Raw genomic sequence first — 167959 nt, 5'->3', positions numbered from 1 at the left:
TGAACATTTTAGCCGGCTTGCCCGCGCATGGCAAGCCGCGACGATGTTCCGCAACGCGGATCGGGGGCAGCATGGGGTACAGGGTAGGCGTCGATATCGGCGGCTCTTTCACGGATTTCGCTGTCTTCGACGAAGACAGCGGCGAAATCAAAAGTCTCAAGGTCTTCTCCCGCCCCGACCAGCCGGGCGAGGAAGTCATCGCCGGCGTCCGCATGCTGGGCGAGCGCTATGGCATCCAGCCGGAGCAGATCAGCTACTTCACGCACGGCACCACGGTCGGCATCAACACCGTCATCCAGCGCAAGGGCCTGAAACTGGCGCTGTTCGCGACCGAAAATTTCTGCGACGTACTGGAACTGGCGCGCCTGAAAACGCCGGACATGTACCACCTGCTGTCGCGGCGGCCGGAACCGCTGGTCAAGCGCAGCATGGTGTTCGGCATCGCCGAACGCATGGCGCCGGACGGCTCGGTGCGCAAGCCCCTGGACGAGGACAGCGTGCGGCGTGCCGTGCAGGCGGCACAGGACGCGGGTGCCGAAGGCATCGTGATATCGCTGTTGCACGCCTACCGCAATCCCGCGCATGAACTGCGCGTGAAGGAGATCGTTGCCTCCATCGCGCCGGAGCTGCCGGTATCGTGCTCCAGCGAAACCTGGCCCATCATCCGCGAATACGAGCGCACCATCACCGCCGTGATCGGCGGCTACGTGCAGCCGCGCGTCGCGCACTACCTGGGTTCGCTGCAGGCCGCGTTGAAGAACGCCGGCGTACGGCCCGAGCCGCGCCTGACCAAATCCAACGGCGGCGTCATGACCGCCGAGCAAGGCAAGCGCGATTGCGTGCAGATGATCCTGTCCGGTACCGCCGCGGGCGTGATCGGCGCCAGCCACGTCGCCGCCACCGCCGGCATCCCGCGCTGCCTGAGCTTGGATATCGGCGGCACCAGCGCGGATATCGCGGTCATCATGGACGGCAAGCCGCAGTACGGCGTGGGCGAACTGATCGGCGATTTCCAGATCCACATCCCTTCCGTATCGGTCTCGTCGGTCGGCGAAGGGGGCGGCTCCATCGCGTGGGTCGACCCGCTGGGCGTGCTGAAGGTGGGGCCGGAAAGCGCGGGGTCCCGCCCCGGTCCGGCCTGCTATCGCCGCGGCGGCACGCGGGCCACCATCACCGACGCCTTCGTCTGCTGCGGACTGGTGGGGCACTCCGATCTGGGCTACCGGGCGGTGGAAGTGGATGCCGAGGCCTCGCGCAAGGCCGTCGGCGAACTCGCCGCGCAGCTGGGACGCGGCATCGAGGAAACCGCGGAGGCCATTATCCAGATCGCGGTGTCCGGGATGTACACGGAAGTCAGCGGCCTGGTATCGCGCTACGGCATCGATCCACGTGAGTACGCGGTGCTTGCCTTCGGCGGCGCCGGTCCCATGCTGGGCTGCTTCCTGGCGCGCGAAATCAAGGTGAAGGAGATCGTCGTCCCGCCCTCGCCCGGCACGCTCAGCGCGCTGGGCGGCCTGATCGCCGACCTGAAGAGCGACTTCCTGAAGACCGTCTACACCGACCTGACGCCCGCCAACCTGGACGCCGTGCGTGAGGAATTCGCGGCGCTGCGCGAACGCGCCGAGCAATGGCTGCGGCAGGAACAAGGGCATATCGACGATGCCGAATACGTGTACTCCGCGGAAATGCGCTACCGCGGCCAATCGTACGAAATCGACACCGTGCTGGACCCCGCCAGCGTGCAGGCAGGCGATGTCCATGCCGTGGGCCAGGCATTCCACGACATGCACCGCCGCCTGTACGGCCATGCCGACGAACGCGCGCCGGTACAGATCGTCAGCCTGCGCGTGGTGATCTCCGGCAACAACGACAAGCCCGGGTTCCCGCGCCATGAGCCCCGTCCCGGCACGCCCGCGCCGGAACGCCAGGTGCGCGTGTGGCTGGACGGCGGGTTCCGCGACGTCGACCTGTACAGCCGCGCCGCGCTGAGCGCGGGCCAGCGCTTCAGCGGCCCGGCCATCGTCACCCAGGACGACTGCACCACCATCATCCCCGGCGACCATGCCTGCCAGGTGGATGAGTACGCCAATCTGCGCATCACTTCCGAAGGAGCCGCGTCGTGACCGTGGACAATTTCCGCCTGCAGGTGCTTGCCAACCACTGCACCGCCGCCGCCGAGGCCATGGGCTATACCCTGATGCGCACGGCCTACTCCACCTTCGTCAAGGAAACCGAGGACTTCTCCGCCCAGTTGATGACACCGGCGGGCAAGACTTTCGCCTCGCCCAAGACCTTCGGCGCGACCTGGTACACCGGCCTGGACTACGGCCGCGTCATCCAGATGTTCGACGACTACCGCGAAGGCGACATCTACCTGACCAACGATCCCTACAGCGGCTATGTCTCTACCCACACGCCCGATATGCACGTATGGAAGCCGGTGTTCCGCGACGGCACGCTGGTGTGCTTCGTGGGCAGCCATATCCACAACACCGATATGGGCGGCGCGGTCCCGGCCTCGCTGTCGCGCACGCTGACCGAGGTGCACCAGGAAGGGCTGCGCATACCGCCCATGCTGCTGATGCGCGACGGCGTGATCGACGAAAAGCTGCTGCGCATCATGCAGGTGAATGTGCGCATGCCCGACCAGAACCACGGCGACCTGAACGCGCAGATCGCCGCGCTGAACGTCGGCGAACGCAAGGTGCACGAAATCATCGACCGCTTCGGCGTCCAGGAATTCATGCAGGGCGCCGAGGCCATCCTGGACTACGCGGAACAGCAGACGCGCGCGCTGATCCGCGACATCCCCGACGGCGACTATGAATTCTCGGAGTACGCCGACGAAGACACCGTGGGCGGCTATCCCTGCCGCATCCACATCACGCTGCGCGTGCGCGGCGATGAACTGGAAATGGACTTCACCGGAAGCGATCCGCAAGTGGCTTCATCGCTGAACGTGCCCACCGGCGGCGACGGCCACCATTCCGTGATCACGGTCGGCCTGATCTACGTGATGCATACGCTGGCTCCGCGCAATGTGCTGAACGCCGGCTCGGTGCGGCCCATGCGGGCCGTGCTGCCCGAAGGGTCCATCGTCAATCCGCAGGCGCCCGCCGCGGTGGGCATGCGCAGCCTGACGGCGGCCGTGATCCAGGCCTGCACCTTCGGCGTGTTCAATCGCGCCCTGCCCGACCGTCTGCCGGCCTGCCCCGCCGGCGGATCGACGCTGCTGAACGTGAAGACGGCGACGCGCGGCGGCCGCCAGGTGCTGTCGTCCATCGGCCCCTGCGGCGGCGGCGGCGGCGGCGGCCCGGAATACGACGGCGTCGAAGGCTGCGGCGCGAACAACGCCTTCCTGAAGAACACCCCCGTGGAGATCAACGAAGCAGAAGTCCCCATCGAGATCATCCGCTACGGCCTGGTGCCCGACACCGGCGGCGCGGGCCGGCTGCGCGGCGGCAATGCCGCCACGATGGAATTCAAGCTGCTGGCGCCCAACGGCGTCGTCACCGCGCGCAACCGCAACCGATCGGAACTGGCGGCCTGGGGCGTGGTGGGCGGCAAGGCAGGCGCGAACTCGCGCTTCACCAGGAACCCGGACGGCGCCGCCCCGGAAGAATTGCGCAACAGCGACCTGGTGAATTGCGCGCCGGGCGACGTGATCCGCCTGCAGGGCCCGGCCGGCGGCGGCTACGGCGACCCCTACGAACGCCCGGTCGAAAAAGTGCTGGACGATGTCCGGTGCGGCTTCGTCTCGCGGCAGCGCGCCCGCGACGCCTATGGCGTCGTGGTGCGCGAGGACCTGACGGTGGACGAAGCCGCGACGCGGGAATTGCGCGCGGGCGATGCCGGGGATGCACCCGCAGCGGGCGGCGCCCACTTCGACTACGGTCCGGGACGATCCCGCTTCGAGAGCATCTGGACGGCCGCGCGCTACGACGCCATGACCCGCATCATGGCCGCGCTACCGGTCAGCTGGCGCCATTTCGTCAAGCACCAGATGTTCGCCGCCCTGGCCGGCACCGAGCCGCCTCCGGACGGCGGCGCGCGGGACATCGAGCAGGTCTACCGGCAGCTCAGCGAACGCTACGCCGACCTGCCCTCGTTGGACACCATCGCCGCGCAGGCGGCGGCCTGACGCGGCACCCCCGCTTTTGCAGAACCAGGAACATCGCATGGCCACTTCCGCGGACATTTTCGCGCCGGATTTTCAGAAGCGTCCCTTTTGGTGGGAGGCCTACGAACCGCCCGAACCGGGCGACGAGACCTTGCCGCCGCGGGCCGACGTGATCATCGTGGGGGGCGGCTATACGGGCGTTTGCTGCGCCCTGACCTTGCGCGAAGCCGGCATCGACGCCATCGTGCTGGAAGCAGGCCGGCCCGGCCAGGGGGCCAGCACGCGATCCGGCGGCCAGATGTCCGGCGGCGTGAACGTGCAGAAAAAAGCCTTGGCCGCCGTGGGTGAAAGCCCCGAGCAGCGCGAGGCACGCCTGGCGGCGCGGCTGCGCGATGCCGCCGCGTCCATGCGCTACGTCGAATCGCTGATCGAACGCCACCGCATCCAGTGCGGCTGGCAAAAGACCGGACGGCTCACCACCATGTGGCTGCCGCAGCACTACGAAAGCTGGAAGCCGCGCATGGACCAGCTCAACGCCTGCACCGGGTCGAATGCCCGCATGGTTCCGCCGGAGGAAATGGGCCGCGAGATCGGATCCAGGATCTACCACGGCGCGGCCCTGATCGAAGAGGCCGGCCACCTGCATCCCGCGCAGCTCTACGGCGGGATGCTGGCGGCGGCGCGCGCGGCCGGCGCCCGGGTGCATGGCAACACACCGGTGCGCGCCATCGAACGTGTCAGCGGCGGCTACGACGTCCGTACGCCTCGCGGCGCGATACGCGCGCAGCAGGTCGTCATAGCGACCAACGGCTACACCGGTCCGGACATGGGAGACCTGCGGCGCAAGGTCGTTCCCATCGCCACCCATATGATCGCCACCGAGGAATTGCCGGCGGACCTGGCGGCCAGCATCCTGCCCACCAACCGTGCGGTGTCCGAATCGCGGCGGGTGGTCAATCATTACCGCCTGTCCCCCGATGGACGCCGCCTGCTGTTCGGCGGCCGCGCGCGCTTCACACCCACTGGCGAGGAGACCACCGCGCGGCTGTTGTATCGCGCCATGCTGAAGCGGTTTCCCCAACTGGCCGGCACGCGCATCACGCACAGTTGGGGCGGCAACGTGGCGATGACGCTGGATTCCATGCCGCACATCGGCGGTTCGGACGGCCTGCATTACGCGCTGGGCTGCAACGGCAGCGGCGTGGCCATGATGAGCTACCTGGGGCACAGCCTCGGCGACAAAATCGCCCGGCAGTCCCGCGCTCCGATCAACGCGTTCGATATGGGAGAAATTCCTGGCCATCCTTTCTACTTCGGCAATACCTGGTTCCTGTTCGCCATCGGTAGTTGGTACCAGGCGCGGGACGCCTACGATCATTGGAGGGCTCGCTGAACGGCGCGCAAGAGGCAGACTTTCCATCGACAAGCTGTTGTTGTTTTGAGTCCGGGCCGTTCACGCGTTCGCGCGCGCCGGCCGACTCTTGCCTTGCACCGTCCGATGCGGACCTGGCGTGGCGCCAGGCCGTGAATAAGGGATCGGACGTGAACAAAACCATTGGAGCGATCCATGAATATCATGCAGCGACGCAATGCCTTGAAAGTCCTGGGCGGCCTGTGCGGGGCGGCCGCCCTGCCGCGCTTCGCGCTGGCGCAACCCGGCGGCTACCCCGCCGGCCCGGTCACGGTCATCGTGCCCTATGGATCCGGCGGCAGTACCGACGTGATCGCCCGCCTGCTGGTCAATGACGTCAGCGAACGCCTGGGCGGCAAGTTCGTCGTCGAGGACAAGCCCGGTGCAGCCGGCAATATCGGCACGCGGCAGGTGGCGGTTTCGCGTCCGGACGGCAGCACCCTGCTGTACTCGACCGCGACGCCGTTCTGCATCAATCCCTATGTCTACCGGACCTTGCCCTTCGATCCCGATAACGACTTCTCCGCGGTCTCGCGCACGGCCAAGCTGCCGTTGGTCCTGGTGGCCAATGCCGGCCTGGGCATCAAGAACGCCCACGACTTCGTCCAATACCTGCGCACGCACCAGAAGGAAAGCAGCTTCAGTTCCTACGGCATCGGCACCTCCAGCCATATCGCCGGCACCATCTTCACCAAGAAGATCGGCGCGCCCGGCGTGCTGCACGTCCCCTACAAGGACATGACGGCGATGTCCGACCTGGCGGCCGGACGCAACACTTTCCACATCGACGCATGGTCGGTGGTGGACCCGCTGGTCAAGGCCGGCAAGCTGGTGGCGCTGGCCGTTTCCAGTTCCGAACCCCTGCCGTGGGCGCCGCAATTGCCCACCATCGCGAGCGTGATCAAAAGCGACTACGACGTCGTCACGTGGCACGCCGTTTTCGCGCCGCGCAAAACGCCGACCGACGTCGTGGACCTGCTGAACCGGGAATTCCAGAAGACGATCGACACGCCGGCCGTGCAGAAAACGTATCGCGAACAGGGCTTCCTGACCTACCCGCCGGCCACGCCCAAGGAGATCGACGCGTTCGTCAAAGCGGACAAGGCGCGCTGGAAAAGCTATGTCGAGATGGCGGGGATTACGCCGTCGTAGCCCGCTTCCGGCAAGGCGCGGGCCGCTTCCACCCGCGCCGCCTGCCGCTTGTACTCCCGGGGCGTCATCCCGAACCGGCCGCGGAATTCCCGCGAGAAATGCGCGCCGTCGGCAAACCCGCAATCCAGGGCGATCCGCGTCACCGGCAGCCGGCTCGACCGCAGCAGCCAGCAGCCGTACTGCAGCCGCAGATTGCGTTGAAACACCATGGGGCTGACCCCCAGCGCCACCTGGAAAGCCCGCTCCAGCTGGCGGCGTCCCACCCCGACATAGCGCGCGATCGCGTCCAGCGACGGCGGGGCGTCGATGCGCTGCTCGATGAAATGGGCTGCCTGGCGTACGCGCAAGTCGCCGATTTCCGACACGTCGGAATAGAAGTGCGCTTGCGGGACACGCGCCGGCCGCATGCCCTGCAGCATCATATGGCGGATCGCCTGCTGGGCCTTGTCACGGCCGCAGTGGCGTTCGACCAGATACAAGGCCAGATCGATGGCCGCGGTGGATCCCGCGCAGGTGATCAGATCGCCTTCGTCGATGAACAGCCTGTCGACCGCCGCCCGCACGTCGGGAAAGCGCGCCCGGAACGCGTCCAGCACGTTCCAATGCACGCAGACCGTCCGGGCGCCCAACACACCGGCCTGCGCCAGCGCGAACGTGCCCGTGCAGATGCCCAGCATGCGGACGCCACTGCCCGCCGCGCGCTGTATCCACTGCAGCAAGGCAGGCGGCAGGTTGGCGTTGGGATAGTCGTTGCCGCCGCACAAAGCGACATAGTCGAAAACCGCGGGATCCCCCGCCAGGCCGCCATCCACTGCCAACGACAGACCCGCGCTTGACGCGCGCGGCAGCCCGTCGCAGCTCATGACACGCCAGGTCGTATGGATACGACGGCTTTTGCCGCCATGGTCGCCGGCCAGCCGCAGCGCATCGACGAAGCCGGAGAACGCGGCCAGCGTGAACTGGTCGAGCAGCACCAGTCCCACGGACAGCTCGGGTTTACCCGAGGCCGGCGAGACCTCCACGGCGGGATCGGAAACGGGTGTGCCCATGATGACGCAATTATTCAAGTTTCTGACGAGACATTTCAATCCCGGTTTGCCCGCACACGGGCACTATTCCGACAACGGCACACACAGCGGCCACGACACGTTCAAGGGGAAATCGCCATGGCACGACTTATCCATAACGCTTTGCTGGCAGGCGCCGTCGGCGCCGCCTGCGCCTGCGCGGCCTGGCCCGCCAATGCCGCCGAACGCATCACGGTGGCCTGGTATGGAGGCAACTGGGGCGAGGCCTTCAAGGCCTGCGTCGCCGACCCCTACACCAAGGCAACCGGCGTGACGGTGACGCCGGAGATCGGCACATCCACGACCACGCTGGCCAAGCTCCAGCAGCAGAAGAACGCGCCGACGATAGACGTGGCATGGATGGATGGCGGCATCAGCGAGCTGGCCCAGGCCGCCGGGGTGCTGGACCGCCTGGATTCCGCGGCCATCCCGAACATGGCCCATCTGCTGCCGCAGGCAATCTATGCGCGCGACGGCTCCACCTATGCGGTCGGTACCGGGTATTACTCGCTGGGGCTGACCTACAACACCAAGGAAATCGCTACCCCGCCCCAGACCTGGAAAGACCTGTGGAAACCGGAATATGCCGGCGCGGTGGCCATACCGTCGCCATCCAATTCGGCCGGCGTGCCTTTCGTCCTGTTCATGGCCAAGGTGTGGGGCGTCGACCCGTCCAATCTCGATCCCGTCTACAAGCGCCTGGCGGCGCTCGATACGGCACTGCTGTTCGACAGCTCCGGCGCCGCGACCAATGCATTCCAGTCCGGCGAGGCGGTGATCGGGGCGCACTTCAACGTCGGCGCCTGGGACATGATCGACAAAAAACTGCCGATCGGATTCGCGGTGCCGCGGGAAGGCGTATGGGCGACCGACGCCCGGCTGCACCTGGTCAAGGGCGCGCCGAACAAGGCCGCGGCCCAGAAGTTCATCGATACCGCGCTGACGGCGCAGGCATCGTCATGCCTGGCGACCCGTCTTTACCTCGGCCCTTCCGTGCAAGGCGTGCAGGTATCGCCGGAGACCGCCCGCAAGCTTCCCTGGGGTGAAAAGGGATCGGTGAAAGACCTGAGCCTGCTGGACTGGAACGAGGTCAACGCGCGACGTGCGGAGATCACCGATGCCTGGAACCGGCAGGTGGCGCACAAGCGCTGACGACATGGCCGTGCCGATCGAGAACGAGGAACACACAATGCCTGTCCTGCTGGACATCCGTGGCCTGCGCAAGCAGTTCGGCGGCCATACCGCGCTGGAAGCGATCGATCTGCAGGTACGGCAAGGCGAGTTCATCGCCCTGCTCGGGCCGAGCGGCTGCGGCAAGACGACGCTGCTGCGCACCATCGCAGGATTCCTATCGCCGGATGCGGGAAGTATCGCGATCGAGGGCCAGGACGTCAGCCGCCTGCCCGCCCACCGGCGCCCGCTGAACACGGTATTCCAGAACTACGCGCTGTTTCCGCACATGACCGTACTGGAAAACGTTGCCTACGGCCCCCGGCGCCGCGGCGTGCGGGGCGCGCAGGCAGTTCGCCAGGCCCGCGAGGCCCTGGAAATGGTCGGCCTGGCCAGCCTGGACGCGCGCTATCCCCGTGAGATGTCGGGGGGACAGCAGCAGCGGGTGGCGCTGGCCCGCGCGATCGTGAACGCGCCCAGGCTTCTGCTGCTCGACGAACCGCTCTCCGCGCTGGATCTGAAGTTGCGCAGGCGCATGCAGCTGGAGCTTAAGCACCTGCAGGAACAATTGGGCATTTCCTTCGTGTTCGTCACGCATGACCAGGAAGAAGCCATGACCATGGCGGACCGGATCGTGGTCATGAATGCGGGCCGCATCGAACAGATCGGAACCGGTCCCGACATCTATCGCGCGCCGGTCACGCGTTTCGTCGCCGAATTCATCGGCGAGGCCAACCTGCTGCCGTTTACCCGCGATGCCGGCGGCGCGGCCATCGCGCTGGACTCGCTGGCAGCGCGCATGGCGTCCATCGCGCCCGCGCGCGGCATTCCGCAACGCGGCACGGCTATCCTGCGTCCGGAGGATCTGGCGATACTGGAAAGCGGCGCGGTGGCGAATGGGCACGTCGTGTTCCAGGCCCGCATCACGGACGTCATCCGCGCCGGCAGCCACACCGTCGTCCTGGGCGATGCCGGCGGCCAGCCGCTGCAAGCCCGACTGGCCGGCGATTGCCCGGGATTGCAGGCCGGTGCGACCAACGCCTGGGCGTTCGACCCTTCCCGCGTCCACCTGATCGCGGAGCCGTCATGACCCGGTCCCTGCGCGTACCCGCCGCCCTGCTGGGCTTGCCGCTGTTGCTGTTCGCGGCCTTCTTCGTCGCCCCGCTGTGCGTCGTGGCCCTGGCCAGCGTGTTCGATCCCGCGCAGGGCGGATTCACGCCGGCCTACTACATCAATGTGCTGGCCGACGGCTATCACTGGGACGTCATTGCCACCACCTTCCGCATCGGCGCGGGGAGTACGCTGGCCTGCCTGCTGCTGGGCTACCCCCTGGCCTGGTACCTGGTGCGGCTGGTGCGCTGGAGGCATTGGCGCCGGGTCTGCGTCGTCATCCTGGTGCTGCCCCTGTTCACCAGCAATATCGTGCGTTCCTTCGGCTGGATGGTGATGCTGGGCAGGAACGGGATCGTCAATGATTCCCTGCAAGGTCTGGGCCTGATCGAACGTCCGGTACGGTTCCTGGGCACGGAGCTGGGCATCCTGGTCGGGATGGTCTACATCCTGATGCCCTTCGTGGTGCTGGCCGTGGGCAATACGCTGGCCAGGATCGATCCCGCGCTGGAACAGGCATCTTCCGACCTGGGGGCCTCGCCCTGGCAGACGTTTCTCCACGTCACCCTGCCGCTGACACTGCCCGGGGTGGCCGCGGGCGCCGTCATGGCATTCACCCTGGCCGTCAGCGCATACGTCACGCCGGCCCTGCTGTCGGGCGGACGCGTCACGGTGCTCTCGGTATTGATCTTCCAGCAATACAGCTCGGTATTCAACGTACACCAGGGCGGCGCGCTGAGCATCGTCCTGCTGGTCTTCACCCTCGTGCTGGTCGGGCTGGCAAGCCGCCTGGGCCAGCCCGCCAGGAGATCGCCATGATCGCCCGAATCGGAATACGCCTGCTGTCGTGGGCCCTGCTCGCCTACCTGGTATTGCCGCTGCTGGTCATCCTGGGCGCGTCCTTGACCACCACGTCCTATCTCGCGTTTCCGCCGCAGGGAATGACGCTGCAGTGGTACCGGCAACTGATGGGCGATCCCAGCTATTTATCGGCGTTCGCCACCAGCGGCCTGCTTGCCTGCGCCGCCACGGCCGTTGCCGTGGTGCTTGCGCTGCCGTGCTCGCTGGCGCTGGCCCGCTACCGGTTTCCCGGCAAGGCGGCGATCTCGGCGCTGCTGATGTCGCCGCTGGTCCTGCCGCATGTCGTGCTGGGCGCCGCCCTGCTTCAGTTCGGCTCGTATTTCGGGCTGACGCGCAGCTTTACCGCGCTGCTGGTCGGGCACACCGTCATCGTGCTGCCGTTCGTGCTGCGCAGCGTCCTGGCGATGATGACACCGGAACAGCGCGCGCTGGAGGAGGCGTCCGCCGACCTGGGCGCCGGCCCCCTGCAGACGTTCTTTCTGGTACTGCTGCCGCAGATTCGGCCCGGACTGGTGACGGGCGCGCTCTTTGCCTTCATCTCGTCCTTCATCAACGTCGAGCTGTCGATCTTCAATACCACGGCGGATCTGAACACGATCCCCGTCAAGCTCTTCAATTACGTGCAATACACCATCGATCCGACCATCGCCGCCCTATCGGGCGCCACGATCGTCGCGGCCTTCCTGGCCATCGTGATCCTGGACCTGACCGTGGGGTTGGACATGCTGTCCGAACCTCGCTGAACCCGGCGGGCCCATGGCCCGCGCCCCCAAACTTCCTGCCGACCCATCCCTTACCTGAATCCGGGAGTATCAGTCATGCGCAAGCAAGACGTGTTCGATGTCATCTATACCCATACCGAAGGCGAGCCGCTTTGCATCATCCACAGCGGTATTCCCTATCCTGCCGGTACCAACATCCTGGAAAAGCGCGCATTCCTGGAAGCCAACTACGATTGGCTGCGCAAGGCGCTCATGCGGGAACCGCGCGGGCACCGCGATATGTTCGGTGTCTTCCTGACGCCGCCGTCCACACCGGAATACGACGCCGGATTGATCTATATCGATGGCAGCGAATACTCGCACATGTGCGGCCACGGCACCATCGCGGTCAGCATGGCGATGGTGGCGCTTGGCCTGGTGCCCCGCGGGGCGGACGGGCTGACGCGCATCCGCTTCGAAACCACGGCGGGACTGGTCGTGTCCGAAGTCAAATCGGAAGGCGACGAAGTCCTGTGGACCCGATTCGAAAACGTGCCCGCCTACGTCGCGGCCCAGGACCTGCCCGTCACCGTGCCGGGCTACGGCGAGCTGCAGGCCGACATCGTCTGGGGCGGCAACTATTTCGGGATTGTCGACCTTACCCAAAGCAAGCTGCGCATCTCTCCGGAAAACGGCAGCGAACTCTCCCGGCTGGGGCTTGCCGTACGCGATCAGCTGAATGCCAGCCACCCCATCCAGCACCCGACCCAGCCGCACATCAACAACCTGAACTACATCACCTTCTGGCATCCGGCCACGATCGAAGGCGCCTTCTACAAGAACGTCCATGTCTTCAGCCACGGTCAGCTCGACCGTTCGCCCGGCGGCACGGGAACCAGCGCAATGATGGCGATGTTCGAGGCGCGCGGAAAAATGGGCCTGAACCAGCCCATACTTTCGGAAGGGCTGCTGGGCAGCGGCACTTTCGAGGGCTGCCTGCTCGGTACGGTCGACCTCAATGGCACGCGCGCCGTGCGGCCTACGGTGAAGGGAACGGCCAGCATCCTGGGCACCGCGCGCTGGACGCTCGACCGCAACGATCCCGTCGGCGCCGGTTTCCTCGTCAGATAGGATAGGCGGGCACGCCTCCTCCCTAAGTGGTAATACCTAGACGCGGTGCCTCCCAGAGGGAAGGCGCCCGCTCTGGCTCCTACTAATGCGGGCATCTGGACCTAGTGCCGCGGTGTGCCTCTGGGCACACTGGCCCGGCAACCATCCGTCCCGAGCGGCGCCCGTGCGCGCCGACGCCCGCAAGGAGAAATCCATGAGATTGTTTCCACGTATTGCGTGCCGCGCCCTGCTGCTCGCGCTGGCCACCCTGCTGACCGGCGGCACCGCCCTGGCGCAGACCAAGGTAGTCGTCGGCTACCAGCTGATCGTCGGCCCATTCCTGACGGCCATCGCCGACGGCAGCTTCGATGCCGCGGCCAAGCGGGCCGGCTATACGATCGATTGGCGGCAGTTCAAGTCCGGCGGCGATATTTCCACCGCGCTGGCTTCCGGCAACGTCCCCATCGGCGTGCTTGGCTCCACGGGCATTACCGCCGCGGCCACCCGCGGCGTCGGGCTGGAGCTGTTCTGGATTCTGGACAACATCGGCAAATCCGAAGCCCTGGTGGCGCGCAACGGCAGCGGCATCAATAGCACCGCGGATCTCAAGGGCAAGCGCATCGCGGTCCCGTTTGTCTCCACCTCGCACTTCCACCTGCTGGTCGGGCTGGAGAACGTGTGGAAAATATCGCCGCGCGACGTGCGCATCCTGAACATGACGCCGCCGCAGATCGTGGCGGCCTGGCAGCGCGGCGACATCGACGCCGCCTACGTCTGGCCGCCGGCGCTGACCGAGATCCAGAAGTCCGGCAAGACGATCGCGGACTCCGACGAGATCGGCAAGGCCAGCGTGCCGACCTTCGACGGCATCATCGCGGACAAGGCATGGGCGCAGAAGAACCCGGCCTTCATGGCCGCCTTCACCGGGGTATTGGCCAAGGCGTACGCCGACTACCGCGCCAACGGCAAGAGCTGGACGGTCGATTCGCCGCAGATCACGGGCATGGTCCGCCTGATCGGAGGCAAGCCGCAGGACATGGTCGACGCATTGAAACTGCTGGACTACCCCGTGGCGGACGCACAGGCATCGGCCACCTGGCTGGGCGGCGGCAAGCAAGGCGGCGCGGTGCGCGCCCTGCAGGCCAGCGCGACCTTCCTGCAATCGCAAAAGCAGATCGACAAGGCCCTGGGCGACTACAGCGATTTCGTCACCGATCGCTACGCCAAAGCGGCCGCGGCGCAGTAGAGGCGGAGCGGCGGACGATGGAACAGACCGATTGCCTGCGGCTGAGCGATGTCAGCGTGACCTATCCGGGGCTGCGCGACAGCGGACCGGTCACGGCGCTGCAGGGCGTGAACCTGACCATGGCGCAAGGCGATTTCGTGGTCGCCCTGGGTGCCTCCGGGTGCGGCAAGACCACGCTGCTGAGCCTGCTGGCCGGCTTCCTGTCGCCCAGCACCGGCGAGATCACCCTGGGTGGGCGGCACATCAACGGCCCGGGCGCGGATCGCGGCGTGGTGTTCCAGAAGCACGCCCTGCTGCCCTGGCTGAATGTCGTGCAGAATGTCGAGTTCGGCCTGCGTTTGCAAGGCGTGCCCCGCCAGGCGCGCCGCGAACGCGCCGCGCGCAACCTGGCGCTGGTCGGCCTGCAGGATTTCCACCAGCACATGATCTACCAGCTGTCCGGCGGCATGCAGCAACGCGTGGGCATTGCGCGCGCGCTGACTTGCGACCCCGCCATGCTGCTGATGGACGAGCCGATGGCCGCCCTGGATGCCCTGACCCGCGAAACCATCCAGGAGCTGCTGCTGGACGTCTGGAAGCACACCGGCAAGCTGTTCTTCTTCATCACGCACAGCGTCGAGGAAGCCTTGTTCCTGGGGTCGCGGCTGATCGTCATGTCGCCGCGGCCGGGGCGCATCACCCATACGTACGCCCTGGATTTCAACCGCCGGTTCCTGGAGTCGCGCGATGCACGTGCCATCAAGTCAAGTCAGGATTTCATCGAAATGCGCGAGCGCATCCTCGGCATCATCTATGGCGACGAGCGCGCCGCCGGCGAGCCGGCCATCCTCCATGCCTGACCGCAGCCGCGGCAGCCGCCCCGCCCCGCCCGGCAAGGTCTACGGCGCCCCGGGCGCCGGCTACAGCGGCCATATCAGCCTGCTGACCGCCATCGCGCTGCTGGGCCTGTGGTTCCTGGTCACCAACACCGGCATGGTCAAGCCGCTGTTCCTTCCCTCGCCCCAGGCCGTCTACCAGAAGTTCATCCAGGCCTCGGTGGACGGCGTGGCCAATTCCACGCTGTGGGAACATACGCAGGCCAGCCTTTCGCGGGTCTTCGGGGCGTTCGCGCTGGCCTGCCTGACCGCCATTCCGGCAGGCATTTTGATGGGGGTCAGCCGCGTGGCGCGCGGTGTCCTGGATCCACCCATCGAGTTCTACCGGCCGTTGCCGCCGCTGGCTTATCTGCCCCTGGTCATCATCTGGTTCGGCATCGGCGAGTTCCCCAAGATTTTCCTGATCTACCTGGCGATATTCGCGCCCATGGCGATCGCCGCCCGCGCCGGCGTGCGGTCGGTATCCATCGAACAGATCCATGCGGCCTACGCCATGGGCGGGAGCCGGCTGCAGATCATCGTCCATGTCATCCTGAAAGCGGCCATGCCCGAAATCTTCACCGGCATGCGTATCGGCATCGGCGTGGGCTGGACCACGCTGGTGGCCGCCGAGATGGTGGCGGCGGACCGGGGACTGGGCTTCATGGTGCTGAACGCCGCGCAGTTCCTCGCCAGCGATACGGTGATCATGGGCATCATCGTGATCGGCGCCTTCGCCTTCGGCTTCGACCTGCTGGTGCGCCAGCTGGAGAAGATCCTCGTCCCCTGGAAAGGCCGCATCTGAACCGCATGCCGCGGTGCCTGCCGGCCCGCGCACGGCCACGGTAAGGGTAGGCACCGGTTTTACCGCCGTGCCCCGCGGTGTATCTTGCGCAAGGGAACGACTCACGATAGCGGCGGCACGCCGCGCGACGCGCAAATGGGGAACACCATGTCCTGCCAGGCGGCCAGGGCCCACACCGTCATGTGGGGCCAGTTGTTCGAACGTGAAAACGGCAGCGCGCTGAGCCTGCAGGAGCGCGTCCGGCAAATGCTGGTATCGGCCATTCTGTCCGGCCACCTGCCGCCCGGCGCCCCCGTGCCATCCAGCCGGCACCTGGCCGACCAGTTGGCCATCGCCCGCAATACCGTCGTATTCGCCTACCAGCAGCTGGTCTGCGAAGGCTATCTGGTCTCGCGCGAGCGCAGCGGCCATTTCGTCAGCGACGATGTGCTGGACGGCAGGCTGGCGCTGCCCTCGGCGCCGCCGTCGCCCGCGCCGGCGGCCATGCCCGGCGCCGGGGACCGCTGGCAGCGGCGCCTGCGCTTCCGTCCCTCGGCGCAGCGCAACATCGTCAAGCCCGCCCACTGGCAGAAGATGCCCTACCCCTTCGTCTACGGCCAGTTCGACGCCGGCCTGTTTCCCACGGCCGAATGGCGCGAATGCTGCACCCGCGCGCTCTCCGTCCTGGATATCCGCAGCTGGGCGCCGGACCTGATCACGCATGACGACCCGGCGCTGGTCGAGCAGATCCGTACCCAGGTATTGCCGCGGCGCGGTGTCTGGGCCGACGCGGACGAGATCGTCATTACCGTGGGTGCGCAGCACGCGCTTTATCTGATCGCGGACCTGCTGGTCAATCGCGACACCGCGGTGGGCATCGAAGACCCCGGCTATCCCGACGCGCGCAATATCTTCGCCAGCCGCACGGCCTGCCTGTCCGGCCTGCCCGTGGACGAACACGGCCTGCGCGTCACGCCCCAGTTGGCGGCATGCGACTACGTCTTCGTAACGCCCAGCCATCAATGCCCGACGACCGTCACCATGCCCATGGATCGCCGCCAGGCGCTGCTGGACCTGGCCCGCGACGCCGATTGCATGATCATCGAGGACGACTTCGAAAGCGAGAACCGCCATGGCGATGCGCCCATTCCCGCGCTCAAGAGCCTGGACCGCGGCGGCAATGTCATCTACGTCGGCAGCCTGTCCAAGGCATTCGCGCCCGGCTTGCGCATCGGCTATATCGTCGCGCCCCGCGAGCTGATCGTCGAACTGCGCGCGCTGCGCCGACTGATGCTGCGGCACCCCTCGGCCTATATCCAGCGCGCCTTCTCGCTGTTCATCGCCCTGGGTCACCACCATGCCCTGCTGCGGCGCCAGTCCCAGGCCTACCAGGAACGCGCCGAGGCGTTGAGCCACGCGCTGCGGCGGCATCTGCCGGACTTCGAGGCGGTGCGCATGACGGGCGGTTCCTCGTGCTGGGTGCGCGGCCCGGCCTGGCTGGATACCAACCGCCTGGCCGAGGCGGCGCTGGCGCGGGGCGTCGTCATCGAGCCCGGCGACGTTTTCTTCAAGGACGCAGCGCGGATACCGCTGAACACCATGCGCCTGGGATACAACTCCATCGCTCCGCAGCGCATCGACGCGGGCATCGAGGTGCTTGCCCAGGTCGTGCGCGAACTGGAGCGCCAGGCCGTGGCCGTCCCGGCCTAGGGGACGCCGACGGGCCCGGCGGCGCCGGGCGCGGCATCAGGCGGGCGGCGCGGCCGTGTAGGCGGCAGGCTGCTGGTTGCGCACGATCTGGCTCTGGATCGCCTTGGCGCACCACGCCGACACCAGTCCGGAAAACAGCACGTAGCCGCAGACATACCAGGGCGAGCCGTCGCCCGCGCGCACCAGGACCGTGGCGATCATGGGCGTGATGCCCGAGGCGAAGATGCCGGAGAACTGGTAGACGAAGGAAATGCCGGTATAGCGCACGCGGGTATCGAACAGCTCGCAGAACAGCGCGGCCTCGGGCCCGTAGACGGCGGCGTAGAAGATCCCGAAGGGGATGACGATGGACAGCCACAGCACCAGCGGGTTGCCGCCGCTGGTCATCATCAGCCAGAACGCCGGAAAGGCGGATACGCCGCTGACGATGGCCCCCCAGAAGTACACGCGGGCGCGTCCCAGCCGGTCGGACATGCGTCCGAAATAGGGAATGAAAAAGCACATGATGATGGCTGCGGCCATCACACCGCCCAGGGCCTGTCCGCGGCTGACATTGACGTTCTGCGTCAGCCACGAGATCACGAATACGCCGAAGACATTGAAAAAAACGCCGTCGACGTAGCGCGCGCCCATCCCCTTCAGGATGTTGCCCGGATAGCGCCGCATCATATCGGCGAACGGCAGCTCGGTCTGCCGGTTGCGGCGTTTCACTTCGGCGAACTCCGGGCTTTCCTGCACGTTCAAACGGATGTACAGGCCGACGAACACCATCAGGCCGGACAGCAGGAAGCCGACGCGCCAGCCCCATGCCATGAACTGCGCATCCGTCAGCAAGGCCGACAGCAAGGCGACCACGCCCGAGGCCAGGCACAGGCCGATGGAAAGCCCCATCTGCGGGATAGAGGCATAGAAGCCGCGCTCCTTCTGCGGCGCGAATTCATAGGCCATGAGCACCGCCCCGCCCCACTCGCCGCCCAGCCCGATGCCCTGCGCCACCCGCAGCAACAGCAGCGCGACCGGCGCCCACAGGCCGATGCTGCCATAGCTCGGCACCAGCCCGATCAGCACCGTCGATATGCCCATGATCATCAGTGTGAGGATAAGCATGCTCTTGCGGCCGATGCGGTCGCCGAAGTGCCCGAAGATCACGCCACCCAGCGGCCGCGCGATGAATCCCACCGCGAAGGTGGCGTACGCGAGCAAGGTGGATATCAAAGGATCCTCGGCGGGGAAATACAGCTTGTTGAATACGATGCCCGCGACGACCCCATACAGGAAAAAGTCATACCATTCGATGGTCGCGCCGATCACCGAAGCGGTGACGACACGGCGGACCTGCGAACGTTCTGCGTGATGTTCCATGGTTGTCTCCTATCGTTCTCACGGTACCCACCTCGCGGGACACCGATCCTGGGTGTATTCCGGGCACGCCCGGCCGGGCGCCCCATGCGCTCTGGCGGCGCTTTTGCTACGCGTGGGCTCGGGCATCCTCCAGGATCATGTCCGACGCCCGCTCCGCGATCATCACCACCGGCACGTTTGTATTGCCCGACACCAGCGTGGGCATCACGGAACAATCCACCACCCGCAATCGGTCGACGCCGCGCACGCGCAAGCGGCTGTCGACCACGGCCATGGGATCGTTGTCCGGTCCCATCTTCGCGGTACCGGACGGATGGAAGATGGTGGCGCCCTGGGCGCGGCAGAAATCCAGGACGTCGTCGTCGCTGCGCACGTCGCGCCCGGGACGGAACTCGGCGGACATCAGCCGGCGCATCGGGTCCGTATCGGCGATGCGCCGGGCATAGCGCACGCCGGCGATGGCGGTGCGCCGGTCCAGCTCGGTCGACAGATAGCGCGGCTGGATGGATGGCGCCTGCATAGGATCGGGACTGCGCAGCCGCACGTAGCCGCGCGATTGCGGCCGCAGCTGGCAGACCGAATACGTGCATCCGGAGAACGGATGCACCTCGCCGCCGGCCATGTCGGCCGACAGCGTACCAAAATGGAATTGGATGTCCGGACGATCCGACTCGTCCAGCGCACGTGCGAACAAGGCGCCCTGATTGATGCCCACGGCCAGCGCGCCGCCGCGGTACAACAGCCATTGCAGCGCGAGACGCGTCTTGCCGCGCAAGGTACGCAGATCGTCGTTGGTGGTGATGGGCTCGCTGACCTGGTAGATCAGCCGGACCTGCAGATGATCCTGCAGGTTTTCGCCCACGCCCGGCACATCGGCACGCACCGGGATGCCCAGTGTACCGAGCAGCGCGGCCGGGCCGATGCCGGACAGCTGCAATAGTTGGGGGGAATTCAAGGCGCCGGCGGCCAGCAGCACCTCGCGGCGCGCGCCCAGTTCCTGCACCGTCCCGTCGGGTGTGCGCATCCGGATGCCGGCGGCACGGCGGCCGCGCAGCACGATCGCGGTAACGTGCCGCTGCGTCAGGACGGTCAGGTTGGGCCGGCGGCGCGCCGGCCGCAGATAGGCCACGGCCGTGGAGCGGCGCAGGCCGCGATGCGTCGTCAGCTGGTAATAGCCGACGCCCTCCTGCTCGCCGGAATTGAAATCCTGCCGCGGCGGCAGGCCATGGGCGCGCCCCGCTTCGATAAATGCATCGACCAGCGGATGGCGGGTCTTGATCGAGGTGGCATGCAGCGGGCCGTCCGTGCCGCGCGTGGGCGCGGGACCCAGGTCGTTGGTTTCCAGCTTGCGAAAATACGGCAGGCAGTCGTCCCAGCCCCATCCGGTATTGCCCTGCCGCGCCCAATCGTCGTAGTCGGCCTGCTGGCCGCGTATGTAGATCAGCCCATTGATGGAGCTGCAGCCGCCCAGTGTGCGGCCGCGCGGCCAGTAAATGCGCCGTCCGTTCATACCGGGGTCGGGGTCGGTATAGAAGCCCCAGTTCAAGGTCTTGTGGAACATGGTCTTGCCGTAGCCGATCGGCAGATGAATCCACGGATTGCTATCCGGCGGCCCCGCCTCGATCAGGCAAACGGTGTAGCGGCCGCACGCCGACAAGCGGTTGGCCAGCACGCAGCCCGCAGAACCGCCGCCCACGACGATGTAGTCGAACTCCTGCTTCATGCTTTTGTCTCCGTCGCGCGCGGGTGGCCGTGCGGGCATGGCCTGCGTCCATGCAGCCACACCGCACTGGAGCTTGTTTTTGTACGGCCCCTACGCTACGTTGTGGCCTATTCTGTCGCCGCGCCACACGAGGCGCTGACTGACGCGGCGCAACAAACGCGAAACTGAAACGGAAACCGCGCATATCGCGTCACTACCGGCACGCCCGGATCGCGCCGCCACGATTACACAGCCGCAAGAAGACCCGTCAACATGACCGACACTGCCGATGCCGCGCGCGCCTTGCGCGTCCTGCGCGTGATGGAAACCGTGGCGCGCTCGACCGCGCCGCCGACGCTCGCGCAATTGGCCGCGCGCATGCATGTTCCGAAGAGCACGATGATGCGGCTGGTGCGCGACATGCAGCAGGACGGCTGGCTGGTGCGCGTGCCGCACTCCGGCGGCATCCTGCCCGGGCCGCGCGCGCGCACCCTGGGGCTGGATATGGTGAAAGGCGGCCCCGTCCCGCGCGAATGCGTGGCGGTGCTGCGCCAGCTGGTGCACGACATCGGCGAAACCTGCAACCTGACCGCGCTCGACGGCGACCAGGTGCTGTATATCGCGCGGGTCGAAGCGCCCCATCCGCTGGGCCTGCACTTCGGCGACGGCGTGCGGGTTCCCATGCACTGCACCGCCAGCGGCAAACTGTTCCTCGCGCACATGCCCGGGCCCGCGCGCCGCCGCATGCTGGAGCTGTTGCGGCTGGACGCGCACACCCCGAACACCACCACGCGCGCGGACGTGCTGGAACGCGAACTATCCGAACCGCGCGCGCGGCGTTTCGGCGTGGACGACGAGGAATTCATTCTGGGTATGGTGGCCGTGGCCGTGCCCATACTGGATGCGCAGGACCAGATGATCGCCGCCGTCGCCTGCCACGGCCCGTCGGCGCGCAAGACCGTCGATGAACTGCTGGCCAGCCTGCCGCTGCTGCAGCAGGCCGGCGCGCGCCTGCGCGCCATCCTGCTGGGTGGCGGGCCGGAGGAAACGCTGGCCGGCACCGCCGCGCCGCTGCGCCATCACGTCGGCTAGGACGCGCCGGCGCGGTCCCGAAATCCGCCTATTTCGATCCGCCGCCTGCCCTGGACAGCCTTGCCGGAATAATTCCGGTATGATTTGTTCCGGAAATCGATATAGCACTCCGGAGCCGGCTGCCGTGACGTCCACCGATCATCCCCACCGATTTGTCTCCGCCCGCGTCCTTTTCGGCATCGACACCCCGTTGATGGTGCCGGTGTTCGACGAGCGGGACGAGCACGTGCCGGAGATCGACGCCGCCTATCGCTTCAACCGCGACGTAACGCTGGCCATCCTTGCCGGCTTCATGCACAACCGGCGCGTCCTGGTGCAGGGCCTGCACGGCACCGGCAAATCCACCCACATCGAACAGGTCGCCGCCCGGCTGAACTGGCCCTGCATGCGCGTCAACCTGGACGGCCATATCGGCCGCCTGGATCTCATCGGCAAGGATGTGATCAAGGTGCGCGAAGGCCACAACGTCACCGAATTCGAGGAAGGCATCCTGCCCTGGGCGCTGCGGCGCCCCATGGCGCTGATCTTCGACGAATACGATGCGGGCCGCCCCGACGTGATGTTCGTCATCCAGCGCGTCCTCGAAAAGGACGGCAGGTTGACATTGCTGGAGCGCAATCTGGTGCTGACGCCCCACTCCGGTTTCCGCCTGTTCGCCACGGCCAACACCGTGGGCCTGGGCAATCTGAACGGCATGTACCACGGCACGCACGCGCTGAACCACGGCCAGATAGACCGCTGGAACATCGTCGCCACCCTGGACTACCTGCCGCACGAGGAAGAAGCGGCCATTGTGCTGGCGCGCGTTCCCGATATGGAGTCCGGACCGGACCGCGCGCGGCTGGATGCCATGCTGCGCCTGGCGGCGCTGACCCGCCGCGGCTACGCGGCCGGCGACGTCTCTACCCTGATGTCCCCGCGCACCGTCATCGCATGGGCCGAGAACACGCGGATCTTCGGCGATATGGCCCTGGCCTTCCGCCTGAGCTTCCTGAATAAGTGCGACGAAGCCGAGCGGCCCATCGTGGGCGAATACTTCCAGCGCTGCTTCGACATCGAGCTGGACGGCGGCCCGGCGGAGCCGGCATCATCGGGCCGCGGATGACGGCCGATGCCGCCCGCCTGACGCGCCAGCGTCGGTTGCTGGGGCTGTGCTCGGCCACCCTGCGCGCCCTGACGGGCGACGGCACGCTGCATTACCGCGACGGCATGTTGTGGCGCGGCGATGCCGCCATGCCCTTTGCCGCACCGCACCTGCGCCGCGATTCCGGGCAGGACGATATCGAAGCCCTGCGCGGCGTGGCCGACGCCGCCGCCATGCGCCTGATTCATTCGGACGCGCAGCTGCACCGGCGCGTGTTGCCCCCCGACGGCGCGCAGGCATTGGTCGTCGAGCTGCTGGAGCAGTTGCGGGCGGAAAGCCTGGCGCCGGCCCACATGCCCGGACTGCGCCGCAACCTGCGCCAGCAGTTCCAGGGCTGGTCGCTGGACTTCGCGCAGGCGCGGCTGGCCGATAGCGAAAGCGGGCTGCTGCTGTTTGCCGTCACGCAGCTGGCCTGGATGCGACTGACGGGATGGCCGCTGCCGGAGCCGCTGGAAGGCCTCATGGAAATGCCGCGCGCCGTGCTCTCGCCCATTCTGGGCAAGGCCATGGCCGAACTGCCGGCGCGCCGCCATGACCAGGAGGCCTACGGCGAGACCGCGCGCGATATTGCCCGCCGGGTGGCGCACCTGCTGGCGTCGCAGCCGGCCGCGCCGGCGCGGCCGGTATCGCAGCCGCGCGATGCCCGCGCCGCGCGGCTGGACTTCGCGCCGCTACCGGCGCCGCCGGATGCGGATGGCGACCGCGCCGCCACGGCGGGGGATGCCGGTGACGTCCCCGTGGCCACGCCTTATCGAGATTACGGCGTCTACACGCGCCGGTACGATGCCGAAGCGGACGCGGGCCGCCTGGTCCGCCCGGCGCAGCTGCGTGCGCTGCGCGAGACGCTGGACCGGCGCATCGCCGCCGAAAGCGTGAACCGGACGCGCCTGGCGCGTCGCCTGGCCGCCGCGATGTGCGCGCCCACCGAGGACGGCTGGTCCTTCGGCCGGGAAACCGGCCGCCTGGACGGACGGCGCCTGGCGCGGCTGGTCAGCTCGCCGACGCAGCGCGATGTATTCCGGCAGCCGCAGTTGCGGCGCCGCGCCAATGCCGCCGTCAACTTCCTGATCGATTGCTCGGGTTCGATGAAGAACCGTATCGAAGCCGTCGCGGCCATAGTGGATACGCTGGCGCGGGTGCTGGACGAACTGGCGGTGCCGACCGAGGTGCTGGGCTTCACGACGGGCGGCTGGCATGGCGGCCGGGCCCGCCTGGACTGGATGGGGCGGGGCCGTCCGCCGCATCCCGGCCGGCTGAACGAGGTCTGCCATCTGGTCTTCAAGCCCGCCGGCCGCTCCTGGCGCCGCGCCCGGGCCGATATCGCGGCGCTGCTCAAGCCCGATCTGTTTCGCGAAGGGATCGACGGCGAAGCCGTGCAGTGGGCGGCCGCGCGCCTGGCGAAGCAGGACGCGCCGCGCAGGCTGCTGGTGGTGTTCTCCGACGGCGGTCCCATGGATGCCGCGACGGTGCAGGCCAACGGGGCCGATTACCTCGATAACCACTTGCGGCACGTCGTCGCGCGCCTGCAGGCCGCGCGCCAGACCGCCGTGCTGGCGGTCGGCGTGGGCCAGGACCTGTCGCCCTACTACACCCGCGGCATCGCGCTGGACCCCTCGCGCCCGGTCGATACGCGCCTCATCATGGAAGTCGCCGATGCCATGGCCTGCGCCTGTGCCACGGTCACGGCGATCACGCGGTAGATATCGTCCGCCTCGCAGCCGCGCGACAGATCGTTGGCCGGCTTGCGCAGGCCCTGCAGCAACGGCCCGATGGCCTTCGCCCCCGCCAGCCGTTCGGCCAGCTTGTAGCCGATATTGCCGGCTTCCAGGCTGGGAAACACCAGCACGTTGGCGTGCCCATGCACGCGCGAATCGGGGATCTTGCGATGGGCGATTTCCTCCACCAGCGCGGCATCCAGCTGCACGTCGCCGTCGACCGCCAGCTCGGGGCGCCGCGCGCGCACCTGCCGCACGGCCTCGGCCACCTTGTCGACGGCCGGATGCCTGGCGCTGCCGTTGGTGGAAAACGACAGCATCGCCACGCGCGGCTCTTCGTGCAGCAGCGTGCGCGCGCTGTCGGCGGCCGCCACCGCGATATCGGCGAGTTGGCCGGCATCCGGATCGACGACCAGGCCGCAATCGGAAAAGATCATTCCGCCCTGGCAACGATGATAGGGTTCGCAGAACATCATCATGAAAAAGCTGGAGACCAGCCGGAAGGCCGGGTCCACGCCGACGATCTGGATGGCGCTGCGCACGACGTCGGCGGTGGTATGCACCGCGCCGGACACCGCGCCGTCCGCCTGGCCTTCCCGCACCATCAGGTTGGCGAAACACAAGGGGTCGCGCACGGCCAGCCGGGCGGCTTCGCGGCTCATCCCCTTGGCCTCGCGCAAGCGGAACAACGCGTCCTCGTAGGCGTCGCGCAAGGGGGACGCCGCGGGGTCGTGCAGTTCGATGCCGTCGAGCACGACGTCCGCTCCGCGGGCGGCCCCGGCAATGCGGGCGGTGTCGCCTACCAGCGCGATGCGGGCAATGCCTTCGCGCTGGGCACGCGACGCCGCGCGCAGCACGCGGGCGTCCTCGGCCTCGCACAGGACGATGCGGCGCGGATCGTCGCGCGCCGCTTCCAGGATGTGATCGAAGGCAAGCATGGCGTACCTCGCGGGGAACCCAGGGCCGGAATGCGGCCGGCGCGATGGCGCCGGCCATGGCGACAGCGATGGGTTCCGGTCAGGTGTAGTCCCTGTACTTTTCCAGATAGCGCACCGGCCGCGACAAGGCATCGCGCCGGAACGGATCGCCCAGCTCGCGCGTGCACATGATTTCCAGGATGGTCGTCTTGCCATGGTTCATCTGCAGGTCCACGGCCTTGCGCAGCGCCTCGCCCACTTGCTCGATGCGGTCGACCACGATGCCTTCGGCGCCCATCGCCTTGCCGATCGCGGCGAAGCTTTGGTTGTCCAGTTCGCCCGCGACGAAGCGGCGGTTGTAGAAATCGACCTGGTTCTTCTTCTCCGCGCCCCACTGCCGGTTGTGGAAGACGACCGCCGTGACCGGGATGTTGTGGCGCACGCAGGTCATGGTTTCCATCATGCTCATGCCCCAGGCGCCGTCGCCGGCATACGAAATGGCGGGCCGGTGCGGCGCCGCGACCTTGGCGCCGATGATGGTGGGAAAGGCATAGCCGCAGTTGCCCCAGCTCATGGCGGCGAACATGCTGCGCGGCCTATCGAAACGCAGATAGCTATTGGCGACCGAGTTGATGTTGCCGATGTCGGTCGACACCATGACGTCCGGCGGCATGGCCTTTTCCAGTTCGCGCAGCACCTGGCGCGGGTGCAGGTATTGGCCGCCGCTGAAGGTTTTCTCGCGCTTCTGCTCTTCGATCATGTCCAGGCTGTAGGGATCGCGCTCATGCGTCCATTCGTCCAGCTCTTTCTCCCAGGCAGCCTTCTCGCCGGCGATCTCGTCGGCGCGCTGCGCCTTGGTGGCATCGCAGGCCAGCGTCTTGCCCTGCAGCCGGCCCGTCAGGGCCTTGGCCGCGGCCTTGGCGTCGCCGCAGATCCCGACGGTGATCTTCTTTACCAGGCCCAGCATCTTGTGGTCGGCATCGATCTGGATAATCTTCGCGTCCTTGGGCCAATAGTCCATGCCATGCTGGGGCAAGGTGCCGAAGGGCCCCAGGCGCGATCCCAGCGCGAGCACGACGTCGGCGCGCGAGATCAGCTTCATCGCCGCCTTCGAGCCCTGGTAGCCGAGCGGCCCGCACCATAGAGGATGACGGGCCGGGAACGAATCGTTGTGCAGGTAGCTGTTGACCACCGGCGCGCCCAGGCGCTCGGCCAGTACGCGGCATTCCTCCACCGCGTCTCCCATCACCACGCCGCCGCCGGCGATGATGACCGGAAAGCGGGCCTGGGCCAGCAGCTGCGCCGCCTGCTCCAGGCTGTCGTCGCCGCCCGGGCCACGGTCCAGCCGGCGCGGCTGCGGGATTTCCGCCTTGATATCGCCGTAGAAGTAGTCGCGCGGGATGTTCAGCTGGGCCGGCCCCATCTCCGCCATGGCGCGATCGAAGCAGCGGGCGGTGAATTCGGCCATGCGCGCGGGATGGGTCACATGGCCCTGGTACTTCGTGAATTCCTGGAACATCGGCAACTGGTTGGTTTCCTGGAAACCGCCCAGCCCGATCCCCATCGTGCCTGCTTCCGGCGTGACGATCACCACGGGCGTATGCGCCCAATAGGCGGCGGCGATGGCCGTCACGCAGTTGCTGATACCCGGCCCGTTCTGGCCGATGACCACGCCGTGGCGCCCGGATACGCGCGCATAGCCGTCGGCCATGTGCGCGGCGCCCTGTTCGTGCACGACGGGAATCAGGCGGATGCCGGCGGGCGCGAAGATGTCCATCGCGTCCATGAAAGCCGAGCCCATGATGCCGAAGATGTCGGTCACGCCGTTGGCCGCCAGCGTCTCCACGAACGCCTCGGAGGGCGTCATGCGCTGCGGACCGGAACTCGAGGGATTTGCGGTGCTGGATGTCATGGGAGGGTCTCCTCGCCGTTGTCTGGCGGAATCGTGGGGGTTGTCGTTCATTCCGAAAAACGGAACGTTTTATACCACTTATTTTTGGCAACTCTAGGCGCCGGACGGCCCGCTGTCAACCGGAACCTGCATCCGCCTGGACCCATCGAACGCGGCGCTCTGGTACTTAGCCGCGCGCGCCGCGCTACGTACGCTGTGCCGCACGTTCACCATGAAACCGCGAGGAGACTGCCCATGCCCGCCACCGTCAGCGCCGAGATGCTGGCCGCTTTCGCCGACGCCTGGAACCGCCACGACATCGATGGCCTGATGTCGTTCATGCACGAGGACTGCGTATTCGAAACCGTCGCCGGCCCGGAGGCCTACGGCAGCCGCCACGTCGGCCCGCAGGCCGTGCGCCGGGCCTTCGCGGCCGCGTGGGAGAACGTGCCCGACGCGCAATGGCGCAACGGCACGCACTGGGTCGCGGGGGACCGGGGCGTATCCGAATCGACTTTCACCGGCACCCAGGCCGATGGCACGCGCATCGAAGCCAACATGGTCGACCTGTTCGTATTCCGCGACGGCAAGATCCTGGTGAAGAACGCCTTTCGCAAGAACCGGCCGCCGCTGCCCGCGCGCCAGGCCGCTTCCGCCTGACGCCGGTCATTTCCTTCCGCTTCCCTTACCTGGGGATTCATCGTGGCCGCATACGTTCCCACGCCCTCCCCGGCCGCGACCGCCGGCGTCCCGCCAGGCACCGGCCCGGCCCCCTACGATCCCTTGTTCGATCCGCTCGTGTCGCCGACCGGGCAGGGGCAGGACTACGCGCCCACGTACTGGGTCGCGTCCGCCGGCCCCCCGCCGCCGGACGACGGCCCCGTGCGGGCCGATATGGACGTCGACGTGGCGATCATCGGCTCGGGCTTCACGGGCCTGGCCACGGCGCTCGCGCTGGCGCGCGATCACGGCGTACAGGCCGTCGTGCTCGAAGCCAACCGCGCGGCATGGGGGTGCACCAGCCGCAACGGCGGCCAGGGCCAGAATGCCTCCGGCCGCCTGTATCGATCGCAATGGATCGCGCGCTGGGGCCTGGAAACCGCGCGCCGGCTCGATGCGGAGATACGCGAAGGTTTCGAGTACTGGAAGAGCCTCGTCGACACCATCGAGTGCGACGCCCAGCCGGGCGGCCATCTGTACACCGCCCATCGCGCCAAGAAGATGGTTTTCCTGGAGAACGAGGCGCGCGTCATGCGCGAACAATTCGGCTACGACACGCGCATATTGAGCCGCGAGGAGCTGCATGCGCGCTATACGGCGGACCGCGAGGCGGCGGGCGCCCTGCTGGAACCGGACGGCATCGGCGTGCATCCGCTGAAGCTGGCCTACGGCTATCTGCGGCAGGCGCGCGCGCTCGGCGCGCGCGTGCATACCGCCAGCCCGGTCCAGGGCTGGAATACCGTGGGCGGCGTGCACCGCCTGCGCACGCCCGGAGGCGAGGTGCGCGCCCGCCGCGTGGCGGTGGCCACCGGCGGCTATACGCCCCAAGGGCTGCATCCGGCCCTGTCGGGCCGCATCATGCCCATCCTGTCCAACTCGATGGTCACGCGGGTGCTGACGCCCGCCGAACGCGAAGCCGCCGGCCTGCGCAGCACGGTATTCATCACCGATACGCGCACGCTGCGCTTCTACTATCGCCTGCTGCCGGACGGCCGCATGCAGATCGGCAGCCGCAGCGCCGTGTCGGGCGCGGACGCGCGGCATCCGCGCCATCTGAACCTGCTGCGGGAAGGCCTGGCGCGCAAATTCCCGGCACTGCGCGATGTGGACATCGATTATTCCTGGTGGGGCTGGGTGGACGTCAGCCACGATATGATGCCGCGCATCGCGCAGCCGGATCCGTCCCAGCAGATCTACTACGCCTGCGGCTACGGCGGCAACGGCGTGTCGTTTTCCGCCGCCGCCGGCCGCCGCATGGCGCAACGCCTGATGGGCCAGGCGGGCGCGCAATGGGACCTGCCCATCTACAACTCGCCCTTGCCGGGACACGTGTTCGCGCCCTTCCGGCGGATCGGCCAGGCGCTGCTGTACAAGTGGTACTACCTGCGGGACGAGGTGATCTAGCCGCTCGGCCCGGCCTGCCCCCCGCTGCCTGCTTGCGCTACGGCTAGAAGGTCTTGGCCAACTCGCGCGCGGCCTGCTGCAATTGCGGCACGAACTCCAGCGCGCGCGACAGCGGCGTGCGGGGGACCGGCGCATGCACCGCGATCGCCGCCAGGCATACGTCGTTCTCGTCCATCACCGGCGCGGCCACGCAGACGATGCCGGTCAGGAACTCTTCGTTGTCGATGGCGATGCGCTTGCGGCCGATGCGGTCCAGTTCGGCCTCCAGCAGCTCGACGTCGGTAATGGTATTGGGCGTGTGGCCCTGCAGTTTCAATGCATGGACCAGCGCGGTCCGCCGCGGGCGCGGGAGCATGGCCAGCAGCAGCTTGCCACTGGCGGTGCAATGCGCCGGCACATGCGAGCCGGGCTTCAAGTCCAGGCGCAGCGGCCAGGGCGCTTCCATGCGGTCCAGGTAGAGCACTTCGCTTTCGTGCAGCATGGTCAGGTTGCAGGTCTCGCCCAGTTCGGCCACCAGCCGCGACAGGATGGCATGCCGCTGGCGCCGCTCGCCGGCCAGCATCACGATGCCCAGCCCCAGCTGCGCCAGCCGTGGCCCGATGGCGTAGGCATTCTTCTGTCCTGGTTCGCGGATGACCAGTCCGCCCGCCTCCAGCGAGGCCAGCATGCGATGCAGCGAGGCCTTGGGCGCGGGGAATTCCTGCACGATTTCGGCCAGGGACACGGGCCGCTCGGCCCGCACGAGGTGCTCCAGCAATGCGAACGAACGCAGCGTCGGGGTATCCGCCTTGGTCATGCCAGCCGTTCCGGAAAATGAGACGAGCTATTGTAGCCCTGCCCGGACGGCAGCCGCCCTTTCTACAGGCGAAAGGTTTCCGCGGTCTTGGCCGCGGCCGCGCGCAGGTCCGGCACGAAGGTCTCCAGGTCTTCCAGCGTGACCCGGCCTACCGGCGCCTGTACCGCGATGGCGGCGCAGGCGCGCGTGCGGTCCAGCATCACCGGCACCGCGATCGCGATCAGGCCCTGCAGGTGTTCCTGGTCGTTCACCGCCAGCCGCCGTTTGCGCGTCAGGGCAAGTTCCTCGCGCAGGCGGTCCCGGTCGACGATGGTGCGCTCGGAATAGGCTCTCAGGGGCAGCGTGGCCAGGACGCGCTCGCGCCGCTCGTGCGGCAGGAAGCTCAGCAGCAGTTTGCCGCTGGCCGAACAGTGCAGCGGTACGTGCGAGCCGGGCTGCAAATGCAGGCGCAGCGGCCAGCGTGTCTCCACGCGGTCGACGTAGACGACGTCGTTGCAGGACAGCATGGTCAGGTTGCAGGTTTCGCCGATGCGTTCGACGAGTTGTTCGAGCAAGGCGTGACGCGCCGCCGCCGGGCCGGCGTGCATCAACACGTTCACCGCCAGTTGGCGCACCCGCGACGAACATTCATAGAGCCTGTCGCCCGCGCCGCGCGTCACCAGCCATGCATCGGTGAGCTGGCCGAGAATCCGGTGCACCGTCTGCTTGGGAAGACCCAGCGTATCCACCAGCTCGGTCATCGAAAGCGGACGGCCGGCGCTGGCCAGGGTTTCCAGCACCCGGAAAGCGCGCACGGCCGCCGCATTGGATTGATTCCAATTCGTCATGCCTCCTCCAGCGGTTCCCTCTTCTTATGCTCTGTGTATTTTTGCGATGACTTTATTGTTTTTCGGGACAACACCGGTCCCGAAAAGCGTTTATTTCGATTCTAGCGAGGAAAGCTGGTGCGCGAGTTGAAAAAAACGGGACTTTGCTGCGGTGCGAGTGGACCTAGAGTGAGGGCCGGTTCTCTTGCAAGGAAGCAAACGCATGAACGCCTCCGCAACGCTGGCGGTTGCCGCCCCGGTTCCCGCGCAGACCGGCACCGGTTCCGCCTCCATCGCCACCATGATCGAACAGGCCCGCGCGGCGCAGCGAACGCTGCTGGCCGGCGGCCAGCAAAGCCTGGACACCGCGGCCCAGGCAGTCGCCTGGGCCATCATGGAGCCAAACCGCAACCGCGCGCTGGCCGAGCTCGCGGTCGCCGACACGGGACTGGGCAATGTCCCGGACAAGATACGCAAGAACCATCGCAAAACGCTGGGCCTGATGCGCGACCTGCATGGCGTGCCGACGACGGGCGTCATCTCGCGCGACCCGGCGCGCGGCCTGGTGGAAGTCGCCAGGCCGGTGGGCGTGGTGGCAGCCATCACGCCGTCGACGAATCCGGCCGCGACGCCCGCCAACAAAATCATCAACGCGCTGAAGTGCGGCAATGCCGTGATCGTCGCGCCTTCGCCCAAGGGCCATTCGACCTGCGCGCGGCTGCTGGAATACGCGCACGCCCAACTGGATCGCTGCGGACTGCCCGCGGCGCTCGTCCAGATGCTGCCCGCGCCGGTCGATAAACAGGCCACCGGGGAATTGATGCGGCAAGCGGACCTGGTGGTCGCCACCGGATCGCAGTCGAACGTCCGCATGGCTTACCAGAGCGGCACGCCGGCCTTCGGCGTGGGCGCCGGCAACGTCGCCGCCATCGTCGACGCCAGCGCGGACCTGCGGCTCGCGGCGCAACGCATCGCCCGCTCCAAGATGTTCGACAACGCGACCAGCTGCTCGTCCGAGAACAGCGTGGTGATCGAGGACGCCGTTTACGCGCGCATGCTGGACGAGCTTGCCGCGGCCGGCGGCGCCCTGCTGGATGCCGCCGGCAAGACGGCGCTGCAACGCGCGATGTGGCAGGAAGGCAAGCTGTCGCACGCCATGACGGCGCGGGACGCCGCCACCCTGGCCATCCGCGCCGGCCTGCATGCCATTGCCGCGCGGCAGCCCGGCTTTTTGATGGCCGAGGAAGACGGCTACGGCCCGGATCATCCATTTTCCGGAGAGAAGCTATCGCCCGTGCTGGCCGTCTACCGTGCGCGCGATTTCGCGCATGCCGCGGAGATCGTCGACCGCATCTACGCCTATATGGGCGCGGGACATTCGGTCGGCCTGCACACCGCGACGCCGGAGCGCGCCGAATCCCTGGCGCGCGGTCTTCCGGTGGCCCGCGTCATCGTCAATCAATCGCACTGCTTCGCCACCGGCGGCAACTTCGACAACGGCCTGCCGTTCTCGCTGTCCATGGGCTGCGGCACGTGGGGGCGCAACAACTTCTCCGACAACCTGAACTACCGGCACTACCTGAACATCACGCGCATCGCCCATCCCATCGAGGAACGGGTCCCGGAGCTGGACGATGTATTGGGCGACTTTTTCGAGAGGTACGGACAATGAGCGGCGCCAGCACCATCCGCGACCTGATCGACGCGCGCGCGGCGACGCATCCGGACACGCCTTTCCTGATCGCCCTGGACGACGACAACGCGCCGGGCCGGCCGGCGACGATCCTGACCTACGGCCAGCTACAGGCCGATTGCCGCGCGCTGCGGGCACGCCTGCGCCAGCAGGGTTTGCAGCGTGGCGATGTCGTGTCCGTTTATATGGGCAATTGCATCCACGCCGCGCGCCTGCTGCTGGGCGCCATGTACAGCGGCCTGGTCGCCAATCCCATCAACCTGCTGTGCCAGCCGGTCCAGACCCGCCACATCCTGCGCCATTCGGACTCCCGGCTGGTCTTCACGACCGCCGCGACGCAAGGTCCGATCGACGCGGCGCTGACCGAACTGCGCGCGGACGGGCTCGCCGGGTTGCCGCATCCGGTATGCATCGACGGCCCGATGGCATGGCGGCCGTCTCGGGCAGGCCATGCCGTGCTCGCCGAGGGCGAGGGCGAGGCTGCGCCGGCCGGGCCGCGATGCCGTGATGCCGACGCTTCCGGCCCGGCGGACGCGCCGGCGCCCGGCCACGATGCCCTGCTGATGTATACCTCCGGCACCACGGGCACGCCCAAGGGCGTGCTGCTTACGCACGCCAACCTGGTCGCCAACGCGCAAATCATCAGCGCGGAGCATCGCCTGGGCCCGGAAGACCGGGTCATGGCATCGCTGCCGCTGTATCACATCAACGGCCTGGTGGTGACGCTGCTGGCGCCGCTGGCGCATGGCGGGTCGGTCGTCATGCCGCCGCGCTTTTCGGCGCGCACTTTCTGGCGCGATGTCATCGACCATCGGTGCACCTGGATCAATGTGGTGCCCACCATCGTCGCCTATCTGCTGAATGGGGAAGAGGCCGCCGATGCCGACGCCCTGCGCCGCATCCGCTTTTGCCGCTCGGCATCCGCCGCCCTGCCGCCGGAGCATCATCGCGCTTTCGAAACACGCTTTGGTATCGGCGTCATCGAAACCATGGGCATGACGGAAACCGCCGCGCCCCTATTCAGCAACCCCCTTGCCGCGGACCGGCGGCGCGTAGGCAGCATCGGCCTGCCCTGCGGCGCGCAGGCCAAAATTCTGTTGCCCGACGGCCGCACGGCCGAGCCGGGCGAATGCGGCGAGATCGTGGTGCGCGGCCCGCAGGTCATGCGCGGCTACTACAAGCAGCCCGAGGAAACGCACAAGGCCTACACCGACGATGGCTGGCTGCGGACCGGCGACCTGGGCTACCGCGATGCCGAAGGCTACTTCTATATCAATGGCCGCGCCAAGGAGCTGATCATCAAGGGTGGGGAAAACATCGCGCCGCGCGAGATCGACGAAGCCTTGCTCAAGCACCCCGGCGTGCTGGAGGCGGCCAGCGTCGGCGCGCCCGACCCTTCCTACGGCCAGGAAATCATCGCCTTCGTCGTCCCCCGCGGCGACCGCATCGACGTCGACGATCTGCGCGCGCATTGCCTGCGCGAGCTGGGCCGATACAAGACACCCAAGGAGTTCCGCACCGTGGCCGAGCTGCCGCGCGGCCCCTCGGGCAAGGTGCAGCGCCTGAAGCTATTGCCCTAGGGCCTGTTAAGAAAGAAGGCGAACGGCACGAATCGACCGGATAACCGGCGCAGACAGGAGGAGACGACATGGGAAAGCGACTACCGCACGTGAAGACCCGCCACATCATCCTGGGGGTCATGTGCCTGATGTACTTCATTTCATATATCGACCGCGTGAACATTTCGGTGGCCGCGCCCATGATCCGCCAGGAGATGGGGCTGACCAGCACCGAACTGGGCCTGGTGTTCTCGGCTTTCGCCTATCCCTACGCGGCCATGCAGATCATCGGCGGCTGGCTGGCCGACAAGTACGGACCGAAGCGGGTGCTGATCGTGCTGTCCCTGATCTGGGGGGTCGCGACGCTGGCCACGGGTTTTGCCGGCAGCGTCGGCATGCTGGTGATGCTGCGCTTCCTGCTGGGCGTGGGTGAAGGCGGCGCGTTCCCCACCGCCACGCGTGCCTTTACCTATTGGATGCCGGCCACGGAACGCGGCTTCGCCCAGGGCATCACCCACAGCTTCGCGCGTCTGGGCGGCGCCGTCACCCCGCCGCTGGTCCTGGTGGTCATCGCCTTCGGTGGATGGCGCGATGCCTTCCTGCTGCTGGGCGCGCTCAGCCTGGTCTGGACCGCGCTGTATGCCTTCGTGTTCACCAATTCGCCGGAACAGCATCGACGGGTCGACGCGAGCGAGATGGCCGAGATCGGCTACCGCAAGGGCGATTGCGAGCGCGCCCGCGACGCCAAAACGCCATGGCGCATCCTGGTGCGCCGCATGTGGCTCGTGACCTTCGTGGACTTCTGCTACGGCTGGCTGCTGTGGGTATACCTGACCTGGCTGCCGTCCTATCTGAAGGAAGCGCGCGGCTTCGACCTGAAGCAACTCGCGTTGTTCACGGCCCTGCCGCTATTGGCCGGCGTGATCGGCGACACGTTGGGCGGCGTCGTCTCGGATCACCTGTACAAGAAAACGGGGCGCTTGCGCATGGCGCGCTGCACCGTGCTCGTCACCGGGATGCTGGGCTCTCTGGTTTTCCTGGGACCGGTAGTTTTCGTGCGCGATCCGATCGTCGCGGTCCTGCTTCTGAGCGCGTCGTTCTTCTTCCTGGAGATCACCAATCCCGTGCTGTGGACCCTGCCGCTGGACATTGCGGGCAAGTACGCGGGCACCGCCGGCGGAATGATGAACACCGGCTTCGGCATCGCCGGCATGATCTCGCCCGTGGTGTTTGGCGTGCTGATCCAGACAACGGGAAGCTACACCGTGCCGTTCGTGATTTCCGCCTGCCTGCTGGCCGTCGGCACTATCGCCGCGCTGTTCATCGATACCGGCAAGACGGTGGAGGCCGAAGAGGCGCGGCTGGCCGCGGCGGCGGCCGGCGCGGCCTCCCACCGCGCGGGCGGCGATTTCGCCGGCGTGGCGGTGTGGCGTGCCGGCAAATAGCGGCTATCCCGGATATGCCAGGGCGCCGGGCCGCGCCCCGGCATACCCCGCGACGCGTGGCAGCGCCCGGCTTACTCGGCCTTCGCCCCCGACTTCTTCACCACCTCGGCCCAGCGCGGGATCTCCCGGGCCATCAGGTCGCGCAACTGTTCGGGCGAGCCCCCCACCAGTTGCATCCCCATGGTCTTGCCGAGCTTTTCCTGCACATCAGGTTCCTTGAGGATCTCGGCGATTTCCTTGGACAGGCGGTCGACGATGGCCTTGGGCGTGCCCTTGGGGGCATACACGGCCTGCCATGACGACACGTCGAAGCCCGGCACGCCCGCTTCCTGCAGCGTGGGGACGTCCGGCGCCAGCGGGATCCGCTTGGCCGTCGTCACCGCCAGCAACTGCAGCTTGCCTTGCTGCAGCAACGGCAAGGCGGCCGTCATCTGGTCGAACATAAAGGTCACATTGCCGGACGAGACGTCGACCATCGCGGGCGGCGTGCCCTTGTAGGGGATGTGGGTCAGCGGCACGCCGATGGTCTGGGCGAACAGCTCGCCCGTCAGATGGGTGGACGTACCCGCGCCGGACGAGGCGAAAGTGCGCTTGGAGGGATCCTTCTTCAGCAAGGCGATCAGATCGGCCACCGACTTCAGCTTCAGGTGCGGATCGACCAGCAGCACGTTGGGCAGGGTCGCCACCAGCGACACCGGTTCGAAGTCCTTGACCGGGTCGTAGCTGAGGTTCTTGTACAGGCTGGGATTGATGGCGTGGGTGCTGATGGTGCCGCCGAACAGCGTGTAGCCGTCCGGGGTCGCCTTCGCCACATAGGCGGCGCCGATGGCACCGGCCGCGCCCGGTTTGTTTTCCACCACGACCGACTGGTGCAGGCGCTCCGACAGCTTCTGCGCGATGACGCGGCCCACCACGTCGGTGGATCCGCCGGGCGTGAACGGCACGACATAGGAAATCGGTTTCTGTTGCGGCCAGTCGGCGGCGTGCGCCGGGATGCCCACGGTCGCCAGCAAGCCGGCGCCGGCCAGGGCGGCAAGCGCCCTGCGTCGTTGCGATGTCATGGTTGTCTCCTGTCTATCGCTTTTGCTATGGACATGCACGGCCCCGTGCCGGCATGCGGGATATGGCTTCCGCGGGACGAACGCCCCCCGGCGCCGCCCGGGCAGGCGCGGCGCCGAAGGCCCGGCAAAGATGTCCGGCGCGGGTTTCCGGGCGGTTCTAGCGGCCGCGCGCCTTGCGCCATTCGGCGAAGGCATCACGCGAGGCCGGGTCGGTCGGCGGATACAGCCCCAGCGTCGATGCGCCTTCGCGCACGCGCTCGGTGACGAAATCCTCGAATGCGGTCATCTCGGTAGCCTCGGCGGCGATCTCGTCGGCCATATGGGCGGGGATCACGACCACGCCTTCCCCATCGCCGACGACCACGTCGCCCGGGAACACGGCGACATCGCCGCAGCCGATGGGCACATTGATGTCCAGCGCCTGATGCAGGGTCAGGTTGGTGGGCGCCGAGGGGCGCTGGTGATAGGCGGGAAAGCCCATTTTGGCGATCTCCGGCGAGTCGCGGAAACCGCCGTCGGTGACGACGCCGGCCGCGCCGCGCTTCATCAACCGCGTCACCAGGATGGAACCCGCGGATGCCGCGCGCGCGTCATTGCGGCTGTCGATGACCATGACCGCGCCTTCGGGGCAGGTCTCGATCGCCACGCGCTGCGGATGGCTGCGGTCCTCGAAGACCTTGATGTGATTCAGGTCCTCGCGCGCCGGGATGTACCGCAAGGTGAAGGCCTCTCCCACCATATTGGGCAGGTCGCCGTTCAGCGGATGCACGTTCTGGATGAACTGGTTGCGCAGGCCGCGCTTGAACAGGGCCGTGCAGAGCGTGGCCGTGCTGACCTGCGCCAGCCGGGCCTTGGTTTCGGGTTTGAGTTGCGACACGGGGAACTCCGGGATATCGGTGGAAGGCGCGCGAAGGCGCGCGCCGGATACGGGCGGACGCGGATCAGAAAATCTCGGGTTCGGAGACCGGCGCGCCAAACCCGGTTTCCAGGAAATCGAAATCGCAGCCTTCGTTGGCCTGCAGGATGTGCTTGGAATACATCCAGCCGTAGCCGCGCTCGTAGCGGCGCGGCGGCGGCTGCCACGCGGCCCGGCGCGCGGCCATTTCCTCGTCGCTGATATTCAAGTGGATGCGGCGCGCGGGCACGTCCACGGTGATCAGGTCGCCCGTGCGCACCAGCGCCAGGGGGCCGCCGATATAGGCTTCCGGCGCCGCGTGCAGGATGCAGGCGCCGTAGCTGGTGCCGCTCATGCGCGCATCCGACAGCCGCAGCATATCGCGCACGCCCTGCTTGACCAGCTTGGTGGGGATGGGCAGCATGCCCCATTCGGGCATGCCGGGGCCGCCTTGCGGGCCGGCGTTGCGCAGGATCAGGATGTGGTCGGCGGTGACATCCAGGTTCTCGTCCTCCACCGCGGCCTTCATGCTGGGATAGTCGTCGAACACCAGCGCCGGGCCGGTGTGCTGCAGGTATTGCGGCGCGCAGGCGCTGGGCTTGATGACGCAGCCGTCCGGCGCGATGTTCCCGCGCAGCACGGCCAGCGCGCCTTCGTCGTAGATGGCGTTGTCCAGCGGACGGATAACGTCGTCGTTGTAGACCTCCGCGCCCTGGATGTTGTCGCCCAGCGTCTTGCCGTTCACCGTCAAGGCCGACAGGTCCAGATGCGCCGCCAGGCGGTTCATCAGCGCGGGCAGGCCGCCGGCGTAATAGAAGTCTTCCATCAGGTAGGTATCGCCGCTGGGCCGGATGTTGGCGATGACCGGCACCTTGCGGCTGGCCGCATCGAAATCTTCCAGCCCGACCGCGCAGCCGGCGCGCCGCGACATGGCGACCAGGTGCACGATGGCATTGGTCGAACAGCCCATGGCCATGGCCACGTTGATGGCGTTCTTGAACGACGCCACCGTCAGGATCTTCTGCGGGGTCAGGTCGTCCCACACCATCTCGACTGCGCGGCGGCCGCACTCGGCGGCCATGCGCATGTGACTGACATCGGCGGCCGGAATGGAGGACGCACCGGGCAGCGTCATGCCGATGGCCTCGGCGATGGCGGTCATGGTGCTGGCCGTACCCATGGTCATGCACGTGCCGTAGCTGCGCGCGATGCCGCCCTCGACTTCCGTCCATTCCACTTTGCTGATATTGCCGGCGCGCCGTTCGTCCCACAGCTTCCATGCGTCGGAGCCCGAACCCAGCACCTTGCCCTTCCAGTTGCCGCGCAGCATCGGGCCCGCCGGCAAGTAGACGCAAGGCAGGCCGGCGCTGATGGCGCCCATGATGAGGCCCGGGGTGGTCTTGTCGCAGCCGCCCATCAGCACCGCGCCATCCACCGGATGGCTGCGCAGCAACTCTTCCGCCTCCATCGCCAGCATGTTGCGATAGAGCATGGTGGTCGGTTTGACGAAGGACTCCGATACCGACAGCGCCGGCAGCTCCACGGGAAAGCCGCCCGCCTGCAGCACGCCGCGCTTGACGTCCGCCACGCGCTCCTTGAAATGCATGTGACAGGGCTGCAGATCCGACCAGGTGTTGAGGATGGCGATGATGGGCCGGCCTTCCCAGTCTTCGGGCGCATACCCCATCTGCATCATGCGGGAACGGTGGCCGAAGGAACGCAGGTCGTCCTTGGCCATCCAGCGCGCGCTGCGCAGGCTTTCGTAAGTGCGTGTCATGGATTCCACTCGTATCGGATTTATAGGCGCCGGACCCGGCCGCGGCGTGTCTCGGCTCGCATTGAAACACTAATGTATTAGTATGTCAACGCGGTCCGACCGCTACAATTCCGGGTCCGATTCCTATCCTAACTCCGGCGGCGCGGCCGGCCAGGCAAGCCGCGCCACGCCTACGCGCAGATCCATGTCCTTGACTGAAATCCTCTCCACCCTGCGCCTGGCCCGCTCCCGCCACGCCGCGCCGCAGGTCTTCGACAAGCTGCGCGAACTGATCGTGTCGATGGAGCTGGCCCCCGGCACCGTCCTGCCCCGGCCCGAACTGGCCGAAGCCTTCGGCTTGAGCCAGACGCCCATCCGGGATGCGCTATTGCGACTGAGCGAGGAAGGTCTGGTCGACATCTTTCCGCAGCACACCACCGAGGTCAGCCGCATCGATATCGCGGCCGCGCGCCAGGCGCATTTCCTGCGCCGTTCGCTGGAACTGGAAATCGTCCATGTGCTGGCCAGCCGCGCGGACGCCCTGCTCGCCGCCCGCCTGCAAGGCCATATCGACCTGCAGCGCGCCAGCCTGGCCGCCAACCAGTACACCCAGTTCATCGCCGCCGACCAGGCGTTCCACCGCGAGATGCACGACGCGGCGGGGGTGCTCGGTCTTTGGGAGCTGGAACAACGCTACAGCGGCCACGTCGATCGCCTGCGCCGGCTGCATTTGCCCGAAGCCGGCAAGGCCGAGCGCATCCTGCAGGACCATCAGCGCATCCTGGATGCGATCGTCGCGCGCGATGCGCCACGCGCGCAGCAGGCATTGCGCGAGCACCTGTCCGGTACCCTGAGCCAGGTGGAAGACATCTGCAAGCGGTATCCCGACTACGTCCGCGCGGCCTGATCGCGCGCCCCTTGCGGCTGCGGCGGCGCATCGCCTTGCGGGTCCGGCGTCGCGTGGCGCGGCGGCATCGCGGCGCCTGGCACGCCCGGCGTTGCGTGCGGCAGCGGCACGCCGTCCACCCAGGTACGCAGCATCACGTGGGTGACCGCAAGAATCACCGGCCCGATGAATAGCCCGACCGGCCCGAAAGCCAGCAGGCCGCCGACCACCCCGCACAGGATAAGCAGCAGCGGCAGGCGCACTCCCCGGCTGATCAGCACCGGGCGCAGCACGTTGTCCATGGTGCCGATAAAGATTCCCCACAGCAGCAGCAGTGTCGCGGCCAGGTTGGCGTCCAACCGGTAAAGCCAGATCACGCCGAACGCCATGGGAAGCAAAGGGCCGATCTGGGCCACGCATAGCAGCAGCATGATGGCCGTCAGGATGCCCGCCGCCGGCACGCCGGCCAACCACAGGCCGAGTCCGCCCAGCGTGGCCTGGACAATGGCCGTCAGCACGATGCCCAGCGCGACGGCACGTACCGCCTGGCCCGCCAGCAGGATGGCGCCCTCGCCCGCCTGGCCGGCCAGCCGGACGGCCAGGCGCGACACGAAACCCGCCGCGGCCTCGCCATGCGCGTAGAGGATGCCGGAGAACACCAGCGTCACCAGCATATGCACGGCGAAGGCGCCCAATACTGCCGCGCGGCCGAGCACCCAGCGCGCGCCCAGCGTCAGGTAGGGCTCTATCCGCGCCAGCAGGCCGCCCGGCCCCGCATCGGACAGCCGCTGCCATTCCGTGGCCGTCCGATGCCCGATCAAGGGAATGTCGCGCACCCAGCCGGGCGGCGGCAGCAAGGCATAGGTGGGCAGCTTGCGGATGGCCACCATGATCTCGTTGGCCCGCTCCGCCAAGGTGGCGATGGTGTGATACAGCGGCAGCACCATCACGACGACCAGGCCCGCCATCATGACGGTAACGGCCAGCCACCGCCGCTTGCCCAACCGCCGCTCCACGGCCAGCAGCAGCGGCCACGATGCCACCACGATGGTGGTCGCCCAGATCAATCCCGGAATGAATGGGCGCAGGACGTACACGCTGCCCACCAGCAAGGCCGAGAGCACGACGATCAGGAAAAAGACGCGAGCGATATCGCCACGATCAGGCTGGCTCATATCGCCCCCTCGCGGCCCGGCGCCGCCTGGTTCTGAGGCATGCACGCATCGCGTTCCTCCATGCCGCCGCGGCGGAATCGGGGGAAGAAACACACCAGCCAGGAATCGCGTGGCGCGGCAGGCTTGCCCGCGGTGAAGACACCGGCACGCCGCGCTACTGAGGAAAATGTACGCCCGGCGAGCGTGCCGGCGGATGGCCGCTAACAACTGCTTGCGCGGCTGAAGAGCAGTCCATCCCGCCCGGACGGATCATGCAAGGCCGCGATTATCCATAGGAAAACCGGCCTTGCGCCCGCATCCCGCATGAAAGATTTGAATCGTCCGCACACATACGGAGATAGAGGCGCGTCAGGTGGCGGCCGGCACCCGACGCGTCATCAGGGCGTCGAACGCATCGAATATCTTCTGCACGTAGGCATTCTTGAAGCGCAGTCCATCGTCCTCGACCTCCGGGTGCACCAGCATGGTGGCGTTGGTTTCGAACACCAGGACCCGGCCGTCGGGCAGCAGGGAAAAATCGATGCCGCAGTAGTCCATGTCCATGCGCATTCCGATGGCGCGCAACGCGGCCCAGGCAGGTGCGCCCAGCACGGCTTCGGGGTCCCGCAGGAACCGCTCTTCCTCGTCCAGCTTCCAGGCCTGTGAAAGCATGTCCGCGGAGAAATAGTGCAGCAGCCACAGGCTGCCGATCGCGAGGTGGTAGGGATACGGTTCGCGGTCGATAAAGATGACCCGGTACTTGCGGTAGCAGCCGTCGGCGGACCGGTACTCGTGGTAGTCGGTCAGGTATATATCCCCCGCGTCGGGCAGCGCGCAAGCGTCTCCGGGCGCGGCCAGCAGCACCACGCCCTGGCCTCCGTGCTCCCCCGCCGGCCGCACGATGGCGGGATAGCGCATGCCCGTACGGGCGATCGCATCGTGCACGGTCTCTCCGGCGCCGCCGCCGCGGTCCCAGCGCACCGTGGCGGGCACCAGGATGTCCGCGATGCCGTCGAGCAGCACGCCGATACGCTCGCGCGTCGTCCGCTCGATGCGATCCGGCTGGTTCAGCACCGGCGTCGGCGCCACGGCGGCGAAACGCGCCAGGTCTTCCCGGCACAGCACGCCCAGGTCGGCATCCCCGACGACATTGAAAGCGATGTCGTAGCGCGGCAGGCGACGGGTGCGGCCGCGGACCATGCCGACCACGCCCAGGTCCACCACCCAACGGATGACCCGGTTCACCGCCGGCGGCAGCAGATGGCGAAACGGCACATTGGCAAAGCCGCTGGAGCACAGGATAAGGACGGTGCGGCGCCGTCCGCCCGCCCTGGCCTGGACGAAGGCGGCCTGGCGGCGATAGACGCGATGGACCTGCCGGCCGTTTTCGCTTGCGCGCCCCAGTTGCCGCAGCACCCAGGCCATGCAGATGTGCGCCGTGAACAGCCCTGGATCGATCATCAAGGCCCGCTCCAGCCAGTGGCCGGCAGCATCCCATTGGCCATGCCTGGCGTACACGCGGCCGATCTCGAACAGGTCGACCGCACGGCGCCGTTCGATGGCATCGATGCCGATCCGGGCGGATGCGGCATCGGCGACCTGCCCGCTGGCGTCGAAGGCTTCGACCAGCGCGCGATAGACATCCAGATCCAGCGGCAGGTCGGCGGCGGCCCGCTGCAGCGCTTTTACCGCTTCCGCATGCCGGCCGGCCCCGTTAAGAGCCCGGCCCAGGGCGAGCCATTGTTCACCCGCTACGCACGGTACAGAGTCGGAGATCGCTGAAGTCATGCCGCGAGCGTAGCCGACCGTAACCCGCTGTTACCTGAATAGCGGCGGTCGCGGCGCGTGCGCCGTGCGGCCTTATCGATCCGTGCCCTCTCCCGATCCGGCGGGCCTCCCGATCCGGCGAACGCCGGGCTCAGGCCAGCCGCAGGGCCGGCAGGTCCAGGATGCGCACTTCCTTGCCATGCAGGGCGATCAATCCGCGCTGCTGCAGACGGGAAAACATCCGGCTGACGGTTTCGAGCTTCATGCCCAGGTGCGAGCCGATCTCTTCGCGGCTCATGCGAAGCGTGAACGCAACCGGGGAATAGCCGCGCTCGGCGTAGCGGTCGGCCAGGTCCACCAGGAAGGCGGCAACCCGCTCTTCGGCGCTTAGATTGCCCATCAACATCAGCAGTCCGGCTTCGCGCACGATTTCTCGGCTCAGCATGCGCTGCATGCCGCGGCGCACATCGGCGTGTTCATCCGACAGTGCCTCGATTTCACGGTACGGCAGCACGCAGACGACCATGTCCTCCAGCGCCACCGCGTCGGTCTCGTGCCGGCCTGTCGCGATCGCATCCAGGCCGAGGAATTCACCGTTCAAATGGAACCCGGTGATCTGCTGCCGCCCGTCGCGGTACAGCCGGATGCTTTTGCAGGTGCCGGCGCGGGACGTGTACAGGTTGCGCAGCGGATCGCCGGCACGGTAGACCGCCTCGCCCGCGCTGACCTTGCGCGAGCACACGGGCAGCGCCACCGGCCTTTCCTGTCCGCCGCGGCACAGCTGGGCCGCCTGGCAAAGCCTGCGGGCCCCGCAGCCGTCGCACGGCACGCGTCCGGCGGTCCTGGGCGGCGCGACGCTGTCCAGCCACGGCGCCGACCCGGATAGATATTCTGAGAATGCGAACGTGTCGGTGTGAAGGTCTTCCATGGCGGCTCCGTGGCGCGAATGTCGTTGCCTGACCGTACCGGCCGCGCCCAGATGCCGCGCCCCGTATGCAGGTGAATAGCATTGTGCCCAACAGGCCGGATGGCCAATATCGGCGTTTCCGGGACACTTTTTGTAGGGCATCGCCTACACGCCCGGCGCGCCGGCAGGGGACCGTCGTTGCGCGCGATTCCACAACGCGGCCGCTAGTGCAAAAAAGACACAGTTATGAAAAATCTGGCGGAAAAATCCAGGAAGAATATCCCATCGAGTCGAAACCATGGTAGGCCGATTGAGATACACTTCCGCGTCGCCTTGAACGGGAGCCTCGCTCCATGCGCAAACCATTGGAATTTCTGGCCTGCGTACCCGTGCCATGGCTGCTGTTTCGCATTGCCGAGCCCCACGGCAATTACCTGGACGCCCTCATCGCCGCCGGGGCGATCCCGCTGATCCGCGCTGTCGCGTACCGCGCCCAGCGCGAACGCATCGATACGCTCCTGAAGACGGTACTGATAGGCGTGGCGCTGTGCGGCGTGGCGGGCGCCGTGGTGATAGCGCTGGGGCTGTGGACGATCTGGGCCGCGGCCTGGTCCACGGCCATGGGGGCAGTCTTCCTGGCCTCGCTGCTCGTTGGCCGGCCGGTGCTGCTGGGACTCTTGCCGGAATCGGGCTCGCCCTCGTCGGGCAAGCCCGCCGTCGTGCTGACGGCGACCTGGGGCGTGGCCTTCCTTTTCGAGGGCTGGTGGCAGGTGTGGTCGCGCGCCGGCTGGCCGTTCCAGCATTTCCTCGCGGCGGTCCCGGCGGTGAGCTATCTGACCATGCTGGGCCTGGTCGCCTGGTCGTTCTGGTATACGCACCGGGTCGAACGCCTGCCCGCTTCCTGACGCGCGGCGGCATGCCGTGTCCTCACCCTGGCCAGGCGTCGATTTCCGCGATGCCGTTCCCATTCCTGCTCGTCCATCGCCGTCCGCGCCCTTTGCCGGCGCGGCAACCCCGCCTGTCGTCCGCCTGGAACGCTACTTGATAGGGATCCCTGCCGCCCCGCGCGTGGCGTTTGATCGCCATCAAGCATGGCACTCGCAGAGCGGCGGACAATGATTTCCATAAAGAGGAGCGAGGCCATGTCCCACTTATCCGCCGCGGAGCTCACCGCCCTGGCGCAACGGCTGCGTGACATCCGCGCTCGCGCGCTGCTGGAAATGCAAGGCGGGGCCGATACGGGAGCCGGGCGGACGGACGCCGGCCACGAAGCCGGCGATGCCGCGGATGCCGCGGAACCGCGCCGGCAGGACGAAGTGCGCTGGGCCGAAATGGAAATCGACCGTCACACCCTGGCCAACGTCGACCGCGCGCTGGCGCGCCTGGCGCAGGACGAATACGGCATCTGCATCGACTGCCAGGGGGCCATACCGCAAGCGCGCCTGTTCGCCCTGCCCACCGCCATCCGTTGCGCGGCCTGCCAGGCCGTGGCGGAAGCCCACGGACGCGCCTGAAGTGGCTGTACCATAGCCGGCATGTCGCGCTCTCCCATTCCCCGCCTGGACCAGCTGTCACGGCGCCATGCCGATACAGCCGGCTCGCGCGCGCTGCAGGCGGACGACTTCGTCGCCTTGGCGCGGCTGCGTTTCGCCTTGCGCCAGTTCACCGCCTTCAGCGAATCCGCGGCGGCCGAGCGCGGGCTGACACCGCAGCAGCACCAGGCCCTGCTGGCGATCAAGGCCGCGCCGGACGAGACGATGACCGTGGGCGAAATCGCCGATTGGCTGTTGCTGCGGCCGCACAGCGCCGGCGAGCTGATCAATCGGCTGGAACGCATGGGCCTGGTCGAACGCCGGGCCGATGCGATGGACCGGCGCAAGGTGCACGTGGCCCTGACGCGCGCGGCGCAGGACAAGCTGGATGCCTTGTCCGTCGCCCATTTCGAGGAACTGCGCGCCATCGGCCCGATGTTGCGCGAGCTGCTGGCGCACTTCGATTCGGATACCGCCGGCGAGTAGCCGGTGGATGGCTATCGCGCCGTCGATCCGCCTTGCAAGGCAAGCAGCTTTTGCAGGGATTCGTCCAGTTCGGCGTCCAGCGCCGCGACCAGCTCAGCCGCCGGCAATGCCCGCGACAATCTCACCGCCTGGCCGGCCCATTGCGCCGCGAAGTCGCTGTTGCCGCGCGCCTTGGCCGCCGCGTTCAGCGCCTTGCCCGCATCGTAGGCAATGGGATAGTCCGGCACGGCTGGGCTGTCCGCCGCTTCGCCCAGCTGCATCAAGCGGTTGTAGAGCCCGCGGGCGCGGCGCCCGGAGATGGCCGCGGTCATGGAGGTGACCGCCCAGGCATCCGCCAGGGCCGCGCGGAACGCCGCGTCGGCGGATGACTCCGGACACGCGACGAAGGCCGTGCCCAGTTGCGCGCCCTGCGCGCCCAAGGCCAGCACAGCGGCGATACCCGCGCCATCCATGATGCCGCCGGCCGCCACCACGGGCAGATCGATGCGGCGCACCAGCAGGCGCGTCAAGGCCAGGGTGCCGAGGCGCTCGTCCTTCGCGCCGGGGTCGAATACGCCGCGATGGCCGCCGGCTTCGTAGCCCTGCGCCACGATCGCGTCGATACCGGCGTCCCGGATGCGCAGCGCTTCCTCCACGCTGGTGGCGCTGGCCATCAGGTAGATGCCGGCCTCGCGCAGCGCGCGGATGCGGGCGGCATCCGGCAAGCCGAAATGAAAGCTGACCACCGCCGGCCGCTCCGCCAGGAAGACCTCGAGCATGGCATCGTCCTGCACGAAGCTGGTGTAGATCTCGCCCAAAGCCTTGGGTGGCTCGGCGCCGAATTCGCGAAACACCGGCGCCAGGTAGGACAGCCAGGCGGCCTCGGTGGCCGCATCGGCCACGGCCGGACGATGGCAGAAGACGTTCACGCCGAACGGCCGCTGCGTCAGCGCGCGCGTGTCGACGATCGCCTTGCGCGCCGCCGCCGCTGTCATCGCCCCGGCGCCCAAAAATCCCAGTGCCCCCGCGTTGGCCGATGCGGCGGCCAGCGCGGGGGTGGTCACGCCGGCCATGGGCGCCTGGACGATGGGCGTGGACAATCCCAGGCGTTCTGTGAACGGGGTTCGGATACGGGCTGACATGATGGGCTCCTTGGCTGGGCTGTCGGATGTGCTGTCGGATGCGCTGTCGGATGTGCTCTCGGATGCGCTGCGGGATGTTTTCGGGCCGGCCGGCGCCGCGCGCGGCGGACGGGGTCAGGCTGCGCCGCGCCGCATCTCCTCGTAAAAGGCCGTGCAGGCGGACGTTGCGTACCCTGCGCGGCGGATCAGGAAGCTGTTGACGGTGCGCAGATAGGCGGTGCGCGCGGTGGCCGCCGCCGGATGCATTTCGAATACGGATTGCGGGATCGCCGCCACTGCCGTGCCGGCCATCACGCAGGCCAGGATGGAGGCATACGAGCCCTGCTCCAGGATGCCCCAGCCGTCCAGGCTATCGCCGTCGCGCGCCAGCCAGTCGTCGATGCAACTGCGATACGTGCAACCCTGCCCGAAGGCCGCGATGTTGCGCACGCGCACATCGCGCGCGCGCCGGATGCGCGGATGCGACGGCGGCGCCACCAGCAGCAATCTTTCCGAAAACAGATAGCGGCCTTCCAGATCCGCGCCCAGACGCGCCATGTCCGCGTGCTCCGGCCGACCTTCGCCGGGATGCGCCACGATGGCACAGTCCAGGCGGTGCGCGCCCACCGCATCGGCCAGGGCCTGCGTCGTACCGATCTTGATCTCGATGCGCACCGCGGGCCACTTGCGGTTGAAGCCGGCCAGCACGGCCGGCAGCCGGCTGGCCGCGGCGGCTTCCATGGAACCCAGCCGCAAGAAACCTTGCGGCGCTTCGTCGCGCACGGCCTGCCGCGCTTCGGCCGTCAATGCCAGGATGCGCTGCGCATAGTCCAGCAGGCGTTGGCCTTCCGGCGTCAGCGTCATCTGCCGCCGCCCGCGCTGGAACAGCACCGCGCCCAGGTCCTCTTCCAGGTTCTTGACCCGCGTGGTCACGTTCGATTGCACGCGCCGCAGCCGCCTGGCGGCCCGCGTCACGCTTTGTTCTTCCGCCACCGCGCGGAAGATTTCCAGTTCGGCGATTTCCATGGGTTGCCCCAGATTCTCTTCAAAGAATGCTATCGCGATTCACATTCTTTTTTTGAGATATTTTCCGCACGCGCACATACCGGCCATGCTCCGGCTGCCCGATTCAGGGAGGTCCCCGGCCTTTCCGGATCCGCGGATCAGAGCGCCTGGCGGTACAAAGCCGCGGCATCGTCACGGGACAGCTCGCGGGGGTTGTTCACCAGCAGGCGCGTCTGCCGCATGGCATCGTCGGCAAGCAGGTCGAGATCCTTGGCGGCGATCCCCACGTCCGCCAGCCGCGCCGGCAGGCCGAGGGCGGCTGGCAGCGCCTCCAGTGAGTCGATGAACGCCGCCGCGCGTGCCTCCGGCGACCCGCCGGCATGCGGCACCACCTGCTGGGCGAGTTCCGCGTACAGCGGCAGGGCTACCGGCAGGTTGAAACGCAGCACCGGCCCCAGCACCAGGGAATTCGACAAACCGTGCGGTACGTGGAACCGCGCGCCCACCGGGTAGGCGAGCGCATGGACCGCCGCCACGGGCGCATTCGCGAACGCCATGCCGGCCATGCAGGCGCCCACCAGCATGGCTTGCCGCGCCTCGCGGTCCGACGGCATTTCGCAGGCGCGGCGGATATTCGCCGCCAGGAGCCGCAGCGCTTCGCGGGCCAGGCTGTCCGATAACGGGTTCTTCAGGCGCTTGCTGGTATAGGCCTCGATGGCATGCACCATCGCGTCGATGCCGGTGGCGGCGGTGACGGGCGCCGGCAGGCCCAGCGTCAGGTCGGCGTCCAGCAAGGCCACGTCGGGCAGCAGCACGGGCGAAACCACGCCCTGCTTCATGTTTTCACCCGTCGTGACGATGGCGATAGGGGTCACCTCGGATCCCGTCCCGGCAGTCGTGGGGATCAGTACCAGCGGCAAGCGTGCGCCGCGCACTTTGTCCACGCCATAGATATCTTCCAGGCGGGTGTCGCCCGCCGCCAGCAAAGCGGCCAGCTTGGCCGCGTCCAGCGAACTGCCGCCGCCGAGTCCGACCACGCATCCGGCACCGCTGGCGCGCGCCTGTTCGGCCGCACGCAACACGACGTCGACCGGAGGCTCGGGTTCGACGTCCGCGAAGCACGATACCGCCAGGCCGGCGCCACGCAATGCCGCCAATACGGGCTCGACCAGCCCCGCCCGCGCCACCCCCGGGTCGGTGACGACCAGCACGTGGCGTGCGCCCAGCCGCGTGACGTGATCGGCCAGCTGGCCGACCGCGCCCGGCGCCACGATGACGGATTTCGCGGCGTGAAAAGCAAAGGTTTGCATAAAGGTCTCTCCTGGAGCGTGCTGCATCACGTTACGCGCGGCCTCGCCGGCGGGCAAGCGCGGAAGAGAGGGATGGGAAACCGGGGTCCGCACTACAATTCCGGTTTTCGCCGCCGCAAGGACGCCCCTCCGTGATCGCGCTTTCCGACTACGACCAGGCCCTGCTCCGGGGTGAACGCGGCGAGGCCGCCGCCCTGGCCATGCGGGTGCTGGTGCGTTCCGCCGCCGTCATGGGCGCGGACAGCCTGATCGATATCGAAAGCGCCCATATCGACGGTTGCCTGTACCACGGCCAGGCCAGCCTGGATTTCGTCGAAAGGCTGGTGCGCGGCGGCGGCAAAGTCCTGGTCCCGACCACGCTGAACGTCGGCTCGATGGACCTCATCCATCCGGAGCTGTTCCGCGGCGGCGACGCGCTGCGCAGCGCCGGCACGCGCCTGATGGAGGCCCACATCGAGCTGGGCTGCGAATCCAGCTTTACCTGCGCGCCTTATCAGCTCAAGCGGCGGCCCCGCCTGGGCCAGCAGATCGCCTGGGCCGAATCCAACGCCATCGTCTTCGCCAATTCCGTGCTGGGCGCGCGCACCAACCGCTACGGCGACTTCATGGACCTGTGCGCGGCGCTGACCGGCCGCGCACCGCGCTGCGGCCTGCATCTGACGGAAAACCGCCATGCCGGCATCGTCTTCGCGCTGGACGACGCCTTTCCCCGCGACCCGGCCGGGCGCGACATCTGGTATGCGGCGCTGGGCCTGCTCGTCGGGGAGCGCGCCGGCGGCGCGATACCGGCCATCACCGGCATGCCCCGCGATACGACGGAAGACGAACTCAAGGCCCTGGGCGCCGCCGCGGCATCCAGCGGCGCCATCGCCCTGTTCCATGCGGTGGGTGTCACGCCGGAAGCGCCCACCCTGGAAGCCGCGCTGGCCGGCCATCCGGCGCCGCGTACCATCCCCGTCGGCATGGCCGACTTGCGTGCCGTGCGGGCGACGTTGAACCAGGCAGCGCCTGGCGCGGCGCTGGCCGCCGTCAGCGTCGGTACCCCGCATTTCTCGCTGGCCGAATGCGCCGCGCTGGAAAGCCTGCTGGGCGGAGGGCAGCATCGCTTCGCCGTGGACTTCTACGTCAATACCAGCCGCTATATCCTTTGGGAACTGGAAGCGACGGGACAGGCCGAACGGCTACGCACGGCCGGCGTGCAGTTCGTGACCGACACCTGCACCTACATCACGCCCATCATGCGGCAAACGCAAGGCCTGGTGATGACCAATTCCGGCAAATGGGCGCACTATGCGCCCGCCAATATCGGCGTGCAGGTCGCCTACGGCAGCCTGCGCGAATGCGTGCGGTCGGCCATGCAAGGGAAGGTGTGCTTTGACGAAGCCTGATGCATTTCCCGCCCCGTCCCGCGCGGCCGCCTCCGTTGCCGGCACGCCGGCGGGCAGCGCCCGGTATCGCGGCGAAACCGTCGTGCCGGGCAGCGGCTCGGGCGGCCTGCTCGTGCTGGCGGAACCGCTCAGCTTCTGGGGAGGCTACGACGCCCAGGGCGGCACGATCGTCGAGCAACGGCACCCGCAGTTCGGCACGGCGCTGAAGGGCAGATTCCTGCTGATGGCGCGCGCCAAGGGATCCAGCTCCAGCAGCAGTGTGCTGGCGGAAGCCATACGCAACGGCACCGGCCCCGCCGCCATCGTCATGCAGGATCGCGACCTGATCGTGGCCTTGGGCTGCATCGTGGCGTCCGAACTGTACGGCATCGACGTACCGATCGCGGTGGTCGACACCCACACCTGGCAGGCGCTGTCCGCGCTGCCGTCCGGCGCGCCGCTGCGGCTGGATGCCGGCGACGCGCGGTGCGAGATTACTGGAACGCCGTTTCCATGAAGCTGCGCAGCTTGCGCGAATGCAGGCGCTCGGGCGGCATTTCACGCAGCCGTTCCAGCGCGCGGATGCCGATTTCCAGATGCTGCCCTACCTGGCGGCGGTAAAAGGCCGTGGCCATGCCGGGCAGTTTCAATTCGCCATGCAGCGGCTTGTCCGAAACGCATAGCAAGGTGCCGTACGGCACGCGAAAACGAAAGCCGTTGGCCGCGATGGTGGCCGATTCCATGTCCAGGGCGATGGCGCGCGACTGCGCGAATCGCTGAACCGGCTCGGATTGGTCGCGCAGTTCCCAGTTGCGGTTATCGATGGTGGCCACCGTGCCGGTGCGCATGATGCGTTTGAGCTCCCACCCCGACAGGCCGGCGACTTCCTCTACGGCCTGTTCCAGCGCCACCTGCACTTCGGCCAGCGGCGGCACCGGGACCCAGGTCGGCAGGTCCGCATCCAGCACGTGGTCGTCGCGCACATAGCCATGCGCCAGCACATAGTCGCCCAGGCGCTGCGAGGTACGCAGGCCCGCGCAATGCCCCAGCATCAGCCACGCATGCGGGCGCAGCACCGCGATGTGGTCGGTGATCGTCTTGGCATTGGACGGCCCCACCCCGATATTGACCAGGGTGATGCCGGAATGGCCGGCGCGCATCAGATGGTAGGCCGGCATCTGGGGCAGCCGGCCCGGTGTGGGCTCCGCCGCGACAGGCTCGCCCCGCCGCGTGATCCGGTTGCCGGGCTCGATCAGGGCATCGTAGTCGCCTTCGCCCGCGGCCAGCATCGCCCGGGCGCGCGCGCAGAATTCGTCGACGTAGAACTGGTAGTTGGTGAACAGCACGAAATTCTGGAAGTGCGCCGGCGCGGTGGCGGTGTAGTGCTGGAGCCGGTGCAGCGAGTAATCCACGCGCGGTGCCGTAAAGGGCCCCAGCGGGCGCGGCTCGTTGTCACGGCCATGCCAGGTACCGTTGACGATGGCGTCGTCGGTGATTGCCAGGTCCGGCACGTCGAAGGTATCGCGCAGTGGCCGGGCCAGCGCTTCCAGGTGTTCGCCCTCGACATAGGCGCCCTCGGGAAAAGCGAAGTGCAGCGGAATGGGTACGTTGGATTCGCCGACTTCGACCGGTACCTTGTGATTCTGCAGCAGGTGGCCGATCTGTTCCGTCAGGTAGTCCTTGAACAGGCGAGGCTGCGTGATGGTCGTCTGGTAAACGCCGGGTTCGGCCACATGGCCGTACGACAAACGGGTATCGACCGGATCGTAGGTATGGACGGCGATGCGCACGCTGGGATAGCAGGCGCGCACCCGGACGGCCTGCAGGTCGCCGCCGCGCGTCAGGCGCTGCAGGGCCTCGCGCAGGTAGGCGGTATTGCGTTCATAGATGTCGATCAGGCGCTGGACCGCGGCTTCGGCACTATGGAATGCCTCGTACGGCATGAAATCGGGCCGGACGGTTGGGGATACTGCATCGACACTGCTCATGGGTGAATCTCCTGTGGGCCGCCCCCCGGGAAGGGCGGCCGGCCGACAGAGCCGGCGCGGCAGCCGGGGCCGTCCGGGCGCCCCTCGCCGCGCAGGTACTTTGGGGTGCCCCAGGGCGGCTTGAAGTGCCCCGGGGTACCTTGGCCCGTCTTAGGGTGCCGGCGTATGCGAACCGTCCTTGTGCCACTCGTAGACCTTGAAGGCGAAACTGTTCAGGTCGCCCTGCGAATTCCAGGATACCGTGCCGATGGGCGATTCAATGCTGCTTTTGTGCAGCCAGGCCGCCACCTTCGCCGGATCCGTCGAACCCGCGCCCTTGATACCGTCGACGATGGCCATCGTCGCCGTATAGGCCGTCAGCTGGAAGGCACCGGACGGATTGCGCTGCTTGTCCTTGAAGGCCTGCACCAGCTTCGCGTTGCGCGGGTCCTGGGAGAAGTCCGCCGGCAGGGTCAGCAACATGCCTTCCACGGCCGGGCCGGCGATGGCGTTGATATCCGGATTGCCCGTGCCTTCCGGCCCCATGAAGCGCACCTTCAGGCCCTGTTCCGACGCCTGGCGCATCAGCAGGCCCATTTCGGGGTGATAGCCACCGTAGTAGACGAAGTCGACGTTCTGGCTCTTGAGCTTGGTGATGACGGCGGAATAGTCGCTATCCCCGGCATTGATGCCTTCGAATACCGGGACGGCGATTCCGGCCTTTTCCAGCTGGCCCTTGACCGAGGTGGCGATGCCCTGGCCATACGACTGCTTGTCGTGCAGTATCGCGACCTTCTTGGGCTTGACCTTCTCGATGATGTAGGCCGCCGCCGCCGGACCTTGCTGGTCGTCGCGGCCGATGGTGCGGAAAATGAAGTTGTACTTCTTGCCGTCGGTCAGGGTCGGCGCGGTCGCCGACGGCGTGATCATCACCACGCCCTCCTGTTCGTAGATCGGCGCGGCGGCGATCGTCGCGCCGGAGCAGACCCCGCCCACGACGAAGCCGATCTTCTCGTTCACCACCCGGTTGGCCGCCGTCGGGCCCTGCTTGGGCTCGCAGCCATCGTCGATGATCACGGTCTCGAGCTTGTGGCCGTTGACGCCACCCTGGGCATTGACCTGTTCGATGGCGGTAGCGACGCCTTCGCGGACCATGTCGCCGTACTGCGTGACGGGGCCGGTGGTCGGGCCGACCACGGCGATCTTGATCGCCTGGGCCTGAGCCGGCGCGGCCAGCATGCCGGCCGAGAGGGCAAGCGCGGCCATGGCCGCCAAACGATGGTGCTTTGTCATTTTCATCTCCTGTTGCGCTCCGTGCCAAATGGCGGACTCGTGGTCCTCCAGGGCATTTCCGCCGGCCACAGGCCGCCGGAAGGGACCAAAGGATACCGTAAAGCGGGACCCCTTCACGCCGCCTCCGGGACATCCCGCAAATATCGGCCAGGTCCTTTTAAAAGATGCAATGGTCCGTTTCAACGCCCTATTTATATAACGGAAGGCATATAAACAAACGCAAATTCAGTTGTTTGCGCAATGAAGCGCCGGCGGCATTATCGCGGCATGCGATTTCAACCGATCATCGTCCCGGGTTGGATGGATTCCGGCCCCGATCACTGGCAAACGCTCTGGCAGCGCAGCCTGCCCCATGCCGTGCGGGTGTGCCAGCGGGATTGGCACAACCCGGATCCGCGCGAATGGGTCGCCGCAGTGGCCGCGCGCGTGGAGACGGCGCCCTGGCCGGCCTTGTTGATCGCCCACAGCCTGGGCTGCATCGCCACGGCCGCCCTGCCCGCCGCGCTGCACGGCCGGATCGGCGCGGCGCTGCTGGTGGCGCCGGCGGACGTCGAGCGGCCGGACGCGCCGCCCTGCCTGGCGTCGTTCGCGCCCATCGCGACGCAGGCGCTGGCCTTCCAGAGCGTGGTGGTCGCCAGCGACGACGATCCCTATTGCGCCCTGCCCCGGGCGCGCGAATTCGCTCAGCATTGGGGCAGCCGTCTCGTGGTGCTCTCCGGCGCCGGGCACATCAATGCGGCGGCCGGCTTCGGCAACTGGCCGGACGGCCTGAAAATACTGCGTGCCCTGCGTCGCCGCGCGGCCTGGCGCGTCACCGCGCCGGCGCGCCGCATTCCCCCGCTGGCGCGGGCGCGCGCCTGATTCCGGCGGGCTTCCATCGCCGGACCTCGGAATTATCCCGCCGGGGAAATTCCCTTCGCCGCCACGCCGCACGGCCGGCGTGCGGCAACTATGCGCCCATCCCTACAAGATGCCGCGGCGAGATCGGTTCATCCGGCGCGCCTCCGCCTATGGAACCGGCATGAAGCCGCGCCTAGACTGGCGGCGCTATCCGCCTGCATCGATATCAAGCCATATGCCTCCCATTACCGGAGCCAATCCGGCTCCCATCACACTGGTCGCGTCTTCCGACTCCATCCAGCCCTCCCATCGGGCAATCAGAACCGGCTTCAAGGCCATTCAGGGACTGACCAAGCGAATACGCCCATGGCAATCGGCCCCGCGCTCCTCGGCCCATGCCCCCTTTACCTTGGTGCGCGGCGAATTCGCCACGCGCGCGGACCGGGCGGCGCGCTGCCGCGAACGCATCGCCGCCGTGGGCGCCCTGCTCCACGGCGGGTCGCCGCGTCTCCTGGACACGGACGAGCTCGCGACACTCCAGCGATCGGCAGAGAAGCTGCGAGGCCAGACACGCATCCACTGCTCGATGCGCGACCTGATGGTCGAGCGCGCCATACGCGCACACCTGCCGCAGGCCGATGCCCGGCAGGCCAGGCGGCGCTACAAAGGCTTGATCAAGCTGCGGCACGCCGTGCCCAAAGCCCCACAGGGTGCGGGCCCGGCGCATGACGCGGTCCGCGCCACGCTGCAGGCCGCGACAGCCCTGGAAGCCACGGCCGCGCAGGTCCGGGCCATAGGCAACGCATACCGGTCCGACCCGGGCCGGATCGTTCCGTCCGCACGATTCGTACAGGACCTGATCGGCCTGCTGGACGGCATGAAGATGCTGCGCGGCCACGACCAGGATCCCGCCGATTTTCTCTATCCGGCAGTGAAGCTGATGCATGAGGCAAACCGCGCCGCGCATCCGGATGCGGGCCGGGTATTGGGCAAACTGTTGCGCGATCTCGGCGAAGCCGGACGGAACGATCCGGAAGGGCTGCGCGCGCAGTTGAAGCGGAATCGCGGCGCGCTGGACTTGTGGCTGGCGAACAATTCGCCGGATTCCCTGGCCCGCAATCCGGCCGCGGCCCGGCAGGGCCTGGCCGATCAGCTGGATGTGCTGCTGGATGGGCTGGCGGGCGCGGCCCGCAAGGTGTTGCATGAAGAGCTTCGTGGCCAGGTGCCCGGCTGGGCGCGCGAAGCGCAGCGTGGCCTGTTCCGCGAAGCCGGCATCCTGCATGCCAGCGCACAGCGTTGGCGCGACCGTGGACTGGGACAGGGTGCCGCCGACCCGGTCCTGCAGGCCAGCCCGCCCGACGCCGTGAAGATGCTGCTGGAACAGGCCGCCAACCGGGCATTGGGCACCGCCGCCGTGCCGGCCGGGAACCTTCACCCCCTGCTCGGCAGGCTCAAGGGCGAATTGAAGCAGGTCGCCCAACGTATCCAGCAGGCGATGGACGACCGGCAGTTTTCCACGCACGCAACGGCCGCGGAAATCATCGCCCTGCGCCAGACGCTGATGCAGGCGGTCCTGGAAGAAACCGGCATTCTCGGGGAGATCCACCGATTGAAGGAGTCCGCCGGCGATGTCGGCATGCTGCGGACGCGCAAGCCCGCCGCGCGCGAGACCCGGCCGCCGCACACGCCCTTCACCTTGTCCGGGCCCGTCGACCGGCCGCTGCACACGAAAGTCGCCAAACGCATGAAAAAACTCGAGGCGGAGGCGCGGCGCCAAGTTATCAAGCTTCTGTCGTCCTGCCGCCAACCTGGCGGCCAGGCGCTGCCGGCCGCCAGGCTGGAAGCCTTGAACGACATCCACGCGGCACTGTTCGCCGTGCACGGCGAATCCGCGCAAACGGTCTGGCAACACCTGCTGGCGGCGGAAACCAGGCGCTTGAAGGATCACGAACTGCTGGCGCTGAATACGGGCGCACTGCGCGCGCATGTCGGCGGCATCGCGCCGCTGGCCGACAAGGTCGCCGATCCGGGACGCCGCGCCGCCAACGATAAGCTGTTGCGCGACGTCTGGACCGCCGTCCGCGCGGCCTCCGCCAGCCGCGAGGCAGGTCCGGTCCTGAAAGCCTGGTGCGCATCGCTGTCGACGCCGCGGGCCACAGCCGACGGCACGACGCTTTCCCGGCAAATCGAGTCCCTGCGCGACCGAATAGGCATGCTTGACGACGGCACGGTTCCACTGCGGACATTGCTGGACGCCGCGCTGGAAAGCCTGGACAACGCCGAACTGAAGACCTTGATTCACGCGATGGCGCAGGCCCCTTCGCCGGCTGCCCTGCCCGCCGGTCCCGGCCTGGCCCCGCCAGGCGCCGGCGGCCACGCCGCGACACTACCCGCCCAGCCTGCCACCCTCGCCGCCTCCACAACGCTAACGCTGCGCCAGCGGCTGACGCGCTACCTGCGTGGCGACCATAAAAAGCCCAATGCGGACATAACCTTGCCGAGCGGCCGGCAGCTCGATACGCGGGCTTTCCTCGACCAACTATCCGGCGCGGCGCGCGGCCACGCGGCACAGCGCATGGATGCCTTGCGCGACGCGTTGATAACGGATTTTCGCTCGGCGGTCTTCGAACAGGCTGCCCTCCTGTACGCCTTGCTCGACACGCCGGAAGCAGCCGCGGCCAATGGCCCGCTGCTCGAAACGCTGGAGCGCCTGGTCATCGATGCCGCCAGGCATGGCCGTCTGCTCCACGAACACGGCGAACAGGCAGCGACGGCGATGATGGAAACCGGATTCCTGCGCACCGTGCATGGCTACGATGTTGTCCAGGACGTGACTCGCTCGCTATCGCGCGACATCGCCTCGCTGCACAATCGCTTGCGGGACGGCATGGAAGATCTGGGCATGGCGTGCTTGCGCTCCTCCGAGGTCCTCGGGGCGTGGCGCGCCGGTGCGGTCGATTACATCCTCCAGGAGACCGGCATATGGAAGCATGTGGATCGCCTGGCCCATCGCCTGCCCCGTGAAACGTCCGCGCCGCAACAAGAGGTCGTGGCGCGCGCCGTCGACCCGTCCGACACGCTCAGGCGGGGCGGCGCGCGCGCCAGCTCGAAGTCGACGCGTTCGGTCGACCGGGACGGCTACACAGTGTCGAGGTCGGTGCTGGAAAACTCGCGGCGCACGACCGCGGTCCCTATCGATGAAGAGGGCTACAGCGTGATCGATGCGCAGGCGTGGCCGGACGCGGTCTACGCCACCATCCCGGCCGACGAGGCCACGCCCATGACACTCGCCGACCATGGTAGCCATCGTGCCAGCGTGGCGGTCTCCGAGGACAGCGGCATCGGTGGGTGCGGCAATGCTTCCATCGACGGCCACTGGCACGAGCCATCCGGCGCGCCCGCCACCCCCACCACGCAGATGCCGCCATCGCCGCCATCGCCGGCCGCGCGCCTGCCCGAGGCCCTCGATCCCGGCCTGGTCGCCGCATTGCGCGCGGCGCTGGCGCAACGCCATCGCGGCGAGTGGAATCGCGCCTAGGGCCGGTTGATACTGGAAAGCGCTTCGCTCTGGTCCTGATGCGCGGCGGCCTCGCCTTCCAGCATGCGCACTCCCGGCATGGGCGAGGCATAGACGGCCTGCGCCAGCGCTTCGATGGCGGCCAGCCGCGGAAAGCTGCGCCGCCAGGCCAGGACCACGCGGCGATCCGGCACCGGCGCTTCCAGAGGCACGTAGCGCAACAGGCTGTCGCTGGGCGGGTTTTCCGGCACCGCCGAAACGGGAAGCACGGTAATGCCGATGCCGGCCGCGACCATGTGGCGGATCGTTTCCAGCGATGAGCCTTCGAAGGTGCGCTGGATACCGTCGCTGGCGGCGGAAAACCGCGACAGCTCGGGACAGACTTCCAGCACCTGGTCGCGGAAGCAATGTCCGCTGCCCAGCAGCAGCATGGTCTGCTGCTTCAGGTCCTGCGCGGGAATGGCCTTGCGGTCGGCCCACGGATGGTCGCGGGGCACAGCCACCAGGAAGGGCTCGTCGTACAGCGGCTGGATCACCAGGCCGGCTTCCGGCAGGGGCAGCGCCATGATGGCGCAGTCGATCTCGCCCTGGCGCAACAGCTCCACCAGCCGCATGGTGAAATTTTCCTGCAGCAGCAAGGGCATTTGCGGCGTGCGTTCGATCTGCACCGGCACCAGCCTGGGCAGCAGATAAGGTCCGATCGTATGGATGACCCCCACGCGCAGCGGCCCGGCCAGCGGGTCGTGGCCCTGCCGGGCGATCTCCTTGATGCTCGCGCTTTCCTCCAGCACCTTCTGCGCCTGCGCAACGATGCGCTGGCCGATGGGCGTGACGCCGACCTCCGACCCGCCCCGCTCGAAAATCGTCACGCCCAGTTCGTCCTCAAGCTTGCGTATCGCCACCGACAGCGTGGGCTGGCTGACGAAACAGGCTTCGGCCGCGCGGCCGAAATGACGTTCGCGCGCCACGGCGACGATGTACTTGAGTTCAGTGAGAGTCATGGTGGGGCTTCCCTATCATGCCGCTCGCGCGGCGCATTGAGTCACGTTCTTCACGTACGCAGGAAATCCTCGCGGCCGCGCATCCAGCGCGCGAGGTGCGCCTGTACGGCCTCGGCATGTTCTGCGCGCAGCCAGGCGGCGGCCTCGCGGGCTTGTTCGGCGATGTCCGCGTCCAGTTCGATATCGGCGAAACGCAGCAGCGCCAGGCCGGATTGCCGGGTTCCCAGGAACTCCCCCGGTCCGCGTTGCACCAGATCGCGCCGCGCGATTTCGAATCCATCGGCGGTCTCGAACATCGCGCGCAGGCGCTCACGCGCGATGCGCGACAGCGGCGCCTGGTACAGCAGCACGCAGACCGACTCGGCGGTACCCCGCCCGACACGGCCGCGCAGCTGGTGCAATTGCGCCAGGCCGAAGCGCTCCGCATGTTCGATCACCATGAGCGAGGCATTGGGCACGTCCACACCGACCTCGATCACCGTGGTGGCGACCAGCACGTCGACCCGCCCTTCGCGAAAGGCCTGCATCACTTCGGCCTTCTCGTTCTGCGGCAGGCGGCCGTGGACCAGCCCGATGCGCAGGTCGGGAAGATCGGCGCGCATGGCCTCGTAGGTATCGACGGCCGTCTGCAATTCCAGCGCTTCACTTTCCTCGACCAGCGGACACACCCAGTACGCCTGCCGTCCGGCGCGAGCGGCCTGGGCGATATGGGCGATGACTTCCTCGCGCCGGCCGTCGTTCACCAGCTTGGTCACGACCGGGGTGCGGCCGGGCGGCAATTCGTCGATTACCGACACATCCAGGTCGGCGAAGAAAGTCATGGCCAGCGTGCGCGGAATCGGCGTCGCGCTCATGTTCAGCTGGTGCGGCACGATGCGCCCGCGCGCGGACTCGCCCTTGCGGTTCAGGGCCAGGCGCTGGCCCACGCCGAAGCGATGCTGTTCGTCCACGATGGACAGGCCCAGGCGCTGGAATGCCACATGGTCCTGGATCAGTGCCTGGGTGCCGACCACCAGCTGGGCGCTGCCGTCCGCGACGGCGGCCGCCGCCTCGCGCCGTGCCTTCGCCCCCAGGCTGCCGCTCAGCCAGGCTACCCGCACGCCCAGCGGCTGCAGCCAATCGACAAGCTTGCGGAAATGCTGCTCGGCCAGGATTTCCGTCGGCGCCATCAGCGCCACCTGCGCGCCCGCTTCCATGGCCTGTGCCGCGGCGATGGCGGCGACGACCGTCTTGCCGCTGCCGACATCGCCTTGCAACAGGCGATGCATGGGAAAGGGACGGGCGAGATCCCCGGCGATTTCCGCCACGACACGCTGCTGGGCGCTCGTCAGCGCGAAGGGCAAGGCGCCGTACAGGCGCGCGACCAGCCCGCCCGCATCGCCGGATGGCGCCAGCGGCAAGGCCTTATGCGTGCGGCGGGCCGCCCGCGCGGCGGCCAGGGACAATTGCTGGGCCAGGAGTTCGTCGAACTTGATGCGCCGCCATGCCGGATGCGCCCGTTCCACCAGTTCGTGCTCCGACACGCCGGGCGGCGGCGCGTGCAGCACCCGTATCGACTCGTCGAACGGCGCCAGGCCATAGCGCTCCCGCAACCCGGCCGGCAGGGTGTCGGCAAGATCGGCCTGCGCCAAGGCCAGGCCGATCGCCTTGCGCAGCACCGTCTGGTGCAGGCCCTCGGTGGTCGGGTAGACGGGGGTCAGCGCGGTCGCCAGGGGCGCGTCCGCGCTGGTCATGCGCGGATGCACCATTTCCCTGCCGAAGAGTCCGCCGCGCACCTCGCCGCGCGCGCGCAGGCGGCGCCCGACCGTCAGTTGGCGCTGCTGGCTGGGATAGAAATTGAGCCAGCGCAATTGCAGTTCGCCGCTGTCGTCGGCGATCGCCGCCGTCAATTGACGGCGCGGCCGGTACTGCACCTCGCAGCGCGTGATTTCCCCTTCCACCTGGGCGCTGAAGCCGGGCCGCAAGGCGGAAATCGGGGAGATCCGGGTTTCATCCTCGTAGCGCAGGGGCAGGTGCAGGATCAGGTCGGCCGGCTCGACCAGGCCCAGGGCGTGCAGGCGGCGCGTGATGGCGTCGCCGCGCGCCGGCGACGCGGCATCGGCCGTCGATGCGCGAGCCTTGCCCGGGGCCGCGGCGGCAGGCATGGCGATGATTACCGTACTGGAAGCGGAAAACGGATCGCGTCCTCAGACAACGACAACGGCTTCCACTTCGAACTGCGCGCCCTTGGGCAGGCTGGCCACGCCCACGGTCGAACGCGCCGGGTAAGGCTGCGGGAAGATATCTTCCATGATCGTGTTGACCGTGCCGAATTTGCCCAGGTCCGTCAGGAACAACGTCAGCTTGACGACGTTTTCCTTGCCGCCGCCGGCGGCCTGCACCACCGCCAGCATATTGGCGAAAGCCTGCTTGACCTGGCCCTCGAAGCTTTCGGACACCAGCTCGCCGTTATGCGGCTCCAGGCCGATCTGCCCCGACAGATAAACCGTCTTGGACCCGGTCACGGCCACGGCCTGCGAGTAAGGGCCGACAGCCTTGGGCGCGTCGTGGGTGTGAATGATTTGCTTGTTCATGGTGGCTCCGCGCGCGAAAGACATAGGAAAACTTCTATCGAAGTTTAATCACCCATAGGCTACCGCGAAAACCCCGCATGATGCGCCAGCGACGCGATATGTTCACGCTCCCGTAACAATATTTCGTAAAGCGTCTGGGCCGCGAGCGGCAGCGTGCGTCCGCTGCGCTTGACCAGATAGAGCTCCCGCGTGGGCACCTTGCCCGCCAGCGGGCGGATGGCCAGGCCGGGACGCTGGAAGTGGAATAGCGTCATCGCCGGCACGAGACTGACCCCCAGGCCGGAAGCCACCAGGCCCATGACCGTGGCCAGGTGTTCGACCTCCACCAGGGGGCGCAGCTTGCGCCGGCCCAGGGCGGCATCCAGGTGCTGCCGGACGCTGCTGTTGCGGGCCAGTTGGATCAGCGGCCATTTGGCGATCTGCGCCAGAGTCGCGTCCGGCTGGGCGGCCAGGGGGTGGTCGGCGCGGCAGACGAGATGGAAGCGGTCCGCATGCAGGAACTCGCTGTCCAGGTCCGTCATATCGGCGCGCCGCGAGGCCACCGCGAAATCCACCTCGCCGTCGCGCACCATGTCCAGGCAGGGATCCAGCAAAGCGTCGCGCAGCGTCAGCGCGATGCCGGGATAGCGTCCATGGAAATCCGCCAGGATGCCGGGCAGCCATCCGGCCGCCAGCGACGGCAACGCCGCCATTGCCACACGCCCGCGGCGCCGCGCCGCGTGGTCGCGCAGGTCCTCCATGACCATGTCGAAATCCGCCAGCAGGCGGCGCGCGGAGGTCTCCAGCACGCGGCCCTCCGCGGTGAGTTCGACATGCCGCGTGGTGCGGTCGAACAGCCGCATGCCGGCGTCGTCCTCGATCGCGCGGATAAGGGCGCTGAAGGCGGGCTGCGTCAAATGGCAGCGCTGCGCCGCCCGGGTGAAGTGCTTCTCTTCCGCGAGGGCGACGAAGGCGCGCAGGTGCCGGGCCGATAGATTCATGGGGTTTCTGTATCAATCGATCTTTTATTTCTATTTTACGTATGAACGGCGGCTCCCTATAGTGGCCGGGGAGACACCCTATAAAAAGCCATGCCGGATACCCACACGCCCGCCCGTACCCCCACCGCCGGCACGCCGCCGCCCCTGCTGATCGGCTGCGCCTCGGGCTTTTCCGGCGATCGCACCGACGGCGCGGGGCCGGTGGTCGACACGCTGGCCGCGCGGGGCGGCGGTACATTGATTTTCGAAACCCTGGCCGAACGCACGCTGGCGCTGGCCCAACTGGCCCGCCAGCAGGATCCGCGGGCCGGCTACGAGCCCCTGCTGGACGAACTGGTCGGCCCGATACTCGCGCGCTGCCACGCGCACGGCATACGCATCGTCAGCAATTTCGGCGCGGCCAATCCGCCGGGCGCGGCGCGGCGCATTGCCGAACTGGCGCGCGCCCAAGGCCTGCCCGCGCCCCGCATCGCGATCATCCACGGTGACGACCTTGCCTCGCCGCAGCAGCGCGCGCTGCTGCGTGAACAGCTGGGCCCGCGCATGGACGACATGGACATCGTCAGCGCCAATGCCTACCTGGGCGGCGCCGACATCGCCGCGGCCCTGCGCGCGGGCGCCGACATCGTCGTGGCGGGCCGCGTGGCCGATCCGTCATTGACGGTGGGGCCGGCGCTGGCGCACTTCGGCTGGCGCGAGGACGATTGGGAAAAGCTGGGCCGGGCCACCATGGCCGGCCATATGCTGGAATGCGGCACGCAGGTCACGGGCGGCTATTTCGCCGTACCGGGCCTGAAGGATGTCGACGGCCTGCACGAGACGGGCTTTCCGATCGCCGAAATTTCCGCCGACGGCGACTTCGTCGTGGGCAAGGCCATGGGCACGGGCGGCCGCGTGGACGCGCGCACGGTCAAGGAACAACTGCTGTATGAGGTCCATGATCCCGCGCGCTATCTGACGCCGGACGTCGTGGCGGACCTCAGCCGGGCGCAGGTGGTGGAGCTGGGAGCCGACCGCGTCCAGCTGCACGGCATTACCGGCCACACGCGTCCGGAAACGTTGAAGGTCAACATATGCCATCGCGGCGGCTGGCTGGGGGAAGCCGAGATTTCCTACGCCGGCGTGCAGGCCGAGGCCCGCGCGCGGCTGGCCGCCGACATCGTGCGCCGCCGCCTGGGCGGCGCCCTGCCCCTGCGCATCGATCTGATCGGGGCGATCAGCATTCTGGACAGCGACGACGGCGCCTTGCGCGGCGCCCTGCCCGACCGCTACGCGCGCGACGTCAGGCTGCGCGTGGCCGGCACGCATGCCGATCGCGCGGTTGCCGAACGCGTGCTGCGCGAAGTCACGGCGCTGTATTGCTGCGGCCCGGCCGGCGGCGGCGGCGTGCGCACCGCCCTGCGGCCGCGCCTGAACATGGTGTCTTGCGCCATCGACCGGAACGCCGTGCCCGGCGGCTGGCGCATGTTCGACGCCGACAAGGACGCGCGATGAATCAGCCATTCGTACCTCTTTACCGCCTGGCGCACAGCCGTTCCGGGGACAAGGGCGATATCTCGAACCTGAGCCTGATCGCCTGGGATGCGGAATGCTACGACGTGATCGCGGCCTATGTGACCGCCGAGCGCGTGCGCGATTGGTTCGCCTACCGCCGGCCGCATGCCGTCACGCGCTACCTGCTCCCCACGCTGCAAGCGATGAATTTCGTGCTGGAAGGCGTGCTGGACGGCGGCGTGAACGATGCGCTGAATCTGGACGCCCACGGCAAGTCGCTGTCCTTCCAGTTGCTGGACCTGCCTGTCCCGGTGCCCTCCGCGATGGCGGCGCGCCTGCCCGACGTACCCGGGGACGCCTGGCCTTTCCAGGACGCTGCGCATCACCCATGAATCCGCGGATCGCGCGCGGTCAACTCTCTATCACGCGATACACCCACTAAGAACCAAGGAGACACACAATGAAAATCCGTGCCCTGCCGGCTTTGGCTGCCCTGATCGCGGCCGGCTGCGCGCCGCTGGCGGCGTCCGCCCAGGACTTCCCCAATCGCCCCATTACCCTCGTCGTTCCCTTCGCCGCGGGTAGCGCCACCGACCAGATCGCCCGTGCCCTGGCCCAAGGCGTCACGGAGCAGACCGGCCAGGCCGTGGTCATCGAGGATAAGCCCGGCGCCAGCGCGATGATAGGCGCGCAGGATGTCGCCCGCGCCAAGCCGGACGGCTACCGGGTGCTGATCACCACCAACACCACGCACGCGGCCAACGAGCACCTGTACAAGCGTCTGCAATACGATCCGGTCAAGGACTTCGCGCCGCTGACCTTGCTGGGCAAGGGCAGCCAGATCATGGTGGTCAACCCGTCCTTCCCGGCGAAAACGGTGGGGGAATTCCTGGCCCTGGCGCGCAAGGAGCCCGGCAAGCTGAGTTTCGGCAGCGGCAGCTCCAGCAGCCGCATCGCCGGCGAACTGCTGCAGCAAATGGCCAACGTGAAGCTGCTGCACGTGCCTTACAAGAGCAATCCCCTGGCCCTGACCGATCTGCTGGGCAGCCAGATCAGCACCATGATTACCGACATGGCGACCGGCCTGCCGCAGGTCCAGTCCGGCAAGCTGCGCGCATTGGGCGTGACCACGCTGAAGCGTTCGCCGCTGGCGCCTGACGTCCCCACCATCGCGGAATCGGGCGTGCCCGGCTATGAAATGGGATATTGGTTCGCGGCCTACGCGCCGGCCGGGACCCCCGACGACGTGGTCAAGCGCTTGAACGCGCTGCTGACCAAGGCCACCGAAGGCGCCGCCGCCAGGCAGTTCTACGGCAGCACCGGCACCGAACCCACCACCTCGACCCCCGCGGAACTGGCCGCCTTCCAGAAAGCGGAATCGAAAAAGTGGCAGACCATCATCAAGCAGGCCGGCATCGAACCGGAATAATGGCCGCACCGCGTCGGGATATCCCGGCGCGGGAACAATGAACGCACACCCGCCCGATGAACGCACACCCGCCCGAGCCGGCGGGATCGCGCAGAAACGCAAAGGCCGGCGATAGGGTCCGCGCCCGCGGGCTGGACCAAGTCCAGGCCTGAGGCGCCGGTCATATCGCCGGCCTTTGCACGGTGCCGCAGATGATGCGGCTTATTTTTCCACGAAGGCGCGTTCGACCACGTAGTCGCCCGGCTGGCCCACGCCGGGAGAAACGGTGAATCCCCGCTTGTCCAGCATGGCGCTGATGTCGGCCAGCATATGCGGGCTGCCGCAGATCATGGCGCGGTCGGTTTCCGGGTTCAACGGAGGCAGGCCGATGTCCTGGAACAGCTTGCCGCTGTCGACCAGTTCGGTAATCCGGCCCTGGTTGCGGAAGGGTTCCCGCGTGACCGTCGGGTAGTACACCAGCTTGCCGTTGACCATATCGCCGAAGAACTCGTTGGCCGGCAGTTCGTTCTGGATATAGTCGGCGTAGGCCAGTTCGCTCTTCCAGCGCACGCCATGGACCAGGATGACTTTTTCGAAGCGTTCGTAGACGTCCGGGTCCTTGATGATGCTCATGAACGGCGCCAGGCCGGTGCCCGTGCCGAACAGGTACAGGTTCTTGCCCGGCTTCAGGTCATGGACGACCAGCGTGCCCACCGGTTTGCGGCTGACCAGGATGGTGTCGCCTTCCTTCAAATGCTGCAGGCGCGACGTCAACGGGCCGTCGGGCACCTTGATGCTGAGGAATTCCAGGTTTTCCTCGTAGTTCGCGCTGGCGATGCTGTAGGCGCGCAGCAAGGGCTTGCCCTCGACTTCCAGACCGATCATGACGAAATGACCGTTATGGAAACGCAGCGCCGCATCGCGGGTGGTCTTGAAGGAAAACAGGGTGTCGTTCCAGTGGTGCACGCTCAGGACGCGCTCGGTATTGAAGGCTGCCATAGTGATCAAGAATGACGCGCGGCAGCGTCGTTCGCAGGCGCGGCCGCCGGACGGGAAGTAAAAGGATCCGTCCAACAGGTGAGGGATAACCCGATTTTATACGTTTTTGTTGATAAAGGTTCTCAACTGAGGCGGTTTTGCCTCGTTTATCGAGACAGATTCGTTGTAAGCAAATAACCCCGGCGCGGATTTTTGTGGACGGCATATGCCTTACAGGCATGTGGCCGCCTCCAGGCATTCTCCAGGCAACCGCTCCCTTGGCCAGGCCTGCCGCCCTGGCCAGCCCGGCCGCTCCCCCGGCCAGGCACGGCGGCTCCCCCTACTCCGGCTTGATGTTGCCTCGCTGTATGACGCCCTGCCACTTGGCGATATCGGCGGCGATGCGGGCGGCGAACTCGGCCGGCGTGCTGCCGACCGGCTGGAATCCCAATGATGCAAGCTTGTCGTGCAGCGCGCCCTCGCGGGCGGCGGACGATATCGTGCCGCCCAGCTTGGCGATCACCGGTGCGGGAACGCCAGCCGGCGCCACCAGGCCGAACAGCGGCGCGGTATCGACGTTGGGATAGCCGGCCTCGGCCATCGTCGGGACGTCCGGGAGCGAGGGCACGCGCGCGGGGCTGGTGACGGCAATGGCGCGCAGGCGCCCCGCCTTGATGTGCTCCAGCAGCGTGGGCACCGTCGCGAAAGCGAACTGTATCTGGCCGCCGAGCAGATCCGTGAAAACCGTACCGCCGCCGCGGTAAGGCACATGGACGATGCTGATCCCCGCCTGCTGGCGCAACTGTTCCCCCGCCAGATGCGGCGCGCTTCCCACGCCGGCCGAGCCGAACGCCAGCGCGCCCGGCTCCGCCTTGGCCAGGGCCACGAACGATTTCATGTCCGTCGCCTTCACCGAAGGATGGACCACCATGACGAAGGGCGCCGTCGCCAGCAGCGAGATAGGGGCGAAATCCTTCAACGTATCGTATTGAAGGCGGCTGCCGAGCAGGCCGGGATTGATGACGAACGCGGTATCCACCATGCCGATGGTATAGCCGTCCGCGGGCGCGGTCGCCACCGCACGCGTTCCGATCACGGTGCCGCCGCCGCTACGGTTTTCGACGATGAAGGACTGGCCGTATGCCTTGGCGTAGACCTCCGCCGCGAAACGGCCCAGCGTATCCGTCGCCGCTCCCGGCGGGTAAGGCACGAACATGCGCACGGGTTTGTCGGGATACGCGATGCCCTGGGCGCGGCCGGCCCAGGGCGCCAGCGTACCGGCCAGCATCAGTGCGCCACCGGTGGCGACAAAACGCCTGCGTGAACCATTCATTTTCCTGTCTCCTGTTGTCTATCGTTATCTGCCCATGGCAGCGGCGTCCCATGGCAATAATGCCCGCGCCGAATCTCGCAATGCGCGTGGCATGCCAGCGGCGCTCCTCATCCAAAACGTCCCGCGGCCAGTTCCGCCTCCGGGTCCGCGCCCAGTCCCGGTCCATCCGGCACATTCACCCAGCCGCGCGAGATCGGCACCGTCGCGCCATACGGGACATGGGCCAGCTCCACGTAGAGGCGTTCCAGCGAGGCCTCGGTGGCCTGTGCGGCCAGCAGGTGCAGGCTGGCCAGGTATCCCGGCCCGAAGAAGGCCACCTGCGGCGCGCAGGCCACCGGGCCATCCTCGCATTGCCGCGACAGCGCCCATGCCGCACTCAGGCCCAGCTTGATGACGCTGGGCTGCACGTAGCGGGACGACGCGCGCCTGATCAAGGCCGACAGTTCGACGGCACTGCTGGCGTTTTCGCCCACCGCCAGCGGCACGGGACTGGACGCGCTCAAGCGCGCGAGCGCATCGTGGTCCTCCGGCGGCCAAAGGGGCTCTTCGATCCAGAAGGGCTCATGCTCGGCCATCGCGGCAATCGCGGCGGGCGCCTCGGCGGGCAGCCACGCGCAGTTGGTATCGACCATCACCGGCACGCCCCGGCCGGCGGCCCGGCGCGCGGCCCTGACCGCATCGGGCGTGCGCTCGTGCAGCTTGATTTCGGTATAGCCCTCTTGCAGCGCGCGCGTCACCACGCTGTCGAGCAGGCCCGCATCGCCGTAGTACTGCAGCAGCGACGCGTAAGCGCGGACCCGCGAACGCCGCGCGCCGCCCAGTAGCTGGTGCACCGGCACGCGCTCGCGCTTGCCGCGCAGATCCCACAACGCGATATCCAGCCCCGCGATCGCATGCACCACCGGGCCGGAGCGGCCCAGGTTGTGCAGGATGCGTTGCATCGACGGTATCAGCGCCTGGTCGGCCGCGTCCTTGCCCCGGGCCAGCGGTTCGACCAGGGTCTCGAAAACCGCCACGATGGCGCGCGGCTCCACGCAATAGGATTCGCCCCAGCCGACCGTCCCGTCGGCGGTCTGCACGCGCACCAGCGCGCTGTCCAGCCGGTCGCGCGGGCGGCCCGCGAACAACGGCGGCGCGGTCCAGTGGTGAAACGGCAGCCGCATGGGAACGCACTGCACGGAGACGATGTCGTTGGCTGCCATATTCGGTCGGGTTGCGTGAAGGCCGCCAGTCTCCCAGCCATGCAGCGCATGGTCAAATAGATAGATTGTCTGTTTTCATACAAAATCCTTATGGTGCCTTCCCTATGATCCCTATCGTGTCCTTCCCATGGTGAACCGCCGCGAACTGGCTTTGCTGCGCGCGATGTACCAGCACGGGACCGTGACGGCCGCCGCCGCGTCGGTCAACATGACGCAACCGGCCGCCAGCGCCCTGCTGCGTGGATTGGAAATCCGTCTGGGCTTCGCCCTGTTCAGCCGCGAAAACCGCCGGCTGCACCTGACGAGCCAGGGACGCGCCCTGCTGCCGGAAGTGCTCAATGCGCTGGCCGGCATCGAATCCGTGGACCGTCTGGCACGCGACATCCGCCATGGATCCGCCTCGCGCCTGGCAATCGGCGCGGTGGCGATTGCGGCCTCCAGCCTGTTTCCGGCGGCGCTGGCCCGGCTGCGCCGCACGCATCCCGACGTCGCGATCACGGTGCGGTCCGGCACCGCGCTGGAAATCATCGACATGGCGGTGGACCACCGCATCGACCTGGGAATCATCGTCGGTTCTTCCCAGGATGCGCGCGTAGAGATGTGCACGCTCAGCAGCTTGAGCTTGTTCTGCATCATGCGGCCAGAACATCCCTATGCGTCGCGGCGGCGCCTGGCCTTGAGCGAAGTGGCGCGGGAACAGCCGATCGTCCTGGGCGCGGCGCTTCCCGCCGGCCGCGCCACCGCCCGCGCGCTCGAGGCCTTGGGCATGGCCCACCTGCCCAGCGTCGAAGTCATGCAATCTTCCGCCGCCTGCGCGCTGGTCGCGTCCGGCGTCGGCATCGGGATCGTGGAAAGCCTGGGCGCGGTCTACGCGCGGCGCCAGGGGCTGGTCGCGCGTAGCGTGATGCCGGTGGACGACCTGATCCTGGCCCTGGTTTGGCCACGCCAGCGCGGCATGAGCCAACCGGCCAGCGACATGAAGGCCTGCCTGAAAGAGGAGGCGGACCTGCTGCGCCTGGACAAATAGCCGCGATATAGCGATCCCTTCGCCAGATTTCGAGCCTCGTCCCTGGGCCCGTATCCGTGCTTTTCGCCCTTTGGCGCTTTCGCCCGATACCTCCCGGCCCCGCCGCTTTGGCAAACACCGCCTCTTCCGCAGGAATCCTTACATTAAGTTGAATAAACTCGGGAATCTTGGTATCTTCCCCGTCCTCTGACTGAGAATAATTTTCGTTAACGGTCTTCCGGACGCGGCGCGGGCGATCCGGCGGGCGACGTCCGGAGCTGACCATGAAATTCCAACGCCACACCCTGTCTTCCCTGTTCGGCGCGCTGTGCCTCGCCGCCGCCACGTACGGCGGCCCGGCAGCCGCCGCCGATGAAGTCACGCTGTACACCACCCGCGAGCCCAAGCTGATCCAGCCGCTGCTGGACGCCTATACCAAGGAAAGCGGCGTCAAGGTCAATACCGTCTTCGTCAAGGACGGCCTGCTGGAGCGGGTCAAGGCAGAAGGCGACAAATCGCCCGCGGACGTCCTGATGACGGTGGACATCGGCAACCTGCTCGACCTGGTGGACGGGGGCGTGACACAGGCGGCGCCGTCGAAGACGTTGGAATCCGTGGTGCCGGCCAACCTGCGCGGCGCGGGCGGCAGCTGGTATGCGCTGTCCCTGCGCGACCGCGTCCTGTACGTGGAAAAGGACCTGCCCCTCACCAGCTTCCACTACGAAGACCTGGCCGACCCCAAGTGGAAAGGCAAGGTGTGCATCCGTTCCGGCCAGCACCCCTACAACACCGGCCTGATCGCCGCGATGATCGCCCATGACGGCGCCGAGGCCACGGAAAACTGGCTGCGCGGGGTCAAGGCCAACCTGGCGCGCAAGGCCGCCGGAGGCGACCGCGACGTGGCCCGCGACATCCTGGGTGGCATCTGCGATATCGGACTGGCCAACGCCTACTACGTCGGCCACATGAAGAACGCCCAAGCCGGTACGGACGCGCGCAAGTGGGGCGACGCCATCAAGGTTGTGCGCCCCACCTTCGCCAAGGCCAAGGACGGCGGCACCCATGTCAACATCAGCGGCGCCGCCGTGGCCCGGCACGCGCCGCACAAGGCACAAGCGGTCAAGCTGCTGGAGTACCTGGTATCGGGGCCGGCCCAGGCGCTTTATGCGCAGGCCAATTACGAGTACCCCGTGCGAGAAGGCGTCAAGCTGGATCCCGTCGTGGCCAGCTTCGGTCCGCTGAAGGTCGATGCCCTATCGGTGGCGGACATCGCCAAGTATCGCAAGCAGGCCAGCGAGCTGGTCGACAAGGTGGGCTTCGATAACTGATGGCCTGGTCCTGGGGCGCGTTGCTGATCGCGCTGGTCGTTTGCGCCCCGCTGGCGGCGCTGGGGTGGCAGGCGCTGGGCGCCGACATCGGCCATTGGTCGCACCTGGCGCAATATGTCCTGCCGCAGGCCGCGGCGAATACGGGAATGCTGCTGCTGGGCGTGGGCGCGCTGACGGCCGTGCTGGGTACCGGCAGCGCCTGGCTGGTCAGCGCCTATGAATTCCGCGGGCGCCGCGTGCTGAGCTGGGCGCTGCTGCTCCCGCTGGCGGTGCCCACCTACATCGTCGCCTTCGCCTACCTGGATCTGCTGCACCCGCTCGGCCCGGTGCAGGGCGCCATCCGCGCGCTGCTGGGCTACGACAGCCCGCGGCAGTTCCGCCTGCCCGATCTGCGCTCCCTGCCGGGCGCCATTTTCGTCCTGGGCTGCGCGCTCTATCCCTATGTCTACCTGACGACGCGGGCCATGTTCATGACGCAGGCCGCCAATGTGCTGGAGGCGGCCCGCACGCTGGGCGCGGGCCGCCTGGCGGCCTTCTGGCGTGTCGCCCTGCCCCTGGCGCGGCCCGCCATCGTGGTCGGCCTGAGCCTGGCCTTGCTCGAAACCCTGAACGACATCGGCGCGTCCGAATTCCTGGGTGTGCAGACCTTGACGGTGTCGGTCTATACCACCTGGGTGACACGGTCGGACCTGGCCTCGGCGGCGCAGATCGCCTTGTCCATGCTCGCCCTCGTGGTGGTCCTGATCGTGCTGGAACGGCACGGACGCCGTCGCCAGCGCTACGCGGCCGCCCAGCGCATGCGGCCGATGCAGCGGCTGCGTCTGCATGGCTGGCGCGCAGCCCTCGCGGCCGCGCTGGGTGCCGTGCCGGTCACGCTGGGCTTTTTGGCGCCCGCCCTTTACCTGCTGTGGGAAACGCAGAAACGCCTGCACCTGGTCGGCGGTGTGTCGCGGCAACTGGCGGCGGCGGCCGGCAACACGGTGGCGATCGCCGCCGCGGCAACCGCGATCACGCTGGCGTGCGGCATGGTGATAGCCTGGGCGGCCCGCGCCACGCGCGACAGCGGCGGACAGCGGTTGACGCGGCTTTTCGCGCGCATGGCCGGATTGGGCTACGCGGTGCCCGGCACCGTGCTGGCGATCGGCCTGCTGACACCCCTGGCGCTGTTCGATCGCGCCTTATCGGCGACGCTGGGCACCGCCGGCCTGGTATTGATGGGATCGGCCGCTGCCCTGGTATGCGCCTATGCGATCCGCTTCCTGGCCATCGCTTCCGGCGCCCTGGAAGCGGGATTGGCACGCATCCCGCCCTCGCTGGAACAGGCGGCGCGCCTGCTCGGCGAAAGCCCGGGCGGAACGCTGCGGCGCGTGCACCTGCCGCTGCTGCGTCCCGCCATGGCGGCAGCCGCCCTGCTGGTATTCGTCGATGCCATGAAAGAACTGCCGGCCACGCTACTGCTGCGCCCCATGAACTTCGACACCCTGGCCACCTGGCTGTACGGCGAGGCCGCGCGCGGCACCTACGAGGAAGGCGCGGTGGCAGCGTTGGCAATCGTCGCAGCCGGCCTGCTTCCCGTGATTCTATTGGCGCGCGGCCAGGAACATACGTCCGTCCCACGCAGGAGCCGATCGCACGATCGCGCAATGCCGCAAGGCACCCCATCATGACCGCAACACTGGAACTGGATCACCTTGCCCTGGCCTACGATACGCCCCGTGGCCCCATACGCGCGGTCGACGATTTGTCGCTGACGCTGCCCGGCGGCCACATCGGCTGCCTGCTCGGCCCGTCGGGCTGCGGCAAGACCACCGTGCTGCGGGCCATCGCGGGGTTCGAACCGCCGGCCGGGGGCCGCATCCTGCTGGATGGCGCCGTGGTGTCCAGCACCACCCGGCACGTCGCGCCGGAGCGCCGGCGCGTGGGCATGATGTTTCAGGACTATGCGCTATTTCCCCACCTGACGGTGGGGCGCAATGTCGGCTTCGGCCTGCGCCGCCAGCCGCGCGCCGAACGCGAGCGCCGTATCGCCGAGATGCTGGAACTCGTGGGACTGGCCCAAGCCGTCGACCGTTATCCGCACGAGCTTTCCGGCGGCCAGCAGCAGCGCGTCGCGCTGGCCCGCGCGCTGGCGCCGTCGCCGGATCTGCTGCTGCTGGACGAGCCTTTTTCCAACCTCGACGCGGATGCGCGCGAACGCCTGGCATTCGAAGTACGCGACATCCTGAAGCACACCGGGCATACGGCGGTGCTGGTCACGCACGACCAGGCGGAAGCCTTCGCCATCGCCGACCGCATCGGGGTGATGACCGAAGGCCGCGTGGCGCAGTGGGACACGCCTTACAACCTGCGCCACCATCCCGCCACGCCTTTCGTCGCCGACTTCATCCGCCGGGAAGCGCTGGCGGAGCAGCGTGCGGCGGCCTATGCGCGGGGCGCGCGGCGCGCCTGATCGCCATGGCACACGTTCGCCTGCGTGCCGCGCTATCGCGGCGGCAGCGGCGCCAGCGGTGCCCAGGCCGGCGCGGGGATGAATTCCGTGGTGTCCTCCGGCACGGTCTGGCCGAAGCGATTGCGTACCCAGTCCTCGCGCGCCTGCTCGATGCGATCGCGGCGGCTGGAGACGAAGTTCCACCACAGGTAGCGCGGACCGTCCAGCGGTTCGCCACCCAGCAAGGCCACCCGCGCCGCGGAAAGTCCCTTCAGCGTCACCGGCTTGCCCGGCGCGAATATCACCAGCCGCCCGGACTCGAAGCGCTGGCCGTCGATTTCCACCTCGCCGCGCGCCACGTAGGCCGCGCGCTCTTCATATTCGGCGTCCAGCTGCAGGCGCGCGCCCGCCTCCAGCGTGACATCGCCCAGGAACAGCGGCGACAGCGTGCGTATCGACGAAGTCTGTCCGAACAGGGAGCCCGCGACGATCTGCGCGCGCACGCCCTCGCCTTCCATCACCGCCTGCGCGTCGCGGCCGTAGTGCACGAAACCGGGATCGGTCTCCTCGTGGCTGGCCGGCAGCGCAACCCAGGACTGCAACCCCGCCAGAGGCTGCGCTCGCGCGCGGCTCTGTGCCGAGGAGCGTTCGGAATGCACGATGCCGCGCCCGGCGGTCATCCAGTTCACCTCGCCGGGCAGGATGGTACGCACGGTGCCCACGCCGTCACGATGCACGATCGCCCCTTCATACAGATAGGTCACCGTGGACAGACCGATATGCGGATGCGGCCGCACGTCGATGCCCGCGCCCGCCGGCAACATGGCAGGCCCCATTTCGTCCAGGAAAACAAAGGGCCCTACCGTGCGGCGTTCGCGCGAAGGCAAGGCGCGCCGCACCTCGAAATTGCCGATGTCGCTGGTACGCGGTATCACCACGGATTCGATGGACGGGGGAAATTCGGGCATGAGCTGGGACATGGCAGACTCCGGTAAGCAGTGCGGTAGCTAGGGCGAACAACGATGGGACGCTGCGCCGGCCCCGAATCGGCGATGCGGGGCCGGCGCGACCAAGCGATCACGGCAGGTCGAATACCAGGACTTCGGCGCCCTCGCCCTGTTCCAGGACGATCTCGCTTTCACCCTCTACGGCCACCGCGTCGCCGGCGACCAGGGATTTGCCGTTGGCGGTCACTTTGCCGCGGGCCACGTGGATCCAGGCGCGCCGGCCGTCCGCCAGCGTCAGGGTCGCACGTTCGTCCCCATCGAACAATCCCGCATACAAACGCGCGTCCTGATGGATCAGGACCGAACCCTCCCGCGCATCCGGCGACGCCACCAGGCGCAGGCGGCCGCGCTTGTCGGCTTCCTCGAAGCGCTTTTCCTCGTAGCTGGGGTCGATCCCGGCCACGTTCGGTTCGATCCAGATCTGCAGCAGGTGCGTGCCGTGATCGGGCTGCGGGTTGAACTCCGAATGCAACACGCCGCGCCCGGCACTCATGCGCTGCACATCGCCCGGCCGGATGGTGGAACCGTTGCCCATGCTGTCCTTGTGCGCCACGGCGCCGTCCAGCACATAGGTAATGATCTCCATATCGCGATGGCCGTGGGTACCGAAGCCGCGCCCGGCGGCGATCTGGTCGTCATTGATCACCCGCAGGGGACCGAACCCCATATGACGCGGATCGTAGTAGCCGGCGAATGAGAACGTATGGTGGCTCTTGAGCCAACCGTGGTCGGCAAAACCGCGTTCTTCGCTGCGTCGCAGGGTAAGCATGGCTGGAACTCCTCGTGAACGTTGTCGATGAACGTCATTGTGGGCGTCCGGGCAGCACTTGCGGCTGAGCCGTTTTGAAGACATCATTCAATAAATTTGAACGATTTCTGCCGGTCCGTACCGCGCCATTCCCCTGCCAGCCAGGGCCTCGCCGCCGTCTCTGCGCGGCCTTTCTTCCAACGCTTTCCACCATGCCGCCTGACCTGCCCCCGCCCGGCCCCGACGCCCTGATCACCCCGGAACTGCTGCTGCTGGTGGACGCGATCGCCCGCCATGGCAGCTTCGCCAAGGCGGCGCGGGAAATGGGCCGCGTGCCGTCCGCCGTGACCTATGCCATTCGCGGCCTGGAAGACCGCCTCGACGTGCTGCTGTTCGACCGCAGCGGGCACCGCGCCGTCCTGACCCCGGCCGGCCAGGCCCTCCTGGACGATGGCCGCCTGTTGCTGAAGTCGCTGGAAGACCTGACGCGACGCGTGCGCCGCATCGCCACCGGCTGGGAACCCGAGCTGCGTATCGCCGTGAACGGCGTGCTGCCCTGGCCGCCCATCTACGACCTGATCGAGGAATTCCAGGCCCTGGGCAGCGCCACGAAGCTGCGCTTCACCAGCGAAGTGCTGGGCGGTACCTGGGACGCCCTGACCGGCGGACGCGCGGACTTGCTGATCGGCGGCGACGCCGCGCTCGCGCCGCCGGGCCGCTTCGCCACTCAGCCCCTGGGCGACCTGCATCTGCTGTTCTGCGTCGCGCCGCATCACCCGCTGGCCCAGGCCGGGCAGCCGCTGACGCCGGAGGACATCGGCGCGCACTGCGCGGTGGTTGTGGCCGACACATCGCGCGCCCTGCCGCCACTGACGCGCGGCCTGCTGGACACGCAGCAACGCGTCGTCATGCCGACCATGCAGGCAAAAATCCATGCGCAGATACGCGGCGTCGGTTGCGGCTACCTGCCGCACCTGCTCGCCGCCCCCTATCTGGACCAGGGACTGCTGGTGGAAAAGCCCACACGCGACGGCGGCATGCTGGAGCGCCTATCCTGTGCGTGGCGCGCGCCCGCCCGCGGCGAAGCCTTGAAGTGGTGGTTGAAGAAACTGGAGTCGCCGCGGCTGCGCGGCAGCCTGGTGGACGTGCCGGCGGCCTGACTATTCGTCTTCCATCCCCAGGTCGCGCAGCTTGCGTGTGATGGTGTTGCGGCCGATTCCCAGCCGCGAAGCCGCCTCGACCCGGCGCCCGCGACTGGCCTGCAGTGCCGTTTGCAGCAGGATCTTTTCGAACTGCCGTGTCAGCGTGGCCATGATCGCCGGCTCGCCGCGATCCAGGCGATGCTGCGCATCCCGCAAGAGGAATTCCTGCCAGTTCTGCTGGGAAGCATCGGCCACGGCCGCGGCGGCCGGCGCCGCCGTCGCGCCGCGCGCGGCAGTCTGCGGCAACGACGACTGCTGCTCCATCGCGCGGATTTCCGGCGGCAGGTCGGCGCGTTCGATGGTCTGGCCCGGGGCCATGACGGTCAGCCAGTGGCAGAAGTTCTCCAGCTGCCGCACGTTGCCGGGAAAATCGAAGCGTGTCAGCACGGCCAGGGCTTCCGGCGTCAGGCGCTTGGCCGACACCCCCAGCTGCCGCGCGCTCTGCGTCAGAAAATGCTGCGCCAGCGCGGGGATATCCTCCACCCGCTCGCGCAAAGGCGGCAGGCGCAGGCGAATAACGTTCAGGCGATGAAACAAGTCCTCGCGGAACAACCCCTGCTCCACGCGCTGCTCCAGCGGCTGGTGCGTCGCTGCGACGATGCGCACGTCCACCCGCACGGGCTGGGCACCGCCCACGCGATAGAACGTGCCCTCGGCCAGCACGCGCAACAGGCGCGTCTGCAGTTCGATCGGCATATCGCCGATCTCGTCCAGGAATAACGTGCCCCCATGGGCTTCCTCGAAGCGGCCGCGCCGCAGCGTATTGGCGCCCGTGAAGGCGCCGCGCTCATGGCCGAACAGTTCCGCTTCCAGCAGGTCGCGCGGGATCGCGGCGGCATTCAGCGCCACGAAGGGGCCCTTGGCCCGCGCGCCATGGCCGTGCAGCGCACGCGCCACCAATTCCTTGCCGGTGCCGGATTCCCCGGTGATCAGCACCGTTACCTTGGACTGCGCCAGGCGGCCGATGGCCCGGAAGATTTCCTGCATGGCCGGCGAGGCCGACTGCGTCATCATCCAGCGCTCGCCCTGCTCGTCCTGGCCCGCCATGGGACCGCCGTCCTGGCCGTCGGCCGACTCCTGCGCGGCGCGCTGGATCAGCGACACCGCCTCGTTGACGTCGAAAGGCTTGGCCAGGTAATCGAAGGCCCCGCCCTGGAACGCCGATACGGTACTGTCCAGGTCGGCGAACGCCGTCATCACGATGACCGGCAGCGCGGGGTGGCCTTCCTTGATCTGCCGCAGCAGGTCCAGCCCGCTGCCGCCGGGCATGCGGATATCCGATACGAGCGCCGCAGGCTCGTCCCCTTCCAGCGCGCTGAGCACGTCGTTGGCCTGCGAAAAGCTGCGGGTGTTTATACCCGCGCGCGCCAGGGCCTTTTCCAGTACCCAGCGTATCGCCTGGTCATCGTCTACGATCCAAACAGGTTTCATGCGTGTTCCATCGGCAGGACCAGGCGGAATTCCGTATGCCTGGGTCGGGATTCGAATTCGATGATGCCGCCGTGTTGCTGCACGAAGTCCTGGGCCAGGCTCAGTCCCAGGCCCGTGCCGCCGGGGCGCGCGGTGACGAGCGGATGGAAAATACGGTCGCGGATATGTTCCGGTACCCCGGGACCGTTGTCGATAATCGAAAGGACCGCGGCCAGCCGATGCTGCCGATGCGCCAGCATAACGCGCCGTGCCACGCGCGTGCGCAGCGTGATCTGGGGCGCCGGCGCATCGTCGCCCGCGGATTGGATGGACAGCTCCTGCGCGGCGTTGCGCGCTACGTTCAGCACGGCCTGCATCAGCCGCGCCGCGTCGCCCTGCAAATCGGGCATGGACGCGTCATAGTCGCGCACGATGGCCAGTCCGTCGCGGAACTCGGCCTGGATCAACGCGCTGACGCGTTCGCAGATTTCGTGGATATTCACGGGACGGGCGTGCAACGGCACGCGTTGCGGCCCGATAAGGCGGTCGACCAGCGCCTGCAGGCGGTCGGCCTCCGAAATAATCACCTGGGTATATTCCGCCAGCGACGGGTCGGGCAATTCGCCCTCCAGCAACTGGGCGGCGCCGCGCAGGCCGCCGAGGGGATTCTTGACTTCGTGCGCCAGGTTGCGCAGCAACTGCCGGTGGGTCTCGATCTCGTCGACCAGGCGGTGATTGCGATCGGCGGCCACGCGCAGCTCGATCTCGCGCGCCTCGATCAGCACGGGCCAGGCCTGCCCCATCAGGGCCACCGTGGTCACCACCACGCTGACGGAATCGCCACCGCGCCGCAGCGAGGTGACCTGGCGAACGTCGGCAACGTTGCCGGCCTTCGCCTGGTCGATCGAAGACTGCATGGCCTCGCGGTCGTCGAACAGGCCGGCGGCCTGCTGTCCGCCCAACTGGCGGCGCGAGCGGCCGAACATATCCTCGGCGGCCGCATTGGCATATTCGACGCACCCCTGCTCGTTCACCAGCAGTACCGATGTCGCAAGCAGTTCGAAGGCTTCTACATTCATCTTCATCACCCGGGGCGGCATACAGGCGGACCGGCGCCCCGGTCCGCCCCTGCGTGCACCGGGAAATCAGCCGGCAATCACAGGCTGTAGTACATGTCGAACTCGACAGGATGCGTCGTCATGCGCAGACGCTGCACTTCCTGCTCTTTCAGCGCCAGATAGCCGTCCAGCATATCGTCGGTGAAGACACCGCCGCGCGTCAGGAACTCGCGATCCTTGTCCAGCGCTTCCAGGGCCTGATCTAGCGACGAGCAGACGGTCGGGATCTTGGCATCCTCTTCCGGCGGCAGGTCGTACAGGTTCTTGTCGGCCGGATCGCCCGGGTGGATCTTGTTCTGCACGCCGTCCAGGCCGGCCATCATCAGGGCCGAGAAAGCCAGGTACGGGTTGGCCAGGGGATCCGGGAAGCGCGTTTCGATACGGCGGCCCTTGGGATTGCCGACGTAGGGAATGCGGATCGAGGCCGAACGGTTGCGGGCCGAGTAGGCCAGCTTGACCGGCGCTTCGAAGTGCGGAACCAGGCGCTTGTAGGAGTTCGTGCCGGGGTTGGTGATCGCGTTCAGCGCGCGGGCATGCTTGATGATGCCGCCGATGTAGTACAGCGCGAACTCCGACAGGCCGGCATAGCCGTTGCCGGCGAACAGGTTCTGGCCGTCCTTCCAGATCGACTGGTGCACGTGCATGCCGGAACCGTTGTCGCCGACGACGGGCTTGGGCATGAAGGTGGCAGTCTTGCCATAGGCATGGGCCACGTTATGCACGACGTACTTCAGGACCTGGTTCCAGTCGGCGCGCTGCACCAGCGTGCTGAACTTGGTACCGATTTCCAGCTGGCCGGGAGCCGCGACTTCATGGTGGTGCACTTCGACCGGCACGCCCTGCTGCTCCAGCAGCAGGCACATTTCCGAACGCATGTCCTGGAAGGAATCGACCGGGGGCACGGGGAAGTAGCCGCCCTTGACCAGCGGACGATGACCCAGGTTGCCGCCTTCGAATTCGGTGCCGGTGGACCACGGGGCCTCTTCCGACTTGATCTTGACGAAGGTGCCGGACATGTCGGTGTTCCACGTCACGCCGTCGAAAACGAAGAATTCGGGCTCGGGACCGAAGTAGGCGGTGTCGCCGATGCCGGAAGACTTCAGGTAGGCTTCGGCGCGCTTGGCCAGCGAGCGCGGATCGCGCGAATAGCCCTTCATGTCGGAGGGTTCGACGACGTCGCAGGTCAGGATCAGCGTCGTTTCTTCCATGAACGGATCGATGCGCGCGGTGGTGGCGTCCGGGATCAGCAGCATGTCGGACGCCTCGATACCCTTCCAGCCCGGGATCGAAGAACCGTCGAAAGCATGGCCGCTTTCGAACTTGTCCTCGTCAATCACGTGCGACGGCACCGAGACGTGATGCTCGCGGCCGGCGGTATCGGTAAAACGGAAGTCGACGAACTTGACTTCCGCGTCGGCAATCTGTTTCAGGACTTCTTTAGGGCTTGCCATGTCATCTCCGTTTGATAAAGGGTCGAGCGCTGCAACTCGACTGGCACTCAGCTAAAAAGCAACAACCATGCCATCTTTTACCCTGGGAATCCCGAGGGTGATCCGGCGTACCGCCGGGGCGATGGGTCAATATTGCACCAATATGGTGCCCATCATGGGGCATATAGGCGCCGATTTGGTGCATCAGTTCAAAAACAGTGCTTGAAGGTCGTTAAGGAACGCCCAACCATGAGGCGTTGCCTTCAGCCGCGTCGGGTCCGCATCCAGCAGGCCCTTGCGGACGGCCGCCTCCAGTTGGTGCGCGATCGCTGCCAGCGACAGGCCGGTGCGTTCGCCGAAATGGCTGGTGGGCACGCCCTCCTTCAGGCGCAGCACATTGAGCATGAACTCGAAGGGAAGCTCGTCCCTGCCGACCTCGCGCGTCTCGGCGATGTGCGAACCGTCGCGTGCCATCGCCGCCGCCATCCAGCGTTCCGGGTGGCGCGTGCGCGCCTCACGCAGGATACGGTCGTGGAACGACAGCTTGCCGTGCGCGCCCGGGCCGATGCCCAGGTAGTCGCCGAATTCCCAGTAGTTCAGGTTGTGGCGGCAGCGGGCGCCGGGGCGCGCATAGGCAGAGACCTCATAGCGCTCCAGGCCCGCCCCGGCCGCCAGGGCTTCCACGGCGTCCTGCATGGCGGCCGCCGTATCGTCGTCGGGCAGGTTGCCCGGCGGATACTTGGCGAAGACCGTATTCGGCTCCAGCGTCAGGTGGTACAGCGACAGATGTTCCGTGCCGTACGACAGCGCTTCCCGCACATCCGCTTCGCAATCCCGCGGCGATTGTCCCGGCAGCGCGAACATCAGGTCCAGGTTGATCCGGGACACGGCGGACTGCGCCATGTCGATGGCGCGCCGCGCCTGGTCGGCGTTGTGGATGCGCCCCAGCGCCCGCAGTTGCGCGTCATCGAAGCTCTGGACGCCCAGCGACAGCCGGTTCACGCCGCTGGCCGCATAGTCGCGGAAACGGCCGGACTCCGCGGTACCGGGGTTGGCCTCCATGGTGATTTCAGCGTCCGGCCACAGGTTCAGATAGGCCCGCAGCATGGCCAGCAATTCGTCCAGGCCGGCGGCCGACAACAGGCTGGGGGTGCCGCCGCCGATGAAGACGGAAATCACCTGGCGGCCCCAGATCCCCGGCAAGGCCTGTTCGAGATCGGCGCGCAAGGCGTCCAGATAGGCGCGTTCCGGGATTTCGCCCTCGGCCGCATGCGAATTGAAATCGCAATAGGGACATTTGCGCACGCACCAGGGCACGTGGACGTAGACGGACAAGGGCGGCAGGCTGGTCAGCCCGGACGCGCCGCGCGCGGCGGGCGCCGCGGCGGCCGGGCGGATGGGAATGGTAATGGGCATGCGGTGTTGCGCGTTCAGCGGGTGGCGCGGTGCAGCTTGGCCAGCAGTTCGCGCAGGGCCTGCGCGCGGTGGCTGATGGCATTTTTGTCGGCGGGAGCCAGTTCTGCGGCCGTCTTGCCCAGATCGGGCAGATAGAAATAAGGATCGTAGCCGAAACCGTGATCGCCGCGCGGCGTATCGGCGATTTCGCCAAGCCAGACGCCCTCGCCCAACAGCGGCCGGGGATCGTCCGCCGCCCGCACCAGCGCCAGGACGGCGATATAACAGGCGCGCCGGTCCGGCTGGCCTGCCAGTTCCCGCACGACCCGCGCGTTGTTGGCGGCGTCGGATTTCTCGCCGCCCTCCAGGCTGGCATAGCGCGCCGAATACACGCCGGGCGCGCCGCCCAGGACATCCACGCACAGGCCGGAATCGTCGGCCAGCGCGGGCAGACCGGTCAGCCGGCTGGCGTGGCGGGCTTTTTCCAGCGCATTCTCGATAAAGGTGCAGTGCGGCTCGGGCGATTCGGGCACGCCCAGTTGGCCTTGCGGGATCAGTTCGATGCCCAGCGGGGCGAACAGGGCGGAGAACTCACGCAGCTTGCCCGCGTTGCCGGAGGCGAGCACCACGCGGTCGAGGCCGGGAACGAAGTCGGAGGACATGGTATTTGTAACCAACGGTGCGATTCGAGAGCCAAACTGGTAGTGTATCGCCCGCGCGGCAAGACACAGATTGAAACGCCCGCGCAATATGGGCCGCTCACCATAAGCGCTCTTCACCCGGTGGCAAAGCATGCACGCGTCTGTACACCCCGCTATCCCGGCCGCCGGCTCCAGTGCGGTCCTGCCTCCTCCGGGCCTGCTGGACGAGATTCTGCGCTCCGGGCGACTGGTACCCTTGTTCCAGCCGGTGATCGACCTGGCGAACGGCCGTGTCTACGGCTACGAAAGCCTGATCCGCGGCCCCAGCGACACCGACCTGCACATGCCCGAGGCCCTGTTCGGGGAAGCCCGCCGCCACGGCGTACATCCGCTGGTCGAACACGCCAGCGCCACCAGCGGCCTGCGCGGCTTCCAGGACGCGGCGCCGGCCGGCAGCAGTCTTTTCCTGAACATGTCCGCTTCCGCCCTGCTGCATTTCTGGACACAGTGGGGCGATGCCATGCCGGCCCGCCTGCTGGCTGCCTGCACGATCGAGCCGGGCCGTGTCGTCATCGAACTGAGCGAGCATGACGCCCTCCATCCGGACGTGCGCACCCTGACCGCAATGCTGCGTACGCTGCGCGCGCACGGGGTACGGCTGGCGCTGGACGACTACGGGGTCGGCCATGCCAGCCTGCAGCTATGGTCGGAAGCCCAGCCGGACCTGGTCAAGATAGACCGCTATTTTTTCCACGGCATCGCGCAGGACGAGCGCCGCCAGAAACTGGTGCGCGCGGTCCTGTCGGTGGCGCAGTGCCTGGGCACGCCGACGGTGGCCGAGGGCGTGGAAACGGCCGAAGACCTGGCGATGGTGCGCGACCTGGGCATCCGCTACGCGCAGGGCTGGTTCCTGGGGTATCCCGCAACGCGCCTGAGCGGCGACGTTTCGCCCCAGGTGAGCCAGGTGTTGAGCGCGCGGTCGCCGTCGCGCGTCGCCACCCGGGCGCCGGGCGCGACGGCCGCCACGCTGCGCGTCCAGGCGCCGTCGGTATCCCCCAGCCGCCATACCAACGACGACGTGCATCGCCTTTTCGACGGGCACAAGGGCATGCATGCCGTTGCGGTGGTGGACGACGATAATCGCCCCTTGGGGATCATCAACCGGCGCGACTTCACGGAACACTACGCGCAGCGCTACACGCGCGAGCTGTTCGGACGCGATGCCTGCACGACGTTCATGAACGACCGGCCGGTCCTGGTCGACGTACATGCCTCCATCGACCAGCTTAGCCACGTGCTGGTATCCGACGACCAGCGCTACCTGGTCGACGGTTTCATCATCACGCGCGACGGCAACTACGACGGACTGGGCACCGGCGAGGCCCTGGTGCGCTCGGTCACCGAAATGCGCATCGAGGCCGCGCGCTACGCCAACCCGCTGACCTCTCTGCCGGGCAATATTCCGATCAGCCAGCATATCGGCAGCCTGCTGGACGGCGGCGTCGAGTTCGTCACCTGCTATTGCGACCTGAATCACTTCAAGCCCTTCAATGACGTCTACGGCTACTGGCGCGGCGACGACATGATCCAGCTGTGCGCCACGGTCATCCGCAACCATTGCGACCCGCAGCGGGATTTCGTCGGCCATGTGGGCGGCGACGATTTTGTCATCCTGTTCCGCAGTCCCGATTGGCGCGACCGTGCCGATCGCATCATCCGGGATTTCAACGAGGACGCGGTGGACCTGTACGACGACGACGGCCGCGCGCGCGGCGGCATCGCCGCCGAGGACCGCTACGGCGTCATGCGCTCGTTCCCGTTCGTCACGCTCAGTATCGGCGCGCTGCGCGTGGCGCCGCAGTCAGGCGTGCGCATCCGCCCCGAGGACATTGCGTCCGCCGCCGCCCGCGTCAAGCATCAGGTCAAGCACGGAAACGTTCCGCTCGTTGTCGAGCCCTACGTGGCGGACGGCGGCGGCTGAGTCGGCAGCCCGCCGCGCGGCCGGTGGCGCGCCGTCTTCGGCGCGGCCCAGGCGGAATACCGCCACCGTGCGGTTCAGACGTTCGGCACGGCCCTCCAGCGCCGCCACCGCGGCGGCCGTCTCTTCCGCCAGCGCGGCATTCTCCTGCGTGTTGCGATCCAGGCCCGACATGGCCTCGTGCATCGCGCCGATGCCTGCCGCCTGTTCGGCCGCGGCCTGGGATATCTCATTCACCAGCGCGGTGACACGGGCGACGGCCTCGCGCATGGCGCCGATGGTCTCGCCCGCCGAACCCACCTCGCGCACACCCGCGTCGACGTGATCCGCCGAGTCGGCGATCAGGGACTTGATCTCGCGCGCGGCGCTGGCGCTGCGCTGGGCCAGCGTGCGCACCTCGCCGGCGACCACCGCAAACCCGCGGCCCGCTTCGCCGGCACGCGCCGCCTCGACCGCTGCATTCAAGGCCAGCAGATTGGTCTGGAACGCGATGCCGTCGACCACGCCCACGATGTCGCCGATGCGGCGCGCGCTTTCGGCGATATCGCGCATGCGCCCGACCACGCGATCCACGGCCTGCGCGCCCTGCTCGGCCAGCGCCTCGACGCGATGCGCCTGGGCATGGGCCTGCTCGGCGTTTTCCGAGGTAGCGTTTACGGTCTGCGCCAGGGTGGACATGCCGGCCGCGGTTTCCTGCAGCATGCCGGCCTGCTCGGCTGTCCGTTCGGACAGCCGGACGCCGCCGGCGGCCAGGGCGCGCATATCGGCATGGATGTCGTCCACGGCGGCGCGCACCGTGCCGACGGCGTTGGACAAACCGGCCTGCATGCGGCTCATGGCCGAGAACAGGACACCGATCTCGTTGTCTCCGCGGCTATCGATGGGCCGCGTCAGATCGCCGTCGGCGATGCGGTCGAAGTGGCCGCCGGCATCGCGCAGCGGTTCCAGCAGCGAGCGCCGCAACACCAGGCGTATACCGATGGCCAGCAACAGCACGAAAACCGCCAGGCCTGCCGCGCTATACACGGCGGCATCCTGCATCCGCGCCACCTCGACGATGGCGGCTGCGCCCTGGGCACGCGTATAGCGCTGGAACGCGCCTTCCGCCTTGACGTAGGCCTCGGCGGCACCAGGCAGCACCTGGTCGTTCAAGCGATTCACTTCCACGCCGTTGAACCCCTGGATTGCCTTGCGCATCGGCGCCAGGCAATCGTCCACCAGCCTGGCATAGGCCTGCATCGCGGCGTCATAGAGAGGCTTGCCCTCGGAATTGGTATATGCCTGAGATTGCAGCCGTTCGACGCTTTTGCGCGCATCGCCCAGGAAACGATCGGCGATGGCCAGCATCCGGTCACGCTCGGGGATGCGGCCGCCTTCCATATAGGTTTTCGCGTCCACCAGCGCGGCACGTGCCTGGAACACCCCGCTGCTGACGTTGCCCAGTTCGCTGGCGCGCTCGATATTGTCGCGTCCCAGCTCTTCGACCCACGCGCGGTTCTCGCGCAACAGCGCGATGGCCGCCGCCCCTGCCACGACGAACAGCGTCACGAAGAGCGCCAGCACGATCGTCAACGCCCGATTCACAGTCAATTTGTTCCGCATCGCATCCCACCTACGTGCCCCTGGGGGCAAAACACATTTGGTAAGGATTATGTTGCGGTCAAATGGCAGTTTCTTGACATTGGGCGGGACCGGGGACGGCGCCCGCCGCGATCGTCATCCGGGTGTCATGCGATCCGCCTGCGCCTTGCCTGCGAGGCCGTGACGCCGGCAGCCGGCGGGCGGTGGCCCGCGTGGCGCGTCAAGCCATCGCCTGCTTCTGCGCCTGCACCAGCCCGCCGATGCCGCGCTCGGCCAAGCCCAGCATCGCGTCCAGTTCCGCGCGGCTGAACGCCACGCCCTCGGCGGTGCCCTGCACCTCCACGAAGCCGCCCGCGCCCGTCATGACCACATTCACGTCGGCATCGCAGCCGGAGTCTTCCTCGTAGTCCAGGTCCAGCACCGGACGTCCGCCGACCATGCCCACCGATACCGCGGCGACGTGATCGCGCAGCGGACTCGATTCCAGGTCGCCCCGCTTCATCAGCAAGGCAACGGCATCGGCCATCGCCACCCAGGCGCCGGTGATGCTGGCGCAGCGCGTGCCGCCATCGGCCTGCAGGACATCGCAATCGATATGCAGCGTGCGCTCGCCCAGCGCGGTCATGTCCATGACCGCCCGCAGGCTGCGGCCGATCAGGCGCTGGATTTCCTGCGTTCGTCCGGACTGCTTGCCGCGCGCCGCTTCGCGGTCGCCGCGCGTGTGCGTCGCGCGCGGCAGCATGCCGTATTCGGCCGTGACCCAGCCCTGCCCCTGGCCCTTCAGGAAAGGCGGTACCTTGTCCAGCACGCTGGCGGTACAGAGCACATGCGTATTGCCGGCCTTGATCAATACGGATCCTTCCGCGTAGCGCGTAAAGCCGCGCGTCAGCGAGAGCGGCCGCAGCTCGTCGGGCGCGCGGCCCGAATGGCGGACCGGGGTGGATGCGGATGAGGTCACGGATATCTCCAGTCGATGAGGTCGGCAGCGATTGTACGGGGCGGCCCGCCCGCCCTTCGGGTTATTCTGCGGGCATCGTTCGCCTCGCGACCGCCCCTTCAGGATGTATTGAACATGATACGAAGCATGACCGCCTTCGGCAGCGCCCGCGCCGACCTGGACCAAGGCTCGCTGTCGCTGGAATTTCGCAGCGTCAACAGCCGTTTCCTCGACCTGTATTTCCGCTTGCCAGACGATCTGCGGCACCTGGAATCGCCGCTGCGCGAGCTGCTCACGGCCAGCCTGGGCCGCGGCAAGGTCGAAGTCCGCGTCAACTACACCCGCAACGCGGCCGCGGACCTGGACCGCCTCGATACGCAATGGCTGCAACGCCTGGCCGAACAACTGCAGGCAGCCCGCCAGATCCTGCCGGAAACCGAATCGCCGCGGCTGGTGGAGCTGTTCAACTGGCCCGGCCAGCGCAATAACGATGCCCTCGATCCGCAGGCCTGGGGCGCCGCCGGCATGCAGGCCGCGCGCGACGCGCTGGTCCAGTTGCAGGACGCCCGTGCCCGCGAAGGCGAACGCCTGGCCGCGATGATGCGCGACTGTGCCGCCGGCATCGAGAAAATCGTCCAGGACGTCGAGCGCCACCTGCCGCAGTTGCTGGCCGATCATCGCGAAAAGCTGGCGGCCAAGCTGCGCGAAACGGTAGAGGCGGCCTTTCCAGGCGGCTTTGCCCACATCACCGGGCAGGAGCTGACGGAACGCCTGTCGCAGGAAGCCAATCTATTCGCCCTGCGCATCGACGTAGCCGAAGAACTATCGCGCCTGCGCTCGCATCTGGCCGAGCTCGTCCACATCCTGGCCGATGACAACGCCGACGCCGCCGGCAAATCCGCCAAACGCGCCGGTGGCGGCGGCAGCGCCGGCAAGCGTCTGGATTTCCTGTTCCAGGAAATGAACCGCGAGGCAAACACGCTGGGCTCCAAGGCCGGCAGCGTCGACGTTACGCGCGCGGCCATGGACTTGAAGCTGCTGATCGAGCAGATGCGGGAACAGGCGCAGAACATCGAATAGCGCGGTGCTCGGCCGGGGCGCGTACCCGGCATCATGGGCCCGCCGGAAAGAAGAGCCGAATGCGCGCTTCTCCGTTTTCCGTTACAGCACGCGCCCGAACCACCATAGCGAAATCAACCCCGCGCAAGCCGCCAGCAGCGCGCCGAGCGCCGCGAACAGCGCCGTGATTTCGACCAGGTCCTGCCTATCGAAGGCCAGCCGTGCCCTGAGCGTGCCGTAGACTTTCTTCAGCGCATCCGCGTCCTCGGCGCGAAAGTATTCGCCACCGGTGATATCGGCCACCTTCTTCAATACCGCTTCGTCCAGGCGCACGCGCGAAGACCAGCCGTCCACGGTAATGACAACGCCATCCGGCGTGCCGATGCCCACGGTGTAGATGCGCACGCCATATTCGGCGGCGACCTGAGCCGCCTGGATCGCCTCCGGGCCGGTATTGTTTTCGCCGTCCGACAGAAGCACGATGGCGCCGACATTGTCCGGCGCCGGCTTGGCACCATCGCCTTCGCGGGGCAGGGGCCGGAGGGCGGCGCCATTATCGGGTCCGCCACGGGCACCATTGCGGGAGGCTTCCGGCCGCTGCGCCGGCCTGGCGTTCTCTTCCCTGGCGCTGTCGTTCATGAAACCATCGACGTCGATGCCCGCTTTGGGCAGCAGCGTTACCAGCGCGATGATCAGGCCGTTGCCCAGCGCCGTGCCGCGCTGCGGTTGCAGCCGGTCCAGCGCGGCGACGACATCTTCCTTCCTGCGGCTCGGCGCCTGCGCCAGGGCAGCCGTACCCGCCACGGACACGACGCCCACGCTGACATCCGCCGGCTGTGCGTCGATCAGTATCCTGGCGGCCTGGCGCGCAGCCTGCATGCGGTTGGGCTTGATATCCTCCGCCCGCATGCTGCCCGAGGCATCCATGGCGAGAATAAGGGTTTGCAGGCGCGACGGCAGCATCAACGAGGCCTGCGGGCGCGCCACGGCAATCAACAGCGACGTGACGGCCAGCAGCGTCAGCGCCGCGGGAAAGTGGCGGCGCCAGGCCGCAGCTTTCCCCGTGGCAAAGCCGGTTGCCCTCAAGGCGGGATACGGGACGGCGGCGCGCGCCCGGCGCCTGCCATGCCATACGTACAGCAGCACCAGGATCGGCACCAACACCAGTAGCCACAACATCCGGGGCCAGAGGAAACTGATGGAGGGCAAATCGTTCATGGCGGCGCTCACGGCGAAATCAGGACAGGCCCCGCACGGCATTCGGGCGGCTTGCCCGTACCTCCGCGGCTACGCCCCTGCCCTCCATCCGTCCCGCTCGCGCGCGGTCCCACGCGGCGCCCGCCACATCCGCGGTTCCCGCGGTCGCGGGCCGGGCCACGCCTTTGGCCGCCCCGCCCGGCCGCCGGCGCTCTTGCGCAAAACGCAGCAGCACAAGGTCCAGACGGGCGTCGGTGACCAGGGACAGACAGCTCACACCGGCGTGCCCGAAGGCATCGCGCAGTCCGGCATCGCGCGCGGCGGCCGCCTCGGCGAAACGCTTCCTGAATGCGGCGTCGTGAGTATCGACCAGCATCTGCTCGCCGGTCTCCGCATCCTGCAGCACAAGCAGGCCGAGGTCAGGCAAGGCGGATTCCAGCGGATCGATGAGGCGCACCGCGACCACGTCATGGTGCCGCGCCAGATGGCCCAGCGACGTCTCCCAGCCCGGCGCGCTGATGAAATCCGACACGACGAAGACTGCGGACCGCCGGCTTATGCTCCCGCGCGCATGGTCCAGCAGGTCGCCAAGGCGCGTCTCGCCACGCGCGGCGGACGGCATCGCCTGCATGCGGTCGATCAGATGCAGCACGTGCCGCCGCCCCGACCGCGCCGGTACGACCACCGGACGCGCATCGGACTGACCGCTGTACAGCATGGCGCCGACCCGATTGCCATGCCGGGTCAGCAGGCGCGCCATGACCGCGGTGAAATCGGCCAGCAGCGCGCGCTTGCGCACATCGCCCGACCCGAAATCCACCGATCCGCTCAGGTCCAGCAGGAACCAAGCGGCGACTTCGCGGTCCTCCTGAAATTCACGCACATAGGGCGTCTGCACCCGCGCAGTCACGTTCCAATCGATGTAGCGCACGTCATCACCCGGCTTGTACTCGCGCAGATCGGCGAAGTCGATGCCGAAACCGCGAAAAAGCGTTCGATAGTCGCCCTGCAGCAAACCGTCCAAATGGCGAACGACCGTCCACTCCAGATGACGCATCAGCGCGTCCGCCCGGCGTTGCGCGCCGCCGGCGGACATGCCTGGCGGCGCATCGGCCGATGCGCCCTGGGCGGCCGTTCGCCCGCTAGGCCTGCGCCACCCGAACATGGGATTCCAGCGGGCGCTCGGGCGCCGGCAAGGCCTGCAGGATGCGGTCGATAAGCTGGTCGGCGCTTACGCCATCGGACAGCGCTTCGTAGGAAAGCACCAGGCGATGGCGCAGGATGTCCGGCACCAGGTCGATGACGTCTTCCGGCAGCGCATAATCGCGGCCACGCAGGAAAGCCAGGGCGCGCGCACCGTCGATCAGCCCTATGCTGGCGCGCGGACTCGCGCCGAAGGACACGTAGCGCGCCATATCGGCCAGGCCGCATCGGGCCGGCGACCGCGTCGCCGCCACCACGCGAACCGCGTACTGGATCAGGCCGGGATCCGTATAGACCTTGCGGCACTCATCCTGCAGCCGCGCCAACTGTGCCGGCATCGCCACGGGATTCACCATAATCGGCGGACCGGTGAACCGATTGACGATAACGACCTCTTCCTCTTCGGTCGGATAACCCACCAGCACCTTCATCATGAAGCGGTCGATCTGCGCTTCCGGCAAGGGATAGGTGCCTTCGGTCTCGATCGGATTCTGCGTGGCCATGACCAGGAACGGCGTCGGCACCGGATGGCTCTCGCCGGCAATCGTCACCTGCCTTTCCTGCATGACTTCGAGCAAGGCGCTTTGCACCTTGGCCGGTGCGCGATTGATCTCGTCGGCCAGCAGCAGGTTGGCGAACACCGGGCCCAGCACGGTGGAAAATTCGCCCGTCCGCTGGTTGTACATGCGCGTACCCACCAGGTCCGCCGGCAGCAGGTCGGGCGTGAACTGGATGCGCTTGAACGAGCCGCGCATGGTGCGCGCCAGCGTATTCACCGTCAGGGTCTTGGCCAGGCCAGGCACGCCTTCCACCAGCAAATGCCCGCGCGCGAGTATGGCCACCAGAACCCGCTCCAGGAAGTGGTCCTGCCCGACCACCACCCGCTTCACCTCGTACAGCAGGCGTTCCATCAGATTGGCGCTGTCCGCAGCGCTCATGGGTTGGTCGTTCATACGCCTCCACGTCTAGAAGGGGGAAATACCCACGGCGCTGCCGGCGCTTTCGATGGTCGTGGCAAAGCCGATGCCCAGAAAGGTTTTGCTGTTGGTGGGGTTGAGGATCGCGGTCACGATACCCACCACCTCGCCGTCCATATTCACCAGCGGTCCGCCGGAATTGCCGGGATTCGCGGCCGCGTCGAACTGGATCAGATGATCGAGATCCTGCTTGCTTTCAGGCGACACGAAGTCGCGGTTCAGGCCGGACACCACGCCGGCGGACACCGATGGCCCGATGCCGAAGGGAAAGCCCACGGCGACGACTTCGTCACCCGGCGCCAGGTTGCGGCTGGAACCCAGCGTAGCCGCCGGCAGGTCATCGGGCAGCGACGTGGCGCGGATGACGGCCAGGTCTTTTTCCGGTTGCACGCCGAGCACGGAGGCATCGGACTCGTGGCCATCGTAGAAGCGCACCTTCAAGCGGCGCGCACCCGCGATGACGTGATAGTTGGTCAGAATGACGCCCTTGTCGGTGACGACCACGCCCGAACCGATGTTGACGGCCTCGCCCTTCTCTGCCGGCGTTTCCTTGTCGCCGTCCGGCGGGTCGGCGGGCGTCTGCTTGCCCGCATCGGGTGGCACGGTCTTGCCGCCGTCCGGCACCGCGGCCTTGGGCTGGGCGGGCGCGGCCTGCCTTTGCGGATCCGGCTTGGGATCGCCCTGGCCGTCCGCCGCCGCGGGCTTTTCGTCCGCCCCGGGGTACCCGACGATTTCCACCACCGAGGCTCGCACCGCTTCGGCGGCTCGTGCGGTGCGCGACGGCAGTGACTTTGTTTGCAGCGTGTGCAGGACCGCGGCGTCGATATCCTTTTGCGTCAACACCCGCAACTTCGGCTGCATCAGCCAGGCGGTGCCCAAGCCCGCAACGAAAACCAGCGCGACCGCCGCCGCTACCCATCCGTAGATCGCAACCCTTTTCATCGTTGCCACCGGAATTCCGCCTCGTCGTGGAAGTACAGTACCATCGTCGCATCCACGCGCCAAGGAGAACTGTATGCGGTTTCTCTGGCCGGAATTGCTCTGGCTGCTGTTGGTGATGCCTTTGCTGGCGGCGGCTTATTTCTATGTGCTCGCGCGGCGCAAGAAAGCCGCGGTGATCTATCCCAGCCTGGTGCTCGCACGCACCGCAATAGGGCCCAGGCAGCGGCTGCGGCGACATGTCCCTCCTTTCCTTTTCTGGCTGGCGCTGGGCGCGGCCCTGCTGGCTTGCGCACGCCCCAGCGCCACCGTTACCTTGCCCGCCGATACGCTAACGGTAGTGCTGACCATGGATGTGTCGCGCAGCATGGAAGCCACCGATGTGCAGCCCACGCGCCTGGGCGCCGCGCAACAGGCGGCGCGCGATTTCATCAAGGATCTGCCGGCCAGCGTACGGTTGGGAATCGTCGCGTTCGCGGCTGCGGCCACGGTGGTGCAGCCGCCGACGGACAACCGCCAGGACATGCTCGACGCCATCGATCGCTTCGAACTGCAGCGCGCCACCGCGACCGGCAGCGGCCTGATTGTGGCGCTGGCCACCCTGTTTCCCGACGACCGGGCGGAGCTCGAATCCCTGCTGCTCAACGACCCGGCATCCCGCTTCGGCCCCTTCGCCCCTCCCGTGGACAGCACGGGCGCGGTCAATGACGCGCTCAAGCGCGAGCAGGATCGCCCTCCCCGCGAGCCCGGCTCATACCGCAACGGCGCGATCATCCTGCTAAGCGATGGGCGCCGCACCACCGGCCCGGACCCCATCGATATCGCGCGCATGGCGGCCAAGCGCGGCGTGCGCATCTACACCGTGGGCTTCGGCACCCAGCAGGGGGGGACGGTAGGCGGCGACGGCTGGTCGTATTTCATGCAATTGGATGAGACCACCCTGCGGGCCGTGGCCAAGATGACCGGAGGCGAATATTTCCAGGCAGGGTCGGCCGCGGACCTCAGCCAAGTATACAGGAACCTCAGCACGCGGTTTTCGCTGGAACGGCGCGAAACCGAAATCAGCGCATTGCTGGCCGCGGCCGCCGGGCTGCTGCTGGCCATCGCATGCGTGTTGTCCGTGCGCTGGTTCAGGCGGTGATCCACGCGCGCCGGTTCACGCGACGATCCGCCGCCAGGCTTAATCCAACCGGTAGCGCGCGTCCGGAACCGGCACGGGAGGCCAGGCATCGTCGCCCAGCGCCTCGCGCATCGCGCGTTCCACATGGACGGTCAAGGCATCGAGCGGCAGATCGTTGGCATCCTGTCCGAAAGGATCCTCCAGTTCCCCGCCGATGGTGTGCAGCCCCAGGAAGGCATACGCGATGAACACGGCGACGATGGGCGTGGCCCATCCTATGCTTTCCACCAGGCCGAAAGGCAACAGGACGCAGTAGAAGTACGTCGTCCGGTGCAGCAGAACTTCGTAGGGATACGGCACCGGCGTGCCCCGTATGCGTTCGCACGCGCCGGCGGCCTGCGTCAACTTGTCCAGATGCGCGAGCCCGGTGGCCAGCAGGACGTCGCTGAGGCCGCCATCCCGATGCCAGCGCACCATTTGGCGCTGCACGCGCAGCAGCAAATGATGCGGACGATAGGAAAGCCGCAGGATCTCGCCGGCCTGGGCGTCGCCCATCAGGGCGCGCAACGCCTCGGCCGGATCGGTACCGCGCAACTGATGCTTGAGGACATGTACGAAAGCCGTCAGCAGCGTAACCGCATGGCGCGCCTGCGGGTGCGCGTCGGACGGCGGCGAGGACGCCCCGGCGTGGCGCGGTACCGTCACGGCGAAGCGGACGAGATCGCGCGTGGTCGCGGTCAGCGCGCCCCACTGCTTGCGGCCTTCCCAGTACCGCTCGTAGCAGGCGTTGTTGCGGAAGCTGGCGAAGATGGCCAGCGCCACCCCGATCAAGGAAAACGGCACCGGGCTCAGGCAAAGGAAGAACGCGTCGCTGCGTCGATAACCCCAAACGGCTGCCAGCGACAACGCCACGATGATGGCAAGGGGCGCCAGGATGGTGTTCTGCACCGAGTTTTCCCAGGCGAACAGCATCCGGAACCAATGGGCTTTAGGTCGGACGATCATGGCCGGGGACCATACAGGCCGGCGGGCGGCTTTCCGCCGCGGCGTTCACATTTCTGCCGAATCTGATATGAAATAATATATCATTACATAAATAGACAAGCCGGCTGCTCAGCCATTCCAAAGCCGGCCATTCACACACGGGGAAAGAACCTTGCCGCAGGCAAACCGCGCCTTGGCCTCATTCGGACGGCGTCCGGCGATACGCGCCGCCACGCTGCTCTGGCTGTGGCTGGCCGTGCTGCTTGCCCCGGCGGGTGCGACATGGCACGCCATGTCGCACCTGGAATCCGCCGGCGCCGCGGAGCCGAAGGGCGACGGCCCCGACCGACATGGCGCGGCGGCGCATTGCCATGCCTGCGATGAATGGCAGTTCCTGGATCATGTCCTGCCCAATCCGGTGCAGGCAGACGCCGCGCCCTCGCCGGCAATCCCCGTTGCCACGCGACTTCCCGTCTCGCACCTTGCCGCCGGGCGGCCATGGATCCTGCCGCGCGCCCCGCCGCGCCGGCTGAACGCCAACACTTAGCGCCGAACGCACCATCGCGGCCATCCGGCCGCGCATCGTGTCGCGTATCGACCCGTACCGCGCCTCATCGAGGCCCGACACTTCCGCCGCTTTCCGCGGCGGCGGGATTCCTTTTGCCTTCGAAAAACCATGACGACCCTACCCATTCAGGAGCCGCGCGGCGCCGCACTGCGCCGTTTTCTCCCCACCCCGCTGGCCCTATCGTTGAGCGCCGCCCTGGCAATGGCCGCCGCACCGTCCGCGCGGTCGCAAGGCGCGTTCGAACCCGCCCCGACACCCGCGGTCACCTTGCCCACCGTCATCATCACCGGTAACCCGCTGGGTAGCAGCGAAGTGGCCGCGCCGACGACCGTGCTGGAAGGCACCGGCCTGGATCTGCGCCGTACCGATACGCTGGGCCAGACGCTGAACGGCCTGCCCGGAATCTCCACGACCACCTATGGCCCCATGGTGGGACGCCCCATTATTCGCGGCATGGACGGCGACCGCATCCGCATCATGAACAACGGCCTGGGCTCGATCGATGCCTCGTCGCTCTCGTTCGACCATGCCGTGCCGCTGGACCCCATGACGGCCGACCGTATCGAGATCGTGCGCGGTCCGGCGGCCCTGCTCTACGGCGGCAATGCCGTGGGCGGCGTGGTCAACGTCATCGACGGCCGCATCCCGACCCAGCCTGTCCAGGGCATACACGGTCAGGTCCAGGGCGACTGGGGCGGCGCGAACGACAGCCGGTCGGGTGCCGTCCAGATCGAAGGCGGCGACGGCAACTTCGCCATTCGGGCTGACGCCTTCGGCCGCAAAACCGATGAGCTGCGTATCCCCGGCTTTGCCCGCTCCGCGGCGCTGCGTGCCCAGGACGATCCGGACACCGACGAACCGCGCGGTCGCCTGCCCAATAGCGATGGCTCCGTGCATGGCGGCGGGCTGGGCCTGGCGTGGACGGGGGACAGCGGCTACGCCGGGCTTTCCTATAGCGGCTACGACTCCGACTATGGTTCGGTAGCGGAGGATACGGTGCGTTTGAAGATGCGCCAGGAACGCTTCGGCGCCACCGGCAGAATCGAAGACCTGGACGGCCCCTTCAAAAGCGTGCGCTTCGATTTCGCGTACACCGATTACCGACATCGCGAAGTGGACGACGGCGTCACCGGTACCACCTTCAAAAACCATGGCTACGAGGCGCGCGTCGAAGCCCAACATCGCGACCTGGGTCCGCTGCACGGCGCGCTGGGGATACAGGTCAGCCAGAGCCGGTTTTCCGCTTTGGGCGACGAAAGCCTCGTGCCGACTACGAATACCGATTCCTTCGCGCTATTCGACCTGGAGCAGTGGGACGTTACCGACCGCCTGAACCTTAGCGTCGGAGGACGGATGGAATACACAAGGCTTACACCTTCCGCGGGCGGTATCGAAAAATTCGATGCGGCCTCCCAGCGCGATTTCACCGCGGGCAGCCTGGCCCTGGGCGCCATTTACAAGCTCGACAGCGTATGGTCGCTGGCGGCGAACGGGTCATATACCGAACGCGCCCCGACCTTCTACGAGCTCTACGCCAACGGACCGCATGACGCGACCGGCCAATACCTGATCGGCGATCCCGCCCTGAACAAGGAACGCTCCTTCTCGGCCGACCTGGGTCTGCGCTTCAAGGAAGGACCGCATCATGGCAGCGTCGGCGTGTTCTACAGCCACTTCCGCAATTACATCACCGAGGTCAATACGGGGCTGTCCGTCGACGACGAGGGCAACGTGGTGCCGCAAGGCTCCGACGACGCGCTATCGCAGGCGATATACCGGGGCGTCCCCGCGGACTTCTTCGGATTCGAGGCGGAAAGCTCGTTCCGGGTGCTCGATCGGGGGGCGCACAAGCTGGACCTGCTGCTCTCGGGCGACTACACCAACGCCCGCAACAGCGACACCGGCGAGCCGCTGCCGCGCATTCCGCCGCTGCGCCTGGGCTTCGGTCTGGACTACGCCTACGGCGCCTGGGGCGCGGGCGTCTCGTTTACCAAGGCCTTCGCCCAGCATCGCCACCCCGACAATGACGACAGTACGGACGGGTACTACAAGTTGGATGCCGACCTTACCTATTCCTTCCGCGTCGACAAGACGCGATGGCAGGCCTATCTGCGAGGCACCAACCTGACCAACCAGGAGATCCGATATGCGACCTCGGTCCTGCGCGATATCGCGCCAGAGGGCGGCCGCGCGGTGATGGTGGGCTTGCGGGGAAGTTTCTGACCGGAAGCTCTGCTCCCCGGGGCGCGGCGCTTCGGCACCGCGCTTCGCGCATGGCGGATTTCCTGCTTTCCCGCTTTCCTGCTGTCTTCTTCGGCGAATTTTCACCCAAGTGACGGCAATAGCAGAAACGCGCTCATCGGCGCCATGAAAAGCCGCTGAAGGGCCTGGCCGACACCGGGCTGCCATCCAAATCCGGGACAAACCAGGGTTTACCCTTGGGTCGCCGAGATGTGCTTTGGGGCGACCTTCAAGCACCCAAACGGGATGTGACGAATTGCCCAGGATGGACGAGATAGCAGGATTTTCCCGACAAATGTAAGAAATATTTCCGTTATATAATCCGTCTCGCGAACTATTTCCGCATCCGCCGGCTTGAACGCAGTTGAAGCCACGCCATTCCACTCCGCATTCTGAAGTGAAGTTATGACGCCGCCGACGAGACGCTTTGCTTTTTCTCGATTCCTGCTACCGACCACCTTACTGACCATCGCCCTAGCCACCCTGCCCGGCACTGCCGGCGCGATGATTTCGTCAGACGCTTTCGGCTCGCTCAAGGGCCTTTCCCCAACCGACCTGCCTACCGTTCCCTCGCTGCGCGACCGCGTGGTTGCCGCTGGGCTGGACGCGCTGGGCACCCGCTATCGCTGGGGCGGCGACGATCCCGAGACCGGCTTCGATTGCAGCGGCCTGGTCAGCTTCATCTACCGGGAAGTGGCCGGGATGGAGCTGCCGCGCCGGGCCCGCGATCAGCGAGCCGAGGGCCGCGCCGTGAAAGCGGCCCAGCTGCAACCCGGCGACTTGGTTTTCTTCGGTACCCACCGGCGTAACCAGACCTCGCATGTAGGCATCTATATCGGCAACAACGAATTCGTCCACGCGCCCACGCGCGGGGAAACGGTACGTATCGATACCCTGGACAGCGCCTATTGGGCCAAGCGCTTCACAGGCGCGCGCCGCTATATCGGGCCCAAGGGCGGCGCGGCCGTCGTCGCCTCGAACACGCGCTGACGCCCACGCGTAGCGGCCCCGCCGGCGCGCCGGCCTACCACGGGCCCGATCCGAACCCCCGCGGGGCCGTCCGCGGCAAGTCAGGACCGCCGGCGGCGCTCAGCCCCGTCCCAGGAAAGGCATCTTGGTGGCCATGATGGTCATGAATTGCACGTTGGCATCCAGCGGCAAGGCCACCATCGAAGCCACGGCCTGCGCCACGTGCGCGACGTCCATGCGGGGTTCGGGACGAACGGTATGGTCCGGCTGGAGGACGCCCGCGACCATGCGGTCGGTCATCGGGGTAGCCGCATTGCCGATGTCGATCTGCCCGCAGGCGATGTCGTACTGGCGGCAATCCAGCGAGATCGACTTGGTCATGCCGGTCACGGCGTGCTTGGTCGAGGTGTACGCGATCGAGTAAGGCCGCGGCGCATGCGCGGAAATCGAGCCATTGTTGACGATGCGCCCGCCACGCGGCTGCTGGTCTTTCATGATCCGGATCGCCGCCTGCGCGCACAGGAACATACCGGTCAGGTTGGTATCGACGACGCTGCGCCAGGTTTCCACCGGCAATTCCTCGATCGGCACGGCCGGCGCGCCGCGTCCCGCATTATTGAACAGCACATCCAGCCGCCCGAAAACACGCTTTGTCTCGTCGAACAGATGGCGAACCGACTCCTCGCTGCAGACGTCCGTGGGCACCGCCAGGGCAGCCTGAGCATCGGCGCCGGCTGCGGCGCGGGTTTCCTCCAGCGCCTCGGACCTGCGTCCGGCCAGGGCCACGCGATAGCCTTCCGCCAGCAGTTGCAGGGCGACCGCGCGGCCGATTCCGCTTCCCGCCCCCGTCACCACCGCCACCTTGCCCTCGCCCCGCCTGCCGTTCTGATTCATGCTCGTCTCCTGTCGGAAGCCATATGAAAATACCGGGCATCCTACCCCATGGCCCCCGCCTGCGACGATTTGTTATCCTTCACGTCTCGCCCGTACTCCCGGTTGCCGTTGCGCTGCGCGCGCCGGCGGACGGCGGGTAGCCCGCACGTTTCCTTGACAGTCGATCGCCATGCCCGCATCCGCCGGAATCCCCGCCACGCCCGGAAATGTCTTTATGGTCGTTGCGCCCAGCGGCGCCGGCAAATCCAGCCTGGTCCGGGCGCTGCTACAGCGCGACGCCGTGATCCGCCTGTCCGTGTCCTGCACGACTCGCCCGCCGCGACCGGGTGAGCTGGACGGGCGCGAATACCGCTTCGTCAGCGTCGCGGATTTCGAACGCATGCGCGACGATAACGCCTTGCTGGAATGGGCCGAAGTGCACGGAAATTACTACGGCACCCCGGTTGACGGCATTGTTCAGGCAACCCGGGGCGGGCACGACGTACTGCTGGAAATCGATTGGCAGGGCGCGCGGCAGGTCCGGCAACGCTTTCCCGGCGCGATCGGCATTTTCATTCTGCCGCCGTCCATCGACGAATTGGAAAGCCGCCTGAAGGCGCGCGGGCAGGATTCCGACTCCGTCATCGCGCGTCGGCTGCTGGCTGCCGGCGGCGAAATCGCCCACGCGCCCGAATGCGAATATGTTATTATTAATCAAGAATTTAGCACCGCGTTGACGGAACTTACCCAGATCGTCAATGCGGCAAGGTTGCGTTTCTCTTCTCAAGCAGTCCGCCACGCCCAGTTGTTTTCGCAACTGGGTATCTCGGCGCCCCACTGAGCTCCAGGGCGCAGCTTCGCTTCCCTTTCATCAGTTTGTCGTATCTCAGGTGACCCACTATGGCCCGCATTACCGTTGAAGATTGTCTGACCCACATTCCGAATCGTTTCACGCTGACCCTGGCCGCCACCTATCGCGCCCGCGAACTGGCGCAGGGCCATGCCCCGCGGCTGGACAGCAAGGACAAACCCACGGTGACCGCGCTGCGCGAAATCGCCTCTGGGCTGACCGGCTCCGAAATGCTGCGTAAAGTACCGACCTGATCGCGGTCGGAAGGTGGCGCGCATGGCCTTCCCCGCACTGAAATACGCCTCTACCGGTTTGCTGGCCGCGCTGCGCGCGGGTTCGCGCCTGGGCCGCCGGCCTGGCCGCAAGTCCGGTAAAACCGCGCCTTCGCCCATTGCCGCGGCGGTCCAGCAGGCGGCCGAAACCCCCGCCACCGCGCCCATCGCGTCCCTCGCGCCGCTGACGGAAATCATCGGCAAATACCTGGACCCGAAAGACGTCGAGCGCGTGCGCGAAGCGTATCGCTTCGCCGACCAGGCGCACCTGGGGCAGTTCCGCGCCAGCGGGGCGCCCTATATTTCCCATCCGATCGCCGTCACGGAAATCTGCGCGGGCTGGAAGCTGGACGCCAACGCCTTGTCCGCCGCGCTCCTGCATGACGTCATGGAAGACCAGGGCGTCACCAAGCACGAGCTGGCGGAACGCTTCAGCCCCGAAGTGGCCGAACTCGTCGACGGCCTGTCCAAGCTGGATCGGCTGGATTTCGCGACCAAGGCCGAACAGCAGGCGGAAAGCTTTCGCAAAATGCTGCTGGCGATGGCTCGCGATGTGCGGGTCATCCTGATCAAGCTGGCGGACCGCGTGCACAATATGCGCACGCTGGACGCCGTGGCGCCGGAAAAGCGCCGGCGCATCGCCCGCGAAACCCTGGAAATCTACGCGCCGATCGCGCATCGCCTGGGGCTGAACCTGCTGTTCCGCGAGCTGCAGGACTTGTGCTTCGCGGCCATGTATCCCAATCGCTATCAGGTCCTGTACAAGGCAGTCCTGGCCGCGCGCGGCAACCGCCGGGAAGTCATCGGCAAGATCGAGGACGCCGTGCGCGCGGCCCTGCCCGCGGCGGGCATCGAGGCCGAAGTCAGCGGCCGCGAAAAAACGCTGTACGGTATTTACCGCAAAATGGTGGACCAGAAAAAGACCTTTTCCGAGGTCCTGGACATCTATGGGTTCCGGGTCATCGTCCATACGCTGCCGGAATGCTATCTGGCGCTGGGTACGCTGCACCAGCTATACCGGCCGGTGCCCGGCAAGTTCAAGGACTACATCGCCATCCCCAAGGTCAATGGTTATCAGTCCCTGCACACCACCCTGGTGGGACCCTACGGCACGCCGGTAGAGTTCCAGTTCCGCACCCGCGACATGCACCACGTCGCCGAGGAAGGCGTCGCTTCGCATTGGCTGTACAAAAGCGCCGACGTCTCGCTGAACGATCTGCAGAAGCGCACGCACCAATGGCTGCAATCGCTGCTGGACATACAAAGCCAGACGGGCGATTCCGGCGAGTTCCTGGAACACGTCAAAGTGGATCTGTTCCCGGACGCCGTCTACGTGTTCACCCCGCAAGGCAAGATCATCTCGCTGCCGCGCGGAGCCACGCCGGTCGATTTCGCCTATGCCATCCATACCGACATCGGCAACCAGGCGGTGGCGGCAAAGGTCAACAACGAATTCATTCCCTTGCGCACGGAACTGTCCAGCGGCGATACCGTCGAGATCATCACCTCGCCGGCGTCCCGTCCCAATGCGCAGTGGCTCAACTACGTGCGTACCGGACGCGCGCGCTCCGAAATCCGCCATTACCTGCGCACGGTGAAATACGCGGAATCCGTCGCTTTCGGCGAACGCCTGTTGACCCAGGCCTTGCAGGAGCTGCATCTCTCGCTGCCGCCCGCCGACGATCCGGAATGGGAAAAACTCGCGCGCAGCAGCGGCGCAAGCTCGCGCGATGAGATCCTGGCCGACATCGGGTTGGGCAAGCGCCTGGCTGCCGTCGTCGCGCGGCGTTTCGCGCCGGAGCACGAACTGATCGCCACCACCGCGGCCGCGGTGGACGAAATCACAGCGGCCCGTAGCGCGCCTATCCTGATCCAGGGCAACGAAGGCCAGGCCGTCCAGCTGGCCCCTTGCTGCGGCCCCCTGCCCGGCGACCCGATCATCGCCGGCATGCGGCTGGGCCATGGCCTGGTCGTCCATACGGCGGACTGTCCCGTCGCGGCCCGGCAGCGCACCCGGGAGCCCGAACGCTGGATCAATGTGGCGTGGGATACGCAGACTGCCAAGCATTTGTCCACGCGGCTGGATATCGTCACCCGCAACGAACGGGGCGTACTGGGGCGACTGGCGGCCGAGATCACTGCGACCGACGCCAACATCGTGCATGTCACCATGCACGATGACGCGGTGGCCACGGTATCGCTGCACGTCACCGTGCAGGTGGACAGCCGTAAGCATCTGGCTCAGGTCATACGCGCCATCCGGCATGTACCGCAGGTGCAGAAGATCGTCCGCGTAAAGGGCTGATCCGAAAGGGCCGATACGGTCCCGGCGCGCATCGCGCGGCGCCTGATTCCCCACGACCCCCAGTCCCGCCCACTCGGCCAGACTTATCTGTCGAGTCATAATCGGAATTCGTCGGACGCAGGATCGGAGCTTATCGATTCCGCATCGGGAATTCTCAGGCTTGGGATCGGAATCCATCAAGCTCGTGGAAATGGCAGACTCAAAAAAAACAAGCCCTGCCGTCGTGAGCAAACCACACAGCCTACATATATCCGATTGTTCAGATTTTTCCTCTTATTGGGAAATCCGGCATTCTTAAAAATGGGGTCTCTCGAATGCGCGCGTCCATACGTGTTCCTGGAAGCGTGCATTTTTCAGCACAAGCCCGTAGGCAACAACCCTGGCGGGACCCCTTTTTGGATATCCCTTATGCCGAATCCCGTTTTCAGACCTCCTCGTCTCTCGGATATTTTGAATCTGGGAAGACCATCGCGGCCAACCCACGCCCAGCCGGACATACCGGAACTGGCGGCACCGCCCCGCCGGTTCGGCCTGCCACCGGCGCCAGGTCCGGGCAATCCGCATTTCTCGGGACTCGAGGCGCCACCGCGTCCGGGCCAGGGCGTTCCGCCAGTGGCAAATCTCTGGGCGCCGCCCCGGCCGGGACTCGGCAACGTACCGATGCAAGGATTCGCGGCACCGCCGCGGCCGGGCCAGGGCTATCCACCGGTGCCGGGGCTGGTACCGCCCCCGCACGCGGTCCAGCACAACCGGCGCCCGCCGCCATCCCGGCACTTTTCCCGTCCCACCAATATTCTGGCCCGCTTCCCTTCCCTGCCGGATGGGGACTATATTCCCGGCCGCCCGCTCCATTATGGAAGATATCTCCTGTGGAAAGGGCAAAGAAAGAATTCCGAGCTTATTATTTCGTCGCACGGCACCCGCGTATTCGGACGCCAGAACGTGATACCGCAAGGGATGGCGCTTCATTTCTACGGACCGGATTACGCATCGGTCGTGACGGTGAATATTTATAGCGCATTCATCCAGCAAGAGATTTACAAGCGCCCGTATCAGATCATTCGTGCCGGCCAGACTTGTTCGGACTACCTGCTGACCAAATTCCAGGGCGACATCGAGACATTCGACCATGTCCGGAAATGCCTGCCCTATTACGACGTAGTGACGATAGAGACAACGCCGGCTGAACATTGGACAGACAGGGTGCAGTTATCCGAACTTCTGGAGCACCTGCGCCTGAAGAAGCACAGGTATAAAAGAATACATTGCTTTTTTTGCCGATCCCTGTCGCGATTGACCGAAGCGGAGTACCCAGCGGTGCAGCCCCTTGTGCTGCCTCCATACAGCGCCCGATAGGGACCAGCCTGGCAGTCGGCCAGGCAGTCGGACGGCCTCGCACGGACACGGCAGCGCGTGAACCGCCATGTCACCCGAAGACATCAGCGAGCCCTGTGCGTGGGCCTGTCCAGGAAAACATCGAAAGGCGCGACATACGAACGGCAGAAGACACAATGGATCCTGGCGTATCGATGGCCGCGCCGTTCCAGGTCCGTCAGCAGCTCCGAAAGCATCATATGGTCGAATCCGACTTTCCAGGGACGATGTCGGATCGTGACGACATCGTACCTACCCAAGCACTGGCGGACCGTCTCGTAGGTCTCCAATTCGCCCTGAAACTTGTTTAACTGATAATCGACAAAAGGCTCCCCGCCTGTCTTGATGCGGTACGGACGGTTGGCCATATTACGCAGGATGAACATCTGGTAGATGTCTCCGGTGCTCAGTATCGCGCGGTCCGGACCATAAAAATGCAACTCCGTTCCCGCCGGAACGGTTCTCTTGCGAAATCCGTTCAATATCTCCCGCCCTCCCGCCAGCGGCCGAGCACCGTGAGAAGAAATGATCAATTCGAGATTATTTAAGCCGCGCCAAAGGCGATATTGACCGTATTCGAGGAAGTCCGACATGTATTTGACAACGCCTGGGTGATGTAAGAACTTCCATATTGCATCGCCCCCTGGCCGGCGCAAATTGGAATATTCTCGCACCGGGAAATGCGGCGCCGACGAAACGGCGCCCCGTCCCACCGGCGCCCCCTGTTCAACCGCTGTGGGCGGCGAAAGCGCTACCTGCCGGCGGGCAATGGCGCGTAATCGGGCTTTACCAAATTCCGCAGCGCGGGATCGCGCCGAATATCGTATTCGGAAATACTGCGGCAGAAAATGCAGTGTATTTTTGAGTACCGATGCCCTTGGCGATACAGATGTGCGATAACCTCGGACAGCCGCAACGCTTCCGGCGCGCCGTTGTCGTCCAATTGCTCCAGTGACAATACGTCGTAGTGGTCCAGGCAATTGATGAAACTGTTATAGAGTGCGTGCTTTCCTCTTTCCGGGGCAAGCTCGAACTTGCTCAGCAAGTAATCCGGATACGTCTGGCCGCCACGGATCCGTTCGTAGGTATATTCCGCCAATCCTCTTTGCAGAAACGCATAATCGATCGTCGGAGTACAAAGGGCAGCGCCGTCCGGTCCGTAGAAATGCAGGGCCATGGCCGGAGGCAGGACATGGGACTTTTCGTCGATGACACGCAGCCCATGCGATTCGATAATCAACTCGGAATTCTGCCGACCCTGCCACAGGATGTAGCGGGCGTAATGGGTACTCGAAACATATTTCTTGGGCGCCGGCGCTTGTTTAATCACCGGTCTGACCTGGGGCCGCGCACCGGCGGCAGCGGCGATCGCGACAGCGGGAGACGCAAGGCCGGCACCGGCACCGGAACCGGCTGCGTTTGGAATCGGAGGTCGCGTGACAATATTCGGACGCGACGAAGGCGACGAATACGTATCGGTAAGGCGTGGCTTGAAAACGAAATTTCCTGGCATGGCTGATCCGCGGTTCGACTATTGGAACGGCTCAGTTTGCGGCGCGCTGCGCGCCGCAAAAAGCCGAAAAATCTGAACCGGGCGGATCCGCCAGGAATTTCGTGGCGCCGATTACGCGACGTGTTGCAGGAAATCCTTCAGGCGCTGGCTGGGCGGATCGGACAGCAGTGCTTCAGGGCTGCCGTCGTGCGCCACCTTGCCGCCGTCGATGAAGATCAGGCGGCTACCCACGCGGCGGGCGAATTCCATTTCGTGGGTTACCACGACCATGGTCATCCCTTCTTCCGCCAGGTCGCGCATGACCTTCAACACCTCGTGCCGCAATTCCGGATCGAGTGCCGACGTGGGTTCGTCGAACAGCATCAGCTTGGGCTTGATGGCCAGCGCGCGGGCGATGGCCACGCGCTGTTGCTGACCGCCGGAGAGCTCCGACGGATAGTGCTGCATGCGCTGCTCCAGCCCCACCTTGGCCAACAGGGCCTGGGCCTCCGCACGCGCCTGTGCCCGCGAGGCGCCCCGCGTATGAATGGGGCCGAACATAACGTTTTCCAGCGCGGTCATCTGCGGGAACAGATTGAACTGCTGGAAAACCATGCCGGCCTCGCGGCGGATTTCGCGCACCTCGGCGGGCGAGCCCTTCACGCTCAGGCCGCCGACCAGGAGCTCGCCGTCCTGGATGGTTTCGAGGACATTGATACAGCGCAGAAAGGTCGACTTGCCGGAGCCCGACGGCCCGACCACGACAACGACTTCACCGGCATCGATATTCAGCGTGATGCCGTTCAGGACGGTGGACGCGCCAAAGCGCTTGGTAACGTTCTTGAATTCAACCATGCTCATAAGATGCGCATCCTCTTCTCGGCGATCCGCAGGCCCACGGCCATCAGGCCGGTAATGATCAGATAAATGACCGCGACGGCGGACCAGATTTCGACAGCGCGGAAGTTGCTGGCCATGATCTCCTGCCCCTGGCGGGTCAGTTCGGCCACGCCGATCACGATGAACAGCGACGAGTCCTTCAGGCTGATGATGCACTGGTTGCCCAGCGGGGGAATCATGCGCCGTATGGCAACCGGCCCGATGATGTGAGTCAGGATCTTGTGGAACGGCAACCCCATGGCCTGGCCGGCTTCGCGCAGGCCTTTGGGAACGGAAAGCAGCGCGCCGCGCACGATTTCGGCGATGTAGGCGCCGGAATTGATCATCAGCGTAAGTATGGCGGCCAGCTGCGCGTCGATACGCAGGCCGCTGGCGATCAGCGGCAAGGCAAAGTAGATGAACATCACCTGCACGATGATGGGCGTGCCGCGGATCACGGCCACGTAGATCACGGCGAGGGTGGCCAGGAAGCGCGGCGCATAGGCACGCATGACGCCAGCCAGCGCGCCGAGCGCGAATCCGCCCAACAGGCCCCAGAAGGTGATCTTGACCGTCATCACCGTTCCGTCGAGCAGATTGGGCAGGGCCGCCCAGATCACGGACCAATCGAAATTCACATGTTTCCCCTGTAGATAGGAACCCGCGTCCGGATCGGCGTGGCGATCGGAATAGGCGGCGCGGCCGCGGCGGGTGAAACGGAAGACTCAGCGGGCCGCCGGCGTGACACGCGCAATGCGCGCCCGGCGACCCCGTCAACGAGGATTTATTGTGCCTTCTTGCCGAACCACTTGGCGTAAATGGCGTCGTATTCGCCGTTGGCCTTGAGGTCGGCCAGCGCCTTGTTCACTTCCTTGACCAGCGGGCTGCCCTTGGGGAAAGCGATACCGTAGAAATCGCCGCTCTTGACATTGCCGACGACCTTCACGCGGTCCTTGCCGGCGGTGTTGGCGTAGTACTGGACATTCGGCGTATCGTGCACGGCGGCGTCGACGCGGCCCGTGGCCAGTTCAAGGTAGGCGTTGTCGATGTTGGGAAACAGCTTGAGCTTGGCCGACGGGACGTTCTTCTGCATGTAGTCCACCGTCGCCGTGCCCGTCTTCACAGCCACCGTCTTGCCGGCCAGGTCGGCGGCGCTCTTGATGTCGGAGTTGCTGTTGTTGACGAGAATGGACAGGCCGCTTTCGTAATAGGGGTCGGAGAAATCGATGACCTGCTTGCGGTCGTCACGGATGGTGATGCCCGCGAGCGCGGCGTCGATGTTCCGTGTCTGCAGGCCGGGGATGATGCCGTTGAAGTCCATGGGCTGCAGCTTGTATTTCAGGTGCAGCTGCTTGGCGATGGCGGCCCACAGGTCGACGTCGAAGCCGGTGTAGGTGTTGCCCTGCTTGAATTCAAAAGGGACGAAAGCCGTGTCTGTCGCGACCACGAGTTCCTTGTCGCTTTGCGCGGAGGCGGGCGCGGCCATGGCCAACCAGGCCACCGACATCCCGGCCATCATCGCGGCGAATTTCTTATTGAGCATGTTCGACTCTCCTTTGTTGAGCGGCGCCCGGGATACGGGCTGCGAGGCGTGCCGCGGGTAGGCGGCACGCCGAAGGGATGGATGTTAACGCAGCCGATTGCGGCTGTATCCCCTCAAAGGCAGTCCGGCACCGTTAAATTTCTCCGAAACCTCCTCCGCCCGGCGTCTCGACGACGAAGACATCTCCGGCCTGCAAGGCGGTGCTGTCCTGCGGGCCCAGGGGCTCGATGCGCCCGTCGGCCCGTTCCACGTAGTTGCGCCCCATTTGCCCCGGCTGCCCCCCCTGAAGCCCGAATGGCGCGTAACGGCGGTTGTTCGACAGGATCGCCGCGGTCATGGGCTCCAGGAAGCGCAGCTTGCGGATGCCGCCGTCGCCGCCGCGATAGCGTCCCTTGCCGCCGGAACCATGACGGATTTCGTAGGATTCCAGACGTACCGGGAAGCGCAGCTCCAGGACTTCCGGGTCGGTCAGGCGCGAATTCGTCATATGGGCCTGCACCACGGACTGGCCGTCGAAACCGTGCCGGGTATCCGTGGGGTCGTCGATGCGCGCGGGTCCCGCTCCGGTACCGCCGGAAATAGTCTCGTAGTACTGATAGCGCGCATTGCCGAACGTCAGGTTGTTCATGGTGCCCTGGCTGGCGGCCAGCACGCCCAGCGCGCCATACAGCGCGTTGACGATGCACATGGAGGTCTCGACGTTGCCGGCAACGACCGACGCGGGCGGGTTGGGACGCAGCATGGAGCCCGCGGGAACGATGATCTCCAGGGGCTTCAGGCCGCCGGCGTTCAAGGGGATCTCGTCGTCCACCAGCGTGCGGAAGACATACAGGACCGCCGCGACGGCGATCGCGCCCGGCGCGTTGAAATTGTTGTCCAGCTGCGGCGATGTGCCGGTGAAATCCACCACGGCGCTGCGCGCCGACCGGTCCACCCGCACGGCCACGCGTATCACGGCCCCGTTGTCCAGCGGGTACTCGTAGCTGCCGTCCTTCAGCACCGAAATCACGCGGCGCACGGCTTCCTCGGCGTTATCCTGCACGTGGCCCATGTAGGCGCGCACCACATCCAGGCCGAAGTGGTCGCACATGCGCAGCAATTCCTGCACGCCTTTTTCGTTGGCGGCAATCTGCGCCCGCATGTCGGCGATATTCTGGTCCGGGTTGCGGGCCGGCCATTTGCCGGACCCCAGGATGTCGCGCGCTTCCTTTTCGCGGAACTCGCCATCCCGTACCAGTTGAAAGTTCGTGAAAAGAACGCCCTCGTCTTCCACGGTACGCGAATCGGGCGGCATCGATCCCGGCGTGGTGCCGCCGATGTCGGCATGGTGGCCGCGCGAGCCCACGTAGAACAGGATGTCGCGGCCGGCACGGTCGAAGACCGGCGTGATGACGGTCACGTCGGGCAGATGGGTGCCGCCATGGTAGGGATCGTTGACGACGTAGGCATCGCCGGGTTTCATGCGCCCCGCGTTGGCCTGCATCACGGTGCGGATGGATTCCCCCATGGACCCCAGGTGCACGGGCATATGGGGCGCATTGGCGATCAGGTTGCCCTGGTCGTCGAAGATGGCGCAGGAGAAGTCCAGGCGCTCCTTGATGTTGACCGAATAGGCGGTATTCTGCAGCCGATAGCCCATCTGCTCGGCGATGGACATGAAGAGGTTGTTGAATACTTCCAGCATGACCGGATCGGCCTCGGTGCCGACGGCGCGCCGCTGCGGCCTGGCCTGTACCCGGCGCAGCACGAGATGATCGCGCGGCGTCAGTTCGGCCCGCCAGCCGGGCTCCACCACGGTGGTCTGGTTCTTTTCCGAAATGATGGCCGGGCCATCCACCAGGTCGCCCGGGGTCATGTCGTCGCGCACGTAGAGCGGTGTCTCGCGCCAGGCGCCGCCGCTGTACATGCGCACGCCGCGCCGCGCCGCCAGCGGTCCCGCCCGGCGCGCCGGTACCGGTGCTTCGGTCACGGGCTCGCCGCCGCCGGTCGCCTCTACCGAGATCGTTTCCACGACCAGCTCGCGCCCCGGCATCAAAAAGGAATAGCGCTGGCGGTACGCCGCTTCGAAGTCGGCCCGCGCCTGAGCAAGCGGGCCGAAAGAGACTTCCAGGGCGGTATCGGTGCCGCGATATTTCAGGTGCAGGCGGCGCTGTACCGCGATGGCCTCCGGCGCGACGTGCTGCCGCCGCAGTTCGGCGACGGCATCGCCCGCCAGGTCATCGAGCTCCTGTCCGAGCTCGGCCACCAAGGTATCGTCCAGGACCTTTTCCACGGTTTTCTGCCGCATCTCGGTCTGGTCGGCCAGGCCCATGCCATAGGCCGACAACACCCCCGCCAGGGGATGGGCGAACACCGTCGTCATGCCAAGGGCGTCCGCCACCAGGCAGGCGTGCTGGCCGCCGGCGCCGCCGAACACCGTCAGGGCGTACTCGGTCACGTCATGGCCACGCTGCACGGAAATGCGCTTGATGGCCTCGGCCATATTGCCCACCGCGATTTCCAGGAAACCTTCGGCCAGTTGCTCCGGCGTCATATCGCGGCCGGTCTCGGCCTTGACGCGGGTTGCCATCTCGATGAAACCCTGTTCGGCGGCCGCGCGGTCCAGCGGCTGATCCGCATGGGGACCGAACACGCGCGGGAAGAAGTCCGGCTGGATCTTGCCGAGCAGCACATTGCAATCCGTCACAGCCAACGGGCCACCGCGCCGGTAGCAGGCCGGCCCTGGATTGGCGCCGGCGGAATCCGGCCCGACACGCAGCCGCGCACCGTCGAAATGCAGGATGGACCCGCCGCCGGCGGCGACGGTATGAATGCTCATCATCGGCGCGCGCATGCGCACGCCGGCCACCTGGGTCTCGAATTCGCGTTCGAATTCACCCGCGTAGTGGGATACGTCCGTGGAAGTCCCGCCCATGTCGAAGCCGATGACCTGGCGGAAACCCGCGAGCTCGCTGGTGCGCACCATACCGACGATGCCGCCGGCCGGCCCGGACAGGATGGCGTCCTTGCCACGGAAGCGATGCGCGTCGGTCAGGCCGCCGCTGGACTGCATGAACATCAGGCGGATACCGGGCAGCTCGCTGGCGACCTGCTCCACATAGCGCATCAGGATGGGCGACAGGTAGGCATCGACCACCGTCGTGTCGCCGCGCGATACGAATTTGATCAGCGGACTGACCTCATGCGAGACGGAAACCTGGGTGAACCCCACTTCGCGCGCCAGCACGGCGGCCCGCTGTTCGTGCCGCGGCTCGCGCCAGGCATGCATGAAGACGATGGCGACGGCACGCACGCCCTGGTCGTAGCTGGCCTGCAAATCGCTGCGCAGCGCGGCCTCGTCCAGCGCCGCAACGACCGCGCCATCCGCGCCGATGCGTTCGGTGGCTTCGATAACGCCGTCGTACAGCATTTCGGGCAGGACGACGTTACGGTCGAACAGCCGGGGACGATTCTGGTAGGCGATGCGCAGGCCATCGCGGAAGCCGCGCGTGGTCACCAGTACCGTGCGTTCGCCCTTGCGCTCCAGCAGCGCATTGGTGGCCACGGTGGTGCCCATCTTGACGCAGTCCACCTGGTCCGCGGGCACCGGCTGGCCCGGCGCCAGGCCGAGCAGCTTGCGGATGCCGGCGACGGCCGCGTCGCGGTACTGCTCGGGATTTTCGGAAAGCATCTTGACGGTGGTGGTGGTCCCGTCGGGACGACGGCCCACGATGTCCGTGAACGTGCCGCCACGGTCGACCCAAAATTGCCACTTCATAGCGATTCCCATGCTGTTTCGGAAGAAAGACAAGAACCAGGGCCCGGCCCTGGCAGATCCTAGAGCGACGTGGCCGCGCGGGCGGCCTGGTCGTAAACGCCGGACAGGCCGCGCAGCAGATTGGCCAGGTCCTGTGAAAACTCCAATCCGCTGCTGGCCGCCGGCAGACCGTCGATCAGGCAGCGTTCGCGCACCTCGACGTAGCGGGCGATAACGTCGCTGCCCTTGGGCGTGACGGAGTAAACGACCTCTTTGCCGTTACGCTGCCCTTGCACCACGCCCAGACGCTCCAGTTTTTTCAGCGAATAGTTGACGATGTGCGTGTCCTCGATATTCAGCGTGAAGCAGATGTCGGCCAGTTTCTTGCCGCGCTGCCGGTGATACACGTGATGCAGGACGATCACATCGATGGAAGTCAGGTCCGGCAGGCCGGCGGCCGCCATACAGCGCACGATCCAGCGGTTGAACGCATGTCCGGCAATCATCAGGCCGAACTCCACCGAGGAAAGATCCGGCGCGCGATCCGAGACCAGGTGCGAAGAAGCCGCGATCGGCGGCTTGGGGTCGTGTGAAACGCTCATAGCGATGCCCGGGAAGTGGAAGGGGAACATCGCACGGCGGCCGCCCGTACGGGCGCGGCGCCGGCACGCAACATTGGCCGGTTCACGCCCGCATGCGGACTCCGCCATGCGCTGACGGGCGAATAATAATATTTCGTTGATAAATTATCAACGAAATATCAATCAAATCGGGTTCACCCCAGGTCGCCGGGACCCCAGCGCCCCGGGGTTATGCTCGGGACGCGGCAAGAGGCGGCACGCGCCGTGGCCGGGGTGCGCGCCCAGGGAGGGAACTCAGCGCGCGGGCGCTCCCCCGTTCGGATCGAGCTGCACGCCCTCTACCCCCTTGAGCGTGGACTCCGCCCCACCCCTGCTGCCTGCCTGGGCCGGCGCCGCGGGCGGTGCGGTCGAAGGAACGGCGGGAGATGCGCCGCCCGCAGCGGGCGCGGGAGACGGCGAGGATGCCGGACGCACGGCCCTCGCGGCGCCGCCGCGCGCCATGCCGCGCAATTGCGCCTCCCGTTCGTTGGCGGCCTGCCTAAGTTCGTCGGCCAATTCCTGGTGCTTGGCCGACGCGGCCCATGCGGCGGCATCCAGTCCCTGGAGATTGCGGTTCGTCGCGTCCGCACCCGCCTTGAGCAGCAGCTCGACCATTTCTCGGCTACCCGACAGGCCGGCCATCATTAGCGGCGTGGTGCCATCCGGACCGGGCGCGTTGACGATGGCGTCCTGCGCCATCAGCAGCTTGGCGACATCGATCTGCGCCTTGGATGCCGCATAGTGCAGCGGCGTCCATCCCAGGCGGTTGACGTGGGCGCCGCGCGCGATCAGGGCTCGCGCCCGCTGCGTCTGGCCCTGGATCGCCAGATACATGAGCGGGGTTTCGTCATGGTCATTGGTGGCGTTGACGTCCGTGCGGCGGTCGGCGGCGAGTAAGTCGTAGACATGCCAGGCGCCATCGCGTATGGCCTGCATGATGGCGGGTTGCCCCTTGATTCGCGTATTCGGGTCCCAGCCCTGGGCCAGCAGCGCGCGGATATCGTCGGCGCGATCGTTGGCAACGATGACGGGCGCATTGGCGGGATCTTCCGCGCGCGACTGGCCTGGCATGGCGATGGCGACCAGCGCAGCCGTTCCCAGCGTGGCAAGGCAGCGCGACCGCGTCGAGTAAACATATTTCATATCAGGCCCTTATGCTTTGAAGTGAAGGCAATTTATGAAGTACAGGCAGCGCAGTTCGCGTCCAAGGATCCCCAAGCAAGGGACACGCCTGCGCGATCGCCCCAGGAAGCCGCGCGATGGCGACGCCCGCATGCCCGGCCCTGGCGATCAGGCTGGGGCGCGCCGCCCGGGAGCGGACGCGAGCACCCTGCGGTCCCCGGCGCCGTCATTTAAAGCGAATTCTTTATTACCGCTCTATTTTCTTGAATAGATTGAAGAAATTTTCTGTAGAAGCGGCCGCGATATCGCTGGCGGGCAGGCCTTTCAGATCCGCGATTTTCTCCGCGACGTGGATCACCTTGGAGGGGTCGTTCAGCTTTCCGCGATACGGCACCGGCGCCAGGTAAGGCGAATCGGTCTCGATCAGCAGCCTGTCCAGCGGCATGCGGTTGGCCACGTCGTGCAGCACCGCGGCGTTCTTGAAGGTGACGATACCCGAAAGCGATATATGGAAATTCAGGTCCATGGCCGCCTGCGCCACCTCCCAGGACTCGGTGAAGCAGTGCATGACGCCGCCGACCTCCTCCGCCCTTTCCTCGCGCATGATCCGCAGCGTGTCTTCGGCGGACGAACGCGTGTGGATGATCAACGGCAGTCCCGCGTCGCGCGCGGCCCGGATATGTACGCGAAAGCGTTCGCGCTGCCAGTCCAGCGGCTCGCTCAGCCGGTAATAGTCCAGTCCCGTCTCGCCGATGGCGACCACTTTGGGGTCGTCGGCCAGCGCGACCAGCTCTTCGGATGAAGGGTCGTGCGTGTCCTCGTAGTCCGGATGCACGCCCACCGAAGCCCACAGGTTGCGGTGCGGCTTGACCAGCGCCATCAGCCCGGGCCAGTCCGGCATGGCGACACTGACCACCAAGGCGTGCGTGACCTGGTTCGCCGCCATGCGCTCCAGGATGTCCGGCAGGTTTTCGGCCAGCTCGGGAAAATTCAAATGACAGTGGGAATCTACGTACATAGCGATATCAGTAGTCCATGGCGCTTGACGGCCCCTCGCGCCGGAAAAGCCGCCGTGGCCACCCCGGGGGTGCCGTGGATCGGACACCGCCGGTGCGTTGGCGGGTATGTTTCATTGGCAAGATAGCACCACGCGCTGCAGCGCGGCATGGGCGAACAATTTGGCATTCAACGGGTGTCCGGCCAAGGCGCGCTGGCGCGTCAGCCAGCGCGCGCCCTCGGCCATCTTCGCCGCGTCCGCCCGCGCCGCGGTTCGCGCCACAGCGGACGCCAGGGCCGGGAAATAACGCGATGGCGCGCCGACGCCGGCCAGCATCAGGTCCACATAGAAGCGCTGCAGTGCGTCGATCCATTCGATGGCGGGCAGCTTATCCAACAGATCGGCCAGCGCCCCCACATCGGGGGACTGCCCTTGCGCCAGCGGCCCGGCCAGGTGTTCCAGCCAGGGCGGGCACGCGCTTTCCCCGGTCTGCGCCAGGCGCAGCGCGCCCAAAGGCGCGCCGCCCGCCGCGGCCAGCCACGCCGGGGCATCGCCGATATCCTGCGATTCCAGCCACTGCAGGGCCACCTGTCGCGATGGCGTCGCCAGGGGCAGGCGCCGGCAACGCGACAGCAGCGTGGGCAGCAGGCGGTCCGGCGCATCGGCCACCAGCAGGAAGACGGTGTGCGCGGGCGGTTCCTCCAGCACCTTCAGCAAGGCGTTGGCGGAAATCACGTTCAGGGCCTGGGCCGGGTACAGCAGCGCCACCCGCCAGCCCCCGCGATGCGTCGCGGTATTGAACCAGGACTCCAGCGCCCGGATCTGATCGACCCGGATGTCCTTGGACGGCGCGCGCTTGGTGCCCGCCCCGCCCGTCGTTGCGCCGGACGCGGCCTCCGCGTCGTCCGATTCAGCCGCGGCCTCGGCCCCCTCTTCCAGCGCGATGGCCTCGGGCCGGATGCGCCGCAGGTCGGGATGGTTGCCGCTGGCGACCCAGGTGCACGCCGCACATTCGCCACATGCCAGTCCTTGCCGGGGAGACTCGCATAACAGGCTGGCGGCCGCCGCCGACGCGAACTGCAGCTTGCCGATACCGGCCAGCCCGTGGATCAGCCAGGCATGGGCGAAACGGTCCCGCTGCGCCAGCCAGGCACGGGCGGTGTCGGTCTGCCAGGGCAGAAAGCGCGCCAGGCTCATCGCGATGCGTCCACCAGCGCCTGGATGTCGGTCGCGAGCTGCGCGCGTATCGCGGGAATATCGCGGCCGCCATCGACGATGCGAAAGCGCGACGGATATGCCCTGGCCCGCGCCAGATAGGCGTCGCGGGTACGCTGGAAGAAAGCCGCGCCCTCGCTCTCGAAGCGATCCGGAGCCCGGGCGTCCGCCAGTCGTGCGCGGGCGACTTCCAGCGGCACGTCGAACAGCCAGGTTCGGTCCGGCTGCAAGCCGGGATGCACCCATTGCTCCAGGACGGCCACGCGCTCGGCACCCAGCTGGCGGCCGCCGCCCTGATAGGCATAAGTGGCATCGGTAAAGCGGTCGCACACCACCCAGTCGCCCCGCGCGAGGGCGGGCTCTATCACCTGGCGCACGTGCTCGCAGCGTGCCGCGAACATCAGCAGGGTTTCCGTATCCAGGCCCATGGCCTCGTGCAGCACCAGATCGCGCAACCGCTCGCCCAATGCGGTACCGCCGGGTTCGCGGGTCGTCACCACATGCACGCCATGGCCGCGCAGCGTTTCCGCGAGCCAGTCCGTGTGCGTGCTCTTGCCCGCGCCGTCCACGCCTTCCAGGGTGATGAACTTGCCGCGTAGCGTCATGGCGCGCGATCCTTGCCTAATATGTAGCGCGATACGTTGCGATTGTGGTCGGACAGTGTCGCGGAAAACTCGCTGGTGCCGTTGCCCCGCGAGACGAAATACAGGTAATTGTGATGCGCCGGCCGCACGGCAGCCAGCAACGCGGCGCGTCCGGGACTGGCGATGGGAGTAGGCGGCAGGCCGGGACGGGTATAGGTATTCCACGGCGTGTCGGTCTGCAGGTCGCGGCGGCGGATACGGCCCTGGTAAGTGTCGCCCATGCCATAAATCACGGTGGGATCGGTCTGCAACGGCATGCCGTCGCGCAGCCGGTTGATGAACACGCCGGCCACCCGGGTACGGTCCGCCGTGTCTCCGGTTTCCTTTTCAATGATGGACGCCAGGATAAGCGCCTGGTACGGCGTGGCGATCGGCAGGTCCGGATCCCGTTCGGCCCAGATATGGGCCAGGGCCCGCTGCCCTTCCTGGTACGCGCGGCGCAAGAGGTCGAAATCCGTACTGCCGGGCGTGAAAACATAGGTATCGGGAAAAATCAGCCCTTCCATGCTGGGCGCGTCCGAGCCGAGCCGGCGCAGGAGTTCCGCGTCGTCGGTGTCGCCCAGTGTCTGCTTCACATCGGGGTTCGCGCGCAAGGCCTGGCGGATCTGCTTAAAAGTCCAGCCCTCGACGAAGGTGATCTGGCGCTGGGTCATATCGCCGCGAGCGAGGCGCTCCAGCAGGCGCCAGGGGGTGTCGCCCTGGATGGCCTGGTAGCCGCCGGCCTTGATGAGCTTGTCCCGCTCGCTCAGGCGCGCCATCCATACGAAGCCGTCTTCCCACAAGGGCACGCCGGCGGCGTTCAGGACCCGCGCGACGGCGCGCGGACTGCTGCCGGGATCGACGACGAAGTCGATGCGTTCCGCCGGCAGGCGCAGCGTATGGTGCATCCAGTACCAGCCGGCGGCGCAAGCCGCGGCCGCGGCCAGCACGAGCACGAGCAGGAAGGCAAGAAAGAAAGTTAAGGCAGAGCGCTTCTTCATGAGACTCAGCAGTTTAAAGGATTGGCGCCCGCCGCACCGGCGCGGGTGCCGGCCGTGGGCGCCTAATCCCCGCGGCCGGCAGGGGCTGGAGCGGGCGGCCGGGGCGCCGGCGGTATCATCGGTGCTTTGGCATTTCGCGTGGCCTCGTGGCCTGCCCTGACATCGATGACTGACCTGCCTGTCGCTTCCTCTTCCCTTCCCGAGCCGCGCGCGCACCGCGCCGACCTGTCGACGCTGCAATGGATTTCGGCCGGCGGTGCCGACGCCATCGAGTTCCTGCACGGCCAATTGACGCAGGATGTACAAGGCCTGGCCGCCGACAACGCTGCCCTGGCAGGCTACTGCACCGCCAAGGGACGCTTGCTGGCCACCCTGGTCATGTGGCGCGCGACGCCCGATGCCACCGGTGCCGCCGACGCGCCGCGCCTGCACGCCCTGGTCCGCGCCGACGTTGCCGACGCCCTGCTCAAGCGGCTGCGCATGTTCGTCCTGCGGGCCAAGGTGACGCTCTCGAGTACGGCGGGACACGTATCCGGCGTGTGGACGGATGCAGAGCCGGCCGCGCTGGAGACGGCTGCCGGCGGCGCGCTGCCGCGCCAGGCATGGCGCCGCGCCGAATTGCCCAGCGGGACCTGGATCGCGGCGCCGTCGGCGCGGGGACAGCGCTGGTGGTGGATAGCCTCGCCGGCGCAATGGGACGCCGCGACGGGGTTACGCGCGGCGCTGGAGGCCGGCGATCCGCAGATCTGGCAGGCGGGCGACCTGGCCGCCGGTATCCCGTGGATAGGCACGGCCACGCAGGACCTGTTCATTCCGCAGACCGTCAACCTGGATTTGGCGGGTGGAGTCAGCTTCACCAAAGGCTGCTATCCCGGCCAGGAGGTGGTCGCGCGCAGCCATTACCGCGGGACCGTCAAGCGCCGCATGGCTTACGGCATCGTGCCCGGACAGGACGCTTCGGCCATCGCGGCCGGCGCGGATATTTATGACGCCACGCAGCCCAACGAACCCTGCGGGCGCGTGGTGGATGCGGCCGGCGTGGCGGATGCGGCCATCCTGTTCGAAACCAGCCTTGGCGCGCTGGCGGCGGGCAATCTGCGGCTGGGCAGTACCGACGGCCCCGCGATACGCCCGCGCCCCTTGCCCTACGCCCTGGAGTAACGCCGGAAGCGTTCCTCAGGCCTTGCCGAACTCTTCGGACAGTTCGCGCGAGCGCTGGGCGGCGGCCTGCATCGCGCGGGCGACCAACCCCATGAAATCGCCTTCCTCGAACACGCCGAGCGCGGCGGCGGTTGTACCGCCCCTGGAGGTCACGCGCTCGCGCAGGACGGCCGGCGGGTCCTCGGATTCTTGCGCCAGGCGCACGGCGCCGGACAGCGTACCCAACGCCAGCTCGCGCGCCTGCCCGGCATCCAGGCCAACCTTCCGCCCCCCCTCGATCAGTGCCTCGATGAAGCGGAAGACATAGGCGGGACCGCTGCCGGACAAGGCGGTGACGGCGTCGATGGCCGCGTCGTCCTTTACCCATACCACCTTGCCCACCGACTGCAGCATGGATTCGGCCAATCGGCGTTCTTCGGCGGTGACGCCGGACAGCGCCAGGATGCCCGTCATGCCCTCGCCGACCAGGGCCGGCGTGTTGGGCATGCATCGCACCAGCTTGGGCCAGGGCGCGCCGCCCTCGCCCAGCCAGCCCGCCAGCACATCGCCGCGGATACCGGCTGCCACGCTGATCACCAGGGTGCCATCGCGCAGCCAGGGGCGCGAGGCGGCCACGGCGTCGCGCATGAATTGCGGTTTGACGGCATAGAACCAGACATTGCACTGAGCCAGCCTTTCGTCCGGCGCCGTGGCCGCCGTGGCGCCGCGTTCGATCCAGGCCGTATGGGCGGCCGTATTGATGTCGATGGCGTGGAAGTTTTCCGGGGGGCAAATTTTGCCGGCCATGCCGGCGCCCAGGGCGGAAGCCATATTTCCGCCGCCGATGAAGGCGATATGCAGGTTTTTATCCATGGAGCAGGATTGTAAACACCGCCCACCTGTCTTGGGCATCCCTGTGCCCGGGAGGCGGCGTGCCGCCAGGGCGCCTCGCGCTCCGTTGAATCACCCCGCGTGGCGTAGGAGAAGTCCTATTTGACAGTGAAGGAGCCCGGTGTAACAGTCACGAATTCGTCACAAACAATTCATATGGTGTCGGGCTGTCTGCCCCCTACCCCGGGGCAAGAGCCATCGCTACCCACGGAGGAATATCCATGCGATCCCATCGCTTCGCGCTCGTCGCGGCGTCCCTGCTTACCGCTTTCGCCGCTACATCGGCGCATGCGGCCACCGAAATTCAGTTCTGGCACTCCATGGAAGGCGCGCTCGGCGACCGCGTCAACGAAATCGTCAACGACTTCAACAAGAAGAACCCCGATTACCAGATCAAGGCCGTCTACAAGGGCAACTACGGCGAATCGATGAATGCCGGCATCGCGGCGTTTCGCGCCGGCAATGCGCCCGATATCCTTCAGGTATTCGAAGTGGGTACCGCGACGATGATGTACGCCAAAGGCGCCATCAAGCCGGTGCAGCAAATGTCCGAGGAAGCCGGCGACCCGATCAACCCCAAGGATTTCATCGGCGCGGTGGCGGGCTATTATTCGTCGCCGGACGGCAAGCTCGTATCCATGCCGTTCAACAGTTCGACCGTGGTGTTCTACTACAACAAGGACGCCTTCCAGAAAGCCGGGCTGGATCCTGAAAAGCCGCCCAAGACGTGGGAAGAGCTCGCCGCCGACACCAAGAAGCTGAAGGCGGCCGGCGCGGAATGCGGCTATACCACCTCCTGGCCGTCCTGGGTGCAGCTGGAGACCTTCTCGGCCTGGCATAACGTGCCCTACGCCACCAAGGACAATGGTTTCGGCGGACTGGATGCGCGTCTGGCGATCGATTCGCCGCTGCACGTACGGCACCTGAAGTTCCTGGCCGGGCTGGCCAAGGACGGCGAGTTCATGTACGGCGGACGGGGCGACGATCCCAATGCCCTGTTCATCTCGGGCAAGTGCGCGATGATCACCGGCTCCAGCGGCCTGCGCGCCAACATCATGAAAAACGCCCATTTCAAGTTCGGCACGTCCACCCTGCCCTATTACGCGGACGTCAAGGGCGCCCCGCAGAACACCATCATCGGCGGCGCGTCGCTGTGGGTATTCGCCAATAAGAAGCCCGATGTGTACAAGGGCATCACGAAGTTCTTCAAGTATCTGTCCAGCCCGGAAGTGGCGGCCAAGTGGCACCAGCAGACCGGCTACGTGCCCGTGACCAAGGCGGCATACGAGCTGACGCAGAAACAGGGCTTCTATACCCAGAACCCGGGAACCGACGTCGGCGTGAAGCAGTTGAACGTCGAAACCACCGCGCAATCGCGCGGCGTGCGCCTGGGCTACCTGCCGCAGATCCGCGAAATCGAGGACGCCACGATCGAACAGATCGTTTCCGGCAAAGTCGATGCGCAAGCGGGCCTGAAGGATGCCGTCAAGCGCGGCAACGACCTGCTCGAGAAATTCGAAAAAAGTGTAAAGTAGCGGCCGCTTTCGGGCCCAGGCAGGGCCAGGTCGCGCCCATAACGCGATCCGGCCCTGCCTGAACATGGCGAGTCCCGCCGGGCGATGCGTCGGGAAATTATCCCTACCCGAAATGTTTCACGTTTTTTATGCGTCCGCGGCCATCCCGCGCCGCAATCGATGGCATCCATGGAAAAACGCGTCGTTTTCGGCCACAAGCTCCTTCCCTATCTGCTGCTGCTGCCGCAACTGGCCATTACGGTCGTCTTCTTCTTTCTGCCGGCCGGGCAGGCGATGTGGCAATCGTTGCACATCGAAGACCCCTTCGGGCTGTCGTCCACGTTCGTCGGCCTGGCGAACTTTGCCGATCTTTTCAGCCAGGCCACCTATATCGATTCGTTCAAGGTGACGGCGGTCTTCTCGATCCTGGTCGCCGTCGTCGGGCTGTCCGTATCGCTGCTGCTGGCCGTCATGGCCGACCGCGTCATACGCGGTGCCGGGCTCTACAAGACCCTGCTGATCTGGCCCTATGCCGTCGCCCCCGCGGTGGTCGGCGTGCTGTGGCTGTTCCTGTTTTCGCCTTCGGTCGGTATCCTCGCCGTGGCGCTGACGCGCCTGGGCGTGGCCTGGAACCCCCGCCTGAACGGCACCGAGGCCATGATCCTGGTGCTCATCGCCGCGGTCTGGAAGCAGGTTTCCTATAACTTCCTGTTTTTCCTGGCCGGGCTGCAATCGATCCCCCGTTCGCTCATCGAAGCGGCCGCCCTCGACGGCGCCGGGCCCACCCGCCGGTTCTGGACCATCGTGTTCCCGCTGCTGTCGCCCACCACCTTCTTCCTTCTGGTGGTCAACGTCATCTACGCCTTTTTCGATACCTTCGCCGTCATCGACACGACGACCCAGGGCGGCCCCGGCACCTCGACGGCGATCCTGGTCTACAAGGTGTACAGCGACGGCTTCCGGGGGCTGGACCTGGGATCCTCGGCCGCGCAATCGGTGGTGCTCATGGCGATCGTCGTGGTGCTGACCGTCGCCCAATTCCGCTATATCGACCGCAAGGTCCAGTACTGATTCAGAGGCCTTATGGTTGAACGCCGTCCCTGGCTGGATTTCCTGGCCCACGCCATTCTGCTGTGCGGCGTGGCACTGGTGGCCTTCCCGCTTTATGTCACCTTCGTGGCGTCCACGCAGACCGCGCAGGAAGTGGCCAACGCGCCCATGTCGCTGGTGCCCGGCTCGCACTTCGTCAGCAACTACATCCAGGCGCTGTTCGCCGGCTCCGGCGGCGGCTCCAGCGGCACACCTGTCGGCCGCATGCTGTGGGTCAGCCTGGTGATGGCACTGACCATCTCCATCGGCAAGATCATCATCTCGCTGCTGTCCGCTTTCGCGGTGGTGTACTTCCGCTTCCGCGGCCGCATGTTTTTCTTCTGGATGATCTTCGTCACGCTGATGCTGCCGGTAGAGGTCCGCATCGCGCCGACTTACAAGGTCGTCGCCGACCTGGGCCTGCTGAACAGCTATGCCGGCCTGACGCTGCCGCTGATCGCATCGGCCACCGCCACGTTCCTGTTCCGCCAGTTCTTCCTGACCGTACCGGACGAACTCGTGGAAGCGGCACGCATCGACGGCGCCGGTCCCATGCGCTTCTTTCGCGACGTGCTGATGCCGCTGTCGCGCACCAGCATCGCCGCCCTCTTCGTCATCCAGTTCATCTATGGCTGGAACCAGTACCTGTGGCCTTTGCTGATCACCACGCAGGAAGACATGTACCCGATCGTCATCGGGATCAAGCGCATGGTCAGCGGCGGCGACAGCGTCACGGAATGGAATATCACCATGGCTACCGCCATGCTGGCGATGCTGCCCCCCGCCCTGGTCGTCATCTTCATGCAAAAGTGGTTCGTCAAGGGCCTCGTGGACACTGAAAAGTGATCGCCGCCGCAACTCACCGACTCTCCGTATGGCTACCCTGAGCTTTCGCAACGTCAAGAAAACCTACGCCGGCGACATTCCCGTCATCCACGGCATCGACGTCGACATCGCCGACGGCGAATTCGTCGTCATCGTCGGGCCGTCGGGCTGCGGCAAATCCACGCTGATGCGCATGGTGGCCGGGCTGGAAACCGTCACCAGCGGCGAGATCAGGATCGACGACCGGGTCGTGAACGATCTGGAACCCGCCGAACGGGATATCGCAATGGTGTTCCAGAACTACGCCCTGTATCCGCACATGAGCGTGTTCCAGAACATGGCGTACGGGCTGAAGATCCGCAAGATGTCCAAGGACGAGATCCGCCGCCGCGTCGAAGCGGCCGCGCAGATCCTCGAACTGGGCCACTTGCTGGAACGGCGGCCGCGCCAGCTCTCCGGCGGCCAGCGCCAGCGCGTGGCCATGGGCCGCGCCATCGTGCGCGAGCCCAAGGTGTTCCTGTTCGACGAGCCGCTGTCCAACCTGGATGCCAAGCTGCGCGTGGCGATGCGCCTCGAACTGCTGAAGCTGCATCGTCGCCTGGGTACCACCAGCCTGTACGTGACGCACGACCAGGTCGAGGCAATGACGCTGGCGCACCGGATGATCGTGATGAACAAGGGCGTGCCGGAACAGATCGGCACGCCGATGGAAGTCTTCGAGCGCCCGGCGTCGACCTTCGTGGCAGGCTTCATCGGCTCGCCGCCCATGAACCTGATCCCCGTCAACGTGCAGGGCGACGGCACGCTCAAGAGCACCGCCGGCATCGATCTGGCGATCAAGCCCAACGACGTTCCCGCCGCCGTGCGCGGCCGCAGCGCGGTGCTGGGACTGCGGCCCGAGCATATGGTGCTGAACGCGCCGGGCATGCGGGTGGAAGTCGAAATGGTGGAAACGCTGGGCTCGGAGCAACTGGTGCACGGCCGCAGCGGCGACACCGACCTGGTCGTGCGCTGTACCACGCGCCAACTGCAGGAAGCGACCATCAAGCCCGGCGACCAGATGAACATCGGCCCGGACGGGCGCCATCCCCTGCACTGGTTCGACCCCGTCACCGGCAAGCGCATCCAGGGCACCTAGCCCGCCGCGCGGCAAAGGCGCCGCGTGCATGCCGGACCGGCTGCGATACGTGGCCGCCGGCCCGCCGCCAGGCGAAACAAGCCCGGTCCGGCCGCTACGCGGCCTTCTCCTGTTCTGTTTCCTCTACCGCGGGCTCGCCCCCCCAGGGAACGCGGTGCGCGGCCCGCGACAGCTCGCGGTCCCGCGAAATGGATTTTTCCAGGGTATCCTGCGCGCGCCGCGCCACCGTAATCCGGAAGCCATCGTCCTCGAAGCGCGGCGTGGTTTCCTCCAGCATATCCACGTTGCTGCGCCGGAAGGCATCGGCGACTTCCTTCGCTTCGTATGCGCCCATGCCCAAGGCTTCCAGGGCCTTGCGGCCGGCCAGCAGCGAGGATTCGAACAACTCCCGTTCCACCACCTCGACGCCGCGCTTGCGCAGCTGGAAGTAATGAACCGCGTCGCGCGCCCGCGCGACCACGCGCAGATTGGGAAAATCCTGCTGCACCACGTCCACCAGACGCAGGCTGTCCGATACGCTGTCGATGGCGTTCACCAGCACCTCGGCGCGGGCGGCGCCGGCGGTCTCCAGCAGATCCGATCGGGTGGCGTCGCCGTAGAACACCTTGGTGCCGAACTTGCGCACCGTATCGATATTGTCCGGATCGTGGTCCAGGATAACGACCTTGACGCCGTTGGCCAGCAGCAAGCGGCCGGCGATCTGCCCGAAGCGGCCGAACCCGGCGATGATGACTCGGGCGCCGTCGTCCTCGATGGCATCATCGGCCCGCGTGTTCTTGGGCCTGCGCCGCTCCAGGGCATCCAGCACGGCCAGGATCACCGGCGTGGCCGCCATCGAAAGCGCCACCACCAGCGTCAGGACACGCGACCAGTCTTCCGGCAGAACATCCGCCATGCGCGCCGTGGAAAACACCACGAAGGCGAATTCGCTGCCCTGTCCCAACAAGGCGGCGAACATCAGGCAGCGTCCGCGCTGCGCCCCGAACAGGCGGCCCAATACGAACAATACGGCGAACTTCAGCACCAGGAAGCCGGCCAGCACGCCCAGGACCAGCAGCGGGTCCTGCAACAGCGTGCCGAAGTCTATCGACATGCCGACGCCCATGAAGAACAGGCCCAGCAGCAACCCTTTGAACGGCTGGATATCGCTTTCCAGGGCATGCCGGTATTCCGAGCTGGCCAGTAGCACGCCCGCCAGGAAGGCGCCCATGGCCATGGACAGGCCGGCATGCTCCATGAGTTCACCCACGCCGATGACCAGCAGCAGCGCCACCGCGCTGAAAACCTCGCGCAGCCCCGAACGGGCGACGAAGCGCAGCAGCGGCCGGGCCAGGTAGCGTCCCATCACCACCGCCACCACCAGTGCTCCGACGATTTTCAGCGTGGCCAATCCCACGCTGTCGCCGCCTTCCCCCGCCGCGCCGCCCGCCAGCAGCGGAATCATCGCGATCAGCGGAATCGCCGCCAGATCCTGGAACAGCAGCACGGAGAAAGAGCGCTCGCCCAGGGTGGTCTGCAGCAGGCTGCGTTCGCCCATCGCCTGCATCGCCACGGCCGTCGAGGACAGGGCCAGCGTCAGGCCGACCAGCGCGGCGATCGGCCAGGCCAGCCCCAGCCAAACCATGAAGGCCGCCAGCACGGCGCCGCACAGGCCGACCTGCAACGCGCCGCCGCCGAAGACCGGTATCCGCATATGCCACAGGCGGCGCGGATCGAGCTCCAGCCCGATCAGGAACAACATCAGGACCACGCCGATCTCGGCGAAGCCCAATATCTGCTCCGGGTCCTGGACCAGGCGCAGGCCCCAGGGCCCGATCACGCAACCGGCGATCAGGTAGCCCAGCACCGACCCCATGCGCACACGCATGGCCAGCGGCACGAAGATCACCGCCGCGGCCAGATACACCAGCACTTCCAGCAACATGTTTTTATCCATGGCTGGCCTCCGTCATCCGGGGACGCGCGGCGCCGGCGGGCTCGGCCTGGCCTATGCCTGCATGGCCGGATAGCAGCTCCCGATAGGCCGCCGCCACCGCCGTCAGCTCCGTCCCGCCCAGCGTCACCGCGCCATGCACCGCGTAGGGCGCCAGCCAGCGCATACCGCACAGCTCCGCCGCGCTGCGCAGCGGCTGCCCCAGAACGCCCAGGTCCGTATCGGCACAGCGCACGAAATCGTCGGCCGCGCCGCCCGTCGTCACGGTCCAGAGCAACGGTTTGTTGCGCAACACGGTGGCGTTCGGCCCATAGGCCCAGCCATGTTCCAGTACCTTGTCCATCCACTGCCGGAACAAAGGCGGAGAACCATACCAATGCATGGGGTGCTGCCATACGATCAGGCTGGCTTCGGCCAACGCGGCCTGCTCGGCCGCCACATCGATATAGAAATCGGGATAGAGGTCATAAAGCGAGCGAACCTGGACATCGGGCAAGCCGTCCAGTGCTTGCAGCATGGCGCGATTGGTGCGGGAATGCCGCGGATACGGATGGGCGTATACGATTACGATCATGAAGAGGTCCTGCCGAGGCGGCAACGGAGGTTTATCCTTCGCATCTTAGTGATCCGCAGCGCGAGACGCCACCGGCGAATCATGAAACGGAGGAAGCACCGCAGCGCTACGCAAAGAAACGGGTGTATCCGGTCCGGGACGCCGCGGATCCGGCTTTGCCGGTCCGCCAGCGTCGCCCCTTGAGGGGGAGCGCGCAGCGCTTCGGGGTGGGCTCCCCCCCCCTGATTCAGGAGCAAAGGATGAAGGAAGCGATCGATCTTATCGGGGCGCCAACCGACATCGGCGCCAGCATACGGGGCGCCTCGATGGGTCCGGAAGCGCTACGTGTCGCCGGCCTGCAGCAAGCACTGCAGCGGCACGGGCTGGCCGTCCAGGATGCGGCCAACCTGGGGGGACCGCCCAACCCCTCCAGCGCGGCGCTGGCCGGCTTCCGGCACCTTGACGAGGTCGTCCAATGGAACCGCGAAGTCTACCAGGCGGTGCTCGCCTCGCAACGCAGGCAACACTTTCCCATCCTGATGGGCGGCGACCACTGCCTGGCCATCGGCTCGATCAGCGCGGTCGCGCAGCATTGCCGCGAAACCGGCCGGCCGCTCATGGTGCTATGGTTGGATGCGCACGCGGACGCCAACACGCACATCATCAGCCCGACGGGCAATATCCATGGCATGCCCATCGCATGCCTGTGCGGCGACGGGCCCGATACGCTGACCCGGCTGGGAGATGCCTATCCGGCGGTTGCCGACCCCTCCGCCATAAGGCAGATCGGCATCCGCAGCGTCGATGCCGAAGAAAAGCGCCAGCTGCGTGCCATGGGCATCAAGGTGTTCGATATGCGCTATATCGACGAGAACGGCATGCGGCACACCATGGAAATGGCATTGGCCGGCATCACCGAAGACACGCATCTGCATGTCAGTTTCGACGCCGACTTCCTGGACCCCGCGGTGGCCCCGGGCGTGGGTACGCCGGTACTGGGCGGCCCGACCTACCGCGAGGCGCAATTGTGCATGGAAATGATCGCGGACACCGGCCGCTTGTCGTCGCTGGACCTGATGGAGCTGAACCCGGCCAAGGATATGCGCAATCAGACGGCGGAAGTCGTGGTCGATCTGGTGGAAAGCCTTTTTGGAAAATCCACACTGATCCGTCCATAAAGATTTGTCATAATTGCGAGGCCCGTTGCGGTATCCGGCGGATTTCTCCGGGATATCGCCACAGGCACAGCCTCCCGCCCTTTCCCTACACCGAACATAGAGAAAAAATCGATGAACCGACACGACGACGCAGCCAAACTGATCCTGCGACTTTCGCTTGGCATCCTTATCCTGCTGCACGGCATCTCGAAAATGACGCACGGTGTCGGTGGCATCGTCAGCATGGTCCACGAACACGGATGGCCCGGTTTCACGGCCTACTTCGTCTATATCGGCGAGGTCGTCGCGCCCATCCTGCTTATCGCCGGCATCTTCACCCGCCTGGGCGGCCTGTTGATTGCCATCAACATGCTCGTGGCATTCCTGCTGGTGCATCACTCGCAGTTGTTCATGCTCAATGGCCAGGGCGGTTGGCAATTGGAACTGCAAGGCATGTACTTCTTCACCGCCGTTGCCGTCGCATTGCTGGGCGCGGGCCGCTTCAGCGTCGGCGGCGCGGGCGGCCGCTTCAACTAGTCTCGCGAGCCAGGCAATAGCTGCACACGGGTCTCGGGCAATCTGCGCCGGTCGACGCGCACTTGCAGCCGCGCAACGGCACCCCTCGCATTGACATACCCAACGGCCGGGCCATCCCGGCCGTTGCCATTCCTGTCATCCGCCTCACGCATGGAAGCAAATCCCTGCGGTTGCGACACAGCCTGTACCGCGGGTAGGAATTGGTAACCCCGCAGGCGTTTCAAAACGATTTCAGAAGTCCCCCATCCACACCCGCATGCCTACACTGGCTGCATGCACCGAAACACGGCGCATTACAGGAGTCAGGCATGAAGAAGCTCTTTGCGGTCTTGGCGGTAAGCAGTACGTTGAGCGGCTGCGTGGTAGTGCCGGCGCGCCCGGCCTATTACCATCCCCGGCCGGCGCCGGTGTATTACTACCCGGCGCCCTACTACTACCACTATTGACAGGACGCGTGAGCGATGTGGAGGCCTTATGGACGCGATCGACCCTTCGCGCATCGGCCGTCTGACAATCGGGGCGTTGCTGGTTTCGGCCGGCATGTCAGGCGTGACGCCGGTGCGCGCGCAAACCAGCTATCCGCCGTCGGTGCCATCGACCGGCTCGACGATTCCGGCTCCGCCGCAGGCGCCGCAGGCGCCCGTGTACCAGCAACAGGTACCGGTATATCCGGATAGCGACGCATATCCGGCCGGCCAGGCCGGCGTGGCTTATCCGCAGAACTTTCCCGGCCAGGACGTCCCAGCGCAGGACATGGCGGCCGCCCCCGATCCTTCGCAGGCCCGGGCCGAGCCCGCCGATGGCGACGACGCGGACCCGGCCGATGCCAATCTGGCAACGCTGGATACGTCGTCCCAGGCGCCGCCGCCGCTACCGGAATATGACCAGCCGCCGGCGCCGGGCGACGGCTACATCTGGGTGCCAGGCTACTGGGCGCGCAACGCATACGGCTTCTACTGGATTCCCGGCGTTTGGATGCTCGCGCCCTACGTCGGCGCCCTGTGGACGCCGGGCTACTGGGTATACGTCGCGCCGGTCTACCGCTGGCGAAGCGGCTACTGGGGGCCACACGTCGGCTACTACGGCGGCATCAACTACGGCTTCGGCTATGTGGGCCGGGGATACGTCGGCGGCTATTGGCGCGACCGGCATTTCTATTACAACCGCGATGTCACGCGCGTCATCTCCGGCCGCTCGCGCTACGTCTACAGCCACCCCGTGGCGGTCGACAAGCCGAGGGGACCGCACGTGAGCTACTACGGCGGGCCGGGCGGACTGCGGCGCGGACCCGATGCGCGCGAACAGGCCGCGCAACACGAACGGCATTCGCCGCCGCTACGCCTGCAGACTGACCTGGCGCGCAATGCGGGGCGGGACAGGCAACAGTACATGTCCATGAACCAGGGCCGGCCGCCCAGGGTGGCGCTGGCCCATCCCGCCGGCAGCGCGGAAAACCACTGGGATCACGCGAGAGCGAACCGGGATCAGGCTGCGGGCGGCCGCGGGCCGGTCGACGGGTGGCCGGGCAGGAAAGACCAGGTCCGTCAAATGGAAACGCAGCAACGGCAACTGGACCAGCGCCTGCAAAGCCAGACGCAGCAAGCGCGCGAACAGCGCCGGCAATTGCAGCAGCGCGTCGACCAGCGGCCTGGCGTCGAAGGCGGACAGCGACCTTCCCTGCCCGGCGCATCCCCGTCCGAGCACATGGCGCAAAGCGGGCCGGCGTTCCCGCGGCAATTGCAGCAACAACAGCAGTCGCAGCAACAACAGCTTCGGCTGCAGCAGCAGCTCCAACAGCAGCAGTTGCAGCAGCGTGGCGAACAACAACAACTCCAGCAGCGCCAGCTTCAGCAACCACCGCTGGCCCCTCGGTCCGGACAACCGCTCCCGGACCCGCAATACCAGCAGCAACTGCGACAGCAACAACAGCGCCAACAACAGCAGCTGGAACAGCAGCAGTCGCAACAACGGCAGCAATTGCAGCAACAGCAGTTCCAGCAGCGGCAGCAGCAGCAATTCGACCAGCGCCAACAACTGCAACGCGACCAGTATCGCCAGCAACAGCAGGACCAATTCCAGCAACGGCAGCAATTCCAGCAACAGCAGTTCCGTCAGCAGCAATTGCAACAGGAACGGCAACAGCAGCAGTTCCGCCAGCAACAGCTGCAGCAGCAGCAACAGCAGCAGCAGTATCGCCAGCAACTGCAGCGCACCAATCAGCGCGAAGGTGACGCGCGGCAACAGATGGTGCGCCAGGAATACTATCGACGCCAACAGGCGGTATCCCAACAGCTGACACTGCAGCATCGCGAACTCCAGCAGCAGGAGCGTTTGCGTCAACGCGAACAGCGCCAGTCGCAACAGCAGTGGCAAACGCAGCGTCAGCATGTGCAGCGCGATATCGCGCTGCACGACAACGCGCAGCGTCGTGAGATACGCGGCAATCCGGCGCGGCGCGCACCGGATCGGAATTACCCTCGCCAGGCACGCCCGTCGCAGCGCTGAAGCGTCGTACTCTGCACGGCCTGGTTTCGCCCTTGCAGGCAGGCGAATACCTTACATGTCCTCATCCGGCACATCGGAGGGGAACACGACGCGGCGCGATGCACGCTATTCCGGCAGGATCTCGTGGACCAGTTCGGCGGGGCGGCACAGGCGCGCCCCTTTGGACGTGACGACGAAAGGCCGATTGATCAGGATGGGATGCTCGACCATGGCGTCCAGCAGGCGCTCGTCGTCGACATCGGCCGCATCCAGGCCCAGTTCCTGGTAGATCGGCTCTTTGGCACGAACGGCATCCCGCACGCTCAAGCCCGCCTGCGCGATCAGGCCCTTCAAGGTGTCGCGCGATGGGGGTGTCTTCAGGTATTCGATAACGGTAGGCGTGACGCCGGCTTCATGCAGGGCTTCCAGCACGGTTCGGGACGTGCCGCAGCGCGGATTGTGATAGATGGTGGTAGGCATGGCGGGACCTGTACGTACGAATGCGCGCCGTGGCGCGGGGCGCAAAGTCTACTCCGCGCTCGCGGCCGCTGCCAGGGGCAGCCGGCACGGGAAGCAAGCTCGCCCCGGCCCGCACCCGACGCGGCATGCGCCCTGGACAGCGCCTAGTTGAATGGCCAGACGGTGGGATTGGTACCGGGTGGTACCGATGGCCTAAGCCAACTGGAGGGTGTCGCCGAAAACCGCGCGGCATGACGGACGGCGGCCAGCTTGCCGAAGCCCGATGCGCTTTCCTCCAGGTAGCCATCCAGCGCCGGCATCGGGCAGGTCAATCCATTCGGCACGCGCGGCAGGCTCCTTAACCAGCGTGCCGTCTGCGCCAGCGATACGCGGACATGCCAGCTGCCGCCTTCGATCGCTTGCCGCGCCAGGGCCGCCTGCGCGCCAAAGGCCATGAGGTAGCCGCTGGCGTAGTCCAATATCTGGACCGGCAACGGCCGCGGCGCTTCCTGGCCCGCGGCCTGCGCTTCCGCGTGGTTGAAGCCGCTGGCGGTCTGCACCAGCGAATCGAAACCGCGACGCCGCGCCCAGGGACCGACATGGCCATAGGCGGACAAAGAGACGTAGACGATGCCGGGACGCAAACGCGCGACGTCTTCCGGACCGAAGCCCTGCGCCTCCAGGGCGCCCGGGCGATAGCCCTGCACGAACACATGAGCGCTGCGCAGCAGATTGCCCAAGGTGATGCGGCCGCTTGCCGTATCCAGATCCGCCAGCACCGAAAGCTTGCCTCGGCTGGTTTCCGCGATGGCATTGATATTCGGCAGGTTGGGAGAATTCAGGAGCATCACGTCCGCGCCGTAGGCGGCGAGCGTGCGCCCGCATACGGGCCCCGCGATGATGCGGGTCAAATCCAGCACGCGTATGTCCTGCAGCGGACGGTCCTGCCCATAGCGAGGCAGGGGCCGCGCCGGCGCATCGCCGATGCGCTCCAGGCAAACCAGCGGCAACTGCGACACGGCGATGCCTTGCGGATGGCGGTCCCATTCGTCGAAGGTACGCAAGGCCGCAACGACCAGGCCCGCATCGGCGGCGGCCTGTTCGAATTCCAGCGCTTTCCACCGCGACAGCGCGCGCTCGACCGCGCGCCGTTCGACGGTGGCGCCGGTCGGGCAACCGAGCAACGCAAGCGCGCCGTCGCGATGGTGCGCGAAATTCGCGTGTATGCGAACCCAATTTCCGTCGCCGCAGCGGTAGACCCCGGTGATCTTGTCCCAGCTGTTCGGCTGCACGCCGTCGACGGTGAAATACCCGCGTGTTTCCTGTGCCGCATGCCGCATATCGACGGAAACACGCTGGCGCCGGCCACCACGCATATGCCAGATTTCACCCGCGGCAAGGGCAGCGGCGCCCATGCTGCACTGCGCGGCCATACCGACGGAAAAGGAAGAGGGAAGAACGGGATCCGCGCCTGGCAGATCGATATAGCCAAGCGCCTCTTCCGGCATATCGACCACCTGCCATAAGGCGCTCAGCGCGCCATGCGCCGACTTACGGCTGGAAGAAGCCCCTCTGAAGAAGGGCGGACGTAGATCCATCAAATATCCCATTGCGGCTGGCCGTACTTATCCCAGCGCATTACAAATCTTCGACAAGGAGAGCGTCAACATAGTACGGGGAGGCGCGTGTTTCACGGTTTGACCGCCCTGGGGCAAGGTGCCCCCCGCCAGCGAGGGATGGCGATTGTTGGCAGCCATTGAGCGGTCACATCTATTTTCGTTTTGCATCTCAAACCTACGCCGTCACCACTACGCTGTGTGACGCGCTTCCAACACTTCACGCGCGCAGGCGTGAGCCATTGCAAGGCCTTCGGCACATCAGGGAAATAGAGCGAAAAAAAACGCAATGGGCCTGACTCTCCTGGCGGGACAGGTCCGCGCGGCGCCGCCCAGGATCGACAGGCTGTATTTCAGGCGTCCCAGGACGCCACGGGCCCTGGGAAACGTGAAGGCGCGACGGACGGAGAGCCAAATCAGCGTTCCAGCCGCCGCAGGAATACCGCGACTTCCTTGACGACCTGCGCGTCGCCGTGCGCTTGCGCGACAGCCGTCGCGCGTTGCCATGCCTCTCGCGCGCCATCGCTGTCCTGCCTGCCCAGGCGTGCCTTGCCCAACCATTTCCACGCAACCGAATAGTCGGGGTCGTAGGCCACAGAGGTCTCCAGGTGCTCGCACGCCTTGTCGAAATTGCCGGCCTCCGCGTAGGCCTTGCCCAGCGTATATCGCAACAGCTTATCGTCGCGGCCCGAAGCCAGCATGGCCTCAAGGCGTTCAGTCATCGATCCCGCCGTCATCGCATTCTCCTCTTGCTTCGATGAAACGATACCTCTTTCCCATCCGCGTCCGCACGGCCCGGCTTGGACGCCGTGCCGCGCGGCGCGACGTTGACGATGCCCCACGGAGGATCGTCGAGGATGTGCCGGGCTGCGGCGGCGGCGCCGTCTACAATGCAGGCCTTACCCGCATGACGATAGAAGGCACGCGCGCCATGACTTCCCTAGCCGATTTCTCGGCCGTCGACATCGACGGCAAGCAGCGCCCGTTAAGCGAGTTCGCGGGCAGCGTGGTACTGATCGTCAACGTCGCTTCTCGCTGCGGCTTCACGCCACAATACGCCGGGCTCGAAGCCCTGTACCGCGCGCATTGCGACGCGGGCTTTACGGTACTGGGTTTTCCCTGCGATCAGTTCCGCCACCAGGAGCCCGGTGACGAAGCGGAAATCAAGCGCTTCTGCGCGCTGCGCTATGACGTGACGTTTCCCATGTTCGCCAAGGTCGAGGTCAACGGCGATAACGCCCACCCCTTGTATCGATGGCTGAAACGGGAACGGCCAGGGCTGCTGGGTACGCAATCCATCAAATGGAATTTCACCAAGTTCCTGGTGGGACGCGATGGACAACCGATCAAGCGGTACAGCCCCGCCGACAAGCCCGAGGCCATCGCCCCGGCGGTCGTGGCGGCCTGCGCCGGCTAGGGCCTGCCCAGGCCCCGCCGGCGAGCGGAACACCGCCGCGGTCCCGCGGAACGCGACCCGGAACTGCCCGGCACGGTCCAGGCCACGGCCGGCGGCGGGGTTATGCGCCGTCCGCCGCCGCTCATGAAATCATGCCGGCCCGCCGGGCCGTTTCCACCAGGCGCTCCGCCCCGGCAATGAAAGGCCCGTCCACCAGCTTGCCGTCCACCACGAAGGCGCCCGTCCCTTTCGACAACTGCTCGCGTGCTGCCTGCACGACGCGCAGCGCGTGCGCCACATCTTGTTCGTTGGGCATGAAGACTTCATTGGCCAGTGGCACCTGGGTCGGATGGATGCAGCTCTTGCCTGCGAAGCCCAGGTCGCGCGCCGCCGCCGCGTCGGCGCGATAGCCGTCCGGATCCGCGATATTCACGAAGGCGCCGTCATAGGCTTCGACGCCCGCCTCCGCGGCCGCCAGGCGAACCTGCATGCGCACATGCTGCACCATGGCGGGATGGCCCTGGCGTATCCCCAGGGGCGCGAGCAGATCTCCAAAGCCGATCTGCAAGCCGGACACGCGGGCATGCGCGCATGCGATCTCTGCGGCGCGGCGCAGGCCGCGTGGGGATTCGATATTCGCCAGGATGGCGATCGGCCGCTGGATGCCGCGTTCGGCCTCCAGGCGCTGCAGCAGCTCGGCGGGCGCCGCCACGGTATCGGGATCTTCCACCATCGGCAGATTCAGGACGCGCAGCGCCGGCCAGGCGACTGCCTCCACATCGGCGCGGAAATGCGGCGTGTCGATGCCATTGCAGCGCACGACAGCGACCTTGCCGTCCAGCGCCGGGGGCGCGGATTGCAGCCAGGCGGACAGGGTCGCGCGCGCCTCGGCCTTGCGGCCCTCTTCCACCGCGTCCTCCAGATCCAGCGAGATTGCATCGGCGGCGCTGGCCAGCGCCTTGGCATAAAGCTCCGGACGCGATGCCGGGACGAAAAGTTTGCTGCGCATGAAACCGTCTCCTTGCCTGGGGAACCCTGGGTAAATACCGACTTTGCGAATTGTAGACAATTCACAATCTCCAGCATAGACTGCCTTTGCCCGCAAGCGCCAGCGAACGCACGTCGTCTCATTTGGGAGCGCCAGATATGATCCACCGCACGCTGAAATCCCTGTTCACCTCCATGGCGCTATGGGTGGCGCTGTGCGCCGCCCCGGCGCACGCGGCGGACGTATGGCCGTCGCGCCCGATACGCATGATCGTGCCGTTCGCGCCGGGCGGCAGCCACGACGTCATTGCCCGCAAACTGTCCGAACGGCTCACGGCGCTGCTCGGCCAGTCGGTGGTGGTGGAAAACCGTGGCGGCGCGGGCAGCGCCGGCCTGGGCGACAGCACGCAACTGGCCACCGAACTGCTAAGCAATATCGCGGGCATCAAAATGCAGGCCGTGGGATATAACGGCATCGCGCCCGCGCAGCTGGACCTGCTGGCCGGCCGACTGGACCTGATCATTACGACCATCGCCGCGATCCGCGGCACCGCATCGGAAAAACTGCCGAAACTCGCCTTCACCACCGCGCAGCGCGATCCGGAATTTCCCGATACACCGACGGCCAGGGAAGCCGGCCTGGATTATGTGGTCGACGTCTGGTGGGGCGTGTTCGCGCCGCGCGACCTGCCCCCCACTATACTCGCGCGTATGAACGGCGCCATCGCGCAAGTCGCCGCGGAGCCCGCCTTCGCGGCGTTCCTCAAGACTTCCGGCGCGCAATCCACGCCGTCCTCGCCCGAGGCGTTGCAGGAAACGCTGGCGCGCGACCTGGCGCGCTGGACCGATACCGCCCGGCGCGCCGGCATGCGCCCGAACTGAATCCCTATCCCGATGAAGCGACAAGACGAATCTGCCGGCGACGGCCTGCCCGAACTGCGATCCGCCGTACAGGCCATGACACCGCGCCTGCACGGCATGGTGTCGCGCACGGACGCCGGCCGGATCGCCGCCGAGGTGCTGCGATTGAACGATGCCGTACGGGCCGGCGTGCAGGGACGCATCATCCCGGGCAGCCATCCCCAGGACCATCCGACGCTGACGGCGCGCGCGCGGGATGCGCTGCTCGCGGGTGGCCCGGTACCGACACCGCCTGAAGGTTCGCTCGCGCAGGCGTCGGCCATGGTGCGGGCAGGCGCGACCAGCGCGGAAGCGCTGACAAGGCAGGCATTGTCGCGTGCCGCCGAAGTGCAGCCGGCGCTGAATCCCTTCATCGCCATCTGGGGCGAGCGCGCGCTGGAACAGGCGCGCGAGTGCGACCGCGAACTGGCGCAAGGCCGCTGGCGCGGCCCGCTGCACGGCATCCCCCTCGCGCACAAGGATTGCTTCACACGCGCCGGCCTGCCCATGACGGTAGGTTCCAAGGTCTTCCCGGAAAGGCCGGGCGATGCCGATGCGGCCGTACTGCAACGCCTGCGGGACGCGGGGGCGGTAGACCTTGGCCCTCTCAATCTGAGCGAGATGGTGTCCGGCCCGACAGGACAGAATCCCCATTGGGGAGATTGCTGCAACGCGCACGACGCCTCTCGTGTCGCCGGTGGGTCCTCCAGCGGTTCGGCCGTGGCCGTGGCTGCCGGCGCGGTATTCGGATCGCTGGGATCGGACACAGGCGGATCGATCCGCCTGCCCGCGTCGATGAACGGCGTATACGGGCTCAAGACGACGTATGGGCTGGTGTCGCGGCGCGGCTGCTTTCCGCGCGCGTGGTCGCTGGACTGCATCGGGCCGCTGGCGCGCACCCCATTGGATTGCGCCCTGATACTGCACGCGGTGGCCGGACATGACGAAGGCGATCCCTCCAGCCTGCACGCCGAAGTGCCTGGCTATGCCGCGTCCGTGGCCGGCGGCGCCCCGGACACGCGCGTGGCGCTGCTGGAAGGACTGGACCCTTACGACGACGCCATTGCGGCCGCCCTGCATGCCTACGCGGCGCGCGCGGCGGAGGTCTTCGGCCCCATCGCCCATGTCCGCTTCGACGATCTGCCGGCCTGCTACGCGATGGGCGACGTCATCGCCAAGGTCGAAGGCGCTGCCACGCACGGGGAATGGATGCGCCGCACTCCCGAGCGCTATTCCCAGGCCGTTTATTCGCGCACCGAACCGGGCCTGCACATTCCGGCGGTCCGCTACGCGGAAGCGCTGCTGGCCCGCGCCGCCCTGCTGCAAGCCTGGCTGGCCGGGCCGATGGCGCAGGCCGACGTCGTGATGTGCCCGACCGTACCCATCCAGGTACCGACGCGTGCCGAGGCGGATATGGAGGGCAAGGGACGCGTGTTCGGCGTGGTGGCGGCCATTACCCGCCTGACGCGGGCTTTCAACTACCTGGGACTGCCGGTGTTGAGCGTGCCGATCGGCGAGGACGAGAACGGCATGCCCATCGGCGCGCAGCTGATCGGCAGACCCTTGTCGGAGGCCCGGCTGCTGGCCGTGGCCCATGCGTTGCAGGGAGCTCGAGCATGACGGACCGGACACCGGAAACCATTCCCTATTTCCTGCGCGAGAAAATACGCGCGCTGATCGTCGACGGCACCTTCCAGCCCGGCCAGCCGCTGCGCGAGCAGGACCTGGAACGCCGCTTCGGATCCAGCCGCGGCCCCATCCGCGAAGCGCTGCGCCTGCTGGAGCAAACCGGATTGGTGACGCACATGCAGCGGCGCGGATTTCGGGTGACACTCTACGACGACAGGGAGATCCGCGACCAGTACCTGCTGCGCGCCGAACTGGAAGCCTATGCCATCCGGCAATTGGCCGACGCGGGCGACCTGGGGCCGCTGCTGCAAAGCCTGAAGGCATGCCGCGCGCAGCTCGAAGCCGCCTACAAGGCGCGCGACCCGCGCGCATACCTGGCGGAGATACGCCGGTTCTATGACGCCATCGCGGCGTATACCGGCAACCGTCCCCTGTGCAACGCGCTGGCGCGCCTGAACGAAACGGCCGAACCGCTGCGCTACAACCTGCTGTCGAGGCGGCTCGAGGAAAGCCGCACGCGGCAGTACATGCTGAAGATCATCCAGGCGCTGGAAGCGGGCCGTTTCGACGAAGCGGCCGCGCTCAAGCGCGAACATGTGCTGATGAACCTGCCCAGCATCGTCGAAGCGTATGCCGCGGCGCGCTATCAGGAGCGCAAGGCGGCGGCGGCCTGAGGCGCGTCCCCGTCGAAGCCGTAGAGCGCGCGCGGGTTGTCGACGAGGATGCGCTGGCGCACGGTTTCCTCGGGCGCCCACCGCGCCAGCAAGGCCAGCAGCTGCACGGTATCCGGAGGCGTATGCGCGCGCTCGGTCACGTGCGGCCAGTCGCTGCCCCAGACCAGCCGTTGCGGCGCCGCGCGCACGAAGGCTTGCGCCACGGCCGTCGCGTCGGGATAGTCCGGCCCGCCTTGCAACGTGTTCAGATAGGCACCGGACAATTTCACCCAGCAATTGCCGCGGTCGATCAGGCCGCACACGATGCCCCACGCCGGATGGCGCACGCCCAGGCCGGGCGGCAGGCGCGCCATATGGTCGAACACGATGGGACAAGGAAGCCTCGACAGCAGGGCCGCGTGCGCGGCGATCTGGTCGCCGGACATATGCAGCTGCGCGTGCCAGCCCAGGTCGGCGATGCGACGGGCCAGGGTTTCGATCATGTCGACCGTCATCACGGTGTCGGCCGGATTCCAGACGCTGAAGCGCAGGCCACGCACGCCACCATCGTCCAAAGCGCGCAGCGTCGCGCCGTCCACATCCGGCGGCACGACGGCGATGCCGCGCGCCTGGCCCGCGAATTGCGCCACCGCATCGAGCAGGCAGGCATTGTCGGTACCGTAGCGCTTGGCCTGAACGATGATGGCGCGCCGGGTTCCCATGCGATGGGCAACGGCGCGGTATTCGCCGACCGTCCCGCCCTCGAATGGCGCGCCGTTGCCGGGCTGCTCGGCAAAGCGCGGGTCGAAGATATGCAGATGGCTGTCGCAGGCGTCGGGCGGGATGTCGAAGAGCGGATGCATGGTGTCTTTTTTGCGGAAATGTCAGCGGATCGCCATGGCGTTGGCTGGCGAGCCGACGCCGCCGCGCAGGTTCAGCGGCGAAGAAACGAAGAAGTACTCGTGCCGGCCATGGCGGTGGGCGTCCTCCGCCAAGGCATCCAGATCGAACATTTCTCCCAGCAGCAGGCCCAGCCGGGCGATCGCGAGGTGCAGGCTGGGGCGGCCGGCCGCCAGCGGCCAGCGTTCGACGGTAACGCCATCGGATGCCACGCCGGCCACGCGGTGATCCCACAGGAAGGCCCACATGTCGACGTCGCCGGAAAGGCCGGAGTAATCGCGGCCGGCAAACAACGCCGCGCGTCGGTTATCGTCTCTCGCCTCGCGAAAGGCCTGTACCCAGCCGGTGCGCACCAACAGCAAGTCGCCGCGCCGCAACGGCGTCCCCTGTTCCTGCAGGCAGGCATGGAGGTCTTCCGCGCTGGCCGCCAGGCTACCGCACGCGTCCCACGGCCGCCCCATCCTGGCGAAATGGCGCGGCAGGTCCACCAACACCGCACGCGTGGCGATGCCGAAGCGCGCCAGGTGCTCGATGCCGTTGCGCGTGCCTTCGCGCTGGGTCACATCGACGTCCTGCGCCCCATTGTAAAAACCGCGCAGAGGATCGGCGATATGCGTCAGGCCATCCCACTGCGTGGAGGACTGCGGGTAGAAATCGTCGACCTTATCGTCGCGCACGACCAGGCCGGCGTAATCCAGCTTGAACAAGGTCTGCCGGGGCGCCCGGCGCAGCTTGTGGCTGGCCTGCCCGATCATCCCCAGCGGCATATGCATGGGCAGGTTCAGGTTGAAGCGCAATCCCGTTCGAATCAGCCCGGCCGCGGCGGCCACGGTGTCGGGCGCGATGTTGTTCAGCGTACCGAGCTGGTCGCCCATGCCCCAGACGCCCCAGGACAAGGGCAGGCCCGACGCATCGGGCCGCGGCAGGTCGGCATAGGCGGGAAACGGTGTATCGGTCATGCGGGACCCTGTGCGCACGGGATCGAGCGTCGCGACAGCCTCAGCTGATGCGCTGTCCTTTGGTTTCGGGGGAAATAAGCACCACCGTCCAGGCAAGGAAGAACGCCACCACGGTAGTCAGCATGCCAGTCTTGAAACCGGCGGCGGATGTGGCCAGCGCGCCGATCAGATAAGGCGCGATCATGCCGCCGATGCGTCCACCGTTATAGGCCAGGCCCATGGCGAAGCCGCGCGCGGCGGTCTTGGGCACCAGCTCGGCCGCGAACGGCCCCATGCCGGCGAAGAGGCCGGTGATGCCCATGCCGGTAAAGAAACTGGCAACGAGCAGCACGGGCTGCTGTTGCACCGTGACGAAACCGATGACAGCGATCGCGCCGATCAGCAGATAGATGGAGAACGTCTTCTTGCGGCCGATGCGGTCCACCAGCGAAGCGAAGATCAGGAACCCGACCAGCGATCCCAACTGCTGGGCCAGCGTGAAGCCCAGGCTGTGCACGAAGTCGAAATGCTTGACCGTTACCAGGAAGGTCGGCGTCCAGGTGAACACGGCCCAATATACGTACTGCACGAAGAAGATGAAGCCGAAAGCCTTGGCCAGCCCCTTGGCATTATCCGGGCGACGCAGATCGGCAAGACTGCCGCGCGGCGTTCCGGTCTTGACGCGCGCCAGCCAGACCGGCGATTCCGGCGTGCGTCGCGCCACCGGGTACAGGATCACGATGGGCAGCAAACCGATGGCATACACCCAGCGCCAGCCGCCGCCGTCCAGCCCGCCGGTGGCATTGCCCACCAAGGCGACGACGCCGATGGCCAGCAGCGACCCCAGCGGCAGGCCGAGCTGCATCAGCGCCCCACCTTTGCCGCGATGTTCCGGTTTCCAGGTTTCGGCCACCAGCGCCGCCCCCGCCGTCCATGCCCCGCCCATGCCCAGCCCCGCCAGCACGCGCGTGGCCGCCACCATAACGGCACCCGTCGCCAGCGCCGTGGCGCCCGAAAACACCGAATAGACCAGGATGGTCAGGATCAAGGTCCTGACGCGGCCGTAGCGGTCCGCGACCCAGCCGAAGGCGATGCCGCCCACGATCTGTCCCAGCGCGGAGAGGCTCCCGATAAGGCCCGCCTGGGCCTTGGTCAGCTCGAAATAAGCGATGAAAGCCGGGACGGTCAACGACAGAATGAAGATCTCGTAGACCTCGAACAGCCAGCCCAGTCCCGAGAGCGTGAGCACGCGCCATGCGTCGCGCGAGACATCCCGATACCAGGGGCCCCCGGCGGTGACGGAACCGGCGGGCGGTGATGAGTGATCCGACATGAGCGCGCTCTCCTTTGCCTCGTTTTACCTGCGCGGCCATCGCCCGGCCGCCCGGCGGCGGCTCGTCGACGGGCGCGGAAATCCGGTCAGCGGTTGTCTTCCGCGCCGAAATCCATGCGGCGCGCGCGCGGCAAGCGCAGGTACTCCAGCACCTGCGCCATCGGCACGACGTCCGCGAACTGCCGGTTCATATCGAACAGGCTGATGGCATGCGAAATCGGAATCCGATCGAACACGCACTCCTGCGGCACGATGGTGCGGAAGTTGTACGACGCGGAATCGAAGACCGTGGCGCGGATGCAATTGCTGGTCGCGCCGCCCATGACGATGACGGTATCCACGCCGCGGTCGATCAGGTAGCCCAGCAAAGGCGTGCCGTGAAAGCCGCTGGGTTTCTTCTTCACGAACACGACGTCGCCCGCCGCGGGATGCAGGGCGTCCACCAGTTCGGCACCCAGCGTGCCGGCCAGGCACCAGCGCTCGCTGTCCAGCAGCCCACGCTTGCGGCGGTAGCCGCCGATATCGCTGCCGTCGCGCTCCACCTCGAAGCGCGTGAAGAAGCATGGGACCTGGACCTGCTGCGCCGCACTGACGACCTGCGCGATGGCGGCGACCGACGCGCGCCCCACATCGCCGCAACTGGAGGGCCAATCGGCGTCTTCCCCCAGCGCGCCTACCATGTACTTCTGCGCGTCGATGACAACCAGCGCCGGGCACTGGCCGAAGCCCATGCGCTTGCCGAAGCCGCCGCGCCGCAGGACCGCCGCGTCCTGCTCCGACAGATAGGATTCCCAGAGAGCCGTCATACTGCCCGCCTTTGCTTGAGTCGCGGTGTGGATCGGGATGCAAGCGCCGCCGGTCAGTCCGCCCGCCGGCAAGCGCGTCGTAAGTCCTGTGGAATGAAGGAACGTCAGCCGAGGACGCCCGCGGCACGCAGGCGGTCCAGTTCAGCGTCGGTCCAGCCGCCGTCGCGCAGCACCTGTTCGGTATGCTGGCCCAGCGTGGGTGCGGCGCTCGGCGCCGCGACCGGCCCTTCGCCGAAGCGTACCGGACGCGCCAACCCCCGATAGCTGCCGACGACGGGATGCCGGTAGGTATGCACCATGTCCTGCGCCGTCACCTGCGGATGGTCGAACATGTCCTCGATGGGGCGCGCCGGGGCGCACGGCACGCGTACGCCGAAGATTCCCTCCCATTCGAGCGCGGTATGGGCGCGCAGGGCCTGGCGCAGCCTGGGCACGATCTCGTCCGCATGCTCGGCGCGCTTGCGCACGCTGTCGTAGCGCGGGTCCGCCGCCATGTCGGGCAGGCCGACAAGCTCGCACAGCGCCTCCCAGAAATGAGGCGTGTTGGCCGAGAGATAGATGCTGCCTTCGCGGGTGGGATGCAGGCCGGTGATGCCGCCGGAACGCATGTCGCGCCAGACCTCGCGCGGTTCGTTTTCCGCCCAGATAAAACGCGCCGATTGCATGGCCAACGCGCTGCCCAGAAGCGATACCCCGACATACGAGCCCTGCCCCGTGCGCTCGCGCTGGTACAGGGCCGAGGACACGCTGCCGGCCAGCAGCGCCGCCGCGTAGTAGTCCACCACGGACCCATACACGATCTCGGCATCGCCGGGCGCGCCCTGGAAGGTGCAGATGCCGGTCATGGTCTGCAGCACCTGGTCGTAGCCGGCGCTGTCCTTCAGCGGGCCGCTATCGCCATAGCCGGTAAGCGCGCAATAGATCAGGCGCGGATTGCGCGCACGCAGGGTGTCGTAGTCGATGCCCAGCCGGGGCGGGACGGTGGGACGGAAGTTGTGCACCAGGACGTCGGCCTGCTCTACCAGCCGTAGCAGGACCTCGTGCGCGGCGGGGTTCTTCAGGTCCAGTTGCACGCCCAGCTTGCCGCGGTTCACGCCCAGGAAGGCGCGGCCCTCGGCGGCCAGCGTGGAAGGATAGTTGCGCAGGTTGTCGCCCTGCGGCGGTTCCACCTTGATGACTTCTGCGCCCTGGTCGGCCAGTAGCGTGCAGCCATACGGCCCGGCGATATAGCCGCTGAGGTCGAGCACCTTGACGCCGGCGAGCGGGCCGCGATCGGCGGCGCCGCCCGCGGGATGATGTGATACGGAATCAGTTGGAGTCAATCGGACACCTTGGATATCTGTAAGTCTGATGACGGCCGCGACCAGCGCCCCATGCGCGATCGGCGCGGCTCGCCGCTGTTATGCCTGGGAAAATTCTAGCGACCCCACCCCAGATTGTCTACAATTTACAAAAAACAAATCAAGGCAAGGGTTGCGATACGGTGCATCTACCGCGGTCGCTCGTCGCACGATCACCCCAGGGGCGGCAAGCGACGGCGCAGGGTTGCATCCTTGATGATGGCCGTATTGGTTTCCGCGTACTCGGTGACGCGGTCCAGGATCCGGTCCAGGTGGCCGATGCCGCGCAGCACCGCACGCGCGACGAAGCAGTCTTCTCCCGTCACCTTGTCGCACTCGATGAATTCCGGAATTTCCTTCAGCAGCGTCTCCACGTGGCGCAATTGCCCAGGCATGGGCCGCACGCGCACGATCGCTTCCAGCGTGTACCCGAGGGCGGCCGGATCGATGTCCACCGTATAGCCGCGGATGACACCGGACTCCTCCAGGCGCCGCAGGCGGTCGGCCACGCTGGGCGAGGACATGCCCACGGTCCTGGCCAGCTCGGCGACAGGGGCCCGGGCGTTCGCCGTGAGCAGCGTGATCAGGCGCCGGTCGACCGCATCCAGGGGAGACTCATGATTCTTAAGGTTATCTCCCATAATTCTCCTTTGAAGAAAAGGCATGTTGGAGAAAATCGCATGCTTTCGCCATGTAAACCCGGCAATCGGCCTGGGATAATTTCACCTGTACGCTACTTCGACGAGGCCTGGCCGCGCAAGTCCGCGTTTTAACGAATCCCCCGGTTCGCCGCCAGGGCAAAGCCTTGCGCGCGGCAGCCGTGGGCAACTTCACATCGAAAGGATGGCCGTCATGGCGACATCGAACGAACGCACCGGCGTCGTGCAAATGAGCAGCGCGATGGCGATGTCCGGGACCTTGGGCTTCTTCGTCCTGCAATCGGGGCAGACACCGTTGAATGTCGTGTTCTTCCGCTGTGTCTTCGGCGCGCTGGCGCTGCTCGTTTATTGCCATGCGCGCGGCCTGCTGTCGCGCCGCTACTTCACGGGCGCCAGCCTGCTGATGGCGGTGGCGGCCGGCGCTGCGTTGGTCATGAACTGGGTCCTGCTGTTTTCGGCGTACCGGCTGGCCTCGATTTCCCTGTCGACGGCGGTCTACAACTTCCAGCCCTTCTTCCTGATGGCGCTGGGCGCGCTCTTCCTGGGCGAACGGCCCAGTGTCACGAAGATCGCCTGGGCGGTCGTGGCGTTCGGCGGGCTATTGCTGTTGCTGCAACTGAAGGCCGCGCAACTATCCTGGCACGACAGCCACCTGCTGGGCCTGGCCCTGGGCCTGGGTGCGGGCGCGCTGTACGCCGTCACCGCGATCATCGTCAAGCGCCTGGCACATATTCCGCCGCACCTGCTGGCGCTGGTGCAGGCGGCGGTGGGCATCGCCATGCTCGCGCCGATGGCGGATTTCTCGGCATTACCCACGCTGCCGTCGCAATGGGGTTGCCTGGTCGTGCTGGGCGTCGTGCATACCTGCCTGATGTACATCCTGCTCTACTCCGCCATCCAGAAGCTGGCCACGCCCATGCTGGCCGCCTTGTCATTCATCTATCCCGCGGTCGCCATCCTGGTGGACTATGCCTTCTTCGGGCAGCACCTGGACCTTGCCCAGGCGCTGGGCATCGCGCTGATCCTCCTGGCCGTGGCGGGCGTGACGCTGAACTGGCGGCTGTGGCCGGCGAAAATCACCCGCATGGCTTAACATCGACGCACGCGCATGCCGGCCTGGCGGACGGCGCGCTTGCTCGAGGATGTTCCCATGCATGGCGAATACAAGGTACCCGGCGGCAAGCTGGTCGTGGCGGACCTGCGGGTCGACGGCGGTGCACTGGCCCAGGTCAGCATCAGCGGCGATTTTTTTCTCGAACCGCCGGAGGCGCTGGCGGAAATCGACCGGGCCCTGACCGGCCTGCCGGCGCAGGCCACGGAGGCCGAAATCGCCCTGGCCGTCGCCCTGGCCCTGCCGCGCGGCACGGAGATGTTCGGATTCTCGCCGGAAGCCGTGGCGGTCGCAGTGCGGAGGGCGCTCGCATGACACGCACCGCATGGCGCGACCACGATTGGCAGTTGATCCGTGAAGACGCGCGCACGCCCTTGCAGCACATGGCCCTGGACGCCGTGCTCTGCGACGAAGTGGCGGCGGCACGCCGCCCTCCTACCCTGCGCTTCTGGGAATGGGCCACGCGCGCCGTGGTCATCGGACGATTCCAGTCGCTGAAGAACGAGGTCGATGCGGACGGCGCGCCCCGCCACCTTGTCGAAGTCGTGCGTCGCGTCAGCGGCGGCGGGGCGATGTTCGTCGAGCCCGGCAACACCATCACCTACTCCATCTATGCACCGCTGTCGCTGGTGGAGGGCATGAGCTTCCAGGAATCCTATGCCTTCCTGGACCAATGGACGCTGCAGGCCCTGCAGTCGCTCGGCATCAAGGCCTGGTACCAGCCCTTGAACGACATTACCTCCGAAGGCGGCAAGATCGGCGGCGCGGCGCAGGCACGGCGCGGCAAGGCCGTGCTGCATCACGTCACCATGGCCTACGATATCGACGCCGACAAGATGGTGCAGGTGTTGCGGATCGGCAGGGAAAAACTCTCCGACAAGGGCACGACCAGCGCGAAGAAGCGCGTTGATCCGCTGCTTACCCAGACCGGGATGCCGCGGGAACGGATTATCGATCGCATGATCGAAGTCTTCCGTGACACGCACGGGCTGCGGCCGGGCACCATCGCAGAAGCGGAACTGGCCGAGGCGGATCGCCAGGTGCGTGAGCGTTTCGCCACCGAAGCCTGGCTGACGCAAGTGCCGTGACGGCCCGGCCAGCCCTGCCCGTCATCGCGCGGCCACATACCGCATACCGAACTCGAACACCCCCCGGAGGCACGATGCCCGTATCCCCCCCTGCGCCCGCCCATCCCGTCGCGATCGACGCCGCGATACCGCGGCGCGGCTTGCGCGCCGCGGCCATGCGCCCTGCCGCGCGCGGCATGCTGGCCTGCCTGCTGGCGCTGCTGGCCGCCTGCGGCAGTTCGCCGCCCGCCGACATCAGTCTGGCGTCGCGGACCGCGCCGGCGGCCGACGCCGGTGACGTCAAGGTCGATAGCGTCAAATGGACCCGCACCAAACCGGGCTGCAAGGGCGAATGTCCGCGCATCGAAGTGGACTCCATCGCCTTTCCCGGGATCCCCAGACTGACCGCCCTGATCGACCACGTGCTGGCCTATATGACCGGGGTGGACCGCAACCGGCGCGGACCGTACGAAACGCTGAACGAGTATGCCCAGTTCTTTTTCCAGACCGCGCAGCCGCGCGACCAGACCTGGTTCAAGGCCAGCGTCAAGGATACGGTGGGCGACATCATCGCCATCGAGTTGCATACGGACCAGTACGTGACCGGCGCGGCGCACCCCATCCCGGCCACGCAATACATGAATTGGGAACGCAGCAAAGGCCGCGTGCTTGCCCTGGGCGAAGCCATCCTGCCGGGCCGCGGGCCGCAGTACGTGGAGGCCCTGAAGGCGGCGCATGCCCGCTGGCTGAAAACCAACGACGACTACAAGCGCGACCCCGCCGCCTATGACAAGCTGTGGCCCTACCAGCCCTCGGACAATTTCGCGCTGACCCGCGAAGGCATGACGGTGAAGTACGAGGCCTACTCCATCGCGCCTTACTTCTACGGCGAACCCGAACTGCAGATTCCCTACAAGGACCTGGTGGGCATCTTGCGGCCGGAATTCATTCCCGCCCGTCACTGAAGGGTGCGCCGCGCCGTCGCGGCCGGTCCATGGCCGTCCGCCCCGCCGCCAGGCTCGCCCCTTCTTTTAATTGACCAATTAGTCATCTAAATTCAAAACGACTCACCTATCCGATATAACCAACCCGGAAGAATCGCACTTTAGCTAGGGTAATCCCGTGGCTGCCTTGACATCATTGACTAATTAGTTAAACATTCAAGGCCACGAACAGACGCCGGCACCGGCATCGAAACACTCAGCAAGGGGTTGCGGTGGGCAAGATCCAGAGTTACATCCATGGCGCGACGGTCGACCATGCGGGCAAGATTTTCTGCTGCGTTTCGCCCGTCGATTCTTCCCCTGTCGGCGATCTCGTCGACGCCCCCGATGAAGTCGTGACGCGGGCCGTCCAGGATGCCGAACAGGCATTTCGGACGGCCCGCAAGCTGCCCGCCGCCGATCGTATCGGCTGGCTGCTGAAGGCGGCCGATGCCATCGAGGCCCATGCGGCCGAGCTGGTGGAATTGATCATCCGCGACATCGGCAAGCCGCGCCGGGCCGCCACCTTCGAAGTCGGCCGGGCCGCGCAATTCATACGCGCCACCGCCGCGCAGGCACAGACTTTCGGCGGCGAATGCCTGCCGCTCGACGTTACCCAGCCGGGCGCCGGCCGCATCGGTATTACGCGGCATGTTCCATACGGCGTGGTCGCCGCGATCACGCCCTTCAACGCGCCGATCAACCTGCTTATCCAAAAGGTCGCCCCCGCGCTGGCAGTAGGCAATACCGTGGTAGTCAAGCCGCATCCGGCCGGCACCCGGGTGGCGCTCAGGGTGGCCGAGCTCTTCGTGAAAGCCGGCCTGCCCGCGGGCATGTTCAACGTCGTGACGGGCGACCGCGGCCCGGCGCTGGCACTGGCTGGCGCTCCGGCAGTGGCGGTGGTCACCTTTACCGGCGGGACGAAGGCAGGCGAAGCGTTGATCCGCGCCGCCGGCGCCCGCAAGTTCGTCGCCGAGCTGGGCTCGAATGCCGCCAACATCGTCCTGGACGATGCCGACCTGCGCGACGCGGCCACGCGGATCGCCGCCGCGGGTTTCGAAGCCAGCGGACAGCAATGCGTATCGGCCCAGCGCGTGATCGTCGCGACCGGTGTCTATGAGGAATTCCTGGCGCACTTCGTCAAGGCTGCCGGCGCCTTGCGTGCCGGCGACCCCAACGATCCGCAGATGGACCTGGGGCCCATGGTGTCGCTGGCGCAGGCCGAGCGCGTCATGGCGATGGCGCGCGACGCGGTCGCCAGCGGCGGCCGTTATGCCCTCGAACCGCGCCAGGACAAATGCATGGTAACGCCGGGCATACTGGTCGATGTGCCGCGCAGCGCCAGCCTGTGGTGCGACGAGGTCTTCGGCCCGCTGGTGCTGGTCGAACGGGCGGCCGACGTCGACGAGGCGCTGCGGCTGGCCAACGATTCCCCCTTCGGGCTGCAAGGCGCCGTGTTTACGCGGGATATCGCGCGGGCCCTGCGCTTCGCCGACGAATTCGACGTGGGTTCCATGTGGATCAACGAGGCCAGCCGCTTCCGGCTGGACACCTACCCCTTCGGCGGCGTCAAGCAGTCCGGCTTCGGCCGGGAAGGCGTGCGCTATGCGATGGAGGAGTTGTCGCAACTGAAGTTCGTCGGCATCCGGCCGGTGGCCTGAGCCATGGAAACGCCGCCCGAGATCCCCGCATCCCTGCGCCAGCTATTGGCCGACATCGGTCCCACCTGGGGCCGCGATGTCGCCAACAATGTGCGTCGCATGGTCGACGCGTATACGCCCATCCTGGCACAGGCGCCCAAGATCGATATAGAAGCGGCCCGCGACCTGCCTTACGGCGACGACGAACGCCAGCGCCTGGACGTCTACACACCGGGGCGCGACGGGCGCCGTCCGGTGGTCCTGTTCGTGCATGGCGGCGCCTTTGTCGACGGACATCGGGACCGGAGTCCGGAAATCTACGCCAATGTGCTGTACTACTTCGCGCGCCAGGGATGCGTCGGCGTCAACATGGAATACCGGCTGGCACCCACGCATATCTACCCCAGCGGTACCCAGGATGTCGCGGCCGCCGTGGCATGGGTACGCGAGCATATCGCCCGCTACGGCGGCGACCCGACGCGGATATTCCTGATGGGGCATTCCGCGGGTGCCGCGCATGCGGCCTCGTACGCCTACGACAAACGTCACCAGCCTGACGACGGGCCCGGCCTGGCCGGCCTGATCGTCGTCAGCGGGCGGGTTCGCGCCGAAAACATCGCCGAAAATCCGAATGCCCGCAAGGTCGAGGCCTATTACGGCGCCGACCCGGCGCGCTACGACGACGTATCGCCCGTGACGCACGTGGATGCGCAGAGCCCGCCGACGATGGTGGCCTTCGCGGAGTACGAAAACCCGCTGATCGACCTGTATTGCCTGGAACTGGCCAACCGGCTCGCTGCGGCGTGGCGCCGGGCCCCGCGCCTGGCCTATGCCCGCGGCCACAACCATACGTCCATCATCGCCCACTTCAATACGGCCGAGGACTGGCTGGGCAGGGAAATCATGGAATTCATTCACGACTGCGCACGCCGGGCAGTGCCCCAGGGCGCGCAGCCTTCAACCATCCGCTCTGAATCTGGAGATCCATCGTGGCCAAATTGCAGTTGAGTCTGGGAGTGTGCGACTACGATCGCACGCGCGCGGTGCTGGACGGGCGCGCGCCCGTCGAGGGCTGCGACATCATCGGCGTGGCGGTCGAGCCCGAGGAGGCCTTCCATCGGGCTTTCCGCTTTCAGGAGTTCGACATTACCGAAATGTCCCTGAGCAGCCACACCATGATGACCTCGCGCGGACAGAACGAGTACGTGGCCATCCCCGCCTTCGTCTCGCGGCTGTTTCGCCATTCCGGCGTGTATGTCCGCACCGACCGCGGCATTCGCAGCGGCGCGGACCTGGCGGGCAAGAAGATCGGCCTGCCGGAATACCAGATCACGGCGAATGTGTGGATACGCGGGATCCTGCAGGACGATTTCGGCCTGCGGCCGGCCTCGGTGCACTGGCGGCGCGGCGGCCTGGAGGACGCGGGGCGCGGCGAACGCGCGCCGATCAAGCTTCCCGCCGATATCGACCTGCAGCAGATACCGGACGACAAGACGCTGTCGGGCATGCTGGAATCCGGGGAACTGGATGGCCTGATCAGCGCGCGCGCGCCTTCCTGTTTCCTGCGCGGCGCACCCCATGTCGACCGGCTGTTCCCCAACTATCGCGAAACCGAGGCGGACTACTTCCGCCGCACCGGTATTTTCCCCACCATGCACGTCATCGGCATCCGCAAGGCGCTCGTCGACCAGCATCCCTGGCTGCCGGTAAGCATCTTCAAGGCCTTCATCAAGGCCAAGGAGTTCGCGATGTACGAGCTGGGACAGATCGGCCATCTGTTCAACAGCCTGCCATGGGGCGTCGCCGAATTCGAGGATGCCCGCAAGCTGATGGGCGACGATTATTGGAGCTATGGCTACGAGGCCAACAAGCACGTACTCGAAACCTTTACCCGCTACCATCACGAGCAGGGCCTGTCGGCGCGCAAGGTCGCACCGGAGGAACTATTCGCCGAATCGTCGCTCGACCTTACCAAGATCTAGCCGCGCCGCACATGCCATCCCGGGGACCGAAGTGAAGCCCGCGCCATTCAATCTGCATTTGCCCGGCACGCTGGAAGAGGCCTTGCGCCTGCTCGCCGGGGCACCGAACGCCCGCGTCATCGCGGGCGGACAGTCGCTCATGCCGATGCTCAACCTGCGCCTGGCGATGCCGGACGACGTCATCGACCTCAATGGCGTGGAGGGCCTGAGCTATATCCGCGAAGAGGACGGCGAGATCGCCATCGGCGCCATGACCCGCCAGCGGGATCTGGAGTTTTCCGCGCTGATCGCCGATCGCCTGCCTATCCTGCGCGCGGCCATCCTGAATGTCGGCCACCGGCAGACCCGCAATCGCGGCACCATCGGCGGCAGCGTATGCCATATGGATCCATCGGCGGAGCTCCCCACCATGTGCGTGCTGCTGGGTGCCAGTATGGTCGTGCACGGCCCGCGTGGCCGCCGCGAGGTACCCGCCGCCGCGTTCGGCTCGGGCCTGATGTCGACCTGCCTGGCCGCCGACGAACTCCTGACGGAGATCCGGATGCGCCCCTGGGTGCCCGGACATGGCTGGCACTTCGTCGAATACGCCCGGCGCCATGGCGACTTCGCGGTTGCGTCGGCTTCCGCGCTGGTGGAACGGGACACGTCGGGCAAGCTGGCGCGCGCCGCTCTCGCGCTGGGTGGCGTATGCCCGACGCCGGTGCGCCTGGCCGACGCCGAACGGCTCCTGGTCGACGGCAACGGCGCACCCGAGGCATTGCGCGCCGCCGCCGAGCAGGCGTGCCAATGCGAGGCCCTGGAGGATCCTGCCTACCCCGCATGGTATCGCCAGCGTCTGGCCGGCCGCCTGCTGCACCGGGCCATGGAACAAGCCCTGGCGGGCGCCGCCGGACCGCGTGGGAGCATGCAATGAACCAAGACAAGAATGCGCTGCACGCCATCGTGCTGCACGTCAACGGAGCCGAAAGGCGCGCCATCGTCGAGTCGCGCACGACCCTGGCGGACTGCCTGCGCAGCGAACTGGGCCTGACGGGCACCCACCTGGGCTGCGAGCACGGCGTCTGCGGTGCCTGTACGGTTCTGCTGGACGGACATAGCGCGCGCAGCTGCCTGATGCTCGCACGGCAGGCGGAACGCCACGACGTACAGACGGTCGAGGCTCTGGAACAGCAAGGCCGCCTCAATACCCTGCAGCAGGCCTTCCAGGACCTGCACGGCCTGCAATGCGGCTTCTGCACACCGGGCATCCTCATGACGCTGACGGAACTGCTGCGCGACCAGCCGGACGCCGACGAGGCGGCGGTCCGCGATGCGCTGTCGGGCCATTTGTGCCGCTGCACGGGATACCAGAACATTGTCGCGGCGGCCATGGAAGCCCTGCGCCGCCAACGAGGTAAGGCAGCATGAACCCGATGTATCGCTTCGAGCAGCAATCCGGCGGTGCCGGCGGAACCCAAGCCGCGAAGGATGCCAAGGATACGCCTGCGTCCCCGTCCGCCCCTCCGGCCACGCGTGACGCAAGCATGATCGGCCGCCGGATCGAACGCATCGAAGACGGGCCGCTGCTGCGCGGCAAAGGCAAGTACGTCGGCGATGTGGAGGTACCGGGAGGCCTGCATGCCGCCTTCGTGCGCAGCCCACACGCGCATGCGACCATCCTGGGCATCGATACGGCCGCGGCCCTGCAAAGGGAGGGCGTGGTCGCCGTCCTGACCGCAGCCGATATGTCGCGCTACCTGACGAATCTGCGCATGCCGCTGGGTTTTCCTACCACCGCCCTGCCGGCCGGCATCACACCCTTCGTCCTGACGCCCCAGGAAGTCTGCTTCGTGGGCGAGGCGGTGGCGATGGTCATCGCCACCAGCCGCTATGCCGCGGAGGACGGCGCCGCCGATGTACAGGTCGACTATGCCCCCCTGCCCGCCGTTTCCGACTGCCGGCAGGCGCTCGAACCGCAGGCCCCGCGCGTGCGCACCGACTTCCCGGACAACGCGCTTACCCGCTTTACGGTCGCCTACGGCGAGTGCGAGCAGGCCTTCGCACAGGCCGCGCATATCTTCAAGGACTCATTGCACCAGCATCGCGGCGGCGCCCACCCGATGGAAGGGCGTGGCGTGGTGGCCGAATACGACGAATTGCGCGATACGCTGACCGTATGGTCCTCCACGCAGATGGCGCATGAGCTGCAGTTCACGCTGGCCGAACTGCTGGGCCTGCCCGAGACGCGCATCCGCGTGATCGCGCCCGACGTCGGCGGCGGCTTCGGCGCCAAATTCCTTATCTATCCCGAGGAAATCGCGATAGCGGCCGCGGCGTTCCATTTGCGCCAGCCGATCAAATGGATCGAAGACCGCGTGGAACACTTTCTCTCTTCCATCCAGGAGCGGGATCAATTCTGGGATGTCGAAATCGCCGTCGACGCGCAGGCCCGGGTACTGGGCATCCGCGGCCGCATGATCCACGACCAGGGGGCGTATACCCCCCAGGGCATCAATTGCCCCTACAACGCGGTAACCGGCGTCACGGGCCCCTATGTCGTGCCGGCCTTCAGCATCGATGCCGTCGTCGCGCAGACCAACAAGATCTACACCATTCCGGTACGCGGCGCCGGTTATCCCGAAGGCGCCTTTGTGATGGAACGGCTGCTCGACCGCATCGCGCGGGGAATGGGGCTGGATCGGGCCGAGGTGCGGCGCCGCAACCTGGTGACGGTCGATAAGCTTCCCTACGTCAAGCCACTGAAGCAACGTTCGGGCAAGCCCATCACCCTGGATACCGGCGACTATCTGCAAAGCCAGGAAACCGTCCTGCGCGCGATCGACTACGCCGGTTTCGCGCAGCGCAAGGCGCAGGCGCGCGCGCGAGGACGCCACATCGGCATCGGCCTTGCCAATGCGGTGAAGGGAACCGGCCGTGGCCCATTCGAATCCGCGTCGGTCAGGATATCCGCCACGGGCCATATCAGCGCCGCGACCGGCGCCATGGCCATGGGCCAGGGCATGCGCACCGCCATGGCCCAGATCGTCGCCGACGTGCTGGGCGTGCAGGTCAACGACGTACAGGTGGTTTCCGGCGACACATCGTCCATTTCCATGGGTATCGGCGGTTTCGCCAGCCGCCAGACCGTTACCGGCGGCTCTTCCATGCTGCTGGCCGCACGCCAGGTCGAAGCGAAGGCGCGCAAGGTCGCCGCGCACGTGCTGAAGGTCGAGGAAGACGCCCTGGAGGTCCGCGACGGCGTCGTGCGGGTGCGCAAAAGCCCGGAAAACGCCATCACGCTGGCACAGATCGCGCGCACCCTGCGAGGGATTCCCGGCTACGACCTTCCGCCCGGCGCCGGCGCGGGGCTGGAGGCCACGGTGTGCTGGGAGCCGGATGCAATGACCTACGCCAATGCCTGCCATGCCTGCGAGGTGGAGGTCGACGTCGATACGGGCAACGTCGCCATCCTGCGCTACGTCGCCTTGCAGGATTGCGGCCGGCTCATCAATCCGCTGATCGTCGAGGGCCAGATACACGGCGGCATCGTCCACGGGATCGGCAACGCGCTATTCGAATACATGCGCTACGACCAGAACGCGCAGCCGCTGACAACGACCTTCGCCGACTATCTGCTGCCCACCTCCACGGAAATCCCGCATCTCGAACTGCTCTTCACGCAAAGCCCCACGGCCGCCAATCCGCTGGGTGTGAAGGGAGTCGGCGAAGTGGGCACGATACCGGTCACCGCCACCATCGCCTCGGCCATCGACGACGCGCTGTCGGACTTCAATGTGCACGTAAGTGCCATCCCCGTGGATCCGGTACAGCTGGTTCGCCAAATGGTGCAGGCCGCCTGAGGCGGCCCATAGGGGATCGGCCAGCCAGCGCGCCGCCGGCAGGCCGATCCGGTGTTCCAGGCCGGCAGTTCGGGCCGGCGATAGGGATCAATGCGTTCCGATGATGTAGCCGATGGCCAGGCAGGCCGATGCGATGGCGACCACCGCGATCGCTTGCCATACCCGCAATTCCGCAACAATGTCCCGGCCCCGCGCCAATTCCCGTTCGTCGTGCGGCACGGAATGGGCGCCCTGCGTGGCGGCTACCCTGCCGGGCAGAGGCTTTGGCGCGGTCGCCACCGCCGTGGCCGATACGGGATCTCCATCCGCCGGCGCGGGCTGGCCGGGCGACGCGAAGCTCGCCTTGAAGCGCTGAAAGAATTCCGCCGCCATTTTTTTCGCCACACCATCCATCAGCCGCGACCCCACCTGGGCGAGCTTGCCGGTCACTTCCGCATTGGCGACGTAGGCCAGCCGGGTGCCGTCGTCGTCCGGGGCCAAGGTGACGGTAGCGCCGCCTTTGCCGAAGCCGGCGGCACCACCCGAACCTTCGAAGGCCAGGGAGTAGCCTCGCGGCGGATCGGCATCGCGAATGGCCAGCCGGCCATGGAAACGGGCCTTCACCGGGCCGACCGCGGCAAGCATACTGATACGGTACTCATTGTCGGACTGCCTTTCGATCGAATCGCAACCCGGGATGCAAGCCTTCAATACCGTGGGATCGTTCAGTGCAGCCCAAACCGCATCCTGCGAGGCAGGAATGCACTGTTCGCCGGTTATCTCCATTGCCGCGTCTCCGGGGGATCGTAGAAATCGGCCACTCTAGGTTATCTTGACCATATAGTCAATAAACTTGCAAGCTATCCCAGCCTTGGTGCCTGCCGTCGTCGCGCGGGTGCATGCCGCGCCGGGATGGTGCGGCGGTTCCCATCCTCGCGCCCGCGGCACCGCCGACATCCTGGATCCCGGACAGCAGAATTCGCTGTAAACATTCGTATTTGAACAACTTTATCGCTCCTGCACATTTGCTTTCGACACTGGAAGGATGCCCTCACCCCCCTTTTCGAAACGCCGTAAAAGCAGTCGAGAATCAGGGTAAACACTGCATCCCGCCCCTTCCTTTTTTCTTGTGCTAATTAACCATGTAGTCAATAATTTTGATACCGCCGCATCGGCTTGGCGACAAGACTTCAATCGATATCACGAGGGGCTTATGAAAACCGCAACCTTCCTGCAGCGCGCCATTCTGTGCGCGGCACTCTGCGCGAGCGTGGCGTCCGGGGCTACCGCCGCGGCTGCCGAAAAACTCAAACTCGTCTTCCCGACATCGTCCGCCACGCTCGCCCTGCCCTATCTGGTGGCACAGAAGAAAGGCTGGCTGAATGCCGAAGCCATCCAGGTCAGCGGCGATTCCAATGCCGTGCGCGCCCTGCTCGCGGGCACGGGCGATGTGGCCATCGTCGGTGCGTTCAACGCCTTCGCCGCCGCGGGCGAAGGCGCGAAGTTCAAGGCCATCGGCACCTGGCAAGGCATCAACGACTACGAACTGATCGTCGCCAGCGACATCGGCGGCATGAAGGATATCGAAGGCAAGATCTTCGCCGGCACCGGCCCGGGCGGACCGCCGGAGGAATTCAGCAAGCTGCTGTTCCGCAAGAATGGTGTCGATGCCTCGAAGGTACGGTTCATCGCGGTATCCGGCGGACACGCGAACATTGTGCAAGCCCTGCTGGCCGGCCGGGCGTCGGCCGGCATGGTCAACACCCTGAGCGCCGTGACCGGCGTAAAGACCGGCAAGGTGAAGATCCTGGTCAGCATGGCATCCGCATACCCGCAGATCGGGTACGTCTATAACCTCGTCCGCAACGATCGCATCGATGATCCCCAGCTCAAGCCGAAGCTGCAGCAATTGACGACCGCCGGCATCAAGGCGTCGCGGTACATCATGGATCACCCCGACGAAGCGGTGCAGATCCTGCTCGAACGCTATCCCGACCTGGACAAAGGCCTGGCTACCGACGTGGTCCAGGAGCTGAACCGCAACAAGGTGTGGGGCGTGAACGGCGGCATCTCCAAGGAACAAGTCGGCGCCACGCTGGATATTTTCAAGAGCACCGGCATGCTGAAGACAAATGTCGATCCCGGCCAGATCTTCGACTACCGCTTTATCGACGTCGCGCTGAAAGAACTTGGAGGAAAGTAAGATGGGAAGCCTGTCGGTGCTAAGGGCCGATGATGCCGCGACGGCCGTATCGAGCGCCATGAGCGGCGCGGAGGCGCCGATGGTGGACATCCGCGGCCTGAGCAAGCATTACTTCGCGCGCGACACGGACAACGGTGGCGCGCCCCGCCGCATCGTCGCGCTGGAGAAGGTGGATGCCACGATCGCGCGCGGCGAATTCATTTCCCTGCTGGGCCCCAGCGGGTGCGGCAAGACGACCTTGCTGCGCATCGCCGCGGGACTGACCCAATGGGCCGAGGGTTCCATCTCTATCGGAGGCCAACCCGTAAACGGCCCCCGCAAGGATGCCTGTATGGTGTTCCAGCACTTCGGCCTGCTGCCGTGGCGCAGCGTCATCGCGAACGTGGGCTTTCCGCTGGAGCTTGACGGGGTCCCGGCCAAGGAACGCCACGATCGCGGCATGGAACTGCTGCGGCTGGTCGGATTGACCAAGTATGCCTCGCACTACCCGCATGAATTGTCCGGCGGCATGCAACAGCGCGTCGCGATCGCGCGCGCGCTGATGCGCAGTCCGAAAGTTCTTTTCATGGACGAACCTTTCGGCGCACTGGACGCGCAAACGCGCGAAAAGCTGCAGGAAGACTTCCTGAAAATCTGGGCGAATATCGGCACGACCGTGCTGTTCGTCACGCACAGTATCGACGAAGCCCTGGTGCTGTCGGACCGTATTTTCGTTTTTACGCCCAGCCCTGGGCGCCTGAAAGCCATCGTGGAATCCCCTTTGAAAGACGAACGGCTCGGCGGCGACCCCCGCGAGCACCGCGCCTATGGCGAGGCACGCCACGAATTGCGCCGCATGCTGATGGAGAGCCCGCAATGATGAGTTCCACCGCTACCGCTTCCAAGACGCGCGCCGCGGCCGACGGCCGGCCGGCCGGGCCCAAATGGTGGGTCGCGCATCCGAATATCGTCCGCACCCTTTCCGTTGCGGTTTTCCTGCTGTTGTGGGAGTACTTCGCCCGCCGCATCGACCCGCTATTCCTCGCTCCGCCCAGCCGCATCTTCGCGGCCGCTGTCGAACTGACGAACAACGGCGAATTGGGCAGGGCCTTGATGGCGACGCTGTACCCGTTCGTCATCGGCATGGTCATCAGCGTCATCGCGGGCGTGGTGCTGGGCATCGCCATGGCGCAGTCGCGCCTGTTCGAATACATCATCGACCCCTTCGTCAACGCCTTCTACGCGATACCCCGTATCGCGCTGGTGCCGCTCATCATGCTATGGGCAGGCCTGGACACGACCGGCAAAATCGTGATCCTGGTGTCCAATGCGATTTTCCCCGTCATCATCAACACCTACGCCGGCATCCGTGACGTCCGCGGGTCCATACTCGAGGTAGGCAAGGCCTATGGCGCCACGCGCCAGCAGATCTTCTTCAAGATACTGCTCCCCTCGGCGGTACCCTTCATCATGACGGGAATCCGGCTGACCGTCGGACAGGCCATCATCGGCATCATCGTGGCCGAATTCCTGACGGCGCAAACGGGCCTGGGCGGCATGATCGTCTACTACGCCAATCTCTTCGCTACCGCCAAGCTGTTCGTACCCATCATCGTGATCGGCGTGCTCGGCGTGGCCCTGACCGAACTGGTCCAGTTCGTCGAGCGCCGCTTCTCGCGTTGGCGCAAGCTGGAGCAGGATCGTGGCTGAGCGCGGCGTTCCGCGCGAGCCGCAACGCGTTGCCCTGATCGGCTACGGCGCGATGGGCGGGCACGTCCATCGCGCGCTCGAAGGCGACGATCAGGTGCGCATTACCCATGTCATCGTCCCCTCCGGACACGTGGAGGCCACCCGGGCCAGGCTGGACGGCAGGGCCGCGGTGGCCGCCGACATCGACGGCATGGGAGAACCGGTGGACTTCGTGCTGGAGTGCGCCGGACACGAGGCAGTCGTGCAGACAGTACCCCGATTGCTGGCGCGCGGCGTGGACGTCATCATCGCCTCCGTCGGCGCCCTCAGCCAGGAGGGCCTGGCGGAATCCCTCGAAGCAGCCGCCCTGCGCGGCGGCGCCCAATTGACGCTGGTCCCCGGCGCCGTCGCCGGCATCGACGCGCTGGCCGCGGCGCGACAGCAAGGGCTGCAGTCGGTGGAGTACACGGGCCGCAAATCTCCGGCCGGATGGCGCGGCACGCCCGCGGAAAACGCGCTGGACCTGGATGCATTGAGCGTCGCCACGCCCTTCTTCGAGGGCAGCGCGCGCGAAGCCGCGGCGCTCTACCCCAAGAATGCCAATGTGGCGGCCATGGTCGGGCTGGCCGGCATCGGCCTGGACCGCACGCGCGTAACGCTCGTCGCCGACCCGCAGGCCATGCGCAACAACCACAGGATCGTGGCACGCGGCGAATTTGGCGAACTCGACGTACGGACCGCCGGCGCGACGCTGCCGGACAATCCCAGGACATCGATGCTGGCGGCGCTATCCATCGTGCGCGCGGTACGCAACCGCGTGGCGGGCATCGTCATCTGATGCCCGGTTTTCTTCAATGCGCCGGGGACGGCGCATTGTCCGCCCGCAGGTAGCGCAGCACCATCTCGGCGGCGTGATCCAGGCGCTGCTTGATGCGTTGCGCGGTCATCAGGCGCTGGCCGAAGATCGCCTCAAAGGTGTAGCGGTTGCTGACGTAATGCGCCGTCAACGAGGTGATCGATATGTACAGGTCCACCGCATCGATGTTCTCGCGGAACAACCCTTCCTCCTGGCCGCGCTGCAGCAGGCTGCGGATGGTCTCCAGCAAAGGGTTGTACATTTCCCGTATCGCCGCCGACGTGACGATATGCTTGCCCTGGTTGAGGTTCTCGCTGGACAGGATGCGCTGAAATTCAGGGAACCGCACCCAGACCTGCCCCGTGAACACCACCAGCCGCCGCATGCCGTCGACCGGGTCCATGCCGCGGATCTGCAGGTCCTTCTGGCGCGAACGGATCGCGTCATAGGTGTATTCCAGTACCGCGGTGAACAGATCGTCCTTGTTCCCGAAGTGGTGATACAGCACGTTCTTGTTGATGCCGGCACGCAGCGCGATCTCGTCGACCCGCCCGCCGTCATAGCCCTTGCTCGAAAACTCCGCCAAGGCTGCCTGGATAATCGTCTCTCGCGTCTTGCGGGAGCTTTCGCGGCGGACCACCGGCCGCGCTTTATCGCGCGGCGGGCGTGCCTCGGTCTGGGCTTCATGGGAAGTCATGTCGACGCTTTTCTTGATCGTGCTTGAGGGCCCGGCGACATGCGGCCGGAAGGAAGGCGGCGATGCCGGAGCATCGCCCTGCCGCCATTCTAGACGAGATTAGGCACAGCCAAGGCACGTTACGAAAGATGCGTGGAATCCAGGTGCGCCGAACGGCGCTTGTACAGATCCTCGTCGGCATATCCCATGGTCTCGGGCCGGCCACGTCCCAGCATGACCTGGAAATAGACTGGCTCGAGGCTGCGGTTTTCGTAGCCATGGATGACCCCCGGGGGGCACGCGATGCACTCCCAGGGGCCGAGACGCGTCCAGCGCGGAGCGCCGCCTTCGTCCTGGATGAAAACGTCCAGGAAGCCCTGGAGCACGAAGAACACTTCCTCCACCTCGTGGGTATGGGCCGCGTTGCCCTGCCCCGGGTTGACGAACATGATGCTTAGCGTAAAGCCGCGCGCCGGGATGACGGTGGTGTCCCCGACCTTGCCCGAGCCGCCCGCGCCGATGAAGCGATGTTGGGCGCGCTTGAAACCTTCGATCCTGGCGTCCTCGAACGCGTCCCAATCGGGCACGCGGTTGGAGAATCGCGCGACGTACTTTTGTTCGATTTCTTCCAGAGTGGCGTTGGCCAATTCGGGGGGCCGCGGATGACGGGCGATAGCCATTACATGGACTCCATGGTGAGGGGTTCCGGTCGCCGCCCGGGAGCGGCACCAGCATGTCGTCCAGATTAATAAAAATTGACTAAATAGTCAATTTTCGAAGCGGGGCTTGCGGAAAACGTCGCGCCGTTACGGGAAATCCCCTAGGAAAAAAGCGACATCGCTTCCGACCTCCCGAAAAACATAGACCAGTTAGACAGGAAAAACAGAATCCAGGCCGCATCGTCCAGGCGCACGGACAGCGAGGCGCAGGCCGGCGAGGTGCCCATGGGACCCTGGCCCGCGAACACGCTGGGCGTGGCGGGCCAGGAAAGGGAAACGATGGTCAGCGGGATCGGCGGCGGCCGGCAATGCGCACGCGCCGCCAAGGACGGCGAACCCGAACGCCGGCGCAGCGCTTATGGCGCGGGCGCCGCGCCAAGTTCGCGTCAGGGATAAAGGCCGCGCACCTGGCGGGCCTGCAGGATGCGGGTGCACGCCACGATGAAGGCCGCGGTACGCAGCGTCACCTTGTGCTCGCGCGATACCTGCGACACGGCGGCATAGGCATCGCGCATGATGCGCTCGAGGCGGTGATTGATTTCTTCTTCGGTCCAGAAGAAGCTGGAGAAATCCTGCACCCACTCGAAGTAGCTGACCGTCACGCCGCCGGCGTTGGCCACGACGTCCGGCACGACCAGGATACCCTTGTCGAAAAGGATGTCGTCGGCATCCGGCGTGGTCGGGCCGTTGGCGCCCTCCACCACCACCTTGGCGCGGATTCCCGCGGCATTCGCCGCGTTGATCTGCCCTTCGAGCGCCGCGGGGATCAGGAATTCGGTTTCCAGCTTCCAGAATTCCGCCGGATCGAGCGACTGCGCCTTTTCGTACCCGCCGACGCCGCCGTTCTGCGAGACGTGCACCAGCAGTTCCGGCACATCCAGGCCGAACTCGTTGTAGATCGTGCCGGTATGGTCCTGCACCGCGATGATTTTCGCACCCACGCCATGGAACAGTCGTGCCGCGGTACCGCCCACGTTGCCGAAGCCCTGGATGATGACGCGCGCGCCATTCACATCGAAGCCCAGGTCGCGCGCCGCCTCGCAGCCCACGACGAACACGCCGCGTCCGGTGGCCTCGACGCGTCCCAGGCTGCCGCCCAGGGATACCGGCTTGCCGGTAACGACCCCGGTGGCCGTGGAGCCCTCGTTCATGGAGTAGGTATCCATCATCCAGGCCATGATCTGGGCGTTGGTGTTCACATCGGGCGCCGGAATGTCCTTGGACGGCCCGATGATGACGCCGATCTCGCTGGTATAGCGCCGCGTGATGCGTTCGAGTTCCGCCTGGGACAGTCCGCGCGGGTCGACGCGGACGCCGCCCTTGGCGCCGCCATAAGGCAGGTTGACCGCGGCATTTTTGATGGACATCCAGGCCGCGAGGGCCATGACTTCCGACAGCGTCACGTCCTGGTGGAAACGCACCCCGCCCTTGCCCGGTCCGCGCGACGTGTTGTGCTGGACACGGTAGCCCTCGAAATGCGCGATACGGCCGTTATCCAGCTCGATCGGCACATCGACGATCAAGGCCCGCTTGGGGCGCTTCAGGGTTTCGACCCAGCGGCCCAGCACCCCGAGATAGGGCGTGACGCGGTCGACCTGTTGCAGATAGATACCCCAAGGGCCGAGATTTTCGGGATTCAGGTACGACGGCAAGGCATGGGTAGGCGTTTGTTGCATTCGAACTGCTCCTCACGTGTGGTCGCGCACATTGTAGACCCAACACAGATCGCCGTCCCCGTTAAATTAATAAATAAACATAAAGGGGACGTATCAGAACGATTCCTACGGACGATACCCATTCAACGGACGTCGGGGGGCCGGTATTCCGGCGCCCCGCCCGCCCCTACATCCCCAGATATGCGCGCCGCACCTCGTCGGAAGCCGCCAGTTCGGCCGCGTCCCCCGATAGCGCGATCGCGCCGCTTTGCATGACATACGCCCGTGTCGCGACATCGAGCGCCGCGTTCATGTTTTGTTCGACCAGCAGGACCGAAAGACCCGCCTGCTTGTTCAACGCGGCCAGCGCATCGAAGACCTGCTCTACCAGAAGCGGCGACAGGCCCAGGCTCGGTTCGTCCACCAGAAGCAGCCGGGGGCCGCTCATCAGCGCGCGGCCGATCGCCAGCATCTGCCGCTCGCCGCCCGACATGGTGCCGGCCAGCTGTGCCCGCCTTTCCTTCAGACGCGGAAAGACTTCGTACACGTGGTCCAGGCGTTCCCGGTACACCGCCTCGCTGGCCACGGTGTAGGCGCCCAGGCGAAGATTCTGCTCGACCGGCTGGCGGGCAAATACGCGGGCACCTTCCGGGATCAATGCGATGCCCCGCTTGACCAGCTTCTCCGGAGGCGTGCCGGTAATTTCCGCGCCCTCGAAAAACACCTTTCCCGACGCCGGACGCACGGTGCCGACGATCGCCGCCAGCGTGCTCGATTTGCCGGCGCCGTTGGCGCCGAGAAGCGCGGTGATCTCGCCCGGGCGGACCTCCAGCGAGATGCCGCGCACGGCTTGCACGCCGCCATAGGCCACATGCAGGTTGTCGACTTTCAGCATCGCCTCAGGCACGGTGCTTTCTCCCCAGATAGGCCTCGATGACAGCGGGATTGCGCACGATTTCCTGCGGCGGCCCCTCCGCGATGGTCTGGCCGAAGTTCAGCACCAAAACCCGTTGCGCCAGCCGCATCACGACTTCCAGTACGTGTTCGACGATGACCAGCGTGACGCCCGCGGCGTGGATGCGGCTCAGGATCTCCGACAGCGCAATCGCTTCGGTGGGGTTCAGGCCGCCCGCGACTTCGTCCAGCAGCATCATGCGCGGCTCCGTCGCCAGCGCGCGAGCCAACTCCACGCGTTTCTGCCCCGCCACGTTCAAGCCGGCCGCTTTCACGTCGGCACGGTCGGCCAGCCCGACCAGTTCCAGCACTTTCTGCGCCGCCTCGCGGGCGTCGTTCAGCCTGTGATGGCGCAGCAAAGCGCCCACCATGGTGTTTTCCAGCACCGTCATCTGGCCGAAGTTGCGCGGGATCTGGTACGTGCGCACCAGGCCCATGGCCGCCACCTGCTCGGGCTTGCAGCCCAGCATGGACCGCCCGTTGAAGGTCACGCTGCCGGAAGTGGGCGCATGATGGCCGACCAGCCCGTTGAACAAGGTGCTCTTGCCGGCGCCGTTCGGGCCGATGATGGCAACGATCTCGCCAGCCTCGACATCCAGGTCGATGTCCTTGTTGGCCACCAGGCCGCCGAAGCGTTTGGTCAGTTGTTTGACTTCAAGCAGAGCCACGGCGCCCCCTCAAGGTGATCAGGCCGCCGGGCAGGAACATGGTTACCAGCAATATGGCCAAGCCGAATACCAGCAGATCCAGGCCCAGGCCGGAGCTGCCCCACATGACGCGCGTGCCTTCGGACAAAGGCAGCAGTACCGCCGCGCCTATCCAGGGCCCCACCAGCGTACCGACGCCGCCCAGGATGGCCACCAGTACGACCTGTACCGACATCGTCAGGCTGAAGGTCGATTCCGGATCGATGAATCCGACGTACATCGCGAAGAACCCGCCCCAGGCCCCGGTCAGGGCCGCCGACAGCACGAAGGCCAGCATTTTGTAGCGATCCGCCGGCACGCCCAGGCTGCGCGCGGCGGCCTCGTCGCCGTTGATCGCCCGCCAGTAGAACCCGGTACGCGAATGCACCAGGAAATACGTCAGCAGGAAGGTCAGCAGTGCGAGGGCCACCGCGATCAGGTAGTACGGCGTCTTGGTGCGGAACAGCAGCATCCAGGCGGCATCGCCGATCGGCGCTTCGATGCCCACCGCCCCGCCGGCCCAATCCCAGTTGATCATCAGCAGCAGGCCGATCTGCAGCAGCGCGATGGTCGCCATGGCGAAATAATGCCCCGACAGACGCAGCGTCGGCCCGCCGACGATCCATGCCAGGACCGCCGACACCAGCGCCCCCGCCGGGATACCCAGCATCGGGGTCACCTTCAGGTGATGCAGCAGCAGGATGGTCGTGTACGCACCCACCCCGACAAAGACACCGTGGCCGAAGGAGATGCGGCCCAGGAAACCGCCGACCAGATTCCAGGCGGCGCCCAGCGCCCCGAACATCAGCACCAGCAGCAGCACCTGGATGGTGAACTGGTCGGTGACGAAGAGCGGGGCCGAGGCGAACAGCGCGGCCGCCACGAACGCGCCCACCAGCGGCGCGCGCGAAGGCCGTGCCTTGGCCGGCATGGCCGCGGCCATATCCAATTGTTTGACAGGAGTCATATCACCACCGCCCGAACAGGCCGCGCGGCCGGTACCAGAGAACCAGGATAAACAGGATGAAGACCGACACCGTCTTCAAGGCCGGGGCTGCGAAATAGCCCGTCATCGCCTCGATGATGCCGATCAGAATCCCGGCGATGAAGGCGCCCGGCAGCGAGCCGAAACCGCCCATGCAGACCGCCACGAAGGCCAGCAATCCGAACACCGCGCCGACCGACGGGAACACGTAGAAGAACGTGGTCAGCAGCGCGCCCGCCAGGCCCACCGCGGCGCTGCCCAGCATCCAGACCTGGGCGTTGACGCGGTCCGGCGAAATGCCGACCAGCGCGGCCACCTCGCGGTCTTCCGCGACGGCCTGCAGCGCGTGCCCCCAGCGGGTGCGATACACCAGCACGAACAGCGCGATCACGACGACCAGCGCGACCAGCCCCGTCACGACCTGCGGGCGTCCGATGGAGACGCCCGCCAGCGTCACGCTGCCGGACACCAGGGTGTCGGGCAGGTTGCGATAGTCGGGGGTGAAGGCGATGAAAGCCAGTTGCCGCAGCACCAGGCCCAACCCGAAGGTAGCCAGGATGACGGCCATCGGCGGCCCCTTCTGCAAGCGCTTGATGATCAGCGCATACGTCAGGAAACCGACGAAACCCAACAGAATGGCCACCAGCGGCGCCGACAGCGTCGGATCGACGTGGCCCAGGGTAAACAACCAATAGGCGGCATACATGGCGAGCATCAGGAACTCGCCATGGGCGAAGTTGATGACGTCCGTGATGCCCCAGATCAGGGCAAGGCCCACCGCCACGGCGGCATAGATCAGGCCATTGAACAGCCCGGCGTAAAGCGCTTCAAACATGCGGGACTCCTGCGACGAGCCCCAGGGGGCCCGTCGTTTCTTGCGTTGCGCCAGCGTGCCGGCCGCTTACTTCCAGGTAAAGGGAAGCGCGGGCAGGGACTTGTCGGTATTGAAGTTGGCCGGCCACACCGTCTGGTAGCCCGGTCCCTTCATCTGCAGGATCAGGCCCGCGCCCTTGCTGTTCTGGCCCTTGTCGTCGAACTTGACGCCGGACCAAGGCATGGCGATCTGGTCTGCGCCCAGGTCGGTGGCGGCCAGGGCCTTGCGGATAGCCTCGGGATCCGTGGATCCGGCGCGATTGATGGCATCGGCCAGCACCAGCACGCCCTGCATCGAGCGCGCGTTGTTGCCGTTCAGCTCCTTGCCCGTCTTGGCCTTGTACAGTTCGTTGACCTTCTTCAGGGTCGGCACCGTGGCGGCGATGTCGTTGCTCCAGACGTCGCGCGTCAGCACGCCCTGCACCTGCGAGCCGACTTCCTGCACGAAGCGCGAGTCGATGAAGCCGGCGTCGTTGGCCAGGAAGATGGGCGGCGCGTACTTGGCTTCGCGCATCGTCCGCACGAACAGCATGGCGTCCGAGGTGTAGCTGGCGAAGATCGCCACATCGGGCTTGGCGGCGGCCAGCTTCTGCACTTCGGAGGTCACCGAAGCGGAACCCGCCGTATACGCGATGTTGGCGACGATTTCGCGCTTGTACTGTTTGGCGAACCGTTCCAGCGCTTTGTAGGTGTTGACGCCGAAGTCGGTGTTTTCATATACCACCGCGATACGCTTGGTCGGCTGGTTCTTCACGCCGTCCAGGAACTGCATCATGTTTTCGATGAAGGTATCGTCGGTCGGCGAGGTGCGGAAGAACCACTTGTAGCCGCGGTCCGTCAAATCGGGGCTGCTCGATTCGCCGTTCAGATAGGGAATGCCGGCCTGCTCGGCGACGCGGCTGGCCGTTTTGGTGACCGCGGATTGATAGGCACCCGTCAGTGCGACCACTTTTTCCTGCTGGATCAGGCGCTGCGCGTCGGCCAGGCCGACTTCCGGCTTGCCCTGCGAATCGCCGAACACGACTTCGATCTTCGCGCCGCCCAGCTTGGCCAGGCCGGCGCCTTCGGCCAGCGGCAGGCCTTTGAGTTCCGGATGCGGATTATTGATGATGTCCTCGGCCAGCTCGATGGCGGCCTTGATTTCCGCACCGGTCGAGGCCAGCGCGCCGCTGAGCGGATAGATGGCACCGATGCGCACCGTCTTGGTCTGGGCAGCGGCGGGCTGCCCGAACGTCAGCGCGAGACACGCGGCTACGCCCGCGATGAGTTTGAATTTCATTTTCTTGGCTCCTGGGGAACGACCACTTCAAAGAAGGAAACTGCCGACAGCAAGCTTATCCGCTGCATCGCCGCGAAACCGCCCGAACAAACCCTGACAAAACGCCGCGCCCATACCGGAATACGCGCCGTCTTCGGCATCGACGGCGGCGGACGCAGGGCGCGCGACCGCGCATGCCCTGCAGGGCCGATCAAGAATGCTTGCG

150 protein-coding genes are annotated in these 167959 nt (G+C 66.6%); 75 read left to right on the top strand and 75 right to left on the bottom strand.

Features of this window, described 5'->3' with window-relative positions; genetic code table 11:
- Window positions 1-71: 71 nt before the first annotated feature.
- From ACO1P8_RS16405 to ACO1P8_RS16390, 4 genes are all read left to right on the top strand, one after another.
- Complete coding sequence (locus ACO1P8_RS16405; RefSeq protein WP_486296946.1) at window positions 72-2123, top strand: hydantoinase/oxoprolinase family protein; 2052 nt, start codon at window positions 72-74, stop codon at window positions 2121-2123.
- A complete protein-coding gene (locus tag ACO1P8_RS16400; protein ID WP_486296945.1) occupies window positions 2120-4141 on the top strand; it encodes a hydantoinase B/oxoprolinase family protein in 2022 nt (673 codons plus the stop codon). Before ACO1P8_RS16405 ends, ACO1P8_RS16400 begins: the two co-directional genes overlap by 4 nt.
- 37 nt (window positions 4142-4178) lie before the next feature.
- Window positions 4179-5513: an NAD(P)/FAD-dependent oxidoreductase gene (locus ACO1P8_RS16395; RefSeq protein WP_486296944.1), complete on the top strand. Its 1335-nt coding sequence runs from the start codon at window positions 4179-4181 to the stop codon at window positions 5511-5513.
- Window positions 5514-5687: 174 nt separating this feature from the next.
- Window positions 5688-6683, top strand: a complete 996-nt coding sequence (locus ACO1P8_RS16390) for a Bug family tripartite tricarboxylate transporter substrate binding protein (RefSeq protein ID WP_486296943.1) — start codon at window positions 5688-5690, stop codon at window positions 6681-6683.
- Here ACO1P8_RS16390 and ACO1P8_RS16385 read toward each other — a convergent pair.
- Window positions 6650-7732, bottom strand: a complete 1083-nt coding sequence (locus ACO1P8_RS16385) for a GlxA family transcriptional regulator (RefSeq protein WP_486296942.1) — start codon at window positions 7730-7732, stop codon at window positions 6650-6652. The genes ACO1P8_RS16390 and ACO1P8_RS16385 overlap by 34 nt on opposite strands.
- A 117-nt stretch (window positions 7733-7849) precedes the next feature.
- On the opposite strand from ACO1P8_RS16385, the gene ACO1P8_RS16380 reads away from it, so the two are divergent.
- The 9 genes from ACO1P8_RS16380 to pdxR all read left to right on the top strand — a co-directional run bounded on the left by ACO1P8_RS16380 (window position 7850) and on the right by pdxR (window position 17296).
- Window positions 7850-8902 (top strand): ABC transporter substrate-binding protein, encoded by a 1053-nt coding sequence (locus ACO1P8_RS16380; RefSeq protein ID WP_486296941.1) that lies wholly within the window; start codon window positions 7850-7852, stop codon window positions 8900-8902.
- Between the two features lie 37 nt (window positions 8903-8939).
- Window positions 8940-10010 carry an ABC transporter ATP-binding protein gene (locus ACO1P8_RS16375; RefSeq protein ID WP_486296940.1) on the top strand — a complete coding sequence of 357 codons (1071 nt, stop codon included), beginning with the start codon at window positions 8940-8942 and terminating at the stop codon, window positions 10008-10010.
- Window positions 10007-10849 carry an ABC transporter permease gene (locus tag ACO1P8_RS16370; protein ID WP_486296939.1) on the top strand — a complete coding sequence of 281 codons (843 nt, stop codon included), beginning with the start codon at window positions 10007-10009 and terminating at the stop codon, window positions 10847-10849. Before ACO1P8_RS16375 ends, ACO1P8_RS16370 begins: the two co-directional genes overlap by 4 nt.
- Complete coding sequence (locus ACO1P8_RS16365) at window positions 10846-11634, top strand: ABC transporter permease (RefSeq protein WP_486296938.1); 789 nt, start codon at window positions 10846-10848, stop codon at window positions 11632-11634. The genes ACO1P8_RS16370 and ACO1P8_RS16365 overlap by 4 nt, the downstream gene beginning before the upstream one ends.
- Before the next feature lie 75 nt (window positions 11635-11709).
- Entirely contained in the window at window positions 11710-12723 is a 1014-nt protein-coding gene (locus ACO1P8_RS16360) for a proline racemase family protein (protein WP_486296937.1), read from the top strand.
- 193 nt (window positions 12724-12916) lie between these two features.
- Window positions 12917-13948, top strand: coding sequence for a taurine ABC transporter substrate-binding protein (gene tauA, locus ACO1P8_RS16355; RefSeq protein WP_486296936.1), 1032 nt, complete (start codon window positions 12917-12919; stop codon window positions 13946-13948).
- Window positions 13949-13965: 17 nt separating this feature from the next.
- Window positions 13966-14787, top strand: a complete 822-nt coding sequence (locus ACO1P8_RS16350; RefSeq protein ID WP_486296935.1) for a taurine ABC transporter ATP-binding protein — start codon at window positions 13966-13968, stop codon at window positions 14785-14787.
- Window positions 14780-15607, top strand: a complete 828-nt coding sequence (locus tag ACO1P8_RS16345) for an ABC transporter permease subunit (RefSeq protein ID WP_094842300.1) — start codon at window positions 14780-14782, stop codon at window positions 15605-15607. The genes ACO1P8_RS16350 and ACO1P8_RS16345 overlap by 8 nt, the downstream gene beginning before the upstream one ends.
- 147 nt (window positions 15608-15754) lie before the next feature.
- The gene (pdxR, locus tag ACO1P8_RS16340) at window positions 15755-17296 is read left to right on the top strand and encodes a MocR-like pyridoxine biosynthesis transcription factor PdxR (RefSeq protein ID WP_486296934.1); all 1542 of its coding nucleotides are present in this window, start codon (window positions 15755-15757) and stop codon (window positions 17294-17296) included.
- 36 nt (window positions 17297-17332) lie between these two features.
- On the opposite strand, the gene ACO1P8_RS16335 is transcribed toward pdxR, so the two are convergent.
- Both ACO1P8_RS16335 and ACO1P8_RS16330 read right to left on the bottom strand, forming a co-directional pair.
- Window positions 17333-18658 (bottom strand): MFS transporter, encoded by a 1326-nt coding sequence (locus ACO1P8_RS16335; RefSeq protein ID WP_486296933.1) that lies wholly within the window; start codon window positions 18656-18658, stop codon window positions 17333-17335.
- 106 nt (window positions 18659-18764) lie between these two features.
- Window positions 18765-20381 (bottom strand): GMC family oxidoreductase, encoded by a 1617-nt coding sequence (locus tag ACO1P8_RS16330; RefSeq protein ID WP_486296932.1) that lies wholly within the window; start codon window positions 20379-20381, stop codon window positions 18765-18767.
- A gap of 252 nt (window positions 20382-20633) precedes the next feature.
- On the opposite strand from ACO1P8_RS16330, the gene ACO1P8_RS16325 reads away from it, so the two are divergent.
- The 3 genes from ACO1P8_RS16325 (at window position 20634) to ACO1P8_RS16315 (ending at window position 24296) form a co-directional block, all read left to right on the top strand.
- Complete coding sequence (locus tag ACO1P8_RS16325; protein ID WP_486296931.1) at window positions 20634-21452, top strand: IclR family transcriptional regulator; 819 nt, start codon at window positions 20634-20636, stop codon at window positions 21450-21452.
- Window positions 21453-21531: 79 nt separating this feature from the next.
- Window positions 21532-22557: an AAA family ATPase gene (locus ACO1P8_RS16320; protein WP_486296930.1), complete on the top strand. Its 1026-nt coding sequence runs from the start codon at window positions 21532-21534 to the stop codon at window positions 22555-22557.
- On the top strand, window positions 22554-24296 hold the full coding sequence (locus ACO1P8_RS16315; protein ID WP_486296929.1) for a cobaltochelatase CobT-related protein: 1743 nt from the start codon (window positions 22554-22556) through the stop codon (window positions 24294-24296). Before ACO1P8_RS16320 ends, ACO1P8_RS16315 begins: the two co-directional genes overlap by 4 nt.
- On the opposite strand, the gene pta is transcribed toward ACO1P8_RS16315, so the two are convergent.
- A complete protein-coding gene (gene pta / locus ACO1P8_RS16310) occupies window positions 24182-25249 on the bottom strand; it encodes a phosphate acetyltransferase (protein WP_486296928.1) in 1068 nt (355 codons plus the stop codon). The two genes, ACO1P8_RS16315 and pta, sit on opposite strands and share 115 nt — an antisense overlap.
- A 79-nt stretch (window positions 25250-25328) precedes the next feature.
- Window positions 25329-27140, bottom strand: coding sequence for a sulfoacetaldehyde acetyltransferase (gene xsc / locus ACO1P8_RS16305; protein ID WP_486296927.1), 1812 nt, complete (start codon window positions 27138-27140; stop codon window positions 25329-25331).
- A 234-nt stretch (window positions 27141-27374) separates the two neighbouring features.
- Here xsc and ACO1P8_RS16300 point away from each other — a divergent pair, with 234 nt between their 5' ends.
- Both ACO1P8_RS16300 and ACO1P8_RS16295 read left to right on the top strand, forming a co-directional pair.
- Window positions 27375-27779, top strand: a complete 405-nt coding sequence (locus ACO1P8_RS16300) for a nuclear transport factor 2 family protein (RefSeq protein ID WP_486296926.1) — start codon at window positions 27375-27377, stop codon at window positions 27777-27779.
- Window positions 27780-27821: 42 nt separating this feature from the next.
- The gene (locus ACO1P8_RS16295) at window positions 27822-29243 is read left to right on the top strand and encodes an NAD(P)/FAD-dependent oxidoreductase (RefSeq protein WP_486296925.1); all 1422 of its coding nucleotides are present in this window, start codon (window positions 27822-27824) and stop codon (window positions 29241-29243) included.
- 43 nt (window positions 29244-29286) lie between these two features.
- On the opposite strand, the gene ACO1P8_RS16290 is transcribed toward ACO1P8_RS16295, so the two are convergent.
- Window positions 29287-30039, bottom strand: a complete 753-nt coding sequence (locus ACO1P8_RS16290; protein WP_094842310.1) for an IclR family transcriptional regulator — start codon at window positions 30037-30039, stop codon at window positions 29287-29289.
- Window positions 30040-30101: 62 nt separating this feature from the next.
- A complete protein-coding gene (locus ACO1P8_RS16285) occupies window positions 30102-30866 on the bottom strand; it encodes an IclR family transcriptional regulator (protein WP_486296924.1) in 765 nt (254 codons plus the stop codon).
- 202 nt (window positions 30867-31068) lie between these two features.
- On the opposite strand from ACO1P8_RS16285, the gene sauS reads away from it, so the two are divergent.
- From sauS to ACO1P8_RS16270, 3 genes are all read left to right on the top strand, one after another.
- Window positions 31069-32517: an acylating sulfoacetaldehyde dehydrogenase gene (gene sauS / locus ACO1P8_RS16280; RefSeq protein ID WP_486296923.1), complete on the top strand. Its 1449-nt coding sequence runs from the start codon at window positions 31069-31071 to the stop codon at window positions 32515-32517.
- Window positions 32514-34118, top strand: coding sequence for an AMP-binding protein (locus tag ACO1P8_RS16275; protein WP_486296922.1), 1605 nt, complete (start codon window positions 32514-32516; stop codon window positions 34116-34118). Before sauS ends, ACO1P8_RS16275 begins: the two co-directional genes overlap by 4 nt.
- 68 nt (window positions 34119-34186) lie before the next feature.
- A complete protein-coding gene (locus tag ACO1P8_RS16270) occupies window positions 34187-35542 on the top strand; it encodes an MFS transporter (RefSeq protein ID WP_486296921.1) in 1356 nt (451 codons plus the stop codon).
- Window positions 35543-35613: 71 nt separating this feature from the next.
- Here the strand turns inward: ACO1P8_RS16270 and ACO1P8_RS16265 are convergent, their stop codons facing one another.
- The 3 genes from ACO1P8_RS16265 to araD form a co-directional block, all read right to left on the bottom strand.
- A complete protein-coding gene (locus ACO1P8_RS16265) occupies window positions 35614-36603 on the bottom strand; it encodes a Bug family tripartite tricarboxylate transporter substrate binding protein (RefSeq protein ID WP_486296920.1) in 990 nt (329 codons plus the stop codon).
- A 157-nt stretch (window positions 36604-36760) separates the two neighbouring features.
- Window positions 36761-37480 carry a ribonuclease activity regulator RraA gene (locus tag ACO1P8_RS16260; protein WP_486296919.1) on the bottom strand — a complete coding sequence of 240 codons (720 nt, stop codon included), beginning with the start codon at window positions 37478-37480 and terminating at the stop codon, window positions 36761-36763.
- 64 nt (window positions 37481-37544) lie between these two features.
- On the bottom strand, window positions 37545-39275 hold the full coding sequence (araD, locus tag ACO1P8_RS16255; RefSeq protein WP_486296918.1) for an L-arabinonate dehydratase: 1731 nt from the start codon (window positions 39273-39275) through the stop codon (window positions 37545-37547).
- Window positions 39276-39459: 184 nt separating this feature from the next.
- Here araD and ACO1P8_RS16250 point away from each other — a divergent pair, with 184 nt between their 5' ends.
- The gene (locus ACO1P8_RS16250) at window positions 39460-40161 is read left to right on the top strand and encodes a GntR family transcriptional regulator (protein WP_486296917.1); all 702 of its coding nucleotides are present in this window, start codon (window positions 39460-39462) and stop codon (window positions 40159-40161) included.
- Here ACO1P8_RS16250 and ydiK read toward each other — a convergent pair.
- From ydiK to ACO1P8_RS16235, 3 genes are all read right to left on the bottom strand, one after another.
- Window positions 40143-41315: an AI-2E family transporter YdiK gene (ydiK, locus tag ACO1P8_RS16245; RefSeq protein WP_486296916.1), complete on the bottom strand. Its 1173-nt coding sequence runs from the start codon at window positions 41313-41315 to the stop codon at window positions 40143-40145. The genes ACO1P8_RS16250 and ydiK overlap by 19 nt on opposite strands.
- A gap of 348 nt (window positions 41316-41663) precedes the next feature.
- Window positions 41664-43082: a tetratricopeptide repeat protein gene (locus ACO1P8_RS16240; protein ID WP_486296915.1), complete on the bottom strand. Its 1419-nt coding sequence runs from the start codon at window positions 43080-43082 to the stop codon at window positions 41664-41666.
- 130 nt (window positions 43083-43212) lie between these two features.
- Window positions 43213-43989: a helix-turn-helix domain-containing protein gene (locus ACO1P8_RS16235; protein ID WP_486296914.1), complete on the bottom strand. Its 777-nt coding sequence runs from the start codon at window positions 43987-43989 to the stop codon at window positions 43213-43215.
- Window positions 43990-44321: 332 nt separating this feature from the next.
- On the opposite strand from ACO1P8_RS16235, the gene ACO1P8_RS16230 reads away from it, so the two are divergent.
- The 3 genes from ACO1P8_RS16230 to ACO1P8_RS16220 all read left to right on the top strand — a co-directional run bounded on the left by ACO1P8_RS16230 (window position 44322) and on the right by ACO1P8_RS16220 (window position 45986).
- Window positions 44322-44873: a DUF3159 domain-containing protein gene (locus ACO1P8_RS16230; RefSeq protein WP_486296913.1), complete on the top strand. Its 552-nt coding sequence runs from the start codon at window positions 44322-44324 to the stop codon at window positions 44871-44873.
- A gap of 237 nt (window positions 44874-45110) precedes the next feature.
- On the top strand, window positions 45111-45482 hold the full coding sequence (locus ACO1P8_RS16225) for a TraR/DksA family transcriptional regulator (protein ID WP_486296912.1): 372 nt from the start codon (window positions 45111-45113) through the stop codon (window positions 45480-45482).
- A gap of 21 nt (window positions 45483-45503) precedes the next feature.
- Window positions 45504-45986, top strand: coding sequence for a MarR family winged helix-turn-helix transcriptional regulator (locus ACO1P8_RS16220; protein WP_486296911.1), 483 nt, complete (start codon window positions 45504-45506; stop codon window positions 45984-45986).
- Between the two features lie 11 nt (window positions 45987-45997).
- Here the strand turns inward: ACO1P8_RS16220 and ACO1P8_RS16215 are convergent, their stop codons facing one another.
- From ACO1P8_RS16215 to ACO1P8_RS16205, 3 genes are all read right to left on the bottom strand, one after another.
- Window positions 45998-47107 carry an NAD(P)H-dependent flavin oxidoreductase gene (locus ACO1P8_RS16215; protein WP_486296910.1) on the bottom strand — a complete coding sequence of 370 codons (1110 nt, stop codon included), beginning with the start codon at window positions 47105-47107 and terminating at the stop codon, window positions 45998-46000.
- Between the two features lie 114 nt (window positions 47108-47221).
- Window positions 47222-48112 carry a LysR family transcriptional regulator gene (locus ACO1P8_RS16210; RefSeq protein WP_486296909.1) on the bottom strand — a complete coding sequence of 297 codons (891 nt, stop codon included), beginning with the start codon at window positions 48110-48112 and terminating at the stop codon, window positions 47222-47224.
- 137 nt (window positions 48113-48249) lie between these two features.
- Window positions 48250-49401: an iron-containing alcohol dehydrogenase gene (locus tag ACO1P8_RS16205; protein WP_486296908.1), complete on the bottom strand. Its 1152-nt coding sequence runs from the start codon at window positions 49399-49401 to the stop codon at window positions 48250-48252.
- Window positions 49402-49532: 131 nt separating this feature from the next.
- Between ACO1P8_RS16205 and ACO1P8_RS16200 the strand changes: the two genes are divergently transcribed.
- Both ACO1P8_RS16200 and ACO1P8_RS16195 read left to right on the top strand, forming a co-directional pair.
- Window positions 49533-50789, top strand: coding sequence for an aconitase X (locus tag ACO1P8_RS16200; RefSeq protein WP_486296907.1), 1257 nt, complete (start codon window positions 49533-49535; stop codon window positions 50787-50789).
- An 82-nt stretch (window positions 50790-50871) separates the two neighbouring features.
- Window positions 50872-51285 (top strand): aconitase X swivel domain-containing protein, encoded by a 414-nt coding sequence (locus tag ACO1P8_RS16195; protein ID WP_486296950.1) that lies wholly within the window; start codon window positions 50872-50874, stop codon window positions 51283-51285.
- Here the strand turns inward: ACO1P8_RS16195 and ACO1P8_RS16190 are convergent.
- Together ACO1P8_RS16190 and ACO1P8_RS16185 are read right to left on the bottom strand one after the other, a co-directional pair.
- Complete coding sequence (locus tag ACO1P8_RS16190; protein WP_486296906.1) at window positions 51263-52756, bottom strand: AMP nucleosidase; 1494 nt, start codon at window positions 52754-52756, stop codon at window positions 51263-51265. The two genes, ACO1P8_RS16195 and ACO1P8_RS16190, sit on opposite strands and share 23 nt — an antisense overlap.
- Before the next feature lie 150 nt (window positions 52757-52906).
- Window positions 52907-54028, bottom strand: coding sequence for a branched-chain amino acid ABC transporter substrate-binding protein (locus ACO1P8_RS16185; RefSeq protein ID WP_486296905.1), 1122 nt, complete (start codon window positions 54026-54028; stop codon window positions 52907-52909).
- A gap of 267 nt (window positions 54029-54295) precedes the next feature.
- Here ACO1P8_RS16185 and ACO1P8_RS16180 point away from each other — a divergent pair, with 267 nt between their 5' ends.
- Together ACO1P8_RS16180 and ACO1P8_RS16175 are read left to right on the top strand one after the other, a co-directional pair.
- The gene (locus tag ACO1P8_RS16180; RefSeq protein ID WP_486296904.1) at window positions 54296-54889 is read left to right on the top strand and encodes an RBBP9/YdeN family alpha/beta hydrolase; all 594 of its coding nucleotides are present in this window, start codon (window positions 54296-54298) and stop codon (window positions 54887-54889) included.
- 214 nt (window positions 54890-55103) lie between these two features.
- Window positions 55104-58406: a hypothetical protein gene (locus tag ACO1P8_RS16175; protein WP_486296903.1), complete on the top strand. Its 3303-nt coding sequence runs from the start codon at window positions 55104-55106 to the stop codon at window positions 58404-58406.
- Here ACO1P8_RS16175 and ACO1P8_RS16170 read toward each other — a convergent pair.
- From ACO1P8_RS16170 to ACO1P8_RS16155, 4 genes are read right to left on the bottom strand one after another with little or no spacing between them, the layout of a single operon-like run.
- Window positions 58403-59386 (bottom strand): LysR substrate-binding domain-containing protein, encoded by a 984-nt coding sequence (locus tag ACO1P8_RS16170; RefSeq protein WP_486296902.1) that lies wholly within the window; start codon window positions 59384-59386, stop codon window positions 58403-58405. The two genes, ACO1P8_RS16175 and ACO1P8_RS16170, sit on opposite strands and share 4 nt — an antisense overlap.
- A gap of 50 nt (window positions 59387-59436) precedes the next feature.
- A complete protein-coding gene (gene recG, locus ACO1P8_RS16165; RefSeq protein ID WP_486296901.1) occupies window positions 59437-61530 on the bottom strand; it encodes an ATP-dependent DNA helicase RecG in 2094 nt (697 codons plus the stop codon).
- Window positions 61531-61572: 42 nt separating this feature from the next.
- On the bottom strand, window positions 61573-61959 hold the full coding sequence (locus ACO1P8_RS16160; protein WP_094844669.1) for a Rid family detoxifying hydrolase: 387 nt from the start codon (window positions 61957-61959) through the stop codon (window positions 61573-61575).
- Between the two features lie 59 nt (window positions 61960-62018).
- The gene (locus tag ACO1P8_RS16155) at window positions 62019-62939 is read right to left on the bottom strand and encodes a LysR family transcriptional regulator (protein WP_486296900.1); all 921 of its coding nucleotides are present in this window, start codon (window positions 62937-62939) and stop codon (window positions 62019-62021) included.
- A 90-nt stretch (window positions 62940-63029) separates the two neighbouring features.
- Between ACO1P8_RS16155 and ACO1P8_RS16150 the strand changes: the two genes are divergently transcribed.
- The 3 genes from ACO1P8_RS16150 to ACO1P8_RS16140 all read left to right on the top strand — a co-directional run bounded on the left by ACO1P8_RS16150 (window position 63030) and on the right by ACO1P8_RS16140 (window position 65862).
- Window positions 63030-64433 (top strand): acyclic terpene utilization AtuA family protein, encoded by a 1404-nt coding sequence (locus tag ACO1P8_RS16150; RefSeq protein WP_486296899.1) that lies wholly within the window; start codon window positions 63030-63032, stop codon window positions 64431-64433.
- The gene (locus tag ACO1P8_RS16145) at window positions 64430-64825 is read left to right on the top strand and encodes an AtuA-related protein (RefSeq protein ID WP_486296898.1); all 396 of its coding nucleotides are present in this window, start codon (window positions 64430-64432) and stop codon (window positions 64823-64825) included. Before ACO1P8_RS16150 ends, ACO1P8_RS16145 begins: the two co-directional genes overlap by 4 nt.
- Before the next feature lie 68 nt (window positions 64826-64893).
- Complete coding sequence (locus ACO1P8_RS16140; RefSeq protein ID WP_486296897.1) at window positions 64894-65862, top strand: Bug family tripartite tricarboxylate transporter substrate binding protein; 969 nt, start codon at window positions 64894-64896, stop codon at window positions 65860-65862.
- A 201-nt stretch (window positions 65863-66063) separates the two neighbouring features.
- On the opposite strand, the gene ACO1P8_RS16135 is transcribed toward ACO1P8_RS16140, so the two are convergent.
- The 3 genes from ACO1P8_RS16135 to ACO1P8_RS16125 all read right to left on the bottom strand — a co-directional run bounded on the left by ACO1P8_RS16135 (window position 66064) and on the right by ACO1P8_RS16125 (window position 69354).
- Window positions 66064-66840, bottom strand: a complete 777-nt coding sequence (locus ACO1P8_RS16135; protein WP_094842338.1) for a ferredoxin--NADP reductase — start codon at window positions 66838-66840, stop codon at window positions 66064-66066.
- Window positions 66841-67159: 319 nt separating this feature from the next.
- Window positions 67160-68152 (bottom strand): Bug family tripartite tricarboxylate transporter substrate binding protein, encoded by a 993-nt coding sequence (locus ACO1P8_RS16130; protein ID WP_486296896.1) that lies wholly within the window; start codon window positions 68150-68152, stop codon window positions 67160-67162.
- 107 nt (window positions 68153-68259) lie between these two features.
- The gene (locus ACO1P8_RS16125) at window positions 68260-69354 is read right to left on the bottom strand and encodes a mandelate racemase/muconate lactonizing enzyme family protein (RefSeq protein ID WP_486296895.1); all 1095 of its coding nucleotides are present in this window, start codon (window positions 69352-69354) and stop codon (window positions 68260-68262) included.
- 127 nt (window positions 69355-69481) lie between these two features.
- Here ACO1P8_RS16125 and ACO1P8_RS16120 point away from each other — a divergent pair, with 127 nt between their 5' ends.
- The 4 genes from ACO1P8_RS16120 (at window position 69482) to ACO1P8_RS16105 (ending at window position 74137) form a co-directional block, all read left to right on the top strand.
- Window positions 69482-70381 (top strand): LysR family transcriptional regulator, encoded by a 900-nt coding sequence (locus ACO1P8_RS16120; RefSeq protein WP_486296894.1) that lies wholly within the window; start codon window positions 69482-69484, stop codon window positions 70379-70381.
- Between the two features lie 263 nt (window positions 70382-70644).
- A complete protein-coding gene (locus tag ACO1P8_RS16115) occupies window positions 70645-71688 on the top strand; it encodes a Fe(3+) ABC transporter substrate-binding protein (RefSeq protein WP_486296893.1) in 1044 nt (347 codons plus the stop codon).
- Entirely contained in the window at window positions 71688-73355 is a 1668-nt protein-coding gene (locus tag ACO1P8_RS16110) for an ABC transporter permease (RefSeq protein WP_486296892.1), read from the top strand. The genes ACO1P8_RS16115 and ACO1P8_RS16110 overlap by 1 nt, the downstream gene beginning before the upstream one ends.
- Window positions 73352-74137 carry an ABC transporter ATP-binding protein gene (locus ACO1P8_RS16105; protein ID WP_486296891.1) on the top strand — a complete coding sequence of 262 codons (786 nt, stop codon included), beginning with the start codon at window positions 73352-73354 and terminating at the stop codon, window positions 74135-74137. The genes ACO1P8_RS16110 and ACO1P8_RS16105 overlap by 4 nt, the downstream gene beginning before the upstream one ends.
- Window positions 74138-74169: 32 nt before the next feature.
- Here the strand turns inward: ACO1P8_RS16105 and ACO1P8_RS16100 are convergent, their stop codons facing one another.
- Together ACO1P8_RS16100 and ACO1P8_RS16095 are read right to left on the bottom strand one after the other, a co-directional pair.
- Window positions 74170-75096: a pirin family protein gene (locus tag ACO1P8_RS16100; protein WP_486296890.1), complete on the bottom strand. Its 927-nt coding sequence runs from the start codon at window positions 75094-75096 to the stop codon at window positions 74170-74172.
- 97 nt (window positions 75097-75193) lie between these two features.
- Window positions 75194-75892 carry a pirin family protein gene (locus ACO1P8_RS16095; protein WP_486296889.1) on the bottom strand — a complete coding sequence of 233 codons (699 nt, stop codon included), beginning with the start codon at window positions 75890-75892 and terminating at the stop codon, window positions 75194-75196.
- A gap of 191 nt (window positions 75893-76083) precedes the next feature.
- Between ACO1P8_RS16095 and ACO1P8_RS16090 the strand changes: the two genes are divergently transcribed.
- Window positions 76084-77031, top strand: a complete 948-nt coding sequence (locus tag ACO1P8_RS16090; RefSeq protein WP_486296888.1) for a LysR family transcriptional regulator — start codon at window positions 76084-76086, stop codon at window positions 77029-77031.
- Here the strand turns inward: ACO1P8_RS16090 and ntrC are convergent, their stop codons facing one another.
- From ntrC to rdgB, 5 genes are all read right to left on the bottom strand, one after another.
- On the bottom strand, window positions 77032-78504 hold the full coding sequence (ntrC, locus tag ACO1P8_RS16085; protein WP_486296887.1) for a nitrogen regulation protein NR(I): 1473 nt from the start codon (window positions 78502-78504) through the stop codon (window positions 77032-77034).
- Entirely contained in the window at window positions 78501-79562 is a 1062-nt protein-coding gene (gene glnL, locus ACO1P8_RS16080; protein WP_486296886.1) for a nitrogen regulation protein NR(II), read from the bottom strand. Before glnL ends, ntrC begins: the two co-directional genes overlap by 4 nt.
- 77 nt (window positions 79563-79639) lie before the next feature.
- Window positions 79640-81052, bottom strand: a complete 1413-nt coding sequence (gene glnA, locus ACO1P8_RS16075; protein WP_415827768.1) for a type I glutamate--ammonia ligase — start codon at window positions 81050-81052, stop codon at window positions 79640-79642.
- 183 nt (window positions 81053-81235) lie between these two features.
- Entirely contained in the window at window positions 81236-82447 is a 1212-nt protein-coding gene (gene hemW / locus ACO1P8_RS16070; RefSeq protein ID WP_486296885.1) for a radical SAM family heme chaperone HemW, read from the bottom strand.
- 14 nt (window positions 82448-82461) lie between these two features.
- Entirely contained in the window at window positions 82462-83088 is a 627-nt protein-coding gene (gene rdgB / locus ACO1P8_RS16065) for an RdgB/HAM1 family non-canonical purine NTP pyrophosphatase (RefSeq protein WP_486296884.1), read from the bottom strand.
- A 130-nt stretch (window positions 83089-83218) separates the two neighbouring features.
- Here rdgB and ACO1P8_RS16060 point away from each other — a divergent pair, with 130 nt between their 5' ends.
- Entirely contained in the window at window positions 83219-85048 is a 1830-nt protein-coding gene (locus ACO1P8_RS16060; protein ID WP_486296883.1) for an EAL domain-containing protein, read from the top strand.
- Here the strand turns inward: ACO1P8_RS16060 and ACO1P8_RS16055 are convergent.
- Together ACO1P8_RS16055 and rph are read right to left on the bottom strand one after the other, a co-directional pair.
- Window positions 84929-86647 carry a methyl-accepting chemotaxis protein gene (locus ACO1P8_RS16055; RefSeq protein ID WP_486296882.1) on the bottom strand — a complete coding sequence of 573 codons (1719 nt, stop codon included), beginning with the start codon at window positions 86645-86647 and terminating at the stop codon, window positions 84929-84931. The genes ACO1P8_RS16060 and ACO1P8_RS16055 overlap by 120 nt on opposite strands.
- A gap of 199 nt (window positions 86648-86846) precedes the next feature.
- On the bottom strand, window positions 86847-87584 hold the full coding sequence (rph, locus tag ACO1P8_RS16050; RefSeq protein WP_486296881.1) for a ribonuclease PH: 738 nt from the start codon (window positions 87582-87584) through the stop codon (window positions 86847-86849).
- A 114-nt stretch (window positions 87585-87698) separates the two neighbouring features.
- Between rph and ACO1P8_RS16045 the strand changes: the two genes are divergently transcribed.
- Complete coding sequence (locus tag ACO1P8_RS16045; RefSeq protein WP_486296880.1) at window positions 87699-88643, top strand: YicC/YloC family endoribonuclease; 945 nt, start codon at window positions 87699-87701, stop codon at window positions 88641-88643.
- An 81-nt stretch (window positions 88644-88724) separates the two neighbouring features.
- Here ACO1P8_RS16045 and ACO1P8_RS16040 read toward each other — a convergent pair whose 3' ends face one another.
- From ACO1P8_RS16040 to ACO1P8_RS16025, 4 genes are read right to left on the bottom strand one after another with little or no spacing between them, the layout of a single operon-like run.
- Window positions 88725-89852, bottom strand: coding sequence for a VWA domain-containing protein (locus tag ACO1P8_RS16040; protein WP_486296879.1), 1128 nt, complete (start codon window positions 89850-89852; stop codon window positions 88725-88727).
- A 7-nt stretch (window positions 89853-89859) separates the two neighbouring features.
- Entirely contained in the window at window positions 89860-90984 is a 1125-nt protein-coding gene (locus tag ACO1P8_RS16035) for a DUF58 domain-containing protein (protein WP_486296878.1), read from the bottom strand.
- Window positions 90962-91975: an AAA family ATPase gene (locus ACO1P8_RS16030; RefSeq protein ID WP_486296877.1), complete on the bottom strand. Its 1014-nt coding sequence runs from the start codon at window positions 91973-91975 to the stop codon at window positions 90962-90964. The genes ACO1P8_RS16035 and ACO1P8_RS16030 overlap by 23 nt, the downstream gene beginning before the upstream one ends.
- Before the next feature lie 12 nt (window positions 91976-91987).
- The gene (locus tag ACO1P8_RS16025) at window positions 91988-92941 is read right to left on the bottom strand and encodes a S1C family serine protease (protein WP_486296876.1); all 954 of its coding nucleotides are present in this window, start codon (window positions 92939-92941) and stop codon (window positions 91988-91990) included.
- Between the two features lie 73 nt (window positions 92942-93014).
- Between ACO1P8_RS16025 and ACO1P8_RS16020 the strand changes: the two genes are divergently transcribed.
- Window positions 93015-94079 carry a VWA domain-containing protein gene (locus ACO1P8_RS16020; protein ID WP_486296875.1) on the top strand — a complete coding sequence of 355 codons (1065 nt, stop codon included), beginning with the start codon at window positions 93015-93017 and terminating at the stop codon, window positions 94077-94079.
- Between the two features lie 39 nt (window positions 94080-94118).
- Here the strand turns inward: ACO1P8_RS16020 and ACO1P8_RS16015 are convergent, their stop codons facing one another.
- Window positions 94119-95063: a bestrophin family protein gene (locus tag ACO1P8_RS16015; RefSeq protein WP_486296874.1), complete on the bottom strand. Its 945-nt coding sequence runs from the start codon at window positions 95061-95063 to the stop codon at window positions 94119-94121.
- Window positions 95064-95235: 172 nt separating this feature from the next.
- On the opposite strand from ACO1P8_RS16015, the gene ACO1P8_RS16010 reads away from it, so the two are divergent.
- The 3 genes from ACO1P8_RS16010 (at window position 95236) to ACO1P8_RS16000 (ending at window position 98841) form a co-directional block, all read left to right on the top strand.
- Entirely contained in the window at window positions 95236-95589 is a 354-nt protein-coding gene (locus tag ACO1P8_RS16010; RefSeq protein ID WP_486296873.1) for a hypothetical protein, read from the top strand.
- A gap of 129 nt (window positions 95590-95718) precedes the next feature.
- Entirely contained in the window at window positions 95719-97833 is a 2115-nt protein-coding gene (locus tag ACO1P8_RS16005) for a TonB-dependent receptor (protein ID WP_486296872.1), read from the top strand.
- 423 nt (window positions 97834-98256) lie between these two features.
- On the top strand, window positions 98257-98841 hold the full coding sequence (locus ACO1P8_RS16000) for a C40 family peptidase (RefSeq protein WP_486296871.1): 585 nt from the start codon (window positions 98257-98259) through the stop codon (window positions 98839-98841).
- 99 nt (window positions 98842-98940) lie between these two features.
- On the opposite strand, the gene ACO1P8_RS15995 is transcribed toward ACO1P8_RS16000, so the two are convergent.
- A complete protein-coding gene (locus tag ACO1P8_RS15995) occupies window positions 98941-99714 on the bottom strand; it encodes an SDR family oxidoreductase (protein ID WP_486296870.1) in 774 nt (257 codons plus the stop codon).
- Between the two features lie 169 nt (window positions 99715-99883).
- On the opposite strand from ACO1P8_RS15995, the gene gmk reads away from it, so the two are divergent.
- From gmk to ACO1P8_RS15975, 4 genes are all read left to right on the top strand, one after another.
- Window positions 99884-100534 (top strand): guanylate kinase, encoded by a 651-nt coding sequence (gene gmk, locus ACO1P8_RS15990; protein ID WP_486296869.1) that lies wholly within the window; start codon window positions 99884-99886, stop codon window positions 100532-100534.
- A gap of 59 nt (window positions 100535-100593) precedes the next feature.
- Window positions 100594-100797, top strand: a complete 204-nt coding sequence (gene rpoZ, locus ACO1P8_RS15985; protein ID WP_094842373.1) for a DNA-directed RNA polymerase subunit omega — start codon at window positions 100594-100596, stop codon at window positions 100795-100797.
- Between the two features lie 22 nt (window positions 100798-100819).
- Window positions 100820-103120, top strand: coding sequence for a RelA/SpoT family protein (locus tag ACO1P8_RS15980; RefSeq protein ID WP_094842374.1), 2301 nt, complete (start codon window positions 100820-100822; stop codon window positions 103118-103120).
- A gap of 408 nt (window positions 103121-103528) precedes the next feature.
- Entirely contained in the window at window positions 103529-104476 is a 948-nt protein-coding gene (locus tag ACO1P8_RS15975) for a putative adhesin (RefSeq protein WP_486296868.1), read from the top strand.
- A gap of 83 nt (window positions 104477-104559) precedes the next feature.
- Here ACO1P8_RS15975 and ACO1P8_RS15970 read toward each other — a convergent pair whose 3' ends face one another.
- From ACO1P8_RS15970 to mltG, 12 genes are all read right to left on the bottom strand, one after another.
- A complete protein-coding gene (locus ACO1P8_RS15970; protein WP_486296867.1) occupies window positions 104560-105087 on the bottom strand; it encodes a putative adhesin in 528 nt (175 codons plus the stop codon).
- A gap of 158 nt (window positions 105088-105245) precedes the next feature.
- Complete coding sequence (locus ACO1P8_RS15965) at window positions 105246-106007, bottom strand: putative adhesin (protein WP_486296866.1); 762 nt, start codon at window positions 106005-106007, stop codon at window positions 105246-105248.
- A gap of 111 nt (window positions 106008-106118) precedes the next feature.
- Window positions 106119-106847 (bottom strand): glutamine ABC transporter ATP-binding protein GlnQ, encoded by a 729-nt coding sequence (glnQ, locus tag ACO1P8_RS15960; RefSeq protein ID WP_486296865.1) that lies wholly within the window; start codon window positions 106845-106847, stop codon window positions 106119-106121.
- Complete coding sequence (gene glnP / locus ACO1P8_RS15955) at window positions 106844-107503, bottom strand: glutamine ABC transporter permease GlnP (RefSeq protein ID WP_486296864.1); 660 nt, start codon at window positions 107501-107503, stop codon at window positions 106844-106846. Before glnP ends, glnQ begins: the two co-directional genes overlap by 4 nt.
- A gap of 146 nt (window positions 107504-107649) precedes the next feature.
- Window positions 107650-108408 (bottom strand): glutamine ABC transporter substrate-binding protein GlnH, encoded by a 759-nt coding sequence (glnH, locus tag ACO1P8_RS15950; protein ID WP_486296863.1) that lies wholly within the window; start codon window positions 108406-108408, stop codon window positions 107650-107652.
- A gap of 133 nt (window positions 108409-108541) precedes the next feature.
- A complete protein-coding gene (locus ACO1P8_RS15945) occupies window positions 108542-112165 on the bottom strand; it encodes a hydantoinase B/oxoprolinase family protein (RefSeq protein WP_486296862.1) in 3624 nt (1207 codons plus the stop codon).
- Window positions 112166-112224: 59 nt separating this feature from the next.
- Window positions 112225-112746: a winged helix DNA-binding protein gene (locus tag ACO1P8_RS15940; protein WP_094842381.1), complete on the bottom strand. Its 522-nt coding sequence runs from the start codon at window positions 112744-112746 to the stop codon at window positions 112225-112227.
- Window positions 112747-113019: 273 nt separating this feature from the next.
- Window positions 113020-113907, bottom strand: a complete 888-nt coding sequence (locus tag ACO1P8_RS15935) for an ankyrin repeat domain-containing protein (RefSeq protein WP_486296861.1) — start codon at window positions 113905-113907, stop codon at window positions 113020-113022.
- 226 nt (window positions 113908-114133) lie between these two features.
- Window positions 114134-114904: a TatD family hydrolase gene (locus ACO1P8_RS15930; protein ID WP_486296860.1), complete on the bottom strand. Its 771-nt coding sequence runs from the start codon at window positions 114902-114904 to the stop codon at window positions 114134-114136.
- A gap of 111 nt (window positions 114905-115015) precedes the next feature.
- Window positions 115016-116080, bottom strand: coding sequence for a DNA polymerase III subunit delta' (gene holB / locus ACO1P8_RS15925; RefSeq protein WP_486296859.1), 1065 nt, complete (start codon window positions 116078-116080; stop codon window positions 115016-115018).
- Window positions 116077-116703, bottom strand: coding sequence for a dTMP kinase (tmk, locus tag ACO1P8_RS15920; protein ID WP_486296858.1), 627 nt, complete (start codon window positions 116701-116703; stop codon window positions 116077-116079). Before tmk ends, holB begins: the two co-directional genes overlap by 4 nt.
- The gene (mltG, locus tag ACO1P8_RS15915; RefSeq protein WP_486296857.1) at window positions 116700-117722 is read right to left on the bottom strand and encodes an endolytic transglycosylase MltG; all 1023 of its coding nucleotides are present in this window, start codon (window positions 117720-117722) and stop codon (window positions 116700-116702) included. Before mltG ends, tmk begins: the two co-directional genes overlap by 4 nt.
- Window positions 117723-117887: 165 nt before the next feature.
- On the opposite strand from mltG, the gene ygfZ reads away from it, so the two are divergent.
- Window positions 117888-118883 (top strand): CAF17-like 4Fe-4S cluster assembly/insertion protein YgfZ, encoded by a 996-nt coding sequence (gene ygfZ, locus ACO1P8_RS15910; protein WP_486296856.1) that lies wholly within the window; start codon window positions 117888-117890, stop codon window positions 118881-118883.
- 15 nt (window positions 118884-118898) lie between these two features.
- Here the strand turns inward: ygfZ and proC are convergent, their stop codons facing one another.
- Window positions 118899-119735 (bottom strand): pyrroline-5-carboxylate reductase, encoded by an 837-nt coding sequence (gene proC, locus ACO1P8_RS15905; RefSeq protein WP_486296855.1) that lies wholly within the window; start codon window positions 119733-119735, stop codon window positions 118899-118901.
- A gap of 239 nt (window positions 119736-119974) precedes the next feature.
- On the opposite strand from proC, the gene ugpB reads away from it, so the two are divergent.
- The 4 genes from ugpB to ACO1P8_RS15885 all read left to right on the top strand — a co-directional run bounded on the left by ugpB (window position 119975) and on the right by ACO1P8_RS15885 (window position 124319).
- Entirely contained in the window at window positions 119975-121288 is a 1314-nt protein-coding gene (ugpB, locus tag ACO1P8_RS15900) for a sn-glycerol-3-phosphate ABC transporter substrate-binding protein UgpB (RefSeq protein WP_486296854.1), read from the top strand.
- A gap of 168 nt (window positions 121289-121456) precedes the next feature.
- Window positions 121457-122338 carry a sn-glycerol-3-phosphate ABC transporter permease UgpA gene (ugpA, locus tag ACO1P8_RS15895; protein ID WP_486296853.1) on the top strand — a complete coding sequence of 294 codons (882 nt, stop codon included), beginning with the start codon at window positions 121457-121459 and terminating at the stop codon, window positions 122336-122338.
- Between the two features lie 12 nt (window positions 122339-122350).
- Entirely contained in the window at window positions 122351-123202 is an 852-nt protein-coding gene (gene ugpE / locus ACO1P8_RS15890; protein ID WP_486296852.1) for a sn-glycerol-3-phosphate ABC transporter permease UgpE, read from the top strand.
- A 28-nt stretch (window positions 123203-123230) separates the two neighbouring features.
- Window positions 123231-124319 (top strand): sn-glycerol-3-phosphate import ATP-binding protein UgpC, encoded by a 1089-nt coding sequence (locus ACO1P8_RS15885; RefSeq protein WP_486296851.1) that lies wholly within the window; start codon window positions 123231-123233, stop codon window positions 124317-124319.
- A gap of 94 nt (window positions 124320-124413) precedes the next feature.
- Here the strand turns inward: ACO1P8_RS15885 and kefC are convergent, their stop codons facing one another.
- Window positions 124414-126255: a glutathione-regulated potassium-efflux system protein KefC gene (gene kefC, locus ACO1P8_RS15880; protein ID WP_486296850.1), complete on the bottom strand. Its 1842-nt coding sequence runs from the start codon at window positions 126253-126255 to the stop codon at window positions 124414-124416.
- Window positions 126248-126826 (bottom strand): glutathione-regulated potassium-efflux system oxidoreductase KefF, encoded by a 579-nt coding sequence (kefF, locus tag ACO1P8_RS15875; protein WP_486296849.1) that lies wholly within the window; start codon window positions 126824-126826, stop codon window positions 126248-126250. Before kefF ends, kefC begins: the two co-directional genes overlap by 8 nt.
- A 239-nt stretch (window positions 126827-127065) precedes the next feature.
- On the opposite strand from kefF, the gene rocF reads away from it, so the two are divergent.
- From rocF to ACO1P8_RS15855, 4 genes are all read left to right on the top strand, one after another.
- Window positions 127066-127983, top strand: coding sequence for an arginase (gene rocF / locus ACO1P8_RS15870; protein ID WP_486296848.1), 918 nt, complete (start codon window positions 127066-127068; stop codon window positions 127981-127983).
- A gap of 111 nt (window positions 127984-128094) precedes the next feature.
- Complete coding sequence (locus tag ACO1P8_RS15865) at window positions 128095-128499, top strand: DoxX family protein (protein ID WP_486296847.1); 405 nt, start codon at window positions 128095-128097, stop codon at window positions 128497-128499.
- Window positions 128500-128807: 308 nt separating this feature from the next.
- Window positions 128808-128945 carry a hypothetical protein gene (locus ACO1P8_RS15860; protein WP_486296846.1) on the top strand — a complete coding sequence of 46 codons (138 nt, stop codon included), beginning with the start codon at window positions 128808-128810 and terminating at the stop codon, window positions 128943-128945.
- Between the two features lie 28 nt (window positions 128946-128973).
- The gene (locus ACO1P8_RS15855) at window positions 128974-131004 is read left to right on the top strand and encodes a YXWGXW repeat-containing protein (protein ID WP_486296845.1); all 2031 of its coding nucleotides are present in this window, start codon (window positions 128974-128976) and stop codon (window positions 131002-131004) included.
- Window positions 131005-131109: 105 nt separating this feature from the next.
- Here the strand turns inward: ACO1P8_RS15855 and arsC are convergent, their stop codons facing one another.
- The 3 genes from arsC to ACO1P8_RS15840 form a co-directional block, all read right to left on the bottom strand.
- Window positions 131110-131463: an arsenate reductase (glutaredoxin) gene (arsC, locus tag ACO1P8_RS15850; RefSeq protein WP_094842395.1), complete on the bottom strand. Its 354-nt coding sequence runs from the start codon at window positions 131461-131463 to the stop codon at window positions 131110-131112.
- A 143-nt stretch (window positions 131464-131606) separates the two neighbouring features.
- Window positions 131607-133052 carry a CoA transferase gene (locus ACO1P8_RS15845; protein WP_486296844.1) on the bottom strand — a complete coding sequence of 482 codons (1446 nt, stop codon included), beginning with the start codon at window positions 133050-133052 and terminating at the stop codon, window positions 131607-131609.
- Between the two features lie 422 nt (window positions 133053-133474).
- Complete coding sequence (locus tag ACO1P8_RS15840; protein WP_254926151.1) at window positions 133475-133780, bottom strand: tetratricopeptide repeat protein; 306 nt, start codon at window positions 133778-133780, stop codon at window positions 133475-133477.
- A 209-nt stretch (window positions 133781-133989) separates the two neighbouring features.
- Between ACO1P8_RS15840 and ACO1P8_RS15835 the strand changes: the two genes are divergently transcribed.
- Window positions 133990-134475, top strand: coding sequence for a glutathione peroxidase (locus ACO1P8_RS15835; RefSeq protein WP_486296843.1), 486 nt, complete (start codon window positions 133990-133992; stop codon window positions 134473-134475).
- Window positions 134476-134596: 121 nt separating this feature from the next.
- Here ACO1P8_RS15835 and ACO1P8_RS15830 read toward each other — a convergent pair whose 3' ends face one another.
- Window positions 134597-135463: an HpcH/HpaI aldolase/citrate lyase family protein gene (locus ACO1P8_RS15830; protein ID WP_486296842.1), complete on the bottom strand. Its 867-nt coding sequence runs from the start codon at window positions 135461-135463 to the stop codon at window positions 134597-134599.
- Between the two features lie 137 nt (window positions 135464-135600).
- On the opposite strand from ACO1P8_RS15830, the gene ACO1P8_RS15825 reads away from it, so the two are divergent.
- The 3 genes from ACO1P8_RS15825 to ACO1P8_RS15815 are packed head-to-tail and all read left to right on the top strand — an operon-like array spanning window position 135601 to window position 138644.
- On the top strand, window positions 135601-136323 hold the full coding sequence (locus ACO1P8_RS15825) for a Bug family tripartite tricarboxylate transporter substrate binding protein (RefSeq protein WP_486296841.1): 723 nt from the start codon (window positions 135601-135603) through the stop codon (window positions 136321-136323).
- A 12-nt stretch (window positions 136324-136335) separates the two neighbouring features.
- Window positions 136336-137961, top strand: coding sequence for an amidase (locus tag ACO1P8_RS15820; RefSeq protein WP_486296840.1), 1626 nt, complete (start codon window positions 136336-136338; stop codon window positions 137959-137961).
- Window positions 137958-138644, top strand: coding sequence for a GntR family transcriptional regulator (locus ACO1P8_RS15815; protein WP_486296839.1), 687 nt, complete (start codon window positions 137958-137960; stop codon window positions 138642-138644). Before ACO1P8_RS15820 ends, ACO1P8_RS15815 begins: the two co-directional genes overlap by 4 nt.
- On the opposite strand, the gene ACO1P8_RS15810 is transcribed toward ACO1P8_RS15815, so the two are convergent.
- The 6 genes from ACO1P8_RS15810 to ACO1P8_RS15785 form a co-directional block, all read right to left on the bottom strand.
- Window positions 138617-139486: an amidohydrolase family protein gene (locus ACO1P8_RS15810; RefSeq protein ID WP_486296838.1), complete on the bottom strand. Its 870-nt coding sequence runs from the start codon at window positions 139484-139486 to the stop codon at window positions 138617-138619. The two genes, ACO1P8_RS15815 and ACO1P8_RS15810, sit on opposite strands and share 28 nt — an antisense overlap.
- Before the next feature lie 21 nt (window positions 139487-139507).
- Entirely contained in the window at window positions 139508-140482 is a 975-nt protein-coding gene (locus ACO1P8_RS15805) for a cyclase family protein (RefSeq protein WP_486296837.1), read from the bottom strand.
- Window positions 140483-140522: 40 nt separating this feature from the next.
- Window positions 140523-141794, bottom strand: coding sequence for an MFS transporter (locus tag ACO1P8_RS15800; protein ID WP_486296836.1), 1272 nt, complete (start codon window positions 141792-141794; stop codon window positions 140523-140525).
- 86 nt (window positions 141795-141880) lie between these two features.
- Window positions 141881-142600, bottom strand: a complete 720-nt coding sequence (locus tag ACO1P8_RS15795) for a cysteine hydrolase family protein (protein ID WP_486296835.1) — start codon at window positions 142598-142600, stop codon at window positions 141881-141883.
- A gap of 104 nt (window positions 142601-142704) precedes the next feature.
- Complete coding sequence (locus ACO1P8_RS15790; protein WP_486296834.1) at window positions 142705-143922, bottom strand: CaiB/BaiF CoA transferase family protein; 1218 nt, start codon at window positions 143920-143922, stop codon at window positions 142705-142707.
- A gap of 191 nt (window positions 143923-144113) precedes the next feature.
- On the bottom strand, window positions 144114-144581 hold the full coding sequence (locus tag ACO1P8_RS15785; RefSeq protein WP_486296833.1) for an Lrp/AsnC family transcriptional regulator: 468 nt from the start codon (window positions 144579-144581) through the stop codon (window positions 144114-144116).
- A 211-nt stretch (window positions 144582-144792) separates the two neighbouring features.
- Between ACO1P8_RS15785 and ACO1P8_RS15780 the strand changes: the two genes are divergently transcribed.
- The 10 genes from ACO1P8_RS15780 to ACO1P8_RS15735 all read left to right on the top strand — a co-directional run bounded on the left by ACO1P8_RS15780 (window position 144793) and on the right by ACO1P8_RS15735 (window position 155221).
- Window positions 144793-145692, top strand: a complete 900-nt coding sequence (locus ACO1P8_RS15780; protein ID WP_486296832.1) for a DMT family transporter — start codon at window positions 144793-144795, stop codon at window positions 145690-145692.
- A gap of 57 nt (window positions 145693-145749) precedes the next feature.
- Entirely contained in the window at window positions 145750-146025 is a 276-nt protein-coding gene (gene lplB / locus ACO1P8_RS15775; RefSeq protein WP_486296831.1) for a lipoate-protein ligase small subunit, read from the top strand.
- Window positions 146022-146798: a lipoate--protein ligase family protein gene (locus ACO1P8_RS15770; RefSeq protein ID WP_486296830.1), complete on the top strand. Its 777-nt coding sequence runs from the start codon at window positions 146022-146024 to the stop codon at window positions 146796-146798. The genes lplB and ACO1P8_RS15770 overlap by 4 nt, the downstream gene beginning before the upstream one ends.
- 155 nt (window positions 146799-146953) lie before the next feature.
- Window positions 146954-147742 (top strand): RsiV family protein, encoded by a 789-nt coding sequence (locus ACO1P8_RS15765; protein WP_486296949.1) that lies wholly within the window; start codon window positions 146954-146956, stop codon window positions 147740-147742.
- Between the two features lie 251 nt (window positions 147743-147993).
- On the top strand, window positions 147994-149421 hold the full coding sequence (locus ACO1P8_RS15760; RefSeq protein WP_486296829.1) for an aldehyde dehydrogenase family protein: 1428 nt from the start codon (window positions 147994-147996) through the stop codon (window positions 149419-149421).
- Between the two features lie 3 nt (window positions 149422-149424).
- On the top strand, window positions 149425-150408 hold the full coding sequence (locus ACO1P8_RS15755) for an alpha/beta hydrolase (protein ID WP_486296828.1): 984 nt from the start codon (window positions 149425-149427) through the stop codon (window positions 150406-150408).
- Window positions 150387-151382: a type 2 periplasmic-binding domain-containing protein gene (locus tag ACO1P8_RS15750; RefSeq protein ID WP_486296948.1), complete on the top strand. Its 996-nt coding sequence runs from the start codon at window positions 150387-150389 to the stop codon at window positions 151380-151382. Before ACO1P8_RS15755 ends, ACO1P8_RS15750 begins: the two co-directional genes overlap by 22 nt.
- Window positions 151383-151413: 31 nt before the next feature.
- Complete coding sequence (locus tag ACO1P8_RS15745; protein ID WP_486296827.1) at window positions 151414-152295, top strand: FAD binding domain-containing protein; 882 nt, start codon at window positions 151414-151416, stop codon at window positions 152293-152295.
- Entirely contained in the window at window positions 152292-152789 is a 498-nt protein-coding gene (locus ACO1P8_RS15740) for a (2Fe-2S)-binding protein (protein ID WP_486296826.1), read from the top strand. Before ACO1P8_RS15745 ends, ACO1P8_RS15740 begins: the two co-directional genes overlap by 4 nt.
- Window positions 152786-155221 (top strand): xanthine dehydrogenase family protein molybdopterin-binding subunit, encoded by a 2436-nt coding sequence (locus ACO1P8_RS15735; RefSeq protein WP_486296825.1) that lies wholly within the window; start codon window positions 152786-152788, stop codon window positions 155219-155221. Before ACO1P8_RS15740 ends, ACO1P8_RS15735 begins: the two co-directional genes overlap by 4 nt.
- Window positions 155222-155308: 87 nt before the next feature.
- On the opposite strand, the gene ACO1P8_RS15730 is transcribed toward ACO1P8_RS15735, so the two are convergent.
- On the bottom strand, window positions 155309-155986 hold the full coding sequence (locus ACO1P8_RS15730; RefSeq protein ID WP_486296824.1) for an SRPBCC family protein: 678 nt from the start codon (window positions 155984-155986) through the stop codon (window positions 155309-155311).
- A 427-nt stretch (window positions 155987-156413) separates the two neighbouring features.
- Here ACO1P8_RS15730 and ACO1P8_RS15725 point away from each other — a divergent pair, with 427 nt between their 5' ends.
- Genes ACO1P8_RS15725 through ACO1P8_RS15710 form a run of 4 tightly spaced genes read left to right on the top strand, consistent with a single transcriptional unit; the run spans window position 156414 to window position 159909 of the window.
- Entirely contained in the window at window positions 156414-157403 is a 990-nt protein-coding gene (locus ACO1P8_RS15725) for an ABC transporter substrate-binding protein (RefSeq protein ID WP_486296823.1), read from the top strand.
- Between the two features lies 1 nt (window position 157404).
- Window positions 157405-158262: an ABC transporter ATP-binding protein gene (locus ACO1P8_RS15720; RefSeq protein ID WP_486296822.1), complete on the top strand. Its 858-nt coding sequence runs from the start codon at window positions 157405-157407 to the stop codon at window positions 158260-158262.
- Window positions 158259-159092: an ABC transporter permease gene (locus ACO1P8_RS15715; protein ID WP_486296821.1), complete on the top strand. Its 834-nt coding sequence runs from the start codon at window positions 158259-158261 to the stop codon at window positions 159090-159092. Before ACO1P8_RS15720 ends, ACO1P8_RS15715 begins: the two co-directional genes overlap by 4 nt.
- Window positions 159085-159909 carry an aspartate dehydrogenase gene (locus ACO1P8_RS15710; RefSeq protein ID WP_486296820.1) on the top strand — a complete coding sequence of 275 codons (825 nt, stop codon included), beginning with the start codon at window positions 159085-159087 and terminating at the stop codon, window positions 159907-159909. Before ACO1P8_RS15715 ends, ACO1P8_RS15710 begins: the two co-directional genes overlap by 8 nt.
- A 13-nt stretch (window positions 159910-159922) precedes the next feature.
- Here the strand turns inward: ACO1P8_RS15710 and ACO1P8_RS15705 are convergent, their stop codons facing one another.
- Window positions 159923-160624, bottom strand: coding sequence for a TetR/AcrR family transcriptional regulator (locus tag ACO1P8_RS15705; RefSeq protein ID WP_094842418.1), 702 nt, complete (start codon window positions 160622-160624; stop codon window positions 159923-159925).
- A gap of 119 nt (window positions 160625-160743) precedes the next feature.
- Window positions 160744-161283, bottom strand: a complete 540-nt coding sequence (locus ACO1P8_RS15700; RefSeq protein ID WP_486296819.1) for a cupin domain-containing protein — start codon at window positions 161281-161283, stop codon at window positions 160744-160746.
- Between the two features lie 264 nt (window positions 161284-161547).
- Between ACO1P8_RS15700 and ACO1P8_RS15695 the strand changes: the two genes are divergently transcribed.
- Window positions 161548-161718, top strand: coding sequence for a hypothetical protein (locus ACO1P8_RS15695; RefSeq protein WP_486296818.1), 171 nt, complete (start codon window positions 161548-161550; stop codon window positions 161716-161718).
- Here ACO1P8_RS15695 and ACO1P8_RS15690 read toward each other — a convergent pair.
- From ACO1P8_RS15690 to ACO1P8_RS15660, 7 genes are all read right to left on the bottom strand, one after another.
- Window positions 161709-162998: a Glu/Leu/Phe/Val family dehydrogenase gene (locus ACO1P8_RS15690; RefSeq protein WP_486296817.1), complete on the bottom strand. Its 1290-nt coding sequence runs from the start codon at window positions 162996-162998 to the stop codon at window positions 161709-161711. The genes ACO1P8_RS15695 and ACO1P8_RS15690 overlap by 10 nt on opposite strands.
- A 166-nt stretch (window positions 162999-163164) precedes the next feature.
- Window positions 163165-163872 (bottom strand): ABC transporter ATP-binding protein, encoded by a 708-nt coding sequence (locus ACO1P8_RS15685; RefSeq protein ID WP_486296947.1) that lies wholly within the window; start codon window positions 163870-163872, stop codon window positions 163165-163167.
- Between the two features lie 4 nt (window positions 163873-163876).
- Window positions 163877-164599 (bottom strand): ABC transporter ATP-binding protein, encoded by a 723-nt coding sequence (locus tag ACO1P8_RS15680; RefSeq protein WP_486296816.1) that lies wholly within the window; start codon window positions 164597-164599, stop codon window positions 163877-163879.
- The gene (locus ACO1P8_RS15675) at window positions 164586-165584 is read right to left on the bottom strand and encodes a branched-chain amino acid ABC transporter permease (protein WP_486296815.1); all 999 of its coding nucleotides are present in this window, start codon (window positions 165582-165584) and stop codon (window positions 164586-164588) included. The genes ACO1P8_RS15680 and ACO1P8_RS15675 overlap by 14 nt, the downstream gene beginning before the upstream one ends.
- Before the next feature lies 1 nt (window position 165585).
- Window positions 165586-166437: a branched-chain amino acid ABC transporter permease gene (locus ACO1P8_RS15670; protein WP_094842424.1), complete on the bottom strand. Its 852-nt coding sequence runs from the start codon at window positions 166435-166437 to the stop codon at window positions 165586-165588.
- A gap of 66 nt (window positions 166438-166503) precedes the next feature.
- Entirely contained in the window at window positions 166504-167754 is a 1251-nt protein-coding gene (locus ACO1P8_RS15665; RefSeq protein ID WP_486296814.1) for an ABC transporter substrate-binding protein, read from the bottom strand.
- On the bottom strand, window positions 167751-167959 hold a 209-nt coding region (locus tag ACO1P8_RS15660; RefSeq protein WP_486296813.1), incomplete at its 5' end, for a hypothetical protein. The genes ACO1P8_RS15665 and ACO1P8_RS15660, both read right to left, overlap by 4 nt.

Source organism: Bordetella sp. (assembly GCF_057362025.1).
This window is presented reverse-complemented; position numbering and strand designations above follow the sequence as displayed.

Bases quoted from the DNA above. Each gene is read 5' to 3' on its own strand.
- ygfZ (WP_486296856.1), top strand. From the start codon at position 117,888: ATGACTGACCTGCCTGTCGCTTCCTCTTCCCTTCCCGAGCCGCGCGCG.
- ACO1P8_RS16030 (WP_486296877.1), bottom strand. From the start codon at position 91,975: ATGAACGACCAACCCATGAGCGCTGCGGACAGCGCCAATCTGATGGAA.
- ACO1P8_RS16060 (WP_486296883.1), top strand. From the start codon at position 83,219: ATGCACGCGTCTGTACACCCCGCTATCCCGGCCGCCGGCTCCAGTGCG.
- ACO1P8_RS16035 (WP_486296878.1), bottom strand. From the start codon at position 90,984: ATGTTCGGGTGGCGCAGGCCTAGCGGGCGAACGGCCGCCCAGGGCGCA.
- ACO1P8_RS15865 (WP_486296847.1), top strand. From the start codon at position 128,095: ATGAACCGACACGACGACGCAGCCAAACTGATCCTGCGACTTTCGCTT.
- sauS (WP_486296923.1), top strand. From the start codon at position 31,069: ATGAACGCCTCCGCAACGCTGGCGGTTGCCGCCCCGGTTCCCGCGCAG.
- tauA (WP_486296936.1), top strand. From the start codon at position 12,917: ATGAGATTGTTTCCACGTATTGCGTGCCGCGCCCTGCTGCTCGCGCTG.
- holB (WP_486296859.1), bottom strand. From the start codon at position 116,080: ATGAGCCTGGCGCGCTTTCTGCCCTGGCAGACCGACACCGCCCGTGCC.
- ACO1P8_RS15975 (WP_486296868.1), top strand. From the start codon at position 103,529: ATGCCGAATCCCGTTTTCAGACCTCCTCGTCTCTCGGATATTTTGAAT.
- lplB (WP_486296831.1), top strand. From the start codon at position 145,750: ATGCATGGCGAATACAAGGTACCCGGCGGCAAGCTGGTCGTGGCGGAC.
- ACO1P8_RS16005 (WP_486296872.1), top strand. From the start codon at position 95,719: ATGACGACCCTACCCATTCAGGAGCCGCGCGGCGCCGCACTGCGCCGT.
- ACO1P8_RS15690 (WP_486296817.1), bottom strand. From the start codon at position 162,998: ATGCAACAAACGCCTACCCATGCCTTGCCGTCGTACCTGAATCCCGAA.
- ACO1P8_RS16160 (WP_094844669.1), bottom strand. From the start codon at position 61,959: ATGAACAAGCAAATCATTCACACCCACGACGCGCCCAAGGCTGTCGGC.
- ugpA (WP_486296853.1), top strand. From the start codon at position 121,457: ATGGAAAAACGCGTCGTTTTCGGCCACAAGCTCCTTCCCTATCTGCTG.
- ACO1P8_RS15885 (WP_486296851.1), top strand. From the start codon at position 123,231: ATGGCTACCCTGAGCTTTCGCAACGTCAAGAAAACCTACGCCGGCGAC.
- ACO1P8_RS15770 (WP_486296830.1), top strand. From the start codon at position 146,022: ATGACACGCACCGCATGGCGCGACCACGATTGGCAGTTGATCCGTGAA.
- ACO1P8_RS15940 (WP_094842381.1), bottom strand. From the start codon at position 112,746: ATGAGCGTTTCACACGACCCCAAGCCGCCGATCGCGGCTTCTTCGCAC.
- glnA (WP_415827768.1), bottom strand. From the start codon at position 81,052: ATGGCAAGCCCTAAAGAAGTCCTGAAACAGATTGCCGACGCGGAAGTC.
- ACO1P8_RS16395 (WP_486296944.1), top strand. From the start codon at position 4,179: ATGGCCACTTCCGCGGACATTTTCGCGCCGGATTTTCAGAAGCGTCCC.
- ACO1P8_RS16370 (WP_486296939.1), top strand. From the start codon at position 10,007: ATGACCCGGTCCCTGCGCGTACCCGCCGCCCTGCTGGGCTTGCCGCTG.
- ACO1P8_RS15800 (WP_486296836.1), bottom strand. From the start codon at position 141,794: ATGTCGGATCACTCATCACCGCCCGCCGGTTCCGTCACCGCCGGGGGC.
- ACO1P8_RS16215 (WP_486296910.1), bottom strand. From the start codon at position 47,107: ATGTCAGCCCGTATCCGAACCCCGTTCACAGAACGCCTGGGATTGTCC.
- pdxR (WP_486296934.1), top strand. From the start codon at position 15,755: ATGTCCTGCCAGGCGGCCAGGGCCCACACCGTCATGTGGGGCCAGTTG.
- ACO1P8_RS16360 (WP_486296937.1), top strand. From the start codon at position 11,710: ATGCGCAAGCAAGACGTGTTCGATGTCATCTATACCCATACCGAAGGC.
- ACO1P8_RS15725 (WP_486296823.1), top strand. From the start codon at position 156,414: ATGAAAACCGCAACCTTCCTGCAGCGCGCCATTCTGTGCGCGGCACTC.
- ACO1P8_RS16115 (WP_486296893.1), top strand. From the start codon at position 70,645: ATGAAATTCCAACGCCACACCCTGTCTTCCCTGTTCGGCGCGCTGTGC.
- ACO1P8_RS16205 (WP_486296908.1), bottom strand. From the start codon at position 49,401: ATGCAAACCTTTGCTTTTCACGCCGCGAAATCCGTCATCGTGGCGCCG.
- ACO1P8_RS16015 (WP_486296874.1), bottom strand. From the start codon at position 95,063: ATGATCGTCCGACCTAAAGCCCATTGGTTCCGGATGCTGTTCGCCTGG.
- ACO1P8_RS16150 (WP_486296899.1), top strand. From the start codon at position 63,030: ATGCCGGATACCCACACGCCCGCCCGTACCCCCACCGCCGGCACGCCG.
- ACO1P8_RS16000 (WP_486296871.1), top strand. From the start codon at position 98,257: ATGACGCCGCCGACGAGACGCTTTGCTTTTTCTCGATTCCTGCTACCG.
- ACO1P8_RS15995 (WP_486296870.1), bottom strand. From the start codon at position 99,714: ATGAATCAGAACGGCAGGCGGGGCGAGGGCAAGGTGGCGGTGGTGACG.
- ACO1P8_RS16235 (WP_486296914.1), bottom strand. From the start codon at position 43,989: ATGGAAGACCTTCACACCGACACGTTCGCATTCTCAGAATATCTATCC.
- ACO1P8_RS15740 (WP_486296826.1), top strand. From the start codon at position 152,292: ATGAACCAAGACAAGAATGCGCTGCACGCCATCGTGCTGCACGTCAAC.
- rdgB (WP_486296884.1), bottom strand. From the start codon at position 83,088: ATGTCCTCCGACTTCGTTCCCGGCCTCGACCGCGTGGTGCTCGCCTCC.
- ugpB (WP_486296854.1), top strand. From the start codon at position 119,975: ATGCGATCCCATCGCTTCGCGCTCGTCGCGGCGTCCCTGCTTACCGCT.
- ugpE (WP_486296852.1), top strand. From the start codon at position 122,351: ATGGTTGAACGCCGTCCCTGGCTGGATTTCCTGGCCCACGCCATTCTG.
- ACO1P8_RS15820 (WP_486296840.1), top strand. From the start codon at position 136,336: ATGAAGCGACAAGACGAATCTGCCGGCGACGGCCTGCCCGAACTGCGA.
- ACO1P8_RS16175 (WP_486296903.1), top strand. From the start codon at position 55,104: ATGCCTCCCATTACCGGAGCCAATCCGGCTCCCATCACACTGGTCGCG.
- rpoZ (WP_094842373.1), top strand. From the start codon at position 100,594: ATGGCCCGCATTACCGTTGAAGATTGTCTGACCCACATTCCGAATCGT.
- tmk (WP_486296858.1), bottom strand. From the start codon at position 116,703: ATGACGCTACGCGGCAAGTTCATCACCCTGGAAGGCGTGGACGGCGCG.
- glnL (WP_486296886.1), bottom strand. From the start codon at position 79,562: ATGAATGTAGAAGCCTTCGAACTGCTTGCGACATCGGTACTGCTGGTG.
- glnH (WP_486296863.1), bottom strand. From the start codon at position 108,408: ATGCTCAATAAGAAATTCGCCGCGATGATGGCCGGGATGTCGGTGGCC.
- ACO1P8_RS15965 (WP_486296866.1), bottom strand. From the start codon at position 106,007: ATGCCAGGAAATTTCGTTTTCAAGCCACGCCTTACCGATACGTATTCG.
- ACO1P8_RS16110 (WP_486296892.1), top strand. From the start codon at position 71,688: ATGGCCTGGTCCTGGGGCGCGTTGCTGATCGCGCTGGTCGTTTGCGCC.
- ACO1P8_RS15810 (WP_486296838.1), bottom strand. From the start codon at position 139,486: ATGCATCCGCTCTTCGACATCCCGCCCGACGCCTGCGACAGCCATCTG.
- ACO1P8_RS15780 (WP_486296832.1), top strand. From the start codon at position 144,793: ATGGCGACATCGAACGAACGCACCGGCGTCGTGCAAATGAGCAGCGCG.
- ACO1P8_RS16285 (WP_486296924.1), bottom strand. From the start codon at position 30,866: ATGACGAATTGGAATCAATCCAATGCGGCGGCCGTGCGCGCTTTCCGG.
- ACO1P8_RS16390 (WP_486296943.1), top strand. From the start codon at position 5,688: ATGAATATCATGCAGCGACGCAATGCCTTGAAAGTCCTGGGCGGCCTG.
- ACO1P8_RS16385 (WP_486296942.1), bottom strand. From the start codon at position 7,732: ATGGGCACACCCGTTTCCGATCCCGCCGTGGAGGTCTCGCCGGCCTCG.
- ACO1P8_RS15935 (WP_486296861.1), bottom strand. From the start codon at position 113,907: ATGAAATATGTTTACTCGACGCGGTCGCGCTGCCTTGCCACGCTGGGA.
- ACO1P8_RS15815 (WP_486296839.1), top strand. From the start codon at position 137,958: ATGACGGACCGGACACCGGAAACCATTCCCTATTTCCTGCGCGAGAAA.
- ACO1P8_RS16405 (WP_486296946.1), top strand. From the start codon at position 72: ATGGGGTACAGGGTAGGCGTCGATATCGGCGGCTCTTTCACGGATTTC.
- ACO1P8_RS16320 (WP_486296930.1), top strand. From the start codon at position 21,532: ATGATTTGTTCCGGAAATCGATATAGCACTCCGGAGCCGGCTGCCGTG.
- ACO1P8_RS16100 (WP_486296890.1), bottom strand. From the start codon at position 75,096: ATGTCCCAGCTCATGCCCGAATTTCCCCCGTCCATCGAATCCGTGGTG.
- ACO1P8_RS15735 (WP_486296825.1), top strand. From the start codon at position 152,786: ATGAACCCGATGTATCGCTTCGAGCAGCAATCCGGCGGTGCCGGCGGA.
- ACO1P8_RS15980 (WP_094842374.1), top strand. From the start codon at position 100,820: ATGGCCTTCCCCGCACTGAAATACGCCTCTACCGGTTTGCTGGCCGCG.
- ACO1P8_RS15945 (WP_486296862.1), bottom strand. From the start codon at position 112,165: ATGAAGTGGCAATTTTGGGTCGACCGTGGCGGCACGTTCACGGACATC.
- ACO1P8_RS15840 (WP_254926151.1), bottom strand. From the start codon at position 133,780: ATGACTGAACGCCTTGAGGCCATGCTGGCTTCGGGCCGCGACGATAAG.
- ACO1P8_RS15700 (WP_486296819.1), bottom strand. From the start codon at position 161,283: ATGGCTATCGCCCGTCATCCGCGGCCCCCCGAATTGGCCAACGCCACT.
- ACO1P8_RS15715 (WP_486296821.1), top strand. From the start codon at position 158,259: ATGATGAGTTCCACCGCTACCGCTTCCAAGACGCGCGCCGCGGCCGAC.
- ACO1P8_RS15675 (WP_486296815.1), bottom strand. From the start codon at position 165,584: ATGACTCCTGTCAAACAATTGGATATGGCCGCGGCCATGCCGGCCAAG.
- ACO1P8_RS16020 (WP_486296875.1), top strand. From the start codon at position 93,015: ATGCGGTTTCTCTGGCCGGAATTGCTCTGGCTGCTGTTGGTGATGCCT.
- ACO1P8_RS16325 (WP_486296931.1), top strand. From the start codon at position 20,634: ATGACCGACACTGCCGATGCCGCGCGCGCCTTGCGCGTCCTGCGCGTG.
- ACO1P8_RS16190 (WP_486296906.1), bottom strand. From the start codon at position 52,756: ATGAGCAGTGTCGATGCAGTATCCCCAACCGTCCGGCCCGATTTCATG.
- ACO1P8_RS16055 (WP_486296882.1), bottom strand. From the start codon at position 86,647: ATGCGGAACAAATTGACTGTGAATCGGGCGTTGACGATCGTGCTGGCG.
- ACO1P8_RS15930 (WP_486296860.1), bottom strand. From the start codon at position 114,904: ATGTACGTAGATTCCCACTGTCATTTGAATTTTCCCGAGCTGGCCGAA.
- xsc (WP_486296927.1), bottom strand. From the start codon at position 27,140: ATGACATCCAGCACCGCAAATCCCTCGAGTTCCGGTCCGCAGCGCATG.
- ACO1P8_RS16265 (WP_486296920.1), bottom strand. From the start codon at position 36,603: ATGACATCGCAACGACGCAGGGCGCTTGCCGCCCTGGCCGGCGCCGGC.
- ACO1P8_RS15845 (WP_486296844.1), bottom strand. From the start codon at position 133,052: ATGGGATATTTGATGGATCTACGTCCGCCCTTCTTCAGAGGGGCTTCT.
- rocF (WP_486296848.1), top strand. From the start codon at position 127,066: ATGAAGGAAGCGATCGATCTTATCGGGGCGCCAACCGACATCGGCGCC.
- mltG (WP_486296857.1), bottom strand. From the start codon at position 117,722: ATGAAGAAGCGCTCTGCCTTAACTTTCTTTCTTGCCTTCCTGCTCGTG.
- ACO1P8_RS16250 (WP_486296917.1), top strand. From the start codon at position 39,460: ATGTCCTTGACTGAAATCCTCTCCACCCTGCGCCTGGCCCGCTCCCGC.
- ydiK (WP_486296916.1), bottom strand. From the start codon at position 41,315: ATGAGCCAGCCTGATCGTGGCGATATCGCTCGCGTCTTTTTCCTGATC.
- ACO1P8_RS16140 (WP_486296897.1), top strand. From the start codon at position 64,894: ATGAAAATCCGTGCCCTGCCGGCTTTGGCTGCCCTGATCGCGGCCGGC.
- ACO1P8_RS16315 (WP_486296929.1), top strand. From the start codon at position 22,554: ATGACGGCCGATGCCGCCCGCCTGACGCGCCAGCGTCGGTTGCTGGGG.
- ACO1P8_RS16105 (WP_486296891.1), top strand. From the start codon at position 73,352: ATGACCGCAACACTGGAACTGGATCACCTTGCCCTGGCCTACGATACG.
- ACO1P8_RS15835 (WP_486296843.1), top strand. From the start codon at position 133,990: ATGACTTCCCTAGCCGATTTCTCGGCCGTCGACATCGACGGCAAGCAG.
- ACO1P8_RS16095 (WP_486296889.1), bottom strand. From the start codon at position 75,892: ATGCTTACCCTGCGACGCAGCGAAGAACGCGGTTTTGCCGACCACGGT.
- ACO1P8_RS15825 (WP_486296841.1), top strand. From the start codon at position 135,601: ATGATCCACCGCACGCTGAAATCCCTGTTCACCTCCATGGCGCTATGG.
- proC (WP_486296855.1), bottom strand. From the start codon at position 119,735: ATGGATAAAAACCTGCATATCGCCTTCATCGGCGGCGGAAATATGGCT.
- kefC (WP_486296850.1), bottom strand. From the start codon at position 126,255: ATGGATAAAAACATGTTGCTGGAAGTGCTGGTGTATCTGGCCGCGGCG.
- ACO1P8_RS15860 (WP_486296846.1), top strand. From the start codon at position 128,808: ATGAAGAAGCTCTTTGCGGTCTTGGCGGTAAGCAGTACGTTGAGCGGC.
- pta (WP_486296928.1), bottom strand. From the start codon at position 25,249: ATGCTTGCCTTCGATCACATCCTGGAAGCGGCGCGCGACGATCCGCGC.
- ACO1P8_RS15730 (WP_486296824.1), bottom strand. From the start codon at position 155,986: ATGGAGATAACCGGCGAACAGTGCATTCCTGCCTCGCAGGATGCGGTT.
- ACO1P8_RS16290 (WP_094842310.1), bottom strand. From the start codon at position 30,039: ATGACCAAGGCGGATACCCCGACGCTGCGTTCGTTCGCATTGCTGGAG.
- ACO1P8_RS16220 (WP_486296911.1), top strand. From the start codon at position 45,504: ATGTCGCGCTCTCCCATTCCCCGCCTGGACCAGCTGTCACGGCGCCAT.
- ACO1P8_RS15970 (WP_486296867.1), bottom strand. From the start codon at position 105,087: ATGTCGGACTTCCTCGAATACGGTCAATATCGCCTTTGGCGCGGCTTA.
- ACO1P8_RS16210 (WP_486296909.1), bottom strand. From the start codon at position 48,112: ATGGAAATCGCCGAACTGGAAATCTTCCGCGCGGTGGCGGAAGAACAA.
- ACO1P8_RS16335 (WP_486296933.1), bottom strand. From the start codon at position 18,658: ATGGAACATCACGCAGAACGTTCGCAGGTCCGCCGTGTCGTCACCGCT.
- ntrC (WP_486296887.1), bottom strand. From the start codon at position 78,504: ATGAAACCTGTTTGGATCGTAGACGATGACCAGGCGATACGCTGGGTA.
- ACO1P8_RS16380 (WP_486296941.1), top strand. From the start codon at position 7,850: ATGGCACGACTTATCCATAACGCTTTGCTGGCAGGCGCCGTCGGCGCC.
- ACO1P8_RS15695 (WP_486296818.1), top strand. From the start codon at position 161,548: ATGGGACCCTGGCCCGCGAACACGCTGGGCGTGGCGGGCCAGGAAAGG.
- ACO1P8_RS16330 (WP_486296932.1), bottom strand. From the start codon at position 20,381: ATGAAGCAGGAGTTCGACTACATCGTCGTGGGCGGCGGTTCTGCGGGC.
- ACO1P8_RS15805 (WP_486296837.1), bottom strand. From the start codon at position 140,482: ATGACCGATACACCGTTTCCCGCCTATGCCGACCTGCCGCGGCCCGAT.
- glnQ (WP_486296865.1), bottom strand. From the start codon at position 106,847: ATGAGCATGGTTGAATTCAAGAACGTTACCAAGCGCTTTGGCGCGTCC.
- hemW (WP_486296885.1), bottom strand. From the start codon at position 82,447: ATGCCCATTACCATTCCCATCCGCCCGGCCGCCGCGGCGCCCGCCGCG.
- ACO1P8_RS15685 (WP_486296947.1), bottom strand. From the start codon at position 163,872: ATGCTGAAAGTCGACAACCTGCATGTGGCCTATGGCGGCGTGCAAGCC.
- ACO1P8_RS16135 (WP_094842338.1), bottom strand. From the start codon at position 66,840: ATGGCAGCCTTCAATACCGAGCGCGTCCTGAGCGTGCACCACTGGAAC.
- ACO1P8_RS15720 (WP_486296822.1), top strand. From the start codon at position 157,405: ATGGGAAGCCTGTCGGTGCTAAGGGCCGATGATGCCGCGACGGCCGTA.
- ACO1P8_RS16090 (WP_486296888.1), top strand. From the start codon at position 76,084: ATGCCGCCTGACCTGCCCCCGCCCGGCCCCGACGCCCTGATCACCCCG.
- kefF (WP_486296849.1), bottom strand. From the start codon at position 126,826: ATGATCGTAATCGTATACGCCCATCCGTATCCGCGGCATTCCCGCACC.
- arsC (WP_094842395.1), bottom strand. From the start codon at position 131,463: ATGCCTACCACCATCTATCACAATCCGCGCTGCGGCACGTCCCGAACC.
- ACO1P8_RS15785 (WP_486296833.1), bottom strand. From the start codon at position 144,581: ATGGGAGATAACCTTAAGAATCATGAGTCTCCCCTGGATGCGGTCGAC.
- ACO1P8_RS16180 (WP_486296904.1), top strand. From the start codon at position 54,296: ATGCGATTTCAACCGATCATCGTCCCGGGTTGGATGGATTCCGGCCCC.
- ACO1P8_RS16230 (WP_486296913.1), top strand. From the start codon at position 44,322: ATGCGCAAACCATTGGAATTTCTGGCCTGCGTACCCGTGCCATGGCTG.
- ACO1P8_RS16125 (WP_486296895.1), bottom strand. From the start codon at position 69,354: ATGGCAGCCAACGACATCGTCTCCGTGCAGTGCGTTCCCATGCGGCTG.
- ACO1P8_RS15755 (WP_486296828.1), top strand. From the start codon at position 149,425: ATGGAAACGCCGCCCGAGATCCCCGCATCCCTGCGCCAGCTATTGGCC.
- ACO1P8_RS16170 (WP_486296902.1), bottom strand. From the start codon at position 59,386: ATGACTCTCACTGAACTCAAGTACATCGTCGCCGTGGCGCGCGAACGT.
- ACO1P8_RS16225 (WP_486296912.1), top strand. From the start codon at position 45,111: ATGTCCCACTTATCCGCCGCGGAGCTCACCGCCCTGGCGCAACGGCTG.
- ACO1P8_RS16185 (WP_486296905.1), bottom strand. From the start codon at position 54,028: ATGACAAAGCACCATCGTTTGGCGGCCATGGCCGCGCTTGCCCTCTCG.
- recG (WP_486296901.1), bottom strand. From the start codon at position 61,530: ATGCCTGCCGCCGCGGCCCCGGGCAAGGCTCGCGCATCGACGGCCGAT.
- araD (WP_486296918.1), bottom strand. From the start codon at position 39,275: ATGACACGCACTTACGAAAGCCTGCGCAGCGCGCGCTGGATGGCCAAG.
- ACO1P8_RS16300 (WP_486296926.1), top strand. From the start codon at position 27,375: ATGCCCGCCACCGTCAGCGCCGAGATGCTGGCCGCTTTCGCCGACGCC.
- ACO1P8_RS15855 (WP_486296845.1), top strand. From the start codon at position 128,974: ATGGACGCGATCGACCCTTCGCGCATCGGCCGTCTGACAATCGGGGCG.
- ACO1P8_RS16350 (WP_486296935.1), top strand. From the start codon at position 13,966: ATGGAACAGACCGATTGCCTGCGGCTGAGCGATGTCAGCGTGACCTAT.
- ACO1P8_RS15665 (WP_486296814.1), bottom strand. From the start codon at position 167,754: ATGAAATTCAAACTCATCGCGGGCGTAGCCGCGTGTCTCGCGCTGACG.
- ACO1P8_RS15830 (WP_486296842.1), bottom strand. From the start codon at position 135,463: ATGCGCAGCAAACTTTTCGTCCCGGCATCGCGTCCGGAGCTTTATGCC.
- ACO1P8_RS16345 (WP_094842300.1), top strand. From the start codon at position 14,780: ATGCCTGACCGCAGCCGCGGCAGCCGCCCCGCCCCGCCCGGCAAGGTC.
- ACO1P8_RS16270 (WP_486296921.1), top strand. From the start codon at position 34,187: ATGGGAAAGCGACTACCGCACGTGAAGACCCGCCACATCATCCTGGGG.
- ACO1P8_RS16130 (WP_486296896.1), bottom strand. From the start codon at position 68,152: ATGAATGGTTCACGCAGGCGTTTTGTCGCCACCGGTGGCGCACTGATG.
- ACO1P8_RS16145 (WP_486296898.1), top strand. From the start codon at position 64,430: ATGAATCAGCCATTCGTACCTCTTTACCGCCTGGCGCACAGCCGTTCC.
- ACO1P8_RS15705 (WP_094842418.1), bottom strand. From the start codon at position 160,624: ATGACTTCCCATGAAGCCCAGACCGAGGCACGCCCGCCGCGCGATAAA.
- ACO1P8_RS15795 (WP_486296835.1), bottom strand. From the start codon at position 142,600: ATGACGGCTCTCTGGGAATCCTATCTGTCGGAGCAGGACGCGGCGGTC.
- ACO1P8_RS16240 (WP_486296915.1), bottom strand. From the start codon at position 43,082: ATGACTTCAGCGATCTCCGACTCTGTACCGTGCGTAGCGGGTGAACAA.
- ACO1P8_RS16275 (WP_486296922.1), top strand. From the start codon at position 32,514: ATGAGCGGCGCCAGCACCATCCGCGACCTGATCGACGCGCGCGCGGCG.
- ACO1P8_RS16120 (WP_486296894.1), top strand. From the start codon at position 69,482: ATGGTGAACCGCCGCGAACTGGCTTTGCTGCGCGCGATGTACCAGCAC.
- ACO1P8_RS16365 (WP_486296938.1), top strand. From the start codon at position 10,846: ATGATCGCCCGAATCGGAATACGCCTGCTGTCGTGGGCCCTGCTCGCC.
- ACO1P8_RS16045 (WP_486296880.1), top strand. From the start codon at position 87,699: ATGATACGAAGCATGACCGCCTTCGGCAGCGCCCGCGCCGACCTGGAC.
- gmk (WP_486296869.1), top strand. From the start codon at position 99,884: ATGCCCGCATCCGCCGGAATCCCCGCCACGCCCGGAAATGTCTTTATG.
- ACO1P8_RS16155 (WP_486296900.1), bottom strand. From the start codon at position 62,939: ATGAATCTATCGGCCCGGCACCTGCGCGCCTTCGTCGCCCTCGCGGAA.
- ACO1P8_RS16375 (WP_486296940.1), top strand. From the start codon at position 8,940: ATGCCTGTCCTGCTGGACATCCGTGGCCTGCGCAAGCAGTTCGGCGGC.
- ACO1P8_RS15765 (WP_486296949.1), top strand. From the start codon at position 146,954: ATGCGCCCTGCCGCGCGCGGCATGCTGGCCTGCCTGCTGGCGCTGCTG.
- ACO1P8_RS16025 (WP_486296876.1), bottom strand. From the start codon at position 92,941: ATGAAAAGGGTTGCGATCTACGGATGGGTAGCGGCGGCGGTCGCGCTG.
- ACO1P8_RS15670 (WP_094842424.1), bottom strand. From the start codon at position 166,437: ATGTTTGAAGCGCTTTACGCCGGGCTGTTCAATGGCCTGATCTATGCC.